The following is a 230,686-nucleotide window of genomic DNA, read 5'->3' on the forward strand; positions in this document are numbered from 1 at the left end:
GAAGAAGCCCATGTTTCTGGTGATGGCAGCCATTTTCAGGTCATCGTAGTGGGCGGACTTTTTGCTGGAATGAGCCGAGTCAAAAAACAGCAGGCTGTTTATGCGCCGCTGATGGAGTACATCGCGGATAACCGTATTCACGCGCTGTCGATCAAGGCCTATACGCCAGAAGAGTGGCAACGCGACCGTAAACTGAACGGCTTCTAAGTATTCCCCATGCGTGTGGGAGTAAATTGCCAGTATCAGTGTGACGACATATTGAATTAAGACATCGAGATACAAAGACTATGGATAAATTTCGTGTTCAGGGCCCAACCCGCTTAGCGGGTGAAGTGACCATTTCTGGCGCCAAGAATGCTGCGTTGCCCATCCTGTTCGCTGCGTTGCTCGCAGAAGAGCCAGTAGAAATTCAGAACGTACCGAAACTGCGCGACATTGATACCACCATGAAGCTGCTGGGGCAGTTGGGTGCGCGCGTTGAGCGTAATGGTTCCGTCCATGTGGATGCCAGTGATGTAAACGTGTTCTGCGCGCCGTACGATCTGGTGAAAACCATGCGCGCCTCTATCTGGGCTTTAGGGCCGCTGGTGGCGCGTTTTGGTCAAGGTCAGGTTTCACTGCCCGGCGGCTGTGCGATTGGCGCGCGCCCGGTAGATTTGCACATTTACGGCCTTGAGCAGCTCGGTGCGCAGATCGTACTGGAAGAAGGCTATGTTAAAGCGACGGTTGATGGCCGCCTGAAAGGTGCGCACATCGTGATGGACAAAGTGAGCGTGGGTGCCACGGTGACCATCATGAGCGCGGCGACGCTGGCGGAAGGCACCACGATTATTGAGAACGCGGCGCGTGAACCCGAGATTGTCGATACGGCCAACTTCCTGAATACGCTGGGTGCGAAAATCAGCGGCGCAGGCACGGATAAAATCACCATTGAAGGCGTTGCGCGTCTGGGTGGTGGTGTCTATCGCGTGGTGCCTGACCGTATTGAAACCGGGACATTCCTGGTCGCGGCTGCGGTATCTCGTGGTCAGATTATTTGCCGTAATACACGTCCTGATACGCTGGATGCGGTATTGGCGAAGCTGCGCGAAGCGGGCGCAGAGATCGAAATCGGTGAAGATTGGATCAGTCTGGATATGCACGGTAAGCGCCCGAAAGCCGTTACCGTTCGCACGTCACCGCACCCAGGTTTCCCGACGGATATGCAGGCGCAGTTCAGCCTGCTGAATCTGGTTGCGGAAGGGACAGGCGTGATTACCGAAACCATCTTCGAAAACCGCTTCATGCATGTGCCTGAGCTTATCCGTATGGGTGCACAGGCGGAAATTGAGAGCAATACGGTGATTTGCCACGGCGTCGATAAGCTGTCTGGTGCGCAGGTGATGGCGACCGACTTACGTGCGTCAGCCAGTCTGGTGTTAGCAGGCTGTATCGCGGAAGGGGTGACGATAGTGGATCGTATTTATCACATCGATCGTGGCTATGACCGTATCGAAGATAAGCTGCGTGCGTTAGGTGCGAATATCGAGCGCGTTAAAGAGCACGAGTAAGCGTTTCAACAGCATCATGTTTATCAGCCGGGTGGGTTCCCACCCGGTTTCTTGTCTGCTGATAGTGTTTTATCCACTCGCTTTGAATACCGCTATTGGGTAGGAAATTCCTGAATTGTCATTTGTAGCGTGAATTGCTTTTTATCACGTTCAATCGTGACGGGAATGACGGTGCCGGGGCGAATTTCCGAAACCTGTTCCATGGTTTCAATAATCGAGCGTGCAGGCTTATTATTCACGCTAACGATGACGTCCTCAATGTGGATACCTGCTTTATCTGCCGGGCCGCCTGGGTCGATAGTCTGAACGAGAATCCCGCTTAATCTTCCCTGTGCTCCGCTGCTATTGGTCGGACTGCTGGTTTCAATGCTCTCGAGCTGTACGCCATTGATGCCAATATAGCCGCGAACTACGCGGCCATCGCGGATGAGTTTGCCCATCACCTTGGTTGCCAGTGCGACAGGAATCGCGAAGCTAATGCCTTCTGGTGTTTCGCCATTGTTACTTTTATCAAAAGAGAGGGTATTAATACCGACCAGTTCACCGAGTGTGTTGACCAGCGCCCCGCCGGAATTTCCGTGATTGATTGATGCATCGGTTTGCAGCAAGTTCTGTCGTCCTACCTGGCTTCTTTGTTGGCCATAAGCGCTGAGGCTGACGCGACCCGTGGCGCTGATGACGCCTTGAGTGACGGTTTGCCCCAGATTATAAGGGTTGCCGATCGCCATCACGACATCGCCGACGTGCGGTACGCGGTCTGGATTCATGGGAATCACCGGCAGATTGACGCCATCAATTTGCAACACGGCCAGGTCAGTCAGGCTATCGGAGCCGATCACGCGGGCTTCGTACAGCCTGCCGTCTGACAGCTCTATCTGGATTTGTTGCACGTTATTAATCACATGCTTGTTGGTTAAAATATACCCTTTTTCATTCATGATGACGCCGGATCCGAGAGGATGAATGGCGACTTCGTTGGGTTTGTCCTCCTTGGCAACCCGGTTATAAATGTTCACCACAGCAGGCGCCGCATGGCTGACGCCCTGATGGTAGCTTATAGGCGAACCATCAGTATTTTTGTCATTGCCTTTCAGAAACGACGTGCCAGACCCGACAAAGGGCAGTACGGCCAGAATAATACCGGCGACGAGGGCACCAAAGAGCGCTGAACGTAATAACTTAGCAAGCATGGCCGTGATTTACTGTGGAAAAGGGAGATGATGGGAGGATATCACGAGAAGTTCGGACACCGCATGGCTCGGTGTCCGATTTTTTAACATCAGCGATGTTCTGGCCCGTTAAGCTGCCGAAAAAGACGGCAAGCGATTAACGTAGCAGCAGGTAAATCGTTTCTTCGCCACGAACGATATTCAAGGCTAGAACGGAAGGCTTCGCTTCCAGCAGTTTGCGCAGTTGCGTGATGTTTTCAATGCGCTCGCGGTTTACGCCGATGATGATATCGCCTTTTTGCAGACCGACCTGCGCAGCAGGTGTGTCCTTAGCGACGTTATCAATCTGTACGCCTTTGCTACCGTCTTTCAATTGACCATTGGTCAGAGAAGCACCCTGCAATGACGGTGAAAGCGTTTCAGCGCTCGTTGATGCCGATGAGCTGTTATCCAACACGACGGAAACTTCCTGCGGCTTGCCATCACGCAGCAGGCCGATTTTCACGGTCTTGCCCGGCGCGGTAGTGCCGACTTTGGCTCGCAGTTCTGCAAAGCTGCTGATCGGTTTACCATCGAGCGTCGTCAATACATCGCCTGCCTTAATACCGGCTTTGGATGCGGCAGACTTCGGTAAGACTTCGCTGACGAAGGCACCGCGCTGTGCGTCGACGTTGAAGGCTTTCGCCATCTCAGACGTCATCTCACTGCCTTTGATACCGAGCAGCCCACGTTTCACTTCGCCAAATTCAACCAACTGCTGTGCCAGATTCTGGGCCATGTTGCTGGGGATAGCGAAACCGATGCCGATGTTTCCGCCGCCCGGCGCCAGGATCGCTGTGTTGATACCGATCAGCTCACCGTTGAGGTTCACCAGTGCACCGCCGGAGTTACCGCGGTTGATGGATGCATCGGTCTGGATGAAGTTTTCTAACCCTTCAAGATTCAGGCCGCTACGTCCCAGTGCGGAGATAATACCGGACGTTGCGGTCTGACCAAGGCCGAATGGGTTACCCACGGCAACGGCGAAATCACCGACGCGCAGTTGATCGGAGTCGGCCATTTTGACAGAGACCAGGTTCTTGGCGTTATTCAGCTGTAGCAGGGCGATATCGGTCTGCTCATCGCGACCAATCAATTTCGCCTCATATTCACGTCCGTCATTAAGCTGAACGCGGATCTTGTCGGCGTTATTGATCACGTGATTGTTGGTAAGCACGTAACCTTTTGCAGCGTCAATAATGACGCCAGAACCCAGCCCTTCAAACGGACGCGAATTTTGTTTGTCCGTCGGGAAGTTAGGGCCAAAGAAGAACTTGAACTCTTCCGGTACGCGCTGACGCTGTACCTGTGTACCTTCAACGTGCACGCTGACGACGGCTGGCAAGACTTTCTCCAGCATTGGGGCCAGACTTGGCGTCTGTTGGCCTTGAACCACGGCAGGCAGCGCAGCATTCGCTGCCGGAAGCGTGGACAGGGTCAAACCGATACTCATTGCCAGTGCACTAAATAATAATGATGTTTTTTTCATTGTTATTAACTCTCTCACGGCCTGCGGATGAATAAAACGATGATATATAAACTTAAAGACACGGTGAAGAGTCAGACTGGCGATCAATGTGTAAAGTTCACTGCTGTTTCGTCAGCAGATTGTAACTATCGCTTTTTTAGTGCGTGATCGGGCGATGGCAGCCTGCGGTACGCGTCTTAAACGTACAAGCGCTTTAAGCGTAGAACAAGAGAAGGGAAAGCGTGAGGCGGAAAGCCCCACGTTATACCCGTCATACTTCAAGCTGTAGGTGTGTTGGCTGCGTCCGTTACTCGGCTCATCCATGAGCCTCGCCCCGTTGGGGCCGCTGCAAGCAGCATTCAAATCTGCTCCAGGCAGATTTGTCACCCGAATCACTTACTTGAGTCAGCGCATCGGGATTTTTTCGCTTGCCGCCGTCCTACAGCCCGAATTATCTAGGGTATAATTAGTTGATATTACTTGCGAATCGGGCGTTCGCCCCGTAACAGGCCTGAAGCGCCGTCTGAATAATCGCGCGGCGGCATGTTCACCGGAGCCTGATCGTTATCCGCTTCTGATTCGGTCAGACGATATTTAAACGGATTATCCTGACCGGGAACGTGAGGTAACAGATTATTGGAGCTTTTCGCCATGTGCTGATAAAGCTGACGATAATCATCCGCCATGTTATCCAGCAGCTCTGCACTGCGGGCGAAGTGTCCCACCAATTCCTGACGATAATCTTCCAGTTCGGTTTTGCTTTTCTCCAGCTCATTCTGCAAGACCTGCTGTTGCCGCAGCTTACGGTTGCCAAAGCGCATGGCGACAGCACCAATAATAATACCGACAACTAAACCTATCAGCGCATACTCCCAAGTCATAATAGCTCCTATTTTGACGTCGTTGTCCCGTAGGGTTTTTCACTTAATAATAGTCACTATAACCGTTAACCTTGCCTGAGTGGAATCCTGATACTCGATGACAGAAAGGAATGTTGACCTATCGCAGACATCAAGGTTGTTAACTGCGACGATTACGGCTTAAATCGACGACAACACACAGCAAAACACGACTAACTTTTTTCTCAGGGATTGCGATGGCTATGGTTATTCCACAGACAACACAGCAGCAAACAACACCCTTAGCACTTTACCAGCAGGCGCTTTCCGCGGGTGAATATCAGCCAGACGAGGTGCAGCGGCAAACCGTTGTGCGTCTGGAAGCGATATATCAGGCGTTATGTGAACGTGCTGCTGATGGTGATGCGGGGGCATCTGACCGCGTGGGGAAATGGCGTAGCTGGCTGGGGCGACGTAATAAGCGGGAATCTGCGCCGGTTCAAGGGCTGTACATGTGGGGCGGCGTCGGGCGCGGTAAAACCTGGCTGATGGATATGTTTTTCCACAGCTTGCCGGCTGAGCGCAAGATGCGCCTGCACTTTCACCGTTTTATGCTGCGTGTGCATGAAGAGCTGAACCAGTTTCAGGGGCAGGAAAATCCGCTTGAGAAAGTGGCCGACGGTTTTAAAGCCGAAACGGATGTGCTGTGTTTCGATGAATTTTTCGTCTCTGATATTACCGATGCGATGCTGCTGGCTGAACTGCTGCGTGCGCTGTTTGCTCGTGGCATTGCGCTGGTGGCGACGTCGAATATTCCGCCGGACGATCTTTACCGCAATGGATTACAACGTGCGCGTTTTCTGCCTGCGATTGAGCTGATTAAGCAGTATTGCGACGTGCGTAATGTCGATGCGGGTATCGATTATCGTTTGCGTACGCTGACACAGGCACACCTTTATCTCTCGCCGCTGAATGAAGAGACGGATGCTGCGATGCAGCAGATGTTTACCCGTCTGACCGGGAAACCGTGGCAAACGCCGGGACCGATGCTGGAGATCAATCATCGCCCGTTATCGACACTTGGCGTGAGTGAAGGTGTATTGGCGGTCGATTTCCACACGCTGTGTACAGAAGCGCGTAGCCAGAATGATTACATCGCACTGTCGCGCCTTTACCACACGATGCTGTTGCACAATGTGACGGTGATGGAAAGCAAGGAAGAGAACACTGCCCGCCGTTTTCTGGCGCTGGTGGACGAGTGCTACGATCGCCGTATCAAATTGATTATTTCTGCGCAGGCATCGATGTTTGAGATCTACCAGGGAGAGCACCTGAAATTTGAATACCAGCGCTGTTTATCCCGTTTGCAGGAAATGCAGAGCGAAGAGTACTTACGACAGCCACATTTGGCGTAACGCAGGCTGCGGTTTTTTAGTCATTTGCGTGTGAAAAAAGGTCGATCTTTGAGAATGACTTCTCTATAATCTTGCGACCCCACGTTACAACAAAGTTTTTTTCCCAAAAACTTTATAGTGCCGGCAATGGCTATTCGAAGGGGTAGGTTTGCTGGACTTGATGGTCGTGTGAGCCTCAACTGTTTTCGAGCGTTTGGGTGTTCACCAACGTGTAACTAATTATTGGGTAAGCTTTTAATGAAAACTTTTACAGCTAAACCAGAGACCGTAAAACGCGACTGGTACGTTGTTGATGCGAACGGTAAAACTTTAGGCCGTCTCGCTACTGAACTGGCTCGTCGTCTGCGCGGCAAGCATAAAGCGGAATACACTCCGCACGTTGATACGGGTGATTACATCATCGTTCTGAACGCTGACAAAGTTGCTGTAACTGGCAACAAGCGTACTGACAAGATTTATTATCATCACACCGGTCACATCGGTGGTATTAAACAAGCGACCTTTGAAGAGATGATTGCCCGCCGTCCTGAGCGTGTGATTGAAATCGCGGTTAAAGGCATGCTGCCGAAGGGCCCGTTGGGTCGTGCTATGTTCCGTAAACTGAAAGTTTACGCGGGCACCGAGCACAATCACGCGGCACAGCAACCGCAAGTTCTGGACATTTAATCGGGATTATAGGCAATGGCTGAAAATCAATACTACGGCACTGGTCGCCGCAAAAGCTCCGCCGCTCGCGTGTTCATCAAACCGGGCAACGGTAACATCGTTATCAACCAGCGTAGTCTGGAACAGTACTTCGGTCGCGAAACTGCCCGCATGGTAGTTCGTCAGCCGCTGGAACTGGTCGACATGGTTGAGAAACTGGATCTGTACATCACCGTTAAAGGTGGTGGTATCTCTGGTCAGGCTGGTGCGATCCGTCACGGTATCACCCGCGCTCTGATGGAGTATGATGAGTCTCTGCGTAGCGAACTGCGTAAAGCTGGTTTCGTTACTCGTGATGCTCGTCAGGTTGAACGTAAGAAAGTCGGCCTGCGTAAAGCACGTCGTCGTCCTCAGTTCTCCAAGCGTTAATTTCTGGCTGCTTTGCAGCGAAATCAATGCAGAAAAACCCGGTGCTGGTCACCGGGTTTTTTATGCCTAAAAATAAATTTCCTCGAAATATACGCTGTACTTTCCGCATGTTAGCGATGAAATTACGCTTATATCCCCACAAAACGAACAAAATCTGATAAGATATTCGCCGATTTTATGCCTGTGTGCCAGCTATCGTGTAGCTGTTTAAAACGCCGGATTTTGTCAGGTGACGTTTACACACATTGGCGAGCAGCATTTCGAATAGCAGTTTGCAGGTTACTGACTGCACGGTTATTCGCCATATTTTCTCGATAAACTTGGAGGTTTTCATGGCTGTCGCTGCCAACAAACGTTCGGTAATGACGCTGTTTTCTGGTCCGTCCGACATTTTTAGCCATCAGGTCCGCATTGTATTGGCGGAAAAAGGTGTGAGTGTCGAGATTGAGCAGGTAGACATGGATAATCTGCCTCAGGATCTTATTGACCTCAATCCTTATGGTTCCGTTCCGACGCTGGTCGATCGCGAACTGACGCTCTATGAATCACGCATTATCATGGAGTATCTGGATGAACGTTTTCCTCATCCGCCGTTAATGCCTGTCTATCCAGTTGCGCGCGGTAACAGCCGCCTGATGATGCATCGTATTGAGAGCGACTGGTATTCTTTGCTGAAGAAAATTACGCACGGCAGCGCTCAGGAAGCGGACGCGGCGCGTAAGCAATTGCGTGAAGAACTGCTGGCCATTGCCCCAGTATTCAATGAAGCGCCTTATTTCATGAGCGAAGAGTTCAGCCTGGTGGATTGCTATCTGGCTCCGCTGCTGTGGCGTTTGCCGCAGTTAGGCATTGAACTGAGTGGTTCGGGCGCGAAAGAGCTGAAAGGCTACATGACTCGCGTCTTTGAGCGTGATGCGTTCCTGGCTTCCCTGACGGAAGTGGAACGTGAAATGCGTTTGCAAACCCGAGGTTAAACTGTATGGCGTTGTCTCAACTGTCTCCGCGTCGTCCGTATTTATTACGGGCTTTTTATGATTGGTTGCTGGATAACCAATTAACGCCTCATCTGGTGGTAGATGTCACTTTACCGGATGTTATGGTGCCGATGGAGTTCGCCCGTGACGGCCAGATCGTGCTGAATATCGCACCGCGTGCTGTTGGCGGCCTTGAGTTAGCTGATGACAGCGTTCGTTTCAATGCCCGTTTTGGCGGCGTACCGCGCCAGGTTTATGTGCCGATGGCGGCCGTCATGGCGATCTATGCGCGTGAGAACGGCGCTGGAACGATGTTTGAGTCCGAACCTGCTTACGAATCTGCTGGTGAATACGAAGACTTTCAGGAAGGCGCACCCGCTTCAGGGACGGTCATGTCGATTGTCGATAGCTCACCTGATTCTGAAGCACCTGACGATGGTTCGGGTTCTGATGATGAACCACCGCAGCCACCTAAAGGTGGCCGACCGTCGCTACGGGTCGTGAAGTAATTTGTTTCTAAGGGCACGTTAACCGTGCCCTTTTTTATTTCGTGCCGTTAATTGAACACCATTCCGCCATCAATCAATAGCGATTGTCCCGTCATATAGTCGGAATCATGGCTGGCCAGATAAGATACGCAAGCAGCGACATCTTCTGGTTCGGAAAGTCGCCCCAGCGTGATGCGTTTGGCGAATTCTTCCGTCGCATAGCCACGCGGTTTTCCTGCGGATTCAGAGATCTTCCGATCGATTTCATCCCACATTGGCGTTTTTACGATACCTGGACAGTAACCATTGACCGTGATGCCCAGCGGCGCTAAATCGCGTGCGGCCGTTTGCGTTAAGCCACGAACCGCGAATTTACTTGAGCTGTAGACGGCGAGTTCGGGGTTGCCCACATGCCCAGCCTGCGAACAGGCGTTGATAATTTTGCCACCGTGACCCAAAGATTTGAAGGCATCGAGCGCAGCCTGAATCCCCCAGATAACACCCTTGACGTTGATGTTATAAACGCGATCGACAACGTCTGGCGTGATGTCTTCAATCAGGGTTGAAGGGGCAACACCGGCGTTATTGACGATGACGTTAAAGTCACCAAAGCGCTTTTTGGTGGCTGCAACGGCAGCGAAAACTGCCTCACGATCCGCGACGTCCGCCTGTAGTGCGATGGCCTGCCCGCCGGATTTTTCGATTTCCTGTGCCACACTGTGCGCGGTTTCTTGGTTATAGTCCACGATGGCGACGGCAAAACCGTCTGCCGCCAGTCTGAGAGCAATCGCGCGGCCAATACCTTGACCGGCTCCCGTTACAAGCGCCACTTCGACTGTCATATTTCCTCCTTAATGAAATCCAATCTCAATAAAGACAAATTAATGCCGGAGGTAAGTGTAGGCCTTTAACGTGATATTGCAGGATTTATTACAAAATGTTCTTTATAACCTAGTGGAAAGACGAAGATTTTATTAGCCTGTCTGGTGCGATATTCCGAAGAAAGATGTGAAAATGGCCATCGATTGCTACGGCGCGACGTCGTTCATTTTCTGACTGCGGCCTTAGGGGAATGCAGATTGAACGTTGAGCATTGTCCAATTCCCAGAGAATAAGAGAAGGGACGTATATAACCTATGCTATAACCGAAACGGGCGGTGATATTCCCTGGGGTATTGCGATTTCAGAATGCAGAAAATCAGGAGAGGGCGTTATGCATCAAGGTCGTTGTTTATGTGGCGGCGTGACGATTTCCACGACGCATTCGGTGAGTGATGTCAGCGCGTGCCATTGCGGCATGTGCCAAACGTGGGGCGGCGGACCGCTGATGGCCGTCGAATGTACCGATCCGGCGATTAGGATAGAAGGTGAGGAAAATATTACGATCTGGCCGTCATCAGAATGGGCCGAGCGTGCATTTTGTCGCGTATGTGGAACGCACCTATTCTATCGACTGCGTAGCGGAGGAGCCTACCATATTCCGGCTGGCTTTTTTGCGAATGAGACAGGCAAAGTGCTGGTATCACAAATTTATATCGATAAGAAACCGAGCTACTACTCGTTTGTTGAGAAAACGCCGACGCTGACGGAGCAGGATGTGATCGCCCTGTATTCTGGGGAAGATTGAATACTTACGTGAAGACAGAAAAAGAAAAGGGCAGCCAGCGCTGCCCTTCAGAGACGTGATGCGTTTCTACACTTCCAGATAGTTCATGATGCCGTCAGCGGCTTTACGTCCTTCTGCGATAGCCGTAACCACCAGATCGGAACCGCGTACTGCATCGCCGCCCGCAAAAATTTTCGGGTTGCTGGTCTGGAACGCGTTATCGCAGCTTTCTGGTGCGACAATGCGGCCTTGGTCGTCGAGCTTGACGTCATGTTCTGCCAGCCACGCCATTTTGTGCGGACGGAAGCCGAACGCCATGATGACCGCATCGGCTTCCAGAACGTGCTCGGAACCCTCTACGATTTCAGGACGACGACGCCCATTAGCATCCGGTGCGCCCAGCGCGGTACGCGCCATTTTCACGCCGCACACTTTGCCCGCGCCATTGATCTCGACGCTTAACGGTTGCAGGTTGAATTTGAACTCGACGCCTTCTTCACGCGCATTTTTCACTTCGCGTTTAGAACCCGGCATGTTCTCTTCATCACGACGATAGGCACAGGTAACGTGCGTTGCGCCTTGACGGATCGACGTACGCACACAGTCCATCGCAGTGTCACCACCGCCCAGGACCACAACGCGTTTACCCTGCATACTGATGTAAGGCTCGTCTGCTGCGGCTTCAAAGCCCATCAACTGCTTGGTATTGGCGATCAGGAACGGCAGAGCGTCGTAAACACCCTGAGCATCTTCATTGTCCAATCCGCCACGCATAGACTGATAGGTGCCGACGCCGAGGAATACCGCATCGTACTCGTCCAGCAGCGCTTTCATCTGCACGTCTTTGCCGACTTCGGTATTCAGACGGAATTCGATGCCCATGTCGGTGAAGATCTCACGGCGTTTCACCATCACTTCTTTTTCCAGCTTGAAAGAAGGGATCCCGAAGGTCAGCAGGCCACCGATCTCAGGATGACGATCGAAGACGACAGCTTGTACGCCACTGCGTGCCAGCACGTCGGCACAGGCCAGCCCTGCTGGGCCAGCACCAATGATGGCAACGCGTTTGCCGGTCGGTTTGACGTTGGCAACGCTCGGCTTCCAGCCCATCTCTATCGCTTTATCATTGATATAGCGCTCGATGTTGCCGATGGTGACCGCGCCGAACTCATCATTCAGCGTACAAGACCCTTCACACAGACGATCCTGCGGACATACGCGACCGCAGACTTCCGGCAGGCTGTTGGTCTGGTGCGATAACTCAGCCGCTTCGATAATGCGGCCTTCGTTCGCCAGTTTCAGCCAGTTCGGGATGTAGTTATGTACCGGACACTTCCATTCACAGTAAGGGTTGCCGCACGACAGGCAGCGGTCTGCCTGCGCTTTGGACTGGCTTTCTGAGAACGGCTCGTAGATCTCAACAAATTCAATTTTACGAATCTTCAGCGGCTTCTTGGGCGGATCAACGCGCTGTAAGTCGATAAACTGGTAAACATTCTGACTCATGATGACCTCTTACTGCGCCTGAACCCGCAGCTCGGCTGCGGAACGACTACGGTGACCCAACAATGCCTTCACATCACTTGACTTCGGTTTCACCAGAGCAAATTTCGGTGCCCAGGTCGGCCAGTTAGCGAGGATCTCTTCTCCGCGGTGTGAACCGGTATTCTGTACATGCTCGGTGATCAGGCCACGCAGATGCTCTTCATGAATAGCCAGCTCTTCCACATCCAGCACTTCTACCAGCTCTGGGTTAACGCGTTTGCGGAATTCACCGTCTTCATCCAGCACGTAGGCGAATCCACCGGTCATCCCTGCGCCAAAGTTCACGCCAGTGCGACCCAGCACGCAGACGATACCGCCCGTCATGTATTCACAGCCGTTATCGCCGATGCCTTCTACCACGGTGATACAGCCGGAGTTACGTACGGCGAAACGCTCACCAGCACGGCCTGCGGCAAACAGCTTACCGCCGGTAGCGCCGTAGAGGCAGGTGTTACCGATGATGCTGGCTTCGTGGCTGCGGAAGGCTGAACCCACCGGAGGACGTACGGAGATGCTGCCGCCCGCCATGCCTTTGCCCACGTAGTCGTTGGCATCGCCGGTTAATTTCAGCTCCAGTCCGCCTGCGTTCCAGACACCAAAGCTCTGTCCTGCGGTACCGGAGAAGTAAGCTCTAATCGGATCGCCAGCCAGCCCTTGATCGCCATGTTTCTCTGCAATTGCGCCAGACAGCGTCGCGCCGACGGAGCGATCGGTGTTGCGGATATCGAAGTAGAGCGCTTTGCCCTGTTTCGAATCAAGGTGCGGCTGTGCTTGTGCCAGCAGCTCTTTGTTCAGCAAGCCTTTATCGAACGACAGATTGCTTTCAGTGCAGTACAGCGCTTTGCCTGGTTGAGGCTGTGCCGCGTGCAGCAACGGTGACAGATCCAGCTTGTTCTGTTTCGCAGTGAAACCGTCCAGTTCGACCAGCAAGTCGGTACGACCAATCAGGTCCACCAGACGGCTGACGCCCAGTTCTGCCATCAGCACGCGAGTTTCATGCGCGATGAAGTGGAAGTAGTTGGTTACACGTTCAGGCAGGCCGTGGTAGTGATCGCGACGCAGCTTCTCATCCTGCGTTGCAACGCCTGTTGCACAGTTATTCAGGTGACAGATACGCAGGTATTTACAGCCCAGCGCCACCATCGGTCCGGTGCCGAAGCCGAAGCTTTCTGCACCCAGAATCGCCGCTTTGACGATATCCAGACCGGTTTTCAAGCCACCGTCCACCTGAAGGCGGATTTTGTGGCGCAGACCGTTGGATACCAGAGCCTGTTGCGTTTCAACCAGGCCCAGTTCCCACGGGCAACCTGCGTATTTCACGGAGGACAGCGGGCTGGCACCTGTACCACCGTCGTAACCGGCGATGGTGATCAAATCGGCGTACGCTTTGGCAACGCCCGTAGCGATAGTACCAACGCCCGGTTCGGACACCAGTTTTACCGAAATCATCGCTTTCGGGTTGACTTGTTTCAGATCGAAAATCAGCTGTGCCAGATCTTCGATAGAGTAAATGTCGTGGTGCGGCGGTGGTGAAATCAGCGTCACGCCAGGTACGGAATAACGCAGACGGGCAATGTACGGCGTGACTTTATCACCCGGTAACTGACCCCCTTCGCCCGGCTTCGCGCCCTGTGCCACTTTAATCTGAATCACATCGGCGTTAACCAGATAGGCTGGTGTCACACCAAAGCGGCCAGAGGCAACCTGCTTGATACGGGACACTTTATTGGTGCCGTAACGCGCTGGATCTTCGCCGCCTTCACCGGAGTTGGAGAAACCGCCCAGTCCGTTCATCGCTTCAGCCAGCGATTCATGGGCTTCGGGGCTGAGTGCACCGATGGACATGGCTGCGGTATCGAAGCGTTTGAACATTTCAGAGGCCGGTTCAACGCTGTCGATCGCGATAGCCGCGCCTTCTTGCGGTTTCAGTGCCAGCAGGTCGCGTAAGGTCGCGGCTGGGCGCTCGTTAACCAGTTTGGCGTATTGCTCGTAATCGCTGTACTCACCGGATTTCACTGCGGTTTGCAGCGTAGTGACAACATCCGGGTTGTAGGCATGGTATTCACCGCCGTGAACAAATTTCAGCAGGCCGCCCTGTTCCAACGTTTTACGTTTCAACCAGGCACGCTTAGACAGGTTCAGCAGATCCTGTTCGAAGTCGCTATAGTTTGCCCCGCCGATGCGGCTGACGACGCCCAGGAAGCATTGCGTCGACACATCTTTATGCAGACCCACAGCTTCGAACAGCTTGGAGCAGCGATAAGACGCAATCGTCGAGATGCCCATTTTGGACATAATCTTGTACAGGCCTTTATTGATGCCGTTACGGTAGTTCAGCATCACGGCACGATAAGGTTTGTCGATGGTGTGGTTATCCACCATCCGCGCCAGCGTTTCGTAGGCGAGATAAGGGTAAATCGCTGTCGCACCAAAGCCTAACAGCACGGCGAAGTGGTGCGGGTCGCGCGCGCTGGCGGTTTCAACAATGATGTTGGCATCGCAGCGCAGGCTCTTTTCTACCAGACGGCGCTGAACCGCACCCACGGCCATCGGCGCAGGGACAGGCAAACGTGATTCGCTGATGCCACGGTCAGACAGCACCAGCAGAACGGCACCGTCTCTGACCTTGCTTTCTGCTTCGTCACACAGTTTCTCGATGGTCTGTTGCAGCGTTTGCTGCGACGGATCAAACGTCAGATCCAGCGTGTCGGCGCGATAGTGCAGTTCATCTTGTGACGTCAGCTGTGTGAAGTCGGAGTAAAGCAGGATTGGCGATTTAAAGCTCAGGCGGTGAGCCTGACCTTCCGCTTCACAGAAGACGTTCATTTCACGGCCAATGCTGGTCGCCAGCGACATCACATGCGCTTCACGCAGCGGATCGATAGGCGGGTTAGTCACCTGCGCGAACTGCTGACGGAAGTAGTCATAAATAATGCGTGGACGGCTGGACAGCACGGCGAACGGCGTGTCGTCGCCCATAGAACCCGTGGCTTCCTGACCGTTTTCGCCCAGTACGCGGATGACCTGATCCAGCTCTTCACTGCTATAGCCGTACTGCTTCTGGTAGGTTTCCAGCAGTTCATCGTTGAATTCACGGCTGCCGACCTGATCGTCTGGCAGCTCTTCAAACGGCACCAGACGCTTAACGTTTTTCTCCATCCATTCTTTGTAAGGATGGCGGCTTTTCAGATCGTTATCGGTTTCAGCAGAGTGCAGGATACGGCCGCTGCGGGTGTCGATCACCATCAGCTCACCCGGGCCGACGCGGCCTTTCTCAACCACTTCGTCAGGCTGATAATCCCAGATACCGACTTCAGAGGCGCAGGTGATCAGTTTGTCTTTAGTGATGACATAGCGCGCGGGGCGCAGGCCGTTACGATCCAGGTTACAGGCGGCATAGCGCCCATCTGACATGACGATACCGGCCGGGCCATCCCACGGCTCCATGTGCATGGAGTTAAAGTCGAAGAAGGCACGCAGTTCAGGATCCATATCTGGGTTGTTCTGCCAGGCTGGCGGAACCAGCAGGCGCATGGCGCGGATGATATCCATGCCGCCGCTCAGGAACAGTTCCAGCATGTTATCCAGCGAGCTGGAGTCAGAGCCTGTTTCGTTGACGAACGGCGCAGCATCCTGCAAATCCGGGATCAGCGGCGTTTTGAATTTATAAGCGCGCGCGCGCGCCCACTGCCGGTTACCGGCGATGGTGTTGATCTCGCCGTTGTGCGCCAGATAGCGGAACGGCTGCGCCAGCGGCCAACGTGGAACGGTGTTGGTTGAGAAGCGCTGGTGGAACAGACAGATCGAGGATTCCAGACGCAGATCGGCCAGATCGAGGTAGAAACGTGGCAGATCCGCTGGCATGCACAGACCTTTATAGATCGTGACCAGATTGGAGAAGCTACAAACGTAGAACTCTTTATCTTCGATACGTTTTTCGATACGGCGACGCGCCATGAACAGGCGACGCTCCATATCACGTTGACGCCAGCCAGCCGGGGCGTTAACGAAAATTTGTTCAATACGCGGCATGGACGACAGGGCAATTTCCCCCAGTACATCCGGGTTGGTTGGAACTTCACGCCAGCCCAGTACGGACAGCGTTTCGTTCTGCAACTCTTCTTCTACAATCCGACGCGTGGCGCGAGCCAGCTCTTCGTCTTGATTGAGAAACATCATGCCAACGGCGTAGTTTTTGGCTAAACGCCAGCCGTGTTCTTCCGCCACCAGACGAAAGAAACGATCGGGCTTCTGAAGTAATAAACCGCAGCCGTCGCCAGTCTTGCCGTCAGCAAGGATTGCGCCACGGTGCTGCATGCGTGCAAGTGCGTGAATCGCGGTACGCACTACTTTGTGGCTCGGCTCACCTTCTATATGGGCGATTAATCCGAAACCACAGTTATCTCTCTCTTGGGATGCATCGTACAACATGTTAGTGAACCTCCCCAGGCTCTGTGTGACTCTCACAACCTACTGCGAGAAAGCACCGTGGCGTTGAGCGGCTAGTATTACGCTCTCTTCTTCGGCCTCTCGTGACGGTCTCACAAGTGGTAAATGACTTGTTTTTAGAGGGAGTCTTCATTTACTGCATAAATATGACGAATCATGGACCCGTCAGGAAAGCTTCCAGCGGATTTCCAAATTAGCGAGAAAGCCTGTTCAGGTCAAATACCAGTGTAAAATGTGCTGGTAAACGATAGTTTTTAATTATACCTATGAAAGATAATGATTTTTTTAGAAAAACTATCTCGGTGAGTGAATATGGAATCTAATTGAAGCGTGAGCTGTATCACTATACAAAAGCTTGATAACCCTTATCCATGCTGCGTTATTTCTGTGTTGTAGCATATTATGCTAAATATGGCTACTTTTAGATTTCATGAAACTATTTTTAAGTATTGCTTCATCTTTTCATTAAACGAGTCTGCGAGATAAGAAAAATTAATTAGCACAAATGTGAGTTTATTTTCATTAAAAGCGAATAAAAATGCATTTCATTGGGATGTGTGTGATTGATCGCGGTCATCGCGAAGGGGGCGAGAGAAAGGTAGTCTGCTGTTCCTCAAGGGAGCAGGTTAGAATATGCAATTGCAAAAATTAATCAATATGTTTGGCGGAAATCTTCAACGCCGCTATGGCGAGAAGGTTCACAAGTTGACGCTGCACGGCGGGTTTAATTGCCCAAACCGTGACGGGACGCTGGGGCGAGGTGGTTGCACGTTCTGCAATGTGGCCTCGTTTGCCGATGAGCAGATGCAGCAACGCAGCATTGCACAACAGCTGGAAGCGCAGGCGGGAAAGGTGAACCGAGCCAAACGCTATCTGGCGTATTTTCAGGCGTATACCAGTACTTATGCCGAGGTCCAGGTGCTGGAAAGTATGTATCAGGAAGCGCTGAAGCAGGCCGAAATGGTGGGACTTTGTGTGGGCACTCGCCCCGACTGCGTGCCTGATGCCGTGCTGGATTTGCTGTCCCGCTACCATGAACAGGGCTATGAGGTTTGGCTTGAGCTAGGGCTGCAAAGCGCGAGTGACAGAACGCTGCACCGGATTAATCGCGGACATGACTTCGCCTGCTATCAGGAAACCACCCGCCGGGCGCGTGAGCGCGGGCTGAAAGTGTGTAGCCATCTGATTGTGGGTTTACCGGGAGAAGACGCAGCGCGCTGTTTATCGACTCTGGAGCAGGTTGTTGAAACTGGGGTGGAAGGCATAAAGCTTCATCCTCTTCATATCGTCGAAGGCAGCACAATGGCGAAGGCCTGGCGAGCCGGCAGGCTGCCCGAGTTAGCGCTGGATCGCTACGTGGAGACCGCGGGAGAGATGATTCGCCATACGCCGCCGGATGTGATTTATCACCGCATTTCCGCCAGTGCCCGCCGTCCGACCCTGCTAGCTCCACTCTGGTGCGAAAACCGCTGGACGGGCATGGTCGAGCTGGATCGCTATCTGCAAACGCATGGCGTACAGGGTTCCGCGCTGGGCACACCTTACCGCTATGCTGACGTGTAATGCACTACATGGCATTGGTGGCCAGATGCTGATATTCCGTGCCGTAAATCTGTACGGCGGCACCGTATAAGCCGCTATTTTACGTTATGATGCGCGGGTTGGTGACTAAGGGAAATCGCTATGAAGCAAATTCGTCTGTTAGCTCAGTACTATGTTGATTTGATGGTAAAACTGGGGCTTGTCCGTTTTTCACTGCTGCTGGCTTCGGTATTGGTGCTGCTGGCGATGGTGGTGCAAATGGCGGTCACCCTGTTGCTCAGTGGGGAAGTCGAAAACATCGACGTCGTTCGCTCCATTTTCTTCGGGCTGCTGATTACGCCCTGGGCCGTTTATTTCCTCTCCGTGGTGGTGGAACAGCTGGAAGAGTCGCGCCAGCGGCTGTCGAAGCTGGTAGCGAAGCTGGAAGAGATGCGCCATCGAGATCTGGAGCTGAATGCGCAGCTTCAGGAGAATATCGCGCAGCTTAATCAGGAAATTGCCGACCGTATCAAAGCGGAAGACGCACGTGTGCTGGTGATGAGTCGGCTCAAAGAAGAAATGTCCCGCCGCGAACAGGCGCAGATTGAACTGGAGCAACAGTCGGCGCTGCTACGCTCGTTTCTCGATGCCTCACCGGATTTGGTTTACTACCGTAACGAAGAGAAAGAATTCTCCGGCTGCAACCGAGCGATGGAGCTGCTGGTAGGCAAAAGCCAGAAGCAGCTCATTGGCCTGACGCCGCAAGATGTTTACGCCCCCGATATTGCCGAGAAAGTGATGGAGACGGACGAAAAAGTGTTCCGCCACAACGTTTCTCTGACCTATGAACAATGGCTGGTTTATCCCGATGGCCGTAAAGCCTGTTTTGAACTGCGCAAGGTGCCGTTTTATGACCGAATGGGCAAACGTCACGGGCTGATGGGATTTGGACGCGATATAACGGAGCGTAAGCGTTACCAGGACGCGTTAGAGAACGCCAGTAGGGAGAAGACCACTTTTATCTCAACTATCAGCCACGAGCTTCGTACGCCGCTTAATGGCATTGTCGGGCTAAGCCGTATCCTGCTGGATACACAACTTGACCCTGAGCAGCAAAAATACCTGAAAACCATCCACGTCAGCGCGATTACGCTGGGCAATATCTTTAACGACGTGATTGAGATGGATAAACAGGAGCGCCGCAAGGTGCAGTTGGATAACCAGCCGATCGATTTCACCGGTTTCCTGGTGGATTTGGAAAACCTCGGTGGCCTGTTGGCGGAACCGAAAGGCCTGAAGCTGATTATGGACCAGCACCAGCCTCTGCCGCAGAAAGTCATTACTGATGGAACGCGTCTGCGGCAGATTCTGTGGAACCTGCTCAGTAACGCAGTGAAATTCACGCCGAAGGGTGAGAACGGCAAAAAAGGCGAAATTGTGGTGCGCGTCTGGCATGAAAAGGGCGATCGCCTGCGCTTTGAGGTGGAAGATTCCGGGATGGGTATTCCGGCGGATGAGTTGGAAAAAATCTTCGCCATGTATTATCAGGTCAAAGACCAGCACGGCGGGAAACCCGCAACGGGCACGGGAATCGGTCTGGCGGTGTCGAAAAGACTGGCACAGAACATGGGGGGCGATATCCAGGTTTCCAGCACGCAAGGCAAGGGCTCCTGCTTCACCCTGACGGTGATTGCACCGAGCGTCGATGAAGCGGGGAGCGGTCTGGACGACGACGATGAATTGCCGCTACCGGCGCTGCACGTTCTGCTGGTGGAGGATATCGAACTGAACGTGGTGGTCGCGCGTTCAGTGCTGGAAAAACTGGGGAACAGTGTGGATGTCGCGATGACCGGGCAGGAAGCGCTGGACATGTTCGATCCCGATGAATTCGATCTGGTACTGCTTGATATCCAACTGCCGGATATGACCGGGCTGGACGTGGCGCGTCAGCTACGTTCACGTTATGGCAAACGTAGCATGCCGCCGCTGGTGGCGCTGACGGCGAACGTGCTGAAAGATAAACGTGAATATCTGGATGCGGGTATGGATGATGTGCTCAGCAAGCCGCTGTCGGTGCCTGCGCTGACTGCTGTCATCAAACAATTCTGGGATACTCATACGGTGTGGACGGAAGAACCGATGGTTGAGGAAGGTGATGAAATGGCAAATGCAGAAGAAGATCTGCTGGATATCCCGATGCTGGAACAGTATCTGGATTTGGTGGGGCCAAAATTGATCCACCAGAGTCTGGAGATGTTTGAACAGATGATGCCGGGCTATCTGGCGATTCTGGATTCCAACATGACGGCGCGTGACCAGAAAGGCATTACGGAAGAAGGGCACAAAATCAAAGGGGCGGCAGGCTCCGTCGGGTTACGGCATCTACAGCAAGTTGCTCAGCAGATTCAGACCTCATCGCTACCGGCATGGTGGGATAACGTGCAGGAATGGGTTGATGAGCTTAAGCACGACTGGCGTCATGACGTTCAGGTACTGCGTGATTGGGTAGCAAAAGCAGAAAAAGCATCCTGATACGGTCTGTTGCGGCCACAAGGACGTGGCGAGCAAAGCGGTTAGAAATTTTTTCGCCTCACGCGATATGATGAAAAAAGTGCCAAACGGCGTCAGATTGCGTGGTGTTTACGACTGAAGGAGAGGATGAATGCGAGGGTTTGCACGTTTTCATACGGTAGAAAAAAATGACCCCGGCCGAAGCCGGGGTGCGCGAATTATGCGCCAACACCAGGGAAAACATGCACCTGCATTTAGATCTCAGGGTTTGTAAACTCGCAAGTGCGGATATTCGTGTCTTAACTGACTACCTAACTACTTTACATCTTCATCAAGCAACAAAATAGCAAATGTAGAAATCTTTGTTACAAGAATCATTAAAATGTGTGATGTAGATTAGTGTTTGTCAATTAAAAAATCAATTAGTTGATGTAATGAAATGAAGGAAAAGATGATGAAACGAGTCGGCATTGTCCTTAGTGGCTGTGGTGTTTATGACGGTTCAGAGATTCATGAAGCCGTATTGACGTTACTTGCGCTGGATCGCGCGGGCGCACAAGCGGTTTGCTTTGCGCCAGATAAGCCACAATTACAGGTGGTTAATCACCTGACGGGTGACGTAACTGGTGAGAATCGCAACGTTTTAGCAGAATCAGCACGGATCGCCAGAGGAAAAATCCAGCCGCTTTCTACCGCAAATGCACAAGATTTAGATGCGCTGATTGTGCCGGGAGGTTTTGGCGCTGCGAAAAATTTAAGTGACTTCGCAACGCAAGGAACGGCGTGTCAGATTGATGAAACGCTACAATTGCTCACACAGGAAATTTATAAGCAAAATAAACCAATTGGTTTTATTTGCATCTCACCTGCGCTGCTGCCGAAGATTTTGGGTGTACCTGTTCGCGTAACCATTGGTAACGATATCGACACCTCTGAGGCCGTTGAGGAGATGGGCGGTATCCATGTTGTTTGTCCGGTCGATGATATCGTGGTTGATGAGGAACATAAAATCGTGACGACACCGGCCTATATGCTGGCTAACTCCATCAGCGAAGCGGCAAAAGGCATTGATAAGCTCGTTGCTCGCGTATTGGATCTCACCGAATGAGGTGGAAGCGAGGGCGTGGAGGCTTACTCACGTGGCTGAAACGTCTGATTGTTCGGAGCGTCTTGGGTGTCCTCGGTGCATGGCTGGCAGGCATTGTGTTGTTTTCCTTCCTGCCTGTACCGTTTTCCGCTGTGATGGTTGACCGGCAGATCAGCGCATGGCTGACAGGCGAATTCTCCTACGTTGCCCATTCGGATTGGGTGGCAATGGACGATATCGCACCAGAAATGGCGCTGGCGGTAATGGCGGCGGAAGACCAAAAATTCCCTGAGCACTGGGGCTTCGATCTTGATGCAATTGGTCAGGCATTGAAGCACAACGAACGCAATACGCAGCGGATCCGCGGTGCGTCTACGCTGTCGCAGCAGATGGTGAAGAACCTGTTCCTGTGGGATGGGCGTAGCTGGGTGCGTAAGGGGCTTGAGGCGGGGATTACCACCGGGGTGGAACTGGTTTGGACAAAACGGCGCATTCTGACCGTGTATCTCAATATCGCCGAATTTGGTCCCGGGATTTTTGGCGTGGAAGCGGCCGCCAGACGTTATTTCAACAAGCCTGCCAGCAGGTTGACGGCAAGCGAATCCGCCTTGCTGGCGGCGGTGCTGCCGAATCCGATTCGCTTTCGTGCAAATGCACCCTCCGGCTACGTGATTCAACGCCAGCAGTGGATTTTACGCCAGATGCGACAGATGGGCGGCGACGCATTTTTGCGAGATAACAACCTGAACTAAGTCGCTTTGTTCGTTATAGCCTATCCCATTAGGGCTATTTCATTTGCCATTTTGAACCTAGGCAGTGCTCGAAATCCTCACGTACTACGTGTACGCTCCGGTTTCTGCGCGCTGTCCGTGTCCAAACTGGCTGCACCAATAACGCCGACTGGGACAGGTTTACTATACCGAGAAATTTTCGCGTTAACGGTTGTGTTTTCGACATCAGGAGAAAGTATGCGGTTACGTTATTGGTCAGGTTTACTGATTGCCTTGTATTGCGTGGCCTCTGTTGTCCGTGCGGACGCGGAGCCTAAAGCGTCCTCCCCCGATAATCCTTACGCCTTCTTGCAGCAGCCTCAGCTATCCTCGGTAAAACAGCAGTTACAGCAAAAAACGGAAAAGCCGCAGACGCGAATGGCGTATGAGCAACTTATTTCGGAAGCCGATCGCGCGCTGAAAAGTGATAATCCTAGCGTAACGGAAAAGAAATCTACGCCACCCAGTGGTTCAAAGCATGATTATTTGAGCCTCAGCGCCTACTGGTGGCCCGATCCCGACAAAGCTGATGGTTTGCCTTGGATTCGCCGTGATGGGCAGGTAAACCCTGCCAGCAAGGATGAAGAGACTGACGGTGTTAGGCTGGCGAAATTTACCGCCCAAACGCAGGCGTTGACGCTGGCGTGGTATTTTTCTGGTAAACAGGCTTATGCCGATAAAGCCATGTCGATGATCCGTACCTGGTTTATTGACCCTGCTACGCGCATGAACCCTAATCTCGACTTTGCGCAGGGCGTGCCGGGCATCGCGCCGGGCAGGGGCTCAGGCGTGCTGGACGGGCGCTATTTTTCCACTCGCATCGTCGATTCGCTGATTATGCTACGTCAGGCTCCGGGTTGGACAACGCAGGATGAGCAGCAGATGCAGCAATGGATGAGCGATTATCTGCACTGGCTGCAAACCAGCAAGTTGGGGAAAAAAGAGGCAACAGCCCAGAACAACCACGGTAGTTGGTATACTGTACAGGTTGCTGGGATCGCTTGGTACCTGGGGAAAATCGACGTAGTGAAGTCTATGGCGCAATTGCAGCGGGAGAAATTGGATCACCAACTGCAACCCGATGGCGCTCAGCCGGAAGAGCTGGCGCGCACCCGCTCTTTTCATTACAGCTACTTCAACCTTCAGGCGATAACGGATATGGCGATGTTGGCTTCCCGTATCGGGGATAATCTCTGGCAGTACCAAACACCGAAGGGAAGCAGTGTGATAAAGGCGCTGGATTTTATGGCACCGTATCTGGATGAAAATAAAGCGTGGCCGCGCAAGACGATGGACAGGCAGAGTAGTCGCCTTATTCCGCTGTTATTGCAGGCGGAGCGTGGTTTGAAAACGCCACGTTACCAGGCGCAAATCAAGCAGGCGGGCTTTGCGGAATTACTCACCGGCGAGGCTGGTGCGCGCGATAAAGAACCGAGCCATATCAGCGTTGAAACCCGCCGTGCACTCTGGCTACTTAATCCAGCTACGCCCTGATCTCATAGGGTAAAGTTGCATTTCCCCTATATTGGGATAAAAAAAGTGGGATAAAAAAGTGCAGAGATAAAAAAACCGCTGATGAAAGCATCAGCGGTTTTTGTTTTAAAAAGAAAAAATATTAAAGAGATCAAGTCATTATTGCAGGTAGGTGAAGGCCGTCGTTACGTGCTTCACGCCGCCCACTTTACTGGCGATTTCTGCGGCAGAGGTGCCTTCACGCTGTGTCACCAGACCTAACAGGAAGACTTCGCCGTTTTCCGTAGTGACTTTGACGTTAGAGGATTTAACGGTGTCGCTTGCCAGAATTTGTGAGCGAACTTTGGTGGTGATCCAGGTATCCATGGAGGCGGTTCCCATTGAAACTGGCGCGCCTTGACGTATTTCATTGTAGACTTCGGCCGCACCTTCTACGCCGAGGGCGATTTGCTTAGCCCGGTTTGCCATTTCTGTGCTCGGTGCCTGCCCTGTTAACAGTACTTTCCCCTGATAAGCCGTTGCAACGATACGGGCCTCTTTTTTCAACTGCTCGTCTTTGCTGATTGCATTTGTCACGCGGACTTCCAGTGTGCCATCGTCAACCTGTGTACCTACGGTACGCGGGTCAGTGGCCGTTTTGGTTGCCACGGCACTGCCAACAGCAACAACCCCGACACAGCCTTGTAGCAGCAGGGCGATAGACAGCACGGCAAATGCAGAACTTATCCTCATGTAGTGCTCCTTCAATCGTTCTGGTGTGGAAAAAGTGTGTTATCAATTAAATCGCACAGGCAATTCACTGTCAGCATGTGCATTTCCTGAATACGGGCGCTGCGGTGTGACGGGATGCGAATCTCCACATCCTGTGGCCCGAGCAGCCCGGCCAGTTCTCCGCCATCGTAGCCGGTCAGGGCGACAATCGTCATGTCGCGGGTAACGGCAGACTCTACGGCTTTAACAATATCGCGGCTATTGCCACGGGTTGAAATTGCCAGTAGTACGTCGCCAGCCTGACCTAACGCTCTGACTTGTTTGGCATAGACCTCTTCATGCAAGCGGTCATTAGCTATCGCAGTTAAGACCACATTATCCGCATTAAGTGCGATAGCCGGTAAGCTTGGGCGCTCTGCTTCAAATCGGTTAATCATGCTGGCGGCAAAATGCTGCGAATTGGCTGCCGATGTTCCGTTACCGCAGCACAGAATTTTGTTGCCGTTTAGCAGGGACTGCACCATCGCAATCGCGCCACGGGAAATGGCGTCTGGCAAGGCTTCTGCCGCTGCAATCTGCGTTTGAATACTCTCGGTAAAACAAACTTTTATTCTATCCAGCACGTTGAATTAACCTACGTAAATTGAAGTCCATCAAGGATGAGTGGTAACTATGTTATCCCTGCGCAGCGAAGGCGTTAGGGAGCCAGTCGAACTGTTCGCCTGTAATTGCCAACACGTCAAAGCGGCAATCCACCGTGTCAAAGCTGGCACCTCGCTGCGCCAACCACACGGCGGCAGCGTGCAACAACCGCTGCTGTTTGCGTCGGGTGACGCTGGCTGCCGCATCGCCAAAATGGGCGTTGCGCCGATAGCGCACTTCAACAAACACCCAAATATGGCGATCGCGCATGATCAAATCCAGTTCGCCGCCGCGTAGCGTAACATTCGCCGCGGTGAAGGTCAGGCCCGCGCGCTCAAGATAACGCCGGGCCTGTTGTTCGTAAACTGCGCCAGCCGCTCGCTGATTCAGAGAACGGGTACCAGTTGACCCTGACGATACTGCTGCCAGGTTAACTGCCGATTGATGGTGCAATCCGGTCCTGCGCTTAACATGCCTGTTGCCCCAGGAATCTGGTGACCCGGAATCTGGCGCATTTCACCAAAGTGACTGGCGAGCGTCCAAGCATCCATCCCCATCGCATACAGGCGGACTAACGAATAATCGTTTTTAAACTGGCTGCTGACCTGCTGCATGAGCGCCGGGTTTGCGCCCGCTAACAACGGGATATCGCTGAACTGCAAACCTTCCATTTCGAGGCGGAAGTCTGGCCCTAATCCAGCCTGGAAGCTACGTGAGCTGGCGTAGAGTGACGGACGTGCGCGTGACGTGGTACGCATATCTATCATCGGTTTAATCAACGCCAGCTCGTCTGGCGTTGCGATGATATAGACCGCATCGATATTGCCGCTGACGGATGAACTGGACGTCGGTTGAACCTGGGATGGAATGGTTAAGCCGCCGATGGTGGTGCCCGACGGTGCCTGCTGCTGCGACACGTTAACGGGTTGACCGCTCAGGCTTAAGCCCGCGCCACTATTGATGGCCTGCTTTAATTCCGCCGTGTTGCCAAAGCGCTGTTGCAGAGCGCTGGTTCCGCTTTGCTGGTTCCAGGCCTGAGCGAATGCGTTAATGATACGGTCGCCCAGCGCACCGCGAGGGGCTAAGACTAGCGGCTGCTGTTTACCCTGCTGGTGGATAAATTTTGCGGCGTCTCGGGCTTCATCCTCTGGAGAGAGGGCGAAATAGCAGATGTTAGGGCTATTTTCGACGTGTTCCGGCTGGTTCAACGCCAAAATATTCAGCGGTGACTGGCTGTTCGCCAACTGATCCACTTCATTTTTCAGCAACGGACCGATGACCAGTGATGCACCATCCTGCTGTGCCTGCGTGAGAATATTTGCCAGTGGTTGCGAAGAGGTGTCATACACTTTGACCGGGAGTGAGCTGGACAGCCCAGCGCTCGTCGCCTGTGCTTCCGGTGCAGGTGTCGCGGAGGCTACCGCCTGATCGCTATACGGTGCGGGCGATTGGGCATTCTGACCGTCGGATGATGGGACTACCTGTCCGTCCTGCGCAGCGTCCGCTGAAGGTGCAGCAGGTGCAGATACGGGCGCGGTGGCTATCTGGCCGTTCTTGGCCGCGTTAAAACCTTGCTGGATGGCATTGGCGAAAACCTGCGCCTGACCATTGAGCGGCAGCAGCAATGCGATGCTGTTCACCGATGACTGCTGGTAATTAATGACCTGATTCAACTGCGTAGGCAGCGTTTTTGCAGCAGGATGATGCGGATAGCGGGTTTGCCAATCCTGAATAGCGCTCTTTAACTGATCGGGAGAAGTCCGGTTATCCTGATAGTTATTAAGTAGGTCGACCCAGCCTTGCAGCACATTTTCATTCGCATTAATCAGCAGCGAGTTCGACTCCTGTGCTGACATTTGCGTCAATGCCAGCCAGGTCTGATCGAGGTTCATCTGATGCTCGTCGCCTTTCAGCAGCGGCTCCTGAGCGATATAGACCCGCAGCAGCTCAATGGAAGGACGCCCTTGTGCGGTTTTGATTTGCGTCTGGTAGTAACGCTGCTTCTGCTGATCGGAAAGCGCGCCCACATCAAGCTGGCTCAGTGCTGCTTTAGCCGCTTCCATATTGTTTTGGACGGCGGACAGTTCCGCACTGAGTAACTGCTGTTCTTGCTTTTGTGCTGCATTCAATTTTTCTGGCAGCGCATTGAACTGCTGGCTTGCCTGAGGGACTTTCCCTTCCTGTAGCAGGGAACGAATAGCAAGTAATTGCCAGTCAGCCTTGTTATTATCGCTACTTTGCTGCATCTGCTGCAGATAATAATCGGATGATGCGTCAGCTTTGCCCTGAACCTCGGGTGGCGGGCTCTGCGGTGCATGGCTTGGACAGCCTGCGAGAAACAGTGCCGCTAACAAAACAGGGATAACACGCCCTGCCTGGGTACGGACGAAATGAAAGGGAAGCATACTGTATCCAGTGATTTTTTTTAAAGATGCTCAATATTAAATCGGCAACCCGGATGAAACAATGAATCAAGACCAACAAGCAGACATTTCTGCATCTACCCTCTACATTGTCCCCACGCCAATCGGCAATCTGGGCGACATCACGCAGCGTGCGCTGGCGGTATTGGCGAGCGTTGATCTGATCGCCGCAGAGGATACCCGCCATACCGGTCTGCTGTTACAACATTTTGCGATTAATGCGCGACTGTTCGCATTACACGATCACAACGAACAACAAAAAGCGGATGTGTTGCTGGCTAAATTGCAGTCAGGACAAAGCATCGCGCTGGTTTCCGATGCGGGCACGCCGCTGATTAACGACCCCGGCTACCATTTGGTTCGACGCTGCCGTGAAGCGGGTGTTCGCGTGGTGCCGCTGCCGGGCGCGTGCGCGGCGATCGCGGCGCTCTCCGCGTCCGGCCTGGCGTCTGACCGTTTTTGCTATGAAGGTTTCCTGCCCGCCAAAACGAAAGGGCGTAAGGATAAGTTGCGTGAGCTAGGGGAAGAAACCCGCACGCTGATTTTCTACGAATCCACACATCGTCTTTTGGACAGCCTACAGGATATCAGCGAGGTGTTGGGAGCCGAGCGTTATGTGGTATTAGCGCGTGAAATCACCAAAACCTGGGAGTCTATTCACGGCGCGCCTGTGGGAGAACTGCTGGCCTGGGTGAAAGAAGATGAGAACCGCCGCAAAGGGGAAATGGTGCTTATTGTGGAAGGGCATCAGGTTGATGACAGTGCGTTGTCGGCAGAAGCGTTGCGCACGCTGGCGCTATTGCGTGCCGAGCTGCCGCTGAAGAAAGCTGCTGCGCTGGCGGCTGAAATTCACGGCGTGAAGAAAAACGCGCTATACCGCTACGGGCTGGAGCAAGAAGGCGATAGTGGTGAATCGGGGGATGACAAGTAGGGCAATTTACCCTATTATCCGCGCCGGAGTTGACCAGACAGTCGCCGCTTCACTGCCGTCCCTTTCGGGGGAGACAGGTGGAGGGGAGGAAAGTCCGGGCTCCACAGGGCAGGGTGCCAGGTAACGCCTGGGAGGCGCAAGCCTACGACTAGTGCAACAGAGAGCAAACCGCCGATGGCCCACGTAAGTGGGATCAGGTAAGGGTGAAAGGGTGCGGTAAGAGCGCACCGCGCGACTGGCAACAGTTCGTGGCACGGTAAACTCCACCCGGAGCAAGGCCAAATAGGGGTTCACATGGTACGGCCCGTACTGAACCCGGGTAGGCTGCTTGAGCCAGTGAGTGATTGCTGGCCTAGATGAATGACTGTCCACGACAGAACCCGGCTTAACGGTCAACTCCCTTCATCATAAAACCCCGCTTCGGCGGGGTTTTGCTTTATGGAGCAGGCAAGATGAATGACTGTCCCCGACGCTTTTTATGAAAGAAAGCGGCTTAACGGTCAACGCCCTTCATTATGAAACCCCGCTTCGGCGGGGTTTTGCTTTATGGGGCAGGCAAGACGAATAACTGTCCCCGACGCTTTTTATGAAAGAAAGCGGCTTAACGGTCAACGCCCTTCATTATGAAACCTCGCTTCGGCGGGGTTTTGCTTTATGGAGCAGGCAAGATGAATGACTGTCCCCGACGCTTTTTATGAAAGAACGCGGCTTAACGGTCAGTGTGAAGCTATGCTTAGGAAATACTATAATTAGTGCTTTTAAAGGTGCTATTATTAGTGTGTTTAAGTCACCTTTGACTAACCGAATTGAGTGAATGAAATTATGGCTTTCAACATCCTAACTAACACAGCCGCCAGTATTACTGAGTTGAAACGTGACCCGATGGGGACGGTACGGGCTGCTGAAGGTGAAACTATCGCTATATTGAACCGGAATGAGCCAGCGTTCTACTGTGTGCCTCCTGCCGTATTCGCTTATTTAATGGAACTGGCTGAAGATGCAGAACTGGGGCGTACCGTTGATGACCGGATGTCAGAGTTAGCTGACGCGGAAGAGATTTCGCTCGATGACCTATAAGTTAAAATTTGTGCCTTCTGCAATGAAGGAATGGAAAAAGTTAGGGCATCCTGTCCGGGAGCAGTTCAAGAAAAAGCTGGTCGAGCGCTTGGAAAATCCTCGTGTTCCTTCAGCACAGCTTCATGGCCGTAAAGACCAGTATAAAATTAAACTGAAGTCCGCTGGCTACAGGCTGGTGTATTTGGTTCAGGATGAGACTATTACTGTGATGGTTATGGGAGTTGGAAAGCGCGAAGGTAGTCAGGTTTATTCTGATACTAAAGGTCGTTCTGCTTAATCTGGCCTTTTGCGAGTCTTACCCCTTGTCGATATCTTTTCTTATCGCGTAACTCCTTTCAAATTAATTGATGTTCTTCATCACATAACTCTGACTTTTTCTGTGTCATAAAGCGCGTAAAGTAAGGCCATCGCGTGCGGTTGCACGCTCGCTGACATCTTTCAGAGGATATGACTATGAACAACACTTCCCGGATGCCTGCACTGTTCCTCGGCCACGGTAGCCCGATGAACGTGTTGGAAAGCAATGTGTATACGCAGGCGTGGCAAACGCTGGGTGAGACGCTGCCGCGTCCGAAGGCGATTATTGCCGTTTCCGCTCACTGGTATACCCGGGGTACCGCCGTGACGGCGATGGAGAATCCACGTACCATCCATGATTTTGGCGGCTTCCCGCAGGCGCTGTTTGATACCCAGTATCCGGCACCCGGCTCGCCTGAGTTGGCGGCGAGAATTCAGCAGGTGCTGGCGCCGTATCCGGTTACCGCCGATCACAGCCAATGGGGTTTGGATCATGGTTCCTGGGGCGTGCTGATAAAAATGTACCCTGATGCGGATATCCCCGTTGTGCAACTGAGCGTGGACGGTACGCAGCCTGCTGCGTATCACTACGAATTAGGGCGCAAGCTGGCGGCGCTGCGTGATGAAGGCTTCATGATTGTAGCCAGTGGTAACGTCGTGCATAACCTGCGTATGGTGAAATGGGATGGTGATGCAGAGCCGTATCCGTGGGCTGTTTCGTTCAATCAATTTGTGCGTGATAACCTGACTTATCAGGGGGACGATCATCCGCTGGTGAATTTTATGCAGCATGGCGGTGCCGCATTGTCTAACCCAACGCCCGAGCACTATTTCCCACTGCTCTATGTGTTGGGAAGCTGGGATGGCAAAGAGGCAACCAGCATTCCGGTCGATGGGCTCGAAATGGGATCGCTGAGTATGCTGTCGGTGCAGGTGGGCGGCTAAGCGTTCAGTTCATATGGAAAAGGCACGGTTCTCACCGTGCCTTTGTATTTATCCTATTTCAAACGCCGTATGTGTTGGCGACAAGGTATGAGGCAGTCTCACCATCTGGCCTATTCGATAGGTTTTATCCTTACCACCCCCCGCCCAACGCTTTATAGAGGGTGATGTCTTGTGTAAATCTGCCTTGAAGCGTACTGATTAAATTTTGTTGTGATGCATAATACGATCTCTGCGCGATGAGTACGTTCAAATAACTATCAATGCCTTGCTGATAGCGCAGTTGAGCCAAATCGTAATATGTTTTGCTGGCAGCATAATCTTTATGTCGAATGCTTAATTCATTTTGGTAGGTTTCTTTTGCTGATAGCGCGTCTGAAACCTCTTTAAACGCCTGTTGGATTGATTTTTCATAGTTTGCAATTTCTATTTCCTTCGATAGCTTTGCCACATCCAGATTGGCTTTATTGCGACCAGCATAGAATATCGGGATATTAACCGAAGGTGTAAACGACCAGGCGGCCGTTCCCCCTTCAAACAAATTCGACAGGCTGCTGGATGTCGTTCCTCCGCTCGCTGTGAGGCTGATACTCGGGAAGAATGCCGCTCTCGCTGCGCCAATATTAGCATTGGCCGCTTTGAGGGTATGTTCAGCCGCGATGATGTCAGGCCTGCGAGTGAGCAAATCAGAAGGTAACCCCGCACGTAGCACGGGGAATTCTGACATGTTTTTCAGCGAGGCATTGTTCACAATCGGTGCGGGTGCTTCTGTTCCCAGCAGCAGCGTCAGCGCATTCAGATCGCTTTTCACCTGTCTGGTATATTTCTCGATGTCGGCTTCGGCACTACGTACGGCGATTTCTGCCTGCATTAAATCCTGTTCGGTTGAGCTTCCCTGTTCATAGCTGTATTTCACGAGCGCGTAGGTATCATGCTGGCTCTTCGCCGTATCTTTGGCCAGTTTGAGCAGATCGCTATCCGCCCCCAGGGTTAAATAGCCTGTCGCGACTTCCGCTATCAGACTGATTCGCGTGGCTTCTTCTGTCGCTGCGCTCGACAGATAACTTTCTAACGCATTGTCTTTTAGGCTGCGTAAGCGACCAAAGAAATCAAGTTCCCAGGATGTGACGCCAATGGACGCCTGATACTGCTGATACGTTGCCGCTCCGGTTGCCTGAGTTGAATACAGATTTCCCGGTACGTGCTGTGCGGTTTTGCTGACCCCGCCGTCAATTGAGGGAAACAGTGCAGAACGTTCAATACGGAATTGTGCCTGAGCCGTTTGTACGTTGAGTGCCGCGACTCTTAAATCCCGGTTATGCTCAAGCGCCAGTGCGATTAACGTTTGTAACTGCTTATCACTGTAAAAACGCTTCCAGTCCAGACTGCTAACCGATTCGCCCTGAGATGTTTGCGCATTCCAGTTATTTTTCACCGGTAAAGTTGGTTTGATATACTCTGGCTGTAACGTACAGCCCGTGATGGCGAGCGACACGAGCAGCGTCACAATGCGCATGGACTGTTTATTCATCATTTAAGCCCCCTGCCAGTTTCGCAGCAGAACGGCGGTTGAAAAAACGTACGATGACGACATAAAACAGCGGCACGAAAAAGATCGCCAGGAACGTAGCTGAGAGCATCCCGCCCACTACGGCTGTTCCTATCGAATGCTGACTGCCTGCGCCTGCGCCACTTGATATGGTTAATGGGATAACGCCAAGAACGAATGCCATGGACGTCATGATGATTGGCCGGAGGCGCAACCTCGCAGCATCAATGGCTGCATGGACAATATCTTTTCCTTCCTTCTCATGAATGTCTTTTGCGAATTCAACAATCAGAATGGCATTCTTCGCGGCAAGGCCAACCGTAGTCAGCAGACCAACCTGAAAGAATACGTCGTTCTGTAGGCCGCGTAGCAACACGGCGGCGATGGTGCCGAGTACGCCAAGTGGAACGACAAGTAGCACAGAGAAAGGCACCGACCAGCTCTCATACAATGCTGCCAGACAAAGAAAGACGATTAAGACCGAGAAGATATACAAAGAGGTTGTCTGTGAACCTGCTAACTGCTCCTCGTATGATAAGCCATGCCACTGGATCTTGTAGCCATCGGGCAGCGTACTCACAATGTCCTTCACTGCCTGAACGGCGTCGCCGCTGCTGTAGCCTGTCGCTGGTGACCCCATGATGTTCACGGCCGAAATACCATTAAATCGTTCGAAACGTGGGGAGCCGTAGACCCATTCACCAGAACCGAATGCGGAGAAAGGAACCATCGTGCCGTCACCATTACGGATATACCATTTATTCAAGTCTTCCGGCGTGACACGTGAACCCGCATTACCCTGGATATAAACGCGTTTAACGCGGTCTTGATACATGAACTGGTTTACGTAACTTGAACCCCATGCGGCGGAAAGTGTGTTATTGATGTCTTCAATGCTGATGCCCAAAGAGCGGGCGCGTTCATCATCAATAATCAATTTATACTGAGGTTCATCGCTCATTCCATTGTGACGTACCATGGTCAGGCGCGGGTCCTGATTGGCCTTTTGTAAAAACTGATCCATCACTTTCATCAACGCATCGTGGCCTTTGCCATTTAAATCCTGAAGATAAAAGTCAAAACCGGTCGAGTTACCCAGCTCCATTACCGCTGGGGGGATCAGCGCGATAGCGATGCCATCTTTCAGTCCGGAGAAATGCGCCATCGATCGTTGAGCCAACGCCTGAAGGCTGAGTTCGTCTGTTTTACGAAGATCCCAGTTTTTGAGTCTTACGAATGCCATTGCAGTATTGGGGCCACGACCTGCGAAGCTGAATCCGTTCGCGGTAAACACGGAATCCACAACGTCCTTTTCCTCTGTAAGAAGATAATTCCCCATTTCCGCCAGTACGTTCTGAGTGCGTTCGGCGGAAGCATTCGAAGGTAGCGTCAACTGCATCATCATCACAGCCTGGTCTTCATCTGGTAGGAATGTGGTGGGAACGCGAGTGAACAGATAGCCGGTGATGCCGACAATACCGAAGTAGGCCACCATAAACAGCGCGCGTTTGTTGAGCATTTTCTCAACGCCGCGTGTATAGGTGACGGTTCCTTTATCAAAGGTACGGTTGAACCAACCGGCGAAACCTGTCGTTTTACTCCCTTGTGTGATGGGTTTTAACATTGTGGCACACAGCGCTGGCGTGAAGATTAACGCCATAATGACGGATAGCACCATTGATGAAACAATCGTGATGGAGAACTGTCGGTAGATTATGCCCGTTGAGCCACTAAAGAACGCCATTGGTAACAATACGGCCGAAAGCACCATCGCAATGCCAAAGAGGGCACCTTGAACCTGTTCCATGGATTTTATCGTGGCTTCTTTTGGTGAAAGATGCTCTTCATGCATGACTCGTTCGACGTTCTCGACGACGACAATAGCATCGTCCACTAGCAACCCTATGGCTAGCACCATGCCGAACATGGTCAAAATGTTAATTGAGTAACCAAAGGAATAGAGCACGCCGAATGTGCCAAGCAGAACGACAGGGACGACGAGCGTTGTGATGATGGTTGCCCGCAGGTTTTGCAGGAACAGCAGCATAACGATAAAAACCAGCACGATGGCTTCGAAAAGGGTTTTTAGCACCTCATGAATGGAGGCGCTTACCACCGGAGATGTGTCATAAGGGAACTCAACCTTCACGCCCTGAGGAAGGGAAGATTCTATATTTTTGATCGTTTCATGAACGGCCGTTACCGTATCCAGCACGTTAGCGCCACTGGCGAGACGTAGTGCAATACCAGCAGAAGGTTTTCCGTTATACGTTGACGTAATACTGTATTCTTCAGGACCCAGATCGATATTCGCCACGTCTTTTAAACGGACCTGTGAGCCGTCTGAATTCACTTTTAGAAGAATATTTTCAAATTGAGCAATATTCTCGAGACGTGTTTTCCCGATAATTGTTGAACTGAATTTTGCTTCGTTTACCGTGGGGAGTCCGCCCAGTTTCCCTGATGAAACCTGAGCATTTTGCTGTGATATTGCTGTAGAGACGTCACTGGGGACAAGTGAGTATTTATAGAGCTTTGCGGGATCCATCCAAATACGCATTGCGTATTCAGATCCCATGACCATAAAGTCGCCAACCCCTTTTGTACGTGATATCGGATCCTGAAGTTTGGAAACGAGGATATCGCCCAAATCGCCATTGCTCAGCTTACCGTCTTCCGAGTAAAGGCCAACGACCAACATGAAATTAAGTTGGTATTTCGCAACCTTAATACCTTGTTGTACAACTTCATTAGGCAACTGCGATTCAGCAAGTGAGACTTTGTTCTGCACCTGAACCTGAGCAATGTCAGGATCGGTTCCCTGCTCGAAGGTCACGATAATCGTTGCACTGCCATCACTGTTACTTTGAGATTCAATGTACCTCAGGTTATCGATGCCGTTGAGCTGCTGCTCAATAACCTGTACTGCGGTTTTTTGTGTGGTATCCGCGCTGGCGCCGGGATAGGTTATATTCACCGAAATAGCTGGCGGCGCGATATTCGGATACTGATTAATGGGTAAGTTCATAATTGCCACGGCGCCAGCAAGCATGATGACGATGGCAATAACCCATGCAAATATCGGTCTTTCTATGAAGAATTTAGACATAATTATCTCATCGTTACTGTGCAGAAGGGTCAGTCATGGACAGAGCAATGGATGGGCTCTTTTCTTGCGCAGGTTTTCTTTCACTTGCAGCGACTTTGATGCCAGGGGCTATTTTCTGAACCCCTGAAGTGACGACTCTCTCCCCTTCTTTCAGTCCATCGATGACAAGCCAGTAGCCGTCTTTTGATTCACCGGTTTGAATCGTTCTTTGCTCAATGGTTTGTTCGTCCGTGACAACAAAAACGTAAGGGCGTCCTTTACTGTCATGGCCGATAGATTCTTGTGGGACGCGGAGCCCTTTATCTTGTACGCCCTGCTTTAGAACGGCATGTACGAACATTCCGGGTAAGAGTAAGCGGTCTGGGTTTGGAAAGGTGGCGCGTAGCGCGACTGAACCTGTACTTTCATCAACACGGACTTCTGAAAACTCAAGTCGTCCCTCTTGGTTATAGACGGAACCATCTTCCATGATCAATTGAACGGAGGCTTCGTGATCGTTGACGGATTTTAGTTTCCCTTCGGAAAACATTTTCCTTAATTTCAATATATTACGTGAAGACTCACTGATATCTATGTAGATTGGGTTTAATTGAGTGATCGTGGTTAAATAGCTTGATTGACCGTTAGTGACAAGTGCGCCTTCGGTAAAAAGAGAACGATCGATGGTTCCTGATATGGGGGCTTTGACTTTGGTGTATTCCAGATTGATTCTGGCGGTATCTAAATCTGCTCTTGCCTGAGCTGCTTTGGAAACGGCATCATCATAATCCTGAGCACTGATGGCATGGGCAGAGGATAAAGATTTATAACGATTCGCTAATACCTCGGCATTAATAAGTGTTGCTTTTGCCTTATTAAAAGCAGCCTGGTAGGTAGCTGGATCTATTTGATATAATTGTTCTCCTGACTTAACTTCAGCCCCTTCCTGAAAAAAACGTTTAAGAATGATGCCATCAACCTGAGGGCGAACTTCAGCTGTTCTTACTGATACCGTTCTTCCGGGTAACATTGATGAAAGGGTTACAGGTTCTGCACTTAGGGTGAGGACCTCAACACGCGGTGTTTGAGGGGGGGCATTTTTTGTATCTGCATGATTATCACAGGCTGTTAGTAGTGCAGATGAAAATAGAATAAATAATATATTTATACGCATGATGACTTCCTGACATAACGTTATGAGAGGGGATTAATATTGAAAAATTATATTAAAGTAGATGTTGGCTTTGACTTTCCGATAACGATATAAACATGGTGGGATTTAAAAAATTGCCGGCATTGCTCCCCAGCAGCCGGCAAAAACTCGTGGAATCGGACGAAATCACGAGAAAAGCTCTAGCATTTATTTAATATCTTTCCAGTGTTTTACTTTTTCTTTCCAAATATAATCATAATGATGAATCATTTCTTTTGCGGTTCGTGGTTCCTGTGATGTTAATTCTTTAAAATCATTGGAAACAAAATCCATTAAGCCTTCAGCTATACTGGCCTCATTAGTTACCATATCGTTACCGCACCATGGTACGGGAGACGCTGAGAAATCTTGATCGGTATCGCGAGGAATACCAATAGAATCCAGATATTCGAAAAATGCCGGTTTATCTACCGGACAATAATCGATTGGAATGCCTGATGCCTCGCTGACAATGTGACAAATTTCACGCTGAGAAATCGATTCTGCCCCGGTGATGTTATAGGCTTTATTTTTTTCTCCGGCACCTAAAAGCAGAGCAGTCGCGGCCAGTGCACAGTCGTCTTTTGCAATGTAAGTCGCTTTGCCTTCACTGGCCGTTGTATACCACTTGTTTCCTGAGATGAGGGCTAGCATTACCGATGTGGTCAGATAATTCTCCATATAAAGATTATTGCGCATGATATTGAACTCAATACCGGCAGGCGGGCACACTTCATTAAGATAGGCTTCTGTTGCGGTATGGTCTGGTGTGACGTATACATGTGCATAACGAGGATCGGAGGCACCCAGGAATGAGATATAAGTAATATGTTTTATTCCGGCTTTTATCGCCGAGTTGATCACATTTTTGTGTTGCTTGACGCGTTTTTCCCCAATCAATACACCAGACACGATGACTATCCGCTCTGCCCCCTGAAATGCGTTAACCATTTGTTCTGGCTTATCGTAATTAGCGGCACGGACATCAATCCCAAGTTTAGCCCAGAGTCCTTTTTTTTCTTCGGGTAAATATTCAGGAAAAGGGCAGGTGAAAATGAGGTTTTCCGGTGCCTCATTTTGGATCATGTTTTCGGCTATTCGACCACCCAGTTTTCCGTCACAGCCTGTAACTACATATTTCATTTGAGCCTCTTTTTCATCGTTATTTCTAATGGAGTGGATAATACTCCAATAATGTTTTGCTTGTTTAATTGAAATTGTTTATGCTTAATAAAAGAAATTTATAGGCTAAAAAAATGAATATTGAGCAGGTTAGGTGCTTTGTTATTCTTAGTGAAACGCTAAGTTTTTCTCATACTGCTGAAATATTGAATTTGACTCAACCGGCAATCACACATCAGATAAAAAAATTAGAAAGTGACCTTAAATTCTCTCTCTTTATACGCAGTAAACATGGTGTTGTGTTAACTGCCGCAGGAAAAGTATTTTATCCTGAAGCAAAAGATATAATAACGAGATTGCAAATGGCGATAGAGAAAGCATCATCGTTAGATAAAGATATCACAAGTGTTATTCATCTTGGATATGAAGGGCATGATATAGAAAAATACAACCTACCCAATATAATTAATGTTTTCAAAGAGAATAATCCATCAGCGAGAGTCATGGTTTTCAAAGCCGATCATAAAGAAAGAAAAAACGCATTGTTAAATAAAAAATATGATCTGATAATGACAGTAAAGGATAATATTGAAAATACAGAGGGTGTGATATATAAAAATATATTGTCGGCAGGGCTGGATTGTGTGATTAGTGAAAATCATCGACTGAATAAAAATGAAATCATCACGCTGGATGATATTAAAAATGAAAATATTATATTGTTTGACCCTTTACAAGGGCCGAAAGAGTTGAACTATATACAAAGTCAGTTATTAAAAGATTTACCATCGGCGAAGTTTCTCTTTTCTGACTCTGAATTTTCCGCAGCGATTATGATTAAGAGTCATGAGGGGATTGCAATTATGCCATCCTTCTGTAAGCAATTCGGCAGCGGTCTGATACATATTCCTTTCGCACTTGATGAGACTTTGTCTTATGGTGTGGCTTATCTAAAAGAGCACGCCAATAAACAAATTCCTTATCTGGCGAGAATCATTCAGGATATTTTTGTGAAAAAGATTTGATACGGTGCACCTGAAATACAGGGCTGGGACAAGCACGTATAGGGGAAACATCGTCAATAAAATTGCATCAATCTCAATTCCAAATGCAATTTAATCCAATACTTCCCCTACTGATTGCGTACTTAATCCAGAATGGTATGCGGATAGAAGCGCGAGAGATCCTGAGTGATCAGGGCGCGATCTTCACGTACGCCGATACCACAAGGTTGATCGTTCACGAGCCAGCTACCAATCAGCGTGTAGCTGTCGCCAAATTTCGGCAGTTGATGGTACTGCTGGATAATCATCCCTTCTTCGCCGTAAGGGCCGTCAGCTGACGCAATCTCTTTGCCGTTTTCGACGATCTTGATGTTCGCCCCTTCGCGTGAAAACAGCGGCTTAATGACATAGCTGTCCAGCTCGGGATGTTCATCTTCTGCGAAATAGGCAGGAAGCAGGTTGGGGTGATTCGGGAACATTTCCCACAGCATCGGCAGCAGCGCTTTATTGGAAATGATGCTTTTCCAGGCCGGTTCCAGCCAGCGCACGCCCGCATCTTCCAGCTTGGTGGAAAACATCTCGCGCAGCATGAACTCCCAGGGATACAGCTTGAACAGATTACTAATCACCTGATTTTCAGGATCGGTAAACTGGCCTTTCTCACCGAGGCCAATTTCCTCAATGTACAGAAACTCGCTTGGCAGACCCGCTTCCAGTGCGCAATCCTGAAGGTATTGCACTGTACCGCGATCTTCTTCCGTATCCTGACAGCAGGCGAAATGCAGTAAGCCGAAGCCGTGATTCAGTTTTAGCTCTTCAAAGCGTTCGATCAGCTTTTCCTGAATGCTGTTGTACTGGTCAGAATTCTGCGGCAGATTTCCGGCGTTGATTTGATCTTCCAGCCAGAGCCACTGGAAAAAGGCCGCTTCGTACAGTGACGTTGGCGTATCTGCATTGTTCTCCAGCAGCTTAGCCGGGGATTTGCCGTCATACGCCAGATCGAGGCGTGAATACAGTGAAGGCTGATTGGTACGCCATGAATGTCTGACGAATTCCCAGGTGTGTTTGGGAATACGGAATTTGGCGAGCAGCGTGTCGCTATTGATGACTTTTTCCACCACTTGCAAACACATCTGATGCAATTCTGCTGTGGTTTCTTCCAGCTCTTCGATCTGAGCTAGCGTAAATTGGTAGTAAGCCTCTTCGCTCCAGTAGGGCTCGCCATACATGGTGTGAAAACGAAAACCAAACTCGGCGGCTTTTTCCTGCCAGTCAGGACGCGCTGTAATATCTATCCGCTTCATTCAATATGCCTCAGCCGCCCATGCTACGGGAAGAGCTGGAACTTGAACTGGCACTGCTGCGCTGCATGCTGTTTTGCTTCGCGACGGTTTCACCAAAGCCACCACGCGTGATGGTCGAGGTGGTTGCAGGCTTCGGCGCCAATGCGGTTTTAGGCACGGTCATTGAGCGACCTGTCGTTGCGCTACCGTAATTTTTACCAGAGGCATCAACGAACTGGCCATTGGCCGGGCTGGCTGGCGTTTTCGGACTGAACAGCGGCTGCTGTGCGAAACCGGCACCGCCACCCATCATTCGGCCCATCATGTAACCCGCCATCAATGGCATCCAGGACATACCACCGCCCTGCTGCGATTCTGCTGCCATACCAGCCTGTGCTGGTGCAGGTGTTTGAGTACACTGCGCTTCGCCAAATTCTGCTACGCAATCTTCTTTTGTCGCGTATTTCGGTGCCGTTTTTTCTGCTTCTTTTAACGCATTATTGTACGCGGTGGTGCACTGGGCAGCCATTGACGGGTTCGCTGACGAACAATCATCCGCATTCTGGTAGAGGGAGACGGTTTCATCGGTTTGTTCGCAGCCAGCGAGGAAAAATACGGCGCTGACGGCCAAAGCAACAGGTGCCAGACGGTGCGTCCGCCATTCCTTGCGGAACGTTTCCTGATTAATATTTTTTGTACGTTTCATCGTGTTTATCCCAGAGCAAAGCATCACGGCCAATAACCAATAAGTGTGCCTAAGAATAGGGGAACACTGCTTGAATTTAAAGCGGCAATAGGCGTAACTGAAGGTGTCTTTACGTTGCTATACATTACGTTGTGCAACGTTTCGCTTAATGAAAGGTGAACATGTCTCCTGCAACCCGATGAAGTGACGTGGTTCTGCAAAAAACATCGATATAAAAAAGGGGAACCGCAGTTCCCCATCGGTCTCGGTAAACGCCGCCCGTTGATTAACGCTGTGCCGAGGCCGTGGTTGCCAGCGGAGCGGTGTTGTCGGTTACAGCGGGCGTGGTTGAAACCGGTTGACCCAGTGACGCATTCAGCGCTTGTAGGTCGGTTTCGCTCAGCGTGCCCTGTGCGGATTTGATGTTTAACTGATTGATCAAGTAATCGTAACGTGCGCTGGAAAGCTGCTGTTTGGCGTTATACAGCGTGGTGGTAGCATCCAGTACGTCGACGATGGTACGTGTCCCTACCTGGTAACCGGCTTCCATCGCATCCAGCGAGCTTTGTGCAGACACTTCAGCCTGTTTATAAGCGTTGATACTGCTAATTGAGGCGGAAATATTGTTAAACGATGAACGTACTGTCTGGATAACAGAACGGTGTGCGCTTTCCAGCAGTTCACTCGAGCTAACATAGCTGTGCTGCGCTTGCTTAACCTGAGAATTGGTGGCACCGCCGCTGTAGAGTGGCAGGGTGAAGTTGATCCCCACTTTGTGCTGCCCAGCGTCTGAATCGTTAAACGAGTTACTGTTCTGTGTTCTTGAACCAGAATAGCGGGTATCGCTCACGCCCGTTGAAGCGGTGAGATCCAGCGTCGGCATGTAGCCTGTTTCGGCGGAGCGAATCTGCTCGCGCGCCAAATCCTGACTCAAACGTGCGGATAACAGGTTCAGGTTGCGGTTTTCGGCTTCTTTCAGCAGGTTGTTAACGGCCTCTGGTTTCTGGGTAGAGAAACGTTCGATATTTAAACCAGCTAACTGTGGGTAGAAGTTACCGGTAATCTGACGCAGTGATTCCAGTGCATTATCCAGCGTATTACGCGTCAACACTTCATTGGCCAACACGCTGTCATACTGTGCACGGGCGTTCTGGACGTCGGTAATCGCGACCAGTCCCACGTTGAAGCGCTGCGTCGTTTGATCCAACTGACGATAGATCGCCTGTTTCTGTGCATTGATGTAGGACAGTGAGTCAATCGCGCGCAGCACATTGAAATAAGCGGTCGCGGTGTTCAACATCAAATTTTGCTGAGCGGTCTGATAGGTAACGTCTTCAATACCGGCTTGTTTTTCCTGCAATGTCAGCGCACGCCATTTAGACATGTCAAACAGCGTCTGGGTCAATTGCAGTGAAGCACTCTTGACGTCGCTATTGACGCCCTTGCTGTCACGGTAGCCTCTGTTATAGGTATAGTCAGCCCCTAGACCGAGCTGCGGCAGTAATGGGCTGCGTGATTCGTTGATTTTTTCAAACGCGGCGTCGCGGGTTGCCGCAGAGCTGCGTAAATCAGGGTTAGTATTTTTTGCCTGCTGGTAAACCTGTAACAGGTTTTCCGCTTGACTCATGGCGCTAAAACCGCCCAGGCTCAGACCAATAAGAAGAGGGAGCAATTTCTTCATTTGCATTCCTTGTTGTGCAGCAATCTCGCTATGGTAGCGCTGTCTGTAGACGAATAATTGTCGATTCTATCAGAATCTGCCAATAGGATAAGGTAGCTGAACGTGCCATCTTTCAGCGGAATATATCCACGGGGTCAGGTAAATTGACCTGTTGGATGATTCAGTGTGGCGTTTTGCTGTTCAGTAAGGCGCCGAAAAGTAATGCGACGGGTGTGAATCTCCTCACTTGGCGACGTCACGCCTAATAAACGTTTAAAAACAATGATGAGTATAATGACAGCGGTTTCCGCCATACAATACCGGATTCCATTAATACTTGTTACAGGAGTACAGCCATGACGTCTTCCGTATCCGGTCCGGTTACTTTCACTAAAGATGATGTAGAAATTATTGCACGTGAAACGCTGTACGACGGTTTTTTTTCGCTGGAGCGTTACCGTTTCCGCCATCGCCTGTTTAATGGCGGCATGAGCGGTGAAGTCAGCCGTGAGATCTTGGAGCGTGGCCACGCGGTCGTGCTGTTGCCTTACGATCCGGTGCGTGATGAAGTGGTATTAATCGAACAGATTCGCATTGCTGCCTATGACACCAGCGCGTCCCCCTGGCTGTTTGAGCTGGTGGCTGGCATGATTGAACCAGGAGAAAGCCACGAAGAGGTGGCGCGGCGCGAAGCACAGGAAGAAGCTGGCTTAAGGGTTGGCCGTTGCCGACCAATAATCAACTATCTTGCTAGCCCCGGCGGCACCAGTGAGCGTCTGGCTGTGATAGTGGGTGAAGTGGATACGCGTACGGCGAAAGGTATTCATGGCTTGGCGGAAGAGAATGAAGATATCCGCGTACATGTGGTGAGCCGTAAACAAAGTTATCAATGGGTTGAAGAAGGCATCGTTGATAACGCCGCGTCTGTCATTGCCTTGCAATGGTTGGCGTTGCACCATGAAGAATTGAAACGTGAGTGGGTGGATTGAATTGATGAAACGTTATACACCGGATTTCCCGGCCATGATGAGGCTATGTGAAACCAACTTCATGCAATTGCGGCGTTTGCTGCCAAAAATTGATGAAGTCGGTGAAATCGCGGTTTATTACGTCAATAATGCGGTCTATCAACTGACAATTCTTGAGTCGACTCGCTATACCTCATTGGTCGAAATTAAGCAGACGGCACCCACTGTCAGCTATTGGAGTCTGCCAATGATGAGCGTTAGGCTGTATCATGATGCGTTGGTTGCGGAAGTGTGTGCCAGCCAGCAGATCTTTCGCTTCAAAGCACGTTATGATTATCCTAATAAGAAGTTACATCAACGTGACGAAAAGCATCAAATTAATCAGTTTCTTGCTGATTGGCTAAAATATTGTTTGGCGTATGGTTCGATGTCGATACCGGTTTTTGATACCCAATAGATTTCAACACGCAGGAAAGTGGCTGGCGAGCCACCAAGGGAAACCAACGTATACCCTAAATAATTTGAGCAGCCAACGCATATGCGGCTTGAAGTATGACGGGGATATTCTGCAATTTGAAAGATGACGGGTTGAGACAGTTTTACGTAACCAAGGACACCATTTGGAAAGCCTGTTGACACTGCCTGTGGCGAGTGGCGCCAGAGTCAGGATTTTACAAATAACAGATACCCATCTTTTTGCGGGCGAGCATGAAACCTTGCTGGGTATCAACACCTATCGTAGCTATCACGCTGTGCTGAATGCCATCAAAGCTCGGCAGGATGCGTTTGATTTGATTGTCGCGACGGGCGATTTGGCGCAGGATCACACGCTGCAAGCCTATCACCATTTCTCACGCGGGATTGCGCAGATCCCTGCACCTTGCGTATGGCTTCCGGGTAATCACGATTTCCAACCGGCGATGGTCGATGCGTTGGCTGAGGCCGGTATTGCGCCGTCCAAGCATGTGCTGCTGGGCGACAAGTGGCAAATCATCCTGTTGGACAGCCAGGTGTTCGGTGTCCCGCACGGTGAGCTGAGTGAATACCAGCTTGAATGGTTAGAGCGCAGCCTGAAAAGCCAGCCCGATCGCTTTACGTTACTGTTGCTGCACCATCATCCGTATCCTTCCGGTTGTACCTGGCTCGATCAGCATAGCCTGCGTAATGCGCATAATCTATCGGCGGTACTGGATCGTTATCCACAGGTGAACACCGTGCTGTGTGGGCATATTCATCAGGAAATGGATTTTGACTGGCATGGTCGCCGTTTGCTGGCCACGCCGTCGACCTGCGTGCAGTTCAAACCGCACTGTACTAACTTCACGATTGATGACGTGGCGCCGGGCTGGCGCTATCTGGATCTGCTGCCGGATGGGCGTCTGGAAACCGAGGTCTATCGTCTGTCGGGTAGCGAATTCCTGCCTGACATGGATTCGGACGGTTACTAATGCCTACGCTTCTTTATCTGCACGGCTTCAACAGTACGCCACAGTCGGCGAAAGCGATGGCTCTGAAAACGTGGCTGGCAGAGCAGCATCCTGAAATTGACATGGTGGTTCCCCAGCTTCCACCGTATCCGGCGGAAGCGGCTGAGATGATGGAGTCGCTGATTATGGAGCGAGCCGGTCGTCCGGTGGGCATTGTTGGCTCTTCCCTTGGTGGTTATTATGCCACCTGGCTATCCCAGTGTTTTATGCTGCCCGCCGTGGTGGTGAATCCTGCGGTGAAGCCGTTTGAACTGTTGCTGGACCATCTGGGCGAATATCAGAACCCCTACACCGGTGAACAATATGTGCTAGAGTCTCGGCACGTATACGATCTGAAGGTCATGCAGGTTGACCGACTGGAATCGCCGGATTTGCTCTGGCTGCTGTTGCAGACGGGGGATGAGGTTCTGGACTATCGTCAGGCAGTCGCGTATTACACGGCCTGCCGTCAAACTGTGGAGTCAGGGGGCAATCATGCCTTTGTTGGATTTGAGCACTTTTTCACACCGATTGTGAATTTTTTAGGGCTCACGACAGACTGAATCGCCGCATATGCATTGAAAAACGAAGCGCCGAAAGCGGTTCGTTAAACCCCATTCACTGAACTCAAAGAATTAACGCAAACTATGGCTCAATCAAGTTATAACGCTGATGCGATTGAAGTACTCAGCGGACTGGAACCGGTGCGCCGTCGTCCGGGAATGTACACCGATACCACGCGTCCTAACCATCTGGGGCAAGAGGTCATAGACAACAGCGTTGATGAAGCGCTGGCGGGTCATGCGCGCCGTATTGATGTGATTCTGCACGCCGATCAATCGCTGGAAGTGATTGATGATGGCCGTGGTATGCCGGTGGATATTCACCCGGAAGAGGGTGTACCCGCCGTTGAGCTGATCTTGTGTCGTCTGCACGCAGGCGGCAAATTTTCCGGTAAAAATTACCAGTTTTCGGGCGGCTTACACGGCGTAGGGATTTCCGTGGTGAACGCCCTGTCTACCCGTGTCGAAGTTACCGTTAAGCGCGATGGTCAGGTGTATGACATTGCTTTCGAAAACGGCGATAAAGTGCAGGAACTTACGGTAACTGGCACCTGTGGACGTCGTAATACCGGGACGCGCGTGCATTTCTGGCCGGATGAGAAATTCTTCGATAGTGCTCGCTTTTCTGTCTCTCGTTTGACGCATCTGCTGAAGGCTAAAGCGGTCTTATGCCCCGGTGTGGAAATCATCTTCAAAGATAAAGTTAACAATACCGAGCAGCGCTGGTGCTATCAGGATGGCCTGAATGACTACCTGTGCGAGGCGGTAAACGGCCTGATCACGCTGCCGGAAAAACCGTTTCTGGGGTCGATTACTGGCGATACGGAAGCCGTAGACTGGGCGTTGCTCTGGCTACCGGAAGGCGGTGAGCTGTTGACGGAAAGCTACGTTAACCTTATCCCGACGCCAATGGGCGGGACGCACGTTAACGGTCTGCGTCAGGGGCTGCTGGATGCGATGCGTGAGTTCTGCGAATTCCGCAATATTCTGCCGCGCGGCGTGAAGCTGAGCGCAGATGACATCTGGGAACGCTGCGCTTACGTGCTGTCGGTAAAAATGCAGGAACCGCAGTTTGCGGGGCAGACCAAAGAGCGTCTCTCTTCTCGTCAGTGTGCCGCGTTTGTGTCTGGCGTCGTGAAAGACGCGTTCAGCCTGTGGCTGAACCAGAACGTGCAGGCTGCGGAGCAACTGGCTGAGCTGGCGATTTCCAGCGCTCAGCGCCGTATGCGCGCAGCCAAAAAAGTGGTGCGTAAAAAGCTGACCAGCGGGCCAGCGTTGCCAGGCAAACTGGCCGATTGTACTTCGCAGGATCTCAACCGGACGGAGCTGTTCCTGGTGGAAGGGGATTCGGCGGGCGGATCGGCGAAACAGGCGCGCGAACGTGAATTCCAGGCGATCATGCCGCTGAAAGGTAAGATCCTGAATACCTGGGAAGTCTCCTCCGATGAAGTTCTGGCTTCGCAGGAAGTGCATGATATTTCCGTGGCGATCGGTATCGATCCTGACAGTGCCGATCTTAGCCAACTGCGTTACGGCAAGATCTGTATTCTGGCGGATGCGGACTCCGATGGTTTGCATATTGCGACGCTGCTGTGCGCGCTGTTTGTCCGCCATTTCCGTGCACTGGTGCAGGGCGGGCACGTTTATGTCGCCATGCCGCCGCTATACCGCATCGATCTAGGCAAAGAAGTTTATTACGCGCTGGATGAAGAGGAAAAAGCGGGCGTGCTGGAGCAGCTCAAGCGTAAGAAAGGCAAGCCTAACGTGCAGCGTTTTAAAGGTCTGGGTGAAATGAACCCACTACAGCTGCGCGAAACCACGCTGGATCCGAATACTCGCCGTCTGGTGCAGTTGACCATCAACGAAGAGGATATGGATCAGACGATGGCGATGATGGACATGCTGTTGGCGAAGAAACGCTCGGAAGATCGCCGCAACTGGCTGCAAGAGAAGGGCGACAAGGCGGAAATCGAGGTCTAACGCTTGGGTTTATGCAGATAAAACGGCCACGAAGTTATCTTCGTGGCCGTTTTTTATTGCCTTGTGGCGAACAATATCACGCAGTGTTCATCCTTATACCTGTGCCGTGTGGCGATAGCGTGCGCTGGTTTTCACGCCCCACAGGCCAGAGAACAAGCTGATGATGGCACCAATTAACAATGCAAAGAAGGACCACAGCGCGGCTTTCGCACCCGCGGCAGCGGCTTCGGCGGCTTGTTCACGTGCTTTCTGTTTCAACACTTCATACTGTTGTTTGGCCTGCTCGATACTGGCTTCTACATCCTGCAAACGGGTATTCACTAACTCAGCGGTTTTGTTTTTCGCGGCAATCAGATTATCGACCGTTTTATTCACCTCTTCTTGTGACAGGCTGGTGTTATCTGCCAGTGTTTTGGTCAAACTGTCACGATCGACATCCTGAGTTAGTGCTTCGCCACGTTTTTTCAGTTTAGCAAGTAAGTCCTGAATCACTTTTTCACTGTCTTCACCGTTAACGGCGATGGCCTTGACTGCGGCGCTAATGTCTTTTTTCGCGGCCTCCAACTGACGTTTCACATAGTCCGGGTGCAGGGAGTCTATATCGCTTTTTCGCAGAGCGTCGGAGACTTCCTGAGTGATTTCTTCCGGCTGTAATGACGAGTCTAGCTCAATGCTATCGAATGCCTGCGAGCCAAGATTGCCTAACCCCTGAAGTCCGCCCCCCACGGCAGAGCCTGCGCCGGATAGGGCGCTGCCAGTCGCGGAAGCCACGGAGCCTAATGCATTCCCTGTTGCTTTCAGCGTTCCGCCAATCAGCATTCCGCCTAGAACGGCGGCAACGAGTAACGTGGTCGCCCACACCAGAAAACCGTGAATGATGCCATCAATCGCGGCTAGCCTCCCCGCAATGAAGGCGCCAGCAGCCAGACTGATGATAATGGATAACGATGACCACACCAGAACGGTGGTGCCAACGCCGCTGACGGGTTCATCCGATAAGGGATCGACAATGGCCAGGCCAAGACTGGTACCCAATGTGGAAAGCAGTAAAGAAACGGCTAATACGGTGACAACGCCAGCGATGATACTGCCCCATGAAATCTTCTTTGATTCGTAAAGTTCAGCTGTTGCGCTCATAAAATCCCCTTTTTTGTCTACTATTTCATGTCGTTAGTGAATGACACTGGAAAGCCTTTTGATTAAAATAATTAAAGTATAGACAGGGTTAAAAAGAAGGGGAGCTTGATTTTCAGAATTAGGTTAATAAAATTAATTAGCATTATTAATATGTTGTTTTTATCGTGAAGCGCCAGATTGGTTTCGTGAACATACCAACCTGACGCATTGGGTATCAATATAAAGCGGCTTTTCCTGTTGAACCGAAGAGCGCCATTTTGTAGCGAATGACTTCTTTTGCCGCGTTGATCGGTTCTGGGTAGATAGCATTCGGATCCCACCAGGTTTCACGACTGAGAATTTCCCGCGCTTTCTGGAAATAGGCGAACTTCATATCGCTGGAGATATTGATTTTGCCTACGCCCAGCGTCACCGCTTCGGCAATTTCAGCGTCCGGGTTTGCTGAACCACCGTGCAGGACGAGCGGGATAGAAACCCGCTGCGAGATATCCCGCAGGATATGCATTTGCAGCTCTGGCTTCAGGTCTTTCGGATAGATGCCGTGCGCGGTGCCAATGGCGACGGCTAGCGTATCAACGCCCGTCCGGTTGACGAAATCCTCCGCCTGTTCAGGATCGGTGTAGATCACTTTGCTGACGCCGCCTTCTATCGTGGTGCCGGTATCACCAATCGTGCCTAATTCCCCCTCGACGGAAACGCCTACGGCATGCGCCAGTTTTACCACTTCGGTGGTGAGCGCCACGTTTTCCTCATAAGGCAATAGCGATCCATCGATCATCACAGAGGTAAACCCGCACTGAATAGCGCGCAGAACGTGTGCGATCGACGCGCCATGATCGAGGTGGATGACAAACGGCACCGGACTGCGCAGTGTCCTTTCTCGCACATAGGCGAAGAACTCATCGGTCACGAACTCCAGCTCGCTCGGGTGGATAGAGATAATCGCTGGGGTATTCGTTGCTTCGGCTTCTTCCACCACGGCGCGGATAAAGCAGCTGTCGGCCACATTAAATGCCCCGATAGCGAAGCGGTGTTCACGTGTAGGTTTAAGTATATCGGTCATTGAAATCAACATGTTATGTCTCTCCTGTGTCGGATAAAGGGCAAAGCGTTCCTGTACCAGTGGCTGACCACTGATGGTGAAAGTCGGTAAATGGCGAACGGTCAGGCTTTGTTGGCTGAACCTGACCAACTGAGATAATCGGCAACCACATCGCGGCAGGCGGACTCCATCGTCGCCAGCAGGTCGGACAGCTCTGTTGTTGGATGTTGATGCAGCGCCTGCTGCAACGCGGTTTTTCCTGCTTCAAAGACGGCCGCGCCGACGTTGATTTTGGCGACGCCGTGACGGCTGACGCGACGAATGTCGTCGGCTTTGGTACCGCTACCGCCGTGGAGCGCCAGTGGCACGGTCGATTCGCGATGCAATGCTTCCAGGCGTTCAAAATCAATCTGTGGCGTTACTCCAGCAGGATAAAGGCCGTGGGCGGTGCCGACCGACACGGCAAGCAGGTCGATGCCGGTTTGGCGGATAAAGGGCATGACGTCTTCCACCTGTGTCATTTTCACCGCCGCATCCTCAATGTCGTAGACGGGCGCATCGGCGATATGCCCAAGCTCGCCTTCTACGCAGACGCCTGCGGTCGCAGCGATGGTTACTACCTGTTGCGTGCGCTGGATGTTTTCCGTCAGTGGGTGACTGGAGGCATCGATCATCAACCCAGTAAAACCAGCACGGAACGCCTGCCCAATCAGGCTAAATGCCGTACCGTGATCCAGACTGAGCGCCACTGGAACGGTTGCCTGTTCGGCCAGCGCTTTTACCAGCGGCACCGCGAGATGCGGTGGAAAGTGTGTGGAGTGACCCTGATACACATTCAGAATCAGCGGCGCACGCTGTTGCTCGGCGGCGGCAATGGCCGCACGGGCAGTCTCCAGATTGAAACAGTTGATGGCGAGCACGGCATACTGCTGTTGATACGCGTCATCAATGAGGTTTTTCATGGCGGCATACATGGCAGCTCCTGTTATTCGAGAGTGAATTTAATGTCTTCGTCACGCACGCTGCTGTCGTCAACGTCGTCGAACTCTTCATCTGCCTGCGTGACGCGTTTCTTAATCAGCGACAGCATCACACCGCAGATGACGGTGCCGATACCGAGCGCCAGACAGAACATCAGCGGCTTGGTAAACAGCGGAACCACAAACATACCGCCGTGTGGTACGGGGGCTTCCACACCCCAGACCATGATGAGCCCACCTGCAATGGCGGAGGCGACGACACAGCTGGCAACGACTCTGAACAAATCGCGTGCGGCGATGGGGATGACACCTTCGGTAATCATGCAGATCCCCATCGGGAAGGCGGCTTTCAGCGCCTCTTTTTCTGCGCGAGTGTACTTGTAGCGCGTCAGTAGGAAGGAAAGCGTGATGCCGAAGGGCGGAATCATTGAACCGACAAATTTGACGGCTTCCGGCCCGTAAATGCCATCGACCAGCATGCCGTCCGCGAAGAGCGACATCGTTTTGTTCACTGGTCCGCCGAAATCGAAGGTTGCCATCGCCCCCAAAATCGCGCCCATCAGGAATTTCGAACCGCCCTGCATGGATTCCAGCAGATGAATCAGCGCTTTTTGCAGCCAGACGATAGGCTGGCCGATAAACGTCATCATCAGCAGCCCGGCGATAATGGTGCTGAGCAGCGGCAGGATCATGACCGGCATCAGCCCCTGCATCGAGGTGGGCAGTTTGATGTAGCGACGCAGCAGTAGCACGGTGTAGCCGACTAAAAAGCCGCCGAGAATACCGCCGATAAAGCCGGTTTGAATCTGGCCGCAGATAAAGCCCACAATCAAACCGGGAGCGAAGCCAGGTCGGTCAGCAATGGAATAGGCGATGGCGGCGCTGATGAGCGGAACAATCAGCCCCATTCCCCAGCCGCCGATCTGATTAAGCATCCACGCGATGCTGCCAGTTTGCTTACCCACATCCGGGCCACCGATGACCTGACCGAGTGCAATGCAGATCCCGGCGGCGACAATCAGCGGGATCATCCAGGAAATACCGGTAAGGAGATGCCGTTTTATTTCCTGTCCAACAGTTATTTTTCTGGTGTTCATAATGATTACCCCGAAATGGATATATTCAGGCACCCGCTAAAGAACTAGCGACTTTTTCCAGAAACTTGATGGGAGATTTAATAACGACCTCCGTTTTTACCCGAACAATAGGCTTACCTTTAAACCGTTCTTCGCCTGTTATTTTGATATCGATAGCCAGAATAACGACATCAGCCGCGGCAATTTCATCGGGCGTTAATTCATTCTCTGTACCAATGGTGCCTTGGGTTTCGACTTTAATGGCGTAATTCAGCGCATTGGCGCCTTTAATGAGTTTCTCGCGTGCGATATAGGTATGCGCGATACCTGCCGTGCAGGCGGCAACACAAACAATATTCATTTTGAGCCTCGTCTTATGTCGGAGTGACAGGTGCTGTTTCTGCATACTGACTAAACAGCCGAATAATTTTATGGGGATCGGATTCGTCCAACAGTTGAGTAATCACCTCATCATCGGCCAGCGCGCTGGCAACCTGAGACAGCAGGCGAATGTGTGTCGTGTTCTGATCTTCCAGACGCACGGCAAAGAGAATAATGCAGCGAACCTGGCTGCCGTCGAGGGTTTCCCAGGGAATATCCTGACGGGTGCGGCCAATCGCGAGCGTAGTCTGTTTTACGGCGGAGGATTTCCCATGGGGGATCGCAATGTGGTTTTCAAAACCGGTCGAACCTTCGGCCTCGCGTAACCAGACATCGTGAATAAAATCCTGCTTATTGGTAATGGCGCCGTCGGCATACAGCAGTTCGGTTAATTCATTAATGACTTCATCTTTATTGGTTGCGGACATGTTTAACTTTACGCGATTGGCATTCAGTATTTTATTGATATCCATTGAACACACCTCATCTATAAATTTGAAAAATTAACGTTCGGCCGATAATCAGTGGGGTACGGCCTGATGCAGTTGATTAGCGATAACTTTTTCGGTAACGCGCTTAATGTCATCATCATTAAAAAAGGCGGAAACATAGACGACAGGAATGTGTTGTTCTTCCAGATGAATTGTGGAAATAATCAGCTCAATATCTTCCTGTTGGCAAAACATCTGCATATTACTGGCAGAAATAACGCCAACAATAATCCAGTCAGGAAATGCGCGCAGAATACGGTTTTTTAGCAGGTGCGAAGTTCCCACGCCGCTGGAACACACGACCAGAATACGTTTATGCGCAATTTGGCGTTCCAGTGCAGCTTGGAAATGAATGGTCAGATAGCCAACTTCATCCTCAGCGACGGGTTTTAATTGAAATTGCTGACAGACTTCATTCATAGCTTGCTGAGTCATTTCATAAATATCGATAAATTCGCTTTTGATATCGTCTAATAACGGATTGCGAATGTGTATTTGATACTTTAGTCGGTTAAGCAACGGCTTGATATGAATAAGTAGTCCCTCTTGTAATAACTTATCTGTGCGCAGGTCAATATGGATTAAATCAGAAAATATTTGCGTCAATGTCCGCGTGATTTTACGTGATTCACCGTTAGAGAATGGGTAGCGAAGCAATTGGTTATCCGCACGTTCCTCCATCACAATGCCGGAGGAAATAATATATTGGTAAATAAACCAGACTTCATCAGAGGGTAGCGTACTCTCGACGCGTTGCTCTATTTGGGTAACCATATTTTTAGCGATAGAGAATATGCGATTATCCACCTGCTGATGAACCGATTCTTCCGCCATGATTAGCGCTTTTCCCTGCGCAATACGGTGCATCATAATTAAGGTATGCGTGAAAATATTGATGTAATAAGGCTCACCGAGCGGATAAGAAAGCTGCTGCTCCATGTCCTGTAACAGTGATTCGACGAAGGAGACGTCTTTTTCGCCGAAATAGTTAATCAGCGCCTTATAGCTGCCGGGGTCGAGACGAGAGTGGTTAAGCGGGCCAGGTTCTTTATGGTGCATGACATCATTGATGAGTGATGCCATTGCCTGCCGCACCTGATTCTCACTGCCTTCAATATGTGTGCCGCTCTGGCTGCGCACCAGCGACAGCCCAAGGGGATGTAGCCAGCTTTCGATGATTTTCAGATCGTTAACGATAGAGGCGCTGCTGATAAAATAGCGCTCAGACAGCTTGCTGATGGATGTTTCATGAGGCGTATCGCTTAACAACTGTGAGGCGATTTTGACACGGCGAGCATTATTGATCAGAGCATCGGTATCTCCGTCATCCACGACAATTTGCTGTTCCAGCAGCGTGAGGTGCCGTTCGTCATCCGTGGTTAACATGATTCCCGCACCGACCTTTTTGTCTGGATAAATATTCCAGACAGAAAGGAAGGCTTCAACAAATTGCATATCGCGATAGACGGTTTTCTCAGACACATCCAGGTAATGTGCAATATCTTTAACCGTTACATATCCCTGGTGTTGTAACAGATATTTCAATAAACGGTTCTGACGGGAGGTGAGTGGCTGCATCATATTACCCTCATGAGTTTTTAGATTTTCTGATGCTTATCGAATTGATAATTTTTTCTAAATAATTTCCTGTTTTATTTTCACTGTTGATTTATTTTAAAATGATTCTGTAGTGTTTAATTTAGTCGTGATAGTGAATAGCGACAATACTAAATGCTGTCCGCTGAATAGGACAAAATTAAAACATAGCGCTGAATGAATATTAATTGAGATCGCGATCACGTTATAACGTGAGTTCAGTCAGACATGCTTATCGGCATATCATTATTTAATGCTGTGAAAATAACGATGTTGGTGTAATTAAACGTAATGCGGTGGGATAAACGTGTGGAGGAAAATAAAAAGGCAAGAAAACCGTGGTGTGTGTTCTTGCCTGATTGCGGTGGCGATGTCTGAATTGCACATCGCCTTTAACTGCTTCGCCTTAACGACATCATCGCGAGTGATGCGGATTAGAAGTCCACATTCACACCCAGTTGGAAGGAGCGGCCAGGCTGCACGGAGAGTGCGCGGTCATACTGCCCCTGCCGATCGTTGGTTTCAATCTGGCGGCTGCTGAGGTAATCCCAATATTTACGGTCAGTCAGGTTATATACGCCACCGTTGACTTTCACGTTCTTGCTGATGCGATAGTAAGCCGTCAGGTCAACCATGCCATAGCCGGGGATCCGCATGTACTCTGTGTTAGACGCGGCAATCGCATTACCCGCATTGGTATAGCTTTCACGGCTGGTATCCTTCGCCTGTTTCCCTTTTTGGAAGGTGGAGGTCAGGGCGGCACCGTAGCGTTGGGAAGGATCGTCATAGGCGATACCTACCACGGCTTTCATCGGGGCAACGCTGTCGAGGTCGACATAGCGGTCACCAAGGTAACGAGATTGCGATTGGCCTTTGGTGTAGCCAAACGCCAGCGTGGTGCTGAGTCCATCAACGGCCGGGAACCAGGTGCCTAGCTGTATTTTGCTGCTGACTTCACCGCCGTAGATATACGCTTTATCGCGGTTTTCCGCCTGATATATCGTACTGATGTTACTTGGAACATTGGTAAATTTATCCGGGTTAGCGCTACGACGGTAGCGAGTGTTGGCGATAAAATTCTTATACGTGTTGTAGAACAGCGCGGTGCGGAACGTGATTCCCTCCGTCGCTTCACCTTTTAAGCCCCACTCTACGTTGTTGCTGGTTTCCGTTTTGAGGTCGCTATTGCCGATAAAGGCATACTGGAACGGTCCGGCATAGTTGGCGTCGAGGTTGGTGCTGCCATAAAGCTGGCTGGCATCCGGGAACTGCGCGCCGCGACGGTACTGCACATAGGTTGTCAGCGTCGGAGTGATGTCATAGAGGAAGCTCAGAGAAGGCAGGACTTGCGTATCACTGTTGGCTTTGCCGTACAGTTTGTTGACATCAGATTCACTGATGACACTGCCGTCACCGCTCAGGCGAACCGTATTGGTCGGTTTGGTGCGCTGATGAATAGCACGCACGGCAGGAACAACCGAGAAAGCGTGCCCCGCCAGATCCCACGTCATCGTATCCTGTACGAAGCCCCCCACGGTATAGCTATCGCTATCGGCTTCAGGCTGCATGATGTTATTGGCGCCGGTCTGGTTAGGCGATTGCCTGAACGGGCGTTCTGTTTTGCTTTGGCTGGCGTTTAGACCCCAACTGAATTCGTGGCGATCCCAGTTTTTCACCATATGCGTATCAAAGCCGTAGGTGGTGACGTTGTAGTCAGAATAGACCCGATGGCTATCTGCCGCCGCCATCCCGGTGGTTGCTGGTAGCCAGGTGTTGTCGTGTGATTCGCTGTTTTGGAAGTAAATGCGGCTATCAACCAGATCGACCAGCGTGTTGTTGACGGGCGTCCAGCGATCTTTCAGGCTGGCGGTCCAGCGGCGTGTCTCGCTGCTCTGTTGCGCCGTGCCGTAAATGGTGTTGTTGTCGTTTGGCAGACTACCCCAGTAGTCATAATGGGTATGATTGGTTTTATGGTAATAATCCAGCGTACCGGTGAGCTGATGCTCGTCATTGGCCTGCCAAATACCGGATGCCAAAATGGCGTTAGAGTGCCAGTTGGCGGGGTAAGCGGCTACCTCGTCGCTGTTATTACGCGTTTGCTGGCCGTCACGGCGGCTGAGTACGACAACGCCGCGTAGCTCGGCATCACCGCCTGCGGCGGTGATGCCGTTATGCCAACCATGGTTGGCGGAATCGTAGTCACTCTGGAAACCGAAGTAATCCTGCTTGCCCGCTTTCAGATAATCATCAGCAGATTTTGGTCGAAAGGAGACGCTGCCTCCGAGTGCGTTGATCGTATTCTCGGCGGAGGTGACGCCTGACTCAATATCGACGCTGCTGTACACGTAAGGATCGATATAGTCGCGCCCCATACCGAACGTATTGAATCCGGCACGGCTGGCGTAGCTACGGCCTGTGGCATTGGGCAGGGCGATACCATCGGTATCGATCGCCACACGGTTGCTTTCAATGCCGCGAATGTTGTAGCCCGTGTAACCGCCGCGGTCGAAGCCGCTTTTCCCTGTATTACTGCCACCGCTGGAACCCGTTGCGCTCACCAGAGGTTGATAACGCATGATGGTGCCAAAATTATTGCCGCCTTCTTTTTGCATATCTGCGGCAGTTAGCGTCGTACTCGAACCCGCTTTTTTCTCGATTTTGGGTGCATTAACGATCATCACATCGTCGGTCTGTCCCGTTTTTGCCGCCGACGTGTCTGGATTCTTCTCGCTGAGTGTGTTGTTGCTCGTGGTGCTATCCGCTGCCATGCTGTTCAGTGCGACGCCAGTCAAGATGCCGGTGAGAAGAATTTTATTTAAATTCTTGTTAATTAACATAATGATACTCTGCTATAAGGTTGTTCTGGCCAGCGGCGTTGGGGGAAATATGGCGTGCTGGTAGCTAACGTCTGCAAAGGAAATGCAAAACGACGTATAACATTAATTATCATGTGGAAATGATAATTATTATCAACATGCTAAGCATTATCATTTGTTGTTGCAATGAAGATGAATAATTCTTAATGAAACGGTATGTTCTCTATTAATGATGAAGTGACCGCGTATACGTTATGTATCAATGAGGTGTAATGAAACTGCCGACTTATGAAACCGATCACTACGAGCTGGACGATGGCGAAGCGCTTAACCGCGAGCACCCAGATTCATTCTGGATCCCGGACAAAGCAGTACGTGAGTCATTGGTGCCTGGCGATTTTGTTAAATTGATCTTCCGTATGGAAGAGACCGCTGGCGCTGATGATCTATCGGTGGAAAGAATGTGGGTCAACGTGACGAAAAAGCACGAGACGCTTTACGAAGGTGTTTTAGATAATGACCCGAAGGGAAGTGATTGCGTGCAGTGCGGCCAGAGTGTGACGTTTCATGCTCGTCACGTGATTGGCATTTATGGAAAGGGTGAATAGCCGTATCGCTAGCCGTGCGCTGTTTTGATGGTTGATACAATACGCGTATCCGCCAGCGACGGCGAAATACACGCTGACGTCTTCCTTCACTGCCACCGCGAGATGACTCACGATGCCGATTGAAATACCCGAATCTGTTCTTCCACTGTTTCAGGCGGCAGGCTTGCCACGTGCCGGCGAGCAACCAATCCCGCCGTTTGTGCCGGAGAACCATCCGGCTGCTGCCATCCTGCATGCGTTCGGCGGGCTAACGGTTGGGCTGAGCGGTGCAGGAAAAGAGTGCGCCAGCGGTGACATTATTTTTGGCGGCAGTGAGGATTTGCAGGAAGATGACACGCTGCTCGAGTGGCAAGGTATTCTGAATACGACGCTGATTCTGATCGGCGAGACCCATCATTCACACGCGGCTTTGCTGATGGACTGCGAGGGCGCTTGTTACGGGATGAGTTTTATCCATGAGGCATTCTGGTTTGAAGGTGCATCTTTTGGTGCCGCCGTTGAGCGTATTCTGCTGGGTCTGAAGGGGAAACCCATGCTGCGCCCCGATCAATCGTCAATATCCGTATATGGCGAAACGATTACCGCAGATCATCCGAGCGTTCACCGCTACCGCTAGCCACCTTCTCTGGCAATCGTCGGATTCACATCGGCCATAACGAATGTGGAGCCGCAGCGCGGTTCTCTGTGAGATTGTTCTCTGTGACATCACCTCATCAGATAAGGTACTATTCCCGCCAAACATACCGCCGCTATGGCGTGCCGGAAAGCGTAACCATCGCGCCGCGATGTGAGGGAAGTGAGATAAATGAGTGAGATGACTCATGACGGCGCAGAAAGCCTTGCGCTGCGCACGTTTACCGAAAATGCATACCTAAATTATTCCATGTACGTCATCATGGACAGGGCATTGCCGTTCATTGGCGATGGCCTGAAGCCCGTGCAGCGTCGCATTGTCTATGCGATGTCCGAGCTGGGGCTGAATGCCAGCGCCAAGTTTAAAAAATCTGCCCGTACCGTGGGTGACGTGTTGGGTAAATACCATCCGCACGGCGACAGCGCCTGCTATGAAGCGATGGTACTGATGGCGCAGCCGTTCTCTTACCGCTATCCGCTGGTGGATGGTCAGGGGAACTGGGGCGCGCCGGACGATCCGAAATCCTTCGCCGCCATGCGTTATACCGAATCGCGGCTGTCCAAATACGCTGAAATCCTGCTGTCGGAGTTAGGGCAGGGCACCGTCGATTACACCCCGAATTTTGACGGCACGATGCAAGAGCCGAAGATGCTGCCTGCGCGTCTGCCTAATATTCTCCTGAACGGTACCACCGGGATCGCCGTCGGGATGGCAACGGATATTCCGCCGCACAACGTGCGTGAAGTCGCTGCTGCTGCGGTAATGCTGCTGGAAAATCCAAAGGCCTCGCTGGACGAGTTATTGCAGCATGTTCAAGGGCCGGATTTCCCGACGGAAGCCGAAATCATCACGCCGCGCGATGAAGTGCGCAAACTCTATCAGAATGGGCGCGGTTCAGTGCGGATGCGTGCGGTCTGGAAGAAAGAAGACGGTGATGTCGTGATTACCGCGCTGCCGCATCAGGTTTCCGGTGCCAAAGTGCTGGAGCAGATTGCCAGCCAGATGCGTGCCAAAAAGCTGCCGATGGTGGAAGACTTACGTGATGAATCCGATCACGAGAACCCAACCCGTTTGGTGCTGGTGCCGCGCTCGAACCGTATCGATATGGATCAGGTGATGAACCACCTGTTTGCCACAACCGATCTGGAAAAGAGCTATCGCGTTAACATGAACATGATCGGTCTGGATGGTCGCCCTGGCGTGAAAGGGCTGGTCGAGATCCTGAGCGAATGGCTGGTGTTCCGCCGCGATACCGTGTGCCGCCGTCTGAACTACCGTCTGGAAAAAGTGCTCAAGCGCCTGCATATCCTTGAAGGCTTGCTGATTGCGTTCCTGAATATCGATGAAGTGATTCATATCATCCGCACGGAAGATGAGCCGAAGCCCGTTCTGATGCGCCAGTTCAGCCTGAGTGAAACACAGGCCGAAGCGATCCTGGAGCTGAAATTACGTCATTTGGCCAAGCTGGAAGAGATGAAAATCCGTGGTGAGCAGGACGATCTGGCAAAAGAGCGCGATCAGCTTCAAGCGCTGCTGGCATCCGATCGTAAGCTCAGCAATCTGATTAAGAAAGAAATTCAGTCTGATGCGCAGACCTATGGTGACGATCGTCGCTCTCCGCTGCATGAACGTGGCGAAGCGAAAGCGATGAGCGAGCACGACTTTGTGCCGTCCGAACCGGTTACGATTGTGCTGTCAGAAATGGGCTGGGTACGTAGCGCGAAAGGGCATGACATCGATCCTGCCGGACTGAGCTACAAAGCAGGCGATAGCTTCCGCGCCGCCGCGAAAGGCAAGAGCAATCAGCCTGTGGTGTTCATTGACTCCACCGGCCGCAGCTACGCGCTGGATCCGATCACGCTGCCTTCCGCACGCGGTCAGGGTGAGCCGCTGACGGGCAAACTTACGCCGCCGCCGGGCGCGACGATTGAACAGGTGCTGATGGCTGCGGACGATCAGCTGTTGCTGATGGCGTCTGATGCGGGCTACGGCTTCGTCTGTACCTTCAACGATCTGGTCGCGCGTAACCGCGCGGGTAAAGCGATGATTACGCTGCCGGATAATGCGAAGGCGCTGGCACCGATCGAGATCAAAGGCGACGATAACCTGCTGATGGCGATCACCGCCGCAGGCAGAATGCTGTTGTTCCCGGTTTCCGATCTGCCACAGCTGTCGAAAGGCAAGGGCAATAAGATTGTGTCCATCTCTTCGGCTGATTTTGCGGAAGGAAAAGACCGTCTGACCTGGTTGTATCTGCTACCGCCACAGGCTTCAGTCACGCTCTACTTCGGTAAGCGTAAGCTGGTGCTGCGCCCGAACGAGCTTCAGAAGTATCAGGGCGAGCGCGGGCGGAAAGGTACGTTGCTGCGTGGGCTACAGCGTATCGACCGGATTGAGGTGGATGCACCGCAGCAAATTAGCACCGGCAGCAGCGAAGAATAACGCCTCCGTATTGCCCTATGCATGTTGAGAAAGGCGGTGTCATACCGCCTTTCTTTAGTTTCCGGTTGCCATCCCGTCGTACATTGAATCACCGTGTGTTTTAGCACGAAATCGCTATACTAGCGGCGGCTGTCGGCTCATGAGGTTGCTATGTTATCCATTTTGCGTTTTTTTATTGTCGTTATATTTTCGATTTTGATCTGTATTTTTGGCTTGTTTTACTGCCTGTTCAGCCCTCGAAATCCCCGCCATGTAGCGACCTTCGGCCATCTTTTTGGTCGCTTGTCCGTCGTGTTTGGCCTGAAAGTGGAAATGCGGATACCGGAAGAAGCGGCGCATTACGGCAACTGCATCTATATCGCGAATCATCAGAACAACTACGATATGGTCACGGTATCCAGCGCAGTTCAACCTCGTACCGTTACCGTGGGCAAGAAAAGCCTGCTGTGGATCCCGTTCTTCGGGCCACTTTATTGGCTGACGGGTAACTTGCTGATTGACCGTGAAAACCGCGCTAAAGCGCATGGCACCATTGCTCAGGTCGTGAAGCATATTAAAGAGCGCAATACGTCTATCTGGATGTTCCCCGAAGGGACACGCAGCCGTGGACGTGGTCTGCTACCTTTCAAAACCGGTGCCTTTCATGCTGCGATTAGCGCAGAAGTGCCGATTGTGCCGATTTGCGTTTCTACGACCAGCAACAAGGTGAAATTGAACCGCTGGAATAATGGCCTCGTTATCGTCGAAATGCTGCCGCCTATTGATACCCGCGCATATACCAAAGAGCAGGTTCGCGAACTGGCGACGCATTGCCATGATGTGATGGCTGCCAAGATTGCGGAGCTGGATGCGGAAGTGGCGGCACGCGAAGCAGCAGACAAAAAATAAGTTTCCCCTCGGGTTACGCGACTATTTCTTCCGAATGCCTAATCGGAAGTTAAACTTTGCTTACGGTTAATGGATTTACGGAGTCATTATGTCACTCAGCCGACGTCAGTTTATTCAGGCATCGGGTCTTGCGTTATGTGCGGGTATGACGCCGCTGGCAGCGAAAGCCAGTGGGAGTCCCGCCGCATTGCCGATACCGCCATTACTGGAGTCGCGCCGAGGCCAGCCGCTTTTTCTGACGATGCAGCGTGCCCATTGGGCATTCTCCGGTGACCGCAAGACCTCCATTTGGGGAATCAACGGCCGTTATTTAGGGCCGACGGTGCGAGTGTATGACGGCGACGATGTTAAGCTGATTTACAGTAACCGCCTGAATGAACCTGTCGCGATGACGATCGGCGGGTTGCAGGTGCCGGGGCCGCTGATGGGCGGCGCGGCTCGCATCATCTCTCCGGGAACCGATTGGTCGCCAGTGTTACCCGTTCGTCAGCCTGCGGCGACCTGCTGGTATCATGCGAATACACCGAATCGCATGGCTCCACATATCTATAACGGGCTGGCTGGACTATGGCTGGTAGAAGACCGTGCCAGTAAATCCCTGCCGCTTCCCAATCACTACGGTGTTGATGATTTCCCATTGATTATTCAGGATAAACGACTGGATAACTTTGGTGTCCCTCTCTATAACCCACCTTCTAACGGCGGGTTTGTGGGGGACTCGCTGCTCGTTAACGGTGTGCAAAATCCGTTTGTTGAAGTCTCCCGTGGCTGGGTTCGCCTGAGATTGCTGAATGCGTCGAACTCCCGGCGTTATGTGATGCGGCTGAGCGATGGCCGGGCGATGCATGTGATCGCCAGCGATCAAGGGCTATTACCCGCGCCAATGGCGGTGAACCAGCTTTCTCTTGCGCCCGGCGAACGGCGCGAAATCCTGATCGACATGTCGCAAGGCGAAGAGGTTACGTTGGCGGCAGGCGAGTCGGCCGGGATTATGGATCGTCTGCGCGGATTGTTTGAGCCTTCCAGCATCCTGATTTCGACTCAAATACTCACGCTGAAACCGACGGGTCTGTTGCCATTAGTCACGGACAACTTGCCTATGCGTTTGCTGGCCGACAACATCATTGAAGGCAGCATCAGCCGCACGCGCGAGTTCCGTCTGGGTGACAGTCTGCCCGGTATCAACGGCGCGATGTGGGACATGACGCGCGCCGATGTGCAAACCCAGCTTGGCCGCTGTGAGCGCTGGATAATCCATGCGGACACGCCGCAGGCTTTCCATATTCAGGGCGTCAAATTCCTGGTTCGCAGCGCGAATGGTGGCCCTCCGGTGGTGGAAGACAGCGGCTGGAAAGATACGGTGTGGGTGGATAACGATGTCGAGCTGCTGGTTTATTTCACGCAGCCTTCCTCAATGGCGTTCCCCTTCCTGTATTACAGCCAGACGCTGGAACTGGCCGATCGTGGCTCGACGGGGCAGCTTATCGTACAGTCTGCGATGTAAATCACCCCATAGACAGCTTCTCCGCGTTACCCTCGCCGTGACAAATGTGACGGCGATGCTTATCTGTTTCTTAATGTGATCCGCCTCTATTCAGACAAACCAAAATTAAAGATGCGAAGGCGTGCGGACGATACCTTATAGATTGATGTTGCTATTAATTGAGAGTGAATGGTGTTTTGCATCGCGTACAGTTTCGGGTCTGATTGGTGCTAAAAGAACATTTTTTATTACAACAATGTTAGCGTCAGAGCGTTTCGTTTCGCGATGAAATCAGGTTCACTTTCTGTTTTAACCTGTACGCAGCCATAACGCTGCGTCACTAAAAGGGCTGCACTATGCGGGAATTACTGCTTTGGGTCAGGGATCAACTGGCTGGAGCGCCGTCGGCGCCTCGCTATATGCAGCTCGCGTCGTTGCTTGAATCAGAAATCGGCCGCCGTAAGACGTTATTTGGCCAGTTTTTACCCGCCGAAAGACTGATTGCGCAGCAGTTGGGATTGTCGCGCGTAACGGTTTCCCGTTCCCTGTCTCTGCTGGAAGAAAAAGGGCTGATTGTGCGCCAGCAGGGAGTGGGAACCCGAGTGGCTCAGCGGCTTAACTACGCGTTGAGCGCTGATGATGAAGGGTTCACCGCGCTGATATTGAAACAAGGCGGCGTCGCTGGCAGCCTCTGGTTAGAAAAGGCAATACAGGTGCCGCCTGCTGCCATCGCCGCAAAAATGTCTCTGCCGGAAGGCGAGGCCGTCACTTATCTGCGGCGCGTCCGGCTCAGCAATGGTGAGCCGGTTTCGCTGGAAACGACCTGGATACCGCAAAAATTCCTGCCCGACCCGGAAGCGCTTGAGCAGTCTCTCTATCAATATTGGGTGACGCGTGGCATCACGCCGGACAAAAAACGCTATCGTTTCAAAGCGATTGCCTGTGCGGAAGAGGTTGCTGAACTTCTTGGTATTGCGGTGGCGTCACCTGCGCTGTATTGCCAACTGCATGTTTATAACGAGCGGGGTGAACTGCTGGAATACAGTGAGGCACATTGCCGTAGCGATGTGTATGAGATTCAGTTTGCCGATTAGCAGAAAAATGCCAGCACGGTGAATGCTGGCATCGACGGCGGCTTAGTCGTTTCTGGGTTCGTCAGGGTCCGAGCCCAGACGCTTCCCGCTGTCCAGCTTGGCAATTTCCCCCAGTTCGTCTTTATCCAGACGGAAATCAAACACCTCGAAGTTTTCCTTGATGCGTGCAGGCGTCACCGATTTAGGAATCACCACCAGCCCGCTGTCCAGATGCCAGCGGATCACGATCTGTGCTGGCGTTTTTCCGTATTTGCTTGCCAGTTTACGGATAATAGGGTGGTCAAAGACGCCTTCGCCACCCTGCGCCAGCGGGCTCCAGGATTCTGTCTGGATATGGTGTGTGGCGTTCCAGGAATGAAGTTGCCTTTGCTGGAGCAGAGGATGTAACTCCACCTGATCGATAACCGGCAAGACGCCCGTTTCTTCTTTTAACCGCTGTAAGTGGTGAATATGGAAATTACTGACGCCGATACTTTTCGCCAGACCTTGTTCCTGGAGTTTGATGAGCCCGCGCCAGGCATCCACGAAGGTGTTCTGTTGCGGGAGCGGCCAGTGAATCAGGTAGAGATCGATGTAATCTAACCGAAGTTTTCTCAGACTCTCTTCCAGCGCCTTTTGGGGATCGGTGTGATCGCCATTCCAGAGCTTGGTGGTGATGAATACTTCTTCACGCGGCAGATTCGCGGAACTCAGTGCCTGACCGACGGCTTCTTCGTTCTTATAGATTGCGGCGGTATCGATCGCCCGATAACCGATGGACAAGGCTTCAGTCACGGCGATCACTGTGTCCTCACTGCTTGCTCGCCAGACACCAAGGCCCAACTGGGGCATGATATTGCCGTCCGCCAGCTTAACTTTCGGTTGCGTCATCTCATTCTCCTTTTATATCCGTTAATCCATAAGCGTATCATAGGGTTAACTGGATGGGCGGCCTGTTCATATCACGGACATAGCGGAACGTGATCCCTAGCAGGAACAGGCATATGATTTCATTCTAGTAGAAAAATGCATCGGTTATACGTTGCCTGATGATAAAGGGAGCCGATTGGCTCATGCCGATCGTTTAAGCATCGAGATACACGGGGCGACCACAGGGGGAGGCCTCCCTGCGGGAACCTCCCCCTATGTTTCCCTAATAACAGGCTTAAGTGATCAGTATTAGCCGAGCGGCTCCCCTTAACAGACACAGCATTGAGGTGAGGGTATACGTGTTATTTAAACGATAGCGTTTTCTCCTGTCATTCGAATGATGGGGACGGAGAGGCTTAGCGCGCCGCTTCGTAAATCTTCTGGCTTTCTTCTAGCGTAATGTCGCGGTGCTCGCCTAGCGCAGTTAGGCCGTGTTCGCCGAGTTTGGCGACCAGCGTTGGAATGGAACTGCCATCCAACTGATAGTCAGACATGCGGGTTGGCACGCCCATTTTCTCGAAGAAATCACGCGTGGCGGCAATCGCGTTGTCGATGCGCTGATCTTCGCTACCGTCACGCAGATTCCAGACGCGCTCGGCGTATTGCAGCAGTTTGTCGCGCTTCTGGGCTTTTCTTGCTGTTAGCATGGCAGGCAGAACGATAGCCAGCGTCTGGGCATGGTCAAGACCGTGCAGCGCCGTTAATTCGTGTCCCAGCATGTGGGTTGACCAATCCTGCGGCACGCCTGCGCCAATCAGGCCATTCAACGCCATGGTAGCGCTCCACATTACATTGGCTCTGACCTTGTAGTTCTCCGGTTCAGCCAGTGCGCGCGGGCCTTCTTCAACCAGCGTCAGCAGTAAACCTTCCGCAAAACGATCCTGTACTTTGGCATCGACGGAATACGTCAGGTACTGCTCAACGGTGTGAACGAAGGCGTCGACCACGCCGTTTGCGATCTGGCGAGCGGGCAGGGTGTACGTCACGACCGGGTCAAGCACTGCGAAAAGGGGCTGCGTGTGGCGTGAGCGGAAAGCGAGCTTATCGTTGGTCGATTTACGGGTGATGACTGACCCGTTGTTGGATTCCGAGCCCGTCGCTGGCAGGGTGAGCACGGCTGCCATCGCGACGCCGCGATCGATTTCCGCCCCACCGGTTTGCAGAATGTGCCACGGATCCTGCGCGGCCTGATAATCTGCGGCAGCCGCGATAAATTTCGTGCCATCAACCACAGAACCACCGCCAACCGCCAGCAGGAAATCAATCTTCTCTGCCCGGACGACCTCGACGGCTTTCATCAGTGTTTCATAAGTCGGGTTAGGCTCAATGCCGGAAAATTCGCGTACGTTGCGGCCTTCTAAGGCGCGGTAAACCTGATCCAACACGCCATTGTGCTTCACGCTGCCGCCGCCGTAGGTGATGAGGATGCGGGCATCGGCAGGAATTTCTTTGCCTAATTCAGCAATTTGGCCTTCGCCAAACAAAATCTTGGTAGGGGTATGAAGTGTGAAATTTAGCATGAGTTATTTATCCAGTTTAAAGCCCTGTTGGAGGATCGCGGGCAAGACTTTCGGGAAGTAGATGTGCTGATAGTAACTGGCGGTGTTATCACCCCAGTTGTCGCCGTCTGCGCGGCCGGTTTGCTGCCAGTGTGCCACCAGCGTTTGGTTGTATTGCTCAATCGCCGCAGGCAGAACGTCCTGATGATAGCTTTCATCATGGCGGAAGGAATTCAGCGGCAGGCGCGGTTTCTGATGCGCTGGGGTATCAACATAGCCAATAGCGACGCCTGCAACGGGGAACGTCAGTTCAGGCAGTTCAAGAAAATCGATCATCGCCTGTGGGTCGCGACGGATACCGCCAATTGGGACGATGCCCAGTCCGAATGAGCGTGCGGCGGCCATCAGCGTGCCGAGCGCGATGCCGACATCTGTGGTGCCAGCGATCAGGCTTTCTATGCTTTCATGCGCGTGCTGCTGTTTGTCGCTCATGGCAATCCCGACCTGTGTTTTATGCATGTCCAGCACTACGGTAATGAAGACGGGCGCTTTGGCAATCCACGGCTGGCCGCCGGCCAATTCGGCAATACGTGCTTTACGTTCCGGGTCACGGGTGACGATGAGCGAGACCTGCTGAGAGTTCACGGACGTCGGTGCCAGATGGGCAGACTGAATAATGGCATCCAGCACGTCATCGGGAATCGCTTTATCAAGATAGCTACGTTCACTGCGGTGTGAGGTGAACAGCTCAATCGTTTTATTCATGTCTTTTCCCGTAGTATGAGGAGATAGCGGTATGCTCAATATTGTCATCAACCCACGTAAGACGTTCAATGCACATTTCTGTTTGGTTATTGCCTATTTCTCCAAAACACAGGAGAAAAGGGTGATAATAATTCGTAGGTATGTCATTTTGTTTCTTCTGTCAGGAGAGAGGCTTCGGGCAGGAAAAGCGAACCAGTAGCGGGATAACACTATTTTGACGCAGAGCCAATACATGTTGACGGAACGCCAAGTCATGTCGACAGAACGCCAAGGCGAGCAGCTTGTTCAGAAACAGGCAGAGCCGCAACAGACGGTGCGGCAGCGCATCGTGCAGCAAGCAATACGCTGTTCAACCAAAAGCTGGGCTACGCCGTCGCTCGTGCCGCAGGTCAAAATTCTTTATACGGAACAGCATCATCCGCGTGTGCCGGTGATGTATGAACCGACGATTGTCATCATTTTTCAGGGCCAAAAGATTGGCTATCTGGGCGGAAAAACCTTCCAGTATGACCCGGAAAACTACCTGTTGATGACCGTGCCGCTGCCGTTCGAATGTGAAACGATAGCCAGCGTCGAGCACCCGCTGGTGGGAATGGCGATCCGTATCGATATCCAGATGCTTCAGGATTTGCTGATCGACATTGGTGACGACGACAGCGCCGTCCGACCTTGTTCCTGCACATGCGGAGTGAACAGCGCGCCGCTGACCGATGAGATTCTGTGCGCCGTTGAACGGCTGCTGGATGCGATGGATAACCCGCGTGATGCCCGCGTGCTGGGCCCGACGATTGTGCGCGAGATTATCTATCATATGCTCTGTGGCGAGCGCGGTGCGGCGTTACAGGCGTTGGTGAATCGACACACGCACTTCAGCCAGATAGCCAAGTCTTTACGACGTATTGAAAACCACTACGCCGATAGCCTGAATGTGGAACAGCTGGCGGCTGAAGTGAACATGAGCGTCTCGGCGTTTCACCATAACTTTAAGGCCGTTACCAACACATCGCCGTTGCAGTACCTGAAATCCTACCGTTTGCACAAAGCACGCGTAATGATGATCAACGATGGTTTGAGAGCGGGCGTCGCGGCCGCTCGCGTTGGGTATGAGAGCGTGTCGCAGTTTAGTCGGGAATTTAAGCGCTATTTCGGTGCGACGCCGAGTGATGAAGTCACGAGAGTAAAGGCCAGTAACATGCTGGCTGAGGAAAGCTGAAGACGTTAAGAAAACGTGCCGTTGCCCGATTAGGCGACCGCACGTTTTTTGCGCCACACCACGACAGCCATGCCGATCAGGCCGCTAACCAGCAAGATAATCGGGAGCAGGATCAGCGCGGTCATGACCTGATCTTCATAGCGTTTGACCAGCGGAATGTGGCTGAGTGCGTAGCCGAGCGTGACAATCCCCCCGACCCACAGCAGCCCGCTGAGCCAGTTGAAAATCTGAAAGCGCGTATTATTTAATCCCGAAATCCCCGCCATCGTTGGCAGCAGCGTGCGGATAAACGCTAAAAAGCGGCCAACCAGCAACGCCATCAGGCCGTGGCGGTGGAACAGGTGATGGGCGCGCTGGTGGTAATGGGCGGGAAGCTGTAACAGCCAGCCTTTCACCAAACGCGTATCACTCAGCCAGCGCCCTTGCAGGTAGCTGAGCCAACAGCCGAGGCTGGCGGCGACGGTGAGCAGAATCATCGTAGGGAAAAAGCTCATCACGCCTTTGGCAATCATGGCACCGGTGAGCAGCAACAGGCTATCGCCGGGCAAAAAAGAGGCAGGGAGCAGGCCGTTTTCCAAAAATAGCGTCGTGAACAGAATGCCGTACACCACCCAAATGACGTGGGGATCGGCCAGTGCACTAAAATCCTGCTGCCAGAGCGCCTGAATAATGTCGTGAACCACACTCATATTACTTCCCACCAGTGACGATATTCACTATCTCTCAGGCTGCGGCGTGGAACGCTGTGTTACCTGAAATCTACTGCCTATCAAGTGTATATCAAGCCCTAAAATCAGTATGGGCAAAAACGCCTTGCCGCGTGATGAGAATGCGACAGGGCTTAATGCTTAATTTTGGTTAAGGTAACGCGGTTTTTTGGTAAGCGTTGACTCATGATTATCATAACGCATTACCCACCGCGCCGCAGGGGAAATCAAGATGTGGCGACTTTATGGCCGTCACATTTTCTATATTTTATTTCCTGTCGTTTGGCTGCGGTGAGCTTACCGACGCCTTGTCAGACTAAGCGTTCAGTCGGCTAAAACCTGCGGCCAGATCGTCGATCAGATCGTCACTGTCTTCAAGTCCAATATGTAACCGAATGAGAGTGCCAGTAAAATCCACACCGCCAGCAGGACGGATGGCTGCCAGATCTTCCGGCTGATTCGCCAGAATCAGCGACTCAAAGCCGCCCCAGGAGTACGCCATGCTGAAGTGTTCAAAGTTATCCAGATAGTGCGCCAGCGCCTCTTTGCTCAATTTCTCTTTCAACACAAACGAGAACAGGCCGTTGCAGCCCTTAAAGTCGCGTACGTAGAATTCATGCCCTTTGCACTCTGGTAAGGCCGGGTGGTTAACCACCGCGACTTCGGGTTGCTCCGACAGCCATTTTGCAATGCGAATGCTGCTTTCCTGATGCTGTTTGAGTCTAATGCCCAGCGTACGCAGGCCACGGCTGGCGACATAGGCGGTGTCAGCATCGACCATTTGTCCCATCAGGTAAGAGTGTTCCCGAAGTTGCGCCAGGCAGCGCTCGTTAGCGACCGCCGTACCGATCATGGCATCGGAATGCCCGACAATATATTTGGTGGCGGACTGAATGGAGATATCAATATCAAAGTCGAATGCCCTGAATAAAATACCTGCCGCCCAGGTATTATCAATCATGACAATAATGTCGGGGTTGATGCGGCGCACGGCTTGGACGATGGCGGGTACATCGTGTACTTCCATGGTGATGGAGCCGGGCGATTCGAGAAAGACGACTTTGGTATTAGGCTGGATCAATTCGGCAATACCGGCACCGATGAGTGGATCGAAATAGGTAGTGCTGACGTTCAGCTTACTGAGGACATTATTACAGAAACCCTGTGTGGGTTCATAGGCTGAACCGGTCACTAACACATGGTCACCCGCCGCGACGAAAGAGAGAATCGCGTTAGAGATAGCCGCTGCACCGCATGGATACAACACACAGCCTGCGCCGCCTTCCAGTTCGACCATCGCTTCCTGAAACGAGAAATGGGTCAACGTGCCACGGCGGCCATAGAACAGCGCTCCCTTGGCACGGTTAATCGTGGCGTGTTTTTTGTCCTGTACGGTATCGAATACCAAAGAAGACGCGCGCTGAATAACAGGGTTGACGGAGCCGTGGGTGAATTTCTTGCTGCGTCCTGCGGCGACTAATGCTGTTGCCGTTTTTTTGCTTGTCATAACCACTATCACCTTTTCTGTTCAGTCCTGCCGGATGACTCACTACGCCGATGATTACCGACGGCGAACCGTGGGGAATCGCGGGGGCATGATTGGATTTATAAGCGTTCGATTTATGAGGTCTACGTTATCACGGGTTGGGCGGAGTGTGGGCGGGTTTTGCTATTGTTGAAAATATTTCTCTTTTGGAATTAAGCAGGGAAAGCTTGATGGATAGTCGTTCAGAAGGTTGGAGAGGTGAGTTGCTTTTATGCGCGGTAAATATCGCGAATGCCCCGCAAGCACCGTGATTAAACCGGGCTTCCGGGGCAGATTACTCCATTACACGTTTTCGGTTTATTTTCCTGACCAGTTGCCGTGCAGGGACATCCGTAGACGGAAAGGGACTTTTACTCTTGCGACCGGCCCTTGAGTCCATTGAGCGGTATCGAGGATGATCAAATCCGATGTGCGTTTTCTCAGGTCGTTCATGACGCAGACGACCCATCCGTCGCCTTCCGCCGCCTGTGCATGGCGCGGAATGAAGATCGGTTCCTGAAAACATTGTGCATCGCCCGGATACCACATTTCACTTTCCCCCGTGACTACATTGATGCGGGCCAACTGGTTGAAAAACTGGAATGGTGGAGCACCGAGCGTCGCGGTATCAAAAGGCAGCTGCGGATCGTAAGCCAGCGTGAAACCGTAATGATAAGGTTTGCCGCTGTAGCGCTCATCGCATCGTGGGAATTCGCATGGGAAAGGTGTACGGGTCAGCAATTGCGGAGTGACAGTCGTATCGTCTGCGTTCAGATCAAAAGTCCAGCGCATCAGCGCCGCTTTCAGCGCTTCTGGCGGCGGGACGTAGCCGCCTTCCTCTGGGAAAAAGTAAAAGACGTTACCGTTGGTCACGGGCATATCGACGAAAATTTTGCTGCCTTCTTCATAAGCGTTAAGCGTATGCCCCTGGAAGCCGTTTGCCGGGCCGTAAAACCAGCGTACATCATCGGCGGAACCGTCCCGCGGCACGATACCGAACAGTTGTGGCAGGTCTGGCTGCCATTGGAAGTGTTGGCCGCCGCTTTTCATACGATCAAGATCGGCAGTCAGCGGAATGATGGGGAAAACGACGTAATTTTGCGTGACGGCAAAGTCGTGGATCATGGCGGCATAGGGAGCCTGAAACCAGATCTCTCGTACCAGTTTGCCTTCGGCACTGATTTCAAAATAGGCAATATCAGGCGTTGCTTCGCCTTTTGCTTCATAGGCGAAGCAAAGCAGAGCGCCTGTATCCGGATCCACTTTCGGGTGGGCAGTGAAGGTTGCCGACGTGATTTGCCCGTGAAAATCCCATTCACCCAGCGTTTCCAGCGTATCCAGATCCATTGCCCACGGTAAGGCATCTTCCTTCATTGCCAGCAGAACGCCATTATGTTCGATCACCGTCGTGTTGGCGGTGGTGTTGTTGTCGGCTGCCAGCGGGTCGTTGGTATAGACGTTGCGGTAAGTACCGTTTAAGGAGCGATGCTCACGTCGCTGTGCTTTTAGGCGTTCGGTTTCAACATAGCGCCGTTGTAGGCTGACTCTGCCGTTCTCAAAGCGGAAAGCACTGACGATACCGTCGCCGTTGAAGAAAATATCTTTGCCCAGCATCGGCGGGTAGTGAGGATCGGGAGCAACCTGATAAAAGGTGCCTTTGATCGCTTCCGGAAGCGTCCCTTCGACTTCGAGATCGACGACGCTGACTTCAACACGACTCGGTTGATAAAGTCCGGTGAATTCGGGAATGTTTGGGAATTGCAGGCTCATACAGGTGCTCTCCATTATTATGGTTTGTCTAAGAATTAGTACCTCGCCAGCGCCAGAATCGTTGAGTTTGGTGCGGGCGATACAGCGTGTAATACCTTTCATCGTGCAGTCTGTAGAAAAGCGATGCGATGAGTCGCTGTTCCGAAAGGTGGTACCTTTCAATAACTGAACGATTCCGTACAATTAATCATGGTCTGGATCAAAGATCAATATTTCCTGTACTATATCGTTCACAAAAAGTGCGGAAGAGTAGAGACATGCGTAAAAAAACAGAAGCTAGGCGTTTGCAATTCGTGATGGCGGCAGGAAAGTTATTTATGGATCATGGGTTTGCTGCGGTGACGATGGAGTCTATTGCGGCGGAGGCGACCAGCTCTAAAGTGACGCTGTATAACTACTTTTCCTCCAAGGAAGCGCTGTTTGAAGCCTATCTTCTCGAAGCGGGCAAGGGAATGGTGGAGCGACTGCTGGATTCGTCAACGAATGGTCAGACGCGCGACGAAACGCTGCACCATCTGGGACGATCCTATCTGGAACTGGTGACGAAACCCGATATTGTGGCGTTAAACCGTCTGACGATCGGCGAAGCCGGGCGTTTCCCTGAATTATCGCGCCTGTTCTATACGCTGGGCCCAAAGAGAACACTTTCCAGTATCGAAGAAGTCATGAGCCAACTGATGGAAAAAGGATGGATACGTCAGGCTGAAGTACGTAAGGTCTCCCTGCATTTTAAAGCGCTGTGTGAGGCGGAAATGCTGGAAAGGATATTGTGGGGTCTCGAACCGGTTGAGGTTGAACCTGACGTGCTGGAAGCCGCTGCTCTATCTGGCGTGGAAGCATTTATTCAGCTGTATGGTAAGGAATAGAACACGGGAGGCACCATAGGATTGCCGGAATCCTATGGTGTTTATTGCCTGTCGTTTCCCCCGTCTAACAGACGAGGGGGTTACACAACGCATTGATCGCAAATCTATATTTACGGATTAATGAGCATCACTGAGCGTTAACCCGTATGAACACCAAAGAATTTGGGCAACCAGAGCGAGATAGCCGGAATATAGGTGACCAGCATCAGCACAAAGAAAAGTCCGCAGTAGAAGGGCAGCATCGCTTTAACGACCTGTTCTATCTTCTGCTTACTCACCGCACTGGCGACGAAGAGTACCGACCCTACCGGCGGGGTAATCAGGCCGATCCCGAGGTTCACCAGCATGATCATACCGAAATGCACCGGATCGATGCCGAGCGAGTGGGCGACAGGCAGCAGAACGGGCGTCAGGATCAAGATCAGCGGTGCCATGTCCATCAGCGTACCGACCAACAGCAGCATGATGTTAATCCACATCAGAATGACGTACTTGTTATCCGAAATAGAGGTGAAAAACTCGGTAATGCGGCTCGGTAGCTGCATGTAGGTCATGATGGCACCGAACGCGGCAGCGAAGCCGATCAGGATCATCACGATCGTGACGGTTTTTACCGTGCGGTACATCAGCTTGGGCAGTTCTGACCACTTATAATCTTTATAGATAAACATGGTCACGAAGAAGGACCACAGGCAGGCGATGGCCGCAGACTCGGTCGCGGTAAAAATACCAGACAGAATCCCGCCCATGATGATGACTACCGTCATCAATCCCCACAGAGTATCGACAAAGATTTTCAGCGCCTGACGGAACGGTACGCGTTCGCCTTTGGGATAGCCCCGCCGATGGGCGAAACCGACGCACATCACCATCAGAGTCAGGCTGAGCAGCAGACCGGGCAGGATCCCTGCGATAAACAGCGAGGCAATCGAAACCGTGCCGCCGGTTGCCAGTGAGTAGATCACGGAGTTATGGCTCGGTGGCGTCAGAATCGCCTGCACGGAGCCGCTGGCGGTGACGGCGGCAGAGAAATCACGCGGGTAACCCTTCTTCTCCATTTCCGGGATCATCACTGAACCGATAGAAGCCGTATCTGCCACGGAGGAGCCGGATATCGCGCCGAAAAACGTCGAGGCGACGATGTTAACCAGCGACAAGCCGCCGCGAATAAAGCCGACAAAGATGTAAGCGAAGCTGACCAGCCGACGGGCGATGCCGCCTTCTGCCATAATGGCACCCGCCAGAATGAAGAAGGGGATGGCCAGCAGCGAAAATTTGTTCACGCCGTTGGTAATCTGGATCATGACCGCCTCAAGCGGCAGCTCGATCCAGAAAGCACCAACAATCGCGCTCAACCCTACCGCGTAAGCGACGGGAACGCCGACCGCCAACAGCACGGCTAGCGCAGCAATAAGAATAAATGCATCCATGGTATTGGCTCCGAATTAAGAACTGCCAAGCATTACCACAGGGCGCTTATCCTGCGGGCCGAAAAACATTTTTTCGATGATAAAGAGTACGGTGATGAACGAACCGATAGGCAGGGGTAAATAACTTTCACCTGCGGTTAATAATGGAAATTCCGCAACGGGCTGTTCCCATAATTCTATGCAGAGCACGGCGCTGTAATAGAGAATAAACAGGCTAATTAAAAGCATCAGGATATTCGACAGATGAACGCAAATCTTCTTACCGGATTCTGGCAATCTGTCGGTCAACATACTGACGGCAATATGTGAGTTAGAACGGTAACTGACTGCTGCACCGACGAAAGTAAACGTCACCATACAAATAATTGAAATGGGTTCTGGCCAGGATAATGCCGCATTTAAAACATAGCGTGCGAATATGCCAATAGGAATTATTAGCGTCATAATTAATAACGCCAGACCAGAAACCCACATGGCAAGACGATAGAGTACATCCATACTTGATAGATAAGATTGTGCCATTGTGCCGCCTATATTCGCTAAACAATAAGCGAAGGGGGATTGTTGATATCAAGGGCGGATAAATAGAGCGCTATTTATGACGTCGCTGACAAGTCCGTCGAACGGTGATAATGGATAAGTCTTCCATTATTACCGTTTTCATTTCGTAAGCCGGTTCGTCAATCGTCTGCTATTTATCCGCTGGAATACGGTCTCGATTATTGGACGTCGGCGACGGCTTTAATCAACTCCTGATATTTGGCACCAAATTGATCGCGTACAGGCTGCGTAGCTTTGAAATAGTACTCGGTATCAATATCATGGAACTGAACGCCACCGGCCTTCATTTTATCCAGAGATTGCTGAGTATATTCATTCCACAGTACGCGCTGTTCTTGCTGTGCTTCCTTCGCCAGTTTCAGGATAAGATCCTGATCCTCTTTAGAAAGTTTGTCCCATTTGGTTTTGGAATACAGGAACAGCTCAGGAATAATGAAGTGACGGCTCCAGGTGAAATTCTTGGCAACAGGCATGTAGTTATGCGCAACATAGGTCGGCGGATTATTTTCTGTGCCGTCAATCACGCCGGTTTGCATGCCGCTGAAGACTTCGCTGGTGCCCATGGCGATGGCGTTAGCGCCCATAGCTTTCAACGTTGCGAGAGCAACCTGACTGGTTTGAACGCGAATTTTCATGCCTTTGAGGTCTTCAGGTTTTGCAACAGGCTGTTTGGTAATTAAATTACGCGTTCCTGCATCCATCCAGCCCAGAAAAATCAATTTTGATTTACTGCTATGGGTAATTTTGTCACCAATTTCCTGACCAATTTTTCCATCCAGCACTTTGTGAAGATGATCTTCATCACGGAAAATATAGGGCAGGGTGAAGACTTCTATTTCTGGTAAAATAGCGGCAACAGGCGTCATTGATACACGGATAATATCAATTGCACCGAGCTGTGCCTGCTCAATCATTTGTTTCTCATCACCTAATACGCCGCCAGGAAAGGTTTTAATTTCCAGCCTGCCATTCGTTGCCGCTTTTAATTTCTCTCCCATTTTTTGGACAGCAACGACATTAGGGTAACCTTCAGGGTGAACATCGGAGGCTTTAATTTGTTGTGCCTGAATTGCTTGACTCATCAGTAATGCAGTAGAGCCCAGACAAACGCCGATCAATGCTTTCGACAGCTTCATTGAGTTATCTCCAGAGGTAGGGTGACATTATCGATAATCAAATGGTGATCTAAAAATATAAACCCATGAAAAATAGAGTAATGAATAGTGGGTTTACTGGCGAGAGGACGGCGTCCTTGTGTTGGCTATTATCGTGGCGCGCGTCGATATTCTCTATGGGTAAGCTAACCTATTATACAACTTCGTAGAATGACTCGTGTCACAAAAGAAAAAGCTAATATGAAATGCTGTTTTATATGGATTTTATTCCTGAATTATTAATCTATATATGCGTAACATGGTGTTTTTATTTATCTTATTGTGTACATGTGTTTCTGTATATTTCATTAAACTTATCTCCACCTACCATAAAATGGTGTGATAACTTAATGTCGATCACAAAAACCTCACGGTATAAGGCTACGTTTCAGGTGAGAACCTGCGGCTATCTCCTGCCAGGGATATTCCCGAATGCTATTTTTCATGACTTTTTTATGCCTTTCCTGTCGATGTGTAGGTAATACCCCTAAAAACCCTGTCAGAACGCAAGAAAAAGTGTGTTATCTGGTGTAAATAATAATGAGAACGACTATCAATTCGTTCAGGGTTTGGTATCATTTCAGGCTGCGTTATTGCGGCATTATACCTGCGGGTATGTGCAGGTATTGTACAGAATGAACGGTGGAGGCACAGCGTGAAGACGGCTGTCAGTAATACAACTCAACAGGTGTTATCAACCTGGCAAAAAAAACGTGGCGCGTTCAGCGTATTTTCCCGTAGCGTGCTGGTTATCCTGCTGTGTACGGCGGGACTAAGTGGAAATGCGTTTGCGGCCCCGGCAACGACGCCGTTGTCGACACAGAATGCAGCGCCAGCCGCTCAACCTGCTGCGTCGCCTTCCGCCCCTGTGACGACTGATGCACAAGCCCCGACCTCTGCGCTTACGCTTCCTGCCAGTGCGGCACCGGGCACCAATAACCTGATGAAAACCGATTTATCCGTCTGGGGTATGTACCAGCACGCGGATGCCGTGGTGAAAACGGTGATGATCGGTTTGCTGCTGGCCTCCGTGATTACCTGGGCGATCTTCTTTAGTAAAAGCGTTGAGATGTCTGGCGCGAAACGTCGCCTGCGCCGCGAGTATCTGGCGCTGGAACAGGCGAAAACGCTCGACGATGCGCTGGAAACGGCCGACGTATTCAAAGCAGGCAGCGTTGCACAGCAACTGTTGGTTGATGCGCAGAACGAACTGGAGCTTTCCGCACGTTCTGATGACAACAATGGGATTAAAGAGCGCACCGCGTTTCGTCTGGAGCGTCGCGTGGCGGCTACCGGACGTCACATGGGGCGTGGTAACGGCTATCTGGCAACGGTCGGTGCAGTTGCGCCGTTCGTGGGCTTGTTTGGTACGGTATGGGGCATCATGAACAGCTTCATCGGTATCGCACAGACGCAAACGACTAATCTGGCGGTGGTCGCGCCGGGGATCGCAGAAGCCCTGCTGGCGACGGCGATTGGTCTGGTTGCCGCGATCCCTGCGGTTGTCATCTATAACGTCTTCGCACGTTCGATTGCCAGCTACAAAGCGATGGTCGGCGATGTGGCTGCACAGGTCTTGCTGCTGCAAAGTCGCGATCTCGATGTCGCTGCGAGCAACGATAACCGGGCGTCTTCAGCAGCGCATAAACTGCGGGTGGGTTAAGTCATGGCGATGCATTTGAAGGAGGACGTGAGTGATGACGGTGAAATGCATGATATTAACGTCACGCCGTTCATTGACGTCATGCTGGTTCTGCTGATTATCTTTATGGTGGCGGCCCCCTTGGCAACGGTAGATATTCGTGTCGATCTGCCAGCCTCATCGGCAGCACCGCAACCACGACCGGAAAAACCGCTCTATCTGACGGTAAAAGCGGATAAGCAAATGTTCCTGGGGGAAGAGGCGATTAATGAACAGTCTCTGGCTCAGGTACTGGATGCGAAAACCAGCGCCAATAAAGAAACGACTATCTTCTTTCAGGCAGATAAAAGCGTCGATTATGAAACCATCATGAGCGTGATGGATTCGCTGCGTAAAGCAGGCTACCTCAAGGTAGGTCTGGTCGGTGCGGAAACCGCTGCCGCTAAATAACGGCTGCGGTTGGTATTTCAAGAAGGAATGCAGGGGAAATTCAAGCCGCGTTCCTTTTTTTACGTCTACAGGTTTATGTCTATACCCGAAATAATGCGAGTTTCAGGACACAACATTAACGTGTTGAACAACGCAAAGTGTTAGCCTAGGTCCGTGAGTCAGGATGACGCCAGTGAATACGCGTCGGGATATAGCGTTGATCTTCTTCAAGCAGCTGTTGTGCAATCAGGCTGGTTACCATCTCAAAGCTGCTGCGCGCGAGGTTTTCACAATCCTGCGCCACGGTATCGATCTTCAGCGGTAAGCAATCAAACAGATAGTGATCGTCAAAGCAGCACAGTCGAATGCCGCTTTCCATCAGGTTATGCTGGTTCATATAACGCAACACACCTTCCATCAGGCCACAGGCGGCAACAAATAGCGCTTTTGGCGGACGACCCAGTGTTGCACACAGCTGAGCAAACATTTCATAACCCGCGCTGGGGTGATAGCTGCCGTGAATAATCCACTCCGGCTTGCAGTCGATGCCTGCGCGCGTTAGTCCAAGCTGGAAGCCTTCCAGACGGTGGCGAGTCGGGGAAATTCGCGGCTGGCCTCCAAGGAAATAGAACTCATCACGATGTTGGCGGGCGATACGCTCGACCATTTCCGCCGTGGATTCTACTGCTTCGGAAATGACCATCGGCAGTGTGGAGTCACCAATTACCCGGTCAAATTGTACGACGGGCAATTGCTGATTAATTTTCTGATATTCGACATCGCTTAACAGACTGGAAGCGACAATCAGGCCATCGACCTGACGCTGCACCAGACTGTTGACCGCCATCATCTCCTGACTGGCGTTTTCGTCGGTGCAGGCAATCAGCAGCTGTAGCCCCGCTTCACGGCACAGCATTTCCAACTCGCGGGAAATCACGGCAAAGCCGTAGTTGGTCATTTCCGGCACGACCAGCCCCAGCGTGTTGCTGCGTGAGGAACGCAGCGAACGGGCGTGAATACTGGGCTGATAACGTTGTTCGTGCGCGACGGCTAAAATGCGGTCGCGAGTTTCATCAGAAACGCGAAACTCTTTGCTACGTCCGTTGAGCACCAGACTGGCGGTGGATTTTGATACACCGGCCAGCGCGGCGATGTCACTGATTGTTATGCGTTTAGTCGGTTTCACCGCGAGGTCTGCTATCAGAAAAAAGGGACGTTATTCTATCACGCATGGCGCTAACAGCCAGTGCTGTAGCGTTAATCGCCCAGAACCGCTAAACGTCATGGTTGCCTCGCTTTCCGGGAAATAACGTGCAGACATCACGGCTTCGCCGTCGTTGATAAAAATTTCAATGCTTGAGCGATCGCACAGGATCTGCAATTGGCTCAGGTCACCGCGCCAGTAGCGATGCTCGGGCTCGCCGGTGCGACGGTTACGTCGGCTCAGCGTCACGCGTTCACCGTCCCAGCAGAGAACCAACTGGGAGGCGAAGTTGAGCTGGAATTCTCCCTCCACGGTGATGAGGATTTCCGCGCTGCTAGCGTGAACCGGAGACGCGTAATCTGCAGCACCATGCCAGGTGTAATGCCGTCTGCGCAGTTGTTGCAGTTCGCGTGCAGGACGTTGATAAACGCGATCGCCATGCAGCGTGAGTTCACGCGGACAGGTCATGGTATGGATCCAGCCATGTTCGATCGTGGGTTCAAAAAACTCATTGTCGTCAGGAATCGACATCCAGCCGAATAACAGGCGTCGCCCGTCTTCACTCAACGTCGTTTGCGGTGCGTAAAACTCAAAGCCGAGATCCAGCTCGTGGAAATCCTGATGAGGGTACGTGCCGTTTTCATAATTGAGTGAGCCAATGAAATAGCCCGCCTGGAAGGTGTTCAGGTAGCGTTCCTCCTCGGCGGGAACCCCCTGTGGGCAGCAAATCAGTACGTCTTTGCCATCCAATGGGAACAAGTCTGGGCACTCCCACATGTAGCCAAAATCACCGAGTCCGCCCTGACGGGAACCTGCGATCTCGCCGAGCTTTTCCCACGCCAACAGATCGGCGGAACGGTAGAGCAGCACTTTTCCTTGTAGGTCGAGATCCTGTGCGCCTAGCACCATGTACCAGTAGTCGTCATGACGCCATACTTTGGGGTCGCGAACGTGGCCAGTGTAGCCATCTGGCAGCGTCAGAACCGCTCCCAGTTTGTCATATTCACCGTTAGGATTCTCACGGGCGAGACACTGAAACGCGGTGCGTGAGCCATCATCGTATTTCACATTACCCGTGTACATCAGCATGATCGCACCCTGATCCACCACGGCGGAACCGGAGTAACAGCCGTGACTTTCATAAGTCTCGCTTGGCACCAACGCGACGGGTTCATGCGCCCAGTTCACCAGATCGGCGGAACTCCAGTGCCCCCAGAATTTCGCTCCGTGGGCACAGGACAAAGGATTCCACTGATAAAACAGATGGTAACGCCCGTTATGATGAATAAATCCGTTCGGATCGTTCAGAAGACCTACGCACGGGGACAAATGCCATTCCGGGCGATACGGATCTTCCTGTTTCCGTGAGTAACCTGACATCAGGGCGTGCGCCATGCGCTTTAGTAAGTGGACTTCCTTCATTATTCGCTATCCGTTTTATATTTCAGCAGTAAGGAAATGATAAAGGCGGCACCGAACGCAATTAACATCCCAATCAGGTAGTTAAGCATCGATCCCCCTTGCACAATAGCCAGCCCCGGAAAACCGGTCAGCCCGACGGCCGTCATATTGACGTGATTGAATACGACCCACGCGCCACCGAGCGCACCGCCTGCCAGTGCCGCCAGAAATGGTTTAATGAAGCGCAGGTTGATACCAAATATCGCGGCTTCTGTGATGCCCAGTAGGCAAGAAAGCCCGGCAGGAACGGCAATCGCCCGGGTTTTGGCATCACGCGTTTTGAAGTACACCGCCAGACACGCGCCGCCCTGTGCCACGTTCGCCATCGCCCAAATGGGCAGCAGGAAGTTAACGCCGATATTCGGGTTGCCAAGCAGTCCGGCTTCAATCGCATGGAAGCTGTGGTGGACACCCGTGATCACGATGACGGAATAGAGGCCACCGAACAGTAAACCGGCCAGCCAGCCAGCGTGAGCAATCAAGGTGCTGAGAACCAAAGAAATGCCATCGCCCAGTGCCCGCCCGGCAGGCCCGATGAGCAGCATGGCGACAAACCCGGAAATGATGACCGTCAGGAACGGCGTGACGATGATGTCCAGCGCGTCCGGTACGACTTTACGCAGGCGCTTTTCCACGATGCTCATGAACCAGACGGCGAGCAGGACCGGAAACACGGTGCCTTGATAGCCGATCATGGCGATGTCCATGCCGAAGAAATGCATGGTCTGGAAGCCCCCGGCGACGCCCCAGGCGTTGGTCAGCGCTGGGTGAGTCAGAATGCCGCCCAGCGTCGCACCCAGATAAGGGTTACCGCCGAATTCCCGCGCAGCGGTGAAACCGATCAGAACAGGCAGGATAATAAATGCAGCGGAGCTGAACATATCCAGCATTACGAAGATCGCGCTGCTGGAATCGACCCAGCCGTAGGTCTTGATCATGCCGAGAAGCCCCATCAGCAGACCGGAAGCGATAATCGCTGGCATGATGGGGACGAAGATATTCGAGAGCAGGCGCGCCAGTCGTTGCAGCGGGTTCAGCTTTTTCGCCGCGATGGAAGCGGCTTCAGATTTACTTGATTCACTGATGCCTGCCGCTTTGATGAACTCGGCATACACTTTGTTAACCAGCCCGGTGCCGAAAATGATCTGCATTTGCCCGGCGTTTTGGAAGCAGCCTTTAACGCCGTCGACGTTCTCGATCGCTTTTTTGTCTGCCAGACTGTCGTCATTCAGCACCAGACGCAGGCGAGTCGCGCAGTGGGCTGCACTGGCGATATTCTCTTTTCCGCCGAGAAGGGGGATGAGCGCGGCGGCGGTTGTGTTGATATCCATGTTATTCCTCTCGCTATGCACTTTCTTTGGCGTCGATTAACGTGTAATCGACGCCAAGGTCAGGCCATTATTAGAACCAGGTTTCCATCTGGATACCGAAATTCCATTCGCCGCCTGCTTTAAAGCCGGTGGAGCCAAACGTATCTTCACTGGAGTAGTTATCCAGTCGTTTATCCCAGTCCATATAGCTGGCAAATACGCGCAGTTCAGGGCGGCTAAAGAAGTTGCCGATATCGCCAACCTTGAATGTCGGTGCGAAGGTCAGCTTGTAGAAGCCGCCGCTAACCTGATTCAGGCTTCGATAGCCGCGCGGATCGAGATCCATGTATTGATAGCTGCCTTCATAGGCCAGTGCAAAGTTTTCGGTGATTTCCTGAATCAGGCGCGCATTAAATGTCACCCATTCGTAGCTATCGCCGTTGACGTAACGGTCTTTACTGGTCTGAGCCAGAATGGACGGGGCGAAACTCCAGGTTTTGTTCAGTGCTGTTGTACCGTAGGTCGCAAAGCGCCAGGTGTTGGCATCATTGGTCAGGTTGCCATCGGCGCCGATGTTTTTCACTTCGCCGCCCAGCCCATGACCATAGAGGATCGCCGTTTTTGATGTCCCGTCGCGCAAGCCGTAGAAGCTGTCGCCGTGGTAAGCCACCATCGCGTGATAGCCTTTGTCGCCCGCATTGGTATTGGTGACGGTGAGGTTATCGCGGCTTGTACCGGTATTTTCTTTGACGTCGTTATTTTTAGCGGTTAATCCGCTCAGCATAAACTGGAATGGCCCGGCGTAGTTGTTGGCGGTAAAGACGTAGTTTTTGATGTCGTTATCCAGCGAGGTAATTTCACCGAGGCTGCGGCCATACAGCGAGAAGTTACTCTTGGCGCTATCCGCCCATTTCACGTCATAGATCCCGCCGCCGGTACCCGCGAGGAAGACCACGTCGCTATCCAGCCAGTGAATATCGAAGTTATCGCGATCGAAGCGTTTACCCGCCCACAGCGTGGTGTCCTTAAAGGCACCCGTGAAGGTTGGCAGTGAGCCTAGCTCGACGAACGCTTCACGGATATTCAGGTCGCTGGTGGTCGCCGTCCAGTCGTTATAGCTGCGCTGGCCGTCCGCCATCATCACCTTGAAGCGGGTGGTGGCACCGTTATCCAGTTTTTGTTTGTGCTCCAGTTTGATTTCGACGTAGGTGTCGTCTTCATTGCCTAAACGACCAATATGTCCGCCAGTCTGACCGGCAGGGGACATGCCCGGCCCGATATCGGTTTTGGAACTGGTGGCAGAATCATTGATCGACAGGCCAGAACGCGCGTAGCCGTGGAATTCAAATCCATCGGCGAACGATTTCTGCTTGGCCAGCGCCGTCGTGCGCTGTTCCACCTGCTGAGTTTTCTGTTCAGTTTGCGTAGTGCGGGTGGCGAGCTGCTGGGTTTGTTTTTCAGCGGCGTCGGCTCTGGCCTCGGCGGCCTGAGCACGGGCTTCAGCCTGTTGCAAACGCTGTTCCATAGCGTTCAGGCGTGCTTCGATACTGTCGGTGTTGGCAGCGGAAACATAAAACGGGGAGGAGAGTAATAATCCTATCGTCACAGCAAGGTGGCTTGGTTTCATTTTTTCGTTCTCGTCGTGAAGGAGATTTATTGTTTTTTGATTTCTCATGTTTAGCTAAATTGCTAAACCGGTTTTTCATGAGGAAAATAAAAGCCAGCAGAAGGGTTAGCAAGAAATTTCACTCGCCCGATTCTGTAACTGTGATCCTGACTACAAAACCGGGCGATAACCGTATTAAGCGGAGGGCTTTAGTGCTGGTTTACGGGAGGGCGTGCAACTGCTGTGCATAGGGGAGTGCGGTCATCGCGCCTTTTGCCGTGGTGGCCAGCGCACCGCACCGCTGTGCCTGCGCGATAATTGGGTCCCAACTAAGCGGCTGTGACAGGTCGTCATACTGTGCCAGACCGTGCAGCAAGCCAGCGACGAAAGCATCGCCTGCACCGGTAGTATCGACGGGCGTCACCAACGGCGCGGCAAAGTGTCGTAGCTGGTGGCGGTCGTGCAGCCAGACGCCTTCGCTACCCAGTGTTACCAGCAAGAGTTGGGTGGGATAGCGCTGCATAAACTGCTGAATCCCCGCTTCAACATCCGGTGTTGAACAGAGAAAAGCCAGTTCTTCACGCGATAGCTTCACTACGTCGGCCAGCATCAGCGCTTGTGTCAGACAGTCGCGCAGTTCCTCCTCGCTTTGCCAGAGGTCGTCACGGATATTCGGGTCGAAGCTGACCCGTCCCTGCGCAGCTTTCACCTTTCGCATCGCGTCAAATGCGGTACTGCGCGAGGGCTCTTGCGAGAGTGCGATCGAGCAGAGGTGCAGCCATTCTCTCTGGTTGAACACCGGCAGGTCTTCCGGTTGTAAAAATAGATCGGCACTCGGGCGCACCATGAACGTGAAGGTGCGTTCCCCTGTTTCATCGAGGCTCACGACCACCGTTGAGGTTCGGTGGAGCCTGTCGTGTGCCATGTAGTGGGTATCGACGATTTCCTGTTCCAGCACCGTTTTTAGAAAATGGCCAAAAACATCGTCGCCGACGCGCCCCACAAAGGCGCTGTTTCCTCCCAGTCTGGCAATGCCAACCGCAACATTGGCTGGCGCGCCGCCAGGGCATTTCAGATAGCGTTCCGTATCTTCCGGAATGAGATCGACAACCGCGTCGCCCATGACCCAAATTCTGTTTGCCATAACGTTACTCTTATGAATGATAATTAGACTGTTTGCTAAAATAGAAGAATCGGTTTAGCTAAGCAATACTCTTCACCACAGAGATGCATCCACATCAATAAAACGCACATTCCCACATCGTGTTGGCGAAAATTTATGCGATAGTCATCGCGTTGCCACGCTCATAGGACTAAATAAAAGGGCTTACCATCCGATAGTTATGGGGCGTGGCGAAATTAAGCCTGCAATCCAGCCGCAAAAAAGGACGAATGGAGAAGGATATGCATTACCCCACCTCTTTCCGGGTTTATCCCGGTGCGTAATTACAACCTGCTTTGGGGAATATGGGCGATATGGGCTTTATTGGTTCTCGTCTGGCTTATTGATATTTATAGCGAATTTCCCCTTCGATATTACGGTCAGGGAGTGGCTGTCGTACTCGCCACAAGTGCCACGATCGCATTTTTCTATACTGTTAAAAGGAATAACACGATGTTTTCATTCGATAAAAACAAAAAAGACGCAAAAGAACCGCAAGAGAGCAGTGAAATAAACAGCTCTCCCGCTATCAGCCCATCGAGCGAGTTGATTAATTCAGTGAACCCTGTGCGCGTGAAAAAAGACACCTTCATTTCTCAGGGGGCACGTATGACTGGCTCTCTGGCTGTGGATGGCAACATTACCGTGGAAGGCCGGATGGAAGGTGATGTGCAGTGTGATAACACGATTAAGGTGGAACACACCGGTCAGGTCAACGGCGAAATGAAATCGCAGCAGATCGTCATCAACGGTCGTGTTGAAGGGCGCATCGCAGCCAGCGCCGTAGCCATTCTGGCGCAGGGAAAAGTATTCGGCGATATTTTCGCCGATGAGCTCTCTATCGAAAAAGGCGGCGTCTTCACCGGCCAATCCCACCCGCTGACCCCGCCAACGCAGAGTCAGGAAAAACTGACCTACGTGGAAAAGAAAAAAGAGAAACCCGGTAAAGTCCCCGCAGAGCAAGAGAACGTCGTCGCGTTGACGAGCAATTTGCCGACGGCGTGATGTTCTCCCTTACATCTCTGGATGTAAGCTTAGTGTTCCCCGCGTCAGCGGGGGCAAATCCCGCTTTTGGCTGGCGCGATGGGGGATTGCGTGTCAGTATTAAAGCACGCTATTTTTTGCAGTCACCGTAATGGTGGCGTGCTATGCCAATGATTTTTGTCTTCCATACGTTACCGTAAGGAGGTGATATGAAAGTTGAAGCCGCAGAGTCGTCCGTCTTTGCCAGCCAGCAGGTGATGGCGAAGCGTTCGACAGAGCATGCAGAGAAAGTGGCACTGTCCGAACAGCTTCAGTCTTATCAGGCGGGCAGCGGTGCCGTTCCTGCTGCCCAGACGACGCGGTATGATTTTACCCGCATCAGCCCTGCCGAACTGTATGAAACGGTCGAAGGCCTGGTCAGCAGTGGTCGGTTGGGGCGTGAGGATGGTTCCGCGCTGCTGGGTTTTGTGTCATCGCCGAGAGCTGAAGGGGGAAGTATTCCGCCTTCCAATGCGTTCCAGCCGATTAATGTTTTCGACACCATTCAGCAAGGTGTCGCTGGCGCATCATCCCGTAGCGAAGTGCAAAATACCGAAAGCTTGCAGCGTGCCGCCGAGGCGCTGAACCGCTTTCAGGGGCAGGTCTCCAGCATTAGCGTTTACGTCTAGCGCATGTTGGCACGCATAATTGGATGACGTCCCCTTCTCTATCCCCGTGTTTACGGGGATAGTCGTTTTATACCGCGCTCATCGCTCTAGGCTTCGTTCAGCGTGGGGTTCGAGCTTTGATCTCCGTCAGCAGTGCGATCAACGCCTGTACGTTGTCGTCCTGCGTGCGCCAGGATGACATGCTGATGCGCAGTGCCGGACGTCCTTGCCAGACGGTGCCGCCAAACCATGCTTTGCCCGAAGCCTGCAACGCCTCTCGTATTGCTGTCGTTTGGCTGTCGGTTTCCCCGCGTAGCAGAACCTGATTCAGCACAACCCGATTCAGTACCTCAAAACCCGCATGACGCAGGCCGTCGGCGATGAATGTTGCCTGTCGGCAGTGTCGTTCGACCATCTCCGCTACGCCATCACGCCCCAGAGTACGCAGTGCTGCCCACACCGGAATGCCGCGTGGGCGACGGGAAAATTCGAGCGTCAGATTCTTCTGCGCATCGCGTGCTGCACTGGAATAAACCGCATCTGCGTTCATCGCTTCGGCCAGTACGTCCGCATCGCGGCAAATCGCCATTGCACAGTCGTAGGGGGTGTTCAGCCATTTATGCGCGTCCGTTGTCCAACTGTCGGCCAGTTCGATGCCATCGGTGAGTGCAGAGTGGGATGACGCTCTGGCCCAGAGTCCGAATGCGCCATCAACGTGAACCCAGGTGCCCGCCGCTTTCGCGATGGGAATGATCTGCACAAAGTCATCGAACTCGCCCGTGTTTACCTCGCCCGCCTGTAAACAAAGAATCGTGCGATCGTCCAGCGGAGGAAGCTGCGCCACATCAATCTGTCCAAACGCATTAACGGGCGCGAGGCGTAAATGGCGCAGACCAAAGCCGAGTACGCGTAGCGCTTTCTTGACGGTGATGTGCGTCAGTTCCGAAATCACGACCTTAATTTCAGGCGCGCCGCTCAGCCCCTCGTTGTCAAAATCCCAGCCCTGTTTTGCCAGCAGGGCACGACGCGCGGCGACCAGACAGGAAAGCGTACAGGCGGTGGCGCTGGTGCCGAAACCCACGGCGCTTTCTTTGGGTAAGTTCAGCGCATCCAGAACCCAGCGGCTGGCGAGGCGTTCCAGCGTGGCGGATACCGGCGAATTATCAAAGGTGGACGCGCACTGATCCCAGGCGATCATCAATCGTTCGGAGGCGGCGGCAACTGGTAACGAGGCACCGATAACAAAGCCGAAATAGTTCGGGCCATTGGAAGCGGTCGTGGCCGGTGAACCGACTTCATCCAGCAGCGCCAGTGTGCTTTCGGGCGAGAAGCCCTGTTGCGGCAGCATTTCATCAAAACGCGCCAGCGCCGCGAGGGCATCTGCATCGGGGAAAACCCGACGCTGTGCAGTCTCAGCCAGATAACGTCGGCCGCGCTCGTCGGCATCAGCCAGTAAAGTCAGTTCGCTCATGTTTTTCCCTTATCAATATGGTTGTTCTTATCAAGAAGCGTTGTTCCGCTATCACGATGGCGTGGAGGCGGTCGGTGACGGAGCCGAAACGTGCAGTGTCATTTTCCAGAAAAGCAGCGCCAGCAGGCTGACGGCTGCACCAAGGAGGCACACGCCTGACCAGCCAGCAGCGTCATACGCCGCGGTGGTTGCCATCGCACCCAGCCCGCTGCCGATGCTATAAAACAGCATATAACAGCCAACCAGACGGCTGTGCGCATCAGGGGGTGTCTTGAAAATCATGCTTTGGTTGGCGACGTGAATGGCCTGTCCGCCCAGATCGAGCGCGATGATGCCGACCATCAGTGCGAAGAGAGAATAGGGCGCTAGCCACAGCGGTAGCCACGATGTCAGCAACAATAACAGGGCGATGCCGCTGACCCATTGTTCTCGCCCTTTATCGGCTAGCGAACCCGCTTTCACGGCCGCCAATGCGCCGAGAATACCGACCAGACCAAACGCACCGATGACCGTATGAGAAAAGAAATACGGTTCACGACTCAGCGGCAGAACCAGTGCGCTCCAGAAAATGCTCAGGGCAGCAAACATCAGTAAAGCGATGACGCCACGTATTTGCAACACCCGTTCTTTACGCAACAGGGTCAGCATAGAAATCAGCAACGCGGAATAGCGCGGGCGTTGCCGGGTAGGTGGCTGATGCGGGAGCGCACGCCATAAAAGCACGGCAAGCAGGAGCATCAGCAGCGCGGAGAGAAAGTACACGCTGCGCCAGCCTGCTAGATCGGCGATGAAGCCGGATAGCACGCGCGCGAGCAACAGCCCAATCACCACGCCGCCCTGTGCCGCACCCACCACGCGCCCGCGCTCCTGCGGTGCGGCAGCCGTCGCGGCATAAGCAATCAGCCCCTGCGTCATTGCCGTGCCGAGCATGCCCACGGCCAGCATACCGCTCAATAAAGACAAGGGTGTGGTGGATAGCCCAACGGCGATCAACGCCACGATGAGCGCACCCAACTGGGTCAGCATCAAATAGCGCCGATTGAGGATATCGCCCAGCGGTACCAGCAGAATTAATGCCAGCGCACAGCCAAGCTGCGTTGCGGTCATCACACCGCCAACGGCAGCGATACTGATGTGAAAATCTACCGATAATGCATCCAGCAGCGGCTGTGCGTAATAGACATTGGCGACGCTGAGGGCGCTGGCACAGGCAAACAGCAAAACTAAAGCGCGCGGTAATGACGTCTGCGTAGGTGGCATCGTGTTGCAAAGCGTGCTGTAAAGATCGCCTTCGGTGGCAGATGACGTGGTATGAATAGGGTTTGTTTTCATCGTATTGGCTTTCACTACTTAGTTTGGTTTCAAAATAAAACCAGTTGAAGCATAAATATTCTGGTTTTATTCTGCAACCAAAAAACACACGGTCAGTTTTCAGCCTGTGGGTAAGGCAGGCAGGATGAACAGGAAAAAGGGGAGGAGGTATTCATGGTGAAGCGCAAAAGTCTGAAAGAGGATGCGTGTCCCGTCGCCCGCGCGCTGGATGTGGTTGGCGATCGCTGGGCATTGCTAATTATCCGCGATGCCTTCGACAATCGCCGCCGTTTCGGCGATTTTCAACGCAGTTTAGGTGTTGCTAAAAATATTCTTACCGATCGTCTGCGTACTCTGGTCGACGAAGGCATTTTGTCCGTTCAGCCCGTTTCCGAAACCTCGGCCTATCAGGAATATATCCTGACGCCAAAAGGCGAACAGCTATTCCCGCTCGTCGTGGCGCTACGCCAGTGGGGGGAGCAGCAGCTGTTTGCGGAGGGGGAATCTCACTCCCTGCTATTGGATAAACACACCGGGCAGCCTCTGCAAACCATGTTGCCGCGTTCTGCGCAAGGGCAACGGTTGGTCGGGCAGGATACGTTCGTTCAGAAAGTGGATTAAGGTAGCGAAATGCAGAAAGAACCGAGAGAAACAAGCAGCGATCTTCAGGCAATCTCCCGCTATTTGAAGAAGTTGCACGTCCTGACGCTATGCGTGGGTGAAAATTCGGAATTATGGTGTGCGAGTTGCTTCTATACTTATGACGATCAACAAATAGCCTTCTATCTAATGACCGAGTTGCAGACGCGCCACGGTGAAATCATGGCAAGGCTGTCGCAGGTGGCGGGTACGGTTAGCGGCCAGCCGAAGAGTGTGATGCTGATTAAGGGCGTGCAGTTTCGGGCGCAGGCGGTGCAGTTGGAAGGGGATGACGCGCAGCTGGCTAGAGCACGGTACAACGCGCGTTTCCCTATTGCCCGGGCATCGCAAGCGCCGATCTGGCGGCTCGATCTGACAGAAGTCAAAATGACGGACAATACGCTGGGTTTTGGTAAGAAACGCCACTGGCAGCGCGACGAGCAGGCTTGTCAGCGCTAACGTTCTTCAAAGATAACCGTCGTCATAGATAAGAACATAAACGTAAAAAGATGGGATAGTAAAAGACGTAGAGCAAGGGGGAAAACTGATGAGCCGAGTACTGTTATTAGGTGCAACGGGGTTAGTGGGGCACGAATTGTTGCAGCTGTTGAAAGCCAATAATCGTGTGGAGACGATCTATGCGCCGACCCGTAAGCCGCTGGCACCGTCGGAAAAAGTGGTCAATCCACACGCTCCCGATTTGTCTGCCGCGCTGGCTCAATTGACCGATCCTGTCGACATCGCATTTTGCTGTCTGGGATCGACGCTTAAGACAGCAGGCAGTAAGCAGGCATTCCGCTATGTGGATTACACGCTGGTGGTGGAAGGATCAAAAGTGGCGCTGGCGCTGGGCGCGACCCACCTGTTGGTCGTCAGTTCTCTGAGTGCGAGTGCGACGTCGCCTTTCTTCTATTCGCGAGTGAAGGGAGAAGCGGAAAAATCACTGCGTCAGCAAGGCTGGCAGCATCTGACATTGGCACAGCCGTCGATGCTGCTGGGGGAAAGAGAGGACAGCCGTCCGCTAGAAAGTCTGGCTGCCCCGCTGTTCCGCCTGTTCCCGGCAAAATGGCGGGCGATTGAGGGGAGAACGGTCGCGCAGGCCTTACTGAATCAGGCGTTCTCACCCGAACCCAAAGCACGGGTTACCGTGCTGGAATCCGATCAATTACGTTCACTGGGTAAGCAACAGGCGCTTCAGTAGCCTCCTGTCGATCAACGCAGGTGATGGACAACCTGATTGCTGCTGCCGCGCCAGATCAGTGCGGGATCTTTCAGATCTTGCACAAATTTTCCATCGACTAATACGTTGATGAGATCGACCACCCGCTGTTGCTCCGGTGTGAGTTCCGCCAGTACGTAACCCGTCCAGACCCAGATATCTTTGCCTGGGCATTCTGCGCGTATCCGCTCGACCAGCCGCAGGATGTCAGGCACATTCTGAGGGTGAAGCGGATCGCCGCCAGACAGCGAAATTCCCTGCCGCGGGATCGCGGTATCCTGGAGATCGGCGATGATCCTATCTTCCTGTTCCTGCGTAAACGGCTGGCCGGAGTTGAGTCGCCAGGTGCTTTTGTTGTAGCACCCCACACACTCATGCACGCAGCCAGCGACAAACAGCGTGCAGCGGGTGCCGGGGCCGTTGACGACATCAACGGGATAATACTGGTGGTAATTCATACGGTAGAGCCCATGTTATGAAGCGGGCGCGTGCTGACGGTGCCGCGAAAGTGGGCCGCATTGCGGCGGCCCGGAAGGGATCACCCCAGTTGACCGTTGCCTAAATGCTTGATTCGACGCTTCACTTCTTCCTGCTTACCCGCGTTGAACGGGCGTGCATCCGGGCTACCGAGGTAGCCGCACACGCGGCGCGTGACGGAAACGCGGGCCGAATCGTGGTTGCCGCATTTTGGGCAGGTGAAGCCTTTGCTGGTGCACTCGAATTCACCGGTAAAGCCACACTCATAGCATTCGTCGATCGGCGTGTTGGTGCCGTAGTAAGGCACGCGGCTGTAGCTGTAATCCCATACGTCTTCCAGCGCTTTGAGGTTGTGTTGCAGGTTCGGGTATTCGCCGTAGCAAATGAACCCACCGTTAGCCAGCGGCGGATAGGGCAGCTCAAAGTCGATTTTCTGGTAAGGGTTCACCTTCTTCTCCACATCAAGATGGAAACTGTTGGTGTAATACCCTTTGTCCGTCACGCCCTGCACGACGCCAAACTCAGCGGTATCCAAACGGCAGAAGCGGTCGCACAGGTTTTCACTCGGCGTGCTGTACAGGCTGAAGCCATATCCCGTTTCGTCTTTCCACTGTTCGGTGGCGGCTTTCAGGCGAGTGATAACGGCCACGGCTTTGGCACGCAGCGCGTCGTCATCAAAGACATGCGTTTGGTTACCGAAGAGCGCGTTAATCGTTTCATGCAGGCCGATATAGCCCAGCGAAATTGAGGCGCGTCCATTCTTGAAGATGTCCGCAATGCTGTCGTCCGCTTTTAAGCGCACGCCGCAAGCCCCTTCCATATACAGGATTGGCGCAACGCGAGCTTTCACGCTTTCCAGACGTGCAATACGTGTCATCAGCGCTTTTTTCGCCAGAACCAGACGTTGGTCGAGCAGCGTCCAGAAGCGATCTTCATTGCCTTCGGCCTCCAGCGCGATGCGTGGCAGGTTCAGGCTGATTACACCTAAGTTATTGCGACCATCGTGAATCTGCTGGCCGTTCTCTTCATAAACGCCGAGGAAGCTGCGGCAGCCCATAGGCGTTTTAAACGAACCGGTGACGTTCACGACCTGATCGTAGTTCAGAATATCCGGGTACATGCGCTTGCTGGCGCACTCCAGCGCGAGCTGTTTGATATCGTAATTCGGATCGCCTGCTTTGTGGTTCAGACCGTCGCGGATAGCGAAAACCAGTTTTGGGAATACCGCCGTTTTGTGGTTTTTACCCAGCCCGGCAATGCGGTTGCGCAGGATGGACTCCTGAATCAGACGCGATTCCCAAGTGGTGCCGAGCCCGAAGCCAAAGGTCACGAACGGCGTCTGGCCGTTAGCGGTGTGGAGCGTGTTGACTTCGTATTCCAGTGACTGGAACGCGTCGTAGCACTCTTTTTCCGTGCGAGTTAAGGCATAGTTGTCCGCATCGGGGATCTGCCATTCTTCCGCAATGGCTTTATGTTTCGCATGGCTGGCGGTGACGAACGGTGCCAGAATTTCATCGATACGGTTAATCGTAGTGCCGCCATAAATGTGGCTGGCGACCTGCGCGATAATCTGCGCGGTGACGGCAGTCGCGGTTGAGATAGACTTCGGTGGCTCAATCTCCGCGTTACCCATTTTGAAACCGTTGGTCAGCATGCCGTTCAGGTCGATCAGCATGCAGTTAAACATCGGGAAAAAGGGTGAGTAGTCGAGATCGTGATAGTGAATCTCACCGCGTTCGTGTGCCAGTACCACATCACGCGGCAGGATGTACTGTTTGGCGTAATGCTTGGCGACAATACCCGCCAGAAGATCGCGCTGGGTGGGGATCACTTTACTGTCTTTGTTGGCGTTCTCGTTCAGCAGCGCCATGTTGCTCTGCTCGACCAGACCGCGAATTTCCTGATTCAGGCGACCGTGGCGTTCACGCGCAATATCGCGGTCATGACGGTATTCGATGTAGGTACGCGCCAGTTGTTTGTAATTGCCGGACATCAGCAGGTTTTCGACTGCGTCCTGAATATCGCGGATATCCACGCGCGATTTATTCTGCATTTGTTGAGCGACCGCACAGGCCACAGTTGCACAGTAGTCTGCATCATGGACACCGGCTGCATGTGCCGCGCGTTCGACCGCCTCTTTGATGCGCACTTCATCAAAAGGCACCTGGCAACCGTCCCGTTTAATCACTACTGGTTTCACGTTTTCTTCCTCTGGAAAGGTTATCCACAGGCGAAAACCGTAACTGGCAAGGGTTACAGGAGGCTGTGGATGACACTGTGGATAAACACTATATGTAGTTCATGTTTACAGGATAGGCACTATATATTGAAATTGCGTAGGGGTGTTTGCGCTTTTATCGCTGTAAAATTGATGTAGAGCAAAGAAATTCTTACCTAGTAGATAAATCGAGCTTGACCAAAATTTAACCATTTTTTGTGTAAGGTCTATGAAAGCTTGCGGTACGCGGTCTGGTGAAATAATCGGGGCGTTTTTACTGTCAGCTAACGTGAAAAGACAGAAAAATCCGAAATGGCAGCGTCATGCCGATCGTCTGACATCGAGATGCACAGGGAAACACAGTGGGCTTACGTGACTGACATTAGAAATAGCAGAGGCTGTTTTTTGGCATTCGGTAGCCCGTTGTGGTTGCGGCTACCGAATGCCAACGAGGGGCGGATTACTGTTGAATGTCAGGGAAAGGGGGAAGTTGACGGAAGGTATTCAGCAGCCCTTCAGACCATGCTTTACGGATAGTGGAAAAATAGGCGTTGTCTTCAGTAACACGCTGCTGTTCGCTGCTGTCAAAACTGTCGCTACGGTAAATCATGACATCCAATGGCAGTCCGACAGACAGGTTACTGCGCAGCGTCGAATCAATGGAAATCAGCGCACAGCACATGGCTTGCTCCAGCGGCGTATCCATCGTTAATACACGATCGATAATCGGTTTACCGTATTTGCTTTCGCCGATTTGGAAGTAGGGGGTATCCGGCGTGGCCTCGATGAAGTTGCCTTCTGGGTAAATATGAAATAGTCGATGGGTATCGCCGCCGATCTGCCCGCCCAGCAGCATATTACAGCCAAAATTGGTGTTGCTGCTGTTCTGTTGCGCACTGCTATCGCGGTGAATGACTTCCCGCACCGTTTCCCCAAGTAGCATCGCAGCATCATACATCGATCCCATCTGCATCAGGTTCGGTGTGTGTTGCGTATTGATTCGGGCGCTGAGCAGGCTGATGATGCTTTGCGTGGTTGCCAGATTTCCTGCACATTGGATAACGAATATCCGTTCTGCATCGTGCTGAAAGACATGCAATTTTTTGAACGTTGCAATGTGATCAACGCCTGCATTGGTGCGGGAGTCAGAAGCAAAAACCAGGCCGTCAGACAGACACATGGCGACACAGTACGTCATAAAGTACCTTTTTGTTAACAAGTCTATTGTTGCTGCTGTACCTGCTGTTGCCGCGCAAACAAACGTACTTCAGCCTCTGAAAACATCTCTTCGCATCCACCTCCCAGTCGCGTACCGCGTACCGGGCAGGCATCCATATAATCCATCCCCACGGCCAGCCACAGATGCTGGTGGAGCTGGCGGGTACTGTTGGTAATGTCGAATCCTTGCCACTTTCCGTTCAGCCAGACTTCCGCCCAGGCATGCATCGCAACATGCTTGGTGTCCTGACTGTATACGTAGCCACTGACATAGCGTGCCGGAATACTCAGGCTGCGGCAACAGGCCAGAAAGACATGAGTATGGTCCTGACAAACGCCTTTCTGCATGGCAAACACGGCAGCGGCGCTATCCTGAACCTGTGTTGCGCCGGGAGTATACGGCATTTTCAATTGCAATTCCGCCATCAGCGTATTCAGGCTCTCTTCCGGCGCGTCTTGCCGATAATAACGCTGCGCAAACGCCCGAATATTGCTATCAGCTTCGGTGAGCGGCGTCATGCGTAAAAAAACCAGCGGCGACAGATCGCCCTGTACGCTTGAATCTTCTCCTTCTTCGCTGTCGATAATATCGACGATGCCTTCTGCATGAATCGTAATGTCATGGTGCGGGTGGTCGAGCGTTAGCACATGCAGCACATTACCATACGCATCGGTGGTTTGAACGGCGGGAACAGGCAGGGTCAGTTTCCATTCACGTATTCTTTGGTGCGCGGAATCTTGCGGCGTCAGGCGCAGATACTGGGTGCTGAATTTCACTTCTTCATCATAGCGGTAGTGCGTAAGGTGGTTGACGGTCAGTTTCATAACGCCTCCAGATAAGTGTGACGGATGCTGTCAGCCAGTTCGTTAATCTTGCCGATAAAGTGGTTGAGATAGCTGGGGAGATCCTGCGCCAGAATGTCATCCAACGTGCTGAAACGCAGCTCAACGTGCAGCAGGTGGGCAAGCCGATGAGGCACTCTGGCTCGCTGGCTACCGATGGCCTCCAGTTGCTGCACCAGATCGCTGACGCAGGCGTGCAGAGAACGCGGTATGTCCTCACGCAAGACGAGCAGTTCCGTCACGGTTTCCGGGCTGATCGGCTGGCGATAGATACTGTGGTAAGCCTCGCGTGCGCTCACTGCTCGCAGCAGGGTATCCAGACGATAATACTCACGCACCGGATCGGGGTCGTTATGGAGCTGCTGATGTTTAATATTCAGTAACTGTGCGGTCGCATAGGCGCGCTCAATCAGCGTACCAAGACGGATAAAACACTGGGCATCATTGCGCAGCAGCGTGCCGAACATCGCGCCGCGAAACAGGTGAGAACGCTCTTTTACCCAGTCAAAAAACGCATCAATACCGATGGTATCCACGCCCTGGTGCCGCAGATTGCGAATGTCGATGCGGGTAGTATTGATGCATTCCCACACCTCGGAAGAGAGGCTGCCACGCACGGCGTGTGCGTTATTCCACGCCATTTCGATGCAGTTGTAGATACTGCTCGGGTTCTGGTTGTCCAGCGCGAAGAAATTCAGCAGGTTGTTCATGGAAAACTGGGCGTAGCGCTGCTGAAATAATTCATGCGTCATCGTCAGATTTAGCGGCAACGCCAGATCGTGTTGTTGCTGGCTGTGGCTCGGCATCATCGAGAGTTTGTAGGTCACATCCAACACACGGGCAAGGCTTTCCGCCCGTTCCAGATAGCGAGCCATCCAATACAGTTCACTTGCGGTACGGCTTAGCATGATTCGTCCCCCTCCATGACCCATGTATCTTTGGTGCCGCCGCCTTGCGAGGAGTTGACGACCAGAGAGCCTTCGGTGAGGGCAACACGCGTCAGGCCGCCCGGAATCAGGCGGATTTCCTCGCCGGATAGCGCAAAAGGGCGAAGATCGATATGACGAGGCGCTAAGCCATCATCGATAAATGTCGGGCAGGTGGAGAGCGCCAGCGTTTCCTGACCAATATAGTTGTGCGGGTTTGCCAGTAAGCGCTGGCGGAACATCTCAATTTCCTGACGTGTCGCGCGCGGGCCGACCAGCATGCCATAGCCGCCTGCGCCGTGGACTTCTTTCACCACCATGCTGTCCAGATGATCGAGCACATAGCGGAGAGCTTTTGGGTCGCGGCACTGCCAAGTGGGAATATTACTGAGAATCGGTTCTTCAGACAGATAGAAACGGATCATGTCCGGCACGTAGGGATAGATGGATTTATCGTCGGCAACGCCAGTCCCGACGGCATTCGCTAACACGACGCCACCTGCGCGATAGACGGACAGCAAACCGGGTACGCCAAGCATTGAGTCGGCACGAAACGCCAGCGGATCGAGGAAGGCATCATCGACACGGCGATAAATTACATCCACCTGACAAGGCCCTTCTGTCGTGCGCATATAGACGGCACCGGCTTTGACGAACAAATCGGCACTTTCTACCAGCTCGACGCCCATTTGCTGTGCCAGAAAGCTGTGTTCGAAGTAGGCACTGTTGAAACGGCCCGGCGTCATCACGACCACGGTAGGATCGTCAACCTGCGTACTTTCACGCAACGTTTGTAGCAGATAGCTAGGGTAGCGTTCGACGGGCGCGATGTGCTGGCTGGCAAACAGATCCGGGTAGAGACGCATCATCATTTTGCGGTTTTCCAGCATGTAAGAAACGCCGGATGGGGTGCGCAAATTGTCTTCCAGCACGTAATAATTACCGTCGCTGTTGCGCACCATATCAATCCCCGTGATATGGGCGTAAATGTTGTTATGCAGGTTTACTCCCTGCATACAGGGCTGATATTGCTCGTTCGCCAGCACCTGTTCACGGGGAATAATGCCCGCGTTGAGAATGTGCTGCTGGTGATAAATATCGTAAAGAAATGCGTTCAGCGCCTGTACCCGCTGACGAATGCCGCGATCGAGCAACTGCCATTCGTGAGCGGGAATAATACGCGGTACGCTATCGAACGGAATAAGGCGCTCGGTGCCGCCTTCCTCACCATAAACGTTGAAAGTAATACCGACGCGGTGAAAGAGCAGCTCTGCCTGCTCTTTCTTTTGTCGGATGGCATGCTGGTCGGTTTGCTGTAGCCACTGCCAATAAGAATTGTAGTGTTTACGTTGTTTGCCTTCGGACGAGAGCATCTCGTCGTAATAAGGCGCAGTCGGAAGCTTCATTTTTATCATTGTCATCCCCAGCATTACGCTTAATAGCGATAATAGGACAATGCATAAAATGCGCCATTTTGAAAAAGCACGTTGTTGTCAGAAAATCGTCAACGCTTTGCCCTGTATTGGTGCGCAGAGAGAAGTGGTTGCACTGAAATGAGGGGAAAAAACGGCGAGAAATCAACAAGACGCAGCCATGATGGTGCGTCTTGTTAGGGGGCGTTCAATCATGAAACTTAGCGACGAACGGCGATCGCTTCAATTTCGATTTTTACGTCTTTTGGCAGGCGAGCGACTTCAACGCAAGAGCGAGCCGGGAACGGTGCGCTATGTTCGTTGAAGAAGGCCTCATATGCGGTGTTCACAAGCGCGAAATCGTGCAGGTCTTTCACGAACACGGTCATTTTCACGATATCGGAAACTTTCAGGCCAGCGGCTTCCACAATCGCCTGAACGTTTTCCAGTGACTGGCGTGTCTGAGCGGTGATGTTATCTGCCACCAGGCCGCTTTTCGGATTCACAGGGATCTGGCCGGATGTGAAGATCATGCTGCCAAGGTCGACGCCCTGAACATAAGGGCCGATGGCGGCTGGGGCGTGCTCAGTGCTAATAATGCGTGACATGGTATCTCCTTGATGGGGGCGTAAAAGAAACGCGGACGCCGCCATTATTCAAAAAAGCCCCGCGACAGGCAATGTCCATTACGGGGCAACGCAGAAAACTAGCAATCTTGCAGCACAGCCTGACGCTCAAACTCTTTTTCGCAGTACTTACACTTCAGGTGAACGTCGCCGTCGCGCTGCTTCACGCTGAATGATGACGAAACCGGCTCGCTGCGGCTGATGCAGTTGCTGTTCGGGCAGGTGAGCACGCCGGTAATGTAGTCTGGCAGCGTTGGCACCAGCTTGCGTACCACGTCATACTCATCAATCTGATTGACGGTAGCCTGCGGTGCGTAGATCGCCAACTGATTCGCCTGTTGTTCAGTCAGGAAAACGTTCTCGATCTTGATCAGATCTTTGCGCCCAAGGTGGTTGGACGGCAAGTTCAGGCCGATGGTGATGCGCTGGTCTGTTGCGGTCAGTTTAAACAGCGTTAGCAGCTTAAAACCCACCTGTGCGGGAATGTGGTCGATCACCGTGCCACGTTTGATCGCTTCAACCTGTAATTTATTATCGTGTGTCATGATGGCTTCTTCCTCTTACAGAACCAGTTCGCGATTCAGGACCAGCGCCAGCAGCGCCTGACGGGCGTAAATGCCGTTACCTGCCTGCTGGAAATAATAGGCGTAAGGCGTGGCATCCACATCAATGGTGATCTCATCGACGCGTGGCAGCGGGTGCAGCACTTTCAAATTCGGGCGGGCGCTGTGCAGGTCGGCAGCACGCAGGACAAACTGGGATTTGATGTTGATGTATTCAGACGGATCCAAACGCTCCTTCTGAACGCGGGTCATGTACAGGATATCCAGCTCGCCGACGACGTCGTCGATGCTGTTGTGCAAGCTATAAGCAATATTCTTCTCTTTCAGCATGCTCAGAATGTAGTCCGGCATCGCCAGCGCGTCCGGGGCGATGAAGTAGAAGCGATTGCCTTCAAACTTCGCCAGCGCCTGCGTGAGTGAATGCACGGTGCGGCCATATTTCAAATCACCGACCATCGCGATATTGATGTTATTCAGCCGACCCTGCGTTTCCTGAATGGTGAACAAATCGAGCAGCGTCTGCGTCGGGTGCTGGTTCGCGCCGTCGCCGGCGTTCAGAACCGGAATACCACCGGAGAATTCGGTTGCGAGTCGGGAAGCGCCTTCCTGCGGGTGACGCATCACGATGGCATCAACGTATTGGCTGATGACGGAAATGGTGTCGGCGAGCGTTTCGCCCTTTTTCCCCAGCGACGTGTTGTTGCTGTCAGCGAAACCGACGACAGAGGCGCCGAGGCGATGCATGGCGGTTTCAAAGGATAAACGCGTCCGGGTGGAGGCCTCGAAGAAGCAGCTGGCAATCACTTTATGTTTCAACAACTCAGGCTGAGGATTGGCTTTCAGGCTGGCGGCTACACGCAGCGTCAGTTCCAAATCTTCCCGGCTGAGGTCGTTAATCGAAATAATATGTTTTTGATAGAGCGGATTGACCATGTTGTCTTTCTCCTCACGAGTAAACAGGAAATGTCGTATCTGGCTGCCCGAGCTGTCGGCAAACAATGCCTGATTTGCTTTTGATACCGCAACGTGCTGACCGGTAAGGGTCGCCGTTGTGGGCGATAGGGCACAAAAAAAAGCCCCTCATTGAGGGGCTTTCTTAATGGAATGATTGAGCAACGGAAAGGAAAACGCTGGCTGGCTGCCGGATGGCAGTTGTGGTTGAGAACCAACATAAGCAGCGGATTTTTTGGTGTAACGGTGCATGACCCCTCCCGGCAAACTGTCGGGAATTATACGCGCCAACTAGGCTATTTCAAGCAGAAAACGTGGTTTTTTACGCATCGCAATCGGTTGCGGCTTGCGTGCTGTATGCATAACGTTCGTCGGTGAAGTAAGGTCGATTGAGGAGAGTGGTGGGCAGTTCACTTTTTCGTATTAACACGCTGGCGGGCGTCACATTTGGAGAGTATAAGGATTGTAAAACAGAGTTTCATTTTCATATTAATGAGGTTTTTTATGATTACTGGCAACGTCCACCACCTTGAACTGGTTCCTTATCTGCCTGCCAAACTGCGCGAAGCGATTGAGTACGTGAAGCAAAACATTACGGCAGACACGCCGCTGGGCAAGCATGATATCGAGGGTAACAGCGTGTTTGTGCTGATCTCCAACGACAGCACCGATCTGCTGGAAAAACGCCGTGCCGAGTATCACGCTAAGTATCTGGACATTCAGATTGTGCTGTCCGGTGTGGAAGGGATGACGTTCAGTAACCTGCCTGCGGGCAAGCCGGATACCGATTGGCTGGCGGATAAAGACATTGCTTTCCTGCCTGCGGGCGAACAGGAAAAACAGTTTGTGATGCAGGAAGGGGACTTTGTCGTCTTCTTTCCTGGGGAAGTGCACAAACCGCTGTGCGCCGTCGGCGAACCGGCGCACGTGCGCAAAGCCGTGGTGAAAATCGACGCGTCGCTGGTGTAAGATTTCAGTGAACAATGGCAGGAAAATTGATTCATTCGGCAATTCCTCATTGCTCTATATCCTAAATAATTCGAGTTTCAGGACAAAACGTTAACGTTTTGAACAACGCGAAGCGTGAGCCCTTTAGGGTGGAGCTCAGAGATGAGCATCGTAACGCGGCGAATGAGGGAATCCCGATGAGCTTACTCAAGTAAGTGACTCGGGTGACCGAATGAAGCGAACGTACATGCAACTTGAAGTATGACGGGTACCTGATGGTAAACTGCCAGCCAGTTACTTAGCTGACTGGCATTATTCAAAAAATGATTTTCTTGCTAGAAAACCTCATGGCCTTTCGAGTCTAGGCATGTTATTACTTTAAATTATGTAAAATTTTCCCTGGTGTTGACCTGTCACGAACTTTTTATTCTATTTTGGTTTTTATAAACAGGTACATATTAGGTACGACATGTTTTATGTAGGGTAAATTTAATGTAGGGATGCACTGATGAAACAAATTACATTACCTGAAAATTTAATCACAATGTTCGAAAACGATTCCCTCGTTGGCTGGGCAATAAAAGACACAAACTCCAGTTTTATTTATGTTAATAATACCTTTAAAACTTGGCAAACTATATCAACTCGTTATAATTATGAAGGTTTGAATATTAGGGATATCCCTGTTCCTGTCGCTGAATTTTCAGACATTTTTAACCAGCAGGAACGAGAGATAGAACGTACCGGTAAGGCTGTGAGAGCCATTACCACGCATATTCAAGGTACGGAAAAAATAATGCAGCCTGCCTACAATGTTCAGGAGCCAATCTATGATGAGCACCACAATTGTATAGGCACAGTTATCAGCGTCAGACATGTTAGGATCATCACGCCGACCTCGTTGCTAAATGGAACAATAATGCAACACTCCACTTTCGAGCCCCCTTCTAAAATATTTACTGAGAAGGAATGGGAGGTTATTTACCTGCTGGTTTGTGGGATGATGCTCAAAGATATTGGCAGCATCCTCTCAATCACCGTCGATGCCGTTAATAGCAGACTCCGAAGCTGCTACAGAAAAACAGGCTTAAATTCACTATCAGGCCTAAAAGAATACTGTAGAGCTAACAAATTTGATAACTACATCCCACTGTTCTTCCTGAAAAAAGGACATATCATTATCAAAGGCTAACCTGATGGAACCAGATTTGACTCCTGTTGAGTATTACTTTGATAACTCTTTGTTTGGCTGGGCAATAAAGGACAGTAACTCCCAGTATGTTTATGGCAATAAGATGGTATGTCAGTATTTTGGTGTAACGGAAAATAAACTTTTAGGCTGTCTCGATACGGATTTAATACCTGATATCAGCGAGCACTACGCCCATATATTGCATGATGACCAAAAAATATTGACCACAAATGAAATGAGTATTGTCCTCAAAACATTTGATTATGGAAGACGAAATAGACTGAGGTCCTTTCTGGTGGAGAAGCGTCCTTGGCGGATCAATGATGGTAATGACGGTATTATTTGCACTTACATAGAAATCACCAATGTTTACTTTTCAACCTTTCTTGTGCCATACGAAAGGAAGCCCTTTGTGTTCACCAGACCGGCAAATATCTTTACAGACAAAGAGTGGGAAGTCGTGCTTTTACTACAGTGTGGAGTGAAGCAGAACAGTATTCCAGACATACTCGGTATAAGTTCTTCAACGCTGCGTAATAGGATAACGCGTTGCTGTGATAAAACCGGTGTGGCAAACAGCGCCACCCTGATCCAACACTGCAACCAAAAAGGATGGGATAACTACATTCCTCCCTTTTTTCTGATGAAAGGGCATGTGTCGATTACCTGAGGGACTGTGGCTTTGGCCGCTCATGTTAAAACGACGGGAAGGGGGCTAAGGCGAGCTCAAGCGCCCGCTCTTTGCCTAATGTAGTGGCCAGTATGAGTTGACCACTACCGTTTTAAACACATCAAAGGCAGGTTAAACCTTAATCCTGTACCAGCGTGGCGACCATCACCGCTTTGATGGTATGCATGCGGTTTTCCGCCTGATCGAACACGATGCTGTGCGCGGATTCAAAAACCTCATCCGTCACTTCCATTCCACCGTGCAGACCATACTGCTCCGCCATTTGTTGGCCCATCGTCGTCTGATCGTCGTGGAACGCGGGCAAGCAATGCAGGAATTTCACCTGTGGATTCCCCGTTGCGGCGATCATCGCCATGTTCACCTGATACGGTTTCAGCAGCGCGATTCGCTCTTTCCAGGTCTCTTTCGGTTCCCCCATGGAAACCCAAACGTCGGTATAAATGAAATCTGCGCCCGCGACGCCCACAGCGATATCTTCCGTCAGCGTGATGCTGCCACCAGTTTGCTCTGCTGCTGCCTGACACTCAGCCACCAGACCGGCATCCGGCCAGCAGGCTTTTGGCGCAACAAGGCGTAAATCCAGCCCGGTTAGTGCGGCTGCTTCCAGCATGGTGTTACCCATGTTGTTGCGGGCATCACCTGCATAGACGAGGGTCATCTCTGACAGCGGTTTATTCGGCAAATGCTCCTGCATCGTCAGCAGATCCGCCAGCAGCTGTGTGGGGTGGAATTCGTTTGTCAGCCCGTTCCAGACTGGCACGCCCGCGTATTGTGCCAGCGTTTCGACAATTTGCTGGCCATAGCCGCGGTATTGAATGCCGTTGTACATTCTTCCCAATACGCGAGCGGTATCTTTGATGGATTCTTTATGACCGATTTGGCTGCCGCTCGGGGCGAGATAAGTCACTTGTGCGCCTTGATCGTATGCAGCAACTTCGAAAGAGCAGCGAGTACGAGTCGAATCTTTTTCGAAGATGAGTGCGATGTTTTTACCTTGCAGGCGGCGGGCTTCTGTCCCGTTTTTTTTATCGGCCTTCAGTTTCGTTGACAGGGCTAAAAGATTGGCAATTTCTGCGGGTGTAAAATCCATTAACCTTAAAAAATGACGCTTGTAGAACGGTTGCATGATGTACCTCTCCATGTGGCTCAACACTATCCCCGTCATACTTCAAGCTGCATGTGCGTTGGCTTCTCTTACTCACCCCAGTCACTTACTTGAGTAAGCTCCTGAGGATTCGCGCGATTGCCGCCTGCCTGCAACTCGAATTATCTAGGGTATATCTATTGGATTAAAAACTATCTATTGAATTAAAATTCACTTTATATGTGTAAATATTCAAATTCAAGTGGTGATATCAAACTTTGTGGTGGAGCAAGCCGCAGGGCTGTGGGACAATAAGCAATATTACGTCGTTTAATGAGGACTGAGGCATGGCAAACCGCGAATTACTGGAAGAGCAACGGGAAGAAACACGCCTGATCATTGAAGAACTGCTGGATGATGGCAGCGATCCTGACGCGCTCTATACCATTGAACACCATTTCTCTGCTGAGAAGTTTGAAGTGTTGGAAAAAGTCGCTGTAGAAGCCTTCAAATTGGGCTATGAAGTGACCGATGCGGAAGAACTGGAAGTGGAAGATGGCGTGTTGCTGATGTGCTGCGATGCCATCAGTGAAGTTGCGCTAAAGGCGGAACTGATCGACGCACAGGTAGAACAGCTGCTGGCGCTGGCAGAACGCCACGGCGTGAATTACGACGGGTGGGGCACCTACTTCGAAGATCCCGATGGTGAAGGCGAAGAAGACGGGGATGATGAAGATTTTTATGATGAAGACGATGACGGCAAGCGCCACTAATTATTGAGTCATTAACTCGAAAGAACATGCCTCACTGAAAACGCCGCAGGGACACCCGCGGCGTTTTTTATTCGCGATGACAGCACGTGATTACTGTACCTTAAGCTTATTACAGTACCTTCAACATCGTCACTTCACAGTCGGTGTGACCCGTGTTGCCCATTGAATGGGGAATCGATTCGAAGCCCAGTGACTCATACAACCGGATTGCGCTGGTCAGGTGACCGGTTGTTTCCAGATAGCAGCGGCGAAAGCCGTGTTGACGAGCAAAATCAAGCGCCTGAACCGCCAACTGACGTGCCAGCCCTTTGCCCCGCACGACGGGTAGGAAATACATTTTCTGTAATTCGCATACATCTTCTTCGCCTGCGACCAGCGGGGCAATGCCGCCGCCGCCAACCACGCGGCCTTCGTATTCAACCACCCAGTAGGCGCTTTGCGGCTGGCTATATAGGGCAAACAACGCGTCCAGATTAGGATCGGAAACGGTGTAGCCTTTATCGGCCGTCAAACCAAATTCAGCAGATACCTGACGGATGACCTGAGCGATAGCGGCATCGTCTCGCGCAGTGATGGGGCGTACCTGAAGATTGGCGGAGGTCGCGGTTGTCATAATACGTACTCTTGTTCTTACGGTTTACGAGGGGAATGATCCTGGTCGATTGTAATACCATTTCAGGCCACATTGATGCAACGCCTATACCCGTTCTTCCTGCTGTTCTTCGAGTACTATCTCTGGCGGTTTTGATGCCATATCCATACTAACGCGCCAGCATTTTCTACTGCTAAAGCCATAACATGACACTCTGGATCTAGGATTATCTAAGATATAAGTAAAATTTCCTGCAATATCTCAGGATATAAATAGTTATGTGCACTATTCCTTAATGTTTATAAGACTATGCGGTTGTTTAATTACTGTTAACTTTTATTGTTGTCGTTAACAAGACATGCTTAAATAAGCCGCTTTTTGTATGCCAACAACGTATTTGATCACGCGTTTATTAGGCTTATTTCTTTTAGGATGAAAGGTTTATGACTATCAATACTTCAGAAAATAACACACAGCATCGTGTGAAGTTTCATGGTAAGGCTGGGGAATATTTTGCAATTTGGCTGGTGAATGCATTATTAACGGCAATCACCCTGGGGATTTATTCTGCCTGGGCGACAGTTCGTCGTCGCCGTTATTTCTACGGTAATACGGAAATTAATGGTGACCGTTTTGATTACCACGCGGAACCCATTCAGATCCTCAAAGGACGTTTGCTGGTTATTGCGGGTCTTATCCTGTTTTATTTCGTATTGTCAATGTCACCTGTGCTCGGCACTATTATTGCGTTGGCATTTGCGGCACTCATTCCGATTATCGTGATCCGCAACTGGCGTTATGACGCCATTATGTCCAGCTACCGTGGTATCCGCTTTAACTATCATTGCCAGACGGGCCGTGCGTATTGGGTATTACTGATTTTCCCTATTCTGCTGCTGCTGGCTTTTTACGTTCTGTTAGCGGTTGTAATAGTGATTGGCATGCAGAGTAATAGCCCGATCCTGATTGGATTTATTGCGCTGGCCATTGCTATTCCGGGGTTCGCTGCGGTAAATGGCATCATGAAAATGATGCAGCTTGATTTCTATGTTAATAACCTGTTCTTCGGCAAAACGGCGTTTAACGCCGAGTTGACGAAAGGTGCGTTTATTAAATTTGCCCTGATTAGCCTGCTGATTTTTGTTCCTTTCCTGATCGCATCGCTGTCATTCATGAGCTCGTTCTTTTTCACACTGTTCCAAACGATTATGATGGGCGGCGACAATGAAGAACTCATCCTGATGATGCTGCTGAGCAACGTTTTCAATATGATCATGATGGTCGTCGTGGCGCTGCTGGGTGTGCTGGTTTCCAGCAGCTATCTGGTGGTTGCACAGCGTAATTATCTATTTAATCAGGCATCATTGAACGGCGGCGTGAAATTGCACTCTTCTATGCAAACGCTGTCTTACATGGGATTACTGATAACAAATAGCCTGATTACTATTTTCTCTTTGGGTTGGGCAACGCCTGTGGCAGAGATTCGTCATGCACGCTATATCGCTAATGCGACTGCGGTTGAAGGCGATCTGGAACTGCTGCACGTTCAGGCACATCAGGACACTGCAAACAGCGCACTGGCCGAAGAGGCTGTGCAGGCGCTCGATTTGGGTGTCGGTCTGTAAGTTACATACTCTAAATAATTCGAGTTTCAGGAAGGCGGCAAGGGAAGGAATCCCGATGAGCTTACTCAGGTAAGTGATTCGGGTGACAAATCTGCCGGGAGCAGATTTGAACGCTGCTTGCAGCGGCCCTTCAGGGCGAGGCCCACGACGGGCCGAGTATTTGAGCGTAGCCAACGCACATGCAACTTGAAGTATGACGAGTATAAGGCAGGAATATGAACATTGAGGGGCATTATCAATACCCCGGATTGGCGGCCCGCGTGGCCGCTTCTCTTCATTTAACGGACAACGGTTCGATGATGGTGCTGAACACCGGGTCATCGAACACGACGTTTGCGTTGGAGCAGGTCACGGTTTCTGATGCGCTGGGTTCCATTCCTCTGACGTTAACGTTTCCTGATGGCAGTCGCTTTGTTCCTGCCGACGATCCCGCCTTTCGCGCGTGGTATTCCGCACGCCGCCGCCCAGGGTTGGTTCACCGGTTGGAACGCCATAAACGGGGTGTCATCCTCACGTTATTTGCCACGATATTGATGGTGATAAACTATGTTTACGTGGTGCTGCCGTGGGCAAGTTCTGTGCTGGCGCTACGGATGCCTACCGCTATCGAACAGCAACTGGGACAAAATACGCTAACGCTGTTACGGCACAGCGATTTTAATCCTTCTAAACTGCCAGTTGAGCGCCAGCAGGCGATGCAAATGCTGTTTCAACAGGTCATGCCCGCTGATATACGGCAAGACAAAACGCCACTACGTCTGGAGATTATGTCTGCGCCTATCGGGCCGAACGCTTTTATGCTGGCGGATGGCACGCTGATTATCACTGACGATCTGGTGAAGCTGGCGAAAAGTGACAACGAGCTGGCCGCTGTGATGTTGCATGAAATGGGGCACCACGCCTATCGCCACCCAATGCGCATGGTCGTGCGTTCATCGCTGGTATCGCTGACTTTTATGTGGATGACGGGAGATGTCAGCGGAGTGGGAGATGTCGTGTTGCAGTCTGCCGCTTTCATCAACGAGATGCAGTTTTCCCGCGATATGGAACGGGAAGCCGACGCATGGGCCATCGCAGAAATGCAGCAGCAGGGGCGTTCGCTCCAGTCGATGCAGGCGATGTATCGGGCTCTGGTCGCTAACGACCGCAGCCATGATGAAGTCGAATCGCTGGATTTGCCTGACTGGTTAAGCACGCACCCCGATATGGATGAGCGGCTGAAAACGATTGAAAGCGAGATGAATAAGCACTAATCCTCAGCTCTCGATTATCAACTCTGACCTAATCCTATCTTATGTTGATCGTGTGCGGCGTCACCGCACACGATCCCTTCCTATACTCGTCATACTTCACGTTGCCTGTGCGTTGGCTACGTTACTCGGCACACTTACGTGTACCTCACCCCGTCGGCGTCAGCGCAAGCACTGTTCAAATGCCTTGCCGTTTTTATAAACGCGAGTGTCGAGCGAAAAACATGAGCTGCGTAGCCGGACGATTAACAGGAATCCGTTAAATATCATCCTATTGAAAACTGTCTGTAGAATCTCTCGCGATAAATAAAAAATTCAGCGAATAATCTCTTTTTATTATTAGGTCGCTTATGTTTATTGGGATTTTTCCTAATAGACATTAAAATCGCGGCTTCACGATTACCGAAGAGTTATTTATGATTAATCGAATTCTATCAGGGGTAGTGGGCGCATTTCTGTTAATGCTGTCACCATTAACGCATGCGCAGGCCAATTTCCCAGAGCCCAAAGAAGGCGACTGGATTGCGCCAGAGTTTACCTTTAACAGTGGCGAAAAATTAAAAGATCTGCGAATTCACTATTACACGATTGGTGATAAAACCAAGCCCGCCGTCTTATTGTTACATGGAACAAACCAGCCGATTAAAGCGCTGTTAGCAAATGGCTTTGGCGGCGAGCTGTTCGGGCCGGGTCAGGCGCTGGATAGCAGTAAATACTTCATTATCATGCCGGAGAGCATCGGTTCGGGAAAATCGTCCAAACCGTCAGACGGTTTACGGATGAAATTCCCACAGTACGATTACAACGATATGGTGCAGGCACAATATCGCTTAGTCAAAGAAGGGCTGGGTATCAACCACCTGCGACTGGTAATGGGATATTCCATGGGCGGCATGCAAACCTGGCTCTGGGGTGAAAAATATCCAGACATGATGGAGGCGCTGGTGCCAATGGCATCGCTGCCGAATGAGCTGTCTGGTCGTAACTGGATGATGCGCCGCATTTTAATTGAATCCATCAAGAACGATCCGGTGTGGAATAACGGTGATTACACACAGCAGCCGCCAACGCTGAAAACGGCCAGCATTATGTTCAGTATCGCCACGACTGGCGGCACGCTGGCGTATCAGAGCAAAGCGTCGACGCGTGCACAGGCCGACAAACTGGTCGAGGATCGCCTTGCCGCACCGTCGACGAGTGATGCCAATGACTTTATTTATATCTGGGGTTCATCTGCAAATTATAATGCAGCGCCCGATCTGAATAAAATTAAGGCTCCTGTACTGGTGATTAACTCTGCGGATGATGAGCGTAATCCTGTTGAAACAGGCATCCTGGATAATGAGCTTAAGAAAATTAAGCAGGCGACAGTGTTCCTTATACCTGCCAGTAAAGACACGAGTGGTCATGGCACAATGATGTCAGCGAAGTTTTATAAAGCTGAGCTGCAACGTTTCTTAGAAAAGAATCCGCCTCAGCAAAATAATAAAAAATAAACTTTAATGACCGACAGGAAGCCTATTTTCTGTCGGTCATCATCTTCTTTATCTTTTTATTTATACGTTTCTTTATTTTATTACGGTTTTATACCCTAAATCATTCGAGTTTCAGGAACGCGGCCAACGCACATGCAACTTGAAGTATGACGGGTATATAACGAATTTATTTCAGCTCGTGGATTTAACACGTCTGTAAATATAACGACTATTACGTAAATAACTGAACGGCTCCATTGTAGCGCTGGCGCTCACCCTCTTTTATTTCAGACCACAGGGATAATTTATGTTTCGTAAGATAAAGATCCGTACTGCACTCAGCATGATGGTGTTTTCGTTAGCGGCATTACTGCTTTTTGTTGGCGTGTTAGGGTTGGTTGCCGTTCAGTCAGGGAATAAATCATTTGCTCGCGTCGATATGGAAGTGCTACCAGGGCTGGTTGCACTGAATGACAGTTCCGAACTGCTGTTGCGTGGCCGACTGGATTTGCGTCTGTATGAATCATTAATGGGAAAAGGGGACGTCGAGGCGGCTAAAGTCGCACTGGGACGTGCCAGAGGCAAGGTCGACGGTGCCAGTGAAAAGTGGCAGGAATACCTGAAATATCCGCAGTCCGAAGAGGAAAAAGTCATTTCTGCGGATATGGCCGAGAAACGCAATACGCTGATGCAGGAGTTTATCGATCCGGCATTTGCGGCGCTTAACGCAGGGAATCTGGATGAATATCGCCAGCGTGCCGGGAAATCAACGGTGCTGTATGCCGCGTTTGATAAATCCTCTAAGGCGTTGGTTTCCTTCAAACTGAAGAGTATTGATGAAGCCTATGCGGATTCGAATGGGCGTGTAGAACTGATGGAAGTCATCCTGTACAGCGCGATCGCCTGTGCGCTGCTGCTGGCTGCGCTGGCCTGGTCTGTGATGACCAACATGATCGTGAAACCGCTGAATCAGGCTATTTCCGTCTTTGACCGCATCGCTGAAGGCGACCTGCGCGCACAGATTGATAGCAGCGGAAAAAATGAAATTGCACAGCTGTTCGCGGCGGTTCAACGTATGCGTGACGGGCTGGAAAATATGGTACGTGTGGTGCGTAACGGAACTGATGCGATCAGCGTCGGGGTTGAGGAAATTGCTTCCGGCAACATCGATCTCTCCAGCCGTACCGAGCAGCAGGCGGCCTCGTTGGATGAAACCGCTTCAAGCATGGAACAGATCATGTCGACGGTGAAAAACAACGAAGACAACACGCGTAAGGCCAACGATCTGGCGCTGAAAGCCTCTAATTCCGCGTCTCGCGGCGGGAATGTTGTCTCTGAGGTGGTTGATACCATGCGTTCCATCAAGCAGAGTTCTGCCAAGATTTCCGACATTGTTGGCGTAATCGACGGTATCGCTTTCCAGACCAACCTGCTAGCCCTGAACGCTGCTGTGGAATCTGCGCGTGCAGGTCAATACGGTAAAGGCTTTGCGGTGGTGGCTTCCGAAGTGCGGATGCTGGCTGCGCGCAGTGCGACGGCCGCGAAAGAGATTGGCAGCATGATCGATGATTCTCTCAGCCGTATTGAAAAGGGCGCGGGGCTGGTTGAAGTCGCTGGTAATACTATGGACGAAGTGCTGATGGATGTGAAAAAAGTGGTCGATATTATGGATGAGATCACGCTGGCTTCCAGCGAGCAGAGTCGCGGCATTTCGCAGATCAATATCGCCATCAATCAGATGGATGGGGTGACGCAGCAGAATGCGTCATTGGTATCAGAAGTGGCGACCTCGGCGAATGCGCTTCAGGAACAGGTGGTTAACCTGCAACAGTCTGTTTCCCGTTTCCAGATCGCAAGAGAAAGCATCGATATGGACAGTGTGTTGCCGGGTCTGCGCCATAACATTGCACTGGCCGATGCCCGCTAATGGCTAACTGATATAAGAGTCTGTTTTCACTACCCTATTTCGGGAGTGAAAACAGACGGTAAATCCATAAAAACCGCACACCAACACGATTTACAGCCTGCTGCTGAAGCCCATTCGCACGCTTCACTCATCCGTTAATTTTCATGCTTCTCTGCTAATTTGCGCTAAGGTCGAATAAGACTGTTCCCATTCCTAATCTTTTTATCTGATATGAAAATGTAACTAATTATTTGCATATTCAGGTTTGTCCATCATGACAAGGAATGTTTGTTCTGTTTTTTTATCATTTAAAATCAATGAAATAAAAAAATACTCATTAAAAGATACGGCATTATTTCGTGCTCTACTCTTCACGTTGCCTTTACCTTTCTTTGCAGTCATGGCGAATGCCGCGACGCCAGCCGAGCTTCAACAACTGGAACAGCGGCAAATCAATCAGCAACAAATTAACCAGCAGGAACGGCAGCGGGCGCAAGAACGACAGTTAGCGCCTCAGGTGCCAGACGTGCGTCTGCAAGAACCTGGCGCGTTCCTGACAAAGTTGCATTTTCCCGTGGAAATGACGCCTTGTTTTCCTATCAAAAAGGTTGAGTTACAGGGGACAGAAGATTTCCCCAGTTGGCTACCGTTGCAGCGTCTGGCCGATCAGGCGGTAAACCAGTGTGTGGGTGGGAAAGGCATTAATCTGTTGATGAGTGCGTTGCAAAATCGTCTGGTTAACCACGGTTATGTGACCGCCCGTGTATTAGCACCCTCACAAGATCTGAAAAGCGGTACGTTGAAGCTGGTGGTGATGGCGGGCAAAGTCGGCAACATTACGCTGTCGCCAGACAGCGATCGCTATATTCAACTTTATAGCGCATTACCTGTACGTGAGGGCAAACTGCTCGATTTACGTGATATTGAGCAGGGGCTGGAGAATTTGCAGCGCGTGCCGACAGCACTGGCTGATATGCAACTGGTACCGGGAGAGAAGCCAGGAGAAAGCGACATCGTCGTGAGTTATAAACAAGCGAAGCACTGGCGTCTCGGAGCATCAGTGGATGATTCCGGCACCAAAAGCACAGGGCGCTATCAAGGGGGCCTGACGCTTTTCCTCGATAACCCATTCTCACTGAGTGACACACTTTATCTCTACGGCGGACACGATCTACAAGGGCGTGGTAGCAAAGGCAGCAAGAGCTACGTCGCACATTATTCTGTGCCATTTGGTTACTGGCAGGCTGGCATGACCGCCAGCGGTTACGACTATCACCAGACGATCGCGGGATTAAACGAAAACTATACCTACAGTGGTGAAAGCGAGAGCCTCAACTTTCAGCTTAGCCGGGTATTGCACCGCAGCGGCAGTCAGAAAACGTCGGTCAGCTATGAAGTCATGACGCGCGAATCACGTAACTTCATTAATGATACTGAAATTGAGGTGCAACGTCGGAAAACGGCGGGATGGCGTCTGGGCTTACAGCACCGTCACTATATTTCTCAGGCCACGTTGGATGCCGCCGTCAGCTATCAGCGTGGTACCCGCTGGTTCGGTGCGCAGCCCATTCCTGAAGAAGCTAATGATGAAGGAACCGGACTGTCAAAAATCATTCAGTTTTCCTCCGAGCTGGATGTGCCGTTTACGGTGTTTGATGAAGCGTTCCGCTACAACGTGCAATACCGCCGCCAGCTCGCTAACACTCGTCTGACAGCACAGGATCAGTTCTCCATCGGTAACCGCTGGACGGTACGCGGCTTTGACGGTGAGCTCACGCTCAGCGCCGATGATGGCTGGCTGGTGCGCAATGAGCTGGCCTGGCGCACGCCGCTCCAGAATCAGGAACTGTATCTGGGCGTAGATTACGGTGAGATCAGTAACAACAGTAAAGACACGCTAATTGGTCACCATCTGGCAGGTGGCGTAATTGGAGTTCGTGGCAACGTACTGAATACGGGCTATGACTTGTTTGCTGGCATTCCGCTTTCCAAGCCTGATGGCTTTGAAACCAGCCCGGCAGTATTCGGCTTTAGCCTGAATTGGCAGTACTGACGCGTCCGTTGGATGCCCTGATCGTCACCCCTGTTTGTTGAAAAACTTCTTTCTTTGAATGGATAACGAGAATGAATAAGCACCTGTATCGCATCGTTTTTAACCGCGCTCGCGGCGTTTTGATGGTGGTTTCTGAATTGTGCCGCGGCTGCGTCAAAGATTCCGCCTCGTCTGGCCTTGGGCCAACGTTGAGCCAGATAACAGGGCGACTTTCCCCGCTGACATTCCTATTGCTGGGTGTGATGGGGTTTGTCACGCTCGTGCCTGCGGTACAGGCGAACATTGTGGCGGATGGCAACGCACCTGGTAACCAGAAGCCCACGATCTTACAAACGGCAAACGGGACACCACAGGTTAATATTCAAACGCCAAGTGCAGGTGGCGTATCCCGTAATGTTTACAGCCAATTCGATGTGAACCAGAAGGGAGCCATTCTCAATAATTCGCGTAATCAGGTGCAGACACAGCAAGGAGGCTGGGTGGCTGGCAACCCGTGGCTGGCTAAAGGTGAAGCGAAGGTCATTCTGAACGAAGTTAATTCGCGCGATCCCAGTAAATTGAACGGTTATATCGAAGTTGCCGGGAAGAAAGCACAGGTGGTGATTGCGAACCCGTCGGGCATCACTTGTGATGGCTGTGGCTTTATCAATGCTAATCGCGCGACGCTGACGACCGGTCAGGCGATGATGGAAAATGGCCAACTGAAAGGCTATCAGGTTGAAAAAGGCCACATTCGTGTACAAGGCTCGGGGATGGATTCAAGCCGTCAGGACTACACCGACCTGATCGCGCAGAGTGTGGAAATCAACGCCGGACTATGGGCGAACGATTTGAAAGTGACGGCAGGACGAAACACGGTCGATGCCGAACAGCAGAAAATCGAAAAAGCATCGACGAACTCCGGATCAACGGAACGAACCCAGCCGACGCTGGCGGTCGATGTGGCACAGCTTGGCGGCATGTACGCGGGCAAAATTCAGCTTATTGGTACCGAGCAGGGCGTTGGGGTGCGCAATGCCGGTACGATTGGCGCACAGGCGGGCAGTGTGACGCTCTCTGCTGACGGCCGTATTGAGAACAGCGGTAGCATTAATGCCACACAGGATGTACGACTGGCGGGACGCGAACTGGAGAATAGCGGCAAAGTTTATGCCCAGCGGGATGTGGCGGTCAGCACACAACAGCAAACGGCTAACCGTGGCGTGCTGGCTGCGCAACGCAATGCGACCGTGCAAGCGGCAAACATTAGCAACCAGAAAGGCGCGGTGCTAGGGGCGGGAATCAACAGCGATGGCTCGGTGGCACAAAACGGCAATCTGTCGTTAAACGCGAGCCAGCGGACGGATGCCAATGGTCAGCAACTGGCAGGCGGCTCATTGACGATTGCAGCAACCGAGGTGAACACAGACGGCAGCCAGACGCAGGCAACGGATGTTACGCTCAACGCCACCAACGGTTCGGTTTCCAGCCGTAAGGCGAAAATCAGCGCGGATAACACCCTCAAGGTGACGGCGACGAAAGCCGTCAACAATACCGACGGCACGCTGATTGCCGGGAAAAAGCTGGATGTGCAGGCCGAGAGCCTGAGCGGTGATGGACAACTGTTGTCGCTGGGCGATATGTCATTGACTGCCACGCAGCCATTCAACAACCAGAGTGATGTGATCGCGAACGGCAAACTCGACCTTACGGTCATGGGCGACGTTATCAATCGCCAAAAAATCCAATCTGGCAGCGAGCTGACGCTGACGGCGGCCCGCCTCGATAATCAGGCCAGCGGTGAAATTAGCAGTCAGAAGACCCTGTTGGCGCTCTCGGATTCAGTGACCAACCGTGGCCTGATCGATGCGAGTCGAACCCGTATTGATGCGGGCACGTTGAACAATATTGGCAGTGGTCGCCTCTATGGCGACTGGATTAGCCTGCAAGCACAGACGCTGAACAACCTGAATGAAGCGGGCTCTGGGGCAACGATCGCCGCCCGCCAGCGTTTGGATCTGGGTGTCGGCACGCTCAATAATCGCCAGCACGGCCTGATTTACAGTGACGGTGTTATGGCGTTGGGGCGTAATCTTGATGCAGAAGGCATGGCAATAGGTCAGGCTGAGGCGATCAATAACCACAGCGCTACCATTGAGTCCATCGGTGATATGGCGTTATCCGCCAGCCAGATTAATAACATTAACGATAATCTGGTGACGGAAATCGTTACCAGCGCGACTCAAATCGATGAAGCCGTGCTGCGTGGACATACCACGCGCTACAACTGGAATGACATCCGTCGGACACGTAATAAATACGGCGTGAACACCGCGCATATGCCGGATGGATACGCTGACGATAATTTCTATCGCTATACCTACACGCGTACTGTCAATGAAACGCGAGTGAAAGAGAGCGATCCGGGGCAGATTCTGTCCGGTAGCAATTTGTATATTACTGCGGCGCGGATGACCAACAGCGATAGCCGGGTGATTGCGGCAGGCCTGTTGATTGACGGTGTGAAAGAACTGAGCAATCTGGCGACACCGGGCGAACGTACGACAACTGACCTTGGGCGTCAGGAACGTTGGTATGCCAAGAAGAAAAAGAACTGGCGCGGCGTTACGCGAACGTCTCAGGGCATTGACGGTAATAGCTATGCACCCGCTGCTAACGTCGAAAAGATCGACTTGAACGTGCATGCCTGGCGTGAGCAGGCTTCGTTCAACGGGTCGGGCTATGCGGTGACGGCGCTGCGTGCAGGTGACGTCGGTCAGCATGTCGGTACGCCGACGGCAACGCTTCCGTCCAGTAGCTTGTTTACCCTACAACCTGCCGCAGAGAGCCGCTATCTGGTGGAAACGGATGCGCGGTTTACTAATCAGAAACAGTGGCTTAGCTCCGATTACATGCTGCAAGCCTTCAGTGCCGAAGGCCAGAATAAACGGCTGGGCGATGGCTTTTATGAACAGCGAGAAGTCAGTGAACAAATTGCGCAATTAACCGGACAACGCTATCTGGCGGGTTATAACAGTGATGAGGTGCAGTACAAGGCCTTGATGGATGCAGGTATCGCATTCGGACAGCAATTCTCACTGACGCCAGGTATCGCTCTGACGCAGGAACAGATGGCGCTACTCACCACCGACATGGTCTGGATGGTGAACAAATCGGTGACCCTACCAGACGGCTCTTCACAAACAGTGTTCGTCCCACAGGTTTACACCAAAGTTCGTTCAAACGAGCAAATCGGCGCGGGTAGCCTGCTGGCGGGGAATACGATCTCTGTTGGGTTGGCGGGTGGCATGCTGAACAGCGGGAGGATTGCCGCGCGCGATACCCTGTTTATCTCGTCGGATGCGTTGGACAATCAGGGTGGTTCGCTACTGGGTAAACAGGTACAGCTACAGGTTCGCAACGATCTGAATAACGTCGGTGGTGTCATTCAGGCCGAAGACAAACTGACCGCACTGGCGGGCGGTAATATCAACAGCACCAGCACGTTGAGCGGCGGGGAAGATAACCGCATTCTGGATCGCGTCGCGGGCATGTACGTCCAGAATGATAAGGGCAAACTGACGCTGGTGGCGGGTAAAGACATCAACCTGACCGGCAGTCAGGTGATTAACTCGGGAGCGGACAGCGCCACGCTGATCAGCGCGGGTAACAATCTGAATCTGGCGACGCTGACGACCACAGAAACGTTGAACAGCGACTGGGATAGCAATAATTATCGCCATTATCAGGCGCGTGAAGACATCGGTAGCGAGATTGCCGCCAATGGCCAAATAGCATTACGTGCGGGGCAAAACCTGAATGCGACGGCGGCATCCGTCACCGCGCAACAGGGGCTACAGGTTCAGGCGGGGAACGACATTAACCTGACCAGTGGCGAGTCATCTTATACGTTGACGGAGCACAGTAAGCAAAGCAGCCGTGGATTGCTCTCCGCCCAGTCCAGCGAGCGACATGACAGCATTCAGCATCAATCGGCGGTAGGGAGTTCGTTCAGCGGCGAGACGGTGGCGATCGCAGCAGGTCACAACGTGCAGATCGCAGGCAGCTCAGTGGCGGGGACGCAGGATGTCGGTATTACCGCCGGACGTGATATTACCGTGACCACGGCGCAAGAGAATCATCAGGAAACGCATCTAAAGGAAGAGAAGAAATCCGGTCTGATGGGCAGCGGTGGCATTGGATTTACCATTGGTCAGGCTAGCCAGAAAAGCACGACTGACACCGATGGTATGAGTGAAAAATCCAGCATTATTGGCAGTGAAAAGGGCAACACGACGCTACTGGCAGGTAATGGGCTGACCGTGAAAGGTAGTGACATTGTCGCCGGACAGGATTTAACGCTGCAAGGTAAAACGGTAGACGTGCTGGCGACGGAGAACAGCCAGACTCAGCGCCAGACCTATGAGCAGAAACAGAGTGGGCTGACGCTGGCGCTCAGCGGCACGGTAGGCGGTATGGTGAATTCGGCCGTACAAACGGCGCAGACGGCCAAAGCGACGGAAGACGAGCGTCTTCAGGCTTTACAGGGTGTGAAAGCGACGCTGAGCGGTGTACAGGCAGGGCAGGCAGCCTATCTGGCGGCGTTGCAGGGTAAAGACGACCCCAATAATAACAACGTGGTGGGCGTCAGTGTCTCGTTGGGGAGCCAGTCCTCGAAATCTGAACAGACGGTCGAGCAACGTACCGCACAAGGTAGCAGCCTGAATGCTGGAAGGAATTTGTCTTTGAGAGCAACCGGTGACGATATTCGGGTTCAGAGAGGTGAATTGCGCGCGGGCCAAGACGTGACGCTGGATGCCGCACGCGATATTCACCTGCTGTCCGCCCAGAACAGCCAGCACACGGAAGGGAGCAACAAGAGCAAAGGCGGCAGCATTGGCCTGAGTCTTGGCGCGGGTAGCGGCGGTTTTAGCCTGAGCGTGAACGCCAGTATGAATAAAGCGAAAGGGAGTGAGCTGGGCGAAGGACTGAGCCACACTGAAACACTGCTGGATGCCGGACGTCAGGTACGTATAAACAGCGGCCGGGATACCACGTTGCAGGGCGCACAGATCAGCGGGCAGCAGATTACGGCACGAGTGGGACGCGACTTGCTGTTACGCAGCGAGCAGGACAGCGATGTTTACGACAGCAAACAGCAGAGCATGAGTGCGGGCGTCAGCATCCCGATTTATGGGGCGGGAACCGCTTCAGCCAGCTTCAGTATGAGCAAGGACAAAATGCACAGCGACTACCGCAGTGTGCAGGAGCAGACGGGACTGTTTGCCGGGCAGGGGGGCTACGATGTGCAGGTGGGCAACCATACACAGCTTGACGGCGCAGTGATAGGTTCTACGGCAGAGGCAGCGAAAAACCGACTGGAAACCGGGACGCTGGGCTTTAGCGATATTGAGAATAAAGCCGAATTTGATGTCTCGCACAGCGGCGTCGGTATCAGTACTGGCGGGCCGGTGGGTATGCAGATGCTCAGCAATCTGGCATCCAACTCCCTGATCAGCGGCAATAATGATGGCAATGCCGCGAGCACAACGCGCGCGGCGATCAGCGAGGGGCAGTTGGTCATCCGCGATGAGGCCAACCAGCGTCAGGATGTCGCACAGTTGAGCCGTGATGTTGAACACGCGAACCAGACGCTGAGTCCGATCTTTGACAAAGAGAAAGAACAGAAGCGTTTGCAACAGATGCAGGTGGTTGCAGAAATCAGCAATCAGGTCATCGACATTGCTGGTATGCACGGGGCAATCATTGCCACGAAAGCGGCGAAGGCAGAAGCGGAAGCGAAGGTGGCAGGTCTTTCTGCTGCTGATAGGCTGGCGGCTAGAGACGCCCTTGCGACAGGCGACAACTCGAATCTGACGCCGACAGAGGCAGATATTCAGAAATATGTTTATCAGACGTCGTATGACAAAGCCTATACTCAGGCGTTGAACAGTTCCGGATTTGGCACCGGTGGTGCGATTCGTCAGGGCATCATGGCGGTTTCGGCGGCAGTACAGGGGCTGGCCGGTGGTAACGTTGCGCAGGCGATCGCGGGAGCGGCGGCACCGTATCTGGCGACAGAAATCAAGAAAGCCACGACGGACGCAAAAGGTAACGTAAATATCGCTGCCAATGCGGTAGCGCACGCGGTGCTGGGTGGCATTGTGGCAGAAGCCAGCGGCAACAGTGCGCTAGCGGGTGCGGCAGGTGCCGCGACGGGTGAGTTGGCGGCGCGAGTGATTGCTGACAGGCTGTATCCGGGTAAAGCCATCTCGGAAATGACGGAAAGTGAAAAGCAGACGGTCACCACGCTCTCGCTTCTGGCGGGCGGTCTGGCGGCCGGCACGGCAGGCGACTCGACGAGCAACGCGGTAGCGGGTGCGCAGGCAGGTCGAAATGCGGTGGAGAATAATCTCTTCTACCCCGGTTCTGTGCCGAAAGGCGTGAGCGATTATGGTCAGTCTGCGACATCATTGTATACCAATACCAATCTGACGGATGAGCAAGGCAATGTGCTTAATCCTACAACAGACGAGCAACGGCAATACGCGATGCATAAGCTAGTCACGGGGACGATGCCGGAAGGACAGGATCCTGTACGTGGCTTGTTAACAGCGTGGGGCGCGGGAGCTTCAGTGGTTGGTGGAACAATCGTTGCACCAGCGGCTGGTGTTTATGCTGTGTTTGGCGGCGGTTTACTCGGCGGTATTACAGATGCAACCAAACAGTTTTTAACTATGTCTCCGAATGACACATACAGCTATACCGATACATTGATTGCTGTAGGAACAGGAGCGCTGACTCAAGGTAAGGGAACGACTTTTAGCCTCTTTGTGAATACAGGGGGAGCATATTTAGGAAGTAAGGCGAAAGGTGAAGATCCGAGTGCATCTATGGCAGGTAATGTGATTGGTACTGTTATTGGTAATAAAGTTGGGGGCAAGTTTACCCAGCAGATGCTCTCAAAGGGTTACTCTCCTGTGAGTTCAGAAGTTATCGGTTCAGTAGCAAGTGGAGTGACTAGCACAGGCTCTGGATATATGACTGAAAAAGTAATTAAGAATACGGGAGCTGAGAATGCAGAAGAATGAATCAAAATATTTTAGCCTGAAGAGATTCATCTTCTTCGTTCTTGGAACGATGGGAGTGATCATTTTCTGCTGTATGCTCAGTATACCTGTTGGATATATAGCTGCATTCATACAAACAGGAAGTTTTAATTTTAATCTAGAACCAGCCATTGATGGTATCAGGTTTAGTATAAAAGTTGGTGGGGGAGTTGGGGCTGTCTTAGGGATTGGACTTTACTTTTTTGAGTACTTCGGCGCACTAAAGAAGGGGGGAGAATAACAACTTCAATCTGAGAGCGATTGCACCGAAGGGATTGCAGGATGTAGGGGTATTGATGACATCATTTTACAGCAATACCAACATGGTGGATGAAAATGGCAATGTGCTGAACCCAATAACGGAAGAAGAACGGCAATACGCGATGCATAAGCTAGTCACGTGGACGATGCCGGAAGGACGGGATCCTGTACGCGTTTGTTAACAGCGTGGAGTGGCTCGGCTAACATTAGTAACCAGTTAGTGGGGAACGATCTCTCAGTATACGTATGCTTCTATCGTTGCTGAAGTCGGTACGGCGGTTGGTGCTGGAGGTGGTAAGGCAATTGAAGTCGGGAATAAATATTTATCTGTCGTTTCAGATAAACAGCCAGTATGACAGGTGTTATTGGCGGTGCCGTAGCGAGTGAAGTGACAGGGAGTAAAGTTCAAGATAAGGTTGATAATGCGGGAGAATCTAAATGAGCCCCCTAAAATCACTATTAATTCTGCTTATAGGTTGTTCCATTACTATGATTATGGTCGTTTTTGCAGCGTGCTTGTGCGCTGCATTTTTAACCTATTTAAAAAATGGAGTATTAATTATTAGTTGGCAGGATGATGTAATTTTTTCGCTAAAAAGAGGAACTGTTGTTGGCGTAACAACAGGAATAGGAATCTGGATCATGTCACGACTAAAGTTGAATAAAGAGAAATAAATACGATCTACGTTCCCGGTATAACGTCGGGAGTTTTAGAGCGACAACATGCCTTCAATTACTTATGACGGTACGATGACTGTTTAATACTGGAGTTGAACTGCCACTGATATCTAGGCTTTAGTGGCGATATGAAGGGGAATGATGACCGCGTGTTATGCATAGCATGTCGGTTAATAATGAAAACGCTCTTAGGGATAAAAGAAATAATCATTTTCAATAACTGATCTCCACCGCAGTCTATGGCGGCGGTAGAGATCGTCTCATTGATTCTCGCTAAGTGCCGCTATTTGACGACGGTACCGTCATTTAATATGAACATGAGATTGCCTTTCCAGAATTCAGCCAAATAGATGTTATCTAACTCGATGCCATGTCGAGTAATTTCGGCAAGGAGCCACTCTTCATCTTTCTCTATTTCACACAAATCGTTTTTCCTCGGCTTACCATCTTTAATCACGATCACAGATGGCATCTCCATGCCTTCACAAATCACACTTAGCTGTCCGTTGGGTTCGATTTGAGCATAGTTTATCTTTTGGAAAGAGTTGATCCCTTGAGCATGCAGCTGTGAAGCTACGTTGATAATATCTATTTTATTCTTCTTTTGTAGAATGTTTTCCATCAGGAATTTCCCTTTCTTGATAATAGGGATTGGGTCACCAATACTGACGGAGCGAAAAAAATAAATATTCTTACTGATAGCGTTAAGAAGAGAAATCAGACTGACACCAATGAGTAATACAATAACATATTGGTAGAGTGGAATACTGTCACTATAAATTACGCCGCCAATAATACCACCTAATATAAAGTTACCAATAAAATCCACAGGAGTCATTTGCGATAGCTGTGTTTTACCAGAGAAATTTAAATGGGTAATAACAATAGTAAAACCGATAATAAATTTTAATAACACGTATCCGTAATATTCCATTTTCTTCTCCGTTACTGTCCTGACGGTGTTTTCACTTATTAGAGTATGACGCAGGTAGTGTGATAGATATCAATCTATTGACTATAGCAAGACTGCGCGTAATGGGGAGTGTTGATTTTTCGCCGGATTTTGCAGAAAGAAGAAGGCCCTGACATGGTCGTCAGGGCCAGAAGGGAAGGATTACAGCGCAGCGATGACTGCGTGCTGTTCCAGCAGCTTGGCTTTCGCTACGGCGTAGCCGTCCAGTTTTTCACGTTCTTTGGCAACGACCGCTTCCGGTGCACGGGCTACAAAGCCTTCGTTGGACAGCTTACTTTCGATGCGACCAATCTCGGCTTCGATTTTCGCCACTTCTTTCGTCAAACGATCCAACTCTGCTGCTTTGTCGATCAGGCCTGCCATCGGAATTAACAGCTCGGCACCCTCGATGAGTTTAGTGACGGAAACCGGACCCTTGTCGCCCGCAGGCAGCAGCGTAATACTTTCCAGACGCGCCAGCGTTTGAATGAAGCTGCGGTTATCTTCTACACGACGCTGTGCTTCAGCCGTGACATCGCGCAGTAAGACCTCCAGCGGTTTGCCCGGCGCGATATTCATTTCCGCACGAATGTTACGCACCGCGATAATTGCCTGCTTGATCCACTCCAGATCGTTCAGCGCCAGAGTATCTTCCTGCGCGGCATCGAACTCAGGGAAGGGTTGCAGCATGATGGTGTCTGCACTGATGCCTTTCAGCGCTTTGACGCGTAGCCAGATGGTTTCAGTAATGAACGGAATAATCGGGTGTGCCAGGCGCAGCAAGGCTTCCAGCACGGTAACCAGCGTATTGCGCGTACCGCGGAGTTCCGCTTCGGAGCCGCCATTCATCACGGGCTTCGTCAGTTCCAGATACCAGTCACAGAACTGGTTCCAGGTGAATTCGTACAGAATGTTGGCCGCAATATCAAAGCGATAGCCGTCCAGCGCCTCGCGGTAGGCTTTCACCGTACGGTTGAATTCCGCCAGAATCCAGCGGTCAGCCAGCGACAGCACTTTCTCGCCTGCGCCAAAGCCGCAATCCTGATCTTCGGTGTTCATCAGCACAAAACGGCTGGCGTTCCACAGCTTGTTACAGAAGTTACGGTAACCTTCCAGGCGCTTCATGTCCCAGTTGATGTCGCGACCAGTAGAGGCCAGCGCCGCCAGCGTAAAGCGCAGGGCATCCGTACCGTGAGGCTCGATGCCGTTCGGGAACTGTTTCTCGGTGCGCTTGCGGATTTTTTCCGCCAGCTGTGGCTGCATCATGTTGCCGGTACGTTTTTCCAGCAGGGCTTCCAGCGAAATGCCGTCCACCATATCCAGCGGGTCGATGACGTTCCCTTTGGATTTAGACATTTTCTGACCTTCCTCATCACGGATCAGGCCGGTCATGTAAACGGTGTGGAATGGCACCTGCGATTTGCCGTCTTCATCTTTGATGAAGTGCATGGTCAGCATGATCATGCGGGCAATCCAGAAGAAGATGATGTCGAAGCCGCTGACCATCACGCTGCTTGGGTGGAACGCTTTCAGATCGGGGGTTTGCTCTGGCCAACCCAGCGTAGAGAAGGTCCACAGCCCGGATGAGAACCAGGTATCCAGTACGTCTTCATCCTGATTCAGAACGACATCGTCTGCAAGGTTATTTTCACTGCGTACTTCTGCTTCCGTACGGCCCACATAGACGTTGCCGTTGGCATCGTACCAGGCTGGGATGCGGTGACCCCACCACAGTTGACGGGAGATACACCAGTCCTGAATGTCGCGCATCCAACTGAAGTACATGTTTTCGTACTGTTTTGGTACGAACTGGATGCGACCATCTTCAACCGCTTCCACCGCCGGCTTAGCCAGCACGGCAGCACGCACGTACCACTGGTCGGTAAGCATCGGTTCAATCACAACGCCGCCACGGTCGCCGTAAGGCACGGTCAGATCGTGCGCTTTGATCTCTTCCAGCAGGCCGAGCTCATCGAATGCGGCTACCAACGCTTTACGTGCGGCAAAACGCTCCAGACCCTGGAAGGCTTCTGGAATGTCGCCGCTATACGCGGTGCTGGCTTCGCCATTGGTATCAAAAATTTCAGCGCTCTGGCGGATATCACCGTCGAACGTCAGGATGTTCACCATCGGCAACTGGTGGCGTTTACCAACTTCGTAGTCGTTGAAGTCGTGCGCTGGCGTGATCTTCACGCAGCCGGTGCCTTTTTCCATATCGGCATGTTCGTCGCCAACGATCGGAATACGGCGGCCAATCAGCGGTAGGATCACCTCTTTGCCGATCAGATCTTTATAACGCGGATCTTCCGGGTTAACGGCGACGCCAGTATCACCCAGCACGGTTTCCGGGCGGGTAGTCGCGACGACCAGATAGTCTTTCCCGTCGGCGGTTTTCACACCATCGGCCAGCGGGTAGCGCAGGTGCCACATTGACCCTTTCACTTCGCGGTTTTCGACTTCCAGATCGGAAATTGCGGTGCGCAGTTTCGGATCCCAGTTAACCAGACGCTTGCCGCGGTAAATCAGGTCTTCTTTATACAGACGGACGAACACTTCTTTCACCGCGTTGGACAGGCCTTCATCCATGGTGAAACGCTCGCGTTCCCAGTCAACGGAGTTACCCAGACGGCGCATCTGATTGGTGATGTTGCCACCGGATTCGCCTTTCCACTGCCAGATCTTGTCGATGAACGCTTCGCGGCCGTAATCGTGGCGCGTTTTGCCTTCTTCTGCGGCGATCTTGCGCTCAACGACCATTTGCGTGGCAATACCAGCGTGGTCAGTACCCGCCTGCCACAGGGTATTTTTGCCCTGCATGCGCTGGTAGCGGATCAACGTATCCATAATGGTTTGCTGGAAAGCATGACCCATATGCAAGCTGCCGGTGACGTTGGGCGGCGGGATCATGATGCTGAAGCTTTCTTTACTCGTGTCGCCGTGCGGCTTGAAGTAGCCTTGCTTTTCCCAGTGTTCGTAGAGCGGCTGCTCGATATCTTGCGGGTTATATTTCGTTTCCATTATGCTCAAAATTCAGTGAGTTGGCGGCGTAGCCGTGGTCAATTGGAAGCCGACGCTGCGATAGGTTTTATAGCGGTCGCGCGCCAACTGTTTCAAGGATTCTTCGTAAGGGACAAAGTCTATCACTTCATGGAAAGCGGTGGCAAAATCTGCGAACTGCGGCAATAGGTTGATCAGCAGATCCCGTGGCGCGTTGCCACGCCGCTGCGGCCAGGCCAGTTCGACCGGCGCGCCGTGACGCGGCCCTTCACCTGCCAGATTATGCGGTACGAATGCGTTGGGATCGCGTTGCCACAGCGCCTCGTCCAGCCTGATGGCCTGCTGTTCGTCTTCACAGGCGATCAGTACGCGCTTTCCTGCTCGCCAACGTTCTGCCGCCAGATCGCATGCCAGTGCCTCATGGGCGCTGAGCTCACCGCTTTTGCTGTCATGTTCGAGAAGATAGAACGTTGCGTTTTTCATTGTTTACACTATTGATAAGGGCCGGAATATCCGGCCCGATTATACTCGTCATACTTCAAGTTGCTGCGCTATTCTACGTCGTTCTGTCCGGCGCGGTTAAGCAGGAACTGTGATAACAGCGCGACTGGGCGACCCGTTGCGCCTTTGGCTTTGCCAGACCGCCAGGCGGTGCCCGCGATATCCAGATGCGCCCAGCTGTACTTACGCGTAAAGCGCGACAGGAAGCAACCTGCGGTAATCGCACCGCCCGGACGACCACCAATGTTCGCCATATCGGCAAAATTAGATTCCAGCTGTTCCTGGAATTCGTCGGTCAGCGGCAGGCGCCATGCGCGGTCGCCAGACTGCTCAGAAGCGCTCAACAGTTCGTGCGCCAGCGGATTGTGATTCGCCATCAAACCGGTGATGTGGTGCCCCAACGCAATCACGCATGCGCCAGTCAGCGTCGCGACATCAATGACCACATCCGGCTCATAGCGTTCAACGTAGGTTAGCGTATCACACAACACCAGACGGCCTTCCGCATCGGTGTTCAGCACTTCCACCGTTTGACCGGACATCGTGGTCAGCACATCGCCCGGACGATAAGCGCGCCCGTCGACCATGTTTTCACAACCTGCCAGTACGCCGATGATATTCAACGGCAGTGCCAGTTCGGCCGCCATGCGCATCACGCCGTAGACCGTAGCCGCGCCACACATGTCGTATTTCATTTCGTCCATGCTGTCGGCAGGTTTGATGGAGATACCGCCGGAATCGAACGTCAGCCCTTTACCTACCAGCACAATCGGACGGGTTTCCGGGTTCGGATCGCCTTTATATTCGATCACCGACATCAGCGATTCATTCTGCGAGCCTTGACCCACGGCCAGATAGGCATTCATGCCCAGCTCTTTCATCTGCTGTTCGCCAATCACGCGTGTGATGATGTTCTGGCTGTAGGTATCAGCCAGTTGACGCGCTTGCGAAGCCAGATATGCGGCATTACAAATATTCGGTGGCATGTTGCCGAGATCTTTCGCGGCTTTGATGCCCGCAGCAATTGCCAGGCCGTGCTGAATGGCACGTTCACCGCTGGTCAGTTCACGGCGTGTCGGTACGTTGAATACCATCTTACGCAGTGGACGGCGCAGCTCGACCTTATTGCTCTTGAGCTGATCGAAGGTATACAGCGTTTCTTTTGCGGTTTCGACGGCCTGACGCACTTTCCAGTACGTGTTGCGGCCTTTCACATGCAGCTCAGTCAGGAAGCAGACTGCTTCCATTGAACCGGTTTCGTTCAGGGCGTTGATTGTTTTCTGAATCACCTGTTTGTACTGGCGTTCATCAAGTTCGCGCTCTTTACCGCAACCAATCAGCAGAATACGCTCGGAAAGAATATTAGGTACATGGTGCAAAAGCAGTGATTGCCCCACTTTGCCTTCTAATTCACCACGGCGCAGCAACGCGCTGATATAGCCGTCACTGATTTTATCGAGTTGTTCGGCAATTGGGGACAGACGACGCGGTTCAAACACGCCGACGACAATGCAGGCACTGCGTTGTTTTTCCGGGCTACCGCTTTTTACGCTGAACTCCATGTACTCTCCTGAATCTTAAAGACAAAGGCGGGGGCAACGGCTAGAATGTGACACTCCGTAATACTTTCCCGCCGTTGCGTTAACATAACCTGTGTTAATCTTAACGACGTAACGAACCTGTTTTAGTGACTAATAAGCAGGTTCTGATACAACAGCTCAAACGCAGTGTGTTGTAATACAGTTTTAGCTAAGAGGGCAGCCAAAAATGAGTATAAATGGCGCGTTAGCGAAGAAACTATCGATTTTCCTGCAAAAAGACAAGTTTTCACAGGCGTAATTAAGCGTGATCATCATTCGATATCTGGTACGGGAAACCTTTAAGAGCCAACTGGCCATCCTTTTCATTCTGTTACTGATTTTCTTTTGTCAGAAATTGGTACGGATACTGGGGGCCGCTGTTGATGGTGAAATCCCGACAAATTTGGTTATCTCCCTGTTGGGATTGGGCGTGCCAGAAATGGTGCAGCTCATCATGCCATTAAGTCTGTTTCTTGGCGTATTGATGACGTTTGGCCGCCTCTATGCGGAAAGCGAGATCACCGTCATGCACGCCTGCGGGCTCGGCAAACGCGTGTTGCTGAAAGCCGCGCTGGTCCTGGCGGTGTTCACTGCTATTGTCGCCACCATTAATGTCATGTGGCTCAGCCCGTGGTCGTCCCGGCATCAGGAAGAAGTGCTGGCGGAAGCGAAAGCGAACCCCGGCATGGCGGCATTGGTTGAAGGGCAGTTCCAGTCCGCACAGGGCGGCAACGCGGTGCTGTTTGTCGGCAATGTCAAAGGATCGGAGTTTCAGCACGTCTTTCTGGCACAGCTGCGCCCCAGCGGTAACGCACGGCCTTCTGTCGTTGTGGCCGATCGCGGTCATATCAAGCAAAACGAAGACGGTGCGCAGGTCGTGACGCTGGATAACGGTTCGCGTTATGAAGGCACAGCGCTACTGCGTGATTTTCGTATCACAGATTTCACCAACTATCAGGCCGTGATTGGTCACCAGAGCGTGACGCTAAATAATAGCGACGTGCAGCAAATGGATATGCAGACCTTGTGGCATTCGGATGCGCACGATGCGCGTGCAGAGTTCCACTGGCGGCTGACGTTGATTATTTCTGTGCTGATCATGGCGCTGATGGTGGTGCCACTGAGTGTGGTTAATCCACGTCAGGGTAGGGTGCTAAGTATGCTGCCTGCGATGCTGCTGTATCTGATTTTCTTCCTGCTGCAAAGTTCGCTGCGTTCTAATGCCAGTAAAGGCAAAATCGATCCGATGGTATGGATTTGGCTGACTAACCTGACGTATTTCGGTATCGCTGTGATGCTCAATCTATGGGATACCGTGCCGATGCGCAAAGTGCGTGCGCGCTTTAAGCCTCGTACTCTTAGAACACAAGGAGCGGCCTGATGTTTGGTGTATTAGACCGCTATATCGGCAAAACGATTTTCACCACCATCATGACGACGCTATTCATGCTGGTGTCGCTCTCCGGCATCATCAAGTTTGTCGACCAACTGCGTAAAGTTGGGCAGGGTGAGTATTCGGCGCTGGGCGCTGGGCTGTACACGCTGCTCAGCGTACCCAAAGATATTGAGATCTTCTTCCCTATGGCGGCGCTGCTCGGGGCATTGCTTGGGTTGGGTCAGCTTGCGACCCGCAGCGAGCTGGTGGTGATGCAGGCTTCCGGCTTTACCCGCTTGCAGATTGCGACAGCCGTGATGAAAACCGCGATCCCGCTGGTGTTGCTGACGATGGCGATTGGCGAATGGGTTTCTCCGCAAGGGGAACAGATGGCGCGCAACTACCGCTCTCAGATGATCTCCGGTGGGTCGATGATCTCTACGCAGGGCGGACTGTGGGCAAAAGACGGCAATGACTTTATCTATATCGAACGGGTGACGGGCGATAAAGAGCTGTCTGGCGTCAACATCTACCACTTCGATGATCACAACAAGCTATTATCTGTGCGCTATGCGGCTTCCGCCGAGTTTGAAGATGACAGGAATGTCTGGAAACTCTCGCAGGTTGATGAATCTGATTTGAGCGATGGCAAACAAATTGGTGGCAGCCAGACGTTCAGCGGAGAATGGAAAACCAACCTGACGCCGGATAAGCTGGGCGTGGTGGCGCTTGAGCCGGATGCGTTGTCGATCCGTGGGCTACACAATTACGCCAAATACCTTAAACAAAGCGGACAGGAAGCGAACCGCTACCAGCTGAACATGTGGAGCAAAATCTTTGCACCTATATCAGTGGCGGTGATGATGCTCATGGCGGTCTCTTTCATCTTTGGCCCGCTGCGCAGCGTGTCGGCGGGTTCACGCATTGTGATAGGTATTAGCTTCGGTTTCCTCTTCTATCTGCTGAATGAAATTTTCCGCCCACTCAGCCTGGTCTATGGTATCCCGCCGATCCTAGGCGCTATCTTGCCGAGCTCGGTGTTTCTGTTCATTAGCGTGGCACTGTTGCTCAAACGCCGATAGCACTAACAAGTATGAAAAAGCGCCGAGTGGATTACCCCTCGGCGCTTTTTTATTGGCGGTGACAAAGTGCCCTCGGCAACGTCCATTACCGCACCATATTAAGGCGAAGCGGGTATAACATGTTGCTAAAGATGATTTTTTCAGCACTTAACCGAACACGGAGTGGATTAACGTTGCGCGAGAGCCGTCAAACGGTATAATGCACCCGTTTTCCGCATACTACTTCTGTGCCGAAGTGGCGAAATCGGTAGACGCAGTTGATTCAAAATCAACCGTAGAAATACGTGCCGGTTCGAGTCCGGCCTTCGGCACCAACAGTATGTAAATAGACCTCAACTGAGGTCTTTTTTTATGCCTAAAATCCAGTATTTATCCCTCTTTCCCGCTATATTAACTTTCTCAGGGTCAACCGACTTCAACGTACATCTACCAACAGTTGTTGGTACAGATGATGGTATTTCCGGTTCGATAATGCATATACCAACAGGGAGGGCTTAAACATGGCGCTTACTGATATCAAAGTCAGAACAGCCAAGCCTGCCGACAAGCAATACAAGCTTACCGACGGCAACGGCATGCACCTGCTGATTCATCCCAATGGTTCAAAGTACTGGCGCTTACAGTATCGCTTTGGCGGCAAACAGAAGATGCTGGCGCTGGGTGTTTATCCTGATGTCTCTCTGGCCGATGCAAGAGCACGTCGTGATGACGCGCGTAAGCTACTGGCGAACGGCAGTGACCCTGGTGATAAAAAGAAATCCGATAAGATTGAACAGAGCGAGGCGCTAACCTTTCGAGAAGTAGCCATTGAGTGGCACGCCACCAATAAAAAGTGGTCGGAAGAGCATAGCCGCCGTGTGCTGAAAAGCCTGGAAGATAATCTTTTCTCCGCTATCGGTAAACGAAACATTGCCGAACTCAAAACGCGTGACCTGCTTGCGCCCATCAAGGCAGTGGAACAGTCGGGCCGTCTTGAAGTGGCATCACGACTTCAGCAACGCACAACCGCAATAATGCGCTACGCGGTACAAAGCGGATTAATTGACTACAACCCGGCACAGGAAATGGCGGGTGCTGTGGCGTCCAGCAATCGGCAACATCGACCGGCACTGGAACTAAAGCATACTCCTGAGCTGCTTCAGCGTATAGATAGTTATACAGGCAGGCCGTTAACCCGTCTGGCGGTCGAGTTGACGCTACTGATCTTTATCCGCTCCAGCGAACTGCGCTTTGCCCGTTGGTCGGAAATCGATTTTGAAACATCAATGTGGACCATTCCTCCTGAGCGTGAACCCATCGAAGGGGTGAAACATTCCCATCGTGGTTCTAAGATGCGTACTCCGCATCTGGTGCCACTGTCACGACAGGCGTTGGTTATTCTGAAGCAGATACAGCAATTCAGCGGCAACCATGAACTGATCTTTATTGGCGATCACGATCCGCGTAAACCAATGAGTGAAAACACGGTGAATAAGGCGCTGCGGGTAATGGGGTATGACACCAAGGTTGAAGTCTGCGGCCACGGCTTCAGGACAATGGCCTGTAGCTCGCTTATTGAATCGGGGTTATGGTCGAGGGATGCAGTGGAGCGCCAGATGAGCCATATGGAACGTAACTCGGTACGGGCGGCGTACATCCACAAAGCCGAGCATCTTGATGAGCGCAGGCTAATGCTGCAATGGTGGGCGGATTTTCTCGATGCGAATCGGCAGAAGGCGGTTAGTGCGTTTGATTTTGGGAAGTTGGCGGTGGGTTAGTGTATGAGAATTGACAGGGGGTGACTATTTCGAGCGGCTATATGGCTGTGCCAGATAAAACTTGGCACAGCCATAATGAAATTTCATTTTATTCTGGGTGTGAGTAGTCGGGCGTTCCTATTCTACTAAAATACGTCCCTAGCCTCTCGACTAATGAAGGTAAGAATTCATTAGATAGAGTTGCGATTCTATTTTCTAATATCATATTCTTAAATGTTAAAGTGTTTTCTTCATTTATCATATAGTTAAATTGAGCAAGAAATGGACCCAAAATATTATCATTATTTAATTTTATTTGTGGGATAAAATGCGCCTTAGGGGATTTATCATTATGGTTTATTATTTTTTTTATTTCTCTTTTTGCTTGTTCTTTTCTTCTTCCCGATTCTTCTTCTGATGCGATTATTTGATGATTTTCATCCCAAGTTTCTTTCATGGAAAGTAAGTTTATTAGTTGAAAAGTGTTATTCTGACCTCTAGCCAAGTCACATCTAGGAGTAATAAGTACATAGTATTTAGACTCAATTGATACTATATCTCCAGTATTCAGATTTTCTCTTAATGGCGGTATAAAATAGTACTCTTCAGGATGTGCTGATTCGGATTCGTTTATGAATGATGCATGTAAATGTGTTGCCATGTGGCGCTTAAGGGCACTTCTAGTCAAGTCATCTGTCTCATCATGTTTAAACCAATATTCCCACCTTGGCCAAACAGAACGAGAAAATAATTTTGCCATTTGTCCATTAATTTCATGCTGCATTTTTTGTACAGCCTCAAGCATTTTTTTCTTTGAATCTAACCAGTTAAGAATATTGATAACGACGTCACCTTGGCCTTTTTGAAAAACGTTCACAAATGATCTTTGTTCTTCAGTGAGTTCGACTGTACTAGGTTCCGCGGTACAGATAGCCATAATGGATAGAGTAGAATTACTAACAATTTTAGCAATATTATTACCATGCCTATTTGGTATTTCTCCAGGCCTTGATTTTAATCTAATATCAATAACTACAGCATCAAATCTTTGATTTAATAGCCGGTCTTTAGACTGTTCAAGATCATCAGTATAGGTTGCCGATATTTCATATAAAGGTGATTCACTAATGGCATAAAATTCGAGTTTTTCATGCCACTGATTAATTATAGATTGTTCATCCTCAATGATTAAAATATTTATTTTCATCACTTTTCCTGCTGTGAAATTGGAAATTCGATTGTAAAAATGGTTTGTGGTTCAATGGCACTTAGCTTTAAATCACCTTTGCTGTTACGACATGCCTCTCTAGCGATCGATAAACCTAGTCCATGTCCATCTTGTTTATGACTAACACCTGCATCAAATATTATTTTTCTATCTTCATGGTTAATGGTTGGGCCGTTATTTGAAACGGATAAATACATGTTTTCTTGCTCGGTTTTACAGTGTAATTTTATTTCTCTGTCTTTTATTTCAACTGAGGATAACCAATAAATTGCATTGTCTATAATATTAATCAATGCTGCTTGTAGATCACCAGGATAGCCATATATTCTGATTTTATCGTCTATGTTATATATAATTTCAATATTGCTTTCTATTAATTTTTCACTTAGTAAATTTAAACTCGCATTAATAACTTGATTTAATACGAAAGTTGTAGGTCTTCCTCTTTTACGTCCGGATATAGGGTCTAATGATTTAAACAACGAGCTAAGACCTGATGCTCCAGTTTGAATTGCTTGACCATAAGTTGGATAATATTTTCTTACTAAATCCCCTCGTTGGTTTTTGTCTAATAAGTATTGTGCATTATCAACAATTGACTTTGCCGAGGAAATTATTGGTTCTAAGTATGTTCGCCCATCATGAATTACCTGTCCTACAACTAAACCAAGGGCAGCTCGAGATTCAAGCAATTTCTGGTACTCTTCTATTTCATCAAGTGCCTGTGTTAGAGCTTGTGATTCTTTTTCTACTTTTAACAAAATAGGTTTTCTTTCTTCAGGAGAAAGAGCTTGTAGGGCTTTGCTTATTGAAGCTAAACTTGCGATCTCTCGCGCTTTTCTAATGCTAGGTTTTGCTTTCCTACTTATTCCAGCTCGCTCTCTATAATCCTGCCTTTTGGGCTCAATCTGAAGGAATAGTCCTTCAATTAGTCTGATCATCCGAGAATACGAACCATTGGTTTCTAATCCTTCCCGGCTACTTCTTTCAATTAAATTTGATTCGTTTTCAGAGCTAATATTAATAGAGCCAGAAACTTGGGCGTGGCCTATTTTCTTCGATGGGTCCTGCACTCTCCGTTTCTCAAGTTTTAGCCAATCATGATCTGGTTCACCATAGGGCCTAACTCTAAAACCGGAGCGGTATATCGCAATACCTGTTCCTTCATTAATAATTTTTCTTGCTTCTCTTAAACCAAATTTTGAGAAATCCAAACCCATTCTTTTAAATAAGCTTTCTACAGAATCCTTCTCTAAATCATAAATTTTAATATCAATATCTATTGGACCACAACTAACTTCTCCAGAAGAATATAGTGGTGCTGCTATTTTTATATTTTTGGGTGTGTTGTCACCTCTTACTATATTAAATGTCCCTTCAAAATTACCGTCTTTATCGAATGTACCATGGAGATGATAATCTGATTCATCATTAAGATTATAAGGAATAATGATGCTATGGTCTACGGTTTGGCTGTTATCAGAATTACTGTAAACTTCAATGCTTTTGTTGTATTTCTTTAATATTTCAAAGCCATTAATATTGTATGGCGCATCTAGATCCTCGTTATATGCTGAAAGATCTAATGAGATTTCGAATTTATCACCTGTGCGATTTTGTATTGCAAGCCTACGTAATTCCTTGATAAGATTAGATAGCTTGGTTTCATCCCATATTGTCGATAGTTCAGATATCTCGATTTCAACACCAGTAGCAGAATTTTGCTCAACGATATTGGATATAATATCTATATCGATATCTTCCAAATATTTTTCTTGTTCAAAAATACTCCAATCCAAGTTGAGTATATTGACTTGAAATTTATCAACCAGTTTCGCAATACTAGTTAATTTTAATTTTTTACCTATACTAGCCGAAGCAAAACGACCGACACCTTTAGCCCCAAGTACTGTTCTCTGTCCAGAACGTGACTTGTTTTGATTTAATTTTGAATCTGTTGCTGGTTCGAGCCAGTTATTAATTAAATTATCGTAGGTCATACCATGACCTACATCTGTTATAATAATTCTTCCGTTAAATTTACTTGATGGAGGAACTATCTTAATTGACACTGACGGGGAGTCTGCATCATAAGCGTTTTTAACAAGCTCTATGATGGCAGCTTCAGGTCCACTTATCAGTTTGTCACCGATCGTCCTGATAAGCCTCGCCCTTGGTTTTAATTTGGCCATTTTTATCCTTGTAATATTATCCTTTGTTTTAAGAAATTTTATTTCAAATCAATATGTTAAATATATTCAGAAAAAACCCACATACCCGTAGTGAAAGATTAGTATAAATTTTAAAGTCTTTATAGCTATATATTCAGAATACTTAAAATTTTATTGTCTTAGCGGAATTAAATTGTTTATTGTAATTATTTGATTTTATTGTATTTATATTATATTGCTAGCATTTGTTGCTGATTTTTTACAAAATAGTCAAGAGAAATGCTATTTACAGATTGTCGGGGCCGATTCCTACTTTCAATAAGTTAACAGCGCGCGACAATCTTAACCTTACTCTAAAATTTCAGTTACAATTTCTGCAATTTGATTAGCTAAAAAAGGTGGAACAGCATTCCCAACCTGATGATATTGCTGAGTTCTTCCACCTTGGAAGAAGTAGTTATCTGGAAACGTCTGTAGCCTTGCAGCTTCTCTGACTGTTAAGCTTCTGCATTGCAGTGGATCATAATGGATAAAATAGTGACCGTCCTTGGATATGTGACTTGTAATTGTAGTTGCCGGGCTCTCTGCGATCTGTACTCGAAATCGATCCGAAAACTTTCCTGTTTCCCAATTTTTATGTGCAGGAGCTAATCCTGGAAGGTTAAATTCTTTATGGCCTTTTGGTGATCGTTTATGGATCTTGGCAAAAACAGCCGCATAGCCATAGCGAGCCAGATCATCAATGCGATGTCCGCGCGTTTCATGGTTTAGCCATACCTTTAATCGAGAATCCAATAACCATTTATCAAGATATGCATGCCCTGTGTTACCAGTAAAATGGCTTTTGGGTAGCCTAGTGCAACCAATATCAGTTACAGCTCCAATATCTTTAGAAGTTTGTTTTAAACAGTTAACCAATTTTTTTTCATGCCCTGAATACTTAGATGCAGATATGGAAAGTAGACGAAGCTGCCCGCTAACTTGATTTTTCCACTGCTCGTCAGAATCCTTTTGTTTGCTTAAAAGGCTTCTCAACGGAGGAAGATTTCCAATAACCTCATTTAAATGGACTGTTTTTTTGTATTCTAACTTAGGCAGATTTTTTTTATAACGATCTTCGCGTACGCCTAATAAAATAACGCGATGCCGAGCTTGAGGAATACCATACTTTTCAGCATGGATAATGTACTTTGTGGCATCAAGAGACTCCGGATCGTCTCCATCACAAAACTCTTGTTCATTTACCAATGAAACAATTCGATAGCGCTGTCCTGCTTTGGGGATCCCCAAGGCTTCGTTCGGGTTGGATAGATCTTTTAAGATTTGATTGAAAATTTTCTCTCCATTGATCTTGGAAGATAAAATTCCTTTAACGTTTTCCATAACAAAAATATCAGGCTGATAGTTTTGAATAATCCGTAAGTATTCACGATAGAGAAAGTGACGATTATCCTTTTCTGGCTTGTAATCTGCGTTTCCTTTATTCCGTGCTCTACCAACCAGAGAGTATGCTTGGCACGGTGGCCCCCCAATTAAAACCCAAGGTTGAAGAACGGAGCGTTTTGTAAGCATTTTTTGGATCGCAACATCAAGAGCAGAATTACCATCTGTGGAGCCAATCTCAACACATATGGCCTCTTTACCAGCCAATTCCCAAAGATCTTCTGTCTCTTTACTAAATGGTTGTTCAGACTCACCATTGCAGAAACGATAGTAATCTTTGAGATAGTCAGGCTTGTTATTGTTTAATAAACGATAAAATGCTCTGAGGCGTAGTGTTTGATGGGCTATAGGATCTTTTTCGGCAGAAACAGCAATCTGAAATATCTTGCCATTTTTCAACGATGAAAATCCTTCCCCCAGCCCACCGGGGCCGGCAAAAAGGTCTACTATAGGGATCGGTAACAAAGTGGTACTCATTTTCTATATCAGAGAATCTTGTTGCCTGCCAGGATACCAGGAAGCGAGATAGACGGGAAGGAAAAATCGTGGATATTGTTGATAGGAGAACTCGTTCCCGCATGATGTCAGGGATAAAAGGAAAAGATACACAACCGGAATTGTTTATCCGTAAGTATCTTCATGCCCATGGTTTTAGATTTAGGCTGCATGTCAACAGCTTACCAGGCAAGCCTGATATCGTGTTACCTAAGCATAAACTGTGTATTTTTGTCCATGGATGTTTCTGGCACCGTCACGATGGTTGTAGATATGCGACTACCCCCAAAACTCGCCCTGGATTTTGGATAAGAAAACTTGTAGCAAACAAACAACGAGATATCCAAGTAAAAATGCTATTGCGGGATGCAGGTTGGCGTGTATTCGAACTATGGGAGTGTGGCTTCAGAAGCGGTAGTGAATCTCTTGACTGGTTGCCAGATTATATTTTTGGGGAAATTGCCACTCTCAGTTGGCCTGATTATATATGCGGCGGTGATAAATAAAGATTTGCTAACACAGCCTAAGATTGAGCGCTTTCCATTATTTTATTGTCTAATTTTCAACAGAATGTTCTCAACATAAAGGTTTTTTTCGTCAAGACATCAACATATGACAACAATCGGTTATTGCAGTGGCTTGGCAAGCTTGGGTGCTTTCTCGGCAGTATTAGTTTGTAATATGTACAGTTATGAAAACTACTTATTATACAATGTGTTAAAGATTTCACACTCTAAAAACCTGCCGCCGATGCCATTCCACAAACTGCTCAAGCGGGTAATACTCCCGTTTTTTAGGCAGAAACAGCGGCTTTCCCTCAAAATCCCAGAACAGCCTTTCGACGATCTTGCTGCCATTCACGTCTTCTGAAACCATCAATTTCATGCCGTTATCAATACCGATAACGCCAATATCAAATGCAGAATGATGCACCGAGCATAAGGCAAGCCCATTGGTCACGGTGCAAGGGCCACCGTATTGCTTCCATTTGATGTGTGCCGCTTCGAGGCCGACAGGCGTTGTATCGTGGCGTAAATCATAGCCACAGACTGCACAGCGATATTGATATGCACGTAGTACCGTTTGACGGAAGTGAGGATCGCGAGACTTGCGTACATCATCTAGCGACAGGTCCAGACGGTTGGCAATGACTTCCTGAACACTTTCAGGAAAATGCTCGCTTAAAATTTGTTGAGCCAGTTTATCGATAAGTTGCGGCTGCTTGCATAATAGCTGATAGCTGGCGTCATCAAATCCTCCCATGACATCGTGTTGAATCAGCTCACGATTTGGTGGCTCTTTACTCCCTTTCTGTGGTGAACAATGCTCGTCATTCTGCAACTGCCAAAAACCATCGCCCTTCAGTCGCCAGAATGGCATTTCAGGGTAATGAGCGCGCCGCTGCGGCCCAAAGCTGTTCAAAAGTGCCAATAGAGAAGGGCGGATTTCGTCGCCATAGTGAAACAAGCGCGGGTGTCCTTGCTGATAGGCCGATAGGACATAAAGCAGCAACAATGGCTTATGAGGCGCACGTTGATCACCTTTACGCCATATAGACATATTGGAAATTGCAGTTTGAAGTTCCTGAACAGATGGCATACGCAACACGGAATGAAAAGGGATATATCGCGATAATGCTCGCAAAATCAGTAGGTTTCAAGAGGTATAGCGGATGGTTCTATTCGATTGATACGGATTTCTTAAGTTCGATTGGGATTATCACACCATGAATATCGGAGCTGTTATCAGCGCTATTCAGTCACCATTGTCTTATGACGGTTGACGTGAAACATCAATACGCTGCTGCACCCAAGCTTCTACTTCGCTTTTCAGCCAGCGTGAGCTACGTCCGAGCTTAATCGGTTTTGGGAATGCACCTTCCTGAATCAGTTTGTAAAACCACTTATCAGTAAGCTGTGTAAATTTCGTGATAAACGCCATGTCGACAAATTGATCGTTCAACAGGGGTGTAGTGTTACTCATGGCAAATCTCCTTTAAGTCAGTAAGTTAAAGGAGGAATGGCTGATTATTGATGTAAAATGCAGCCCTCCTCAGTGGATGGAAGGCTGCGTAAAAAACTAAATATCAGGTGTGCTAACCCATTGGCTACGTTTTCGTTGATAGCCAGTGTGATAATTAAGGTGCGGATTGTTTCTATGAATCGCTAGCAGTAGGCTGTGCAACCCATTGTGCGTACTTTCCTGCTGTACTGTTTGTCCCGATTTTTCGCCATATACTCGATACGGCTCCATATAGCGCTAAAGTCTGTGCTCTTGTTCAAACTCCCCCAATACAGGTAATAGCAAGGGCTTTCTGGGAATGTGACAAGTGTGCGGTGTTTCTCTGCATCCAGATTCAATGCGCCGCACCATGCCTGAATGATCATATCCGCCAAATTGCCTCTTTGTGTGTAATCACCGAGCGTATAGAACACATCTTTATTGAACATGAGCAGTACATGATAATGAAATTTCGTACCACATTGGTTATGTTCCCGGACCCAGATGTAGTGCATATCTGACTGATGAGTTTGCTTACCGGGATTCTTCTTTACCTGTCGTCTATACCGGGCTCTGAGACGAGATTTTAAGGCGGGGGTAAAGGAACCAATCGCCCTATTACCTTCTGCACAGTAATCATCAGGGAAATGCAGATCGACGCGAACAGCCAACGTTCTGGGATGAGTTCTCATCGCATTCATTAATGTACTTCTGAATTTACATAGATAGTAATAATTATATTTTCCAAGGGAAGGTTTTTTCATGATATTGCTTTAGTCGAGGTTGATTTCAGACAATACACATCCCTTTTAAAAATAAAATCTCGTGGTTAGTGGTAATGGTCAACACTCGTTGTCCTGTTACCAATGACTGCTGTACACCCTGATTCCAAGGTTATCCTCCCATATGATTCAAGTACCAGCATAAGATATGCATGCACGATGTCTTACTTGTCATTAATGATGATTGAAATAGGATCTAATGCTTATCATCATAGTGTTATGTGTATTAACCCTTTCTTTAATAGATATTATCCAATCCGATAGACTTTCCTGATTCTCAAAATCGAAGAAGCGCGGTGTTACCTGGCTTCTGTACCCGATTTTTGTCTTTTGACGGCGAATTTTTACTCTGGAGTTATCTCTTCTTGCTCTCCCATAAAAGGGGCACATCTCTTTGCCAGTCATGGTTTTGTGCATCGGGTTCCAGATGTTGTGAATGATCGTTTTTTTGCCTAGCCATAAAGCTATTTTTTCGTCTGAAGCATTAGTGAGAGCAGCATTTCTGTGATTACAACTGATGGTCTGTGGCGTAATTTTTTACGGAACCGCTTACTGAGAAAGGATCTGTGGGGAAAAGGTGATTTTCCTTGGGTATCTTTTATCATCAGCCTTCCACGGCATAAAAATTTATAAATTATTGTATATGTTTGTTTTGTTTGAAAGTGAGTCACTTTTTAGTGACCTACTTTTTGTTTGATAGATGCAATAAAGTGACTTACCATGACGAAGTATCCAGCGGTTAAAGGTCAATCGAACATGGCAAGCAAGCATAAAGTTACAACCTACTTTTCCAATACGACAACCTATGACTGGGTGACAAATGCAGCAGCCGAACAGGGGGTGACAAAGTCGGGATATCTCGAAGGATTAATCAGGCAGGAGATGGAACGCAATCAGGAAAAAACGATAATAAAACCTAGGGTAATGATTTACGAACCCTATAGGGTTCAAGAACGGCACTTGGTTTTATCGAGCCAGTGCAATATTAATATTATCCCTTTTACTTCTATAAAAGAAAACGAGAAATACTATAATAACGAGTTAAATAGCAATATAGATACAGATGTATATAATGATTTTAATTATGATGTAGTTAATGGAAATATGCCATTTCCGAGCGTTGATCATTTTGTTCTTTTACTAAAAACCGAGCTTGAAGGGCGAGTTTTTATACGCGAAGGGAATTTGTTGAATATAATATATAATGTGAATTACCAACCAATAGTTATTACTGAAAACTTATGGAGAAAATATGATGGATATTATGATTTTTTCAATGTTCGTTATTTGAGATAGACCGATCTCATCAGCAGACATTGGCAAAGAACCATTTCTAATAAATATGCTGGAGTTGTCCCAATTGATGATAGGAAGATATTCGGTAAAGATAAAGGTGGTTTTTTCATCCCTGTATTAAGAAATCCTCACACTTGGCAGGAAATAGTAAACAATAAAGAAAATCAAGGAGGTGTATTTCCAAGCGGAAATGTTGTTAGAGGTGTCACGACTGCATTCAATCAGGAGAGATTTAATTTAAAAGGCCGTGAATTATTCAGAGAACCTTATAAATCATCCTAATTGCAGTTGAATTATTTTTTAGAAATACATTATTCCTGTGATATTCGACAATGTGATTATTACAGGATATAAAATGAAACAGGTATCTCAGACACACGTATTATTTACACCAGTATTATCATCGTTACCCGATGGTATCGCTAACCGTATTTGCTATCAGCTTGATAAGGCGATTCATTATGCTCCCGTTATTGGTTTGATGGGAAAAAGTGGCGCTGGCAAATCCAGCCTGTGTAATACGCTTTTCAGTCCACCTCCCGCCAGAGTGGATGCCGTCAACGGGTGTACCCGGTGTATTCAACGCTATCAGGTAAGTTACAAGTCGCATACCCTTAGCCTTATTGATTTTCCTGGTGTGGGTGAAACGCCAGGGCTCGACAAGATCTACTCTCGTCTTTATCAGGAATGGGCTGAGAAGTTGGATTTGATTATCTGGGTACTGAAAGCAGATGAACGCGCCTGGAATGAGGATATCCAATGTTACAGAAAACTCCTTCAGGCCGGTGCTGATCCAGCCAGATTTCTTTTTGTTCTCAGCCAGGCGGACAAAATTGAACCTTGTCGCGAGTGGAAGAATAACCGCCCTTCTGAGCGTCAGTATAAAAATCTGATGCTCAAGACAGAACGAGTGGAATCAACCTTTAAACCTGTACACCCTGTTGTAGCTGTCTCTGCTTCGGAAGGGTACAACCTGCACCAGTGGGTGGAAACATTCATCATGGCATTACCAGCCAGAGCCAGTGGTGCCGTTGTTGGCCGATTGGGAACCGTGTATAGAACAGAAAAAGTGATTGGCAGTGCTCGTGAGCGTTTTGCCGATGCGGTTGGAGACATATTTGATGAGACAATCGGCAACATACTCACTTCCCAGGCTTTTTCAACAGTTCTGCTAACAGTAAGAGAACGTCTGATTTCACTGGCTAAATCACTTTGGCATATCTTCTTTTAATTCCTTTTCTGTTGGTGGCGTTATCACTTTCGTGATGATCTGTTTTAACGATCGAACATTGATTTATAATAGCTTTTGACAATCAATAGATTGGTATTGATCGTTTTTATGATAGATAATGACGATCGATTCATACGTATCGATCTGAATTAACGATTATCTCTCCTTTCGCTATCCCTATACGATCTTTCACCAGCCAGCTAAAGCTATTCCTTCTGTCACTCAATCTAATTAACTGGTTAATAAGGATTATTTTCCTATTTCATTCATTTTTTCACTTTCAAAGGGTCACTTCACTATGTTTAAACCGTATCCGCTTTCCAAATATGATAGTCACGCCTGGTCTATGGCTATCGGGCTTCCCGTCATCTGGGGTGTTTCTGTGATTTTTCTGCCACAACAAGTAGCCCTAACGCTCTATACCGTCTTCTCTCTGGTTTGGGTATTACTGGATCGTCTGCAACTGATGAAACAGGAAAAAGAGGCACCGGCAGTCTGGTGGTTTGTATTGCCAATGGTCTATCTACGCCAGCGTGATGAAAGGCAAGGAAAACCGTGGCGTTTATTGCAGGTATGGCTGCTTTGTACTGTCCTCTCAGTGTTGATTGGTAACCATTTTAAAAGTCAGTCAGGGACAGATCGTCTGGCGCAAAGTGCCTGCCCTGTTGTTACAAAAATTATGAAACGTCAGGGAATTGAAGAGCATTGCATTCGTGTTACTGATGTAAAAGAAGAAGTTAAAGGGCGCTTTTATCAGGCCTATGCATTGATGAATTCCGGTTTTAAACAACCGTTAACGATTGAGATACGAGCAGATAACGCCATCTATGTCACGCTCGCAGATGAAAAATAACAACAGGGCATCATAAGGGACTATTTATATGAAAAATATAATGATAACCACGCTATTGGCTATATCGCTATGGAGTTCTCAGTTGCATGCCGCTGCTTATGATCCCAAGCCAATTAGCTATAAGAATACTATTGTTGACACCGTTGATGTTAGACACAACCAAATAGCGGCAGGTGTTGATGATTTTATCATTATCGGTAAAAAGGGACGCAACACGGAGAAATTCGTTCTGACGTGTTATGCCAAAGACAATCAGCTAAATATCCGGTACTACCTGAAAGGTATTTACGGTGACAATGTCGAAGGCGCAACAGGAATGACCGTGCAGTATTATCCTGATGGTATTCATCAAATGAATAACAATGCTGACCATGCTAAAACACTCATGGATAGTCTGCATTCGGCTAATCTGGCAAAAGCGATTTCCAATATGCTGGATTATCGAACAGGCTCATTTGTTTTTCATTTCTATTATAACGATGGCACCTTTGATCATAACCCGATGGGATGGAGTTATCAGTATCCTGCGACCTTGCTTGCCAAAAAGCTGGGACAAGCTCTGATTGATGCCAATGCAAGGCACTGCGATATCAAACGCGGATACAGTTCGCTTTCTGCGCTTACTGCCCCCTAACGGTGTGTTTGTTTATCTGCTCTGAAGATGACTGGCCCATAGGGTATCTGATGGGCCAACTCACGTGCTTTCCCTTGCGCCATAACAGCCACAGGTGGCGATGAGTCCGCCAAGGGATATCAATACTGAAAAGAATAGGGCGGCCACTCTGACCTGTTCTTTTTCTATTCATTTCCTCTCTTTCTATTCAATTACAAGGGATCACCATGTCATGTAATTCATTGGCAGGCAGCGTTGCGTCCAGAGAGCAGCGCATTATCCAGATGGCGCTGTGCCTGCTGGAAAAACGCGTGCGTAAAAATGCGCGACAGTTCAAAACCTCGGAGGACACCAAAAGTTGGTTACTGCTAGAGCTCAGCAGCCTGGAGCGCGAAGTCTTCATGGTGCTGTATCTGGATAACCAACACCGCCTGATAGAAAAGGAAGTTATCGCGCTGGGCGGTATCAACAGCACCGAAGTGCATCCGCGTGAAATCCTCAAAGCCTCACTACGTCATAATGCCGCTGCCGTGATACTGGCACACAATCATCCTTCCGGCTGTGCCGAGCCCAGTCAGGCTGACCGCCATATCACCGACAAGCTGAAGGAATCACTGTCACAACTCGACGTCAGAGTCCTCGATCATCTGGTTGTCGGCGGCGCTGAGGTAGTGTCGTTCGCTGAACGCGGCTGGCTGTGATGACCGCATTTACTACCGCGCTTTTATAAGGAAACCATTATGCCATCATCGGATACCCCGGAATGGGGATTAAAATGTACCATCACTCCGCGATTCGGAGCCAGACTGGTGCAGGAAGATAACCGTCTGCATTATCTGGCAGACCGGGCCAGCGTTGTCGGTACGTTCAGCAAAACAGAAGCCCGAAGTCTGGAACGTTGCTTCCCTGAGCTGATTAAGCTGTTGGAACAGAAGCTACGCACGGGTGAACTGAATCCCCGCCAGCAGGGCTGCATCATTCTGCATTGCAACGAATGGACCTGTGAAGCCGATACGCTGGGCAGTGTTGGCTACGTGTATATTGTTATTTATCCCTCTTCTGCGGCAGCAGAATAACCCGTTGCTTCTCTCCCCATTCTGAATATTTCCCTGATTTTATCGAGTTAACCTGTAGAGAGTATTCCCATGCAAACATCACCTGCAATCCCGCCACGGGAGGATAACCCCTGTGCGTCGCCTATAGCCGTCTGGCAGCAGCTTCTGACCTACCTGCTGGAAAAGCACTACGGCCTCACGCTGAACGATACGCCGTTCTGTGAGGAAAATGTGATTCAGGATCATATCGATGCTGGCGTCACGTTGCTCAATGCCGTCAATTTTCTGGTGGAAAAATACGAACTGGTGCGTATCGACCGCAACGGCTTTAACTGGCAGGAGCAATCGCCATTTCTCACTGCTGTTGATGTTCTCCGTGCCAGACGCGCTACCGGCTTGCTCAAAGCATAAAGATTGCGAGCCTCTTTCCAGTAATACCACACCAAACCTATTTATCTCTCTCCCCAATGCATAATGCGCCAGCCCTCACCGGCTGGCGCATTTGCTTTTATGTATGGATCACAAACTATGCAAACTGAACCCGAGGTTTTAACCGAACACACCGAGCTGATTTGCTCGACCAATATCGAACGCATCGTTACCGGGCGTGATACCGCGCTGCAACAGATAGAACAACTCCTTAGTCAGCTACAGTCGATCTCAACGCTAACGGCTACTATCGGTGGCGGCACCGCCGAAGACTGGGCATTAAAGCAAGGGTATCGCCACGATTGCTGGCTGACAGAAACGCCTGCTAAAGCGATGCCAGCTATCACCCGCACGCTGGATCGCAATATCTGGCGCGACCTGATGCTGAAATCTGGCATGTTATCGCTGATGGATGCTGAAGCCCGCAGCCAGTGGAACAAGAATCTGGAAGAGGGTGAGCTACCGGCCATCAGCGAAACCAATATTCTCAGCACGTTTGAACAACTTCATCAGAGCAAGCGGGAGGTATTCGAGCGTGGGGTGATCAATGTGTTTAAAGGGTTATCATGGGATTACAAAACCAATCACCCTTGTTACTTCGGCAAGAGAATCATTATCAACAATCTGGTGACCTACAACCGTTGGGGCTTTGGTCTGAACTGGGGCTGGCGACGCGATCAACTGGCCGATCTGGAACGTATGCTGTACTTGTTGGATGGTAAACCTATTCCTGACAACCGAGGCGATCTCACCATCCATCTGATGGACCATATCCGTGATAATCCCCGTCAGCAGGAATACGAAGATGAGTATTTTAGCGTCCGTTACTTTCAGAAAGGCACTGGGTATCTGACCTTTAAACGCCCCGACTTGATCGAGCAGATGAACGACATTATTGCCAAACATTATCCGGGGATGTTGGCGGCGAGGTGAGCGCATGCCGTAGCAGGGATGCTGATATGGTACTTGTCATAGGTAGTGACGCTAACAAAATCATGCTATTTTAATAAGTGTTATTAACTTTTATTAAAAGGTGGCGTTCATGGGACAACCAGCGAAACAGACGATCAGTGCTCAGATACCCGCCGAGCTTGCTGCTGCGGTTGAAAGCCTGGCTATTGAACTGGATAGATCCAAAAGTTGGGTGATAAAAGAAGCGCTGACCGCAATGATTGAAGCCAGAGAACAACGTCATCAGACGATCCAGAAAGGACTTGCTGATGTTGAAGAAGGACGTGTCGTTAGACATTCAGATATGCTTAATAGTATTGATAAATCAAAATGATTTTTTGAGGTTAATATATTAATTATAAATTGTTTTTTTTGTTATTCCCCATTCGGAGATACACACGTAAAGCTCATTTTTTTTGAGTTAATGGCAAAGTTAAATGTCGTATTTTTGCTATTAGAATTGTCGTATGTTTGCTATGCTTAATAAATGTTCAAAGGAGGATGGCATGACTACAAAAGCTCGTATTCAGTCGCGGCTGAAACGCTCGAAGCGTTATGTTTTCACTCGTGACGACTTCAAAGATCTTGCTGGCTACGATCAAGTTGGCAGAGCGCTGCGTGAACTGGTGAAAGAGGGCCTACTGCTGAAAGTAGGTTATGGTGTCTATACCAAAGCGCGGAAAAATGTGATTACGGGTAGGTTAATGCCCGCATCTCCCGGTGGTTCTGCTGCGGTGGTGATCGAAGCGCTGGAGCGCTTGAAAGTGGACTATCAACTAGCTGATGCAGCAAGCGCTTACAATAGCGGCAAGTCAACTCAAGTTCCAGCGTCAATGGAAATCAAAACACCTCCACGTTTTAAGCGCGTGTTGTCAGTAGGGAATAGCAAATTAAATGGATGATTTAATAAAGCTATTCCCAGATGTTGCTGATGCTTTGGGCATTGAATCAGTTGCAATTGTAGAGAAAGATTATTACATCGTTGAGTTATTGCGATTGCTTCAGCCTCTGGCATTTGACACGCATCAACTGGTTTTTGCCGGTGGAACGGCATTGTCAAAAGCGGGGATATCTTTGAACAGGATGTCAGAAGACGTGGACATTAAGCTTGTCCCCGTCGCCGGTTTTTCCCTGCAATATTCCAGAAATCAACGTAAAAATATCCGTAAAGATATTATTAAGACCATCACCGAAACGATTGTAGCTTCAGGTATGTTTAGCATGGATGAGGAGTACCCAAAGGTTACTCGTGATGAAAACCGCTATAATGAGATTCCGGTGCGTTACCCGCAGGAATATGCACAAGCCCCTTGCTTAAGGCCATTTATCAAACTGGAACTAATGGAAACGGATTTGCTTGAGGCTGCGGGTAACCGTGATATTAGCTCATTGGTAATAGATTTAACAAAGAAAGGTGAAGTAGTGAGTGCTTTTCCCTGTGCAACTATCGCCAGCACGCAGGCTGAAAAGCTGATTTCGATGATGCGCAGAACGGCTGCAAGCATGCGTGATGTGGAACGTGCAGTGGATGAGTCACTGGTACGTCATATTTACGACAATTTTTGTATTGTCAGAGAGAAAGGGGCTGATGTTCCGGTTTTGAAACGCTTTGTTCAGGAATGCATTAAGCAGGATATTGAACGTTACGGTAACCAATATCCTGCGTTCAGCGAAGCACCTATTGAGGAACTCAAAATGGGGCTGGAAGAGTTGGGAAGCAATTCTGTTTATGAAGTCCGCTATCAGCAGTTTGTCACTCCAATGGTGTTTGGTGGAACCCGGATTTCATGGGAAGAGGCCTATTCCTGTTTTCGCCAAACTGCGTTAGAAGTGCTGCAATGATATCGTCAGATGCCAGTCTTCCCCTTCTAAAATATCTGCGCGGCTTCGAGTCCCAAATTTAACAATTTCAAGCGTTGGTATCTGTGTTGGTATAATGTCTTTAGTCTTTATTTAAATTAATATTAAATCATGAGGTTATATTCAATGTGCGAGTCCGGCCTTCGCACCACAGTATGAAAATTAAGTCACCTTAGGGTGGCTTTTTTTATGTCCAAAATCGTCCAGTAACGTCCATATCTATTTGTAAAGTAACGATTTTAATTTAATTTCCATCTCTGCGTTTTTGTCTGTTTTATCCACAGTGGTCTTTTTTCGTCCATTGACATCCAGATGATTTGGGGGTCAAGATAAGGGTCAATTCACTTCGATTATGAGTTGACCCCCAAATTATGGCGCTGACCGACGTTGTTGCCCGGACTGCCAAGCCGCGCGAGAAAGCCTATAAACTCGCGGACGCGCATGGCCTGTATCTTTTGGTGAGTCCTAACGGCTCTAAGCGCTGGTATCTCAAATACCGCTTTGAAGGTAAGGAAAGTCGGATTGCGTTCGGTGCCTATCCGCTAGTCTCGCTGGCAAAGGCCAGAGAGAAACGTGATGAGATACGATTGCTGTTGTTGGAGGGCATCCACCCAACGGAAAAGCGCGAAGAAGAAAAAGAGCAGGCACAAGAAGCGTTGAATACTTTTGCGAAGGTCGCGCAGGACTGGCATCGAAACATTAGCCAAAACAGATGGTCAGAAACGCACGCCGGACGGGTATGGCGCGATATGGAACGAAATCTACTGCCTGCTATCGGGCATCGCCATATTGCCGACCTGAAAACTAAAGACCTGCTCGAACCGCTGAAAGTCGTCGAACAAAACGGCCATCTTGATTTGGCGTCACGGCTGCGCCAGCGCGTCACCGATATTATGCGCTACGCGGTGCAAAACGATCTGATAGAGCGCAACCCCGCGCAAGACCTCTCCGGGGCGATAGCCGCACCAAAAGCTACCCATCGGCCAGCGTTGAATCTGAATAAACTGCCGGATTTTCTGGCACGGATTGAACGCCACAAAGGACGGGCGTTAACCAGACTGGCGTTAAAACTCACGCTGTGCGTTTTTATCCGTTCCAGCGAGCTACGTTTCGCACGCTGGCCGGAAATCGATTTTAAACGTGCCATGTGGACGATACCGGCTGAACGTGAAGCCATTCCCGGCGTGAAGCACTCGCAGCGCGGCGCAAAGATGCGCTCTGAACATCTGGTGCCGTATGAGTTTAAAAATACTTGATTCATTAGGGCATTAGCGATGAAAAAAACGAAAAAACCAACGGTAGCGTTACTTCTCTGATTGAAGAAGCAGAACAGCGTCATCAGAGAGTCTTACAGGGACTTGCTGATGTTGATGCAGGGCGTGTTGTGAATCACTCTGATATGCAAGCATTTATCACCAGACTGAAGAAAGCATAATCGATAGAAATACGGGACGTATCCTGTATCTAAAGCCTATGCATTAAGCTCCGCACCAGCCCCTTTTTTGGGAGGGGCTGGCGCTCATTGTTCTTATGTAGATGATTTCCCAGTTACTCATACTACCCAAGTATCATTTCCACTAGATCGTTTTCCACCATTATAAATTTACCTTTTTACAGCATATAAGCTGTTTTGTTATTTTACAGCCTATTTGATGTATTTTGTTTTTACAGCTTATAGGGTGTATTATGTAAAAACAGCCTATAGTATGTATAAGTATCTAAAATAAGGGTAAGTGCCTTATGAATACAGTCTATCCGTTGAAAACCTTGAATCAGTTGCGCCCATTGCTGATTGGCTTTCGCAAAGCTAAAGGACTGACGCAAAAAGACGTGTCTGAAAGGTTAGGTGTAACACAACAAACCTATGCCCGTTTGGAAGCAAACCCCGGAAGTGCCAGTATTGAGCGCTTGTTTAAAGTGCTCACCGTTCTGGGGGTTGAGGTAGTGCTGTCTTCTGGACCAAGAGTACATTTCTCGATGTCGTCCTCAACAATGGAAGAGCCAGAAAAGCCAATAGACTCACCCGCCAGACGGGAAAAATGGTGACACTATGCCTCGAATACAACAGCGTTTAGCAATATGGATGAATGGAATTCAAGTGGGATTCTGGGAAAAGAGCCGAGGCGAAGATAGGTTGCAATATCTTCCCGAATGGATCGCTGATGAACAAGGAAGACCTTTATCGCTTTCTTTGCTTTTCACCCCCGGTAATCAGATTTGGCGGGGCAATGTGGTACGCGACTATTTTGATAATTTATTGCCTGACAGCGAAGGTATACGCAGGCGTTTAGCGACGCGTTACCACGCTGATAGCCTTGAGCCTTTTGATCTGTTGGCTGAGCTGGGGAGAGACTGTGTTGGTGCGATACAGTTGCTGAATGGTAATGAGGAGCCTACAGATCTCTTTTCCGTAAAGTATCGCCCGCTTTGTGACGCAGAGATTGCCGCTATATTGCGTAATACAACAGCGGCATTGTTGCCAGGTCGGCAGGATGATACTGACGATTTACGTTTATCGATTGCCGGTGCGCAGGAAAAAACGGCTTTACTCTGGCATGAAAGGCAATGGTGTTTGCCAGAAGGGAGTACCCCTACGACGCATATTTTCAAGTTACCACTCGGGCTAGTGGGTAATATGCAAGCGGATATGAGTACGTCGGTTGAAAATGAATGGCTGTGTTCTTTGATCCTTAAGGAATATGGAATTCCTGTTGCAAAAACACAGATTGCGCAGTTTGAAGATCAGAAAGTATTGGTTGTTGAGCGTTTTGACAGAAGATGGTCAAGCGATCAGCAATGGATCATTCGCTTGCCACAAGAGGATATGTGTCAGGCTCTGGGTGTTTCCCCGCTACGAAAATACCAGTCTGATGGTGGGCCGGGGATTTCCGATATTATGACCATACTGAGTCATTCAGAGCAGGCAGAGCAGGACAAAGCGCAGTTTTTCAGGGCGCAAATTATTTTCTGGCTGATAGCGGCTACTGATGGGCACGCCAAAAATTTCAGTATCGCTATTGAGCCACAAGGTCGCTATCACCTTACGCCTCTTTATGATGTTTTATCGGCATGGCCGGTCATTGGTCCGCGTAATAACCAGATTTCCTGGCAGAAGAGCAAGCTGGCAATGGCTGTTCGGGGTAGTAGTAATTATTACCATCTGTACAGAATTCAACGGCGGCATTGGGTCAATCATGGTGAATTAACTGGTCTGGGTAGACGACAGGTTGAAGCCATGATGGATGATATTATCTTCAGGACACCTGAGGTTATTGAACGTGTATCTTCGTTGCTGCCTGAGTCATTCTCACCAGAGCTTGCGGAATGTGTTTTTGACGGTATGCGACAACAGTGTGGTCGGTTACAAGAATTGCACCGTAAATAGGATATTGAAGAACGTCTTGAAGCAATTCACCTTTCAGGCAGGGGTAGCCATAGAACGGTGAGTGGCTAGGGAAAGCGATCATAAACATCCCCCACCTTTCCCCCACTTACTCAGGGATCACGGCTTCCCCCACCTAATTTTTATGACTTTTTTTAAAATGATTATTTATTAGTAAGTTAAGTTATTCCCCTCACTTTGCGCCTATATATGCGTGGGAAGTGGGGGAAAATGCCGGATAGGATGACGCATTATCCGTTCGCCCCCACTTTCCCCCGTTTAATCCCACACCTTATTCCGTTGCGATAGCGGCGTGACACTTTCCCCATCAAAGGCGATCAGGCCATCCTTTTCCAGCTTGTCCAGCCCGCGGGTGAACTTCTTGTTCACGTCAAAGCCGATATGTCCGCATATCGTCTCGTACTAATGAACGGGGCAACCTTCGCCGTTGGCCGTGCCAGAAACTAATAACCCAACCTCCCCTTAACCACACAGATAATCACAATCGTCATGAAAAAGAATCATATACCGAAATGCGGATTGTGCTTATGCTGAAACGCAGTGCGTGATTTGGGCAACGTGTAGAAACTCGGAAATCCCTGAAACCACATTTTCTGCTGCACGCTATTCATACAGCTCGTGAGCTTTTAATAAATGGGAACGGAGGGAGAACAGGTGGAGTTAATCGTGACACACGACATTACCGATAGCGATCGGGACGAACTTTTTGCGGGTCTCCGGAGCTACAACGCTCAGTTTATTAATCCGGCTTCTTTTGGGCAAATCGGTATTTTTCATCGCAATAGTGCCGGAATCATGACCGGGGGATTGATTGCCACGCGTAAAGGATTATGGCTGTGTATTGATTATTTATGGGTGGGTGAGGAATCCAGAGGCCTGAAGCTCGGCAGTGCGTTGGTGAAGGAAGCGGAACAGGAGGCGATGCGTCTTGGGTGCCGTCATGCGCTAGTCGATACGTTTAGTTTTCAAGCACTTCCCTTCTATGAAAAACAGGGTTATCAGCTACAAATGTCTTTACCTGATTTTCCCGAAGAAGGCATGTTAAGGCACTATCTAATAAAGAAACATATGCAGTCTGCATGATAGTTATCTGCCCATTGACCAATGACAAAGTAGATAAGGCATCACACTCTTTATAATCAGACCCGTTTGTCTTCTCACTGGTGTGAATGTATGGCTTATCAACTTAATCTTAACTGGCCCGAATTCTTAGAAAAATACTGGCAAAAACAACCTGTTGTATTGAAGAACGCTTTTCCGAATTTCGTCGATCCGATTACACCGGATGAGCTGGCGGGGCTGGCGATGGAGGCGGAGGTCGATAGCCGTTTGGTCAGCCATAAAAATGGTCAGTGGCAGGCTAGCAACGGGCCGTTTGAGCATTTTGATAATTTGGGTGAAACCGGTTGGTCGCTGCTGGCTCAGGCGGTGAATCACTGGCATGCACCGTCTGCTGAACTCGTGAGTCCGTTCCGCGTGTTGCCGGACTGGCGTTTAGATGACTTGATGATCTCCTTTTCCGTACCGGGCGGCGGCGTGGGGCCGCATATCGATCAGTACGATGTCTTCATCATTCAGGGGATGGGCAGCCGTCGTTGGCGTGTGGGTGACAAGCTGCCGATGCGCCAGTTCTGCCCGCATCCCGCGCTGCTGCATGTCGATCCTTTCCCGCCAATCATTGATGAAGATCTTGAACCGGGCGACATTCTCTATATTCCGCCAGGCTTCCCGCACGATGGTTTCACGCATAAAACCGCGCTCAATTACTCCGTGGGGTTCCGCGGGCCGAACGGCAGAGACTTAATCAGCAGCTTTGCTGACTACGTGCTGGAGAACGATCTCGGCGGTGAGCACTATAGCGACCCTGATTTGACCTGTCGGGAGCATCCGGGGCGGGTTGAGGAGTATGAGTTTGAGCGTCTGCGCGAGATGATGATCGACGTGATTAATCAGCCGGAAGCGCTTAAAGCGTGGTTCGGCCGCTTTGTCACGACGCCGCGTCACGAGCTGGATATCGCGCCGGCGGAACCGCCTTATAAGCAGGATGAGATTGTGTGGGCATTGATGGATGGCAGTGTGTTGACGCGTCTGAGTGGACTGCGCGTTCTTGAAGTCGGCGGTAGCTACTTCATCAACAGCGAACGCCTGGACACGGTCGATCCGAAAGCGGCGGATGCGCTCTGTCGTTATACCGTTCTCGGTAAAAAAGAGCTGGGGGCGGCGCTGAAAAATCCAGCCTTTGTGACTGAATTAACCGCACTGGTTAATCAGGGCTACTGGTTCTTCGACGAATAAACTCCCTCCTCTTTAGCGGCTTCCGAATACATATTGTATGACGCGCTTCGGGAGCCGCACACTATCATTCGAATGGTTCGCTGTATCAAAAGCGTATAGGTTCGTCCTGTTAACATTCGTCTACCATCCTGATGTCAGTAACGCCAATGTAAAGATCGGAATGGCGTTAACTTGCTTTGCCTAATAATCAGTTAGCTATTGAATTTACTGATAAAAAATAAAGCCATCACGTCCATAAATCCATAATTGGGCTATCTTTTAGAGCGATACTTAATTAAATAACTCTGGAGAGATGTCATGTTTCATTTGCCTAAAATAAAGCAATCCCCCTTAGCGTTATGTCTCATCATATCAGCCTGTGTGGTGGCACCGCTTTCTTCCGCAGACACGAAGGCACCAGGCTCGCTAGTGAAAAAAGTGCAGTTGGGTGAGGAGTATGGCTTACTGGAGGCGGCTGAGCAGTATCGGATCCAGTATCACTCTCGAAGTGGTGTGGATGGCAAAAGTCCACGGAACGACACCGGCGCTGTTTTCATCCCTAAAGGTGAAACGCCAGAAGGTGGCTGGCCAGTCGTGGTGTGGACGCATGGAACGATAGGTGTGGCGGCTTCCTGCGCACCGTCTCTCAATCCACGTTCAGCACGGGATGCACAGTATTTAAATACCTGGTTGTCGTTGGGGTTTGCCATTGTGGCACCGGACTACGCGGGGCTTGGATCTGATGGGCTGCATCACTATCTCAACGCTCGAGGCGAGGCATGGAGCGTGTTGGATAGCGTAACAGCATCGCTAAGTACATTCCCGTTGCGCAATCAGTTAACGCTTGTCGGCCAGTCACAGGGGGCGCATGCGGCCTTTGCGACAGCGGGCTACCAACCGGATTATGCGCCGAATCTGCATATCGTATCGACGGTATTGACTGGAACGCCTTATTTTGACGACAAAACCTCTGCGGCAGATCTTTTTGCTGGGGAAAATGGAGCAGGCGGAGAAGGTGGCGATCCGAAAATCCCTTATGTGATGTATATCTATCTCTCGGCGGCTGATGTGAATAAAGAGCTTAAGGTTGATGATTATTTCACACCGAAAGCCGCCGCCGTTGTCGCTGACGCGCGTAAAATGTGTATCGGCGAGCTGACGCAAAAGGTGATGGCCGAGGGGCTGAATGCGAAGAATAGCCTGAAGCCTGCGATTCAGGAATTGCTGGACAGTCAGACCGCGAGTTTGCGCTATAACACACTCAAGGTTAACCAACCGGTCTTCATCGGGATTGGAACTAATGACATCAATGTGCCTACAAAGATGCAGCTTCACTTTGCGGAAGATGTCATTAGTGCCGGGACGTCAGCAGAGGTACATGAATATAAAGGCATGAACCACGGTGAAACGGTTAACGTTTCACTGCGTGATTCGGCTCCTTTTGTGTGGTCGGCAAAACCGTAAGCCTCTTGTCCCGGCGTACCTACCGGGACATTAATTTTCCAGCCATCGCCGCGAGATCTGACTCTCCCGGCGATATTGCCGCTGCCGATACGCCAGCATCCCCCACGCCAGTAGCCCGTACAGCACGGCTAGCATCCACAAATGCCACCAAAATGCGCCGATTTGGGCAAAGTCAGCGCCCATCTGATTAAGGCGCAATATTCCCTGAATCGTGAAGACGGCGGGTACCCACTGTGCAAGCCAGTTCAGAGGCGCAGGGATCATCTCCACAGGCCAGATGAAACCAGAAAGAAAGACGATAGGGATAGAGGACAGCAGCACGGCCTGGCTGGGAAGATCTTTGCGTGTAAAGGCCGCTCCCAGTACCACACCGAGCCACAGCGTTGAGAGCAGAAAGGGCAATACAAACAAAAGTACCTGGCTCAGACTGGCTTCGCGTGCAATGCCGTAGGCATCGAGACAAAAACCGAGCATGTAGAGCAGTGAGAGCAGATAGGCACCGCCAACGACCAATGTACGGGCCAGCAGCAAACGCCACGGTGTCGCGTATTGCCAGTAGCGAACGTCGCCAGAGCGCGTGTGCTGGTTTTGACCGGCACCCAGCAAGCCGCATCCCATTAGCAAAATCTGATGCAGTATCAACATGAAAACACCGGGAACCACGTAATCGACATAGCCCATCGTGGGATTAAATATCGGCACAACATTCAGCGAGGTTGCCTGCCACTGTGAGCTGGCGGCGGGTATGCCTTCCCCCTGAGCAAGCAGGCGTGCGATTTTAACCTGCGCGCCCGCGGTGCCGCCGACTGTCGCCAGAGACTGTGCGATCGCGCCGTAGATCAGGAAGTAGCTGGCATCTGCTGAGTAGCTTACCGTGACGTTTTTTCCCTGCATGATATCGCGATAGAAATGACGCGGAATGTAGAGGATCCCTTTCGCTTTGCCATCCAGAAGCAGCGCCTTGGCGTCATCCAGCGTATTGCGCTGTGCCACCAGTTGAACTTCTGGCGTGGAATCGGCCATAAACGCCAGACGACGTGAGAGCTGGGTGCCATCTTCATCAACCAGCACCACCGGCAGTTCACGCGGTGTCTGGGCGAGGTAAGGGCGCGGATAGAGAAAGGAATAGAGCAGAATCCCACCGAACAGGGTGAGCAAGATCGTCGGATCGCGCAGTAAGCTGCGCAACTCAAATCGGATGAGTTTGGCGAAGGTCAGCATGCTGCCTCCTTGTCACCTGGCCGATAGCACCACAGCGTGAGCGGTAGCAGCAGCCAGAATAGGGTGAGCGCCGTCAGCGCAGGTGCGATCTGAATGAATCCGGCACCGTAGCTGGTGATGGCAATCGCGATATCACCGTAGTGAGCGACGGGCAACAGCTGTCGCCAGAACGTGGCGAAGGTCTCCATTGCTGCGGCCGGAAAGGTGATGCCCATAAACGCCAGTCCGGGAGCCATTAACGCCCCGACGATGGAAACGGCGCGTGCAGGATCGCGAATCAGCGCATAGAAGGCCATGCCCAGCGCGACGCAGGCGCCAGCGGTCACGCCGATCGAGACGAAGAGCAGCAGCGCTGAGCCGTTGAGTGGATAATTAAGCAGGCTATACAGCATGTAACTCCAGACGCCGCCCCATGCCCAGCCGATCAGCCAGTGCGTCAGGAATTTAGACCCGATGGCGGCGAGGTTCTCCGGTTCCCAGTGTGCTCCGCGTCGATCCTCTCGAGCCAACGTATTCAGGCCGTATAGCGCAAGCAGAATTGACCAGATCGAGGGGATAATCGCGTTCAGCAAAAACTGGGCGTAGTTGGAATTTTGATTAAACAGCGCGGTAATCTGTCCGCCAATCGGCATCGCCAGCCCTTTGGCTTCAGGAACGGCAGCCCCCTGAGCCAGCGCCTGCATCACCGCGATCTGCCCGTTGAACGTCCCCGCTACCAACGCCAGCGAACTGTTAATGACTTTGGCAATCAGCACAAACTGCCCGTTATTCCAGGCGGTGATCGTGGGTAACGTTCCCAGACGGCTATCACGCTCAAAGTGACGTGGGATCACCACCAGCGCGTAGATCTCGCCGCCGCGCAACGCCGTTGCACCGTCCGTTACTGCCGAGAATTGATGGTTCAGGTTGAAAGAGGGGGAGGCATGTAGCGCTCTGGCAAATTGGCGCGACATCGTGCTGTTATCCAGATCGATCAGGCCGATAGGAAGTTCGCGGACAATCGCGCCGGAGAGCGTCCACCAGGCAATCAGCATGGTGATAAGCGGTAACCAGAGTGCTAAGGCCATCCCCCAGCGGTCACGCCATAGCGCTTTCCACTCACGTATCATCACAGTTCTACCAATGCGCTCATGCCAACGCGCAGCCCGCTAATCGGTTGAATCGGGCGCGCCTCTACTTCAAATGTCCGCATATCGAATCCTTGTCGCGTATCTGTGGCCCGCCATGTGGCGAAATCCCCCATGACGGAAACATAAGACACCTTAAACCGGAATGTCTGGTTGTTCAGCGCGGGAATACGCGCCTCAAACTCGGTACCCATCGCAAAGCGTTCAAGGAGATCCTCACGTACCGCCAACTGAATCCAGATGTCGCTCATGTCCAATAGCGTAACCACGGGGAAGCCCTGTGGCGCAATTTCGCCGCTGCGCAGCAGCACATTACTGACTTCTCCGGTGTGGGGGCTGACGACGCGCGCCTCTGCCAGATAGGCTTCCACTTCGGCCACGGAACCCGCTGCCATACGGACTTTTTCCTCTGCCGCTGCCTGTGTTTCTTTGCGTGTGCCTTCCAGCGCCATTTGATATTCCTGCCACGCCATCCCCTCGGTATAGCGGGCGGCCTCCCATGAGGCTTTAGCTTCATCCCGTTTTTGCAGCGGCAACACGCCTTCCTGATAGAGATTTTGCACGCGTAGATAGGTCTTATGGCTTAGCTCCGAACCGGCTTTGGCTTTTTGCCACTGATCTTTTGCCGCGGCGATTTGCTGCTCACGCGCCCCTTTTTTGGCCTCCAGCGCCACCGCGCCTGCTGCGGCTTCACCCGCTTTCGCCTGTTCTAGCTTCGCGTCCAGTTCCGGCGTTAGGAGCGTAAAGACGAGATCGCCAACGTTAAGCTGCTGGCCTTTTTCTACCCGCACATCGGCAATACGACCCGGCACTTTGGAAGATACCGAATACTGCTGCGCTTCGATTTGTCCCTGTAGCCGTATCGGTTCGGGCTGATAGGCGAGCCAGAAGCGATAGGCTATCCAGATAATCACGATCAACAGGACAGCCTGAAGGATCCATTTGCGTTTCGAACGCGAAGAAGAGGAGGACTGCGTCATGGCGTCACCTGTATGGCGTACTGGGTCTGGTAGTCAGAGAAGCGGTTTATCTGGCTGGAAATCGCCATCAATCTGGCGATGGAAACCACGTAGCGATAGGCGGCGGAAGCGCGTTGTGTTTTGGCGCCAACCAGCTGGTTTAGCGCATCCACGACGTCCAGTGAGGTAGACATGCCCTGCATAAACGCCTTGTTGCGTAGCTGGACATTCTCTTCGGCCAGCTTTTCTGTCGAAGACAGGGAATTGAACTCTTCCAGCGCCAGTCGGGCTTCTCGCCATGTGCTCTCGACCATTATTTCAAGGTTTTGGCGCATATCGGCTTCCAGATGGTTAACCTGCATTTCTGCACTTTTGGCGGCGGCGATATTGTCGGAACGGCCTTCGCGGCTGATGAGCGGGACGGACACACCGACGCCCACCATCCAGTCCGGCGTGGTTCTGGCAGCCAGCGTATCCTGTTCATAGAGTTGATAGTTGCCGAAAAGAAACACGTCAGGGGCGTATTTGGCGCGTTCAATACGAATAAGATCCTTAGCCTGATCGCGCTTGGCGGAGAGCACCTTTAAGCCGGGATGTGTGTTGAGCGTTTGTTTCACCAACGCAGGCAGTTCGGGCAGCGTTTTGTTGACGAACAGTGTAGAAGAGGGGGTTGCGCCTTCTGTCTTGATCAGCTTTGCGAAGACCATTTCGGTTGTCTCCATACTGCGCCGCGCCTTTTGTGTTTCGATACGCGCCATGTCATAAGCCGATTGGGCGGACAGCACCTCGACTCGGGCGATTTGGCCTTGCGCTTCCAGCTTGCGGGCGTGGTCATAGTGCTGCGCCATGCCTTTCTCGATATCCTGACGCGTCTTCATCACCTGATGTGCCATTACCACGCCGTAGTAAGTCTGTGCCAGTGCCTCAAACTGCGCCAGCGTACGGACGATCAGCATCTGCTCAGCCTCATTGACCTGCGCGGCACGGATCGACTGTGCCGCATCAATCCGCCCGCCGGTAAATAACGGCCAGACGACCTGAACGGAACTGGTGACCACATTTTGTTCTGTGAAACGGGTGACGAAGGGATTGCCATTGATATTAATCAGCTGATTTAGCGCGGCAAAGATATCCCGGTGATTTGCCAACGGGTTTAAGTCGCGCGCGTCCAGTTCGACAGGTTTGTCGAGGCGCGTATAGCTTGCGCCCACGTTGACCTGCGGCCAGTAGAGACCTTTGGCAGATTCCTTCAAGAATTGCGCGCGATCGACCCCTGCGTGTTCGGCGGCAATACTGTCATCGCTTTGCAGCAGGCGAGCCCAGGCCTGATTAAACGAGATGGTTTGCCCAAATGCCGTGGACGACCAGCATTGCAACAGCAGCAGTGCTACGGGGAAATAAGTCAAAAGCCGGGTGTTGCCGTATGTTAATCGAGGCATGCCAAGTGAAATCATCCTTTTACCCAAATGCCGCCAACGTGGTAGGAATAAGCCTGCTAAAAAGCGAAGCCTGTGTAGGATAAAGAAACAGGGCTAACGCTGAGGTAAACAAACCGCGTTATGCCCTATTATTTTCGGAGATGATTTAGTTTTGGTCTAAATCCCCAATTATTCAAATAATATAAGGGGTTAAATTGGAAAAATTATTGGAAGGGAAATAATGCCTGTGGAACTGGGTTTTATGATGTAAATAACGATGACTATTTTCTAATAAATAATTAGTCAGCAAAGGCCCGGATTGTACTCCGGGCCAGCGTGACAAAAACGCTAATTAAACGGCTTCATTTTCGTCGGTATAGCGTTTGGCTTTATAGGCCGGGTGCATCAGGTTCTGGATGGAGAAAATATCGTCCAACTGTTCTTCGGTCAGCAGGCCGCGTTCCAGTACCACTTCACGTACGCTCTTACCGGTTTCGGCACAGATTTTCCCAACGATATCGCCGTTGTGGTGGCCGATGAACGGGTTCAGGTAGGTCACGATACCGATAGAATTGAAGACGTAAGCTTCACACACCTCTTTGTTAGCGGTAATGCCGTCGACGCATTTTTCCAGCAGGTTGTAGCAGGCGCTGGACAGAATCTGGATGGATTCGAACATCGCTTGTCCGATAACCGGTTCCATCACGTTCAACTGCAACTGACCCGCTTCTGCCGCCATGGTGACGCACGTATCGTTGCCGATGACTTTGAAGCATACCTGATTGACCACTTCCGGTACGACAGGGTTAACTTTGGCTGGCATGATGGACGAACCTGCCTGCAATTCCGGCAGGTTGATTTCGTTCAGGCCAGTGCGCGGGCCAGAAGACAGCAGGCGCAGGTCGTTACAGATCTTCGACAGTTTTACCGCCACACGTTTCAGGGCGCTGTGCACCATCACGTACGCACCGCAGTCGGAGGTGGCTTCGATCAGGTCTTCAGCCGGTACGCAAGGCAGACCGCTGACTTTTGCCAGATGTTGAACGGCCAGTTTCTGATACTCATCCGGCGTGTTCAGACGTGTACCGATGGCGGTCGCGCCCAGGTTCACTTCCAGCAGCAGCTCAGCGGTACGCAACAAGTTGCGGTTTTCTTCTTTCAGCAGCACGTTGAACGCGTGGAATTCCTGTCCGAGGGTCATCGGCACGGCATCTTGCAACTGGGTACGACCCATTTTCAGGATGTTTTCAAACTCTTTTGCTTTACGCTCAAAGCCATCGCTCAGTTGAGTAATCGCTTCGACCAGTTTCAGGATTGAGGTGTACACCGCGATGCGGAAGCCGGTCGGGTAGGCATCGTTGGTAGACTGGCATTTGTTCAGGTGGTCGTTCGGGTTCAGGTATTGGTATTCACCTTTCTGGTGGCCCATCAGTTCCAGACCGATATTCGCCAGCACTTCGTTGGTGTTCATGTTGACTGATGTGCCTGCGCCGCCCTGATACACATCGACCGGGAACTGATCCAGGCATTTACCGTTATTCAGCACTTCATCACAGGCTTGCAGAATCGTGTTGGCAATGTTGCGCGGGATGGTTTGCAGTTCTTTATTCGCCAGCGCGGCGGCTTTTTTTACCATCACCATGGCGCGGACGAATTCTGGAATATCACTGATGGTGCTATTGCTGATATAAAAGTTCTCAATCGCACGCAGCGTATGGATACCATAATAGGCATCAGCAGGGACTTCACGCGTACCTAACAGATCTTCTTCAATACGGATATTCGTTGACATGGATCTTCTTCCTTTTTCTTGTTCGATGTACATCGCATCGCTTTCAATATTAAGACTATGATTTTTTAGGGTTTGTCTTTCCTGTTTTTTGATTTTCAGGTAACACGAACCCATCACGATTTTGATAAAATCATGACTAAAAAACGTTCTCGGGGAGACGAACATGGAATTAGCATCGTTAAATGGCTAGTGGTGGATATATTCCTCCATTTATCTGTTGTCTCCCAATCGCGAATAGTTATACCTAACGGTTATTCCGTATTATCCGGGTTAATCTCAACCAGCTTTTCTATTCCACGGTTCAGCGTTTTCAATTTCGGAATAAATACGGTTTTGATAATGTCATGTGTGACATCGCACGCTTCTTCAAAGAACGCGCTGTATTCATCACGGTGCCCGACAATATACAGCGAGCGCTTGATATTGACGGGTTCCGGCATATGCGTCAGCACCTCGCGGGAGTGTGCAACGGATTGCAGGAAACTCAGCGGGGTGGTGACCGCCCAACCGATGCCTGCCGCCACCATCGACGTTAAGGTATCTGCGTTATCAAATTCGAGCATGTTCGGTACGCGCACATCGATGCGGCGCAGGTAACGCTCAATCTGCATCCCAATCTGCGAGTTCCGGTTAAAGCGTACCAGCGGCAGCGCGGCGGAAAGCTCGCGGATATCTTCAACCGTTTTGATGCGTTTGCGGTAATCCGGCGGCGTGATAATGAAATAGCCTTCGGAAAATAGCTGATGACGCACCACGCTATCGCTGTCGATCAACGGGTCGCTGGTGACGATCATATCCAGCTCGCGACGCATTAGCGCTTCACCCTGCTGCGGGCTGAGTCCGGTACGAATCAACAACTGCGACGAACTTTTCATCAAACTCTTGGTAAACACTGAACCGCAAGTGATCGCGAATGAATCCACCAGGCCGATACGTAAGTCAGGTTTAATCCCTTTCCCTGCTTCCAGCACCTGTGCTTTCAGGTTCGCGATCTCCTCCGTCAGGATTTCTCCGCGGTTTTTCAACGCAATGCCGTAGGGCGTCAGGACAAAGGGGCGACGAGCCCGGTTAACCAATTTGACGCCGAAATCTTCTTCCAATAACCGAATCGTCTGCGAAATGGCAGAGGGTGTCAGGCCTAGCCGCGCGGCGGCTGCCGTCATGCTTCCTGCTTCCGCCATCGTCACAAAAACATAGACGGCGTACATATCGATCGATTTATTGGCGGACACTGTGCGTTTAACCATTATGAGTTTGCCTACGCTGCAAGGTGAATGTCGTCGAAATATGAAGCGTTAGTCTATCTCATCTCGCTGACTACGACCTCGCTAACTGATGTCAGAATAGTCGGCTAACTTCAGAAAAAATACAGGTCGCGTCACTGATTAATTTTTTCTTATTTCTAGCTTTAGCGGATCTGAAGGTGAAATGAATTACAGGGTGTGACCGTGCTAGGGCATCGGTTTTATTTTCATTGCGGATTCTTGGCTCTCCCCCTTGTGTAGCTGCTTTTTAGTCATATTTTTATGCAGTCTGAGAGACGTTTTCGTGCGCGATAATGCCTCAGTATTCATGCTATCTCATAGCACGCGCCCGACTCGGGACGGCTCAAACGCCGCTCGCCCCGAGACCCCAGGCTTTTGGCGGAAATTATGCCGCTTTGCGGTGCCATCGGTGTTCATGAGCACTAGTCGAGCCGCCAGTGACGCGTTCCCTACGCGGCACTGGCTTTCGCGGCATCCATGCCGCTCACTCGGTGCTCATGCACACCGCTGCATAATTTTTACGCCGAATAACGGCAAAACTCGTGATGAATCCCTGTATTTGTGTATAAAAGACAATGTGAATAGTGTAACTCATTGTTTTTATTGTGTGGTAAGAGGCACGCCGCCCACTGATGTTATCGTTCGTACATGACGTTCCGCCTGTTCGCATATTTCCAGCAGTGCTGGAATCAGGTGTGCGGTGGCGCTGAGGCAAGCGCCGAGCTGACTGAGGCTTTCCTGCGGGAGTTCTAGGTTATTTTGCAGCGTGTCGCCGAGGTGCTGAGAGGCGTTATTCAGTGGAGCTTCATTTATTCAAAAGTTGACTATTTAAAGATTATAAAATCATTTGCTTTGCCGATCGGCAAAGCACACTATCAGATTCATATTCTAATTAATTCGGTTAAGACCTTAGTTTACGAACTTTTTATTATATCTATTGTAATGCTGTTTTTAAGAGGTAGAACATTATGCCGCAATTAAGTGAAAATTTTTATACTTCACAGGAAAATATCAACTGGCATTTAGACAGCATTGTTGATGGATTAAAAGACGTTCGTCAGCAATGGCGTGAGAAATACCTACAGAGTGATTATCATAATAAGCGCCTTTTCCCCTCGAAAGAGAACGTCAGTAGTATTGTCGATATGTTATCAAAAATTTTGTACCCCATGCGTTTAGGAGCCACCGATCTTAAAAAAGAGAGTGAAGACTATTACGTAGGGTATCTACTGGGTAATGTGCTCGATCGTCTGGCTGAAGAAGCCCTATTGGAGCAGCGTTATAACGCTGGCGAATCATCCCATCTGGATAATACGCATACTGGCGATCAACGTGTTATCAGTCGCATCAAGCGGTTCGCCGCGCAGTTGCCTGAAATACGCAAACTACTCGACAGTGATATTCTGGCTGCCTATCAGGGTGACCCCTCCGCGCGCAGTATTGATGAAGTGCTGTTGTGCTACCCAGGTATTCACGCCGTGATTCATTACCGTTTAGCTCATGTGCTTTACCAACTGGATTTCCCGCTACTGGCGCGGATAATCACAGAGAAAGCACACAGCCAGACCGGTATCGATATTCATCCCGGCGCGCAGATTGATGAAGGATTTTTTATCGATCACGGCACAGGCGTGGTGATTGGCGAAACGGCGATTATTGGAAAGCGAGTGCGTATCTATCAGGCTGTCACGCTGGGGGCTAAGAATTTCATTACTGATAGCAATGGTAATTTGAAAAAACGCTATCCTCGCCATCCGATTATCGAAAATGATGTGGTGATCTACGCGGGAGCGACATTGCTGGGGCGTATTACTATCGGTGCACGTTCGAGTATTGGTGGTAACGTGTGGTTAACTCGCGACACGCCGCCGGACAGCAATATTCGACAAGCGAATCTATTACAAAGCCAATATAAAGATGGTGATGGGATTTGATTTTCTCATTATTTACTCTCTGGTTTTGTTTTAAATAATAAGTTATCGATATTTATATTTTCTATGCTGGAGCTAAATAATAAGTTTTTATTATGATTATCTCTGTTTTTCAAATAGAGGCTCCATTGTTTTTTTCTTTAATTAAAAATAAAGAATAAATCGCCTGCTTACGGAAATAAGTATGAGTATTCTTGATCTTGTCGGAAATACGCCATTGTTAGCACTGCCGCATTTTTCTGAAAAAACGCAGGGTGTTTCTCTGTTGGCAAAAGCGGAGTTTATGAATCCCAGCGGTTCGGTAAAAGATCGGGCGGCAAAAGCTATGGTGCTTGACGGTATTGCTCAGGGGAAGCTCGTGCGTGGAAAGACGATCATTGACGCCACCAGCGGCAATACGGGGATTGCCTACGCGATGATCGGTGCGGCGCTTGGTTATGACGTGGTGCTCTATATGCCGCAGAACACCAGCAATGAGCGTAAACAGATTATTCGCCATTACGGTGCGACGATCGTAGAAACCGATCCGCTAGAAGGCTCCGATGGCGCTTATCTGGCGGTAAGAACGCAGGTGGAACAAGACCCCGAACGCTATTTTTACCCCGATCAATACAACAATCCCGTTAATGCCCATACACATTTTGCCACAACCGGTTGGGAAATTTGGCAGCAAACACACCAGCGTATTACGCATTTTATCACCAGCATGGGCACCTCTGGCAGCTTTGTCGGCAGTGCGCGGCGGCTAAAGCAGGAAAATCCTCGTATTCAGACGTTAGCAGTACAGCCTGCGTCTCCTCTGCATGGTATTGAGGGCACCAAGCACATGGCTAGCAGCATCAAACCGGGCATTTTGGATGAAACGTTGCAGGACGGCGTGGTGACGGTAACGACGGAAGAAGCCTATGTCGCCACTCGTCATCTGGCGAATGGCGAAGGTATTTTTACTGGCATCTCTTCAGGTGCCAATGTGGCGGCAGCCTTGAAGCTAGCTCAGACGCTGCCGAGTGGGTCGGTGGTCGTGACACTGCTTTGCGATACCGGTTCGCGCTATCTGGCAGATCCTTTTTGGAATGAAAGCTGATGATTCGATTAACAACGCAAACGGAGCGCCTGATTCGAGTAGAGGGCGAAAAAACGTACCCCAATGAGTGTTGCGGTGCGCTATTGGGGAGTTTTGACAAGAACGGTGATGCACATGTGACGGCGCTACTGCCCATCGTCAACGCGCGCGAGGCGCAGGAGCAATATCACCGTTTTATCATCACGGCGGACGACTACCTATTGGCAGAACGCACGGCGCGAGCGCAGGACATTGACGTGGTGGGTTTCTACCATTCGCACCCGGATCATCCGGCCATCCCGTCTGAGTATGACCGTGAGCATGCCCTGCCGTTTTATGCCTACATCATCGTTGCCGTTGCCAAGGGGAAATCTACCGATCTCACCAGTTGGCGGTTGACGCAGGATCGACAGCGTTTTGAACAGGAAGTGGTCGACATTGCGCAGTGATCAGCAGCGATAGGCAGTAACAAAGTGATGGGGACGATGTGCCCTGATGTTGAACATGGCAGAGAGAGCATAACGATGGCAGTGACATTATTGATTCCGACCGCATTACGCGCTTTTACCGACGGCCAGGGGAAAGTGAGCCTGGAAGGTGAAACTGTTGGGCAACTGGTGGCGGCATTAGCTGCTGGCTACCCCGATATTCATCAGCATCTCTATGAAGAGAATGGCTCGCTGCGCGCTTTTATCAATTTATACGTAGGTGAAACCAATATAAAAACCACCGGTGGTTTAGATACGCCGGTTAAAAGTGGCGACGAGGTCCTTCTGGTACCCGCCATTGCGGGTGGTGCCGGAGTGCGGGCATGAGTATTCCAAGCATTATCCCCGACGACCGTCTAACGGAACTGTCACACGCGGAGATCGCACGTTACAGCCGCCACCTGCTGCTGGCGGAAGTCGGGCTGGAAGGGCAACAACGCCTGAAAAGTGCACGCGTATTGCTGATTGGTACGGGGGGGCTGGGTGCACCGGTCGCACTGTATTTAGCTGCCGCAGGCGTAGGAACCATCGGCATCGTGGACTTCGATTTTGTCGAAGTATCCAACCTGCAACGGCAAATCATCCACAGCACCAAGGATATCGATCGCCCCAAGGTGGCGTCCGCCAAAGATAAAATCCGAGCCATCAATCCGGATATTGAGGTCGTAACCTACAACACGCAGCTCAGTAGTAAAAATGCGTTGGATATCATCCGCGATTACGACCTCGTTGTTGATGGCACCGATAACTATCCTACCCGCTATCTCATCAACGATGCCTGCGTACTGCTTGGTAAACCTAATGTGTACGGCTCTATTTTTCAGTTTGAAGGTCAGGCGAGTGTGTTCTATGCCAAAGCGGGCCCGTGCTATCGCTGCCTCTACCCGACGCCGCCACCTCCAGGGCTGGTGCCTTCCTGTGCCGAAGGCGGCGTAGTGGGCGTGCTGCCGGGGATTATTGGCACCATTCAGGCGGCAGAGGCCATCAAACTGATCGTCGGCGGTAGTGAGAGTCTGGTCGGGCGTCTGCTGTTATTCGACGTCTGGGAGATGAAACAACGCGAGCTGAAGCTGGAAAAGGACGCCAACTGTCCGGTCTGTGGCGAGCACCCGACAATTCACGCGCTGATCGACTATGAGGAGTTCTGTGGCTTAAAACCTAACGAAGAAGAGGTGCCGATCGAGAGCGTCACGGCTCGCGAGTTGAAGGCGTGGCTGGATGCGAAGAAGCCGCTACAGCTGATCGATATTCGTGAACCACACGAGCGGGCGATCGTGAAGTTCCCCAATGCCAAGGTCATTCCGCTTGGGCAGATCGTGCGCCGTATTGATGAATTCGATCCTGCTGTGGATGCCGTGTTCCTCTGCAAGATCGGGCAGCGCAGTCTGTTTGCGATACGTGCCTTGCAGCGGGCTGGCTATACCGGCCGGGTATTAAATTTGAAAGATGGCATTAACGCGTGGGCGCAGGATGTGGATACCCGCCTTCCGCAGTACTGAAAACGCAGGGCAGTGTAAACATCACTTATTGAAAGTAAAACCTAAGGGAAAACATCATGACAGATAAAAACGTTCTGAACGCTCTGGGACGCGATGCCGCGTATCAACTTGCTAACGTAACCAAAACAGCACCGCAGTTTGGGGCAATTACCCCGCGTTGGGTCAGCTATTTTCTGGATTACAAGGGATTAGAAGCGGGGATCTATCGCGTAAACAAAGTGGTGGAAGGCGATACGCCGCTGGATGCGCTGTGCAGCCAGGATCCGACCCAGACTGAAATCCCTAAAGGGTATATCGAATACCAAACGCAACCGCGTGAATATCAGTTGGATTCTCTGGCGACGATTATTAATGTCGATACCAAAATCGCGGATATCTACAGTTCACCGTTCGATCAGGCTTCCGAACAAATTGCGTTGGCGATTGAAAGCTTGCGCGAGCGTCAGGAAAGCCAGCTAATCAATAACGATGATTATGGCCTGCTCAAGAATATCGCTGATTCTCAGCGGATCCAGACGCGTAACGGGCGACCGACGCCGGATGATTTGGATGAGCTGATTTCTAAAGTATGGAAAGAGCCGTCGTTTTTCCTCGCTCACCCGCGTGCTATCGCCGCGTTTACCCGTGAAGCCACTCGCCGCGGTGTTCCGCCCGTCACGGCCAACCTGCACGGCGGGACTTTTATTCTGTGGCGCGGTATCCCTGTGATCCCTTCCGACAAGCTGTTCGTTGACGGTTTGAAGAGCCCGAAAGGTAAGGGTGGTAAAACCAACATTCTGCTGATTCGCTCTGGTGAAGCTAAGCGCGGCGTGCTGGGCTTGTATCAGTCAGGGTTGCCAAATGAACAATCTCGCGGTTTATCTGTACGTTTCCGTGGCATTGATGACAATGGCGTTGCTTCTTACCTGCTTTCACTCTATTGCTCCGCTGCCATTCTGGCCGATGATGCTATCGCCGTATTGGAAGATGTTGAAGTAGGTGAATATTATGACTACGAATAATCTTTCACTGCCGGGGATTCCCGGCCCGTGGCCAGGCAGTGGTGAGCGCCCGCTGTCAGCCCGTGATTACGGCCTGCCGGACGAGCGCGATTTACTCGCGTTATTTGGGGGCAGAAGCCATCCACAGGGGACGCCGGATCCAGCCTATGCGCCGAAAGTAGTGCCCTACGGTCAGGATATCGCTGTGCCCTCGGGGGCAACGGTACAACGATTGGGCGCAGCGTCTTCATCCGTGCCTGCACCGCTGGCACGTGTTGGGCATGTTCCCGTGGAACAGATCCGCGCCGATTTCCCGATCCTATCTGAACAGGTTGATGGCAAGCCGTTGGTCTGGCTGGACAATGCGGCGACGACTCAACGGCCAAGACAGGTTATTGAGCGCATCAGCCATTTTTACCTGCACGAAAACTCAAATATTCACCGTGCGGCGCATACGCTGGCTGCGCGATCGACCGATGCTTACGAGGCTGCGCGGGATAAAGTGGCTCGTTTCATCGGTGCGGGCAGTTCGGACAATATTGTGTTCGTACGCGGCACGACAGAAGGGCTGAACCTGATAGCCCAAAGCTATGTCAAACCGCTGTTACGTCCGGGAGATGAGATCATCCTGACGTTGCTGGAGCACCACGCCAATATTGTGCCGTGGCAACTGGTGGCTCAGGAGACTGGCGCGGTGATCCGTGTAGCACCGGTGGATGAACACGGGCAGCTGATTATTGAAGAGTATGTTCGCCTGTTCAATGATAAAACGCGTTTTGTTTCAGCCACTCACGTTTCTAATGCGTTGGGAACCGTGACGCCAATACAGGAGCTGGTGGCAATCGCTCACCGCTTTGGTGTACGTATTGCTATTGATGGTGCCCAGTCAATTTCGCATATCCCTGTGAATGTGACGACGCTGGATGCTGACTTCTTTGTCTTTTCCGGCCATAAAGTCTTCGGGCCCACCGGTATCGGCGTGGTGTATGGAAAAAAGGATGTGCTGGAGGAGGCACGCCCGTATCAGGGCGGCGGCAATATGATCGCCGATGTGACCTTTGAGCTGACACGTTACCAGCCTGCACCGAACAAGTTTGAGGCCGGAACGGGGAATATTGCCGATGCCGTCGGGCTTGGCGCGGCTATCGACTACGTCACTGCGTTGGGGATTGAGAATATCGCCCAGTATGAGCATGCGCTATTGGAGTACGGGATTGAGAAATTGTCACGGATTCCCGGGCTTAAACTGATCGGCACCGCCACCCAGAAGACCAGCGTATTGTCGTTTGTGCTGCAAGGTCATGAAAACGAAGCGATAGGGCGTTACCTCAGTCAGGCGGGGATTGCCGTACGCTCTGGGCACCACTGTGCTCAGCCTATTTTGCGTCACTTTGGCTATGAAAGTACGGTGAGACCTTCTCTCGCCTTCTATAACACCCCGCAGGAAATTGATTTTCTGGCAGAAAAGATCTCACAGCTGGCAGCACGCTAATGCCTTCCCGTACCGCTCTGGCTTTTGGCAGGGGCGGTATCTTTTTTTCGTCGCGATGCGCTGTCGGTTGTTGGATGAAAGGCAAACCGTAGCGAAGATGATTTAGTTTATCCTTCCCGTTTCAACCCCTCCCAACTCAGTCCAAAACGTGCCAGATACTTACGCAGTCGGTCGGCGTCGTTGGGCTTTTGTTTTTGCTGACGTGAGACGGCGAACAGGCGACGGCCAGCTTCGGAGAGTGAAGGGGAAGCGCGGCAGACATCGAGCACGGTTTCGAGCTGGCGCTGTTCAAAAAGGTCGATGTCGCCGAGTTCGGGCGGTAGTTCAGGTGATAGTGCAGGTGATAGCGCAACTGCTTGGCCATCGTTCTGCCAACTGGCTTTGAGACGCGTAATTTCCTCTTCTACCAGTATGGCGGTGATGCGGCCTTGCTCCGCCAGCGTTGCCATACGGGCGATGGAAGAGCCGAGTTCGCGGAAATTGCCGCGCCACGCGGCCTGCGGTGAGCAAGCGAAGACGAGGTAGCGCTGCCGCGCGTCTTTATCGAAGCGGATCTGCGTTTGGTGATCGCGTGTGAAGCGCTGGATTTCGTAGTCAATGTTGGGTTCGATATCTTCCCGACGCTCCGCCAACCCCGGCAAGCGAAAGGTCCACATGTTGATACGCGCGAAGAGGTCTTCACGGAATTTGCCCTGTGCAATCCATTCGCGCAGGTTGCGGTGCGTGCCAGCGATCAGTTGGAAATCGCTGCTGACTTCTTTATCCGAACCAAACGGTAAAAAGCGTTTTTCTTCAATGGCTTTGAGCACCATCGCCTGTTCATCCAGCCCCAGTTCGGCGATTTCATCCAGAAACAGCATTCCGCCATCTGCTTCACGCAGGAGTCCGGTTCTCGCCTGCAACGCGCCGGTAAACGCGCCTTTTACGTGGCCGAACAGCGTCGACATGGCGTTGTCGCCGCGCAGCGTGGCACAGTTAACCGCGACAAAGCGGCCGCTGACCAGATGACGGGACTGGCGTAGCTGGTAGATACGCTGTGCCAAAAAGGATTTTCCCGCACCGGTCGGACCGGTTAAGAGCATCGGCGCGGTGGATCGCAGCGCGACGCGTTCAATCTGATCGATCAACGCATTGAATGTGGCATTGCGCGTCTCGATGCCGGATTTCAGGAACGAGACGGAGCGCTGTTGTTCGTGTTGAAAGCGGCTGGTGAGCGTGGAATAGCGGCTAAGATCCAGATCGATGACGGCGTAGATGCCTTGTGGTGCCGGACGAGCCGCTTTCTCTCCCGGTGCGGTTTGCAGCAGCTTGGCGGGCAGATAGCGCGCTTCGGTCAGCAGGAACCAGCAAATCTGTACGACGTGAGTGCCAGTAGTGATGTGCACGAAGTACTCTTCGTTTTCGGTATCGAACGGGTAGCGGCTGGCAAAGTCCAGGAAGGCGCTGTAGACCTCTTCCAGATTCCACGGGTCGCGCAGTTCAACGGCCTGAAGCGTGACCTGAGTCGTAGGTGACACCACAGCGATATCTTCGACCACCTGCTGTGCCATTCCTTCATTGCGTGATTGGTGCAGCAGTTCCAGACGATCGACGGGGAAATCCGGCTGCTGACACAGGCCGACAGTGGGTCGCCATTTCGTCCAGCGGTTCTCCCGTTTACCCCGTTTATCTAATGTAGTACCTAGCACACCAATGACGACGCGACGCTTCATGCTATACCTTGTTATAAATTATTATCCTGTGGGATAAATTTACCCGTTATCTTGTTTTGTTGCTAGTTTGCATATTTTATTTTTTTAACCATTAATTATCAGTTATTTATGATTTTATTTTGTCTTTTTAATAAATCTGGCACGTCTTTGGCAATATCTATAGCGAACAACGACAAACAAAGAGAATGAAAAATGGAAGAAATGAAAACGCAGGATTACGACATGATGTCGCCAGTGAATAGCGCACCGGTAAAAATGTGGACACATGGCGTGCCTGTGGAACCAGAAGCCCGTGACCAACTGTTGAACACGGCCAAAATGCCGTTCATTTTTAAACATCTGGCGGTGATGCCGGATGTGCATCTGGGAAAAGGATCGACGATTGGTAGCGTGATCCCCACGCGTGGCGCGATTATCCCGGCGGCGGTCGGGGTGGATATTGGCTGTGGGATGATCGCGGTGCGTACATCGCTGGTTGCCAGCGACCTGCCGGATAACCTGATGGGGCTGCGTAGCGCGATTGAACAGGCGGTGCCGCATGGACGTAGCGTAACGCGTTCCAAACGCGATGTCGGTTCCTGGCAGAACCCGCCGCAGACGGTGGATGCGCACTGGTCACTGCTGGAACCGCGCTTTAAACGTTTGACGGACAAATATCCGCAGTTGCTGAAAACCAATAACTATCAGCACTTGGGAACCCTAGGGACGGGTAACCACTTTATTGAAATCTGTCTGGATGAAGTCGATCGTGTGTGGGTAATGTTACATAGCGGGTCGCGTGGTGTGGGGAATGCGATTGGATCGCTGTTCATCAAGCTGGCGCAGGAGGATATGCAGCAGCACATTGCGAACCTGCCTGATCGAAATCTGGCCTATTTCGAGGAAGGAAGCCTGCACTTTGACGATTACATTGAAGCGGTTGAGTGGGCGCAGGATTTTGCCCGTCATAACCGCGAAGTGATGATGTCGCATACGCTGGCAGCGCTGTCTCGTATTGTGACGAAGCCGTTTACCACCCAGCAGGAAGGCGTGAACTGCCACCATAACTATGTGCAGCGCGAAACGCACTTTGGTGAATCGGTGCTGATCACTCGTAAAGGGGCGGTGTCGGCGCAGAAAGGCCAGATGGGAATTATTCCGGGGTCGATGGGGGCGAAGAGCTTTATCGTGCGCGGATTGGGGAACGAAGAGAGCTTTTGTTCCTGTAGTCACGGCGCGGGGAGAACCATGAGCCGTACCGCGGCGAAAAAACGCTTCACCGTGGAAGATCAGATCCGTGCGACCGCACACGTCGAGTGTAGAAAAGACAGCGACGTTATCGATGAAATTCCGATGGCGTACAAAGATATCGATAAGGTGATGGCGGCGCAGTCATCGCTGGTGGAAATCGTGCATACGCTGCGTCAGGTGGTGTGTGTGAAAGGATAAGAACAAGGTAGGGAATATGGCATCGTACGATTTACTGCTGCAACAGTTGGAAAAGCTGGTGGCTTCGCCAGACAACGACTATCGGCCCGCGCAGGCCGAACCACTGGGTTCGGCATCATACCTGATAACACTCACGCGTCACTATAACGGGCATATTCGGCAGCGTGCGGTGCTGTGTCTGGGTTTCATTGATGAGGTCTCGGCATTACCGGCGCTGATTGAACGGGTGAACGATTGGGCTGAACCGGTACGCCGTGCGGCTAAACAGAGCGTGCGACTGCTGTTAACGCCGAATAACACCGCGTCTTTTGTCGCCAATTTGCCTGCTATTTTCTGGTTGTTGCAGTGTCAGCGGGAAAATCATCAACCGCTGGTGAATGAGATTGTGAGCTTTCTGGCCGAGGAGACACACGCGCCGTCGCTATTCGCGGGGCTGTGTTCGGAAGACAAAGCCGTCGCCCGATTATCACTGGATATTCTGGCCGAACGTGAGTTGTTCCCGTTGAAGCAGATCTTTGGTCAGGCGATGTTGCATTGCGATCCGTTAGTCAGAGCGAACGCGGCGAGGTACCTGCTGAGTGCGGACAAGGACGTCGATCATGAAGCGATGAGCATTTTGTTGAAAGACACCTTCGCGCCCATCAAGCAGGTAGCGTTGAAGTATGTGATGGACAATATGTTCCCCCTGCCTGAGCCTCTGGTTATTGCCTTACTGTTTGATAAGAATACATTGGTGCGCCAACGCGCCTCAGCGCTGCTGCGTGAAAAAAACGACGATCCGGTGGCACATTACCTTGCAGCGCTGGATCGGTCGAATACCGTCACAGTACGCAAAATCACGCTCTGGGGGCTGGATGAGCATCGCTACGACGGCATTGTGGCGTTGGCAGAACGCAATCTGGATGTACGTTACCCCAGCCTTTATCACAGCGCTCTGCGCATTCTTATTCTGCGTACTGGTGACGACGCGCGTGAGCAACTGTTGGTCGCTCTGCGTCATCCCTCGTTGGCTATTGCTAAGGTGGCGCGGAAGCTGTTTTACCAGCAGAAAATTTCGCTGTCGCTGCCCGAACTTCAGTACTGTCTGGAAAGTGCGTCTTCCAGAGCACACGTTGAGGTGTACTACTTTCTAGCCCACAAGCTGAACAAATGGGACTGGCTGATTTTCCTGCTGGATAACGTGAAGCTCGAAAATGCCACGCTAACGCAGGCGGGTGTAGCGAACTGGATACAGCGGTTCAACCGTTCGGGCATGCTGCCGAATGCCCGGCAGCAGGCGCGTTTGAGAACGCTGCTTGCTGAACATCCGCACGTCATCTCGTGCGAAAGCCCGTATATCGCCCTGTTTTTGTATAGTTGATTTGTTGCTTTTTACCCTCGCCCCAGAAAAATATGCTCACGATGGTATGCCATTTGTGACAGGCTGGGCGGGTAGGCGTCTGGCAGGTGGATTTGTTTGCCTTCGTACTGAGCGAAATTGACGTCGCTGATGGCGCTTTTCAGCTTTTTGATACGCGGCGAAAGCAACATTTCGAGCGAATCATTGAAGCTAATCAGCCCCATATCAAAGGCTTTGTCGTGCAGGTTGGACAGGCAGAGACCGTTGCTGGGATTGAGGCGATGTTCTGCTGCCGTTTTCCACGGTTGAATGTGGCTGGCGACCAGCAGCGCGGGTTCTTCCAATCCAGTAACGCAGCAGCGTTCGCCGTAGTTGCTGAGTACACGTTTGCGAAATAGCTGCTGACCAATGCGCGTTTTAACCTGTGAGAGACGTTCTCCTCCGTGATAATCATGGGGTTCACTCTCGGTGGCCTGAAACGGTGATGGCGCTGTTGTCACTTCCGCCGCTCCTGCTTCGAGCGATACCATCGCCTGTTGGCACTGTTGCTCAAATAGCTCGGGGTTACTGTCCATCTCCTGCCACAGAGCGCGGTCAGCGTTGGACGCGCCGCGCAAGCCGGTGCGACCTGAATCAATAATAAATGGATCGAGGCTGGCGAGATTAACCAGCTTCATCGCCAGTGCGGAAGGCGTGCGGTTAATCAACTCGGCGTAGCGAATGATATCGGGATTACGTGAATGCAGCCTGCCAAACGGTAGCTGACTGTACAGCGTGAAGGCGATCAATAGTTGATCCCGCGTCCAATGGTTCGTGGCAGCCATGCGTGTTTCGTCCGTTCGTTAGCGTATTCGGTTAGTGATAGCGCTAACTATGCCAGGTCAGCCCGTAAAATGCATGTGCTTGGCTATGGCTGGATAATTGGTGCGGGCTGGGTTAACGTTTTGACAGCCTTCCTATCATTATGATGCCGAGAGACTATGCCCCGTTCTTCTATTTCCTTGTTTCGTTCCCTGTGTGTGCTGGTTCTATTGGTGCTGGCGGGTTGTGCCAGCAAGACCGCGACGACGCCAGAGTCGCGGCCGGCGGATATTCGTGCTCAGCTACTCAAGCTGTTGCCAGACAACGTGAAAGATCGTCAGGGCTGGGCGAGCGATATCGCCACCGCATTTACCACGCAGGGGCTCGATCCCAGCAATGAAAATCTGTGCTCGGTGCTCGCGGTGACCGAGCAGGAATCGACGTTTAATGCCGATCCGCAGGTGCCAAATCTGTCGAAAATCGCCTGGCAGGAGATCGACCGCCGTGCTGAAAAAGTTCATGTTCCGGCGTTTCTGGTGCGCACCGCGCTCCTCATCAAATCCCCTAACGGAAAAAGTTACAGCGAGCGGCTTGATAAGGTACGCACGGAAAAGGAACTGAGTGCGATCTTTGATGATTTTATCGACATGGTGCCGATGGGGCAGACGCTGTTCGGCCGGTTGAATCCGGTGCATACCGGTGGGCCGATGCAGGTGAGCATCGCGTTTGCAGAAGCTAACGCGAAGGGCTATCCGTATACCGTGGACGGCACGGTTCGTCAGGAGGTGTTTAGCCGTCGCGGTGGGATGTATTTTGGCATCAAGCATCTGCTGGGCTATCCGGCGAATTACCCGCAGTCGATATACCGATTCGCGGATTTTAACGCAGGATGGTACGCCAGCCGAAATGCGGCGTTTCAGCGCGCCGTTAGCCGTCTGACCGGGATTACGCTGGCGCTGGATGGTGATTTAATCAACTACAGTTCGGATAAAGCCAGCGCCACGGAACTGGCGGTGCGCGCATTAGGGAAACGGGTAGACATGAGCGACAGCGCCATTCGTCGTGCGCTGGAGAAGGGGAGTAGCCTCGATTTTGAAGACACCAGCCTGTACGAGCGCGTCTTTGCATTGGCGGATAAATCGGGCGCGAAGGCTCCACGCGCTATCCTGCCGGGGATCACGCTGGAAAGCCCGAAAATCACCCGTAAACTCACCACGGCGTGGTTTGCCAATCGCGTTGATGAGCGTCGCCAGCGGTGTTTGACAAGGGCTAAATAGGCAACGCCCTCTACCAAGGGCGTTGCTGTCATTCACTGTGATGAGTACATCAAACCGGCCATTGACTGAGTTTGATGCCGCGTTCTTGCGCATTCTCGCGGAAATCTTCCAGCATTGTGCGGACATCGGGGTCGATATAGTCGGCGTTGTCGTGTTCCACAATCACGACGCTGTTGGCTGGGATCTTGTTGAGCAAGCCTTGCAGACGTGGGTTGTGTACAAACGTCAGGTTCTGCTGAAAGCTCAGGACAAAGTGATCGCCATAGCGTGTGAGCTGCATCGCGTTGCGGTGGCTTTTATAAATGCTAAAGGCCAACTGGGTCGCGATGCCAATCCCGATACCTGCCAGCATCCCAAACACGATGATTCCGATAACGGTCGCGGCGAAAGGCACGAACTGTTGCAAACCCTGACGCCACAGCAGCAGGAATTGTTGCGGAGAAGCCAGCTTATAGCCGGTATACAGCAGCACGGCTGCCAGGCTGGCAAGCGGGATGACGTTGAGCAAATCGGTCATGAACAGGCCGCAAAGCAGCAACAGCACGCCGTGCAGCAGGATGGAGAACTTGGTGCGTGCGCCTGCGTTGACGTTGACGGAGCTACGCACGATCACGGCAGTAATCGGCAACCCACCCAGAAAACCGCTGAGCACGTTCCCGATACCTTGCGCACGCATTTCTTTATCCGGTGAGGGCGCAGGATGCTGTGGGCGAATTTTCTTCAACGCTTCCTGACTTAACAAGGTTTCCAGGCTGGCCACCAGCGCCAGCGTTACCGCGACAACATAAACTGCCGGGTTCTTCCACGCCTGCCAGTCAGGGCGGGTCATCTCTCCCATCAACTGTTCCAGGCTGCCAAATTCCGGCAGGACAATACGCGGCAGGTTATCGACCATTTCGGAGGACAGGCGATCGCCGTAGACGGTAAATAACCCGCCAAACAGCACTGCGACCAGTGGACCGGGAAGCCAGCTAAATGCGCTGATTTTCTGAACGGGCTTGGTGGTCCAAACCCAGAGAATCGCCAGCCCGACTAAACAGACGGTCAGCGCGCTGGCAGAGAATCCAGGCTCGGAGGCGTCGAAGAGCGATCTCAGACTGTCCTCGCCGTCCGAGCCGAAGGCGAGCGGAATTTGCTGAATAATCAGCAGGATGCCGATAGCAGATAGCATGCCTTTAATCACAGTGCCGGGGATGAGTGTAATAAAACGCCCGGCGCGCAGCAGGCCCATCATGCATTGCAGCACCCCTGCGAGCATAATCGCCAATAGCAATGCTGAAAACGATCCCAGGCTGGCGATAGAGCCGGAGACGATAGTAACCAGACCGGCGGCAGGGCCGCTGACTGCATAGCGAGAAGGGCTGAACAGGGTGACGACGATACCGCCGACGACGCCGGTCAACAGACCGACAAAAGGAGGAAGACCGCTGGCCTGCGCGATACCGAGGCTCAGCGGCAGGGCAACAAGGAAGACGACGAGCCCCGCGGGGATATCATGTCGGAGTGTACTCAGGTTCATGGGGATGCCTCCTGTTTCTGGGCGTGACGATGGACGAGTTCTTTCAGATGGCCGCTATGCAGGTCGTAGACGCAGCCAAAAACATCAAGCTCAACGCCATTGCGCCAGGCTTTCTGCACCGGTTCACAGGCGATCAGGTGGGCGAACTGTGCCAGCACGTTGGCTTCCACCAGTTGATTCTGGCGCGTGCTTTCATCGGCATCGCTATCTTGCGAGGCGGCAATGTGTGGCGAAAGCGCCTGACGCAGATCCGTGATGCGGCGGGAAAGGGCGGAATCCTCCTGAGCGAGCCCCATTTCGGGTAAGTTAACCGCCGCCTGAACACCGCCACAGCCATAGTGGCCGCAAAGCACGATGCGGGAAACATGCAGGTATTCGAGGGCATATTGCAGCACGCTCATGAAGTTATCGTCGTCTGCGACCACCATATTCGCGATGTTGCGGTGAACAAAAAGCTCGCCGGGCGCAGAACCCGTCAGCACTTCGGCAGGCACTCGACTGTCTGAACAGCCGATCCAGAGTGAATGAGGCGTCTGGCCCTGCGTGTGCTTTCTGAAATAGTGGGGATGGCGCTGGCGGCGCAATGTAGCCCAACTGCGATTTTTGGCTAATAGGGGTTTTAATGTCGTCAAATTAAACTCTCTCTTTAGAAAACACAGGGATATTTCCCACCCAGTCGGAAGGAAAACGGCATCATTAATTATTAGCCTTCACTTAATTAAGTTAGGCATAATCAAATTTAGTTCTGGTGTTTTCTAAATTGTGATAATTATTAAGACTTTTCTTATATTGTTGTTTGTTTTTTATATAAATTAAATTTAAATTAAATCGTTTAAAAACAACATTTTATATTTTTATTTCTTTGTGATAAGAAAAAAATATCTCACTTAACTTCCTTTGAAATAAATTATTTAATGTTGCATTGATATTGCAATTTATATCCTTATTTCTTCGCCTTTTTATATAAAGTAATGTGTTACTGACATCCACTTTAATTAGTTAATTAAAGCGACGAGGGTACCAATTATAATTATATTTGGAAATATAAAGTCTATTTTATCTTACTTAACCCAATATAAAGTGTGGGAATAAATAGGGGCGTGATGAGGATAATACGGAATAGATGCCCTAAATAATTCGAGTGGCAGGACAAAACGTTAGCGTTTTGAACAACGCAACGCGTTGACTCCGAAGGGGTGAGGCCACAGGGCCGAGTAGCGCAGCCAACGTCCATGCAACTCGAAGTATGACGGGGTCTTGTCTAAATAATGAGGTGGAGCCCAACTAAAAGAGCAGCCGATATCGGCTGCCGGTCACCGAAGTCCACGTTTCTCAAACGATAATACGCACTATCTTGATAGCAGCGCGTGCTGTAAAGGCTGTTGTGGCGCGCGCTCGTCAACTTTGAAGCGGCTGACCAGCGATTCCATTTCAATCGCCTGTTCATCCAGTAACTGGCTGGCAACGGAAGCCTGAGAAACCAGCGTCGCATTCTGCTGCGTGACCATTTCTAACTGGCTGAGCGCTTCGTTAATTTGTGCGATGCCCAGCGATTGCTCATCGGCGGCGACCGCGATTTCATTCACCAGATCGCGCACTTTACGGGTGCCAGCGACGATGTCGTTAATTCCCCGGTTTGATTGATTCACCAGCTTCGTCCCTTCGCTGACGCTGGCAATACTGTCGGCGATGAGCGCACGGATTTTGCCTGCTTCGTCTGCACTGCGCTGCGATAGCTGACGCACTTCCGCTGCGACGACAGAAAACCCACGGCCATGTTGCCCCGCTCGTGCGGCCTCAACCGCCGCGTTCAGTGCCAGCAAATTGGTCTGAAAGGCAATCGCATCAATGGCGGAAACCACCGCATTCACGCGCTGGCTGGCGTTCTGAATTTTTTCCATCGCACCGCTAGCCGACTCGGTAATCGTTCCGACGCGTTGCGCCTGATCGTCCACCTCTGTCGTCAACTGACGCGCCTGTCCGGAAAAGTCGGCGGTTTGTTTTACCGTAACGGTAATCTCTTCCATGCTGCTGGCGGTTTGCACCAGCGACGCGGATTGCTCTTCCGTACGCTGCGCCAGATCCTGATTGCCGTTGGCGATCTCGCTGCTGGCTTGTCCGATCGTCTGCGAGCTACGTTTAATACTCACCACCATATCGGCGATATTTTCCAGTGAGGCGTTATAGGCCTGATTCAGTTGCGATAGCTCGTCGGTTCCCGGCACGCGCAGGCGGCGTGTAAGATCCCCGCCCATCTCGCGAATGGTCGTCAGCGTTTGTTGAAGTTGTTCGTTGATGCTGCGCATGACCAGGGAAGCCAGACCGAGGGCCATGAGCAGAGAAACCAACGCACCAGCCAGATAGCTAATCCATGACTGGCGGGCATTGGCGGCTAAGGTATTCACCTGTGCCGTTAGATCGTTGGTGGCAAGCTGTTCAACCTTTTTCAATTCATCGATTTTTGCCGTTTGTTGGGCAAACCACTGGCTGGCATCAATATCAAAATTGCCGCCAGGGGTGGTGATGGCTTTGTTGCGCATCTGGAGTGCGTTTTGTGCAGAAGGATTGTTGAGTGCCTGTTCAAAAGCCCTACGCAGCTCGGTATTGGCGAACATGTTATAGGCCGTGGTGAAGGCATCTCCCCGGCCAACCATTTGGTTAAGACGTTCGAACATGCCAGTAGCAAAACTATTGGCAGAGAACGCGTTAGAGAGTACGGCACGTTCAAGCCCGGCCTGTTCTTTGACGTTCAGCAGATTGTAGTAGGCCGCCAGCCGCTGGGCGATACCGCCATCGCTGACCAGATGAGCCATATCTCCGACGATATTCAGCAGATTGCTGACCAACTCGGAATAGTAGCCTATGGCTTGGGTAACGGGTATCGATATGCTATCGACGCTGCGGCGATGTTCCCCAAGCTGCTGCGTTTTTTGCGTGACACGAGCGAGTGCTTCGCTCACGGCATCGCCAAGCTCGGCGCTGCTCAGGTTTGCAGCGGTTTGTTCAAGCACCTGCTGTGCCCGATCGGTGGCTTGCCGCTGCGTGGCGAGCTCTGAGCCAAAATTTTTCCCCTGACTACCAAAATAGCCCGCGCTCAAGCCGCGCTCACGCTGTAGCTGGTGAGCATACTCGCCGGCATCACGCGCCAGCGTGATGAGCTTCTCCATACGGATCATTTCATTTTCTGTACTGCGGCGTTCCATCACGCCGGAAAAACTGAACCAGAGAAGCGCAAGGATGGGCGGGAGAAGGGCAAGAATGAACTTACTACGGATCGAGATGTGATGAAGGGATTTCATTGGTGTGCTCCATAGCCTGCAAGTCGTCCGTTCCTGACATGTGCAGGTTGCAAAAGTAGACTGGGGTTTATTTCAGTTTCGGCCTAATAAGGGAATGGTTTAGCGCTGACCCCATGATTCCCTTAAAAAAACCATACCTATTTTTTTTACCCCCCAGTCAATAAGAATATATTGCTTATTATTTAATTGCTTATATCTTGTTGCTCTCTTTTTTTGCAACAAGATCGTTAACTTATATTACACCTAAAGTGGTATGTATATTGGCCACTGTATTGGTGTTTTTACCGTCTAGATTACGGTGAGCAGCATCGTGATATTAATCAGTGAAATCAGGGTAAGAAAGAAGACAACAATCCTGAATGCATAGCGAGAAGGTTTCATAGGGGCTCCTGATTCGGCAGGCAACAGCGTACCTGCCGTGAAGAGGTAAGAAGGGATCAGAACCATTGGCCGAAGCGGCGGATATAGGCGCGCTTGACCAGTTGAGCGACGGTGCAGTAGCCAATCAGCGTAGCGGCCAGCCACGGGAAATATTCCCACGGCAGCGGCTGTAAACCGACCAGCGGTCCCAGCGGTGAGAACGGTAGATAGATGCCCAGTGCCATCACTAGCCCGGTCATCAGCATCACTGGCAACGCCGCCGTACTTTGAATGAACGGGATCTTCTGGGTACGCAGCATGTGCACCACCAACGTTTGTGACAGCAATCCTTCAATGAACCAGCCTGACTGAAACAGAGCCTGATGCTCTACGCTATTAGCGGCGAACACGAACCACATCAGCGCGTAGGTGGTGATGTCAAAAATCGATGACGTCGGCCCGATACACAGCATGAAGCGACCAATATTTTTGGCATCCCATTTACGCGGTTTACGCAGGAATTCCTTATCCATTTTGTCCCACGGCAGCGACAACTGAGAGATGTCGTACATCAGGTTTTGAATCAGCAAATGGATCGCCAGCATCGGCAGGAACGGAATAAAGGCGCTGGCAACCAGCACTGAAAACACGTTGCCGAAGTTGGAACTGGCGGTCATGTTCAGATATTTAATGATATTCCCGAATGTCTCGCGCCCTTTGATAACGCCTTCTTCCAGCACCATCAGATTCTTTTCCAGCAGAATGATATCGGCCGACTCTTTGGCGATATCCGTGCCGGTATCGACAGAAATCCCGATATCGGCATCGCGCAGGGCGGGCGCATCGTTGATACCGTCGCCTAAAAAGCCGACCGTATGATCATTGCCTTGCAGCGCTTTCAGCACACGAGATTTTTGTAATGGCGTTAGTCGGGCAAAAATGGTGCGCTGTTCCACCAGCACGCCGAGCTGTTCATCGCTGAGCGCATCGATCGCGTTCCCTTCCAGTACCTCGCCCGGTTCCAGCCCGACATCGCGGCAGATCTTGCTGGTGATAATCGCGTTATCACCCGTCAGGACTTTAACCGTCACACCGTTTTCATGCAGGGCGCGAATGGCGGCAGAGGCGCTTTCTTTCGGCGGATCGAGGAACGTCAGCAGGCCGCAAATTGTCAGGTCGCGTTCATCCTCGGCGCTGAGCGGCAGCGTGCTGCCTACCGGACTTAACTCACGGGTGCCAATCATCAGCACGCGAAACCCTTGCTGATTGTAGCTTTCTGCTAGCGTTTTCAGCGTATTGCGGCGTGCATCGTCCAGTGCATAGCGTTGCCCGTTTTCACTCACATGCGTGGCAACCGCCAGCATTTCTTCTACCGCGCCTTTGCAAATCAGGCGCTGCTGGTTGTGTTCATCGGCAACAATGATGGACAGACGGCGGCGAATAAAATCAAAAGGCAGCTCATCGATTTTGCGATAGCGACCTAGCGCGGCAATCGCGGGATTATGGCGACCAAACTGCATGATGGCCTGATCCATTAGGTTTTTCATGCCGCTCTGGTGCGCGCTGTTGAGCCAGGCTAGCTGAAGCACACTTTCATCGGCTCGACCCTGTGTATTCAGGTGATGCTCAAGAATGATGCGATCCTGCGTGAGCGTGCCGGTTTTATCGGTGCACAGAATGTCCATCGCGCCAAAGTTCTGAATCGCGTTCAGCCGTTTGACCACCACTTTACGTCGTGCCATGGCAATCGCGCCTTTTGCCAGATTGGACGAGACAATCATTGGCAGCATTTCTGGCGTCAGGCCAACCGCAACCGCCAGCGCAAACAGGCTGGCTTCCATCCAGTCGCCTTTGGTGAAGCCGTTAATCAGCAGCACGACAGGCACCATCACGATCATGAAACGGATCAGCAACCAGCTGACGCTGTTTACGCCGCGATCGAAGGCGGTTTGAGAACGTGTGCCGACGATCGATTTTGCCAGCGAACCGAAGTAGGTGTGGCTGCCGGTCGCGACGACAATCGCCGTTGCCGTGCCGCTGGAAATGTTGGTTCCCATCAGGCAGATGTTGGATAGCGCCAGCAGATCGCTCTCGCCTCCGCAGCCTGCTGGCTGACAGCCTTTGGCGCTGATATCACTGAATACGTCGTATTTTTCGATCGGCAGCGATTCACCGGTGAGTACCGCCTGGCTAACGAACAGATCGCGTGATTCCACCAACCGGACATCTGCTGGCACCATATCGCCAGCGGAGAGGGTCAGAATGTCGCCGGGAACCAGTTGCTGAAGCGGGATTTCTTGCAGGACAGCGGTGGCGCTGGCGTGAGGACGACGCAGCACGGTGGCCGTTGTCCGCACCATGGATTTCAGCGCTTCTGCGGCTTTATTGGTGCGAAACTCTTGCCAGAAGCGCAGCAGGCCGCTCAGGCTCACCATCACCAGAATGATGAGCACGCCAGTGAGCGAGGTCTCTTCGTTATGGCGCTGCGGTAGCCAGTAATCGGTGAAAAAGCTGATAGCGGCCAGCGCCATCAGTACATAAATAAACGGGTTATTAAACGCGGTGGCCAACTGCACCAGCGCATGGGGCGCTTTTTCGTGGGCGACGCGGTTTTCCCCATAGGTTTGCTGACGCTCAATGACGTCATCATGGCTTAAGCCGTGCAGATGGGTATTCAGGTTAGCCAGCGTTTGGTCGAGGCTGTTTTGTGCTTCGCGGGCAATCGCAAAGGTGGCCGTAGGCGTTTTACGGGCGCGACGATATCCCGTTTGCGTGATCATATCGGTCATGATGCTGCTCTCTTAATGTTGCCTGTCCGCCACGCACGGGCGCGCATCCCGGATAAAGGGACGTAAAGCGGAAAAAATGAAGGTATTAAGGGAGGTAAACAGCGCAGGCGAAGAGAACAGAGAGGTCGGAGGAGAAGACAGTCCTTATTCTAACGGATGCGGTTTACCGGGCCATCGAGGGTGCTCGTCCATGTTGTCTCCTTATCGCCGTGCGGCGAGATAGCAAAATAGTCGTCAGTTGACGGCGGGTACGTAGAAACTGTCACGTAAAAACAGAGTACGTAGTTTAGTGGTGCAACAATACCTCTGTTTGCCTAAACCGAACGTCAACGTTTGTTCGTGAGTGAGGTCGGGCGTATTTTTCGCTAATCAGTAGGGGCTGCGGTGGGGCGAGGTTTTTCGGCAGATTTTTGTTGCCCCGCCGGATAGCCAGCGGGGCAGGAGAGAATTAGTGAATTCTCAGCATATGGTCTTGGTTAACTTTGAAGAAACGAACGGCATCGCGTAGCTGTTCGCCCTGTTCCGTCATGGCGTGCGCTGCCGTGGCGGATTCTTCAACCAGTGCGGCGTTCTGCTGGGTGACCCGATCCATTTGTTCTACCGCCACGCTAATTTCTTTGATACCGATATGCTGCTCGTTGGAGGCCTGAGAAATCTCCGCCACGATGTCCGTCACCTTTTTCACCGACAGTACAATTTCCGACATGGCCTGACTGGCTTTGTCGGCTCGTGCGGAGCCATCGGTAATCTTCTCGACGGTGCCTTCGATCAGCGTTTTGATCTCTTTGGCGGCGTTGGCGCTTTTCTGTGCCAGCGTCCGGACTTCGCCTGCGACGACAGCAAAGCCTTTCCCTTCGCTGCCTGCTCTGGCCGCTTCTACTGCGGCGTTCAAGGCAAGGATATTGGTCTGGAAGGCAATACCTTCGATCACGGCAATAATGTCGACGATCTTCTGTGAACTGTCGGAGATCTCATGCATACGCTTGAGCATGTCATCTACGATAAGTCCGCCCTGAGACGCTGTCTCCGAGGTTTGCTGCGCTAACTGGCTGGCTTCTTTGGCGTTATCCGCATTCTGGCGCACGGTGTGCGTCAACTGCTGCATATTGGTCGATGCCTGAATCAGCGAAGCCGCCTGCTCTTCGGTACGCTGCGACAGGTCGCTGTTGCCCTGAGCAATCTCGCTGGATGCCAGTGAAATGGATTCACTGCCGTTCATGATGGTATGCACGATGCCCATCAATTGCTGGTTCATGTAGTTGAGTGACGCCAGCAGACTGGTGTTGTCCCCCTGGCGTAACCTGATTTCCGCTGCAAGGTTACCGGAGGCAATCTCGGTCATGATTTCTTGCGCATAGTTCGGCTCACCGCCGAGCTGGCGTGAAATATTACGCGAAATAAGGGTAGCGATAACGGCAGTCGTCAGCAGAGCGAGTAACAGTAGTCCCCAGACATAGTACTGTGACGTCCGATACGTTGAGTCGGCACTGGCGACGATATCTTTTGCCTTCTCCAATTCCATATCGACCAGTTTGGCCAGGTCTTTCATCATTTGGCTACGATATTTTGCAGAATTCGCGCCGCTGATTTTACTGGCTTCAGCCAGATCACCCCGGTTAACGGTCTCAACCAGTACGGCATTCACCGAATTGAAGCCGGAGAAGTTTTCGCCAATCACCTTAATCAGTGCTTTTTTATCTTCACTGTTGGCAACGGCTTCATAGCTCTTAAATGCTGCAAGGAAAGCATCAGCATTTTGCTGTAATTCTTTGCGGTGGCTTTCACGCTCTTCAGGTGTTGAAGAGTCAACATATTGTATTTGCTGCAAACGTGTTTCAGACAACGTGCCGCGCATTGCCAGACTGTAGCGTACACCAGGTAAGCTATTGCTGCTTAATTCAACAATACGGCTGTTATTAACGCTAAGCTGGAGTAGTGAAACCACACCTAATAGCAACATCATGGCTACCAGAACGGAAAACCCGAGTAATAACTTGGAGAACACTGTGAGTTGAGAGAATTTCATCGCTATTCTTATTGATTATAAGGGAATGTAACAGTGATAACGGCAAATAAAATAAGATCTTTATAATATGTAATTCGATAAAGAGAATAGGGTGAGTAAACGGAGTTTAATAATTAATGGCTTCGTTATTGTGAAACTAAATCCTGTTTATTGTGAGTTTACGATGGGTTAGTTTTAAGCAGGGAGCGGTTTTTTAAACATTATTTTAATAAACGTTTTTGTTTTTAATGCGAAAGATACAGCATTCACAAACAGGGAGAATAAAATGTGACTCTCATCAATAATTAATAAATATTCACGTATTTAATAAAGCTAATGATTATATGTAACGAAGTTCGCTAATTAAATGACAAATTATTTCTTTATTATATCTTCAAAATAATGTTACGGCGGTAATACTTCAATTATATTACCGCTGCACTGATTATCTTTAGTCCAGATAAAACACCGATTCCAGCGCATCGCTGACCGGGCTGTTATCAGGGTTGGAGGGCATGATGTCGCTCATGTGTTTCCACCAGCGCTGGCAAACATCCGTTTGTGCAATCGCTTCCCAGCGTGCCTCGGACTCGACCTCGACATAGCCGAACAGCAGATTGCGCTGTTTATCCAGAAAAATGCTGTAGTGGTGCGCACCGTGGTTCTTTAGTACCTCGGCCAGTTCCGGCCAGATAGGATTGTGGCGACGCTGATATTCATCGTGGCTGTCAGGAAAAACTGACATCACAAAAGCCTTACGCAACATGGATGAATCCCCCGTAGTCGTTGGCAGAACGCCACGACGGTGATGCCGTGGCGATTTGAGGCTGAAGGTAATGCTATTGCGTATAGGTGTTACACAACCTACACGCGCAGCGCGGCTTCCAGTGGCGTGACGCCGAAACGTTTACCCAGTGCGATCAGCTCTTCGGTCGAAATCGTCTGCTTCTTACCCCCCATCGATCTCACTTTCACCATCACTTCGGCGGATTTCTCTGCGGTATCGATCAGGCCGAAGGCTTCATCCAGCGTTGGGCCCGTGCCGAAGATGCCGTGGAAGGGCCACAGTACCAGCGAATGACGCTTCATTTGCTCGGAAGTGGCATCGCCAATGGCATCGGTGCCCGGAACCATCCACGGCACAATCCCCACGCCGTCTGGGAAGACGACCAGGCACTCCGTGCTGCCTTCCCACAGTTCACGCGTGAATGTCGCGGTGTCCAGCTCTAGCACATAGCTCAGGGCGATCAGGTTGGTCGCGTGGCAGTGCATGATGACGCGGTCGCGCCCGTGAGTCACGCCCATACGCACAATGTGCGACTGGAAATGCGAGGCCAGTTCAGAAGTCGGCAGGCCGCCGTTGGTGAGCCCCCAGAAAATACGATAGCCTTTGCCATCGCTATCAACTTGTAGCACCACCAGTGAATCGGCGGGATCCAACTGCACGTTGCGGAAAAATTTGCCGGAGCCGGTGACGATAAACCAGCAGTCTGCCAGCGCAGGCATCGGCTGTGATAACGCCTCATGGCGCGGCTGCGGGTAGAAATCGCTTTCATAAGGCGTCACATCCTCAGCCGTCAGGCGCAGGCTGACGTTACCGCCGTTACGTTCGTCCCAGCCTTTGAGCCACATGTCGCTGGTGGCTTTAATCATTCCCTGTACAAACCAGGAAGAGAGAATTGCTTGCATAATCTTACCCTTGACGTTGAGTGAGGATGGTTTCTTCATACTGACGCACCTGTTGCAGCCATTCGCTGCCCGGGGTGACGTCATGACGCTGACAGTAGTGCTCCCACACGGCCTGCCACGGTAGCGATTTTTGCTCTTCCAGCAGGGCCAGACGCGCGGTGTAATCGCCGTTTTGTTCCAGTGTGCGCAGCGTTTCTGTCGGTTCCAGCAGGGCGCGCAGCAGGGCTTTCTTCATGTTGCGGGTGCCGATAACCCAGGCGGCGATGCGGTTGATCGAGGCATCAAAGAAATCGAGCCCGATATGCACGCGGTTAAGTAGCTTATGGCGCACGATTTCGTGGGCGATGGCCTGCGTTTCGTCATCCAGTAGCACCACATGGTCGCTGTCCCAGCGTACTGGACGGCTGACGTGCAGCAGCAGGCGTGGAACGTAAAGAATCGCGCTGGAGATCTTGTCGGAAATCACTTCGGTCGGGTGGAAGTGTCCGGCATCCAGACAGAGCGCGGTGCCGCGGCTGGTCGCGTAGCCGAGATAGAATTCGCTGGAACCGACGGTAAAGCTCTCTGCGCCGATCCCGAACAGTTTACTTTCCACCGCGTCGATATGGTGCGCCTGATCGAGCGGCTCGGCGATGATCTCATCCAGTGAGCTGAGCAGCCGCTGGCGGAACGCCAGACGATCGATGGTTAAATCTTTCATACCGTCTGGCACCCAGATGTTCATTACCGACGGCGTGCCGAGTTCGCGCCCAAAGTAGGCGGAAATCCGGCGGCTGGCCTGACAGTGCTCAATCCAGAAGCGGCGGACTTTTTCATCCGGGTGTGACAGGGTAAAGCCATCTGCGCTCAGCGGATGAGAAAAGCAGGTCGGGTTAAAATCCAGCCCGAGCTGATGGCGCTTGGCCCACGCGACCCAGGAACTGAAATGCTCGGGGGCAATCTCGTTACGGGCGACGGGCTGTGCGGATTCCAGATAGATGGCGTGCAGGTTCAGCCGCTTGGGACCGGGGATTAGCGCAAAGGCCTGTTCCAGATCGGCGCGCAGTTCATCTGGCGTGCTCGCTTTGCCGGGGTAGTTGCCGGTGGCCTGAATACCGCCGGTCAACGGTCCGCCCGTATTCTCGAACCCAGCCACATCGTCACCTTGCCAGCAGTGCATTGACACCGGGATCTGATCAAGCTGTTCCAGCGCCGCTTCTACGTCAATATTCAGGCTGGCGTAACGCGTTTTTGCCAGCTGCCAGGCAGCTTCAATTGGTGTGCTCATTGCATGGTCTCCTTTTTGCCCTGTGGGGCGGTTTCTGGCTGGCTGAGCGCCTGAAAACGACGCCAGTGCCCGGCAAAATCACTCTCCGCACGCGGGGTATAACGATGCAGAGGGAAGTTATGAGTCAGCATGTGCCGGAAGGCGGCAAGGTCGGCGACGGCGCCCAGCGCCATCAGTTGGCAGCCGATATTGCCAAGCGTCGAGGCCTCGACCGGCCCGGCCAGAACCGGAATCTGGCACACATCGGCGCACAGCTGGTTTAGGAAGGCGTTCTGGCTACCACCGCCGACAATATGCAACTGGCGGATTGGCGCATGGCGCAGTTCGCCGAGTTCCAGCACCACCTGCCGGTAAAGCAGCGCGAGGCTGTCGAAAATGCAGCGTGCCAGTTCGGCATCGCTTTGAGGCACGGGCTGGCCGTGTTCACGGCAATAGTCGCGGATCGCCTGATGCATGGACGGTGGATTGATAAAACGATCGTCATTGGGGTTAATCAGGCTGGTGAAGGCGGGCAGAGCGGCAGCGGACTGAATCAGCGCGCCTAAGTCCTTGATATCACGCTCCTGACAAACGCGCTGTAGCAGCCACAGACCCATGATATTTTTTAGCACCCGATAGGTGCCGTCTATGCCGCCTTCGTTGGTGATATTGGCGGCCAGCGCCTGCGGGCTATTAAACGGCGTGTCGCTCTCGATGCCCATTAGCGACCAGGTGCCGGAACTGAGGTAGGCGCTGTCGCGGCTCAGCAACGGTGCGCCGACTACCGCGCTGGCGGTATCGTGCGTGGCGACAGTGGTAACGGGAATGTGTCGTCCGCTCGGCGCTGTCCAGTTCCCGACGGCGTGCCCCGGCTGCACCGGATCGCTCAACCAGCGGCGCGGGATGCTCAGATAGTCCAGCAGTTCGCTATCCCAGGTTTTCTTTTCCAGATTAAGCAGTTGGGTTGTGCTGGCGTTGGTGTATTCGCAGACGACATTCCCCGTGAGGCGATAGTGAAAATAGTCGGGGATCATCAGCAGGTGTGCCACCTGATCCAGATCGTCAGAGGGTGCATCGCACAGCGCTTTAAGCTGGTACAGCGTATTAAACGGCAGAAACTGAATGCCGGTACGCTGATAGATAGCTTCACGTCCCAGTTCTGCGGTAACAGCGGCCATTATGCCGTCGGTGCGGTGGTCGCGATAGGAATAGGGCAGGCCGACGCGCTGCCCGTTTTTATCGAGTAGCACATAGTCCACGCCCCAACTGTCGATCCCAATGCTATCGGGGGTGATACCCATGGCATCGATTTGGTGTAATCCGGTGAGGATGTCGCTTTCCAGCGCGGCCAGATCCCACTGGTGATGGTTGTCCTGAAACACCAGCGTATTGCTGAAACGGTGAATTTCTTTCAGCGTTAAATGCTGCGTTGCGGTGTGCAAGGTTGCCAGCATGACCCGACCACTGGACGCCCCTAAATCCACCGCCACGATATTCTTCACCGCCATAGCCGCACTCCTTACTTGTTGGATGTGTTGCAGTGTAAGGAGCGGTAACAGAAGCCACCTTCCTATGAGTGCCATCTACAACAAGCGGCTGGCAAAATGACAAAGCTGACCGTGAAAGGGCTCACAATCTGGGAAATTATTTAGGGAATAACCACGTAAAAATAAGGGAAAAAGCGGTGTGATCCTTACCACACTTCAATCAATTGGGCGGTGCGATCTTAAAAAAAGAGCAGCCAGACGGCGTGCGAGTGACGGTATTTTAAGGCTGGTTTTGTGGCTTCTGGCTACCCTTTTTCAAAGGCCGCATTTTTGCCAGAGGCTGAATGGAGAACTGAAATGACGTTACTTCGTGGTGATGACTTTTTTACTTCGCGTGCCGTAACGGTTGCGGTTGAGCCGCGCACCCCACAAGCGGCGTTTCCTGAGCACTATCATGATTTCTGGGAAATCGTGCTGGTGGAACAAGGCGCTGGTGTTCATGTGTTTAACGATCAGCCCTATGCACTGTGCAGCGGTTCGGTATTCTTCGTTCGTGATAACGATCGGCATCTGTTTGAAGACGTCGAAGGATTGTGCCTGACCAACATGCTGTACCGCTCGCCGCGCGGATTCCGCTTCCTTTCCGATATCGCCGCCTTTTTGCCGTATGGCCCGAACGGCGAGTGGCATGGGCAGTGGCAGGTCAATGCGGCGGGGATGCAGCAGCTGAAACAGTCGATGAACAGTCTGGCTGAACTGGCGCAGAGCGATGCACCGGAAGCGATTGCCGCCAGCGAGAGCCTGTTTCTGCACATTCTGGTGCAACTGCGCCAACACTGCTTCCAGACGCAGTCTAACGGCCCCGAGCGTCAGGGGGTTCAGGCGCTGCTGGGCTGGCTGCAAAACAACTACAGTGAAGAGGTGAACTGGGGCAGTCTGGCCGATCAGTTCTCGCTGCCGCTGCGTACGCTGCACCGTCAGCTCAAACAACACACGGGTATGACGCCACAACGCTATCTGAATCGGTTAAGATTACTGGAGGCTCGTCGGCGGTTGCAGCAGAGTGATGATTCGATTACCACGATTGCGCACGCCTGTGGATTTAGCGACAGTAATCATTTCTCGACGCAATTCCGCAAGGCATTCTCGCAGGCGCCTAAATCACTGCGCCATCAGGCGTTTTCTCGTGAAGAGTAGGTAACGGCAACGGCGGGTAAGGGAATGGCGACAGCAGTACGGGGTTTGAAATTACAGACTGAAGACTATTTCCTCACCGACAAGAATGCCGTGACGGTGGCCGAACGGCACCCGCAGCCGGTGTTTCCGCTGCATCATCATGATTTTGATGAACTCGTCATCGTCTGGCGTGGCAATGGCCTGCACCTCTGGAACGATGTGCCTTACCGCATTACCCGCGGCGATATGTTCTATGTTTCAGCAAACGATCGTCATAGCTATGAATCCGTCCACGAGCTTGAGCTGGACAACATTCTCTATATTCGCAATCGCCTGACGTTATCCGCCGATTGGCAAGCGTTGCTGCCGGGCGGGGAGCTTCCACAAAGCCAGCGCCACTGGTGTTTAGGCTCGGAAGGCATGGATACCCTCCGCGAGAAGGTGGATGCGCTGAGGCAGGAGTGCATGAAATCGGATGCACTCTCGCTGCAACTGAGTGAAGCGCTGTTGCTACAGATTGCGCTGCTGGCGGCGCGCTATCGCCACACGCCGGATAACCCGCAATTGGCCGATGCGCACCAGTTGGATATGTTGATGAATGCGCTGCGTGCCAGCATTGCGGCACCGTTCCGCTTTGAAGCTTTCTGTGAACAGCACCACTTCAGCGCCCGCAGTTTACGTTCGCGCTTTAAAGAGCAAACGGGCATGAGCGTGCCACATTATCTGCGCCAGCTGCGGCTCTGTAAGGCGATGGAACTGCTGCGTTATGATCTGCAAACCATCGGCGACATTGCCGCGCTGTGTGGTTTTGAGGACAGTAACTACTTCTCTGTGGTGTTCCATCAGGCGTTCGGTGTTTCGCCCAGTGCTTATCGCCAGCGCTTCCTGAATGTGGAGTGACGGCGCTTTTTAGCTATTGGGTGCGATGAATCAATGACGGGTTAATAGTGGTAGCGGCAGGCAGCGATCATCATGGCGTCATCGGTGATGGCATAAACCAAACGATGTTCTTCGGTGATACGGCGCGACCAGAAACCAGCAAGATTATGTTTAAGTGGCTCTGGTTTTCCTTTTCCCTCAAAAGGTGTCCTGCGCGTTTCTTTTATTAATTCATTGATCTTTTTGACCATCCGCTTATCGATGTCCTGCCAATACAGGTAGTCTTCCCATGCTTCTTCTGACCAGATTAGTTTCACTCAATGATATCTCTTTCTTCGCCATTGCCAGCTTTAAGGCTCTCGATTGAGTTCATCAGTCTTTTTGCATTTGCTGGTGAACGCAGTAAATACGCGGTCTCCTCTAGAGAGTTATACTCTTCCAAAGACATCAGCACGCAGGCTTCACCATTCTGTCGGGTGATAAGTATGGGAGCACGGTCTTCGACCGTTTTCATCATGGTCGCCGATAGATTTTTTCGGGCTTCACTGTAGCTAATTGTACGCATTTGTACCTCCTGATATGTACTTATCATTGTACAATGTTGCCGCGTTTTTAACCACCCAATCTTTCCTCAACAGCGCTACTCCGCCACCGTCGAGAGCAACAGGCGGGTGTAAGGATGCTGCGGTTGATTGAAGATCTGTTCGACCGACCCGGTTTCTACGATATCCCCGTCTTTCATGACCGCGATGCGGTGGCTCATGTGCTGTACCACGCCCAGATCGTGGGAGATGAACAGCATTGTCAGCCCCAATTGGCGCTGCAACGCCACCAATAAATCCAACACCTGCGCCTGTGTTGTGACATCCAGCGCCGATACCGGCTCGTCACAGATCAGGATTTCAGGATCTGAGGCCAACGCCTGTGCGATGGAAACGCGCTGGCGTTGACCGCCGGACAGTGCCGTAGGACGTCGGGTCAGCAGGTCGGGCGTCAGGCCGACATACTCCAGCAGCGTCAGAATACGCCGCTGTTTCTCATCCTCGCTCAGATCGTGACGCAGGCGCAGCGGCTGATTCAGAATCTGGGCGACGGTAAATTGTGGATCGAACGAGCTGAGCGGATCCTGCGTGATCGTCTGAATGCGGGCGCGTAGCGGGCGGCGTTCGCGTTCCGTTAACGTGCTCCAGGCATTATCCGCGAGTCGGACTTCACCGCTGTCCGGCTTTTGCAATGCCAAAATGACTTTACCCAGCGTGGTTTTACCGGAGCCGGATTCCCCGACGATGCCCAGCGTTTCACCGCGTTTGATCTGGAGAGAAACCTGATTGACCGCCTGCATCCGGCTGCCGTCCGGGCGCTTGAACGACACCGCAATGCGATCCACCGTCAGGGCGATGGCATCGTCAGTGTCATTCGCTGCCAGAGACGCCGCTGATGGCGCAATACCGCTCTGTAACGGATCGACTCCAGCCAGCCACTTTCCTCGCGTAGATGCGGTCGGGATCGCCGCTAGCAGCTTGTGGGTGTAGGGATGCGTCGGTGCTGACAGGATCTGCCGCGCCTCACCGCCTTCTACCAGCGCTCCGTTTTGCATAACAATGACGCGATCCGCGACGTCCGCGACGACGGCAAGATCGTGAGTGATCAGTAGCACGCCGTGCCCCGCCTGCGCCAAGGCAGTGAAGACTTTCAGCACCTGCTTTTGCACCGTGGCATCCAGCGCGGTGGTGGGCTCATCGGCAATCAGCAACTGTGGGCCGGCTGCCAGCGCGGAGGCAATAAGCGCACGTTGACGCAGTCCGCCGGACAGCTCATGCGGGTACTGCGCCGCGCGATTCTCAGGATCGGGAATGCCTGCTTTTGTCAGGAGTTCGGCGACGCGGGCGGGAATTTTCTCGCGGGGCAACAGGCGATGGGTCAGAATCGGCTCCGCGACTTCTTGCCCAATTTTGCGCAGCGGGTCGAGAGACACCAGCGCATCCTGCAAAACAAAGCCGATTTCACGGCCACGAATCGCTCGCCAGTCGCGATCGGTCAGATAGCGTAAGTCACACCGGCTGCCATCATGGCGCGTGAGCTCAATCGCGTTTGCCTGCACGTCCACGACTTCTCCGGCCAAACCTACCAGCGTGCGGGCGGTGACGGATTTCCCTGAACCCGATTCGCCGACCAGCGCCAGAATTTCTCCAGCATTGACCTGAAAAGAGAGGTTTTTAACCGAACGAATGGGGCCGGATGGGCTGGGAAACGTGACGCTCAGGTTCTCTACACGTAGCAACGGCGTCTTCGCCACCGCATCTGAAGAGGAATGAGAGGAGTGAGGGAGTGTGTTCAGGCTCATCGTGCCTCTCCTTTTGCCAAAATAGCCTGTAAACGACGCCCCAGCAGCGTGATGGAAATTACCGACAGCGCGACGACGCTGGCGGGCAGCAGGCTGACCCACGGCGCAATATCAAGGAAGTTACGTCCGTCAGCCAGTAGCGCGCCCCATTCAGCAGTCGGTGGAACGACGCCCAAGCCCAGAAAGCTCAGCGCCGAGGCAGACAGCACCGCATGACCGACGCCAATGGTCGCGACAATCAACAGCGGGCGCAGCGTATTGGGAATGATATGGCGAAAAACGATATACAGCGGGTGTTCGCCCAGTGCAATCGCATGTTCAACGTAGCCGGATAGCCTGACTTGCAACACCTGAGAACGGATCAAACGCGCATAACCCGCAATCCCCGCCAGACCGACGGCCAGCATGGTGTTTTCCGGGCCGCGTCCCAGTACGGCGATCACCAGTAGCGCCAGCAGCAGGTCGGGAAACGCCAGCATAATGTCCAGCAGGCGCACCAGAACCTGACGGATACGCAGTGGCGCGAGCACCGACAGGGTGCCAAACAGCACGCCGCCGAAGCAGGCGATCAGCATCGCGCCGACGCCAATCCCCAGCGACAGCGAGGTACCGTGGACGATACGGGAAAAAATGTCGCGTCCCAGCTGATCGGTGCCGAACCAGTAAGTGCTATTCGGCGACTGGAACACCGCCCCCATATCCATTTCATCGGCGGTGCGGCTGGTAAACAGTGAGGGGAAAAAGACCGCCAACGCCAGCAGGAACACGAGTGCGGCAGGCAGCAGTGTCGCCGTGCTTAGCCACGGGCTGCGATAGTTTTTTCTTGATGGCATCTGCGTGAAGGGCATGGGTTCACTACTCATGGGCGCTCGCCTTCTTGCGTAAGCGGGGATCGATAATGAGATACAGCGCATCCACCAGCAGGTTGATGACGACGAACAGGAACGCGGACAGCATGACGACGCCCAGCACCAGCGGCATGTCGCGGTTTTCAATCGCACTCAGCGTGACCTGCCCGATACCCGCGCGACCAAAGACGGTTTCGGTCAGCACGGAGCCGCCGAGTACGCTTGCCAGCAGCGTGCCGGTGAGCGTTGAGGCGGCCAGCGCCGCGTGGCGTAAACCGTGACGAAAGCGTAGTCGGATTTCGCTGACGCCGCGCGTGCGTACAGTGAGCGAAAATGGCTGGGAGAGTGCATCTTCCAGACCGTCACGCAGTACCTGACTTAGAATGGCGGCAATCGGCAAGCCCAGAGTGATAACCGGTAACACCAGCGACATAACACCGTCGTTGCCAGTGACTGGAAACCATTGCAGGCGAAAACTGAACAGGCTTAATAGCACGATACCAATCCAGTAGACCGGTGTACTAAGCAGCGTCAGTTCCAGCCACGATACGGTGGTACGCAGTGCACCATAGCGGCCTGCGGTGAGCAGCGCGCTGGTAATCGCGAGAAGCAGTGCCAGAATCAGGCCACCGAGCGCCAGCGGCAGGGTTTCATGCATCGCATCGCTAATCACGCTACCAACCGGCAGGCGGTAGAGATAGCTGACGCCAAAATCGCCCTGTAGCGCCTGCCCACAGTAGCGCAGATATTGCACCCACAGCGGCTGATCGAGTCCAAATTGTTTGATGAGTACGGCGCGATAGGCTTCATCTACCACGTTGTCGCCGCCGCTAAGAATGGCGACGGGATCGCCAGGGATCAGTTTGACGGCAATAAACGTCAATGTGGCTGCGCCCCAGAGCACAGCCAGAATGGTGAGTAGACGTTTGCCTAACGCGTACAGATTAACGTTTAATCCAGGCATCATAGAAGTTCGGTTTTGCGTTGGTCGCCCAGCTTATGCCCTGTACCTGTTTGGACAGGCCGAGTTGATAGGCAGGAATGTACAGCGGAACAACATACGCCTGATCGATGACTTCGCGCTGTATGTCGCTGTAGAGCTGTTTACGTTCCGCGTCACCCGCACCAATGGCTTTTCTCAGTTTATCGTCCAGCACGCTGATGCGAGTAAAGCCGTTACCGTTCGGTGGCGCATAGGCCGAATCGAACACGGTACGCAGAATATCGGGCTCTGCGCGCACGAAGAAGTTAGAAGCGATATCGTACTCGTTGGCATTGGTGCGCGTGGTGAATTCGCCCGCATCAACTGGCGTCAGTTTGACTTCGAAGCCTGCCTGCTTCACCTGATATTGTACCGCCTGGAACAGCGCGACATCTGCGGCTTCAACGTTGGTTGAGGCGTAAACGAAGCTGACACTCAGGCGCTTGCCATCTTTAGTACGGAAACCTTCGCCGTCTTTCTGTTTCCAGCCGGCGTTATCCAGCAGCTCGTTGGCCTTCTTCACATCAAAGCCCCAGCGGGACGCGACGCTCGGATCGTAGTATAGCGTGGCCGGGCCGAGAACGTTATCGGCGGCTTTCAGCGTACCGAAGAAGGCCACTTTTACTGCCGCCTTAGTATCTACCGCGCTCTGGAATGCCTTACGCACCGCGACATCCTGGAAAGGGCCTTTGGTGGTGTTGAGATAGAGTACGCGGTTAACGCCCGGGTTCTCATAGGTAATCACTTCCAGCTTTGGATTGCGCTTCACCGTCGGGAAATTGGCAGGCGGCACGGCGTCAATGGCCTGAATCTGGCCGCTGCTCAGTGCGCCAAGGCGAACCGACGCTTCTGGTAGATATTTGAACACCAGACCATCCAGATAGGCTGGGCCAGTATGCTTGGCGTAACCCGGTCCCCAGTTGTAATCAGGACGCTTCGTCAGCTTGCTGCCGCTGCCTTTCACAAAGGAGTCAAGAATAAACGGACCGGAACCTACTACTGTGGTACTGGTGTTTGGTGTTTTTTTCAGGTACGTCGGCGATTGAATGCCCAGATATGGCAGGCTTAGCCCCTGTAACAGCGCTGCAAACGGTGAGCTATAGTGGATCACAATCGTATAGTCATCCGGCGTTGAGATCTTGTCGATAGGACCTAACAGCGATTTCGCGTAGCTGGAGGTCGTTTTCGGATCGAGAATACGCTCGATGTTGTATTTTACCGCTTCCGCATCCAGCTTGGTGCCGTCGCTGAACGTCACGTCTTTACGCAGATGGAAGGTGTATTCGGTGTTGTTGTCATTAATTTTCCAGCTTTCCGCCAACCAGGGCGTAAAGCGGTTATCTTCCGCCTGTCCTACCAGTGAATCCACCACGTTACGGGCAATCAGTGCTGTGACGCCATAGGCAGTAATGTGCGGGTCGATAATCGGCGTATCACTGCCCAATCCGACATTCAGAATACCGCCAGACACCGGTTTTTCAGCGGTTTCCGCCGCATACGCACCGGGATTGAGTGCGAAAAGTAACGAGAGTAACCCTGCGGCGAGAGTCGTAACTTGCGGATGATTTTTTTCCATTCCCTGTGTCCTTTACCAATGACATGAGGCCATACACGGCGGTGTTTTTCGCTACTCTAGTGGGCGCACTTATACATGTAAAAGAATAAAAATTGATTTTCAATTCCATAAAAATATATATGCGAAAGACTTTTACCTACGCTGATGATGAACGATTTTCTTTGGAATCTTGGTGGTGGTATCGGTTTTTATTACTACCCTTGTTCGATGTGCTGGTTGATGCGCATCAACTGCTGGGAGCAATTCATGACGAAGAAATCGTTAAGGAGAAGCTATGTCGCTCACATTGCTTGAGAAGATTGATTCATGTTACCTGGCATTGAACGGTACTTCACTGCCTTCCCCTGCTGGTTTGGTCGACCGCTATCGATGGCTGCATGAACAGGCTCCTTGTAGTCTGTTAGCACAAGGAACAGGGGACGAACCTCGCTTTATTTATGCCAATCGCTATGCGCTCGATTGTTTTGGATACACTGAAGCGGAAATGCTGGCATTGCCTTCCCGACTGAGTGCTGAAGCCGTTTTACAGCCAGCCCGGCTACAGTTTCTTGAAAATGTGTCTCAGCGGGGAATTGCCTATGACTACACCGGAATTCGGGTTAGAAAAAATGGCCAAACATTTCCGATTTACGGTGGTGTGGTCTGGCAATTACGTCATCAGGACGGAGCATCCTGGGGAATGGCTGCATTATTCTGGCGTGAAGCGCATCAGCGCCCGGGTTGGTTCCGGCAGAATTAAGGAAGAGTAAAACGGGTGTATGGGGGAGGGTTGGCTGGATTCCTTCATGCTATCAATCCATGTGGTGGGTTGAATATCAGTGTGGTGCCGCGTGAGATTATGAGTTACTGAACTGTTAGTATTTTACAAAAAAATAACCGAAAATATGTTTGTCGGCTATTTATTGGAAAGTTGTTCTTCGTTTTATCGGAGGAAATATACATTTCGTATACGTTATAGAAGCTGGTTTTTCAATTATTGAATAAAAGTTTCACAAAAAATCAACGCATTGTTTTATTTTCTATTTTATAAATTTTAAAACGAAGTTCCTAATAACAAAATATACTAGAGAAATTGTTAGATATATCAATTAACATCTTTATCAGTCCATAATACCTATGTAAGAATATAACCTTTAATGGTTAGATTGGTAAAAAAATGAACTTTTTTGAACAAACGCCTCCGTCTCGTAGACGTTATGGCTTAGCTGCTTTTATTGGTTTGATTGCTGGTATTGTTTCCTCTTTTGTTAAGTGGGGCGCAGAAAATCCGCTTCCTCCACGTAGCCCTACTGATATGTTTAGTAGTGCTTGTGTGCCTGAATCACTGATTAGAGCCGCTGAGCAAATTGATTGTTCTCGTAATTTCCTTAACCCTCCCTACATCTTTTTACGCGATTGGCTTGGCGTTGTTGATCCTAATGCGGCGGTTTATACCTTTGCCGGCCACGTATTCAATTGGGTTGGTGTGACGCATATCATTTTCTCTATTGTTTTCGCTGTAGGTTATTGCGTCGTTGCAGAAGTATTTCCTAAAATAAAATTATGGCAAGGTCTGTTGGCTGGTGCGCTGGCTCAACTGTTTGTCCATATGATTTCATTCCCATTGATGGGGCTTACGCCATCTCTGTTTGTTCTTCCTTGGTATGAACATGTGTCAGAGATCGTCGGTCACCTGATTTGGTTCTGGTCTATTGAAATTATTCGTCGTGATTTACGTAATCGTATGACTCGCGAACCGGATCCTGAAATTCCGTTGAACGCAACACGATAAGCTGTGATTTTATTTTAGATAATGTTAAATAGTGCGATTTCTATTCTTTTCAGTTTCGCACTATAAATTAACAGTAAATATCTACGTCTATTCTAAAACGCCTTGAAACTTTCTCAGGGCGTTTTTTCTATTCTGTCTCGTACGTCCAAATGTCCTCATACCCTGTCCGGTCAATGATGAATTTCGTCCCTTCGGGTAAAAATAGATAGGGCACGACTTCAGGCAAAGTTTCCGCTAAGTGATGGGTGTGAAGCGCCTGATAAAAACCACTTTCGGCTGAATGTTCACCGCAGTGGATAAACCAGCTTATCGTGCCGTTTTCAGGTAATGAAATTCGGGTTCCGTAAATGGGCGAATTTTGTAAGGTATCTAAAGCAATCGCGACCATTTCCTCGGGGGGATGCGGCGTTAACTGGTGTTTATCGCAAGTCTGCTTCTGTTGTGCACTGGGTAGGGAGCGATCCGCGTTTTGCATGGTTAAATCCGCTGTGGTTTTTTGTGCATTCGAGATTTCCGCAATACGCTATTTTACTTGGGGGCTGGCCGATGGGGACTTAGCTATCCAGCCACCAATTTAAAAGCGTTTCGTCTTCATCGTCATCAATATTCTTATAAATGTTCGCGAAGTACCATTGAACCCCTGTTTTTTCGCGAAAGACATCGAAAACGTCGGCAATCTTATCCATTCCATTTCTTGCTGGAACGGCCAACGTCAAGTTTCCTTGATAGACACCGTCTAAGGTGCCATTGAGTTGGCTCGCCACATTCTTTTCTAAACTGGCGATATCTTCAGGTGGAAGGTAGTCGGCATAGATATGGATGCAAAAATTACCGCCTCTTTGCAACACTTCAGGATGTGCATGCTCGTCGTTAATTCGGAAGATATCCCCGCGTGCTAAATTTAACGCAAGGCCGGGAGAAGACAGCAATTCGTAAGTGTCCTTCTCGATTTCTCTGACCGGTAATACCTCAAAGGCTGGTCCATCGTTATTTGCTACATATACACGAACTAACATAGGTGAGCGGTTACCACTATTTGTGTCGGTGAAGTAAAACAATGTCCCGATGTTATCCCAAAAAGAGGTTTTCGTGTCTTTTTTCCACAAGCCCGTTTTACGTATAGTAGACTTCGGCTATGACCGAGAGATGTATGTTGGCGTATCGATAAATATTTCCTGAAGCGAGGCTTCGATGTCGTCAATGGTTGCCAACGGAGGCGAAATCTCTATCTCAATCGTTTCTATTTCTTTGCACCAGTTCGTTGTGCCTGAGAAAGTAAAAATGATGTTGTTTGCCGTCACCAAAACAGTATCAATACCGCCATATCCAGCTACGCCTGGATTGCCAATCTCAACATAATAGGTATCTTGGCCCAGTTCTTCATCTTGCTCGTCAGGTTCTTCTGCCCGTTGCAAAATGAGAAAATGCTGTGGGTCATCTGCACTGTCTGCGAATCCAATCGTCAAAACACCCTCTTCAGAGGACGCATCATAATAGGCTGCTGGAAATATCACGTTCATGGCTTTCTCCTGCTGTCTTATCTATCAGAACTTAACCTTTATCTCTCATCAAGATTGCGTTTGGCGATTCTGATGACGGCTTCTTTCGTGGCTGACCTATCATATTCATTTTGTTGGAACTTATCACGCGGCGCTGGGCGTTGACAGCCGTGACGTGATGAAATCACTTTTTTCACTATCTGTGGCAATATCGATGTCAGAATGGAAACCGCTTGATAGAAAAAAGAGTGAATAGGGCTGCTCATGACAAAAGCGACGATGTTGCTTGATATACCCATCGTGAATTCGACGCTTGGCGATCTCAGAAAACAATTTCAGGCGTTTGATGCAACCGGTTCTTATCCGATTTATCTGGCGTGTTGTGATGCGGTAGATGAGTGGCGGTTTTCTGATGGCGACTATTTTGGGCACTTACCTTACAGCGATGAGCGTATGGGATTTTCGCCGCCTCGGCTCATGAAAAGGAAATACGCTAATGTGGATGAGGCACGCTGGCTGGGGAAATATTGCTCCGGTTTCTCGGGTGGTCGTCATGTTATTACGATCTCCCCGGGGCAGAAGGGCGTTCAGGCAATTCAGGCAACGCTCTATGACCGAACTGGCGATGTGTTAGAGATTACGACGCTTGGTTTCAAGGGAATGGATCGTCCAGAAGGCAGTGAAGCAAAATTGCTTGGCTTGGGGAGGATGCTGCAATTAGATGATCATGCGAGGATTTATGTCGGTGTGGGTATCATGGAGGCTTTTGCCGTATTTCGTTACCAGTATTCTCCTTCTGGCCGCGTGCTGTCCGGCAGAGCGTTTTCCAAAGGATGGCCCTGTGAAGATGAATGGTTCTGTCACTACGATAATGACGGGCAACTGATTGAAATAACCTCTGGAAAGGCGTCTGTTTGGCGGAAGAAGTGAGCCCTTTAAACCTCCTGCTGGTATTAATAATGGAGACGAGAAATACTGATGTACGATGAACTGATTTTTACCCATGGACCGCATGCGTCCCATGATGCCTATGTTGGCGGCGGGGCTTATTTACCCAGTGAAATGTCCTGGCCACTCTCTGCTGATGGAATCCCTCTTACCCATCTGGTTTCTTTTCCCGGTGCGTGGTTCTCACCGTCATTCGTACCGAAGCACTATTGGATATCTGTATTTATCCCCTACTTGCCGGGGGAGGTTTTTCATTACCGCAAGCTGCGTGCGATTGAGGGTAATTCTGAGGCGATTGTTTTGGGATATATCCGCTCTGAAGTTGAGCGCAACGAAGCCGCTAATCCCATTATCGATCGCGGAAGCATCCATATATCAAGAAGTGCGGATTCAGATGATGATGAAAATTTAGCCTCTAAGTTAGATGGCATTGATGCCTGGCTGCAAGGGGTGATCACATCAAATATAGGGCAGAGAAGAGTGTCTATTTATGGGGGCGATCTCGATGCTGCGCTGCCACGTCATAAAGGAATACTCTCGGATGGCATGGGCTATCTCTTTTTAGATGAGCGTTTCTGGGATAAAACAGCAAATGCGTGTGGCCGATTTTTTCTACAACTTGGCTAACGCCCTGACCAACATACGAGACGTTTTACTACGCGAGGAAGTATGACCAGAGTCCGCGTTATTGGCACATCGGTAGCCGCTATTCAAGCCGCAGAGCATGAGTTAGGTCGTAAGCTGCCTCTCTCTTTTTCGGACTGGCTTCTGGTGAATAATGGAAGAGCGCTTGGCGCATTAACGATATTTCCGGTATTTGATGCTCGCGACCCGAGAAAAACATGGGAATCAATCGTTCGGCATTTTAAAGAAGGCTGGCAGGCGTGGCTGAGCAATTTTTCCGATACGGCACAGGATTTCTCGACCCTTCTGCCTTTTGCGGAGTGTGGTACGGGAGATTATTACTGTTTTGATTACGCTGTATTAGCGAAAACAGGGGAGCCGATTATTGTTTTATGGTCACATGAAACGGGAGAAACAACCCAGCAAGCGGATAATTTTGGCGCGTTCCTGACGATGTCAGAGCGGATTGGGTAACACTTTAAGGCGAAAAGCCTCGCTAAGTTCTACTTCGTCTTCGGTATCCCCATCTTCAAAACATTTGAACGCTTTCCCGCTGAGTGTTTCTTGCACGAGTACGTACAGATCGACAGATTTAACATTAATCTGAAGCCACAGTGAGCCATCGCCTTCATCGGTTAGGCGGACGTCATAATCAGCGCGATTGTTTAGGGAGTTGTCTTTTAAATAGACATCACCGTTTTCGGCACGAATGCAGGCTTCACTGCGTTTAATCGTGCTCATAATATGTTGAGCAACGGAGGCATTATCAAAGACTAATTTGTACTCATAGCTCATGTTCATCTCAATATTCGTGCCATACGGGATACGCTATGTATTTTTAGTTAACGCTCAGGTAACTCGATATTATTTTGGGACAAAATAGAGACTATCTTGCCTACAAACTCAGCCGGAAGCGTGGTTGGTGTTCCGTACATATCCACAATGCCGACCTCTACCGTGATATCAACAAGATAAGAGAATGTTTCAATATCCTGTGGTGACATCGACAGGGTAAGATCTTGCGGTATCTCGTCCCCCCGGCCATTAAGCGCTAATAATGCCCCTTTTCTTTCCCATTCAACCAGACTATCACTTTCAGGGTAACGATTAAGGTGATCTATCAACGCGTCGATTGCAGGATGTTGAATCAATTTGGCGTGGCAATAGGCCTGCAAACAAGCGGAGGCATAGCGTTGCAACTCTCTCGGGGAAAGCCGGGCTATGTTGTTAAAAACGTCTGACATCTTCATTTCCCAGTACGTTCCTATGTAGGAATATTTTCATTTCGGGATAAGCCGCTAGCCCAATACTGCATTTATCAATGTGTACCTTATGAGGTTTGAATAAGGAACTCACCGGCCTGAAGATCCTCGCCGCTAATGTCTTGCTTCAATAGCAAGTATCCCAAGCCACCCACAAAAATACCTTTATGGCTGGGGGCAGATTTATTTAGGCGGGAGTGGTTAATTTGTAGAATGTAGCGCAGACCTTCACGCGTTTCTTCTTCCTGAATCCAGGCTGGAATGCCTGCAATTTTGGCAATACCATTCTCATCACTGTCGCCACGCTTCAAGCGCGTTATCATTCCTATTTTTCCGCTCCATCAATCGAACCGCGACAAACTTACCGTCAGGTAATCATCAGTGTCAATCATCGACGATTCTGCAACTTCTCCACTGGCAGTCATCTCGGAGAATATGAATAAACCTGAAAAGGCACAGCGATAAGGAACGGTCATTCGTATTGTTCACGTTCTTCTTTGATGGCGTGTAGCAAGATTGTCGGAGGGATGAGAAAGCCGTGTTCACCTGCGGAATGCCATCGCATTCGGTACTCGCTTTGTGGCACCGAACGCGATGATAAGGCGCTTACACGGCCATTCCTAGTCCGACGATATTCGCTGCCAGAATAATGACCATGCAGCCGAGAACCAGCACGCGTACTGGCTTCTGGCCAACGGCCTTCCACTCTTTAAACAGTAGACCGACGATGCCGCCGCACAGTACGTAGAAACTCATGTGCAGCATCCAACTGATATAGGTGTAATCAGCCGGAATGTTGGCGTGTCCCCAGGCATAGAAGAAGAACTGCAAATACCACATGACGCCGCCCAGAATGGCGAAGAGCGCGTTGGCAATCAGTAACGGTTTGGCCTGTGCCAGATCGGCTTTTAATGAAATGCCCTTGCAGGTTGCCAAACGGATGAAGCAGAAACCCAGGTTGACGATAGCACCGCCGCCCATAATCACTACGTAGCTGGGGAGGGCGACATACAACGCATTGATTCCCAGCGTTTGTGCTGCGGTGTGCATCGGTTTCGCGGCATCCATCGCAAAGGACATGCCAGCGGAGAAGATGCCGCACATCACGGCCAGAATCAGCCCTTTTTTCAGGTTGAACTCCTCCGCGCGAATGCCGAGTGCTCGCTCTTTCAGTAAGCCGGCATAGCTGACAATGGCGACGCCAATGACTGCGACCAGCACGCCCAATAGCGTCATCCGTCCGCCCGCTGAACCAAACAGAACGGAGAACTTACCTTGCAGGACGGGTGTCATCAGCGTACCGATAATCAACGTCACGCCGATGGCGATACCGATGCCCATCGACATGCCAAGGTAGCGCATCGTCAGGCCGTAGTTGATATTGCCGATGCCCCACATCGCGCCGAAGAGAAAAACGGGGAGTAGGGTCGCCATATCGAACGAACCGTAATAACGCCAGAAATCAGGGAGTAGCCACCAACTGATGCTCCAGGGCAGGATAATCCACGAGAAGAAACCGCCTAATGACCACATGGTTTCCCATGACCAGTTTTTGACCTGTTTAAACGGTGCATAGAAGCAGGCTGCACTGGCTGCTCCGATGAAGTGCCAGAAAATACCCATGAAAATAGGATTGCTCATGCGTAACCCCTTGTTTTGCTGTAAGCCTGTGTTCGGCTCTGTAGGTAGAGTACGGTGTATGATTGTTGCCAGACCTGCTGGCGCTAGACAGTGTAGGAAGGTGAAAAAAGGTGAACCTTCAGATGCGTGCCACGAGCGGCAGGAGGACGGCATCGGTTTGAAGGTGAGTGCAGGCCGGATCACAAAACGCGGAAATCATCGCTGGGGGTACGATAGGGCAGAGCATTCTGTAAATGGTGCATTCTGTTCAAGAATTGATTAACACCACCGCAGGACTTTTCGCTATTATTTCCCTCTTTTCCACCTGCATATAGTGAGTTATGGAACGTTTTATTGAGAATCTGATGTACTCAGCGCGCTGGCTGCTCGCTCCGGTTTATCTTGGGCTATCGCTGGGCTTGCTGGCGCTGGCGATCAAGTTTTTCCAGGAGGTGTTCCACGTCCTGCCTAATATCCTGGATATCGCTGAAGCAGATTTGGTGCTGGTGCTGCTGTCATTGATCGATATGACGCTGGTCGGCGGATTGCTGGTGATGATGATGCTGTCCGGTTACGAGAACTTTGTCTCGGCGCTGGATATCTCTAAAGGCAGAGAAAAGCTGAACTGGCTTGGTAAGATGGACTCCGGCTCGCTGAAAAATAAAGTTGCCGCTTCGATTGTCGCTATCTCGTCGATCCATCTGCTGCGTGTGTTCATGGATGCCCGCAATATTCCGGATAACAAGCTGATGTGGTACGTGATTATCCATTTGACGTTTGTGTTGTCTGCACTTGTCATGGGGTATCTGGATCGCATGTCGCGTTACGAAAAAAGCAAAACGGCATAACGAACGCCGCACGGTTTGCGTAGCCAGATGAAAGAACAGATCCTATTGTTAATGAAGTGATTTTATCAACACGCTTTGTTTAACGGAGGAGATTATGCCGCAAACCGCTCAAATTAACCGCCGTGTGGTTCTGGCTCAGCGCCCGCACGGCGCGCCAACACAAGAGACTTTCCGTCTGGAACAGCAGCCTATCCCACAGGTCGATTCAGGACATATCCTGCTGCGTACGGTGTTCCTTTCCCTTGACCCTTACATGCGTGGCCGCATGAGTGACGCGCCTTCTTATGCCAAACCCGTCGAACTGAATGACGTGATGGTCGGCGGGACAATCAGCCGCGTGGTGGAATCCAAACACCCGGATTATCAGGCTGGCGACTGGGTGCTGTCCTACAGCGGCTGGCAGGATTATGCGATTTCTGACGGCAAAGGATTAACGAACCTGGGTCAGTCGCCGACGAATCCTTCCTTCGCTTTAGGTGTGCTGGGTATGCCGGGCTTCACCGCGTATATGGGCCTGATGGATATTGGCCAGCCTAAAGCGGGTGAAACGCTGGTGGTGGCCGCCGCGACCGGCCCGGTCGGCGCGACGGTTGGGCAACTTGGGAAATTAAAAGGCTGTCGAGTTGTTGGCGTGGCGGGTGGCGCAGAGAAATGTCGCTACGCGGTTGAGGTTCTAGGGTTTGATGTTTGCCTTGACCACCGGGCGGATGATTTTGCCGAACAGCTTAAACAAGCCTGCCCGCAGGGAATCGATATCTACTTCGAAAATGTCGGTGGGAAAGTCTTTGACGCCGTGTTGCCGCTACTGAATACCTCGGCGCGTATTCCGGTGTGCGGGCTCGTCTCTGGCTACAATTCAACAGGCTTGCCCGATGGCCCCGATCGTTTACCGCTGCTGGCGGGCACGATTCTGAAGAAACGTATTCGTATGCAGGGGTTCATTATCTTTGATGATTATGGTCACCGCTTCGATGAGTTCTGGAAGGATGTATCGCCGTGGGTGGAGGAAGGTAAGATCAAATATCGGGAAGAGATTGTCGACGGGTTGGAAAATGCACCAGAGGCCTTTATCGGCCTGCTGCACGGCCGCAACTTTGGCAAATTAGTGGTCAGAGTGGGGCCGGATGCATAGCGACAAACGTACACTGGCATTGGCGGAAAACGAGTTGGCGTAAAAATTGCCTGATCCCCTGCGTCATCGTTGCGGGGGAGAAGGCCAATGCATCCTGATTCTGCGTCGTTTCGCGTGCGGCCGTTGCAGCCGTGGTTTGTCATCAACGCGGCGGAAGATTACCTGAAGAAAAATGTCAGCCAGTCGCCCATTGCCCATTTTTACAGCTTCACGGTCAATCGCGCCGAACCGATGACGCTGGCCGTGCCGGATGGCAGCGTCGATCTCCTATTACACTGCTGTCCTGATGCACCGAGCGGGCGCGTTTGCGGCAGCACCGCATCGGCGCAGATTACCCGCCTGATGCCGGGAGAACGCTATTTTGGCGTGCGCTTCATGCCCGGTATCATGCCAGCCTTTCTTGACCTGTCTCCTGGGGAGTTGGCGGGGCAGGAGATCCCTTTTGATGAAGTTGCCCCTGACACTCCACGTTTGCTGAGACGGCTGGTGAACAGCCATGACTTTAACGAGCAGGTCAGCTTGTTTCTGCACTATTTTTCCTACTGGACGAACCGCTCGGCACCGCCGTTATTGCTGCAAATCATCGATCTGATTATGGCTCACGACGGCAAAATCAGAGTCGATGAACTGGAGCGGAAAACGCTCTATTCCGCCCGTTATATTCACCGGTTATTTCATGATAACTGCGGTATGTCCCCCAAAACGTTCTGCCGAACGATTCGTTTTCAGCGGGCGCTGGCGTTGCTCAATCAGGGTAATATCGACAACCTAACCACGCTGGCGCAGCGTCTTGAATATGCCGATCAATCGCATTTCTTGCGTGAATTTAAAGCATTTACCTCCTGTTCGCCGCAACACTATCTGGCACGGTTACAGGCTGTACGCTACCAGTGTCGTATCCGCCAGTACTGAGTCCGCCGTGATAACGCCAGCGTAAAGGCATCTCCTCTCCCATGCTGCTTTTTTGGGGCAACCTGCACCAAAAAGAGGCTATTGCTGCACCGTGGCGTGTGCCGATTTATTCTATTTTCCCCGTCTTACCCCTTGCTATAAACGTTTCACACCGTGCGCTATCGCACATTTCTCTTGTGAACGTTGTGAGGTTTTTTATGGCACAGGCAAAAGACATCGTACCGGGTTTTTACACCATTGATGACGCGATCGCACTGGATGGCGAGACGACCCGCGCGCTGCAATTAACCCACCTTAACCGCATGCGATCTCTGGATGGACATGCCAAATACTTTGTTCGAGCGGAAGGCAGCACCTTCATTGATGACCAGGGTGAAAAGCATCTGGACATGATTGGCGCGGTCGGGGTAGTGACGGTCGGCAACAACAATGAGTTTGTGTGGTCCTGTTTGCAGAAGTGTTTTGATAACCGTCTCTTCATGATGGGCGCGATTTCCTATCACAACGTGGCCGCAGCACTGGCGCACAACATGGCACTGCTCTCGCCACAGGGAAAACTGACCAAAATGGGTACGGCAACCGGCGGCGCAGAAGCGATTGAGGGAATGATCAAACTGGTCAAACTCGGCACTCGGCATAAAGCACACAAGACGCACCTGCTGGCGACGCTGGGCGCGTTTCACGGTAAGACCTCTGGCGCGGTGTCGCTCGGTGGCAAGGATAAATGGCGTGCAGGGCAGCAGCCGACGTTAGGCAATATCGATCATGTCACCTACGGATCGATTCCAGAGCTGGAAAGTGCGTTGGCAACAGGAAAATACAAAGCGTTTGTGGTGGAACCGATCCAGGGTGAAGGCGGGATTATTGTGCCTCCAGCGGGCTACCTGAAAGCAGCACGCGAGCTGTGCGATCGCTATGACACGCTACTGGTGCTGGATGAGATTCAGTGTGGAGCCGCGCGTACTGGAAAATTCTGGTGCTGTGAACATGATGACGTGGTGCCGGATTGTATCGTTTTCGCCAAAGGGTTGTCCGGCGGCCTGGTACCGTTTGGCGGCTATCTTTGTACGGAAAGCTTGTATGAAGCTGCTTATGGCACTATCGAAACCTGCTATCACCACACCGCTACCTATCAGGAAAATACCCTGAGTGCGGCGGCGGCATTGGGTTCCTTACAGTTCATCATCGAACACGATCTTTGCGGCATGGCGGAACGTAAAGGCGCATTAATGATGCAGCGGTTATATGACATTCAGGCTCGCCACCCGCAGGTGATCAAAGAAGTACGCGGTAAAGGGCTGATGATTGGTATTGAGTTTGGTCGTTTGCCGGAGGCGCTGCAAGCCAGCATGGGCGAATACTATTCTATGGCGATAGCAGGGCTGCTGGTAGAGAAATGGCGTATTCAGGTGAATTTCACCATCAATAATCTGGCGGTGTTCCGCTTCCTACCGGCGCTGACGATTAGCGAAGAAGAACTCGACTATGCGCTGAACGCGTTTGAATCTGCATTAATCAATGTGGTTGAACAGGCAGAGCAGGCCAACACCTCTGTAATGACGGCGTGAGGTGGCTGCGATGACATTTACTTATTCACAACCAGTAAAACTGTGTATCGGCAGAGGTGAAGTTGAACGAGTAGGCGAAGAGGTGGCGCTGTTGGGGAGCCGCGTGCTGCTGGTGACGGGGAAAACCAGCTGTCGCCAAACCGGGCTGCTGACGCGTCTGACGGACCTATTAACGCAGAGCGGTGTGCGTTGGGTGCTATTCGACAGCATTGAAGCAAACCCGCTCACCACGACGGTGGATGTTGGTGCAGCACTGGCGCGTGAACAGCAGTGTGATGTGGTGCTTGGCGTGGGAGGCGGTAGCGTGATGGACGCCGCCAAGGGCATCGCTTTTATGGCATGTAATTCAGGGAAACTGCTGGACTATCTGTCTCAACCACCGACACCTGCCACGACACTGCCGCTGGTGTTGGTGACCACAACGGCGGGAACGGGGAGCGAGGGCAACTGTGTCGCCGTTTTCACCAATCCTGAAACGCATGATAAACCAGCATTTTTCTCGCCAGCACTGTTCGCCCAGACGGCCATTGTCGATCCGACGCTGATGGTTACGCAATCACCACGTATGGTGGCGGCAACGGGGTTTGACGCACTCAGCCATAACATTGAGGCGCGAGTGGGTAAGTTCTGTAATCCGATGACGGAAATCATGACCGAACGTGCTATTCGGCTGCTGACCACATTTTTGCCACGCGTCTGTCGGGATGTGACCGATCTGGATGCCTGGGATCGGGTGTGTTGGGCGAATACGCTTGGTGGTATGGCGATCGGGATGTCGGCCTGTGGTCTGCCGCATGCGATGGAGCACCCGCTGAGCGGGTTGTACAACATTACGCACGGCGAGGGTCTGGCGGCGCTGTATCCCGAACTGATGCGTTTCTCCTGTGCTGAAAATGTCGCTGGCTTTGCTGCTGTTACGTGCGCAATGAGCGATAGCGTGACGCATCTGGATGAATCTGAACGTGCTAGCCATAGCGTTTATCTGGTGCAGCGTTTTCTGGAAAACATTGGACTGACGTTTACGCTGCGCGATCTGGGTGTACGTGAGCAGGATATTCCCTGGCTGGCGGACAACTGCGTGCAGACGATGGGGGTGAGCCTGGAACAAAATCCACGCAGAGCCTCACGTCAGGACATCGAAGCGTTGTATCGCACCTGCCTGTAAGGTGGCGCGGCAGCGAGGGATTTACCATCGACCCGATTGCGCGACATCACGCTATCTGGTTTGTTTTGTGTATCCGGGGGCAAGATGAGTACTCATCAATTGAAAAAGAACAGCCTGGGGCTGTGGTCGTTGGTTTTCTTTGTTGTGGCTGCCGCCTCGCCGTTGACCGGCGTGGTCGGCGGCTTGCCTGTCGCGATCTCCGCTGGCAACGGGGCGGGAATCCCCGCGGTGTACCTGATGGCGGGCGGCATCCTGTTGATTTTCTCTTTTGGCTATATCGCCATGAGCCGCTACGTGACCAATGCTGGTGCATTTTACAGCTACATCACTTTAGGCATGGGGCGTCGCGCAGGGTTTAGTGCCTTATCCGTCGCGCTGCTGGCCTATTTCGCTATTCAGATCGCGGTGGTCGCGATGTTAGGTTTCTTCATCAGCATGTATCTACAGGAACACCTTGGTATTGATCTGCCGTGGTGGCTCTATAGCGTGGCGATGCTGTTGCTGATGTGCCTATTAGGGATTGAAAGTGTAGAAGTCGGCGGGCGTGTGCTGGGCGTACTGATGCTAATGGAAGTCGGCATCATGCTGGTGGTGGATATTGCGGTACTATTGTCCCAGGATACCCCTCCGCTCACGCTAGAGGCATTTTCACCCAGCGTGATTAATCAGGGCAGTATGGGGATTGCGTTGATTTTCAGTATTGCTGCTTTTATCGGATTTGAATCCACGGCGATCTACGGTGAAGAGTGCCGCAACCCGGAGAAAACTATTCCCCGTGCGACGCTAGCCGCTGTGATATTGATTATGCTGTTCTTTGCCTTCACCAGTTGGATGATGGTGCAAGCCTACGGTGTGGATCAGGTTCGGCAGCAGGCGATTAACGATCCCGGACGCTTTATTTTTAACGTATCGAACGCGCTGGTTGGCAAATGGTCTGAACAGTTGATATCGCTGCTGTTGATCACCAGCCTGTTTGCAGCGGCTCAGGCGTTTCACAATAATATCTCACGCTACCTGTTTAGTATCGGGCGAGATGGTGTGCTGTCTTCCAGATTGGCGCAGGTGAGTAAAAATAAAGGCACGCCATACGTGGCGAGCATTGTACAGACGATCGTTGTGTTGGGCGTGCTGTGTATGATGGTGTTGGCGGATCTCGACCCGATGATGCAGATCTTCGCGTTAGGATCGGCGATCGCGACGATGGCGATTCTGCTGCTTCAGGTTGGCGTATCGCTGGCCGTTATCCGCTTTTTCCAACGCGAAACGCAGCATCCGGTCTCGGCATGGAGTCGTCTGTGGGCACCAATTATCTCGACGGTTGCGATGCTCTCGGCGCTGATTATGGTCGTCAGAAACGTTGATGTGCTGAGTGGTTCATCATCCCAGATCGTTTCGCTGCTGCCTTGGGGCGTGTTCGGTATTGCTATACTGGGCTATCTGTCTGCCAGCCGCATGCGCATCCCATCGCCGCAGGAAAACATGCCGTAACTCACCATCATCAACTGGGCTCATTATGGCGAGATGAGCCTGGTTTATGGGGGTATTCTTAGCAGAAATTAAATCGGAGATAAAAACTCCATAAGTAATAAAGTAAAATCATACTATAAGTAGTGATTCTGGCTATGCTTCTCTTTATAAAGAGAAATGGAATAGATAGGGGAATGATAATAAACGCAAAGAAGCCATCAGAATCGCCTTCAGGTATCTCACAGAGATTTCTTATTTCTACCCCATCAACCATCCCTTCGTAATCTCTTATTGATGTGATCAATATGATTATAGCGCAGAGAAGTGAATAGAGATAAAAACAGAAAGCAAAGAGTAATGTGTTTATGTTTTTTATAGTGCATTATCTGTACGGACATAGATTAACCCGTGTATAGAAAAGACATAAGACCGAATAGAAATGAAAATTGACGTTATAAATGTAGTCATTTTTTATTAATGATAACGCCTTTTGGACTTATTTCTAAGCCAAGGACAGCTCAAACGCGAATGTACTCATTTTTTAATCGATTATGCTATTCATTCAATATAGTGTTAATTATCCTTGTTCCTTAGAGAAAATCAACATTAGACATTCGCTTTCTTTTCCTGTTTTATTGTTTTTTTCTTTCGTTTTTACAATCTGAAAATATTCCTGAAATTTCGGGTAATTACCTAAACTAAAACCATCAATTAATGGTATTTTGGTACTTTCAACATAAGAAAGCAATTCTCTGTAAGTCTCATTAATATGAGTTAAATCACAAAGATAGATAGCACTAGTTTGAGGGGTCGCCTCATCACTCGGCCCATAAGAAAAATAATAATTCTTTGATAGCCTCGGCACGTTCCTGATTTCTTTATAGGTTAGTGTATAGTATTTAAAAATGTCTTTCTCCGTATAGACGGTATAAGGAACGATGATAAGCCATCCCCAAAAAAATAGCAGGGAAGATAATGAAATGAAGATGGTTAAGATCGTTTTCATTACAATTTAAATCCCAGAAATGTATTCTCATCAATCGTGTTGATAACCAGATCGTTTTCATAAGATGAAAACGGTTTTATAACAGACAAATAAGGTGGTAACGGTTTTTTATAAGGGTAAGCATGCATTTCCGGATCGGGGAAAATGAGTGGTCTGAGTTCATTATTCTTATATCTTCCCACTGGGCCATAGTAATCCCATATTTTAAAAGCATATTCTTTCGATTTTTTCTGACTAAGTGAAATATAATCTCTGGGAAGAACTACTGAATAAAAACCGACTAAATTGGAAATCAGATCTTCACAGCTAAAACCGCTATCCGTAGCAAGAGAGAACAGGGGATTAGATTGTAACCCTTCAAATTTTAGAGAGACATAAAACATTATGGAGAGCGCAATAGAACGTTTAGTCTCTATCGATAACCCTCTTTTTATCTTCCATTGCGCATGAACCCCCGTCTGCACACGGCGATAATGCATGGCCTGAGAATAATTAACCAGGAAATATCCTTTGAGTAACGGATTCGCAGGTTCGCTGATGAGCTGCCCCCACAAATCCCTCGCATCATCACCTTTTGCGTGGCCTAAATCAATCCACCCAAGCTGTTCGGTATAAATTAAACGCTCATTTTTTATATGTTCTCTTGTTGTCATTCCAATTGACTCCGACTGAAGATTTTATCACTGAGTTGCCACTTGTTGCTCACCACCCCTCCTCATAAAAAACCATAATGTATTAAAGAATTAATGAGGTGTGTTTTACGGCTTCTCAGTACATATTCTCAGTCAATATGCTGTACCCCGATGTCCCTGCGATATTGTGTTGGCAGGTAATGCTTTCATAACGCAGGCTCAGGATTTCAAACGGCTGCATGTCGCTATGTGTCAATGAGTTGGGATTCTGATTAGAGAGGTTGACAATAGAGGCATCCCTTAAGGTTATTGTCATGTAGTTCTCTTGCGTCCCGCTGGCGGAGGTGCGGTAATACCTCAATTCAACTTCCATTAGCTCATTGTTGGCGATGCTGGTGAGCAAGAGCGGTGTGGATTTATCAACGACTTTGGTTACGGAAAAGGGGTGGTGATTGACGTGGCGATCTCTTGATAGATCGTAATTTGTGGCATAAACAAAAATCTCATCTTCGTGACCAGCTATATGTTTATTTCCTACAGAGTCGATACTTAAACACCCTTCAGAGATCAGTCCCTGAATTTTCCCCGTTATCTTCATGAAAATAGAATTAGCCATTCGTATCACTCCCTGTTAAAAAATCCTTGTTGGGAACGTTATAACGTAAATTTTTATTGAAAAAAAGAATAACTCGGCTATTTAATAAGAAATATGATTTCTGTCAGAAAAACGTCCTTTCCAAAAAAATATAATCCCTTGTTTTTATTGATAACCCATCATTCTGGATAAGGTTATTTATTACCGCGCTAATTATATTTCAATGGTGTGTTTATTATATAAGTGAAAAGGACTTGTGGCTTAAATAACAATGAGGATGATTGAAGGGGTTAGTGCTTTAATTAAGAGAGAAACGTTATTGATAACTCGCCGCTTAAGCGGCGAGGCTTATTATCCATTCTGGTTTTATTACTTCCCGGCACTAAGCCAGTCTGGCAAATCGTGTAGTCCCATTGCCTGACGTACCAGCGTTGGCTTGATGCCGGGCAGTTTATCCGCCAGAACCAGACCGACATCGCGCAGCAGTTTTTTCGCCGGATTGTCGCCGTTAAACAGTTCGCGGAACCCTTGCATGCTCGCGAGCATCACCGCAGCACTATGTTTGCGGCGGCGTTCATAGCGTCGCAGATAAAGGTGTTGGCCGATGTCTTTGCCCTGCGTCTGTAAGCGCTTCAACTCCGCAATCAGTTCGGCGACATCCATAAAGCCCAGATTGACGCCTTGTCCTGCCAGTGGATGAATGGTGTGCGCCGCGTCACCGACTAGCACCAGCCGGTGCGCTGCAAAACTGCGGGCGTAGCGTCCGGTCAGTGGGAACGTCTGGCGCTCGCTTTCCAGTTCACACAGCCCCAATCGCATATCAAACGCCATGGCGACCTGACGATTGAACGCTTCTGCTGGCAAGTTCTGCATTGCCTGTGCCTGCTCCGGTGAAAGCGACCAGACAATCGAACAGAGGTGTGGATCGTCCAGCGGCAGGAACGCCAGAATGCCGTCGCCGTGAAACGCCTGACGCGCGACGGACTGATGCGGGTGTTCGGTACGAATAGTGGCGACCAGCGCGTGATGGCCGTAATCCCAAAAGGTCAGCGGAATATCCGCATGCTGGCGCAGCCACGAATGAGCACCGTCCGCAGCGACGACCAGCCGGGCGGTCAGCATGCTGTCATCCTTCAGCGTAATAAAGGCTTCGTTCTCGCCCCAGGCAACCTGTTTTAACGACGCGGGGGAGAGCAGGGTAATATCGCTTAACTGAGAGGCGCGTTGCCACAGCACCTGCTGAATCACCGGATTTTCTATGATATGCCCAAGATGGGAAAAGCCGAATTCTTCGCCGCTAAAGCTGATTTTACCGAAGCTGTCTTTGTCCCATACCTGCATATCGTTGTAAGGACTGACGCGTTGCGCCACGAGATTTTCCCAGACGCCGATATGGCGCAGGAGGCATTCGCTGGCGGCATTGATGGCGGAGACGCGAAGAGCATGGTCTTTCCCAAGCGGCTGAGGTTCGGCCACCTGTTTCTCCAGCACGGCGATACGCAGGCCGCTGCCCTGTAAGCCGCAGGCCAGCGCCAGACCGACCATACCGCCACCGGCAATAACCACGTCGAATGATTGCATTTCCGTATTTCCTGTTGGCGAGCTTAATTAACGTTCTACCCAGCCCAGCGTGCGACGAGCAAAAGCGTCGCGCATTAGCGGTAGGTTATTCATGGAGATGAGTCCGAGGTTACGGCCAACGGCCAACGCGGCATAGCGGTTGGCAAACAGTCTGACCAGCCCATCGGTGATCGCCACCGTGGTGTGCTGATCGGGTTCACGCCGCTGTTGGTAGCGGCTGAGTACACTGTACTGGCCGATATCCTGCTGTTTTTTCGCTGCATCGACGACCGTTTCCGCCAGCGACATGACATCGCGAATCCCCAGATTAAAGCCCTGTCCGGCAATCGGGTGTAGCGTTTGCGCGGCGTTACCCACCAGCGCCAGCCGATGGCTAATATGCTGGCTGGCCGTGAGTAAGCGCAGCGGATAGCTGTGGCGTTCGCCAATGTGGGTGAACTGCCCCAGACGCCAGCCAAAAGCCAGCTGTAGCTGCTGGCGAAATTCGCCTTCGCTCCATCCATCGACCTCATGTTGACGGTGTTTATCATGGCACCAGACGAGCGAGCAGCGGCCATTACCCATCGGTAAGAGCGCCAACGGGCCGTGCGGAGTAAATCGCTCAAACGCGCGTCCGCGATGGGGCTCGGCTGTTGTGACATTGGCGATCGTCGCGATCTGATCATAATCATGCTGCTGCCATTTAATGCCACAGGACTGCGACAGCATGGAGCGAGAGCCATCGGCGGCGACCAGCAGTTGGCCTGTTAGCTCTGTGCCGTCGTCCAGCGTTAGCGCCGCGTTATCCTGCGTCCGTGTGACGGCAATCACTTTGGCTGGGCAGTGCAGACGCACGCCCGGAGCCTGTTGCAGCAGGGAAAACAGGCGTTGCCCGACGTCGTGCAGTTCAACCACATGGCCTAATGCCTGAACGTGATAGTCTGAGGCTTTTAGGTTCACCACGCTGGCGTGCCCGCGTTCGCTGACGTGAATGTCGGTGATCGCCGTTGCATTGCCCGACAGCGCTTGCCAGATGCCCAGCGCTGCGAGCTGTTGACGTGTGCCATCAGACAGCGCAAGGGCGCGTGCGTCAAAACCCGGGTGTTCCTTGTCGAGTGGCGAGTGCGACTCGATAAGATTGACCGGGATTGCGCCCTGCGAAAGCCGCGATATCGCCAGCGCCAGCGTGGCGCCCGCCATTCCACCACCGACAATCATGACCGCCATGCTGTTGTCCTTTGCAATTATGTCGTTGCCCTTTGAAAGCGCTGCTTAGTGTTGCTTATCATGCCGTTGAGACATGAGCGCTTCGATGGCATCGGCGTCTTTTACTACGCCAGCCGTCAGGTTTTCGTTGCCGTTTTCGGTGATCACGATGTTATCTTCGATACGTACGCCGATTCCCCGGTACTGCTGCGGCACTTTGGCATCGGGCGCGATGTAAAGACCCGGCTCGATGGTCAGTACCATACCCGGTTCAAGCGGACGGCCGCGATCGGTCGTGCCGTAGTTGCCCACGTCGTGCACATCCAGACCTAACCAGTGGCTGAGTCCGTGCATGAAGAACTGACGATGTGCCTGCTCGGCAATCAGCTCTTCTACCTCGCCCTTCATCACGCCGAGCTTGATAAGGCCACTGACCATGATGCGTACCACTTCTTCGTTCACTTCACGGATGCTGCGACCCGGGCCAAACAACTCCAGCGCCCGCAACTGTGAGCGCAGCACGATGTCGTAAATGGCACGCTGCGGCGCGGTAAATGTACCGTTGACGGGGAAGGTGCGGGTAATGTCGCCAGCATAGCTTTTGTATTCGCAGCCAGCGTCAATCAGCACCAGATCGCCGTCACGCATTTGCGTTTCATTTTCGGTGTAATGCAGGATACAGGCGTTGTCACCGCTGCCGACGATGGTGTTGTAAGAAGGATAGCGTGCGCCATGACGGGTAAATTCGTGGTGAATTTCGCCTTCAAGCTCATATTCATACATGCCGGGGCGGCATTTTTGCATGGCGCGGGTGTGAGCCAGCGCGGTAATTTCACAGGCGCGGCGCATCACGCTAATTTCTTCTGGTGATTTAAACAGGCGCATCTCATGTACCCACGGGCGCCAGTCTGTCAGCGTAGCAGGGGCAGCAAAGCCCTGGCGGGTCCCGTTGCGCAAGTTTTCCAGGGCAGCGAAAACCAGCTTGTCGGCGTAATCGTATTGCCCTTGCGCGTGGTACACCACGTCCAGTCCATTCAGTAATAGATGCAGCTGTGCGTCGATTTCGCCAAACGGCAGGGCGCGATCAACGCCGAGTTTAGCGGGGGCCGCTTCCTGACCGAGACGACGACCAAACCAGATTTCGGCTGTCAGATCGCGTACGCGGTTGAAGATCACACTGTGATGATGTTTGGCATCGCTTTTTACCAGCAGCAGAACCGCTTCTGGTTCGTTGAATCCCGTGAAATACCAGAAATCACTATTTTGACGATAAGGATAGTCACTGTCGGCATTGCGCTGCGCTTCCGGCGCGGCAAAAATAATCGCCGCGCTGCCCGGTGCCATTTTTTCCAACAGACCCTGACGACGACGAAGAAATTCTTGTGGATTCATCACCTGCTCCTGAAAATAGTCCGTGCGGTTGCCTTTCTCTTCCGCCCTGAATAAGGCATGCCTTTCTACGTTATTTAGTGCAGCGTTGGCTTTTGCTGTTCGGGCGCAGTCACAACGCGTTGACTGGTAAATTCGGTATGGCACAAAATGGCAGAAACGCGAACATACTCAATCACTTCTTCCAGTGATTGTTCCAGCTCTTCCTGATCTTCATCTTCGTCGTAGCCAAGCTGTGCGATGTTGCGCAAATCTTCGATGGCTTCTTTCAGCTCGCCTTTGGCTTTGTTCAACTGTGGCTGAGCCACGCCCAGTCCGAGCAGGAAGTGGTTGACCCAGCCTGCCAGCGCGTCGGCGCGATCGAAGACGCTTACGTCATCCTGTGTGTCGTCCGGGAGGAAAAGCTGGAAGAGGAAACCGTCATCTTCCAGCGCTTCGCGCGTGGCCTGATACAGCTCCTGAATCGGCTGCGATAGCGTTTGGGTAAACGCCATGCCTTCGTTAGTCAGTTCAAAAACCAGCGTTCTCCAACTGTCGTCATGGTTTCCACCACACAGCATCCCACTGATCAAACCGTGCATTTCTGCTGCGGTCAGCGCGACTTGCTGTTGGTGAAGCAGATGGTTAAGGCCTTCATAGGCGGGAAACGTATTCTCTATAGACATGCGGATTCGTCATCGTTGGCTGGATTGGTTCGTGCTATGCTACCACCAAGCTCCCTTTCGATACCAGAAAGGGCTTGTATCTTAGATCTCGGCTATATATAGTTGCGCCCGCTTTAACGAGCCCGATGTAACGGGTAATGCTCATGCTATGCGGCACGCGGGCGCAAGAACGACAAAAGGCAGGAAGGTGGTATGTCTGCACAACCAGTAGATATTCAAATTTTTGGCCGTTCGTTAAGAGTGAATTGCCCGCCAGAACAACAGGAAGCGTTGAATCAGGCGGCGGAAGATCTTAACCAGCGGTTGCAAGATCTTAAAGTTCGCACTAGAGTCACAAACACTGAGCAACTGGTGTTTATTGCCGCGCTGAATGTGTGCCATGAGCTGGCGCAGGAGCGAGGTAAGACGCGTGATTATGCGTCGAATATGGAACAGCGTATTCGTATGTTGCAGCAGACCATCGAACAGGCGTTGCTGGAGCAAGGCAAGATCACCGAACGTCAGGGTGCACAATTTGAATAACGTCGTATTTTGACAAAAGTACGGTGTTTTTACGCGAGAAGACGTGCTAAGGTTTATCGCGAGTAACGAATAAAATTTCTCTGAGATGTTTGTCAGCGGGCCAGTCCCCTGAGCCGATATTTCATACCAACAGAATGTAATGCTCTGCGGTTGGTGAGCACGCTCGGTTCGTCCGAGAAGCCTTAAAACTGCGACGTTATGTTCACCTTGAACCAAGGGTTCAAGGGTTACAGCCTGCGGCGGCATCTCGGAGATTCCCTTTCTTTTATCATTTTTGACCCGTGGCGAATGCAGCCCATGTCATCTTCTGATTCACCTTCATCGGCACTTCCCGATACGTCACTCTCTTCTACGGCAGCATCGCGTCAGCAGATTCGTCAGGCTGTGCGTCAGCAGCGTCGTTTACTGACGCCAGAGCAGCAGTCGCGCTTTGCGCAACAGGCGTGTGATCGCGTCATGGCGCACCCGAAAATCATACGGGCAGATAGCGTAGCGGTATTTCTGTCATTTGATGGCGAGCTGGAGACGTCCCCGTTGATTCAACAGTTGTGGCAGCAGGAGAAACGCGTTTTTTTGCCGGTTCTGCATCCGTTTCGTACCGGACATCTGTTGTTCCTGCGCTATGCGCCGGACACCGAGCTGGTACGCAATCGTCTGAAGATTATGGAGCCGCATCTGGACGTGCGTCAGGTGTTGCCGTTACCGCAGTTGGACATCCTGCTGACGCCGCTGGTGGCGTTTGATCGTCAGGGACAGCGGTTGGGAATGGGGGGCGGGTTTTACGACCGTACGTTGCAGTATCGCAACCTGATGTCGCGTGGCCCTTATCCGATCGGTCTGGCTCACGATTGTCAGATGGTTGACGCACTGCCAGTGGAAAGTTGGGATATTCCGCTGCCGGAAATTATTACCCCCTCCCGCCATTGGCAGTGGAATACACGCTAGCTTTTGAACGATTCGGGCACCCGATCGTGACCCAACATCTGCTGGACCAATTCCACACAGTGCAGGAAGCGCGAATCGTAGTCCGACTCTTTGATGTAAACGTACGGGATATTATTGTTAGCCAGCATCGTTTTCAGCAGGTTCTGGAACTCCGAACGAGCGGTGGTACTGCCTAAACTGCGCAGCCCGTCGGCTACCCACGGCGTGTTGTTTTCCAGCAAGATGACCAAATCGAAGCGGTATTCGTCGATTAGCGCCTGAACGAACGGGTGCTCACGGCCTTCGTATTTCTTGCAGAATGCCTGTGTGGTGACGAAATCGGTATCGATGAAGGCCACTTTATTGGCATATTTCACTGCGAAATCAATGTATTGTGCCTGACCTAGCGCAATCTTATCGTAGTCGGAATATTGCAGCGCCATCTCGTCGCCGCCCAAATGGGAGAACACGTAATCGCGGCCATATTCCCAGGCGCTGGTGGTGTTGAAGATATTAGCCAGCTTGTTCACCAGCGTGGACTTGCCGCTGGATTCGCCGCCAAGAATGGCAACGGTACGCACAAAGAACGGCTTTACCTCGGTCGGGATATAGTCCCAATAGCGGAAGGGATCGTGGCGAATCTGCGAACCGCTAATGTTCATAAAGGATCGCTGTGGGTCGATCAGGACAGCCTCAATGCCCAGATGCTCGCGGTATTGCGGGGCATCCTGTTCTTCGCTGGTGTAGACGAAATTAGGCGTGATGCTTTTTTCCTGCATGAACGCCTGAATCCCTTTGCTCCACACATCCCAGCCGTGTGGGTAAGGCTCCATACCTTGTTCATTGAAGGCGTGAATATGAATATTTTTCTGATACTTAAAGGTCTGCAATAGCCAGCGCAGGCGGTCACTGACGGTGGGCTGCTGTGACATCGAGCTGTTCTCAAACAGCAGGCGGTCGCGCGGTTCGTCGTAACCTAAAATCACATGCAGTTCATCGACCTGGCTACAGGCACGCTGAATAAGATAAATGTGGCCAGTGTGTAGCGGATAGAACTTGCCGAAGACGACGCCAACACTCTTTTCGTAGCGCGGGAATTCCAGTTCAAGAAAGCGATGCAGCGCTTCCAGTTTCTGGGCGCTAGGGCTTTTGATTTTGGCATTAAGTAATTGACTGAGATAGCCTTTGGTCATATCGGTCGCGTCGGCAACCTGCTGTAGGGTGCAACCCTTCTGCCGGATAGCGGATTTCAGGTAATCAAATGATGACATGGTGCAGCACTCTTGTTTAGCTTACTAAACAAAATACCACAAGATAAGGCAATATCTGCTTTTTTTCAGGACGGTTATTAGCATCACTCAGCCCCTGCGCTGTCATTGTGTCCGTCTGCTCTCGAACTCTCTGCCATCTCTGCCATTAACCAGTCGCGAAACTGTGCGATAAGCTGGTGTTTCTTACTGTGTGGGCTCTCAACGACATAGTAGCAACCTCCATCAAGCGCTGTAGCAAACGGTGTGTAAAGCAGATGACTACGCAATGCGTTCTGTACGATTAGGCTGCTGGCGATCACGGCACCTTGCCCAGCGATAGCCGCCTGAATAGCGTGCGTTTCATCGTTGAAATGTGAGCCATGCGTAATATCCAGCGTTTGCAGCCCATATTGCTCTCTCCACCGGTTCCAGTCGGGCGTTAATGATGGGATGCGCCTGCCATCGACGTGGATAAGTGGGATCGTCAGCAAATCATTCGGATGCGTTACCACGAATTTTGGGCTTACTGCGAGGAGAAATTTATCTTCGAACAGGCAGGGAGAGGCTATTGCCTCATCAGGTACGTTGCTGTAGCGAATAGCGATATCAATCGCGGCTGTTTGCATGTCGATGATGCGATCGTCAGCATGCAGGCGTAGATCGAGGTCTGGGTAAGCTTGGCGTAACTGTGCCAGACGAGGCATGAGCCAGTGGGAGATAAATGCTGTTGTGGCGGTCAGTGTCAGCACGCTATTCACAGGGGCTTCGGTGACTTTTTCTACCGTATCCTGAAGTAACGTAAATGCCTGACGAGTGCCAGCGTAGAGCAATTCACCTTTATCCGTTAATGCCACATGACGTGGATTGCGCTCTAGCACGCGCTGGCCGAGATGGGCTTCCAGCAGGCGAATCTGGTGACTCACTGCCGTTGCGGAAACGCCGAGTGCATCGGCAGCATGCTTAAAACTGCGTAGCTCCGCCACTTTATCAAAGGCTCGCAGCGATCCTAAAGGGGGAAGTCTTTTTTTCATGCTGAATTTTATTCATCTTATGCTGAAAAGGATGACTTTGAATGCACCATTCTAACGAGAATATTCTGTTTCAGGCAGCTAATGATGTGAAAATTAATTCATCAATAAGGAGTGCTTTATGTCTGAACAGAAGGTGAAAGAGTTAAGGCTGGTAGTGACGACGGCAGATTTCGATAACGCTCTGGCATTCTATCGTGACCGATTGGGGTTACGGCAGCAGGATGCTGTACCGCCGGATAGCGGTCGTGTCGCCATTCTGGAAGCGGGAAGGGCGACGCTAGAGCTAGTTGAACCGGAAACTGCGGCGTTTATTGACCGTGTTGAAGTCGGTGAACGGGTGTCTGGTTGGATTCGCGTGGCCTTTGAAGTTGATGATGTGGTGCAGACGACGGATACGCTGACCGCGTCGGGAGCAACGTTGCTGGGGGCACCGAAAGAAACGCCTTTTCGTTCTGTAAATAGCAGACTGGATGCACCGGCGGGATTACAGTTAACGCTTTTTCAACGGCAATAATGAGAAAACGGCCTGTTTGTGGGCAGGCCGTTCCTTGCTTTGGGTCGCTGGCGTGATAAACCCGCTACAGATCGTCGAGGATCGCCAGCGCGTCGGCCAGCTTTTTCACGCCGAACACCTGCATGCTGGCAGGGGCTTTCTTCGGCATATTGGCATGAGGAACGATGGCGCGTTTGAAACCGTGTTTGGCGGCTTCGGTAATCCGCTCTTGTCCGCTGGGAACGGGGCGGATTTCGCCCGCCAGACCGACTTCACCGAAGATGACCAGATCCTGCGGTAGCGGGCGGTCACGGAAGCTGGAGACCAGCGATAGCAGCAGCGCCAGATCGGCACTGGTTTCGGTGACTTTAACGCCCCCGACGACATTCACGAACACATCCTGATCCGACATCTGCAAGCCGCCGTGGCGATGCAGCACCGCCAGCAGGATGGCTAAGCGGTTTTGCTCCAGCCCGACCGCCACGCGACGCGGGTTAGCCATCATCGATTGATCGACCAGCGCCTGAATTTCGACCAGCAGCGGACGCGTACCTTCCCACACCACCATGACCGAACTGCCGGACGTGACTTCGTCCCCGCGGCTGAGGAAAATAGCCGACGGATTGCTGATCTCGCGTAGACCTTGTTCTGTCATCGCGAATACGCCCAGCTCATTAACGGCACCGAAACGGTTTTTATGGCTGCGCAGCGTGCGGAAGCGGGAATCCGCATCGCCATCCAACAGCACGGAGCAGTCGATGCAGTGTTCCAATACTTTTGGCCCGGCGAGCGAACCGTCTTTGGTGACGTGGCCGACCATGACGATAGCAACACCGCGCGTTTTGGCGAAACGCGTCAGGTAAGCCGCCGTTTCACGCACCTGCGCCACGCTGCCGGGAGACGATTGAATATCGGCGAGATGCATGACCTGAATCGAGTCGATCACCATCAGCTTAGGTTGTTCCTGCTCGGCAATCAGGCAAATCTGCTCGATGCTGGTTTCCGACAGCATGTTGAGATTCTGAGTTGGCAGGTTGAGGCGATGTGCCCGCATCGCCACCTGCTGGAGTGATTCTTCGCCGGTGACGTACAGGGTTTTCATGTTCTCTGACAGCTTGCAGAGCGTTTGCAGCAGCAACGTACTTTTACCTGCGCCGGGGTTACCGCCGATCAGAATGGCGCTGCCCGGAACGACGCCGCCGCCCAGAACACGGTCAAATTCCTGAAAGCCGGTAGAAAAGCGAGGCAGCGCTTCAAGACTGATTTCTGAGAGCTTTTGTACCCGGCTGACGCCAGCGCTTTCGCCTGCATAGCCAGTGAGACGGTCAGAACGTGATACCGACGCTGAGGCCAGACGGACTTCGGTAATGGTATTCCAGGCATGACAGGCGCTGCACTGCCCTTGCCAGCGCGGGTAATCAGCCCCGCATTCATTACATACAAACGCCCGTTTGACGGCTTTTGCCACGTATCACCTCCACTGATTAACGTTTTTCGTGTCTCATACTGCCGCTGAGAATACACAGCACGCCAGTCAGATCGGCATGACGAATGGTCACCGCCGATTGTTCATTGACCTTCGGTTTGGCGTGGTAGGCAATGCCTAAGCTGGCTGCCTTGATCATCGGCAGATCGTTCGCACCGTCGCCAATCGCAACGGTCTGATGCATTGGGATTTCCAGTTTTTCCGCGAGCTGTTGCAGCGTAGTTGCTTTATATTTTGCATCGATAATGGTGCCGATGACGTCGCCGGTCAGCTTGCCGTCTTGCATGCCTAATTCGTTGGCAACGGCGGCGACCAGCCCTAATTCATCACGCAAATAATCAGAAAAGTAGGTAAACCCGCCCGACGCAATCGCAACGTGCCAGCCTGCTTCCTGAAGCTGGCTAACCATATTACGCAGGCCCGGCATCAACGGCAGATTTTTGCGTACCGTCTGTAAGATAGTGGCATCGGCACCTTTTAATGTCCCTACGCGCTGGCGCAGGCTGTCAGCGAAATCCAGCTCGCCGCGCATCGCGCGTTCGGTGACTTCAGCGACCAGCTCGCCTGTGCCCGCCAGTTTGGCGATTTCATCAATACATTCGATCTGAATCGCGGTGGAATCCATGTCCATCACCAGTAAGCCCGGCGAACGCAGCGTCGGCGCATTGCGCATGGCCGCGACATCAATACCCAGTTCGTGAGCCAGTTTGGTGGCGCGTGGCGTCAGCGTACCAGCCAAACGCACGACCTGATAATCGCCCACATTCCAGGCGCTCACGATAACCATCGCGCTCCCCAGCTTACGCTGGTAGCGGGAAATCAGGTTCTTATCGAGGACGTCGCTGTAAATCAGCCAGCCAGTGTCTCCCGCGCGGTAATCGAGCGGCATCACTTCGTCACCGCTCAGTGATAATGGCAGTCCCGGCCAACAGTTGATCTCATCAGGGAGATCACGATAGGTCAGACTATTCGACATGGGGTAAATCCTCTGCTGGCAGTAGTGCAATAAAGTCGTGCGATAAAGAGGGATGTGGCGTCGACCAAACATATCCCTCCAAAAACTGGGCAACAAGCTATCCTATCGTCGGCGCTTCTGGCAACATGAAAGTATCCAAATCGTGTAAGGATTATCATGGTTCGCGCCCGGGTGAAATTTCGTCTACACCGCACGGCAATTGTGCTGATTTGCCTCGCTCTGCTAGTGGTATTAATGCAAGGTGCGTCTTATTTCAGTTTGAGCCACCAGATGGCGCGATCTGAACAGGTTGAAGATTTGGCACGTACGCTCTCCAGACAGGTGGCTTACAGCCTTTCTCCGCTGATGGGCAGCGTGGATGATAATAGTCAAAAAATTAATACCATCCTCAAACAGCTCACCGATCACAGTCGCATTCTGGATGCTGGCGTGTATCAGCAGGACGGCTCGCTGGTGGCGCATATCGGTGAGCAGGTGCAACTGCGAGATCGGCTGGCGCTGGACGGTAATCGAGTCGGTAGCTACTTTAACCATCAACTGGTGCAGCCTATTGAGGGAAAAGAAGGACCTATCGGTTTCCTACGTATTACCTTAGATACCCATGTGCTGGCGACGGAAGCCAGGCAGGTGGATAACACCACCAATATTCTGCGTCTGATGATTTTGCTTTCGCTGGCTATCGGCATCATTCTGACCCGTACGCTGTTGCAGAATCGTCGAACTCGCTGGCAGCAGTCGCCTTACCTTCTCACGGCAAGTACGCCAGTGAAAGAAGAAGGAGACGAGGCAGAGAGTGAAACGCTGCCGGACAGCGGCACGGTAGTGAAAAAAGACGCGGAAGAGAAAAGCCTCTGATATCTTCATGGTTGCCCCGTACAAAATGCCTTGTTTGTACGGGGGACGAGGTGGCTATGCTAATTGCTGTTGGAACTGAAGCCAGTGAGTCTGAAATTTGCTGAGTACCGAGAGATGATCGCTCTTGGTATAGCGGTCAGTTGCTGTCGCTGAGATATAGTCGCGAAAGCTGTCAAACAGGGCGTCTGCTTGCGTTGAGGCGGCCAGAGAAAAAATTTGCTGGCGCTGAACCTGCGTGGTCGATGTGCCTTCCGCGTTTTTTTGTAGTTCCAGAAAGGTGGCGTTCGCCTTATCGGTGTTTCCTGCATCAACGCTGCGTTGATACTCATCTTGCAGAATATTTTTTTCCAGATTACTCAGCGCGTCAGACTGATACGTGATGAAGTCCTGGATATCTTTATCTGCTTTCTGGTGAGTGCTGCTATCCACATAGCGGTTTTTCAGTTCTTCCAATTTTGCGGCTTTTAGCGTGATCTCGATGCTATCGGTGGTATAGCTCCACGTTGTCACATTCGACGGCGTTGACAGCGCCTGATGAACCAGACCGATAAAGTCTTCTTTACTGATGTCGCTGTCAGCCTTGAGATTATTTGACCAGCTTTCCAGAGCCATTTCGGTTGTGCCGATGCGATCAACAGATAGCGTGATACCCGAGTTAGCAGATGTGCTGGAATTGTTTTGTACTCCCAGATCGCGATTTTTAAGCATCTCTGCCCGTAGTGCGTCTTGATCTTCGTTCAAGTCTGGACGAGGAGCATTTGCCCTATTTTCTTTCAAGCGTGCCATTGCTTCCGCAGAGATTTTTATATTGTTGGGGAAGGTGACCGTCTTTCCTGTCATTGGATCGACGATTTGTACGCTGTCGGTCGTGGTGGGCTCTGTCGCTGCCGTGTGCTGTGCTGACGATGAAGGTATCGCGGTGCTTTGGGCCTGAGAATTGCTATAACCCGTATT

General features: G+C 51.2%; 202 protein-coding genes, 1 tRNA gene, 2 other RNA genes and 3 pseudogenes (2 of these 208 only partly in view). 101 read left to right on the forward strand and 107 right to left on the reverse strand.

Translation table 11 applies throughout. From position 1 onward, the window contains the following. Nucleotides 1-207 carry the 3' portion of a BolA family iron metabolism protein IbaG gene (ibaG, locus tag KKH3_RS00285; protein ID WP_010280170.1) on the forward strand. 48 nt of this gene lie to the left of the window's left edge, so 207 of the gene's 255 nt are visible here — the last part of the coding sequence; its start codon lies beyond the left edge, outside the window; it ends in the stop codon at nucleotides 205-207. 80 nt (nucleotides 208-287) lie between these two features. Then, entirely contained in the window at nucleotides 288-1,550 is a 1,263-nt protein-coding gene (gene murA, locus KKH3_RS00290) for a UDP-N-acetylglucosamine 1-carboxyvinyltransferase (RefSeq protein WP_039354621.1), read from the forward strand. 92 nt (nucleotides 1,551-1,642) lie between these two features. On the opposite strand, the gene degS is transcribed toward murA, so the two are convergent. The 3 genes from degS to zapG all read right to left on the reverse strand — a co-directional run bounded on the left by degS (nucleotide 1,643) and on the right by zapG (nucleotide 5,107). Further along, the gene (gene degS / locus KKH3_RS00295) at nucleotides 1,643-2,740 is read right to left on the reverse strand and encodes an outer membrane-stress sensor serine endopeptidase DegS (RefSeq protein WP_039354624.1); all 1,098 of its coding nucleotides are present in this window, start codon (nucleotides 2,738-2,740) and stop codon (nucleotides 1,643-1,645) included. A 136-nt stretch (nucleotides 2,741-2,876) separates the two neighbouring features. Beyond that, nucleotides 2,877-4,247 (reverse strand): serine endoprotease DegQ, encoded by a 1,371-nt coding sequence (degQ, locus tag KKH3_RS00300; RefSeq protein WP_039354627.1) that lies wholly within the window; start codon nucleotides 4,245-4,247, stop codon nucleotides 2,877-2,879. Nucleotides 4,248-4,702: 455 nt separating this feature from the next. Then, nucleotides 4,703-5,107, reverse strand: a complete 405-nt coding sequence (gene zapG / locus KKH3_RS00305; protein WP_010296674.1) for a Z-ring associated protein ZapG — start codon at nucleotides 5,105-5,107, stop codon at nucleotides 4,703-4,705. Nucleotides 5,108-5,328: 221 nt separating this feature from the next. On the opposite strand from zapG, the gene zapE reads away from it, so the two are divergent. The 5 genes from zapE to sspB all read left to right on the forward strand — a co-directional run bounded on the left by zapE (nucleotide 5,329) and on the right by sspB (nucleotide 9,037). Beyond that, nucleotides 5,329-6,480, forward strand: a complete 1,152-nt coding sequence (gene zapE / locus KKH3_RS00310) for a cell division protein ZapE (protein WP_039361960.1) — start codon at nucleotides 5,329-5,331, stop codon at nucleotides 6,478-6,480. Nucleotides 6,481-6,717: 237 nt separating this feature from the next. Then, nucleotides 6,718-7,146 (forward strand): 50S ribosomal protein L13, encoded by a 429-nt coding sequence (gene rplM, locus KKH3_RS00315; RefSeq protein ID WP_005975488.1) that lies wholly within the window; start codon nucleotides 6,718-6,720, stop codon nucleotides 7,144-7,146. Between the two features lie 15 nt (nucleotides 7,147-7,161). Next, a complete protein-coding gene (gene rpsI, locus KKH3_RS00320) occupies nucleotides 7,162-7,554 on the forward strand; it encodes a 30S ribosomal protein S9 (RefSeq protein ID WP_039346610.1) in 393 nt (130 codons plus the stop codon). Between the two features lie 332 nt (nucleotides 7,555-7,886). Further along, on the forward strand, nucleotides 7,887-8,528 hold the full coding sequence (gene sspA / locus KKH3_RS00325) for a stringent starvation protein SspA (RefSeq protein WP_005975503.1): 642 nt from the start codon (nucleotides 7,887-7,889) through the stop codon (nucleotides 8,526-8,528). Between the two features lie 5 nt (nucleotides 8,529-8,533). Next, entirely contained in the window at nucleotides 8,534-9,037 is a 504-nt protein-coding gene (gene sspB, locus KKH3_RS00330; protein WP_010296690.1) for a ClpXP protease specificity-enhancing factor, read from the forward strand. A gap of 47 nt (nucleotides 9,038-9,084) precedes the next feature. Here the strand turns inward: sspB and KKH3_RS00335 are convergent, their stop codons facing one another. After that, nucleotides 9,085-9,858, reverse strand: a complete 774-nt coding sequence (locus tag KKH3_RS00335; RefSeq protein WP_039354631.1) for a (S)-acetoin forming diacetyl reductase — start codon at nucleotides 9,856-9,858, stop codon at nucleotides 9,085-9,087. 371 nt (nucleotides 9,859-10,229) lie between these two features. Between KKH3_RS00335 and KKH3_RS00340 the strand changes: the two genes are divergently transcribed. Beyond that, nucleotides 10,230-10,643: a GFA family protein gene (locus KKH3_RS00340; RefSeq protein WP_039354634.1), complete on the forward strand. Its 414-nt coding sequence runs from the start codon at nucleotides 10,230-10,232 to the stop codon at nucleotides 10,641-10,643. Between the two features lie 66 nt (nucleotides 10,644-10,709). On the opposite strand, the gene KKH3_RS00345 is transcribed toward KKH3_RS00340, so the two are convergent. Together KKH3_RS00345 and gltB are read right to left on the reverse strand one after the other, a co-directional pair. Next, nucleotides 10,710-12,128, reverse strand: a complete 1,419-nt coding sequence (locus tag KKH3_RS00345) for a glutamate synthase small subunit (protein ID WP_039354637.1) — start codon at nucleotides 12,126-12,128, stop codon at nucleotides 10,710-10,712. A gap of 9 nt (nucleotides 12,129-12,137) precedes the next feature. Beyond that, nucleotides 12,138-16,598, reverse strand: a complete 4,461-nt coding sequence (gltB, locus tag KKH3_RS00350) for a glutamate synthase large subunit (protein WP_039354640.1) — start codon at nucleotides 16,596-16,598, stop codon at nucleotides 12,138-12,140. Nucleotides 16,599-17,249: 651 nt separating this feature from the next. On the opposite strand from gltB, the gene mnmL reads away from it, so the two are divergent. The 5 genes from mnmL to KKH3_RS00375 all read left to right on the forward strand — a co-directional run bounded on the left by mnmL (nucleotide 17,250) and on the right by KKH3_RS00375 (nucleotide 23,999). After that, complete coding sequence (gene mnmL, locus KKH3_RS00355) at nucleotides 17,250-18,179, forward strand: tRNA modification radical SAM protein MnmL/YtqA (protein ID WP_039354642.1); 930 nt, start codon at nucleotides 17,250-17,252, stop codon at nucleotides 18,177-18,179. Nucleotides 18,180-18,299: 120 nt separating this feature from the next. Beyond that, nucleotides 18,300-20,669, forward strand: coding sequence for an aerobic respiration two-component sensor histidine kinase ArcB (arcB, locus tag KKH3_RS00360; protein WP_039354645.1), 2,370 nt, complete (start codon nucleotides 18,300-18,302; stop codon nucleotides 20,667-20,669). Nucleotides 20,670-21,102: 433 nt separating this feature from the next. Continuing rightward, on the forward strand, nucleotides 21,103-21,756 hold the full coding sequence (elbB, locus tag KKH3_RS00365) for an isoprenoid biosynthesis glyoxalase ElbB (protein WP_039354648.1): 654 nt from the start codon (nucleotides 21,103-21,105) through the stop codon (nucleotides 21,754-21,756). Further along, complete coding sequence (gene mtgA, locus KKH3_RS00370) at nucleotides 21,753-22,487, forward strand: monofunctional biosynthetic peptidoglycan transglycosylase (protein WP_039354651.1); 735 nt, start codon at nucleotides 21,753-21,755, stop codon at nucleotides 22,485-22,487. The genes elbB and mtgA overlap by 4 nt, the downstream gene beginning before the upstream one ends. A 216-nt stretch (nucleotides 22,488-22,703) precedes the next feature. Continuing rightward, nucleotides 22,704-23,999: an alginate lyase family protein gene (locus KKH3_RS00375; RefSeq protein WP_039354654.1), complete on the forward strand. Its 1,296-nt coding sequence runs from the start codon at nucleotides 22,704-22,706 to the stop codon at nucleotides 23,997-23,999. Between the two features lie 138 nt (nucleotides 24,000-24,137). On the opposite strand, the gene dolP is transcribed toward KKH3_RS00375, so the two are convergent. Genes dolP through KKH3_RS00395 form a run of 4 tightly spaced genes read right to left on the reverse strand, consistent with a single transcriptional unit; the run spans nucleotide 24,138 to nucleotide 27,736 of the window. Continuing rightward, nucleotides 24,138-24,710, reverse strand: coding sequence for a division/outer membrane stress-associated lipid-binding lipoprotein (gene dolP / locus KKH3_RS00380; protein WP_039354658.1), 573 nt, complete (start codon nucleotides 24,708-24,710; stop codon nucleotides 24,138-24,140). Nucleotides 24,711-24,721: 11 nt separating this feature from the next. Next, nucleotides 24,722-25,312: a DnaA initiator-associating protein DiaA gene (gene diaA / locus KKH3_RS00385; RefSeq protein ID WP_005975525.1), complete on the reverse strand. Its 591-nt coding sequence runs from the start codon at nucleotides 25,310-25,312 to the stop codon at nucleotides 24,722-24,724. 52 nt (nucleotides 25,313-25,364) lie between these two features. After that, entirely contained in the window at nucleotides 25,365-25,721 is a 357-nt protein-coding gene (locus tag KKH3_RS21395) for a YraN family protein (RefSeq protein WP_039279491.1), read from the reverse strand. Continuing rightward, nucleotides 25,718-27,736 (reverse strand): penicillin-binding protein activator, encoded by a 2,019-nt coding sequence (locus KKH3_RS00395; RefSeq protein ID WP_039354664.1) that lies wholly within the window; start codon nucleotides 27,734-27,736, stop codon nucleotides 25,718-25,720. The genes KKH3_RS21395 and KKH3_RS00395 overlap by 4 nt, the downstream gene beginning before the upstream one ends. 61 nt (nucleotides 27,737-27,797) lie before the next feature. Here KKH3_RS00395 and rsmI point away from each other — a divergent pair, with 61 nt between their 5' ends. The 5 genes from rsmI to ygiD all read left to right on the forward strand — a co-directional run bounded on the left by rsmI (nucleotide 27,798) and on the right by ygiD (nucleotide 31,004). Continuing rightward, the gene (rsmI, locus tag KKH3_RS00400) at nucleotides 27,798-28,685 is read left to right on the forward strand and encodes a 16S rRNA (cytidine(1402)-2'-O)-methyltransferase (protein WP_039354667.1); all 888 of its coding nucleotides are present in this window, start codon (nucleotides 27,798-27,800) and stop codon (nucleotides 28,683-28,685) included. 25 nt (nucleotides 28,686-28,710) lie between these two features. Further along, an RNA gene (rnpB, locus tag KKH3_RS21375) (RNase P RNA component class A) lies at nucleotides 28,711-29,089 on the forward strand. A 418-nt stretch (nucleotides 29,090-29,507) separates the two neighbouring features. Next, nucleotides 29,508-29,762 (forward strand): type II toxin-antitoxin system Phd/YefM family antitoxin, encoded by a 255-nt coding sequence (locus KKH3_RS00405; RefSeq protein ID WP_039282788.1) that lies wholly within the window; start codon nucleotides 29,508-29,510, stop codon nucleotides 29,760-29,762. Further along, nucleotides 29,752-30,039 carry a type II toxin-antitoxin system RelE family toxin gene (locus KKH3_RS00410; protein WP_012822123.1) on the forward strand — a complete coding sequence of 96 codons (288 nt, stop codon included), beginning with the start codon at nucleotides 29,752-29,754 and terminating at the stop codon, nucleotides 30,037-30,039. Before KKH3_RS00405 ends, KKH3_RS00410 begins: the two co-directional genes overlap by 11 nt. 176 nt (nucleotides 30,040-30,215) lie before the next feature. Further along, nucleotides 30,216-31,004, forward strand: coding sequence for a 4,5-DOPA-extradiol-dioxygenase (gene ygiD, locus KKH3_RS00415; protein WP_039354671.1), 789 nt, complete (start codon nucleotides 30,216-30,218; stop codon nucleotides 31,002-31,004). Between the two features lie 130 nt (nucleotides 31,005-31,134). Here the strand turns inward: ygiD and KKH3_RS00420 are convergent, their stop codons facing one another. The 4 genes from KKH3_RS00420 to KKH3_RS00435 all read right to left on the reverse strand — a co-directional run bounded on the left by KKH3_RS00420 (nucleotide 31,135) and on the right by KKH3_RS00435 (nucleotide 37,973). Further along, complete coding sequence (locus KKH3_RS00420) at nucleotides 31,135-32,532, reverse strand: efflux transporter outer membrane subunit (RefSeq protein WP_039361962.1); 1,398 nt, start codon at nucleotides 32,530-32,532, stop codon at nucleotides 31,135-31,137. After that, nucleotides 32,525-35,659, reverse strand: coding sequence for an efflux RND transporter permease subunit (locus KKH3_RS00425; protein WP_039354674.1), 3,135 nt, complete (start codon nucleotides 35,657-35,659; stop codon nucleotides 32,525-32,527). The genes KKH3_RS00420 and KKH3_RS00425 overlap by 8 nt, the downstream gene beginning before the upstream one ends. Nucleotides 35,660-35,672: 13 nt before the next feature. Then, nucleotides 35,673-36,812, reverse strand: coding sequence for an efflux RND transporter periplasmic adaptor subunit (locus KKH3_RS00430; RefSeq protein WP_039354676.1), 1,140 nt, complete (start codon nucleotides 36,810-36,812; stop codon nucleotides 35,673-35,675). A gap of 186 nt (nucleotides 36,813-36,998) precedes the next feature. After that, nucleotides 36,999-37,973, reverse strand: coding sequence for an NmrA family NAD(P)-binding protein (locus tag KKH3_RS00435; protein ID WP_039354680.1), 975 nt, complete (start codon nucleotides 37,971-37,973; stop codon nucleotides 36,999-37,001). A gap of 113 nt (nucleotides 37,974-38,086) precedes the next feature. Between KKH3_RS00435 and KKH3_RS00440 the strand changes: the two genes are divergently transcribed. Beyond that, the gene (locus KKH3_RS00440) at nucleotides 38,087-38,977 is read left to right on the forward strand and encodes a LysR family transcriptional regulator (protein WP_052201266.1); all 891 of its coding nucleotides are present in this window, start codon (nucleotides 38,087-38,089) and stop codon (nucleotides 38,975-38,977) included. A 122-nt stretch (nucleotides 38,978-39,099) separates the two neighbouring features. Here the strand turns inward: KKH3_RS00440 and KKH3_RS00445 are convergent, their stop codons facing one another. The 3 genes from KKH3_RS00445 to tolC all read right to left on the reverse strand — a co-directional run bounded on the left by KKH3_RS00445 (nucleotide 39,100) and on the right by tolC (nucleotide 42,605). Then, complete coding sequence (locus KKH3_RS00445; protein ID WP_039354683.1) at nucleotides 39,100-40,260, reverse strand: glutathionylspermidine synthase family protein; 1,161 nt, start codon at nucleotides 40,258-40,260, stop codon at nucleotides 39,100-39,102. A 10-nt stretch (nucleotides 40,261-40,270) separates the two neighbouring features. Beyond that, nucleotides 40,271-40,945 carry a DUF1190 family protein gene (locus tag KKH3_RS00450; protein ID WP_039354686.1) on the reverse strand — a complete coding sequence of 225 codons (675 nt, stop codon included), beginning with the start codon at nucleotides 40,943-40,945 and terminating at the stop codon, nucleotides 40,271-40,273. Between the two features lie 265 nt (nucleotides 40,946-41,210). Beyond that, on the reverse strand, nucleotides 41,211-42,605 hold the full coding sequence (tolC, locus tag KKH3_RS00455; RefSeq protein WP_039354689.1) for an outer membrane channel protein TolC: 1,395 nt from the start codon (nucleotides 42,603-42,605) through the stop codon (nucleotides 41,211-41,213). A gap of 335 nt (nucleotides 42,606-42,940) precedes the next feature. Here tolC and nudF point away from each other — a divergent pair, with 335 nt between their 5' ends. The 5 genes from nudF to parE all read left to right on the forward strand — a co-directional run bounded on the left by nudF (nucleotide 42,941) and on the right by parE (nucleotide 47,561). Then, nucleotides 42,941-43,573, forward strand: coding sequence for an ADP-ribose diphosphatase (gene nudF / locus KKH3_RS00460; RefSeq protein WP_039354692.1), 633 nt, complete (start codon nucleotides 42,941-42,943; stop codon nucleotides 43,571-43,573). A gap of 4 nt (nucleotides 43,574-43,577) precedes the next feature. After that, a complete protein-coding gene (locus tag KKH3_RS00465; RefSeq protein ID WP_039354696.1) occupies nucleotides 43,578-44,009 on the forward strand; it encodes a DUF1249 family protein in 432 nt (143 codons plus the stop codon). A gap of 163 nt (nucleotides 44,010-44,172) precedes the next feature. Continuing rightward, the gene (gene cpdA / locus KKH3_RS00470; protein WP_039354698.1) at nucleotides 44,173-45,000 is read left to right on the forward strand and encodes a 3',5'-cyclic-AMP phosphodiesterase; all 828 of its coding nucleotides are present in this window, start codon (nucleotides 44,173-44,175) and stop codon (nucleotides 44,998-45,000) included. Beyond that, entirely contained in the window at nucleotides 45,000-45,581 is a 582-nt protein-coding gene (yqiA, locus tag KKH3_RS00475; RefSeq protein WP_039354701.1) for an esterase YqiA, read from the forward strand. The genes cpdA and yqiA overlap by 1 nt, the downstream gene beginning before the upstream one ends. Nucleotides 45,582-45,665: 84 nt before the next feature. Further along, nucleotides 45,666-47,561 carry a DNA topoisomerase IV subunit B gene (gene parE / locus KKH3_RS00480; RefSeq protein WP_039354705.1) on the forward strand — a complete coding sequence of 632 codons (1,896 nt, stop codon included), beginning with the start codon at nucleotides 45,666-45,668 and terminating at the stop codon, nucleotides 47,559-47,561. A gap of 93 nt (nucleotides 47,562-47,654) precedes the next feature. Here the strand turns inward: parE and KKH3_RS00485 are convergent, their stop codons facing one another. The 8 genes from KKH3_RS00485 to KKH3_RS00520 form a co-directional block, all read right to left on the reverse strand. Then, complete coding sequence (locus tag KKH3_RS00485; protein WP_039354707.1) at nucleotides 47,655-48,698, reverse strand: hypothetical protein; 1,044 nt, start codon at nucleotides 48,696-48,698, stop codon at nucleotides 47,655-47,657. 214 nt (nucleotides 48,699-48,912) lie between these two features. Continuing rightward, nucleotides 48,913-49,773, reverse strand: a complete 861-nt coding sequence (locus KKH3_RS00490) for a ketose-bisphosphate aldolase (RefSeq protein ID WP_039354710.1) — start codon at nucleotides 49,771-49,773, stop codon at nucleotides 48,913-48,915. Between the two features lie 89 nt (nucleotides 49,774-49,862). Next, nucleotides 49,863-50,714: a class II fructose-bisphosphate aldolase gene (locus KKH3_RS00495; RefSeq protein ID WP_039354713.1), complete on the reverse strand. Its 852-nt coding sequence runs from the start codon at nucleotides 50,712-50,714 to the stop codon at nucleotides 49,863-49,865. Between the two features lie 11 nt (nucleotides 50,715-50,725). Further along, complete coding sequence (locus tag KKH3_RS00500; RefSeq protein WP_010280227.1) at nucleotides 50,726-51,817, reverse strand: PTS fructose transporter subunit IIC; 1,092 nt, start codon at nucleotides 51,815-51,817, stop codon at nucleotides 50,726-50,728. 25 nt (nucleotides 51,818-51,842) lie between these two features. Beyond that, complete coding sequence (locus KKH3_RS00505; protein WP_010297459.1) at nucleotides 51,843-52,157, reverse strand: PTS fructose transporter subunit IIB; 315 nt, start codon at nucleotides 52,155-52,157, stop codon at nucleotides 51,843-51,845. 13 nt (nucleotides 52,158-52,170) lie between these two features. Next, the gene (locus KKH3_RS00510) at nucleotides 52,171-52,650 is read right to left on the reverse strand and encodes a PTS sugar transporter subunit IIA (RefSeq protein ID WP_039354716.1); all 480 of its coding nucleotides are present in this window, start codon (nucleotides 52,648-52,650) and stop codon (nucleotides 52,171-52,173) included. A gap of 48 nt (nucleotides 52,651-52,698) precedes the next feature. Then, nucleotides 52,699-54,249 (reverse strand): BglG family transcription antiterminator, encoded by a 1,551-nt coding sequence (locus tag KKH3_RS00515; protein WP_080756511.1) that lies wholly within the window; start codon nucleotides 54,247-54,249, stop codon nucleotides 52,699-52,701. A gap of 449 nt (nucleotides 54,250-54,698) precedes the next feature. Next, nucleotides 54,699-57,101: a TonB-dependent receptor domain-containing protein gene (locus KKH3_RS00520; RefSeq protein ID WP_039354718.1), complete on the reverse strand. Its 2,403-nt coding sequence runs from the start codon at nucleotides 57,099-57,101 to the stop codon at nucleotides 54,699-54,701. A gap of 251 nt (nucleotides 57,102-57,352) precedes the next feature. Between KKH3_RS00520 and KKH3_RS00525 the strand changes: the two genes are divergently transcribed. From KKH3_RS00525 to KKH3_RS00550, 6 genes are all read left to right on the forward strand, one after another. Beyond that, a complete protein-coding gene (locus KKH3_RS00525) occupies nucleotides 57,353-57,688 on the forward strand; it encodes a DUF2314 domain-containing protein (protein ID WP_039354720.1) in 336 nt (111 codons plus the stop codon). A 112-nt stretch (nucleotides 57,689-57,800) separates the two neighbouring features. Then, nucleotides 57,801-58,304 carry an SUKH-3 domain-containing protein gene (locus KKH3_RS00530; protein ID WP_039354722.1) on the forward strand — a complete coding sequence of 168 codons (504 nt, stop codon included), beginning with the start codon at nucleotides 57,801-57,803 and terminating at the stop codon, nucleotides 58,302-58,304. Between the two features lie 189 nt (nucleotides 58,305-58,493). Further along, the gene (gene parC, locus KKH3_RS00535) at nucleotides 58,494-60,764 is read left to right on the forward strand and encodes a DNA topoisomerase IV subunit A (protein ID WP_039354724.1); all 2,271 of its coding nucleotides are present in this window, start codon (nucleotides 58,494-58,496) and stop codon (nucleotides 60,762-60,764) included. Between the two features lie 150 nt (nucleotides 60,765-60,914). Further along, nucleotides 60,915-61,652: a 1-acylglycerol-3-phosphate O-acyltransferase gene (locus KKH3_RS00540; protein ID WP_039354726.1), complete on the forward strand. Its 738-nt coding sequence runs from the start codon at nucleotides 60,915-60,917 to the stop codon at nucleotides 61,650-61,652. Nucleotides 61,653-61,740: 88 nt separating this feature from the next. Continuing rightward, nucleotides 61,741-63,156, forward strand: a complete 1,416-nt coding sequence (gene ftsP / locus KKH3_RS00545; protein WP_039354728.1) for a cell division protein FtsP — start codon at nucleotides 61,741-61,743, stop codon at nucleotides 63,154-63,156. Between the two features lie 335 nt (nucleotides 63,157-63,491). Continuing rightward, complete coding sequence (locus KKH3_RS00550; RefSeq protein ID WP_039354730.1) at nucleotides 63,492-64,229, forward strand: GntR family transcriptional regulator; 738 nt, start codon at nucleotides 63,492-63,494, stop codon at nucleotides 64,227-64,229. Nucleotides 64,230-64,271: 42 nt separating this feature from the next. Here the strand turns inward: KKH3_RS00550 and dkgA are convergent, their stop codons facing one another. The 3 genes from dkgA to KKH3_RS00565 form a co-directional block, all read right to left on the reverse strand. Then, nucleotides 64,272-65,099 (reverse strand): 2,5-didehydrogluconate reductase DkgA, encoded by an 828-nt coding sequence (gene dkgA / locus KKH3_RS00555; RefSeq protein ID WP_039354732.1) that lies wholly within the window; start codon nucleotides 65,097-65,099, stop codon nucleotides 64,272-64,274. A 395-nt stretch (nucleotides 65,100-65,494) separates the two neighbouring features. After that, nucleotides 65,495-66,658 carry an alcohol dehydrogenase gene (gene yqhD / locus KKH3_RS00560; protein ID WP_039354733.1) on the reverse strand — a complete coding sequence of 388 codons (1,164 nt, stop codon included), beginning with the start codon at nucleotides 66,656-66,658 and terminating at the stop codon, nucleotides 65,495-65,497. 3 nt (nucleotides 66,659-66,661) lie between these two features. Beyond that, the gene (locus KKH3_RS00565; protein ID WP_039354734.1) at nucleotides 66,662-67,402 is read right to left on the reverse strand and encodes an NADPH-dependent oxidoreductase; all 741 of its coding nucleotides are present in this window, start codon (nucleotides 67,400-67,402) and stop codon (nucleotides 66,662-66,664) included. A 253-nt stretch (nucleotides 67,403-67,655) separates the two neighbouring features. On the opposite strand from KKH3_RS00565, the gene KKH3_RS00570 reads away from it, so the two are divergent. Next, nucleotides 67,656-68,615: an AraC family transcriptional regulator gene (locus KKH3_RS00570; RefSeq protein WP_052201267.1), complete on the forward strand. Its 960-nt coding sequence runs from the start codon at nucleotides 67,656-67,658 to the stop codon at nucleotides 68,613-68,615. A gap of 29 nt (nucleotides 68,616-68,644) precedes the next feature. On the opposite strand, the gene KKH3_RS00575 is transcribed toward KKH3_RS00570, so the two are convergent. From KKH3_RS00575 to KKH3_RS00585, 3 genes are all read right to left on the reverse strand, one after another. Continuing rightward, nucleotides 68,645-69,304, reverse strand: coding sequence for a DedA family protein (locus KKH3_RS00575; RefSeq protein WP_039354736.1), 660 nt, complete (start codon nucleotides 69,302-69,304; stop codon nucleotides 68,645-68,647). Between the two features lie 334 nt (nucleotides 69,305-69,638). Then, nucleotides 69,639-70,829, reverse strand: a complete 1,191-nt coding sequence (gene metC / locus KKH3_RS00580; RefSeq protein ID WP_039354737.1) for a cystathionine beta-lyase — start codon at nucleotides 70,827-70,829, stop codon at nucleotides 69,639-69,641. A 336-nt stretch (nucleotides 70,830-71,165) separates the two neighbouring features. Beyond that, on the reverse strand, nucleotides 71,166-72,617 hold the full coding sequence (locus KKH3_RS00585) for a carotenoid oxygenase family protein (RefSeq protein WP_039354738.1): 1,452 nt from the start codon (nucleotides 72,615-72,617) through the stop codon (nucleotides 71,166-71,168). 257 nt (nucleotides 72,618-72,874) lie between these two features. On the opposite strand from KKH3_RS00585, the gene KKH3_RS00590 reads away from it, so the two are divergent. After that, nucleotides 72,875-73,483 (forward strand): TetR/AcrR family transcriptional regulator, encoded by a 609-nt coding sequence (locus KKH3_RS00590; protein WP_039354742.1) that lies wholly within the window; start codon nucleotides 72,875-72,877, stop codon nucleotides 73,481-73,483. A gap of 137 nt (nucleotides 73,484-73,620) precedes the next feature. Here KKH3_RS00590 and KKH3_RS00595 read toward each other — a convergent pair whose 3' ends face one another. The 3 genes from KKH3_RS00595 to KKH3_RS00605 form a co-directional block, all read right to left on the reverse strand. Continuing rightward, nucleotides 73,621-74,913, reverse strand: coding sequence for a TRAP transporter large permease (locus KKH3_RS00595; protein ID WP_039354744.1), 1,293 nt, complete (start codon nucleotides 74,911-74,913; stop codon nucleotides 73,621-73,623). A gap of 15 nt (nucleotides 74,914-74,928) precedes the next feature. Next, complete coding sequence (locus tag KKH3_RS00600; protein WP_039354747.1) at nucleotides 74,929-75,435, reverse strand: TRAP transporter small permease; 507 nt, start codon at nucleotides 75,433-75,435, stop codon at nucleotides 74,929-74,931. 197 nt (nucleotides 75,436-75,632) lie between these two features. Beyond that, a complete protein-coding gene (locus KKH3_RS00605) occupies nucleotides 75,633-76,610 on the reverse strand; it encodes a TRAP transporter substrate-binding protein (protein ID WP_039354750.1) in 978 nt (325 codons plus the stop codon). A gap of 673 nt (nucleotides 76,611-77,283) precedes the next feature. On the opposite strand from KKH3_RS00605, the gene exbB reads away from it, so the two are divergent. Both exbB and exbD read left to right on the forward strand, forming a co-directional pair. Beyond that, nucleotides 77,284-78,291: a tol-pal system-associated acyl-CoA thioesterase gene (gene exbB / locus KKH3_RS00610; RefSeq protein WP_076995001.1), complete on the forward strand. Its 1,008-nt coding sequence runs from the start codon at nucleotides 77,284-77,286 to the stop codon at nucleotides 78,289-78,291. A gap of 3 nt (nucleotides 78,292-78,294) precedes the next feature. Continuing rightward, entirely contained in the window at nucleotides 78,295-78,720 is a 426-nt protein-coding gene (exbD, locus tag KKH3_RS00615) for a TonB system transport protein ExbD (RefSeq protein ID WP_039354753.1), read from the forward strand. A gap of 145 nt (nucleotides 78,721-78,865) precedes the next feature. Here exbD and KKH3_RS00620 read toward each other — a convergent pair whose 3' ends face one another. From KKH3_RS00620 to KKH3_RS00640, 5 genes are all read right to left on the reverse strand, one after another. Then, nucleotides 78,866-79,885, reverse strand: coding sequence for a LacI family DNA-binding transcriptional regulator (locus KKH3_RS00620; protein WP_039354755.1), 1,020 nt, complete (start codon nucleotides 79,883-79,885; stop codon nucleotides 78,866-78,868). A gap of 30 nt (nucleotides 79,886-79,915) precedes the next feature. After that, nucleotides 79,916-81,325 (reverse strand): glycoside hydrolase family 32 protein, encoded by a 1,410-nt coding sequence (locus tag KKH3_RS00625; protein ID WP_039354758.1) that lies wholly within the window; start codon nucleotides 81,323-81,325, stop codon nucleotides 79,916-79,918. Next, a complete protein-coding gene (locus tag KKH3_RS00630; RefSeq protein ID WP_039354761.1) occupies nucleotides 81,325-82,695 on the reverse strand; it encodes a sucrose-specific PTS transporter subunit IIBC in 1,371 nt (456 codons plus the stop codon). Before KKH3_RS00630 ends, KKH3_RS00625 begins: the two co-directional genes overlap by 1 nt. A gap of 70 nt (nucleotides 82,696-82,765) precedes the next feature. Next, a complete protein-coding gene (locus KKH3_RS00635) occupies nucleotides 82,766-84,301 on the reverse strand; it encodes a carbohydrate porin (RefSeq protein ID WP_039354765.1) in 1,536 nt (511 codons plus the stop codon). A gap of 199 nt (nucleotides 84,302-84,500) precedes the next feature. Then, on the reverse strand, nucleotides 84,501-85,424 hold the full coding sequence (locus KKH3_RS00640; RefSeq protein ID WP_039354767.1) for a fructokinase: 924 nt from the start codon (nucleotides 85,422-85,424) through the stop codon (nucleotides 84,501-84,503). A gap of 471 nt (nucleotides 85,425-85,895) precedes the next feature. Between KKH3_RS00640 and KKH3_RS00645 the strand changes: the two genes are divergently transcribed. Then, the gene (locus KKH3_RS00645; RefSeq protein ID WP_039354770.1) at nucleotides 85,896-86,447 is read left to right on the forward strand and encodes a bactofilin family protein; all 552 of its coding nucleotides are present in this window, start codon (nucleotides 85,896-85,898) and stop codon (nucleotides 86,445-86,447) included. A gap of 188 nt (nucleotides 86,448-86,635) precedes the next feature. Next, nucleotides 86,636-87,094, forward strand: a complete 459-nt coding sequence (locus KKH3_RS00650) for a hypothetical protein (protein WP_039354773.1) — start codon at nucleotides 86,636-86,638, stop codon at nucleotides 87,092-87,094. Nucleotides 87,095-87,191: 97 nt separating this feature from the next. Here KKH3_RS00650 and KKH3_RS00655 read toward each other — a convergent pair whose 3' ends face one another. Beyond that, a complete protein-coding gene (locus KKH3_RS00655; protein WP_039354776.1) occupies nucleotides 87,192-88,544 on the reverse strand; it encodes a pyridoxal phosphate-dependent decarboxylase family protein in 1,353 nt (450 codons plus the stop codon). Between the two features lie 51 nt (nucleotides 88,545-88,595). Then, a complete protein-coding gene (locus KKH3_RS00660) occupies nucleotides 88,596-89,876 on the reverse strand; it encodes an MFS transporter (protein WP_039354778.1) in 1,281 nt (426 codons plus the stop codon). Nucleotides 89,877-90,029: 153 nt separating this feature from the next. Between KKH3_RS00660 and KKH3_RS00665 the strand changes: the two genes are divergently transcribed. From KKH3_RS00665 to KKH3_RS00675, 3 genes are all read left to right on the forward strand, one after another. Beyond that, nucleotides 90,030-90,476, forward strand: coding sequence for a winged helix-turn-helix transcriptional regulator (locus KKH3_RS00665; RefSeq protein ID WP_039354779.1), 447 nt, complete (start codon nucleotides 90,030-90,032; stop codon nucleotides 90,474-90,476). Nucleotides 90,477-90,485: 9 nt separating this feature from the next. Further along, the gene (locus KKH3_RS00670) at nucleotides 90,486-90,953 is read left to right on the forward strand and encodes a YhbP family protein (protein WP_039354783.1); all 468 of its coding nucleotides are present in this window, start codon (nucleotides 90,486-90,488) and stop codon (nucleotides 90,951-90,953) included. A gap of 88 nt (nucleotides 90,954-91,041) precedes the next feature. Beyond that, nucleotides 91,042-91,695 (forward strand): Rossmann-fold NAD(P)-binding domain-containing protein, encoded by a 654-nt coding sequence (locus KKH3_RS00675; RefSeq protein WP_039354786.1) that lies wholly within the window; start codon nucleotides 91,042-91,044, stop codon nucleotides 91,693-91,695. A gap of 11 nt (nucleotides 91,696-91,706) precedes the next feature. Here KKH3_RS00675 and nrdG read toward each other — a convergent pair whose 3' ends face one another. From nrdG to pyrB, 9 genes are all read right to left on the reverse strand, one after another. After that, nucleotides 91,707-92,171, reverse strand: a complete 465-nt coding sequence (gene nrdG / locus KKH3_RS00680) for an anaerobic ribonucleoside-triphosphate reductase-activating protein (protein WP_039354789.1) — start codon at nucleotides 92,169-92,171, stop codon at nucleotides 91,707-91,709. A gap of 80 nt (nucleotides 92,172-92,251) precedes the next feature. Continuing rightward, nucleotides 92,252-94,390 (reverse strand): anaerobic ribonucleoside-triphosphate reductase, encoded by a 2,139-nt coding sequence (gene nrdD, locus KKH3_RS00685; protein ID WP_039354793.1) that lies wholly within the window; start codon nucleotides 94,388-94,390, stop codon nucleotides 92,252-92,254. 478 nt (nucleotides 94,391-94,868) lie between these two features. Then, nucleotides 94,869-95,606, reverse strand: a complete 738-nt coding sequence (locus KKH3_RS00690; protein ID WP_039354796.1) for a proteasome-type protease — start codon at nucleotides 95,604-95,606, stop codon at nucleotides 94,869-94,871. A gap of 23 nt (nucleotides 95,607-95,629) precedes the next feature. Beyond that, entirely contained in the window at nucleotides 95,630-96,451 is an 822-nt protein-coding gene (locus KKH3_RS00695; protein WP_039354799.1) for a transglutaminase family protein, read from the reverse strand. Next, the gene (locus tag KKH3_RS00700) at nucleotides 96,448-97,377 is read right to left on the reverse strand and encodes an alpha-E domain-containing protein (protein ID WP_039354801.1); all 930 of its coding nucleotides are present in this window, start codon (nucleotides 97,375-97,377) and stop codon (nucleotides 96,448-96,450) included. The genes KKH3_RS00695 and KKH3_RS00700 overlap by 4 nt, the downstream gene beginning before the upstream one ends. Continuing rightward, on the reverse strand, nucleotides 97,371-98,810 hold the full coding sequence (locus KKH3_RS00705) for a circularly permuted type 2 ATP-grasp protein (RefSeq protein ID WP_039354805.1): 1,440 nt from the start codon (nucleotides 98,808-98,810) through the stop codon (nucleotides 97,371-97,373). Before KKH3_RS00705 ends, KKH3_RS00700 begins: the two co-directional genes overlap by 7 nt. A 218-nt stretch (nucleotides 98,811-99,028) precedes the next feature. After that, on the reverse strand, nucleotides 99,029-99,415 hold the full coding sequence (gene ridA / locus KKH3_RS00710) for a 2-iminobutanoate/2-iminopropanoate deaminase (protein WP_039354809.1): 387 nt from the start codon (nucleotides 99,413-99,415) through the stop codon (nucleotides 99,029-99,031). A 98-nt stretch (nucleotides 99,416-99,513) separates the two neighbouring features. Further along, nucleotides 99,514-99,978, reverse strand: coding sequence for an aspartate carbamoyltransferase regulatory subunit (gene pyrI, locus KKH3_RS00715; protein WP_039354813.1), 465 nt, complete (start codon nucleotides 99,976-99,978; stop codon nucleotides 99,514-99,516). A 15-nt stretch (nucleotides 99,979-99,993) separates the two neighbouring features. Continuing rightward, a complete protein-coding gene (pyrB, locus tag KKH3_RS00720) occupies nucleotides 99,994-100,929 on the reverse strand; it encodes an aspartate carbamoyltransferase (RefSeq protein ID WP_039354816.1) in 936 nt (311 codons plus the stop codon). A gap of 522 nt (nucleotides 100,930-101,451) precedes the next feature. Here pyrB and KKH3_RS00725 point away from each other — a divergent pair. The 3 genes from KKH3_RS00725 to KKH3_RS00735 all read left to right on the forward strand — a co-directional run bounded on the left by KKH3_RS00725 (nucleotide 101,452) and on the right by KKH3_RS00735 (nucleotide 103,757). Then, on the forward strand, nucleotides 101,452-101,916 hold the full coding sequence (locus KKH3_RS00725; RefSeq protein WP_039279253.1) for a NanQ anomerase/TabA/YiaL family protein: 465 nt from the start codon (nucleotides 101,452-101,454) through the stop codon (nucleotides 101,914-101,916). Nucleotides 101,917-102,403: 487 nt separating this feature from the next. After that, the gene (locus KKH3_RS00730) at nucleotides 102,404-103,087 is read left to right on the forward strand and encodes a helix-turn-helix transcriptional regulator (RefSeq protein WP_039354819.1); all 684 of its coding nucleotides are present in this window, start codon (nucleotides 102,404-102,406) and stop codon (nucleotides 103,085-103,087) included. Nucleotides 103,088-103,091: 4 nt separating this feature from the next. Then, entirely contained in the window at nucleotides 103,092-103,757 is a 666-nt protein-coding gene (locus KKH3_RS00735) for a helix-turn-helix transcriptional regulator (RefSeq protein ID WP_039354822.1), read from the forward strand. A gap of 139 nt (nucleotides 103,758-103,896) precedes the next feature. Here the strand turns inward: KKH3_RS00735 and argF are convergent, their stop codons facing one another. After that, the gene (argF, locus tag KKH3_RS00740; protein ID WP_039354825.1) at nucleotides 103,897-104,904 is read right to left on the reverse strand and encodes an ornithine carbamoyltransferase; all 1,008 of its coding nucleotides are present in this window, start codon (nucleotides 104,902-104,904) and stop codon (nucleotides 103,897-103,899) included. Between the two features lie 305 nt (nucleotides 104,905-105,209). Here argF and rraB point away from each other — a divergent pair, with 305 nt between their 5' ends. Further along, complete coding sequence (gene rraB, locus KKH3_RS00745; protein WP_010298271.1) at nucleotides 105,210-105,635, forward strand: ribonuclease E inhibitor RraB; 426 nt, start codon at nucleotides 105,210-105,212, stop codon at nucleotides 105,633-105,635. Nucleotides 105,636-105,744: 109 nt separating this feature from the next. Here rraB and KKH3_RS00750 read toward each other — a convergent pair whose 3' ends face one another. Continuing rightward, nucleotides 105,745-106,248 carry a GNAT family N-acetyltransferase gene (locus KKH3_RS00750; protein WP_039354829.1) on the reverse strand — a complete coding sequence of 168 codons (504 nt, stop codon included), beginning with the start codon at nucleotides 106,246-106,248 and terminating at the stop codon, nucleotides 105,745-105,747. Nucleotides 106,249-106,670: 422 nt separating this feature from the next. On the opposite strand from KKH3_RS00750, the gene KKH3_RS00755 reads away from it, so the two are divergent. From KKH3_RS00755 to KKH3_RS22140, 8 genes are all read left to right on the forward strand, one after another. Continuing rightward, nucleotides 106,671-107,852 (forward strand): YjgN family protein, encoded by a 1,182-nt coding sequence (locus KKH3_RS00755; protein ID WP_039354832.1) that lies wholly within the window; start codon nucleotides 106,671-106,673, stop codon nucleotides 107,850-107,852. A 215-nt stretch (nucleotides 107,853-108,067) separates the two neighbouring features. Beyond that, on the forward strand, nucleotides 108,068-109,105 hold the full coding sequence (locus KKH3_RS00760) for a M48 family metallopeptidase (RefSeq protein ID WP_039354834.1): 1,038 nt from the start codon (nucleotides 108,068-108,070) through the stop codon (nucleotides 109,103-109,105). A 413-nt stretch (nucleotides 109,106-109,518) separates the two neighbouring features. Next, entirely contained in the window at nucleotides 109,519-110,598 is a 1,080-nt protein-coding gene (locus KKH3_RS00765) for an alpha/beta fold hydrolase (RefSeq protein WP_039354836.1), read from the forward strand. Nucleotides 110,599-110,884: 286 nt separating this feature from the next. After that, nucleotides 110,885-112,504 carry a methyl-accepting chemotaxis protein gene (locus KKH3_RS00770; protein ID WP_039354838.1) on the forward strand — a complete coding sequence of 540 codons (1,620 nt, stop codon included), beginning with the start codon at nucleotides 110,885-110,887 and terminating at the stop codon, nucleotides 112,502-112,504. A 253-nt stretch (nucleotides 112,505-112,757) separates the two neighbouring features. Continuing rightward, nucleotides 112,758-114,536 carry a ShlB/FhaC/HecB family hemolysin secretion/activation protein gene (locus tag KKH3_RS00775; protein WP_039354840.1) on the forward strand — a complete coding sequence of 593 codons (1,779 nt, stop codon included), beginning with the start codon at nucleotides 112,758-112,760 and terminating at the stop codon, nucleotides 114,534-114,536. Nucleotides 114,537-114,607: 71 nt separating this feature from the next. Beyond that, a complete protein-coding gene (locus KKH3_RS00780) occupies nucleotides 114,608-121,606 on the forward strand; it encodes a hemagglutinin repeat-containing protein (RefSeq protein WP_072034485.1) in 6,999 nt (2,332 codons plus the stop codon). Beyond that, entirely contained in the window at nucleotides 121,593-121,865 is a 273-nt protein-coding gene (locus KKH3_RS00785; RefSeq protein WP_039354842.1) for a hypothetical protein, read from the forward strand. Before KKH3_RS00780 ends, KKH3_RS00785 begins: the two co-directional genes overlap by 14 nt. A 55-nt stretch (nucleotides 121,866-121,920) precedes the next feature. Beyond that, nucleotides 121,921-122,067, forward strand: coding sequence for a hypothetical protein (locus tag KKH3_RS22140; RefSeq protein ID WP_159440267.1), 147 nt, complete (start codon nucleotides 121,921-121,923; stop codon nucleotides 122,065-122,067). Nucleotides 122,068-122,846: 779 nt separating this feature from the next. On the opposite strand, the gene KKH3_RS00790 is transcribed toward KKH3_RS22140, so the two are convergent. The 4 genes from KKH3_RS00790 to pepA form a co-directional block, all read right to left on the reverse strand. Then, complete coding sequence (locus KKH3_RS00790) at nucleotides 122,847-123,497, reverse strand: DUF421 domain-containing protein (RefSeq protein WP_039354845.1); 651 nt, start codon at nucleotides 123,495-123,497, stop codon at nucleotides 122,847-122,849. 180 nt (nucleotides 123,498-123,677) lie between these two features. Continuing rightward, complete coding sequence (locus KKH3_RS00795) at nucleotides 123,678-126,533, reverse strand: valine--tRNA ligase (protein WP_039354848.1); 2,856 nt, start codon at nucleotides 126,531-126,533, stop codon at nucleotides 123,678-123,680. 12 nt (nucleotides 126,534-126,545) lie between these two features. Then, the gene (locus tag KKH3_RS00800; protein ID WP_039354851.1) at nucleotides 126,546-126,995 is read right to left on the reverse strand and encodes a DNA polymerase III subunit chi; all 450 of its coding nucleotides are present in this window, start codon (nucleotides 126,993-126,995) and stop codon (nucleotides 126,546-126,548) included. Between the two features lie 68 nt (nucleotides 126,996-127,063). Continuing rightward, complete coding sequence (gene pepA, locus KKH3_RS00805) at nucleotides 127,064-128,575, reverse strand: leucyl aminopeptidase (protein WP_010284628.1); 1,512 nt, start codon at nucleotides 128,573-128,575, stop codon at nucleotides 127,064-127,066. Nucleotides 128,576-128,858: 283 nt separating this feature from the next. Here pepA and lptF point away from each other — a divergent pair, with 283 nt between their 5' ends. The 4 genes from lptF to KKH3_RS00825 all read left to right on the forward strand — a co-directional run bounded on the left by lptF (nucleotide 128,859) and on the right by KKH3_RS00825 (nucleotide 132,807). Beyond that, a complete protein-coding gene (gene lptF / locus KKH3_RS00810; RefSeq protein WP_039354854.1) occupies nucleotides 128,859-129,974 on the forward strand; it encodes an LPS export ABC transporter permease LptF in 1,116 nt (371 codons plus the stop codon). Next, nucleotides 129,974-131,050 carry an LPS export ABC transporter permease LptG gene (gene lptG / locus KKH3_RS00815; RefSeq protein ID WP_039354857.1) on the forward strand — a complete coding sequence of 359 codons (1,077 nt, stop codon included), beginning with the start codon at nucleotides 129,974-129,976 and terminating at the stop codon, nucleotides 131,048-131,050. Before lptF ends, lptG begins: the two co-directional genes overlap by 1 nt. Nucleotides 131,051-131,279: 229 nt before the next feature. Beyond that, nucleotides 131,280-131,364 (forward strand) — tRNA-Leu (locus KKH3_RS00820). Nucleotides 131,365-131,550: 186 nt separating this feature from the next. Further along, nucleotides 131,551-132,807: a tyrosine-type recombinase/integrase gene (locus KKH3_RS00825; RefSeq protein WP_039354861.1), complete on the forward strand. Its 1,257-nt coding sequence runs from the start codon at nucleotides 131,551-131,553 to the stop codon at nucleotides 132,805-132,807. Between the two features lie 88 nt (nucleotides 132,808-132,895). On the opposite strand, the gene KKH3_RS00830 is transcribed toward KKH3_RS00825, so the two are convergent. The 3 genes from KKH3_RS00830 to KKH3_RS00840 all read right to left on the reverse strand — a co-directional run bounded on the left by KKH3_RS00830 (nucleotide 132,896) and on the right by KKH3_RS00840 (nucleotide 138,105). Next, complete coding sequence (locus tag KKH3_RS00830; protein WP_039354863.1) at nucleotides 132,896-133,993, reverse strand: response regulator; 1,098 nt, start codon at nucleotides 133,991-133,993, stop codon at nucleotides 132,896-132,898. Next, nucleotides 133,993-136,206 carry a sensor histidine kinase gene (locus KKH3_RS00835; RefSeq protein ID WP_039354866.1) on the reverse strand — a complete coding sequence of 738 codons (2,214 nt, stop codon included), beginning with the start codon at nucleotides 136,204-136,206 and terminating at the stop codon, nucleotides 133,993-133,995. The genes KKH3_RS00830 and KKH3_RS00835 overlap by 1 nt, the downstream gene beginning before the upstream one ends. A 327-nt stretch (nucleotides 136,207-136,533) precedes the next feature. Then, nucleotides 136,534-138,105, reverse strand: a complete 1,572-nt coding sequence (locus tag KKH3_RS00840; protein WP_039354869.1) for a DNA cytosine methyltransferase — start codon at nucleotides 138,103-138,105, stop codon at nucleotides 136,534-136,536. A gap of 68 nt (nucleotides 138,106-138,173) precedes the next feature. On the opposite strand from KKH3_RS00840, the gene KKH3_RS21410 reads away from it, so the two are divergent. Continuing rightward, nucleotides 138,174-138,629 carry a very short patch repair endonuclease gene (locus tag KKH3_RS21410; protein WP_072034487.1) on the forward strand — a complete coding sequence of 152 codons (456 nt, stop codon included), beginning with the start codon at nucleotides 138,174-138,176 and terminating at the stop codon, nucleotides 138,627-138,629. A 220-nt stretch (nucleotides 138,630-138,849) separates the two neighbouring features. Here the strand turns inward: KKH3_RS21410 and KKH3_RS00845 are convergent, their stop codons facing one another. The 3 genes from KKH3_RS00845 to KKH3_RS00855 all read right to left on the reverse strand — a co-directional run bounded on the left by KKH3_RS00845 (nucleotide 138,850) and on the right by KKH3_RS00855 (nucleotide 140,888). Then, a complete protein-coding gene (locus KKH3_RS00845; RefSeq protein ID WP_039354873.1) occupies nucleotides 138,850-139,722 on the reverse strand; it encodes a phosphorothioated DNA-binding restriction endonuclease in 873 nt (290 codons plus the stop codon). A 171-nt stretch (nucleotides 139,723-139,893) separates the two neighbouring features. Then, nucleotides 139,894-140,106, reverse strand: a complete 213-nt coding sequence (locus KKH3_RS00850; RefSeq protein WP_039354876.1) for a helix-turn-helix transcriptional regulator — start codon at nucleotides 140,104-140,106, stop codon at nucleotides 139,894-139,896. Nucleotides 140,107-140,288: 182 nt separating this feature from the next. Next, nucleotides 140,289-140,888: an inovirus Gp2 family protein gene (locus KKH3_RS00855; protein WP_039354878.1), complete on the reverse strand. Its 600-nt coding sequence runs from the start codon at nucleotides 140,886-140,888 to the stop codon at nucleotides 140,289-140,291. Nucleotides 140,889-141,626: 738 nt separating this feature from the next. Here KKH3_RS00855 and KKH3_RS00860 point away from each other — a divergent pair. The 14 genes and pseudogenes from KKH3_RS00860 (at nucleotide 141,627) to KKH3_RS00925 (ending at nucleotide 152,579) form a co-directional block, all read left to right on the forward strand. Next, a complete protein-coding gene (locus KKH3_RS00860; RefSeq protein WP_077022184.1) occupies nucleotides 141,627-142,202 on the forward strand; it encodes a hypothetical protein in 576 nt (191 codons plus the stop codon). A 355-nt stretch (nucleotides 142,203-142,557) separates the two neighbouring features. Further along, a complete protein-coding gene (locus KKH3_RS00865) occupies nucleotides 142,558-143,433 on the forward strand; it encodes a GTPase family protein (RefSeq protein ID WP_080756512.1) in 876 nt (291 codons plus the stop codon). 298 nt (nucleotides 143,434-143,731) lie between these two features. Then, nucleotides 143,732-144,286, forward strand: coding sequence for a hypothetical protein (locus KKH3_RS00870; RefSeq protein WP_039354882.1), 555 nt, complete (start codon nucleotides 143,732-143,734; stop codon nucleotides 144,284-144,286). 28 nt (nucleotides 144,287-144,314) lie between these two features. Next, nucleotides 144,315-144,920: a hypothetical protein gene (locus KKH3_RS00875; RefSeq protein ID WP_039354885.1), complete on the forward strand. Its 606-nt coding sequence runs from the start codon at nucleotides 144,315-144,317 to the stop codon at nucleotides 144,918-144,920. A gap of 206 nt (nucleotides 144,921-145,126) precedes the next feature. Continuing rightward, complete coding sequence (radC, locus tag KKH3_RS00880) at nucleotides 145,127-145,600, forward strand: RadC family protein (protein ID WP_039354888.1); 474 nt, start codon at nucleotides 145,127-145,129, stop codon at nucleotides 145,598-145,600. A 39-nt stretch (nucleotides 145,601-145,639) separates the two neighbouring features. Beyond that, nucleotides 145,640-145,975 carry a type IV toxin-antitoxin system YeeU family antitoxin gene (locus KKH3_RS00885; protein ID WP_039354891.1) on the forward strand — a complete coding sequence of 112 codons (336 nt, stop codon included), beginning with the start codon at nucleotides 145,640-145,642 and terminating at the stop codon, nucleotides 145,973-145,975. A 69-nt stretch (nucleotides 145,976-146,044) separates the two neighbouring features. Next, entirely contained in the window at nucleotides 146,045-146,365 is a 321-nt protein-coding gene (locus tag KKH3_RS00890; protein ID WP_039354894.1) for a TA system toxin CbtA family protein, read from the forward strand. Nucleotides 146,366-146,482: 117 nt separating this feature from the next. Continuing rightward, the gene (locus KKH3_RS00895) at nucleotides 146,483-147,316 is read left to right on the forward strand and encodes a DUF4942 domain-containing protein (RefSeq protein ID WP_039354897.1); all 834 of its coding nucleotides are present in this window, start codon (nucleotides 146,483-146,485) and stop codon (nucleotides 147,314-147,316) included. Nucleotides 147,317-147,425: 109 nt separating this feature from the next. Then, nucleotides 147,426-147,668, forward strand: coding sequence for a CopG family ribbon-helix-helix protein (locus KKH3_RS00900; protein WP_039354900.1), 243 nt, complete (start codon nucleotides 147,426-147,428; stop codon nucleotides 147,666-147,668). A 172-nt stretch (nucleotides 147,669-147,840) separates the two neighbouring features. Further along, nucleotides 147,841-148,236: a DUF6088 family protein gene (locus KKH3_RS00905; RefSeq protein ID WP_039354903.1), complete on the forward strand. Its 396-nt coding sequence runs from the start codon at nucleotides 147,841-147,843 to the stop codon at nucleotides 148,234-148,236. Then, entirely contained in the window at nucleotides 148,229-149,176 is a 948-nt protein-coding gene (locus KKH3_RS00910) for a nucleotidyl transferase AbiEii/AbiGii toxin family protein (RefSeq protein WP_039354906.1), read from the forward strand. Before KKH3_RS00905 ends, KKH3_RS00910 begins: the two co-directional genes overlap by 8 nt. A gap of 389 nt (nucleotides 149,177-149,565) precedes the next feature. Beyond that, a pseudogene (locus KKH3_RS00915) lies at nucleotides 149,566-150,429 on the forward strand (tyrosine-type recombinase/integrase); the annotation flags it as partial. 505 nt (nucleotides 150,430-150,934) lie between these two features. After that, entirely contained in the window at nucleotides 150,935-151,240 is a 306-nt protein-coding gene (locus tag KKH3_RS00920; protein WP_015848020.1) for a helix-turn-helix transcriptional regulator, read from the forward strand. Between the two features lie 4 nt (nucleotides 151,241-151,244). Next, nucleotides 151,245-152,579: a type II toxin-antitoxin system HipA family toxin gene (locus KKH3_RS00925; RefSeq protein ID WP_039354912.1), complete on the forward strand. Its 1,335-nt coding sequence runs from the start codon at nucleotides 151,245-151,247 to the stop codon at nucleotides 152,577-152,579. Nucleotides 152,580-152,855: 276 nt separating this feature from the next. Here the strand turns inward: KKH3_RS00925 and KKH3_RS22380 are convergent. Then, a pseudogene (locus KKH3_RS22380) lies at nucleotides 152,856-153,038 on the reverse strand (helicase RepA family protein); the annotation flags it as partial. A gap of 192 nt (nucleotides 153,039-153,230) precedes the next feature. On the opposite strand from KKH3_RS22380, the gene KKH3_RS00930 reads away from it, so the two are divergent. From KKH3_RS00930 to KKH3_RS00940, 3 genes are all read left to right on the forward strand, one after another. Then, nucleotides 153,231-153,680 carry a GNAT family N-acetyltransferase gene (locus tag KKH3_RS00930; protein ID WP_400466400.1) on the forward strand — a complete coding sequence of 150 codons (450 nt, stop codon included), beginning with the start codon at nucleotides 153,231-153,233 and terminating at the stop codon, nucleotides 153,678-153,680. A gap of 90 nt (nucleotides 153,681-153,770) precedes the next feature. After that, the gene (locus KKH3_RS00935; protein ID WP_039354917.1) at nucleotides 153,771-154,892 is read left to right on the forward strand and encodes a ribosomal protein uL16 3-hydroxylase; all 1,122 of its coding nucleotides are present in this window, start codon (nucleotides 153,771-153,773) and stop codon (nucleotides 154,890-154,892) included. A 297-nt stretch (nucleotides 154,893-155,189) separates the two neighbouring features. Further along, a complete protein-coding gene (locus tag KKH3_RS00940) occupies nucleotides 155,190-156,335 on the forward strand; it encodes an alpha/beta hydrolase (protein ID WP_039354920.1) in 1,146 nt (381 codons plus the stop codon). A 30-nt stretch (nucleotides 156,336-156,365) separates the two neighbouring features. Here KKH3_RS00940 and KKH3_RS00945 read toward each other — a convergent pair whose 3' ends face one another. From KKH3_RS00945 to KKH3_RS22545, 7 genes and pseudogenes are all read right to left on the reverse strand, one after another. Continuing rightward, entirely contained in the window at nucleotides 156,366-157,556 is a 1,191-nt protein-coding gene (locus KKH3_RS00945; RefSeq protein ID WP_039354923.1) for an ABC transporter permease, read from the reverse strand. Next, the gene (locus KKH3_RS00950) at nucleotides 157,550-158,665 is read right to left on the reverse strand and encodes an ABC transporter permease (protein WP_039354927.1); all 1,116 of its coding nucleotides are present in this window, start codon (nucleotides 158,663-158,665) and stop codon (nucleotides 157,550-157,552) included. The genes KKH3_RS00945 and KKH3_RS00950 overlap by 7 nt, the downstream gene beginning before the upstream one ends. Continuing rightward, on the reverse strand, nucleotides 158,665-159,663 hold the full coding sequence (locus KKH3_RS00955; RefSeq protein WP_039354930.1) for an HlyD family secretion protein: 999 nt from the start codon (nucleotides 159,661-159,663) through the stop codon (nucleotides 158,665-158,667). Before KKH3_RS00955 ends, KKH3_RS00950 begins: the two co-directional genes overlap by 1 nt. Further along, complete coding sequence (locus KKH3_RS00960; RefSeq protein ID WP_039354934.1) at nucleotides 159,660-161,081, reverse strand: TolC family protein; 1,422 nt, start codon at nucleotides 161,079-161,081, stop codon at nucleotides 159,660-159,662. Before KKH3_RS00960 ends, KKH3_RS00955 begins: the two co-directional genes overlap by 4 nt. Before the next feature lie 331 nt (nucleotides 161,082-161,412). Further along, nucleotides 161,413-162,852, reverse strand: a complete 1,440-nt coding sequence (aspA, locus tag KKH3_RS00965) for an aspartate ammonia-lyase (protein WP_039361982.1) — start codon at nucleotides 162,850-162,852, stop codon at nucleotides 161,413-161,415. Between the two features lie 251 nt (nucleotides 162,853-163,103). After that, nucleotides 163,104-164,099 (reverse strand): LysR family transcriptional regulator, encoded by a 996-nt coding sequence (locus KKH3_RS00970; RefSeq protein ID WP_039354937.1) that lies wholly within the window; start codon nucleotides 164,097-164,099, stop codon nucleotides 163,104-163,106. A 618-nt stretch (nucleotides 164,100-164,717) separates the two neighbouring features. Continuing rightward, a pseudogene (locus KKH3_RS22545) lies at nucleotides 164,718-164,897 on the reverse strand (hypothetical protein); the annotation flags it as partial. 188 nt (nucleotides 164,898-165,085) lie between these two features. Between KKH3_RS22545 and epsC the strand changes: the two are divergent. The 7 genes from epsC (at nucleotide 165,086) to KKH3_RS01005 (ending at nucleotide 171,570) form a co-directional block, all read left to right on the forward strand. Further along, the gene (gene epsC / locus KKH3_RS00975) at nucleotides 165,086-166,051 is read left to right on the forward strand and encodes a serine O-acetyltransferase EpsC (RefSeq protein WP_052201268.1); all 966 of its coding nucleotides are present in this window, start codon (nucleotides 165,086-165,088) and stop codon (nucleotides 166,049-166,051) included. 181 nt (nucleotides 166,052-166,232) lie between these two features. Further along, nucleotides 166,233-167,132, forward strand: coding sequence for a PLP-dependent cysteine synthase family protein (locus KKH3_RS00980; protein WP_052201269.1), 900 nt, complete (start codon nucleotides 166,233-166,235; stop codon nucleotides 167,130-167,132). Continuing rightward, complete coding sequence (locus tag KKH3_RS00985) at nucleotides 167,132-167,560, forward strand: M67 family metallopeptidase (protein WP_080756513.1); 429 nt, start codon at nucleotides 167,132-167,134, stop codon at nucleotides 167,558-167,560. The genes KKH3_RS00980 and KKH3_RS00985 overlap by 1 nt, the downstream gene beginning before the upstream one ends. A gap of 75 nt (nucleotides 167,561-167,635) precedes the next feature. Next, nucleotides 167,636-167,926, forward strand: coding sequence for a MoaD/ThiS family protein (locus KKH3_RS00990; protein WP_039354946.1), 291 nt, complete (start codon nucleotides 167,636-167,638; stop codon nucleotides 167,924-167,926). Next, nucleotides 167,923-169,098, forward strand: coding sequence for a molybdopterin-synthase adenylyltransferase MoeB (gene moeB / locus KKH3_RS00995; protein ID WP_039354951.1), 1,176 nt, complete (start codon nucleotides 167,923-167,925; stop codon nucleotides 169,096-169,098). Before KKH3_RS00990 ends, moeB begins: the two co-directional genes overlap by 4 nt. Before the next feature lie 56 nt (nucleotides 169,099-169,154). After that, nucleotides 169,155-170,099, forward strand: a complete 945-nt coding sequence (locus KKH3_RS01000) for a family 2A encapsulin nanocompartment shell protein (protein ID WP_039354954.1) — start codon at nucleotides 169,155-169,157, stop codon at nucleotides 170,097-170,099. Further along, nucleotides 170,086-171,570 carry a cysteine desulfurase gene (locus tag KKH3_RS01005; RefSeq protein WP_039354957.1) on the forward strand — a complete coding sequence of 495 codons (1,485 nt, stop codon included), beginning with the start codon at nucleotides 170,086-170,088 and terminating at the stop codon, nucleotides 171,568-171,570. Before KKH3_RS01000 ends, KKH3_RS01005 begins: the two co-directional genes overlap by 14 nt. A gap of 107 nt (nucleotides 171,571-171,677) precedes the next feature. Here the strand turns inward: KKH3_RS01005 and rtcR are convergent, their stop codons facing one another. Then, nucleotides 171,678-173,282, reverse strand: coding sequence for an RNA repair transcriptional activator RtcR (gene rtcR, locus KKH3_RS01010; RefSeq protein WP_039354960.1), 1,605 nt, complete (start codon nucleotides 173,280-173,282; stop codon nucleotides 171,678-171,680). Between the two features lie 192 nt (nucleotides 173,283-173,474). Between rtcR and KKH3_RS01015 the strand changes: the two genes are divergently transcribed. After that, complete coding sequence (locus KKH3_RS01015) at nucleotides 173,475-174,710, forward strand: RtcB family protein (RefSeq protein WP_167371708.1); 1,236 nt, start codon at nucleotides 173,475-173,477, stop codon at nucleotides 174,708-174,710. A gap of 16 nt (nucleotides 174,711-174,726) precedes the next feature. Then, nucleotides 174,727-176,070, forward strand: a complete 1,344-nt coding sequence (locus tag KKH3_RS01020) for a HEAT repeat domain-containing protein (RefSeq protein WP_039354964.1) — start codon at nucleotides 174,727-174,729, stop codon at nucleotides 176,068-176,070. A gap of 11 nt (nucleotides 176,071-176,081) precedes the next feature. On the opposite strand, the gene KKH3_RS01025 is transcribed toward KKH3_RS01020, so the two are convergent. After that, entirely contained in the window at nucleotides 176,082-176,873 is a 792-nt protein-coding gene (locus KKH3_RS01025) for an HNH endonuclease (RefSeq protein ID WP_039354968.1), read from the reverse strand. A gap of 156 nt (nucleotides 176,874-177,029) precedes the next feature. On the opposite strand from KKH3_RS01025, the gene KKH3_RS01030 reads away from it, so the two are divergent. Then, on the forward strand, nucleotides 177,030-178,127 hold the full coding sequence (locus KKH3_RS01030; protein WP_039354971.1) for a DUF1615 domain-containing protein: 1,098 nt from the start codon (nucleotides 177,030-177,032) through the stop codon (nucleotides 178,125-178,127). A gap of 49 nt (nucleotides 178,128-178,176) precedes the next feature. On the opposite strand, the gene KKH3_RS01035 is transcribed toward KKH3_RS01030, so the two are convergent. The 9 genes from KKH3_RS01035 to rhaB form a co-directional block, all read right to left on the reverse strand. Beyond that, nucleotides 178,177-179,646: a SulP family inorganic anion transporter gene (locus KKH3_RS01035; RefSeq protein WP_039354974.1), complete on the reverse strand. Its 1,470-nt coding sequence runs from the start codon at nucleotides 179,644-179,646 to the stop codon at nucleotides 178,177-178,179. After that, nucleotides 179,643-180,278: a carbonic anhydrase gene (locus KKH3_RS01040; protein ID WP_039354977.1), complete on the reverse strand. Its 636-nt coding sequence runs from the start codon at nucleotides 180,276-180,278 to the stop codon at nucleotides 179,643-179,645. Before KKH3_RS01040 ends, KKH3_RS01035 begins: the two co-directional genes overlap by 4 nt. 717 nt (nucleotides 180,279-180,995) lie before the next feature. Beyond that, entirely contained in the window at nucleotides 180,996-182,945 is a 1,950-nt protein-coding gene (locus tag KKH3_RS01045) for a methyl-accepting chemotaxis protein (RefSeq protein WP_039354980.1), read from the reverse strand. 437 nt (nucleotides 182,946-183,382) lie between these two features. Next, complete coding sequence (gene mgtA / locus KKH3_RS01050; RefSeq protein WP_039354983.1) at nucleotides 183,383-186,094, reverse strand: magnesium-translocating P-type ATPase; 2,712 nt, start codon at nucleotides 186,092-186,094, stop codon at nucleotides 183,383-183,385. Nucleotides 186,095-186,542: 448 nt separating this feature from the next. Next, nucleotides 186,543-188,120: a methyl-accepting chemotaxis protein gene (locus KKH3_RS01055; protein ID WP_039354986.1), complete on the reverse strand. Its 1,578-nt coding sequence runs from the start codon at nucleotides 188,118-188,120 to the stop codon at nucleotides 186,543-186,545. Between the two features lie 430 nt (nucleotides 188,121-188,550). Further along, nucleotides 188,551-188,865, reverse strand: coding sequence for an L-rhamnose mutarotase (rhaM, locus tag KKH3_RS01060; protein ID WP_039354989.1), 315 nt, complete (start codon nucleotides 188,863-188,865; stop codon nucleotides 188,551-188,553). A gap of 98 nt (nucleotides 188,866-188,963) precedes the next feature. After that, complete coding sequence (rhaD, locus tag KKH3_RS01065; RefSeq protein WP_039354992.1) at nucleotides 188,964-189,788, reverse strand: rhamnulose-1-phosphate aldolase; 825 nt, start codon at nucleotides 189,786-189,788, stop codon at nucleotides 188,964-188,966. A gap of 4 nt (nucleotides 189,789-189,792) precedes the next feature. Beyond that, nucleotides 189,793-191,055 carry an L-rhamnose isomerase gene (locus KKH3_RS01070; RefSeq protein ID WP_039354995.1) on the reverse strand — a complete coding sequence of 421 codons (1,263 nt, stop codon included), beginning with the start codon at nucleotides 191,053-191,055 and terminating at the stop codon, nucleotides 189,793-189,795. Then, complete coding sequence (gene rhaB, locus KKH3_RS01075; protein ID WP_039354998.1) at nucleotides 191,052-192,542, reverse strand: rhamnulokinase; 1,491 nt, start codon at nucleotides 192,540-192,542, stop codon at nucleotides 191,052-191,054. Before rhaB ends, KKH3_RS01070 begins: the two co-directional genes overlap by 4 nt. A 336-nt stretch (nucleotides 192,543-192,878) precedes the next feature. Here rhaB and rhaS point away from each other — a divergent pair, with 336 nt between their 5' ends. After that, on the forward strand, nucleotides 192,879-193,718 hold the full coding sequence (rhaS, locus tag KKH3_RS01080) for an HTH-type transcriptional activator RhaS (protein WP_039355002.1): 840 nt from the start codon (nucleotides 192,879-192,881) through the stop codon (nucleotides 193,716-193,718). Nucleotides 193,719-193,742: 24 nt separating this feature from the next. Next, nucleotides 193,743-194,597: a helix-turn-helix domain-containing protein gene (locus tag KKH3_RS01085; RefSeq protein ID WP_039355006.1), complete on the forward strand. Its 855-nt coding sequence runs from the start codon at nucleotides 193,743-193,745 to the stop codon at nucleotides 194,595-194,597. Between the two features lie 41 nt (nucleotides 194,598-194,638). Here KKH3_RS01085 and KKH3_RS01090 read toward each other — a convergent pair whose 3' ends face one another. The 6 genes from KKH3_RS01090 to KKH3_RS01115 form a co-directional block, all read right to left on the reverse strand. After that, a complete protein-coding gene (locus KKH3_RS01090; RefSeq protein ID WP_039282578.1) occupies nucleotides 194,639-194,893 on the reverse strand; it encodes a Txe/YoeB family addiction module toxin in 255 nt (84 codons plus the stop codon). Further along, a complete protein-coding gene (gene yefM, locus KKH3_RS01095; RefSeq protein ID WP_039355009.1) occupies nucleotides 194,890-195,141 on the reverse strand; it encodes a YoeB-YefM toxin-antitoxin system antitoxin YefM in 252 nt (83 codons plus the stop codon). Before yefM ends, KKH3_RS01090 begins: the two co-directional genes overlap by 4 nt. Nucleotides 195,142-195,216: 75 nt before the next feature. Further along, nucleotides 195,217-196,920, reverse strand: coding sequence for a dipeptide ABC transporter ATP-binding protein (locus tag KKH3_RS01100; RefSeq protein WP_039355011.1), 1,704 nt, complete (start codon nucleotides 196,918-196,920; stop codon nucleotides 195,217-195,219). Then, nucleotides 196,917-197,783 (reverse strand): ABC transporter permease, encoded by an 867-nt coding sequence (locus KKH3_RS01105; RefSeq protein WP_039355015.1) that lies wholly within the window; start codon nucleotides 197,781-197,783, stop codon nucleotides 196,917-196,919. The genes KKH3_RS01100 and KKH3_RS01105 overlap by 4 nt, the downstream gene beginning before the upstream one ends. Then, entirely contained in the window at nucleotides 197,776-198,735 is a 960-nt protein-coding gene (locus KKH3_RS01110) for an ABC transporter permease (protein ID WP_039355019.1), read from the reverse strand. Before KKH3_RS01110 ends, KKH3_RS01105 begins: the two co-directional genes overlap by 8 nt. Further along, on the reverse strand, nucleotides 198,713-200,326 hold the full coding sequence (locus tag KKH3_RS01115) for an ABC transporter substrate-binding protein (RefSeq protein WP_039355022.1): 1,614 nt from the start codon (nucleotides 200,324-200,326) through the stop codon (nucleotides 198,713-198,715). Before KKH3_RS01115 ends, KKH3_RS01110 begins: the two co-directional genes overlap by 23 nt. Nucleotides 200,327-200,600: 274 nt before the next feature. Between KKH3_RS01115 and KKH3_RS01120 the strand changes: the two genes are divergently transcribed. Further along, complete coding sequence (locus tag KKH3_RS01120; protein WP_039355025.1) at nucleotides 200,601-201,065, forward strand: MEKHLA domain-containing protein; 465 nt, start codon at nucleotides 200,601-200,603, stop codon at nucleotides 201,063-201,065. A gap of 417 nt (nucleotides 201,066-201,482) precedes the next feature. Then, a complete protein-coding gene (locus KKH3_RS01125; RefSeq protein WP_039355027.1) occupies nucleotides 201,483-202,097 on the forward strand; it encodes a YagU family protein in 615 nt (204 codons plus the stop codon). A gap of 127 nt (nucleotides 202,098-202,224) precedes the next feature. Here KKH3_RS01125 and KKH3_RS01130 read toward each other — a convergent pair whose 3' ends face one another. The 3 genes from KKH3_RS01130 to KKH3_RS01140 all read right to left on the reverse strand — a co-directional run bounded on the left by KKH3_RS01130 (nucleotide 202,225) and on the right by KKH3_RS01140 (nucleotide 203,617). Continuing rightward, nucleotides 202,225-202,572: an immunity protein Imm33 domain-containing protein gene (locus tag KKH3_RS01130; RefSeq protein ID WP_039355030.1), complete on the reverse strand. Its 348-nt coding sequence runs from the start codon at nucleotides 202,570-202,572 to the stop codon at nucleotides 202,225-202,227. 79 nt (nucleotides 202,573-202,651) lie between these two features. Beyond that, on the reverse strand, nucleotides 202,652-203,113 hold the full coding sequence (locus tag KKH3_RS01135) for a DUF4265 domain-containing protein (RefSeq protein ID WP_039355033.1): 462 nt from the start codon (nucleotides 203,111-203,113) through the stop codon (nucleotides 202,652-202,654). A 117-nt stretch (nucleotides 203,114-203,230) separates the two neighbouring features. Beyond that, nucleotides 203,231-203,617: an Imm10 family immunity protein gene (locus KKH3_RS01140; RefSeq protein ID WP_039355036.1), complete on the reverse strand. Its 387-nt coding sequence runs from the start codon at nucleotides 203,615-203,617 to the stop codon at nucleotides 203,231-203,233. A gap of 243 nt (nucleotides 203,618-203,860) precedes the next feature. On the opposite strand from KKH3_RS01140, the gene KKH3_RS01150 reads away from it, so the two are divergent. The 3 genes from KKH3_RS01150 to KKH3_RS01160 are packed head-to-tail and all read left to right on the forward strand — an operon-like array spanning nucleotide 203,861 to nucleotide 205,642. After that, nucleotides 203,861-204,526 (forward strand): hypothetical protein, encoded by a 666-nt coding sequence (locus KKH3_RS01150; protein ID WP_039355042.1) that lies wholly within the window; start codon nucleotides 203,861-203,863, stop codon nucleotides 204,524-204,526. 48 nt (nucleotides 204,527-204,574) lie between these two features. Continuing rightward, nucleotides 204,575-205,171: a hypothetical protein gene (locus KKH3_RS01155; protein ID WP_039355046.1), complete on the forward strand. Its 597-nt coding sequence runs from the start codon at nucleotides 204,575-204,577 to the stop codon at nucleotides 205,169-205,171. A 42-nt stretch (nucleotides 205,172-205,213) separates the two neighbouring features. Beyond that, nucleotides 205,214-205,642 carry an SMI1/KNR4 family protein gene (locus KKH3_RS01160; RefSeq protein WP_052201270.1) on the forward strand — a complete coding sequence of 143 codons (429 nt, stop codon included), beginning with the start codon at nucleotides 205,214-205,216 and terminating at the stop codon, nucleotides 205,640-205,642. Here KKH3_RS01160 and KKH3_RS01165 read toward each other — a convergent pair. The 4 genes from KKH3_RS01165 to rhaT form a co-directional block, all read right to left on the reverse strand. Further along, nucleotides 205,625-205,963: a hypothetical protein gene (locus tag KKH3_RS01165; protein WP_039361994.1), complete on the reverse strand. Its 339-nt coding sequence runs from the start codon at nucleotides 205,961-205,963 to the stop codon at nucleotides 205,625-205,627. The two genes, KKH3_RS01160 and KKH3_RS01165, sit on opposite strands and share 18 nt — an antisense overlap. Before the next feature lie 47 nt (nucleotides 205,964-206,010). Continuing rightward, nucleotides 206,011-206,412 (reverse strand): hypothetical protein, encoded by a 402-nt coding sequence (locus KKH3_RS01170; RefSeq protein ID WP_039361998.1) that lies wholly within the window; start codon nucleotides 206,410-206,412, stop codon nucleotides 206,011-206,013. Nucleotides 206,413-206,498: 86 nt separating this feature from the next. Continuing rightward, nucleotides 206,499-206,753 (reverse strand): hypothetical protein, encoded by a 255-nt coding sequence (locus KKH3_RS01175; RefSeq protein WP_181939642.1) that lies wholly within the window; start codon nucleotides 206,751-206,753, stop codon nucleotides 206,499-206,501. Nucleotides 206,754-207,036: 283 nt separating this feature from the next. Continuing rightward, nucleotides 207,037-208,071 (reverse strand): L-rhamnose/proton symporter RhaT, encoded by a 1,035-nt coding sequence (gene rhaT / locus KKH3_RS01180; RefSeq protein ID WP_039355048.1) that lies wholly within the window; start codon nucleotides 208,069-208,071, stop codon nucleotides 207,037-207,039. A 320-nt stretch (nucleotides 208,072-208,391) separates the two neighbouring features. Between rhaT and KKH3_RS01185 the strand changes: the two genes are divergently transcribed. The 6 genes from KKH3_RS01185 to KKH3_RS01210 all read left to right on the forward strand — a co-directional run bounded on the left by KKH3_RS01185 (nucleotide 208,392) and on the right by KKH3_RS01210 (nucleotide 215,163). After that, nucleotides 208,392-208,898, forward strand: coding sequence for a TIGR00645 family protein (locus tag KKH3_RS01185; protein ID WP_039355050.1), 507 nt, complete (start codon nucleotides 208,392-208,394; stop codon nucleotides 208,896-208,898). Between the two features lie 94 nt (nucleotides 208,899-208,992). Then, nucleotides 208,993-210,030: an NADPH-dependent curcumin/dihydrocurcumin reductase gene (locus tag KKH3_RS01190; RefSeq protein ID WP_039355051.1), complete on the forward strand. Its 1,038-nt coding sequence runs from the start codon at nucleotides 208,993-208,995 to the stop codon at nucleotides 210,028-210,030. Nucleotides 210,031-210,117: 87 nt separating this feature from the next. Further along, the gene (locus KKH3_RS01195) at nucleotides 210,118-210,942 is read left to right on the forward strand and encodes a helix-turn-helix domain-containing protein (RefSeq protein ID WP_039355054.1); all 825 of its coding nucleotides are present in this window, start codon (nucleotides 210,118-210,120) and stop codon (nucleotides 210,940-210,942) included. Between the two features lie 197 nt (nucleotides 210,943-211,139). Next, the gene (locus tag KKH3_RS01200; protein ID WP_039362004.1) at nucleotides 211,140-212,510 is read left to right on the forward strand and encodes an aspartate aminotransferase family protein; all 1,371 of its coding nucleotides are present in this window, start codon (nucleotides 211,140-211,142) and stop codon (nucleotides 212,508-212,510) included. Between the two features lie 10 nt (nucleotides 212,511-212,520). Continuing rightward, a complete protein-coding gene (locus KKH3_RS01205; RefSeq protein WP_039355056.1) occupies nucleotides 212,521-213,675 on the forward strand; it encodes an iron-containing alcohol dehydrogenase in 1,155 nt (384 codons plus the stop codon). Between the two features lie 84 nt (nucleotides 213,676-213,759). Continuing rightward, nucleotides 213,760-215,163 carry an APC family permease gene (locus KKH3_RS01210; protein ID WP_039355059.1) on the forward strand — a complete coding sequence of 468 codons (1,404 nt, stop codon included), beginning with the start codon at nucleotides 213,760-213,762 and terminating at the stop codon, nucleotides 215,161-215,163. A 58-nt stretch (nucleotides 215,164-215,221) separates the two neighbouring features. Here the strand turns inward: KKH3_RS01210 and KKH3_RS21425 are convergent, their stop codons facing one another. The 8 genes from KKH3_RS21425 to KKH3_RS01245 form a co-directional block, all read right to left on the reverse strand. Beyond that, nucleotides 215,222-215,518, reverse strand: a complete 297-nt coding sequence (locus KKH3_RS21425; protein WP_072034489.1) for a DUF2645 family protein — start codon at nucleotides 215,516-215,518, stop codon at nucleotides 215,222-215,224. Between the two features lie 201 nt (nucleotides 215,519-215,719). Then, nucleotides 215,720-216,148, reverse strand: a complete 429-nt coding sequence (locus KKH3_RS01215) for a hypothetical protein (protein ID WP_039355062.1) — start codon at nucleotides 216,146-216,148, stop codon at nucleotides 215,720-215,722. Continuing rightward, nucleotides 216,148-216,801 carry a hypothetical protein gene (locus tag KKH3_RS01220; RefSeq protein ID WP_039355065.1) on the reverse strand — a complete coding sequence of 218 codons (654 nt, stop codon included), beginning with the start codon at nucleotides 216,799-216,801 and terminating at the stop codon, nucleotides 216,148-216,150. Before KKH3_RS01220 ends, KKH3_RS01215 begins: the two co-directional genes overlap by 1 nt. A gap of 115 nt (nucleotides 216,802-216,916) precedes the next feature. Next, the gene (locus KKH3_RS01225) at nucleotides 216,917-217,396 is read right to left on the reverse strand and encodes an Hcp family type VI secretion system effector (RefSeq protein ID WP_039355068.1); all 480 of its coding nucleotides are present in this window, start codon (nucleotides 217,394-217,396) and stop codon (nucleotides 216,917-216,919) included. A 348-nt stretch (nucleotides 217,397-217,744) separates the two neighbouring features. Beyond that, entirely contained in the window at nucleotides 217,745-218,956 is a 1,212-nt protein-coding gene (gene ubiI, locus KKH3_RS01230) for an FAD-dependent 2-octaprenylphenol hydroxylase (protein WP_039355072.1), read from the reverse strand. Nucleotides 218,957-218,983: 27 nt separating this feature from the next. Further along, nucleotides 218,984-220,162 (reverse strand): 2-octaprenyl-6-methoxyphenyl hydroxylase, encoded by a 1,179-nt coding sequence (ubiH, locus tag KKH3_RS01235; RefSeq protein WP_039355076.1) that lies wholly within the window; start codon nucleotides 220,160-220,162, stop codon nucleotides 218,984-218,986. A 45-nt stretch (nucleotides 220,163-220,207) separates the two neighbouring features. Beyond that, nucleotides 220,208-221,533, reverse strand: coding sequence for a Xaa-Pro aminopeptidase (gene pepP / locus KKH3_RS01240; protein ID WP_039355079.1), 1,326 nt, complete (start codon nucleotides 221,531-221,533; stop codon nucleotides 220,208-220,210). Nucleotides 221,534-221,607: 74 nt separating this feature from the next. Beyond that, entirely contained in the window at nucleotides 221,608-222,195 is a 588-nt protein-coding gene (locus tag KKH3_RS01245; RefSeq protein WP_039355082.1) for a YecA/YgfB family protein, read from the reverse strand. A 192-nt stretch (nucleotides 222,196-222,387) separates the two neighbouring features. Here KKH3_RS01245 and zapA point away from each other — a divergent pair, with 192 nt between their 5' ends. The 3 genes from zapA (at nucleotide 222,388) to KKH3_RS01255 (ending at nucleotide 223,662) form a co-directional block, all read left to right on the forward strand. Further along, a complete protein-coding gene (gene zapA / locus KKH3_RS01250; protein ID WP_039304500.1) occupies nucleotides 222,388-222,717 on the forward strand; it encodes a cell division protein ZapA in 330 nt (109 codons plus the stop codon). A gap of 74 nt (nucleotides 222,718-222,791) precedes the next feature. Continuing rightward, nucleotides 222,792-222,975, forward strand: a non-coding RNA gene (gene ssrS / locus KKH3_RS21430) — 6S RNA. Nucleotides 222,976-223,014: 39 nt separating this feature from the next. Beyond that, nucleotides 223,015-223,662, forward strand: a complete 648-nt coding sequence (locus KKH3_RS01255) for a 5-formyltetrahydrofolate cyclo-ligase (RefSeq protein WP_039355084.1) — start codon at nucleotides 223,015-223,017, stop codon at nucleotides 223,660-223,662. On the opposite strand, the gene nadR is transcribed toward KKH3_RS01255, so the two are convergent. Together nadR and KKH3_RS01265 are read right to left on the reverse strand one after the other, a co-directional pair. After that, nucleotides 223,659-224,912 (reverse strand): multifunctional transcriptional regulator/nicotinamide-nucleotide adenylyltransferase/ribosylnicotinamide kinase NadR, encoded by a 1,254-nt coding sequence (gene nadR, locus KKH3_RS01260; protein WP_039355086.1) that lies wholly within the window; start codon nucleotides 224,910-224,912, stop codon nucleotides 223,659-223,661. The two genes, KKH3_RS01255 and nadR, sit on opposite strands and share 4 nt — an antisense overlap. Nucleotides 224,913-224,995: 83 nt before the next feature. Next, nucleotides 224,996-225,922 (reverse strand): LysR substrate-binding domain-containing protein, encoded by a 927-nt coding sequence (locus KKH3_RS01265; RefSeq protein WP_039355090.1) that lies wholly within the window; start codon nucleotides 225,920-225,922, stop codon nucleotides 224,996-224,998. Between the two features lie 118 nt (nucleotides 225,923-226,040). On the opposite strand from KKH3_RS01265, the gene KKH3_RS01270 reads away from it, so the two are divergent. Continuing rightward, nucleotides 226,041-226,436: a VOC family protein gene (locus KKH3_RS01270; protein ID WP_039355093.1), complete on the forward strand. Its 396-nt coding sequence runs from the start codon at nucleotides 226,041-226,043 to the stop codon at nucleotides 226,434-226,436. A 64-nt stretch (nucleotides 226,437-226,500) separates the two neighbouring features. On the opposite strand, the gene radA is transcribed toward KKH3_RS01270, so the two are convergent. Both radA and serB read right to left on the reverse strand, forming a co-directional pair. Then, nucleotides 226,501-227,883 (reverse strand): DNA repair protein RadA, encoded by a 1,383-nt coding sequence (gene radA, locus KKH3_RS01275; RefSeq protein WP_005971086.1) that lies wholly within the window; start codon nucleotides 227,881-227,883, stop codon nucleotides 226,501-226,503. 16 nt (nucleotides 227,884-227,899) lie between these two features. After that, the gene (gene serB, locus KKH3_RS01280) at nucleotides 227,900-228,877 is read right to left on the reverse strand and encodes a phosphoserine phosphatase (protein ID WP_039355096.1); all 978 of its coding nucleotides are present in this window, start codon (nucleotides 228,875-228,877) and stop codon (nucleotides 227,900-227,902) included. A gap of 156 nt (nucleotides 228,878-229,033) precedes the next feature. Between serB and KKH3_RS01285 the strand changes: the two genes are divergently transcribed. After that, nucleotides 229,034-229,732 carry a YtjB family periplasmic protein gene (locus tag KKH3_RS01285; RefSeq protein WP_039355098.1) on the forward strand — a complete coding sequence of 233 codons (699 nt, stop codon included), beginning with the start codon at nucleotides 229,034-229,036 and terminating at the stop codon, nucleotides 229,730-229,732. A 54-nt stretch (nucleotides 229,733-229,786) separates the two neighbouring features. Here KKH3_RS01285 and KKH3_RS01290 read toward each other — a convergent pair whose 3' ends face one another. Then, nucleotides 229,787-230,686, reverse strand: partial view of a hypothetical protein gene (locus KKH3_RS01290; RefSeq protein ID WP_039355100.1) — the 3' portion only. The gene runs 18 nt beyond the window's last position; 900 of the gene's 918 nt are visible here — the last part of the coding sequence; the start codon falls outside the window, past its right edge — the gene reads right to left on this strand; the stop codon is at nucleotides 229,787-229,789.

It is taken from the genome of Pectobacterium actinidiae (assembly GCF_000803315.1).
Classification (GTDB): Bacteria; Pseudomonadota; Gammaproteobacteria; order Enterobacterales; family Enterobacteriaceae; genus Pectobacterium; species Pectobacterium actinidiae.

What these genes read in the sequence shown, in the direction of transcription:
- murA (WP_039354621.1), top strand. Translation starts at nt 288, where the DNA reads ATGGATAAATTTCGTGTTCAGGGCCCAACCCGCTTAGCGGGTGAAGTG.
- degS (WP_039354624.1), bottom strand. Translation starts at nt 2,740, where the DNA reads ATGCTTGCTAAGTTATTACGTTCAGCGCTCTTTGGTGCCCTCGTCGCC.
- degQ (WP_039354627.1), bottom strand. Translation starts at nt 4,247, where the DNA reads ATGAAAAAAACATCATTATTATTTAGTGCACTGGCAATGAGTATCGGT.
- zapG (WP_010296674.1), bottom strand. Translation starts at nt 5,107, where the DNA reads ATGACTTGGGAGTATGCGCTGATAGGTTTAGTTGTCGGTATTATTATT.
- zapE (WP_039361960.1), top strand. Translation starts at nt 5,329, where the DNA reads ATGGTTATTCCACAGACAACACAGCAGCAAACAACACCCTTAGCACTT.
- rplM (WP_005975488.1), top strand. Translation starts at nt 6,718, where the DNA reads ATGAAAACTTTTACAGCTAAACCAGAGACCGTAAAACGCGACTGGTAC.
- rpsI (WP_039346610.1), top strand. Translation starts at nt 7,162, where the DNA reads ATGGCTGAAAATCAATACTACGGCACTGGTCGCCGCAAAAGCTCCGCC.
- sspA (WP_005975503.1), top strand. Translation starts at nt 7,887, where the DNA reads ATGGCTGTCGCTGCCAACAAACGTTCGGTAATGACGCTGTTTTCTGGT.
- sspB (WP_010296690.1), top strand. Translation starts at nt 8,534, where the DNA reads ATGGCGTTGTCTCAACTGTCTCCGCGTCGTCCGTATTTATTACGGGCT.
- KKH3_RS00335 (WP_039354631.1), bottom strand. Translation starts at nt 9,858, where the DNA reads ATGACAGTCGAAGTGGCGCTTGTAACGGGAGCCGGTCAAGGTATTGGC.
- KKH3_RS00340 (WP_039354634.1), top strand. Translation starts at nt 10,230, where the DNA reads ATGCATCAAGGTCGTTGTTTATGTGGCGGCGTGACGATTTCCACGACG.
- KKH3_RS00345 (WP_039354637.1), bottom strand. Translation starts at nt 12,128, where the DNA reads ATGAGTCAGAATGTTTACCAGTTTATCGACTTACAGCGCGTTGATCCG.
- gltB (WP_039354640.1), bottom strand. Translation starts at nt 16,598, where the DNA reads ATGTTGTACGATGCATCCCAAGAGAGAGATAACTGTGGTTTCGGATTA.
- mnmL (WP_039354642.1), top strand. Translation starts at nt 17,250, where the DNA reads ATGCAATTGCAAAAATTAATCAATATGTTTGGCGGAAATCTTCAACGC.
- arcB (WP_039354645.1), top strand. Translation starts at nt 18,300, where the DNA reads ATGAAGCAAATTCGTCTGTTAGCTCAGTACTATGTTGATTTGATGGTA.
- elbB (WP_039354648.1), top strand. Translation starts at nt 21,103, where the DNA reads ATGAAACGAGTCGGCATTGTCCTTAGTGGCTGTGGTGTTTATGACGGT.
- mtgA (WP_039354651.1), top strand. Translation starts at nt 21,753, where the DNA reads ATGAGGTGGAAGCGAGGGCGTGGAGGCTTACTCACGTGGCTGAAACGT.
- KKH3_RS00375 (WP_039354654.1), top strand. Translation starts at nt 22,704, where the DNA reads ATGCGGTTACGTTATTGGTCAGGTTTACTGATTGCCTTGTATTGCGTG.
- dolP (WP_039354658.1), bottom strand. Translation starts at nt 24,710, where the DNA reads ATGAGGATAAGTTCTGCATTTGCCGTGCTGTCTATCGCCCTGCTGCTA.
- KKH3_RS00395 (WP_039354664.1), bottom strand. Translation starts at nt 27,736, where the DNA reads ATGCTTCCCTTTCATTTCGTCCGTACCCAGGCAGGGCGTGTTATCCCT.
- rsmI (WP_039354667.1), top strand. Translation starts at nt 27,798, where the DNA reads ATGAATCAAGACCAACAAGCAGACATTTCTGCATCTACCCTCTACATT.
- KKH3_RS00405 (WP_039282788.1), top strand. Translation starts at nt 29,508, where the DNA reads ATGGCTTTCAACATCCTAACTAACACAGCCGCCAGTATTACTGAGTTG.
- KKH3_RS00410 (WP_012822123.1), top strand. Translation starts at nt 29,752, where the DNA reads ATGACCTATAAGTTAAAATTTGTGCCTTCTGCAATGAAGGAATGGAAA.
- ygiD (WP_039354671.1), top strand. Translation starts at nt 30,216, where the DNA reads ATGAACAACACTTCCCGGATGCCTGCACTGTTCCTCGGCCACGGTAGC.
- KKH3_RS00420 (WP_039361962.1), bottom strand. Translation starts at nt 32,532, where the DNA reads ATGAATAAACAGTCCATGCGCATTGTGACGCTGCTCGTGTCGCTCGCC.
- KKH3_RS00425 (WP_039354674.1), bottom strand. Translation starts at nt 35,659, where the DNA reads ATGTCTAAATTCTTCATAGAAAGACCGATATTTGCATGGGTTATTGCC.
- KKH3_RS00430 (WP_039354676.1), bottom strand. Translation starts at nt 36,812, where the DNA reads ATGCGTATAAATATATTATTTATTCTATTTTCATCTGCACTACTAACA.
- KKH3_RS00435 (WP_039354680.1), bottom strand. Translation starts at nt 37,973, where the DNA reads ATGAAATATGTAGTTACAGGCTGTGACGGAAAACTGGGTGGTCGAATA.
- KKH3_RS00440 (WP_052201266.1), top strand. Translation starts at nt 38,087, where the DNA reads ATGAATATTGAGCAGGTTAGGTGCTTTGTTATTCTTAGTGAAACGCTA.
- KKH3_RS00445 (WP_039354683.1), bottom strand. Translation starts at nt 40,260, where the DNA reads ATGAAGCGGATAGATATTACAGCGCGTCCTGACTGGCAGGAAAAAGCC.
- KKH3_RS00450 (WP_039354686.1), bottom strand. Translation starts at nt 40,945, where the DNA reads ATGAAACGTACAAAAAATATTAATCAGGAAACGTTCCGCAAGGAATGG.
- tolC (WP_039354689.1), bottom strand. Translation starts at nt 42,605, where the DNA reads ATGAAGAAATTGCTCCCTCTTCTTATTGGTCTGAGCCTGGGCGGTTTT.
- nudF (WP_039354692.1), top strand. Translation starts at nt 42,941, where the DNA reads ATGACGTCTTCCGTATCCGGTCCGGTTACTTTCACTAAAGATGATGTA.
- KKH3_RS00465 (WP_039354696.1), top strand. Translation starts at nt 43,578, where the DNA reads ATGAAACGTTATACACCGGATTTCCCGGCCATGATGAGGCTATGTGAA.
- yqiA (WP_039354701.1), top strand. Translation starts at nt 45,000, where the DNA reads ATGCCTACGCTTCTTTATCTGCACGGCTTCAACAGTACGCCACAGTCG.
- parE (WP_039354705.1), top strand. Translation starts at nt 45,666, where the DNA reads ATGGCTCAATCAAGTTATAACGCTGATGCGATTGAAGTACTCAGCGGA.
- KKH3_RS00485 (WP_039354707.1), bottom strand. Translation starts at nt 48,698, where the DNA reads ATGAGCGCAACAGCTGAACTTTACGAATCAAAGAAGATTTCATGGGGC.
- KKH3_RS00490 (WP_039354710.1), bottom strand. Translation starts at nt 49,773, where the DNA reads ATGTTGATTTCAATGACCGATATACTTAAACCTACACGTGAACACCGC.
- KKH3_RS00495 (WP_039354713.1), bottom strand. Translation starts at nt 50,714, where the DNA reads ATGTATGCCGCCATGAAAAACCTCATTGATGACGCGTATCAACAGCAG.
- KKH3_RS00500 (WP_010280227.1), bottom strand. Translation starts at nt 51,817, where the DNA reads ATGAACACCAGAAAAATAACTGTTGGACAGGAAATAAAACGGCATCTC.
- KKH3_RS00505 (WP_010297459.1), bottom strand. Translation starts at nt 52,157, where the DNA reads ATGAATATTGTTTGTGTTGCCGCCTGCACGGCAGGTATCGCGCATACC.
- KKH3_RS00510 (WP_039354716.1), bottom strand. Translation starts at nt 52,650, where the DNA reads ATGGATATCAATAAAATACTGAATGCCAATCGCGTAAAGTTAAACATG.
- KKH3_RS00515 (WP_080756511.1), bottom strand. Translation starts at nt 54,249, where the DNA reads ATGATGCAGCCACTCACCTCCCGTCAGAACCGTTTATTGAAATATCTG.
- KKH3_RS00520 (WP_039354718.1), bottom strand. Translation starts at nt 57,101, where the DNA reads ATGTTAATTAACAAGAATTTAAATAAAATTCTTCTCACCGGCATCTTG.
- KKH3_RS00525 (WP_039354720.1), top strand. Translation starts at nt 57,353, where the DNA reads ATGAAACTGCCGACTTATGAAACCGATCACTACGAGCTGGACGATGGC.
- KKH3_RS00530 (WP_039354722.1), top strand. Translation starts at nt 57,801, where the DNA reads ATGCCGATTGAAATACCCGAATCTGTTCTTCCACTGTTTCAGGCGGCA.
- parC (WP_039354724.1), top strand. Translation starts at nt 58,494, where the DNA reads ATGAGTGAGATGACTCATGACGGCGCAGAAAGCCTTGCGCTGCGCACG.
- KKH3_RS00540 (WP_039354726.1), top strand. Translation starts at nt 60,915, where the DNA reads ATGTTATCCATTTTGCGTTTTTTTATTGTCGTTATATTTTCGATTTTG.
- ftsP (WP_039354728.1), top strand. Translation starts at nt 61,741, where the DNA reads ATGTCACTCAGCCGACGTCAGTTTATTCAGGCATCGGGTCTTGCGTTA.
- KKH3_RS00550 (WP_039354730.1), top strand. Translation starts at nt 63,492, where the DNA reads ATGCGGGAATTACTGCTTTGGGTCAGGGATCAACTGGCTGGAGCGCCG.
- dkgA (WP_039354732.1), bottom strand. Translation starts at nt 65,099, where the DNA reads ATGACGCAACCGAAAGTTAAGCTGGCGGACGGCAATATCATGCCCCAG.
- yqhD (WP_039354733.1), bottom strand. Translation starts at nt 66,658, where the DNA reads ATGCTAAATTTCACACTTCATACCCCTACCAAGATTTTGTTTGGCGAA.
- KKH3_RS00565 (WP_039354734.1), bottom strand. Translation starts at nt 67,402, where the DNA reads ATGAATAAAACGATTGAGCTGTTCACCTCACACCGCAGTGAACGTAGC.
- KKH3_RS00570 (WP_052201267.1), top strand. Translation starts at nt 67,656, where the DNA reads ATGTCGACAGAACGCCAAGGCGAGCAGCTTGTTCAGAAACAGGCAGAG.
- KKH3_RS00575 (WP_039354736.1), bottom strand. Translation starts at nt 69,304, where the DNA reads ATGAGTGTGGTTCACGACATTATTCAGGCGCTCTGGCAGCAGGATTTT.
- metC (WP_039354737.1), bottom strand. Translation starts at nt 70,829, where the DNA reads ATGACAAGCAAAAAAACGGCAACAGCATTAGTCGCCGCAGGACGCAGC.
- KKH3_RS00585 (WP_039354738.1), bottom strand. Translation starts at nt 72,617, where the DNA reads ATGAGCCTGCAATTCCCAAACATTCCCGAATTCACCGGACTTTATCAA.
- KKH3_RS00590 (WP_039354742.1), top strand. Translation starts at nt 72,875, where the DNA reads ATGCGTAAAAAAACAGAAGCTAGGCGTTTGCAATTCGTGATGGCGGCA.
- KKH3_RS00595 (WP_039354744.1), bottom strand. Translation starts at nt 74,913, where the DNA reads ATGGATGCATTTATTCTTATTGCTGCGCTAGCCGTGCTGTTGGCGGTC.
- KKH3_RS00600 (WP_039354747.1), bottom strand. Translation starts at nt 75,435, where the DNA reads ATGGCACAATCTTATCTATCAAGTATGGATGTACTCTATCGTCTTGCC.
- KKH3_RS00605 (WP_039354750.1), bottom strand. Translation starts at nt 76,610, where the DNA reads ATGAAGCTGTCGAAAGCATTGATCGGCGTTTGTCTGGGCTCTACTGCA.
- exbD (WP_039354753.1), top strand. Translation starts at nt 78,295, where the DNA reads ATGGCGATGCATTTGAAGGAGGACGTGAGTGATGACGGTGAAATGCAT.
- KKH3_RS00625 (WP_039354758.1), bottom strand. Translation starts at nt 81,325, where the DNA reads ATGAAGGAAGTCCACTTACTAAAGCGCATGGCGCACGCCCTGATGTCA.
- KKH3_RS00630 (WP_039354761.1), bottom strand. Translation starts at nt 82,695, where the DNA reads ATGGATATCAACACAACCGCCGCCGCGCTCATCCCCCTTCTCGGCGGA.
- KKH3_RS00635 (WP_039354765.1), bottom strand. Translation starts at nt 84,301, where the DNA reads ATGAAACCAAGCCACCTTGCTGTGACGATAGGATTATTACTCTCCTCC.
- KKH3_RS00640 (WP_039354767.1), bottom strand. Translation starts at nt 85,424, where the DNA reads ATGGCAAACAGAATTTGGGTCATGGGCGACGCGGTTGTCGATCTCATT.
- KKH3_RS00645 (WP_039354770.1), top strand. Translation starts at nt 85,896, where the DNA reads ATGTTTTCATTCGATAAAAACAAAAAAGACGCAAAAGAACCGCAAGAG.
- KKH3_RS00650 (WP_039354773.1), top strand. Translation starts at nt 86,636, where the DNA reads ATGAAAGTTGAAGCCGCAGAGTCGTCCGTCTTTGCCAGCCAGCAGGTG.
- KKH3_RS00655 (WP_039354776.1), bottom strand. Translation starts at nt 88,544, where the DNA reads ATGAGCGAACTGACTTTACTGGCTGATGCCGACGAGCGCGGCCGACGT.
- KKH3_RS00660 (WP_039354778.1), bottom strand. Translation starts at nt 89,876, where the DNA reads ATGAAAACAAACCCTATTCATACCACGTCATCTGCCACCGAAGGCGAT.
- KKH3_RS00665 (WP_039354779.1), top strand. Translation starts at nt 90,030, where the DNA reads ATGGTGAAGCGCAAAAGTCTGAAAGAGGATGCGTGTCCCGTCGCCCGC.
- KKH3_RS00670 (WP_039354783.1), top strand. Translation starts at nt 90,486, where the DNA reads ATGCAGAAAGAACCGAGAGAAACAAGCAGCGATCTTCAGGCAATCTCC.
- KKH3_RS00675 (WP_039354786.1), top strand. Translation starts at nt 91,042, where the DNA reads ATGAGCCGAGTACTGTTATTAGGTGCAACGGGGTTAGTGGGGCACGAA.
- nrdG (WP_039354789.1), bottom strand. Translation starts at nt 92,171, where the DNA reads ATGAATTACCACCAGTATTATCCCGTTGATGTCGTCAACGGCCCCGGC.
- KKH3_RS00690 (WP_039354796.1), bottom strand. Translation starts at nt 95,606, where the DNA reads ATGACGTACTGTGTCGCCATGTGTCTGTCTGACGGCCTGGTTTTTGCT.
- KKH3_RS00695 (WP_039354799.1), bottom strand. Translation starts at nt 96,451, where the DNA reads ATGAAACTGACCGTCAACCACCTTACGCACTACCGCTATGATGAAGAA.
- KKH3_RS00700 (WP_039354801.1), bottom strand. Translation starts at nt 97,377, where the DNA reads ATGCTAAGCCGTACCGCAAGTGAACTGTATTGGATGGCTCGCTATCTG.
- KKH3_RS00705 (WP_039354805.1), bottom strand. Translation starts at nt 98,810, where the DNA reads ATGATAAAAATGAAGCTTCCGACTGCGCCTTATTACGACGAGATGCTC.
- ridA (WP_039354809.1), bottom strand. Translation starts at nt 99,415, where the DNA reads ATGTCACGCATTATTAGCACTGAGCACGCCCCAGCCGCCATCGGCCCT.
- pyrI (WP_039354813.1), bottom strand. Translation starts at nt 99,978, where the DNA reads ATGACACACGATAATAAATTACAGGTTGAAGCGATCAAACGTGGCACG.
- pyrB (WP_039354816.1), bottom strand. Translation starts at nt 100,929, where the DNA reads ATGGTCAATCCGCTCTATCAAAAACATATTATTTCGATTAACGACCTC.
- KKH3_RS00725 (WP_039279253.1), top strand. Translation starts at nt 101,452, where the DNA reads ATGATTACTGGCAACGTCCACCACCTTGAACTGGTTCCTTATCTGCCT.
- KKH3_RS00730 (WP_039354819.1), top strand. Translation starts at nt 102,404, where the DNA reads ATGAAACAAATTACATTACCTGAAAATTTAATCACAATGTTCGAAAAC.
- KKH3_RS00735 (WP_039354822.1), top strand. Translation starts at nt 103,092, where the DNA reads ATGGAACCAGATTTGACTCCTGTTGAGTATTACTTTGATAACTCTTTG.
- argF (WP_039354825.1), bottom strand. Translation starts at nt 104,904, where the DNA reads ATGCAACCGTTCTACAAGCGTCATTTTTTAAGGTTAATGGATTTTACA.
- rraB (WP_010298271.1), top strand. Translation starts at nt 105,210, where the DNA reads ATGGCAAACCGCGAATTACTGGAAGAGCAACGGGAAGAAACACGCCTG.
- KKH3_RS00750 (WP_039354829.1), bottom strand. Translation starts at nt 106,248, where the DNA reads ATGACAACCGCGACCTCCGCCAATCTTCAGGTACGCCCCATCACTGCG.
- KKH3_RS00755 (WP_039354832.1), top strand. Translation starts at nt 106,671, where the DNA reads ATGACTATCAATACTTCAGAAAATAACACACAGCATCGTGTGAAGTTT.
- KKH3_RS00760 (WP_039354834.1), top strand. Translation starts at nt 108,068, where the DNA reads ATGAACATTGAGGGGCATTATCAATACCCCGGATTGGCGGCCCGCGTG.
- KKH3_RS00765 (WP_039354836.1), top strand. Translation starts at nt 109,519, where the DNA reads ATGATTAATCGAATTCTATCAGGGGTAGTGGGCGCATTTCTGTTAATG.
- KKH3_RS00770 (WP_039354838.1), top strand. Translation starts at nt 110,885, where the DNA reads ATGTTTCGTAAGATAAAGATCCGTACTGCACTCAGCATGATGGTGTTT.
- KKH3_RS00775 (WP_039354840.1), top strand. Translation starts at nt 112,758, where the DNA reads ATGACAAGGAATGTTTGTTCTGTTTTTTTATCATTTAAAATCAATGAA.
- KKH3_RS00780 (WP_072034485.1), top strand. Translation starts at nt 114,608, where the DNA reads ATGAATAAGCACCTGTATCGCATCGTTTTTAACCGCGCTCGCGGCGTT.
- KKH3_RS00785 (WP_039354842.1), top strand. Translation starts at nt 121,593, where the DNA reads ATGCAGAAGAATGAATCAAAATATTTTAGCCTGAAGAGATTCATCTTC.
- KKH3_RS22140 (WP_159440267.1), top strand. Translation starts at nt 121,921, where the DNA reads ATGACATCATTTTACAGCAATACCAACATGGTGGATGAAAATGGCAAT.
- KKH3_RS00790 (WP_039354845.1), bottom strand. Translation starts at nt 123,497, where the DNA reads ATGGAATATTACGGATACGTGTTATTAAAATTTATTATCGGTTTTACT.
- KKH3_RS00795 (WP_039354848.1), bottom strand. Translation starts at nt 126,533, where the DNA reads ATGGAAACGAAATATAACCCGCAAGATATCGAGCAGCCGCTCTACGAA.
- KKH3_RS00800 (WP_039354851.1), bottom strand. Translation starts at nt 126,995, where the DNA reads ATGAAAAACGCAACGTTCTATCTTCTCGAACATGACAGCAAAAGCGGT.
- pepA (WP_010284628.1), bottom strand. Translation starts at nt 128,575, where the DNA reads ATGGAGTTCAGCGTAAAAAGCGGTAGCCCGGAAAAACAACGCAGTGCC.
- lptG (WP_039354857.1), top strand. Translation starts at nt 129,974, where the DNA reads ATGTTTGGTGTATTAGACCGCTATATCGGCAAAACGATTTTCACCACC.
- KKH3_RS00825 (WP_039354861.1), top strand. Translation starts at nt 131,551, where the DNA reads ATGGCGCTTACTGATATCAAAGTCAGAACAGCCAAGCCTGCCGACAAG.
- KKH3_RS00830 (WP_039354863.1), bottom strand. Translation starts at nt 133,993, where the DNA reads ATGAAAATAAATATTTTAATCATTGAGGATGAACAATCTATAATTAAT.
- KKH3_RS00835 (WP_039354866.1), bottom strand. Translation starts at nt 136,206, where the DNA reads ATGGCCAAATTAAAACCAAGGGCGAGGCTTATCAGGACGATCGGTGAC.
- KKH3_RS00840 (WP_039354869.1), bottom strand. Translation starts at nt 138,105, where the DNA reads ATGAGTACCACTTTGTTACCGATCCCTATAGTAGACCTTTTTGCCGGC.
- KKH3_RS00845 (WP_039354873.1), bottom strand. Translation starts at nt 139,722, where the DNA reads ATGCCATCTGTTCAGGAACTTCAAACTGCAATTTCCAATATGTCTATA.
- KKH3_RS00850 (WP_039354876.1), bottom strand. Translation starts at nt 140,106, where the DNA reads ATGAGTAACACTACACCCCTGTTGAACGATCAATTTGTCGACATGGCG.
- KKH3_RS00855 (WP_039354878.1), bottom strand. Translation starts at nt 140,888, where the DNA reads ATGAAAAAACCTTCCCTTGGAAAATATAATTATTACTATCTATGTAAA.
- KKH3_RS00860 (WP_077022184.1), top strand. Translation starts at nt 141,627, where the DNA reads ATGACGAAGTATCCAGCGGTTAAAGGTCAATCGAACATGGCAAGCAAG.
- KKH3_RS00865 (WP_080756512.1), top strand. Translation starts at nt 142,558, where the DNA reads ATGAAACAGGTATCTCAGACACACGTATTATTTACACCAGTATTATCA.
- KKH3_RS00870 (WP_039354882.1), top strand. Translation starts at nt 143,732, where the DNA reads ATGTTTAAACCGTATCCGCTTTCCAAATATGATAGTCACGCCTGGTCT.
- KKH3_RS00875 (WP_039354885.1), top strand. Translation starts at nt 144,315, where the DNA reads ATGAAAAATATAATGATAACCACGCTATTGGCTATATCGCTATGGAGT.
- radC (WP_039354888.1), top strand. Translation starts at nt 145,127, where the DNA reads ATGTCATGTAATTCATTGGCAGGCAGCGTTGCGTCCAGAGAGCAGCGC.
- KKH3_RS00885 (WP_039354891.1), top strand. Translation starts at nt 145,640, where the DNA reads ATGCCATCATCGGATACCCCGGAATGGGGATTAAAATGTACCATCACT.
- KKH3_RS00890 (WP_039354894.1), top strand. Translation starts at nt 146,045, where the DNA reads ATGCAAACATCACCTGCAATCCCGCCACGGGAGGATAACCCCTGTGCG.
- KKH3_RS00895 (WP_039354897.1), top strand. Translation starts at nt 146,483, where the DNA reads ATGCAAACTGAACCCGAGGTTTTAACCGAACACACCGAGCTGATTTGC.
- KKH3_RS00900 (WP_039354900.1), top strand. Translation starts at nt 147,426, where the DNA reads ATGGGACAACCAGCGAAACAGACGATCAGTGCTCAGATACCCGCCGAG.
- KKH3_RS00905 (WP_039354903.1), top strand. Translation starts at nt 147,841, where the DNA reads ATGACTACAAAAGCTCGTATTCAGTCGCGGCTGAAACGCTCGAAGCGT.
- KKH3_RS00910 (WP_039354906.1), top strand. Translation starts at nt 148,229, where the DNA reads ATGGATGATTTAATAAAGCTATTCCCAGATGTTGCTGATGCTTTGGGC.
- KKH3_RS00920 (WP_015848020.1), top strand. Translation starts at nt 150,935, where the DNA reads ATGAATACAGTCTATCCGTTGAAAACCTTGAATCAGTTGCGCCCATTG.
- KKH3_RS00925 (WP_039354912.1), top strand. Translation starts at nt 151,245, where the DNA reads ATGCCTCGAATACAACAGCGTTTAGCAATATGGATGAATGGAATTCAA.
- KKH3_RS00930 (WP_400466400.1), top strand. Translation starts at nt 153,231, where the DNA reads ATGGGAACGGAGGGAGAACAGGTGGAGTTAATCGTGACACACGACATT.
- KKH3_RS00935 (WP_039354917.1), top strand. Translation starts at nt 153,771, where the DNA reads ATGGCTTATCAACTTAATCTTAACTGGCCCGAATTCTTAGAAAAATAC.
- KKH3_RS00940 (WP_039354920.1), top strand. Translation starts at nt 155,190, where the DNA reads ATGTTTCATTTGCCTAAAATAAAGCAATCCCCCTTAGCGTTATGTCTC.
- KKH3_RS00945 (WP_039354923.1), bottom strand. Translation starts at nt 157,556, where the DNA reads ATGCTGACCTTCGCCAAACTCATCCGATTTGAGTTGCGCAGCTTACTG.
- KKH3_RS00950 (WP_039354927.1), bottom strand. Translation starts at nt 158,665, where the DNA reads ATGATACGTGAGTGGAAAGCGCTATGGCGTGACCGCTGGGGGATGGCC.
- KKH3_RS00955 (WP_039354930.1), bottom strand. Translation starts at nt 159,663, where the DNA reads ATGACGCAGTCCTCCTCTTCTTCGCGTTCGAAACGCAAATGGATCCTT.
- KKH3_RS00960 (WP_039354934.1), bottom strand. Translation starts at nt 161,081, where the DNA reads ATGCCTCGATTAACATACGGCAACACCCGGCTTTTGACTTATTTCCCC.
- aspA (WP_039361982.1), bottom strand. Translation starts at nt 162,852, where the DNA reads ATGTCAACGAATATCCGTATTGAAGAAGATCTGTTAGGTACGCGTGAA.
- KKH3_RS00970 (WP_039354937.1), bottom strand. Translation starts at nt 164,099, where the DNA reads ATGGTTAAACGCACAGTGTCCGCCAATAAATCGATCGATATGTACGCC.
- epsC (WP_052201268.1), top strand. Translation starts at nt 165,086, where the DNA reads ATGCCGCAATTAAGTGAAAATTTTTATACTTCACAGGAAAATATCAAC.
- KKH3_RS00980 (WP_052201269.1), top strand. Translation starts at nt 166,233, where the DNA reads ATGAGTATTCTTGATCTTGTCGGAAATACGCCATTGTTAGCACTGCCG.
- KKH3_RS00985 (WP_080756513.1), top strand. Translation starts at nt 167,132, where the DNA reads ATGATTCGATTAACAACGCAAACGGAGCGCCTGATTCGAGTAGAGGGC.
- KKH3_RS00990 (WP_039354946.1), top strand. Translation starts at nt 167,636, where the DNA reads ATGGCAGTGACATTATTGATTCCGACCGCATTACGCGCTTTTACCGAC.
- moeB (WP_039354951.1), top strand. Translation starts at nt 167,923, where the DNA reads ATGAGTATTCCAAGCATTATCCCCGACGACCGTCTAACGGAACTGTCA.
- KKH3_RS01000 (WP_039354954.1), top strand. Translation starts at nt 169,155, where the DNA reads ATGACAGATAAAAACGTTCTGAACGCTCTGGGACGCGATGCCGCGTAT.
- KKH3_RS01005 (WP_039354957.1), top strand. Translation starts at nt 170,086, where the DNA reads ATGACTACGAATAATCTTTCACTGCCGGGGATTCCCGGCCCGTGGCCA.
- rtcR (WP_039354960.1), bottom strand. Translation starts at nt 173,282, where the DNA reads ATGAAGCGTCGCGTCGTCATTGGTGTGCTAGGTACTACATTAGATAAA.
- KKH3_RS01015 (WP_167371708.1), top strand. Translation starts at nt 173,475, where the DNA reads ATGGAAGAAATGAAAACGCAGGATTACGACATGATGTCGCCAGTGAAT.
- KKH3_RS01020 (WP_039354964.1), top strand. Translation starts at nt 174,727, where the DNA reads ATGGCATCGTACGATTTACTGCTGCAACAGTTGGAAAAGCTGGTGGCT.
- KKH3_RS01025 (WP_039354968.1), bottom strand. Translation starts at nt 176,873, where the DNA reads ATGGCTGCCACGAACCATTGGACGCGGGATCAACTATTGATCGCCTTC.
- KKH3_RS01030 (WP_039354971.1), top strand. Translation starts at nt 177,030, where the DNA reads ATGCCCCGTTCTTCTATTTCCTTGTTTCGTTCCCTGTGTGTGCTGGTT.
- KKH3_RS01035 (WP_039354974.1), bottom strand. Translation starts at nt 179,646, where the DNA reads ATGAACCTGAGTACACTCCGACATGATATCCCCGCGGGGCTCGTCGTC.
- KKH3_RS01045 (WP_039354980.1), bottom strand. Translation starts at nt 182,945, where the DNA reads ATGAAATCCCTTCATCACATCTCGATCCGTAGTAAGTTCATTCTTGCC.
- mgtA (WP_039354983.1), bottom strand. Translation starts at nt 186,094, where the DNA reads ATGACCGATATGATCACGCAAACGGGATATCGTCGCGCCCGTAAAACG.
- KKH3_RS01055 (WP_039354986.1), bottom strand. Translation starts at nt 188,120, where the DNA reads ATGAAATTCTCTCAACTCACAGTGTTCTCCAAGTTATTACTCGGGTTT.
- rhaM (WP_039354989.1), bottom strand. Translation starts at nt 188,865, where the DNA reads ATGTTGCGTAAGGCTTTTGTGATGTCAGTTTTTCCTGACAGCCACGAT.
- rhaD (WP_039354992.1), bottom strand. Translation starts at nt 189,788, where the DNA reads ATGCAAGCAATTCTCTCTTCCTGGTTTGTACAGGGAATGATTAAAGCC.
- KKH3_RS01070 (WP_039354995.1), bottom strand. Translation starts at nt 191,055, where the DNA reads ATGAGCACACCAATTGAAGCTGCCTGGCAGCTGGCAAAAACGCGTTAC.
- rhaB (WP_039354998.1), bottom strand. Translation starts at nt 192,542, where the DNA reads ATGGCGGTGAAGAATATCGTGGCGGTGGATTTAGGGGCGTCCAGTGGT.
- rhaS (WP_039355002.1), top strand. Translation starts at nt 192,879, where the DNA reads ATGACGTTACTTCGTGGTGATGACTTTTTTACTTCGCGTGCCGTAACG.
- KKH3_RS01085 (WP_039355006.1), top strand. Translation starts at nt 193,743, where the DNA reads ATGGCGACAGCAGTACGGGGTTTGAAATTACAGACTGAAGACTATTTC.
- yefM (WP_039355009.1), bottom strand. Translation starts at nt 195,141, where the DNA reads ATGCGTACAATTAGCTACAGTGAAGCCCGAAAAAATCTATCGGCGACC.
- KKH3_RS01100 (WP_039355011.1), bottom strand. Translation starts at nt 196,920, where the DNA reads ATGAGCCTGAACACACTCCCTCACTCCTCTCATTCCTCTTCAGATGCG.
- KKH3_RS01105 (WP_039355015.1), bottom strand. Translation starts at nt 197,783, where the DNA reads ATGAGTAGTGAACCCATGCCCTTCACGCAGATGCCATCAAGAAAAAAC.
- KKH3_RS01110 (WP_039355019.1), bottom strand. Translation starts at nt 198,735, where the DNA reads ATGATGCCTGGATTAAACGTTAATCTGTACGCGTTAGGCAAACGTCTA.
- KKH3_RS01115 (WP_039355022.1), bottom strand. Translation starts at nt 200,326, where the DNA reads ATGGAAAAAAATCATCCGCAAGTTACGACTCTCGCCGCAGGGTTACTC.
- KKH3_RS01120 (WP_039355025.1), top strand. Translation starts at nt 200,601, where the DNA reads ATGTCGCTCACATTGCTTGAGAAGATTGATTCATGTTACCTGGCATTG.
- KKH3_RS01125 (WP_039355027.1), top strand. Translation starts at nt 201,483, where the DNA reads ATGAACTTTTTTGAACAAACGCCTCCGTCTCGTAGACGTTATGGCTTA.
- KKH3_RS01130 (WP_039355030.1), bottom strand. Translation starts at nt 202,572, where the DNA reads ATGCAAAACGCGGATCGCTCCCTACCCAGTGCACAACAGAAGCAGACT.
- KKH3_RS01135 (WP_039355033.1), bottom strand. Translation starts at nt 203,113, where the DNA reads ATGTTAGTTCGTGTATATGTAGCAAATAACGATGGACCAGCCTTTGAG.
- KKH3_RS01140 (WP_039355036.1), bottom strand. Translation starts at nt 203,617, where the DNA reads ATGAACGTGATATTTCCAGCAGCCTATTATGATGCGTCCTCTGAAGAG.
- KKH3_RS01150 (WP_039355042.1), top strand. Translation starts at nt 203,861, where the DNA reads ATGACAAAAGCGACGATGTTGCTTGATATACCCATCGTGAATTCGACG.
- KKH3_RS01155 (WP_039355046.1), top strand. Translation starts at nt 204,575, where the DNA reads ATGTACGATGAACTGATTTTTACCCATGGACCGCATGCGTCCCATGAT.
- KKH3_RS01160 (WP_052201270.1), top strand. Translation starts at nt 205,214, where the DNA reads ATGACCAGAGTCCGCGTTATTGGCACATCGGTAGCCGCTATTCAAGCC.
- KKH3_RS01165 (WP_039361994.1), bottom strand. Translation starts at nt 205,963, where the DNA reads ATGAGCTATGAGTACAAATTAGTCTTTGATAATGCCTCCGTTGCTCAA.
- KKH3_RS01170 (WP_039361998.1), bottom strand. Translation starts at nt 206,412, where the DNA reads ATGTCAGACGTTTTTAACAACATAGCCCGGCTTTCCCCGAGAGAGTTG.
- KKH3_RS01175 (WP_181939642.1), bottom strand. Translation starts at nt 206,753, where the DNA reads ATGATAACGCGCTTGAAGCGTGGCGACAGTGATGAGAATGGTATTGCC.
- rhaT (WP_039355048.1), bottom strand. Translation starts at nt 208,071, where the DNA reads ATGAGCAATCCTATTTTCATGGGTATTTTCTGGCACTTCATCGGAGCA.
- KKH3_RS01185 (WP_039355050.1), top strand. Translation starts at nt 208,392, where the DNA reads ATGGAACGTTTTATTGAGAATCTGATGTACTCAGCGCGCTGGCTGCTC.
- KKH3_RS01190 (WP_039355051.1), top strand. Translation starts at nt 208,993, where the DNA reads ATGCCGCAAACCGCTCAAATTAACCGCCGTGTGGTTCTGGCTCAGCGC.
- KKH3_RS01195 (WP_039355054.1), top strand. Translation starts at nt 210,118, where the DNA reads ATGCATCCTGATTCTGCGTCGTTTCGCGTGCGGCCGTTGCAGCCGTGG.
- KKH3_RS01200 (WP_039362004.1), top strand. Translation starts at nt 211,140, where the DNA reads ATGGCACAGGCAAAAGACATCGTACCGGGTTTTTACACCATTGATGAC.
- KKH3_RS01205 (WP_039355056.1), top strand. Translation starts at nt 212,521, where the DNA reads ATGACATTTACTTATTCACAACCAGTAAAACTGTGTATCGGCAGAGGT.
- KKH3_RS01210 (WP_039355059.1), top strand. Translation starts at nt 213,760, where the DNA reads ATGAGTACTCATCAATTGAAAAAGAACAGCCTGGGGCTGTGGTCGTTG.
- KKH3_RS01215 (WP_039355062.1), bottom strand. Translation starts at nt 216,148, where the DNA reads ATGAAAACGATCTTAACCATCTTCATTTCATTATCTTCCCTGCTATTT.
- KKH3_RS01220 (WP_039355065.1), bottom strand. Translation starts at nt 216,801, where the DNA reads ATGACAACAAGAGAACATATAAAAAATGAGCGTTTAATTTATACCGAA.
- KKH3_RS01225 (WP_039355068.1), bottom strand. Translation starts at nt 217,396, where the DNA reads ATGGCTAATTCTATTTTCATGAAGATAACGGGGAAAATTCAGGGACTG.
- ubiI (WP_039355072.1), bottom strand. Translation starts at nt 218,956, where the DNA reads ATGCAATCATTCGACGTGGTTATTGCCGGTGGCGGTATGGTCGGTCTG.
- ubiH (WP_039355076.1), bottom strand. Translation starts at nt 220,162, where the DNA reads ATGGCGGTCATGATTGTCGGTGGTGGAATGGCGGGCGCCACGCTGGCG.
- pepP (WP_039355079.1), bottom strand. Translation starts at nt 221,533, where the DNA reads ATGAATCCACAAGAATTTCTTCGTCGTCGTCAGGGTCTGTTGGAAAAA.
- KKH3_RS01245 (WP_039355082.1), bottom strand. Translation starts at nt 222,195, where the DNA reads ATGTCTATAGAGAATACGTTTCCCGCCTATGAAGGCCTTAACCATCTG.
- zapA (WP_039304500.1), top strand. Translation starts at nt 222,388, where the DNA reads ATGTCTGCACAACCAGTAGATATTCAAATTTTTGGCCGTTCGTTAAGA.
- KKH3_RS01255 (WP_039355084.1), top strand. Translation starts at nt 223,015, where the DNA reads ATGTCATCTTCTGATTCACCTTCATCGGCACTTCCCGATACGTCACTC.
- nadR (WP_039355086.1), bottom strand. Translation starts at nt 224,912, where the DNA reads ATGTCATCATTTGATTACCTGAAATCCGCTATCCGGCAGAAGGGTTGC.
- KKH3_RS01265 (WP_039355090.1), bottom strand. Translation starts at nt 225,922, where the DNA reads ATGAAAAAAAGACTTCCCCCTTTAGGATCGCTGCGAGCCTTTGATAAA.
- KKH3_RS01270 (WP_039355093.1), top strand. Translation starts at nt 226,041, where the DNA reads ATGTCTGAACAGAAGGTGAAAGAGTTAAGGCTGGTAGTGACGACGGCA.
- serB (WP_039355096.1), bottom strand. Translation starts at nt 228,877, where the DNA reads ATGTCGAATAGTCTGACCTATCGTGATCTCCCTGATGAGATCAACTGT.
- KKH3_RS01285 (WP_039355098.1), top strand. Translation starts at nt 229,034, where the DNA reads ATGGTTCGCGCCCGGGTGAAATTTCGTCTACACCGCACGGCAATTGTG.